Source organism: Saccharothrix xinjiangensis, from assembly GCF_039527585.1.
Taxonomy (GTDB): Bacteria; Actinomycetota; Actinomycetes; order Mycobacteriales; family Pseudonocardiaceae; genus Actinosynnema; species Actinosynnema xinjiangensis.
The window spans coordinates 1-230,686 of record NZ_BAAAKE010000008.1; the positions used below are offsets into that span (position 1 = coordinate 1).

Annotated in this window: 178 protein-coding genes and 1 pseudogene (1 of these 179 cut by a window edge); 73 read left to right on the top strand and 106 right to left on the bottom strand. The window is 74.4% G+C overall.

What is annotated here, in order from left to right; genetic code table 11:
- Positions 1-185, top strand: a 185-nt coding sequence (locus ABD223_RS18660) for a hypothetical protein (protein WP_486374872.1), incomplete at its 5' end; no start/stop codon positions are given.
- A 100-nt stretch (positions 186-285) separates the two neighbouring features.
- Here the strand turns inward: ABD223_RS18660 and ABD223_RS18665 are convergent.
- Positions 286-834 (bottom strand): hypothetical protein, encoded by a 549-nt coding sequence (locus tag ABD223_RS18665; protein ID WP_344037557.1) that lies wholly within the window; start codon positions 832-834, stop codon positions 286-288.
- Between the two features lie 190 nt (positions 835-1,024).
- Between ABD223_RS18665 and ABD223_RS18670 the strand changes: the two genes are divergently transcribed.
- Complete coding sequence (locus ABD223_RS18670; RefSeq protein ID WP_344037558.1) at positions 1,025-4,129, top strand: ATP-binding protein; 3,105 nt, start codon at positions 1,025-1,027, stop codon at positions 4,127-4,129.
- Between the two features lie 91 nt (positions 4,130-4,220).
- Here the strand turns inward: ABD223_RS18670 and ABD223_RS18675 are convergent, their stop codons facing one another.
- A complete protein-coding gene (locus ABD223_RS18675) occupies positions 4,221-4,892 on the bottom strand; it encodes a lytic polysaccharide monooxygenase auxiliary activity family 9 protein (RefSeq protein ID WP_344037559.1) in 672 nt (223 codons plus the stop codon).
- 473 nt (positions 4,893-5,365) lie between these two features.
- Between ABD223_RS18675 and ABD223_RS18680 the strand changes: the two genes are divergently transcribed.
- Positions 5,366-6,613, top strand: a complete 1,248-nt coding sequence (locus tag ABD223_RS18680) for a DUF4032 domain-containing protein (protein WP_344037560.1) — start codon at positions 5,366-5,368, stop codon at positions 6,611-6,613.
- Positions 6,614-6,634: 21 nt separating this feature from the next.
- Here the strand turns inward: ABD223_RS18680 and ABD223_RS18685 are convergent, their stop codons facing one another.
- Positions 6,635-9,055 carry an ATP-binding protein gene (locus tag ABD223_RS18685; protein ID WP_344037561.1) on the bottom strand — a complete coding sequence of 807 codons (2,421 nt, stop codon included), beginning with the start codon at positions 9,053-9,055 and terminating at the stop codon, positions 6,635-6,637.
- Between the two features lie 73 nt (positions 9,056-9,128).
- On the opposite strand from ABD223_RS18685, the gene ABD223_RS18690 reads away from it, so the two are divergent.
- Entirely contained in the window at positions 9,129-10,811 is a 1,683-nt protein-coding gene (locus ABD223_RS18690) for an AfsR/SARP family transcriptional regulator (RefSeq protein ID WP_344037562.1), read from the top strand.
- Between the two features lie 19 nt (positions 10,812-10,830).
- Here the strand turns inward: ABD223_RS18690 and ABD223_RS18695 are convergent, their stop codons facing one another.
- The 5 genes from ABD223_RS18695 to ABD223_RS18715 form a co-directional block, all read right to left on the bottom strand.
- On the bottom strand, positions 10,831-16,467 hold the full coding sequence (locus ABD223_RS18695; protein WP_344037563.1) for an RHS repeat-associated core domain-containing protein: 5,637 nt from the start codon (positions 16,465-16,467) through the stop codon (positions 10,831-10,833).
- Between the two features lie 26 nt (positions 16,468-16,493).
- Positions 16,494-22,952, bottom strand: coding sequence for a LamG-like jellyroll fold domain-containing protein (locus ABD223_RS18700; protein ID WP_344037564.1), 6,459 nt, complete (start codon positions 22,950-22,952; stop codon positions 16,494-16,496).
- A 243-nt stretch (positions 22,953-23,195) separates the two neighbouring features.
- Positions 23,196-24,116 carry an ABC transporter substrate-binding protein gene (locus tag ABD223_RS18705; protein ID WP_344037565.1) on the bottom strand — a complete coding sequence of 307 codons (921 nt, stop codon included), beginning with the start codon at positions 24,114-24,116 and terminating at the stop codon, positions 23,196-23,198.
- 7 nt (positions 24,117-24,123) lie between these two features.
- Positions 24,124-24,597: a GNAT family N-acetyltransferase gene (locus ABD223_RS18710; protein ID WP_344037566.1), complete on the bottom strand. Its 474-nt coding sequence runs from the start codon at positions 24,595-24,597 to the stop codon at positions 24,124-24,126.
- The gene (locus ABD223_RS18715; RefSeq protein WP_344037567.1) at positions 24,594-25,733 is read right to left on the bottom strand and encodes an LLM class flavin-dependent oxidoreductase; all 1,140 of its coding nucleotides are present in this window, start codon (positions 25,731-25,733) and stop codon (positions 24,594-24,596) included. Before ABD223_RS18715 ends, ABD223_RS18710 begins: the two co-directional genes overlap by 4 nt.
- 332 nt (positions 25,734-26,065) lie before the next feature.
- On the opposite strand from ABD223_RS18715, the gene ABD223_RS18720 reads away from it, so the two are divergent.
- Positions 26,066-26,899: an amino acid ABC transporter permease gene (locus ABD223_RS18720; RefSeq protein ID WP_344037568.1), complete on the top strand. Its 834-nt coding sequence runs from the start codon at positions 26,066-26,068 to the stop codon at positions 26,897-26,899.
- A gap of 54 nt (positions 26,900-26,953) precedes the next feature.
- Here ABD223_RS18720 and ABD223_RS18725 read toward each other — a convergent pair whose 3' ends face one another.
- Complete coding sequence (locus tag ABD223_RS18725) at positions 26,954-27,541, bottom strand: GrpB family protein (RefSeq protein WP_344037569.1); 588 nt, start codon at positions 27,539-27,541, stop codon at positions 26,954-26,956.
- Positions 27,542-27,709: 168 nt separating this feature from the next.
- Between ABD223_RS18725 and ABD223_RS18730 the strand changes: the two genes are divergently transcribed.
- A complete protein-coding gene (locus tag ABD223_RS18730; protein ID WP_344037571.1) occupies positions 27,710-28,054 on the top strand; it encodes a hypothetical protein in 345 nt (114 codons plus the stop codon).
- 54 nt (positions 28,055-28,108) lie between these two features.
- Here ABD223_RS18730 and ABD223_RS18735 read toward each other — a convergent pair whose 3' ends face one another.
- Positions 28,109-28,297 carry a hypothetical protein gene (locus ABD223_RS18735; RefSeq protein ID WP_344037573.1) on the bottom strand — a complete coding sequence of 63 codons (189 nt, stop codon included), beginning with the start codon at positions 28,295-28,297 and terminating at the stop codon, positions 28,109-28,111.
- A 219-nt stretch (positions 28,298-28,516) separates the two neighbouring features.
- Here ABD223_RS18735 and ABD223_RS18740 point away from each other — a divergent pair, with 219 nt between their 5' ends.
- A complete protein-coding gene (locus ABD223_RS18740; protein WP_344037574.1) occupies positions 28,517-28,882 on the top strand; it encodes a hypothetical protein in 366 nt (121 codons plus the stop codon).
- Between the two features lie 25 nt (positions 28,883-28,907).
- Here the strand turns inward: ABD223_RS18740 and ABD223_RS18745 are convergent, their stop codons facing one another.
- Both ABD223_RS18745 and ABD223_RS18750 read right to left on the bottom strand, forming a co-directional pair.
- On the bottom strand, positions 28,908-29,810 hold the full coding sequence (locus ABD223_RS18745; protein WP_344037575.1) for a serine hydrolase: 903 nt from the start codon (positions 29,808-29,810) through the stop codon (positions 28,908-28,910).
- Positions 29,801-30,700, bottom strand: a complete 900-nt coding sequence (locus tag ABD223_RS18750) for a LysR family transcriptional regulator (RefSeq protein ID WP_344037576.1) — start codon at positions 30,698-30,700, stop codon at positions 29,801-29,803. Before ABD223_RS18750 ends, ABD223_RS18745 begins: the two co-directional genes overlap by 10 nt.
- A gap of 110 nt (positions 30,701-30,810) precedes the next feature.
- On the opposite strand from ABD223_RS18750, the gene bla reads away from it, so the two are divergent.
- Positions 30,811-31,734, top strand: a complete 924-nt coding sequence (gene bla, locus ABD223_RS18755) for a class A beta-lactamase (protein WP_344037577.1) — start codon at positions 30,811-30,813, stop codon at positions 31,732-31,734.
- Between the two features lie 205 nt (positions 31,735-31,939).
- Positions 31,940-33,121 carry an MAB_1171c family putative transporter gene (locus ABD223_RS18760; RefSeq protein ID WP_344037578.1) on the top strand — a complete coding sequence of 394 codons (1,182 nt, stop codon included), beginning with the start codon at positions 31,940-31,942 and terminating at the stop codon, positions 33,119-33,121.
- Here ABD223_RS18760 and ABD223_RS18765 read toward each other — a convergent pair.
- From ABD223_RS18765 to ABD223_RS18795, 7 genes are all read right to left on the bottom strand, one after another.
- The gene (locus ABD223_RS18765) at positions 33,105-33,353 is read right to left on the bottom strand and encodes an acyl carrier protein (protein WP_344037579.1); all 249 of its coding nucleotides are present in this window, start codon (positions 33,351-33,353) and stop codon (positions 33,105-33,107) included. The genes ABD223_RS18760 and ABD223_RS18765 overlap by 17 nt on opposite strands.
- Positions 33,350-34,639 carry a ketosynthase chain-length factor gene (locus ABD223_RS18770; RefSeq protein WP_344037580.1) on the bottom strand — a complete coding sequence of 430 codons (1,290 nt, stop codon included), beginning with the start codon at positions 34,637-34,639 and terminating at the stop codon, positions 33,350-33,352. Before ABD223_RS18770 ends, ABD223_RS18765 begins: the two co-directional genes overlap by 4 nt.
- Complete coding sequence (locus tag ABD223_RS18775) at positions 34,636-35,904, bottom strand: beta-ketoacyl-[acyl-carrier-protein] synthase family protein (RefSeq protein ID WP_344037581.1); 1,269 nt, start codon at positions 35,902-35,904, stop codon at positions 34,636-34,638. Before ABD223_RS18775 ends, ABD223_RS18770 begins: the two co-directional genes overlap by 4 nt.
- Positions 35,905-35,946: 42 nt before the next feature.
- Positions 35,947-36,570 carry a malonic semialdehyde reductase gene (locus ABD223_RS18780; protein WP_344037582.1) on the bottom strand — a complete coding sequence of 208 codons (624 nt, stop codon included), beginning with the start codon at positions 36,568-36,570 and terminating at the stop codon, positions 35,947-35,949.
- Positions 36,567-37,334, bottom strand: a complete 768-nt coding sequence (locus ABD223_RS18785; protein ID WP_344037583.1) for a cyclase family protein — start codon at positions 37,332-37,334, stop codon at positions 36,567-36,569. Before ABD223_RS18785 ends, ABD223_RS18780 begins: the two co-directional genes overlap by 4 nt.
- Positions 37,331-38,146 carry an aromatase/cyclase gene (locus tag ABD223_RS18790; protein WP_344037584.1) on the bottom strand — a complete coding sequence of 272 codons (816 nt, stop codon included), beginning with the start codon at positions 38,144-38,146 and terminating at the stop codon, positions 37,331-37,333. Before ABD223_RS18790 ends, ABD223_RS18785 begins: the two co-directional genes overlap by 4 nt.
- 68 nt (positions 38,147-38,214) lie before the next feature.
- The gene (locus ABD223_RS18795; RefSeq protein WP_344037585.1) at positions 38,215-38,907 is read right to left on the bottom strand and encodes an O-methyltransferase; all 693 of its coding nucleotides are present in this window, start codon (positions 38,905-38,907) and stop codon (positions 38,215-38,217) included.
- Between the two features lie 168 nt (positions 38,908-39,075).
- On the opposite strand from ABD223_RS18795, the gene ABD223_RS18800 reads away from it, so the two are divergent.
- From ABD223_RS18800 to ABD223_RS18820, 5 genes are all read left to right on the top strand, one after another.
- The gene (locus ABD223_RS18800) at positions 39,076-40,566 is read left to right on the top strand and encodes an FAD-dependent monooxygenase (RefSeq protein ID WP_344037586.1); all 1,491 of its coding nucleotides are present in this window, start codon (positions 39,076-39,078) and stop codon (positions 40,564-40,566) included.
- Positions 40,563-40,967 carry a lipocalin-like domain-containing protein gene (locus ABD223_RS18805; RefSeq protein WP_344037587.1) on the top strand — a complete coding sequence of 135 codons (405 nt, stop codon included), beginning with the start codon at positions 40,563-40,565 and terminating at the stop codon, positions 40,965-40,967. The genes ABD223_RS18800 and ABD223_RS18805 overlap by 4 nt, the downstream gene beginning before the upstream one ends.
- Entirely contained in the window at positions 40,964-42,052 is a 1,089-nt protein-coding gene (locus ABD223_RS18810) for an acyl-CoA dehydrogenase family protein (RefSeq protein WP_344037588.1), read from the top strand. The genes ABD223_RS18805 and ABD223_RS18810 overlap by 4 nt, the downstream gene beginning before the upstream one ends.
- Before the next feature lie 171 nt (positions 42,053-42,223).
- Complete coding sequence (locus ABD223_RS18815; protein WP_344037589.1) at positions 42,224-43,054, top strand: helix-turn-helix transcriptional regulator; 831 nt, start codon at positions 42,224-42,226, stop codon at positions 43,052-43,054.
- A gap of 200 nt (positions 43,055-43,254) precedes the next feature.
- On the top strand, positions 43,255-44,091 hold the full coding sequence (locus ABD223_RS18820; RefSeq protein WP_344037590.1) for an NAD(P)H-binding protein: 837 nt from the start codon (positions 43,255-43,257) through the stop codon (positions 44,089-44,091).
- 62 nt (positions 44,092-44,153) lie between these two features.
- Here the strand turns inward: ABD223_RS18820 and ABD223_RS18825 are convergent, their stop codons facing one another.
- Positions 44,154-44,957: an AfsR/SARP family transcriptional regulator gene (locus ABD223_RS18825; RefSeq protein WP_344037591.1), complete on the bottom strand. Its 804-nt coding sequence runs from the start codon at positions 44,955-44,957 to the stop codon at positions 44,154-44,156.
- 175 nt (positions 44,958-45,132) lie between these two features.
- Here ABD223_RS18825 and ABD223_RS18830 point away from each other — a divergent pair, with 175 nt between their 5' ends.
- Both ABD223_RS18830 and ABD223_RS18835 read left to right on the top strand, forming a co-directional pair.
- Positions 45,133-45,555, top strand: a complete 423-nt coding sequence (locus tag ABD223_RS18830) for a helix-turn-helix domain-containing protein (protein ID WP_344037593.1) — start codon at positions 45,133-45,135, stop codon at positions 45,553-45,555.
- Positions 45,556-45,565: 10 nt separating this feature from the next.
- Positions 45,566-46,159: a toxin gene (locus ABD223_RS18835; RefSeq protein ID WP_344037594.1), complete on the top strand. Its 594-nt coding sequence runs from the start codon at positions 45,566-45,568 to the stop codon at positions 46,157-46,159.
- Positions 46,160-46,282: 123 nt separating this feature from the next.
- On the opposite strand, the gene ABD223_RS18840 is transcribed toward ABD223_RS18835, so the two are convergent.
- Positions 46,283-46,945, bottom strand: coding sequence for a GNAT family N-acetyltransferase (locus tag ABD223_RS18840; RefSeq protein WP_344037595.1), 663 nt, complete (start codon positions 46,943-46,945; stop codon positions 46,283-46,285).
- A 142-nt stretch (positions 46,946-47,087) separates the two neighbouring features.
- Here ABD223_RS18840 and ABD223_RS18845 point away from each other — a divergent pair, with 142 nt between their 5' ends.
- Positions 47,088-47,678, top strand: a complete 591-nt coding sequence (locus ABD223_RS18845; protein WP_344037596.1) for a TetR/AcrR family transcriptional regulator — start codon at positions 47,088-47,090, stop codon at positions 47,676-47,678.
- Positions 47,679-47,766: 88 nt separating this feature from the next.
- On the opposite strand, the gene ABD223_RS18850 is transcribed toward ABD223_RS18845, so the two are convergent.
- The 3 genes from ABD223_RS18850 to ABD223_RS18860 are packed head-to-tail and all read right to left on the bottom strand — an operon-like array spanning position 47,767 to position 50,803.
- Positions 47,767-48,975: a metal-dependent hydrolase family protein gene (locus ABD223_RS18850; RefSeq protein WP_344037597.1), complete on the bottom strand. Its 1,209-nt coding sequence runs from the start codon at positions 48,973-48,975 to the stop codon at positions 47,767-47,769.
- On the bottom strand, positions 48,972-49,415 hold the full coding sequence (locus ABD223_RS18855; RefSeq protein ID WP_344037598.1) for a GAF domain-containing protein: 444 nt from the start codon (positions 49,413-49,415) through the stop codon (positions 48,972-48,974). The genes ABD223_RS18850 and ABD223_RS18855 overlap by 4 nt, the downstream gene beginning before the upstream one ends.
- Positions 49,412-50,803 carry an MFS transporter gene (locus tag ABD223_RS18860; RefSeq protein WP_344037599.1) on the bottom strand — a complete coding sequence of 464 codons (1,392 nt, stop codon included), beginning with the start codon at positions 50,801-50,803 and terminating at the stop codon, positions 49,412-49,414. Before ABD223_RS18860 ends, ABD223_RS18855 begins: the two co-directional genes overlap by 4 nt.
- 135 nt (positions 50,804-50,938) lie before the next feature.
- Between ABD223_RS18860 and ABD223_RS18865 the strand changes: the two genes are divergently transcribed.
- Positions 50,939-51,820, top strand: coding sequence for a MurR/RpiR family transcriptional regulator (locus ABD223_RS18865; protein ID WP_344037600.1), 882 nt, complete (start codon positions 50,939-50,941; stop codon positions 51,818-51,820).
- 171 nt (positions 51,821-51,991) lie between these two features.
- Here the strand turns inward: ABD223_RS18865 and ABD223_RS18870 are convergent, their stop codons facing one another.
- Both ABD223_RS18870 and ABD223_RS18875 read right to left on the bottom strand, forming a co-directional pair.
- Positions 51,992-52,504 (bottom strand): alpha/beta hydrolase family protein, encoded by a 513-nt coding sequence (locus ABD223_RS18870; RefSeq protein ID WP_344037601.1) that lies wholly within the window; start codon positions 52,502-52,504, stop codon positions 51,992-51,994.
- Between the two features lie 742 nt (positions 52,505-53,246).
- Positions 53,247-53,822 carry an SEL1-like repeat protein gene (locus ABD223_RS18875; protein ID WP_344037602.1) on the bottom strand — a complete coding sequence of 192 codons (576 nt, stop codon included), beginning with the start codon at positions 53,820-53,822 and terminating at the stop codon, positions 53,247-53,249.
- Positions 53,823-54,255: 433 nt separating this feature from the next.
- Here ABD223_RS18875 and ABD223_RS18880 point away from each other — a divergent pair, with 433 nt between their 5' ends.
- The 7 genes from ABD223_RS18880 (at position 54,256) to ABD223_RS18910 (ending at position 62,112) form a co-directional block, all read left to right on the top strand.
- Positions 54,256-56,157 carry an FAD/NAD(P)-binding protein gene (locus ABD223_RS18880; RefSeq protein WP_344037808.1) on the top strand — a complete coding sequence of 634 codons (1,902 nt, stop codon included), beginning with the start codon at positions 54,256-54,258 and terminating at the stop codon, positions 56,155-56,157.
- 12 nt (positions 56,158-56,169) lie between these two features.
- On the top strand, positions 56,170-57,894 hold the full coding sequence (locus ABD223_RS18885; protein WP_344037603.1) for an AMP-binding protein: 1,725 nt from the start codon (positions 56,170-56,172) through the stop codon (positions 57,892-57,894).
- Positions 57,895-57,946: 52 nt separating this feature from the next.
- On the top strand, positions 57,947-58,366 hold the full coding sequence (locus tag ABD223_RS18890) for a cupin domain-containing protein (RefSeq protein ID WP_344037604.1): 420 nt from the start codon (positions 57,947-57,949) through the stop codon (positions 58,364-58,366).
- A gap of 320 nt (positions 58,367-58,686) precedes the next feature.
- Positions 58,687-59,982 (top strand): MFS transporter, encoded by a 1,296-nt coding sequence (locus ABD223_RS18895; RefSeq protein ID WP_344037605.1) that lies wholly within the window; start codon positions 58,687-58,689, stop codon positions 59,980-59,982.
- Positions 59,898-60,590: a CGNR zinc finger domain-containing protein gene (locus ABD223_RS18900; protein ID WP_344037606.1), complete on the top strand. Its 693-nt coding sequence runs from the start codon at positions 59,898-59,900 to the stop codon at positions 60,588-60,590. Before ABD223_RS18895 ends, ABD223_RS18900 begins: the two co-directional genes overlap by 85 nt.
- Before the next feature lie 16 nt (positions 60,591-60,606).
- Positions 60,607-61,035 carry a PIN domain-containing protein gene (locus tag ABD223_RS18905; RefSeq protein ID WP_344037607.1) on the top strand — a complete coding sequence of 143 codons (429 nt, stop codon included), beginning with the start codon at positions 60,607-60,609 and terminating at the stop codon, positions 61,033-61,035.
- Between the two features lie 147 nt (positions 61,036-61,182).
- Positions 61,183-62,112: a LysR family transcriptional regulator gene (locus tag ABD223_RS18910; RefSeq protein WP_344037608.1), complete on the top strand. Its 930-nt coding sequence runs from the start codon at positions 61,183-61,185 to the stop codon at positions 62,110-62,112.
- 241 nt (positions 62,113-62,353) lie between these two features.
- Here the strand turns inward: ABD223_RS18910 and ABD223_RS18915 are convergent, their stop codons facing one another.
- A complete protein-coding gene (locus ABD223_RS18915; protein ID WP_344037609.1) occupies positions 62,354-63,199 on the bottom strand; it encodes a hypothetical protein in 846 nt (281 codons plus the stop codon).
- Between the two features lie 281 nt (positions 63,200-63,480).
- Here ABD223_RS18915 and ABD223_RS18920 point away from each other — a divergent pair, with 281 nt between their 5' ends.
- Entirely contained in the window at positions 63,481-67,008 is a 3,528-nt protein-coding gene (locus ABD223_RS18920) for a hypothetical protein (protein WP_344037610.1), read from the top strand.
- A 16-nt stretch (positions 67,009-67,024) separates the two neighbouring features.
- Here the strand turns inward: ABD223_RS18920 and ABD223_RS18925 are convergent, their stop codons facing one another.
- The 4 genes from ABD223_RS18925 to ABD223_RS18940 all read right to left on the bottom strand — a co-directional run bounded on the left by ABD223_RS18925 (position 67,025) and on the right by ABD223_RS18940 (position 71,296).
- Complete coding sequence (locus ABD223_RS18925) at positions 67,025-67,519, bottom strand: (2Fe-2S)-binding protein (RefSeq protein WP_344037611.1); 495 nt, start codon at positions 67,517-67,519, stop codon at positions 67,025-67,027.
- Positions 67,516-68,373, bottom strand: a complete 858-nt coding sequence (locus tag ABD223_RS18930) for an FAD binding domain-containing protein (protein WP_344037612.1) — start codon at positions 68,371-68,373, stop codon at positions 67,516-67,518. The genes ABD223_RS18925 and ABD223_RS18930 overlap by 4 nt, the downstream gene beginning before the upstream one ends.
- Positions 68,370-70,724: a xanthine dehydrogenase family protein molybdopterin-binding subunit gene (locus ABD223_RS18935; RefSeq protein WP_344037613.1), complete on the bottom strand. Its 2,355-nt coding sequence runs from the start codon at positions 70,722-70,724 to the stop codon at positions 68,370-68,372. The genes ABD223_RS18930 and ABD223_RS18935 overlap by 4 nt, the downstream gene beginning before the upstream one ends.
- A 305-nt stretch (positions 70,725-71,029) precedes the next feature.
- Positions 71,030-71,296 carry a hypothetical protein gene (locus ABD223_RS18940; RefSeq protein ID WP_344037614.1) on the bottom strand — a complete coding sequence of 89 codons (267 nt, stop codon included), beginning with the start codon at positions 71,294-71,296 and terminating at the stop codon, positions 71,030-71,032.
- Between ABD223_RS18940 and ABD223_RS18945 the strand changes: the two genes are divergently transcribed.
- The gene (locus tag ABD223_RS18945; RefSeq protein WP_344037615.1) at positions 71,273-72,853 is read left to right on the top strand and encodes a helix-turn-helix transcriptional regulator; all 1,581 of its coding nucleotides are present in this window, start codon (positions 71,273-71,275) and stop codon (positions 72,851-72,853) included. The two genes, ABD223_RS18940 and ABD223_RS18945, sit on opposite strands and share 24 nt — an antisense overlap.
- On the opposite strand, the gene ABD223_RS18950 is transcribed toward ABD223_RS18945, so the two are convergent.
- Together ABD223_RS18950 and ABD223_RS18955 are read right to left on the bottom strand one after the other, a co-directional pair.
- Positions 72,830-73,369, bottom strand: coding sequence for an NUDIX hydrolase (locus ABD223_RS18950; RefSeq protein WP_344037616.1), 540 nt, complete (start codon positions 73,367-73,369; stop codon positions 72,830-72,832). The genes ABD223_RS18945 and ABD223_RS18950 overlap by 24 nt on opposite strands.
- A gap of 61 nt (positions 73,370-73,430) precedes the next feature.
- The gene (locus ABD223_RS18955) at positions 73,431-73,886 is read right to left on the bottom strand and encodes a hypothetical protein (protein ID WP_344037617.1); all 456 of its coding nucleotides are present in this window, start codon (positions 73,884-73,886) and stop codon (positions 73,431-73,433) included.
- 65 nt (positions 73,887-73,951) lie between these two features.
- Here ABD223_RS18955 and ABD223_RS18960 point away from each other — a divergent pair, with 65 nt between their 5' ends.
- A complete protein-coding gene (locus tag ABD223_RS18960; RefSeq protein ID WP_344037618.1) occupies positions 73,952-74,137 on the top strand; it encodes a hypothetical protein in 186 nt (61 codons plus the stop codon).
- Positions 74,138-74,294: 157 nt separating this feature from the next.
- Here ABD223_RS18960 and ABD223_RS18965 read toward each other — a convergent pair whose 3' ends face one another.
- The 5 genes from ABD223_RS18965 to ABD223_RS18985 form a co-directional block, all read right to left on the bottom strand.
- Positions 74,295-74,525, bottom strand: a complete 231-nt coding sequence (locus tag ABD223_RS18965; RefSeq protein WP_344037809.1) for a recombinase zinc beta ribbon domain-containing protein — start codon at positions 74,523-74,525, stop codon at positions 74,295-74,297.
- Between the two features lie 15 nt (positions 74,526-74,540).
- Positions 74,541-75,497 (bottom strand): recombinase family protein, encoded by a 957-nt coding sequence (locus ABD223_RS18970; RefSeq protein ID WP_344037619.1) that lies wholly within the window; start codon positions 75,495-75,497, stop codon positions 74,541-74,543.
- Positions 75,498-75,561: 64 nt separating this feature from the next.
- The gene (locus ABD223_RS18975) at positions 75,562-75,897 is read right to left on the bottom strand and encodes a hypothetical protein (RefSeq protein ID WP_344037620.1); all 336 of its coding nucleotides are present in this window, start codon (positions 75,895-75,897) and stop codon (positions 75,562-75,564) included.
- Positions 75,898-75,983: 86 nt separating this feature from the next.
- Positions 75,984-78,407 carry a tetratricopeptide repeat protein gene (locus ABD223_RS18980; RefSeq protein ID WP_344037621.1) on the bottom strand — a complete coding sequence of 808 codons (2,424 nt, stop codon included), beginning with the start codon at positions 78,405-78,407 and terminating at the stop codon, positions 75,984-75,986.
- Positions 78,408-78,451: 44 nt separating this feature from the next.
- Entirely contained in the window at positions 78,452-78,925 is a 474-nt protein-coding gene (locus tag ABD223_RS18985) for a hypothetical protein (RefSeq protein WP_344037622.1), read from the bottom strand.
- A 66-nt stretch (positions 78,926-78,991) separates the two neighbouring features.
- Between ABD223_RS18985 and ABD223_RS18990 the strand changes: the two genes are divergently transcribed.
- Positions 78,992-79,363 carry a hypothetical protein gene (locus ABD223_RS18990; RefSeq protein WP_344037623.1) on the top strand — a complete coding sequence of 124 codons (372 nt, stop codon included), beginning with the start codon at positions 78,992-78,994 and terminating at the stop codon, positions 79,361-79,363.
- 8 nt (positions 79,364-79,371) lie between these two features.
- On the opposite strand, the gene ABD223_RS18995 is transcribed toward ABD223_RS18990, so the two are convergent.
- From ABD223_RS18995 to ABD223_RS19015, 5 genes are all read right to left on the bottom strand, one after another.
- Positions 79,372-80,679 carry a cytochrome P450 gene (locus tag ABD223_RS18995; protein ID WP_344037624.1) on the bottom strand — a complete coding sequence of 436 codons (1,308 nt, stop codon included), beginning with the start codon at positions 80,677-80,679 and terminating at the stop codon, positions 79,372-79,374.
- A gap of 101 nt (positions 80,680-80,780) precedes the next feature.
- Positions 80,781-81,974 carry an esterase-like activity of phytase family protein gene (locus ABD223_RS19000; protein ID WP_344037625.1) on the bottom strand — a complete coding sequence of 398 codons (1,194 nt, stop codon included), beginning with the start codon at positions 81,972-81,974 and terminating at the stop codon, positions 80,781-80,783.
- Between the two features lie 206 nt (positions 81,975-82,180).
- Positions 82,181-82,630 carry a DUF4383 domain-containing protein gene (locus ABD223_RS19005; protein ID WP_344037626.1) on the bottom strand — a complete coding sequence of 150 codons (450 nt, stop codon included), beginning with the start codon at positions 82,628-82,630 and terminating at the stop codon, positions 82,181-82,183.
- Positions 82,631-82,845: 215 nt separating this feature from the next.
- Positions 82,846-83,289 carry a hypothetical protein gene (locus tag ABD223_RS19010; RefSeq protein WP_344037627.1) on the bottom strand — a complete coding sequence of 148 codons (444 nt, stop codon included), beginning with the start codon at positions 83,287-83,289 and terminating at the stop codon, positions 82,846-82,848.
- Positions 83,290-84,281: 992 nt separating this feature from the next.
- On the bottom strand, positions 84,282-85,121 hold the full coding sequence (locus ABD223_RS19015) for a helix-turn-helix transcriptional regulator (RefSeq protein WP_344037628.1): 840 nt from the start codon (positions 85,119-85,121) through the stop codon (positions 84,282-84,284).
- 203 nt (positions 85,122-85,324) lie between these two features.
- Between ABD223_RS19015 and ABD223_RS19020 the strand changes: the two genes are divergently transcribed.
- Positions 85,325-86,269, top strand: a complete 945-nt coding sequence (locus ABD223_RS19020) for an SDR family oxidoreductase (protein ID WP_344037629.1) — start codon at positions 85,325-85,327, stop codon at positions 86,267-86,269.
- Positions 86,270-86,577: 308 nt separating this feature from the next.
- Here the strand turns inward: ABD223_RS19020 and ABD223_RS19025 are convergent, their stop codons facing one another.
- The gene (locus ABD223_RS19025) at positions 86,578-87,690 is read right to left on the bottom strand and encodes a fatty acid desaturase family protein (protein WP_344037630.1); all 1,113 of its coding nucleotides are present in this window, start codon (positions 87,688-87,690) and stop codon (positions 86,578-86,580) included.
- Positions 87,691-87,702: 12 nt separating this feature from the next.
- Positions 87,703-88,758 carry a ferredoxin reductase gene (locus ABD223_RS19030; protein WP_344037631.1) on the bottom strand — a complete coding sequence of 352 codons (1,056 nt, stop codon included), beginning with the start codon at positions 88,756-88,758 and terminating at the stop codon, positions 87,703-87,705.
- Positions 88,759-88,841: 83 nt separating this feature from the next.
- Here ABD223_RS19030 and ABD223_RS19035 point away from each other — a divergent pair, with 83 nt between their 5' ends.
- The gene (locus ABD223_RS19035) at positions 88,842-89,978 is read left to right on the top strand and encodes a PucR family transcriptional regulator (RefSeq protein ID WP_344037632.1); all 1,137 of its coding nucleotides are present in this window, start codon (positions 88,842-88,844) and stop codon (positions 89,976-89,978) included.
- Between the two features lie 159 nt (positions 89,979-90,137).
- Positions 90,138-90,509 carry an STAS domain-containing protein gene (locus ABD223_RS19040; protein ID WP_344037633.1) on the top strand — a complete coding sequence of 124 codons (372 nt, stop codon included), beginning with the start codon at positions 90,138-90,140 and terminating at the stop codon, positions 90,507-90,509.
- Positions 90,510-90,517: 8 nt separating this feature from the next.
- Here the strand turns inward: ABD223_RS19040 and ABD223_RS19045 are convergent, their stop codons facing one another.
- The gene (locus ABD223_RS19045; RefSeq protein WP_344037634.1) at positions 90,518-90,955 is read right to left on the bottom strand and encodes an ATP-binding protein; all 438 of its coding nucleotides are present in this window, start codon (positions 90,953-90,955) and stop codon (positions 90,518-90,520) included.
- Between the two features lie 244 nt (positions 90,956-91,199).
- Here ABD223_RS19045 and ABD223_RS19050 point away from each other — a divergent pair, with 244 nt between their 5' ends.
- Complete coding sequence (locus ABD223_RS19050; protein WP_344037635.1) at positions 91,200-92,672, top strand: alkaline phosphatase family protein; 1,473 nt, start codon at positions 91,200-91,202, stop codon at positions 92,670-92,672.
- 84 nt (positions 92,673-92,756) lie between these two features.
- Here the strand turns inward: ABD223_RS19050 and ABD223_RS19055 are convergent, their stop codons facing one another.
- The 4 genes from ABD223_RS19055 to ABD223_RS19070 all read right to left on the bottom strand — a co-directional run bounded on the left by ABD223_RS19055 (position 92,757) and on the right by ABD223_RS19070 (position 98,278).
- Entirely contained in the window at positions 92,757-95,033 is a 2,277-nt protein-coding gene (locus ABD223_RS19055; protein WP_344037636.1) for a discoidin domain-containing protein, read from the bottom strand.
- A gap of 101 nt (positions 95,034-95,134) precedes the next feature.
- Positions 95,135-95,821 (bottom strand): HAD family hydrolase, encoded by a 687-nt coding sequence (locus ABD223_RS19060; protein WP_344037637.1) that lies wholly within the window; start codon positions 95,819-95,821, stop codon positions 95,135-95,137.
- Positions 95,788-96,246 carry a pyridoxamine 5'-phosphate oxidase family protein gene (locus ABD223_RS19065; RefSeq protein ID WP_344037638.1) on the bottom strand — a complete coding sequence of 153 codons (459 nt, stop codon included), beginning with the start codon at positions 96,244-96,246 and terminating at the stop codon, positions 95,788-95,790. Before ABD223_RS19065 ends, ABD223_RS19060 begins: the two co-directional genes overlap by 34 nt.
- Before the next feature lie 4 nt (positions 96,247-96,250).
- Positions 96,251-98,278, bottom strand: a complete 2,028-nt coding sequence (locus ABD223_RS19070; RefSeq protein WP_344037639.1) for a diguanylate cyclase — start codon at positions 98,276-98,278, stop codon at positions 96,251-96,253.
- A 254-nt stretch (positions 98,279-98,532) separates the two neighbouring features.
- Between ABD223_RS19070 and ABD223_RS19075 the strand changes: the two genes are divergently transcribed.
- Positions 98,533-99,189 (top strand): thiaminase II/PqqC family protein, encoded by a 657-nt coding sequence (locus ABD223_RS19075; protein WP_344037640.1) that lies wholly within the window; start codon positions 98,533-98,535, stop codon positions 99,187-99,189.
- Positions 99,190-99,200: 11 nt separating this feature from the next.
- Here the strand turns inward: ABD223_RS19075 and ABD223_RS19080 are convergent, their stop codons facing one another.
- From ABD223_RS19080 to ABD223_RS19090, 3 genes are all read right to left on the bottom strand, one after another.
- Complete coding sequence (locus ABD223_RS19080) at positions 99,201-102,305, bottom strand: amidohydrolase family protein (RefSeq protein WP_344037641.1); 3,105 nt, start codon at positions 102,303-102,305, stop codon at positions 99,201-99,203.
- Between the two features lie 175 nt (positions 102,306-102,480).
- On the bottom strand, positions 102,481-104,580 hold the full coding sequence (locus ABD223_RS19085) for a putative bifunctional diguanylate cyclase/phosphodiesterase (protein WP_344037642.1): 2,100 nt from the start codon (positions 104,578-104,580) through the stop codon (positions 102,481-102,483).
- A 146-nt stretch (positions 104,581-104,726) separates the two neighbouring features.
- Positions 104,727-104,903, bottom strand: a complete 177-nt coding sequence (locus ABD223_RS19090) for a hypothetical protein (protein ID WP_344037643.1) — start codon at positions 104,901-104,903, stop codon at positions 104,727-104,729.
- A 107-nt stretch (positions 104,904-105,010) separates the two neighbouring features.
- On the opposite strand from ABD223_RS19090, the gene ABD223_RS19095 reads away from it, so the two are divergent.
- The 3 genes from ABD223_RS19095 to ABD223_RS19105 all read left to right on the top strand — a co-directional run bounded on the left by ABD223_RS19095 (position 105,011) and on the right by ABD223_RS19105 (position 107,746).
- Positions 105,011-106,180 (top strand): metallophosphoesterase, encoded by a 1,170-nt coding sequence (locus ABD223_RS19095; RefSeq protein WP_344037644.1) that lies wholly within the window; start codon positions 105,011-105,013, stop codon positions 106,178-106,180.
- 32 nt (positions 106,181-106,212) lie between these two features.
- Positions 106,213-107,124: an NAD-dependent epimerase/dehydratase family protein gene (locus ABD223_RS19100; RefSeq protein ID WP_344037645.1), complete on the top strand. Its 912-nt coding sequence runs from the start codon at positions 106,213-106,215 to the stop codon at positions 107,122-107,124.
- A gap of 145 nt (positions 107,125-107,269) precedes the next feature.
- The gene (locus ABD223_RS19105) at positions 107,270-107,746 is read left to right on the top strand and encodes a hypothetical protein (protein WP_344037646.1); all 477 of its coding nucleotides are present in this window, start codon (positions 107,270-107,272) and stop codon (positions 107,744-107,746) included.
- 13 nt (positions 107,747-107,759) lie between these two features.
- On the opposite strand, the gene ABD223_RS19110 is transcribed toward ABD223_RS19105, so the two are convergent.
- Positions 107,760-107,981 carry a hypothetical protein gene (locus tag ABD223_RS19110; protein ID WP_344037647.1) on the bottom strand — a complete coding sequence of 74 codons (222 nt, stop codon included), beginning with the start codon at positions 107,979-107,981 and terminating at the stop codon, positions 107,760-107,762.
- Positions 107,982-108,089: 108 nt separating this feature from the next.
- A complete protein-coding gene (locus ABD223_RS19115) occupies positions 108,090-108,569 on the bottom strand; it encodes a DUF4383 domain-containing protein (protein ID WP_344037648.1) in 480 nt (159 codons plus the stop codon).
- Between the two features lie 229 nt (positions 108,570-108,798).
- Here ABD223_RS19115 and ABD223_RS19120 point away from each other — a divergent pair, with 229 nt between their 5' ends.
- The 3 genes from ABD223_RS19120 to ABD223_RS19130 all read left to right on the top strand — a co-directional run bounded on the left by ABD223_RS19120 (position 108,799) and on the right by ABD223_RS19130 (position 112,455).
- A complete protein-coding gene (locus ABD223_RS19120; protein WP_344037649.1) occupies positions 108,799-109,836 on the top strand; it encodes a medium chain dehydrogenase/reductase family protein in 1,038 nt (345 codons plus the stop codon).
- A gap of 285 nt (positions 109,837-110,121) precedes the next feature.
- Complete coding sequence (gene argS / locus ABD223_RS19125; RefSeq protein WP_344037651.1) at positions 110,122-111,894, top strand: arginine--tRNA ligase; 1,773 nt, start codon at positions 110,122-110,124, stop codon at positions 111,892-111,894.
- 201 nt (positions 111,895-112,095) lie between these two features.
- Entirely contained in the window at positions 112,096-112,455 is a 360-nt protein-coding gene (locus tag ABD223_RS19130; RefSeq protein WP_344037652.1) for a hypothetical protein, read from the top strand.
- 262 nt (positions 112,456-112,717) lie between these two features.
- Here the strand turns inward: ABD223_RS19130 and ABD223_RS19135 are convergent, their stop codons facing one another.
- The 12 genes from ABD223_RS19135 to ABD223_RS19190 form a co-directional block, all read right to left on the bottom strand.
- Positions 112,718-113,824, bottom strand: a complete 1,107-nt coding sequence (locus ABD223_RS19135) for a beta-ketoacyl synthase N-terminal-like domain-containing protein (protein WP_344037653.1) — start codon at positions 113,822-113,824, stop codon at positions 112,718-112,720.
- On the bottom strand, positions 113,821-114,312 hold the full coding sequence (locus ABD223_RS19140; protein WP_344037654.1) for a hypothetical protein: 492 nt from the start codon (positions 114,310-114,312) through the stop codon (positions 113,821-113,823). The genes ABD223_RS19135 and ABD223_RS19140 overlap by 4 nt, the downstream gene beginning before the upstream one ends.
- Before the next feature lie 37 nt (positions 114,313-114,349).
- Entirely contained in the window at positions 114,350-116,041 is a 1,692-nt protein-coding gene (locus ABD223_RS19145; RefSeq protein WP_344037655.1) for a thiamine pyrophosphate-binding protein, read from the bottom strand.
- Position 116,042: 1 nt separating this feature from the next.
- Positions 116,043-118,637, bottom strand: a complete 2,595-nt coding sequence (locus tag ABD223_RS19150; RefSeq protein WP_344037656.1) for an aldehyde dehydrogenase family protein — start codon at positions 118,635-118,637, stop codon at positions 116,043-116,045.
- Positions 118,621-119,709 carry an amidinotransferase gene (locus tag ABD223_RS19155; RefSeq protein WP_344037657.1) on the bottom strand — a complete coding sequence of 363 codons (1,089 nt, stop codon included), beginning with the start codon at positions 119,707-119,709 and terminating at the stop codon, positions 118,621-118,623. The genes ABD223_RS19150 and ABD223_RS19155 overlap by 17 nt, the downstream gene beginning before the upstream one ends.
- 37 nt (positions 119,710-119,746) lie before the next feature.
- The gene (gene speD, locus ABD223_RS19160; RefSeq protein ID WP_344037810.1) at positions 119,747-120,145 is read right to left on the bottom strand and encodes an adenosylmethionine decarboxylase; all 399 of its coding nucleotides are present in this window, start codon (positions 120,143-120,145) and stop codon (positions 119,747-119,749) included.
- Positions 120,146-120,182: 37 nt separating this feature from the next.
- Positions 120,183-121,409, bottom strand: coding sequence for a type III PLP-dependent enzyme (locus ABD223_RS19165; RefSeq protein ID WP_344037658.1), 1,227 nt, complete (start codon positions 121,407-121,409; stop codon positions 120,183-120,185).
- Complete coding sequence (locus ABD223_RS19170) at positions 121,406-122,401, bottom strand: GNAT family N-acetyltransferase (protein WP_344037659.1); 996 nt, start codon at positions 122,399-122,401, stop codon at positions 121,406-121,408. The genes ABD223_RS19165 and ABD223_RS19170 overlap by 4 nt, the downstream gene beginning before the upstream one ends.
- Positions 122,394-124,205, bottom strand: a complete 1,812-nt coding sequence (locus ABD223_RS19175; protein WP_344037660.1) for an ABC transporter ATP-binding protein — start codon at positions 124,203-124,205, stop codon at positions 122,394-122,396. The genes ABD223_RS19170 and ABD223_RS19175 overlap by 8 nt, the downstream gene beginning before the upstream one ends.
- A 58-nt stretch (positions 124,206-124,263) precedes the next feature.
- Positions 124,264-125,232, bottom strand: coding sequence for a dimethylarginine dimethylaminohydrolase family protein (locus ABD223_RS19180; protein ID WP_344037661.1), 969 nt, complete (start codon positions 125,230-125,232; stop codon positions 124,264-124,266).
- Positions 125,233-125,247: 15 nt separating this feature from the next.
- The gene (locus tag ABD223_RS19185) at positions 125,248-125,970 is read right to left on the bottom strand and encodes a phosphatidylserine decarboxylase (RefSeq protein WP_344037662.1); all 723 of its coding nucleotides are present in this window, start codon (positions 125,968-125,970) and stop codon (positions 125,248-125,250) included.
- 532 nt (positions 125,971-126,502) lie between these two features.
- Complete coding sequence (locus ABD223_RS19190) at positions 126,503-127,144, bottom strand: TetR/AcrR family transcriptional regulator (protein WP_344037663.1); 642 nt, start codon at positions 127,142-127,144, stop codon at positions 126,503-126,505.
- Positions 127,145-127,230: 86 nt separating this feature from the next.
- Here ABD223_RS19190 and ABD223_RS19195 point away from each other — a divergent pair, with 86 nt between their 5' ends.
- The 3 genes from ABD223_RS19195 to ABD223_RS19205 all read left to right on the top strand — a co-directional run bounded on the left by ABD223_RS19195 (position 127,231) and on the right by ABD223_RS19205 (position 132,540).
- The gene (locus tag ABD223_RS19195; protein ID WP_344037664.1) at positions 127,231-128,964 is read left to right on the top strand and encodes an ABC transporter ATP-binding protein; all 1,734 of its coding nucleotides are present in this window, start codon (positions 127,231-127,233) and stop codon (positions 128,962-128,964) included.
- Positions 128,961-130,814 (top strand): ABC transporter ATP-binding protein, encoded by a 1,854-nt coding sequence (locus ABD223_RS19200; RefSeq protein ID WP_344037665.1) that lies wholly within the window; start codon positions 128,961-128,963, stop codon positions 130,812-130,814. Before ABD223_RS19195 ends, ABD223_RS19200 begins: the two co-directional genes overlap by 4 nt.
- A gap of 217 nt (positions 130,815-131,031) precedes the next feature.
- On the top strand, positions 131,032-132,540 hold the full coding sequence (locus tag ABD223_RS19205) for an RICIN domain-containing protein (RefSeq protein ID WP_344037666.1): 1,509 nt from the start codon (positions 131,032-131,034) through the stop codon (positions 132,538-132,540).
- 11 nt (positions 132,541-132,551) lie between these two features.
- Here ABD223_RS19205 and ABD223_RS19210 read toward each other — a convergent pair whose 3' ends face one another.
- From ABD223_RS19210 to ABD223_RS19220, 3 genes are all read right to left on the bottom strand, one after another.
- A complete protein-coding gene (locus ABD223_RS19210) occupies positions 132,552-134,249 on the bottom strand; it encodes an alpha-glucosidase (protein ID WP_344037667.1) in 1,698 nt (565 codons plus the stop codon).
- Between the two features lie 120 nt (positions 134,250-134,369).
- Positions 134,370-135,350: a polyphosphate kinase 2 gene (gene ppk2, locus ABD223_RS19215; RefSeq protein WP_344037668.1), complete on the bottom strand. Its 981-nt coding sequence runs from the start codon at positions 135,348-135,350 to the stop codon at positions 134,370-134,372.
- 37 nt (positions 135,351-135,387) lie between these two features.
- Entirely contained in the window at positions 135,388-136,074 is a 687-nt protein-coding gene (locus tag ABD223_RS19220; RefSeq protein ID WP_344037669.1) for a GNAT family N-acetyltransferase, read from the bottom strand.
- Between the two features lie 559 nt (positions 136,075-136,633).
- On the opposite strand from ABD223_RS19220, the gene ABD223_RS19225 reads away from it, so the two are divergent.
- The gene (locus tag ABD223_RS19225; RefSeq protein ID WP_344037670.1) at positions 136,634-137,119 is read left to right on the top strand and encodes a hypothetical protein; all 486 of its coding nucleotides are present in this window, start codon (positions 136,634-136,636) and stop codon (positions 137,117-137,119) included.
- A gap of 20 nt (positions 137,120-137,139) precedes the next feature.
- Here ABD223_RS19225 and ABD223_RS19230 read toward each other — a convergent pair whose 3' ends face one another.
- Together ABD223_RS19230 and ABD223_RS19235 are read right to left on the bottom strand one after the other, a co-directional pair.
- The gene (locus ABD223_RS19230) at positions 137,140-139,050 is read right to left on the bottom strand and encodes a hypothetical protein (protein WP_344037671.1); all 1,911 of its coding nucleotides are present in this window, start codon (positions 139,048-139,050) and stop codon (positions 137,140-137,142) included.
- Between the two features lie 224 nt (positions 139,051-139,274).
- Positions 139,275-140,033, bottom strand: a pseudogene (locus ABD223_RS19235) (ATP-binding cassette domain-containing protein); the annotation flags it as partial.
- Positions 140,034-140,262: 229 nt separating this feature from the next.
- Between ABD223_RS19235 and ABD223_RS19240 the strand changes: the two are divergent.
- The 17 genes from ABD223_RS19240 to ABD223_RS19320 all read left to right on the top strand — a co-directional run bounded on the left by ABD223_RS19240 (position 140,263) and on the right by ABD223_RS19320 (position 160,711).
- The gene (locus ABD223_RS19240; RefSeq protein ID WP_344037673.1) at positions 140,263-141,270 is read left to right on the top strand and encodes a serine/threonine-protein kinase; all 1,008 of its coding nucleotides are present in this window, start codon (positions 140,263-140,265) and stop codon (positions 141,268-141,270) included.
- Positions 141,271-141,272: 2 nt separating this feature from the next.
- Positions 141,273-142,250: a hypothetical protein gene (locus tag ABD223_RS19245; RefSeq protein ID WP_344037674.1), complete on the top strand. Its 978-nt coding sequence runs from the start codon at positions 141,273-141,275 to the stop codon at positions 142,248-142,250.
- Positions 142,247-143,503 carry an adenylosuccinate synthetase gene (locus ABD223_RS19250; protein WP_344037675.1) on the top strand — a complete coding sequence of 419 codons (1,257 nt, stop codon included), beginning with the start codon at positions 142,247-142,249 and terminating at the stop codon, positions 143,501-143,503. Before ABD223_RS19245 ends, ABD223_RS19250 begins: the two co-directional genes overlap by 4 nt.
- Positions 143,500-144,135: an NUDIX domain-containing protein gene (locus ABD223_RS19255; RefSeq protein ID WP_344037676.1), complete on the top strand. Its 636-nt coding sequence runs from the start codon at positions 143,500-143,502 to the stop codon at positions 144,133-144,135. The genes ABD223_RS19250 and ABD223_RS19255 overlap by 4 nt, the downstream gene beginning before the upstream one ends.
- A gap of 105 nt (positions 144,136-144,240) precedes the next feature.
- A complete protein-coding gene (locus tag ABD223_RS19260) occupies positions 144,241-144,660 on the top strand; it encodes a PRC-barrel domain containing protein (RefSeq protein WP_344037677.1) in 420 nt (139 codons plus the stop codon).
- A 122-nt stretch (positions 144,661-144,782) separates the two neighbouring features.
- Positions 144,783-145,358 (top strand): TIR domain-containing protein, encoded by a 576-nt coding sequence (locus ABD223_RS19265; protein WP_344037678.1) that lies wholly within the window; start codon positions 144,783-144,785, stop codon positions 145,356-145,358.
- Complete coding sequence (locus ABD223_RS19270; protein WP_344037679.1) at positions 145,355-146,233, top strand: CATRA system-associated protein; 879 nt, start codon at positions 145,355-145,357, stop codon at positions 146,231-146,233. The genes ABD223_RS19265 and ABD223_RS19270 overlap by 4 nt, the downstream gene beginning before the upstream one ends.
- Positions 146,223-146,900 carry a CHAT domain-containing protein gene (locus tag ABD223_RS19275; RefSeq protein WP_344037680.1) on the top strand — a complete coding sequence of 226 codons (678 nt, stop codon included), beginning with the start codon at positions 146,223-146,225 and terminating at the stop codon, positions 146,898-146,900. The genes ABD223_RS19270 and ABD223_RS19275 overlap by 11 nt, the downstream gene beginning before the upstream one ends.
- Before the next feature lie 117 nt (positions 146,901-147,017).
- Positions 147,018-147,653: a 4Fe-4S single cluster domain-containing protein gene (locus ABD223_RS19280; RefSeq protein WP_344037682.1), complete on the top strand. Its 636-nt coding sequence runs from the start codon at positions 147,018-147,020 to the stop codon at positions 147,651-147,653.
- Positions 147,650-149,008: a hypothetical protein gene (locus ABD223_RS19285; RefSeq protein WP_344037683.1), complete on the top strand. Its 1,359-nt coding sequence runs from the start codon at positions 147,650-147,652 to the stop codon at positions 149,006-149,008. Before ABD223_RS19280 ends, ABD223_RS19285 begins: the two co-directional genes overlap by 4 nt.
- 13 nt (positions 149,009-149,021) lie before the next feature.
- A complete protein-coding gene (locus ABD223_RS19290) occupies positions 149,022-151,598 on the top strand; it encodes an AAA family ATPase (protein ID WP_344037684.1) in 2,577 nt (858 codons plus the stop codon).
- Positions 151,595-153,460 carry a hypothetical protein gene (locus ABD223_RS19295; protein WP_344037685.1) on the top strand — a complete coding sequence of 622 codons (1,866 nt, stop codon included), beginning with the start codon at positions 151,595-151,597 and terminating at the stop codon, positions 153,458-153,460. Before ABD223_RS19290 ends, ABD223_RS19295 begins: the two co-directional genes overlap by 4 nt.
- Positions 153,457-154,503 carry a hypothetical protein gene (locus ABD223_RS19300; protein WP_344037686.1) on the top strand — a complete coding sequence of 349 codons (1,047 nt, stop codon included), beginning with the start codon at positions 153,457-153,459 and terminating at the stop codon, positions 154,501-154,503. Before ABD223_RS19295 ends, ABD223_RS19300 begins: the two co-directional genes overlap by 4 nt.
- Positions 154,504-154,509: 6 nt before the next feature.
- Positions 154,510-157,023 (top strand): hypothetical protein, encoded by a 2,514-nt coding sequence (locus ABD223_RS19305; protein ID WP_344037687.1) that lies wholly within the window; start codon positions 154,510-154,512, stop codon positions 157,021-157,023.
- Positions 157,013-158,170, top strand: a complete 1,158-nt coding sequence (locus ABD223_RS19310) for a hypothetical protein (protein ID WP_344037688.1) — start codon at positions 157,013-157,015, stop codon at positions 158,168-158,170. The genes ABD223_RS19305 and ABD223_RS19310 overlap by 11 nt, the downstream gene beginning before the upstream one ends.
- A complete protein-coding gene (locus ABD223_RS19315) occupies positions 158,167-159,150 on the top strand; it encodes a hypothetical protein (protein ID WP_344037689.1) in 984 nt (327 codons plus the stop codon). The genes ABD223_RS19310 and ABD223_RS19315 overlap by 4 nt, the downstream gene beginning before the upstream one ends.
- A gap of 16 nt (positions 159,151-159,166) precedes the next feature.
- Positions 159,167-160,711: a VWA domain-containing protein gene (locus ABD223_RS19320; RefSeq protein WP_344037690.1), complete on the top strand. Its 1,545-nt coding sequence runs from the start codon at positions 159,167-159,169 to the stop codon at positions 160,709-160,711.
- Positions 160,712-161,015: 304 nt separating this feature from the next.
- Here the strand turns inward: ABD223_RS19320 and ABD223_RS19325 are convergent, their stop codons facing one another.
- The 3 genes from ABD223_RS19325 to ABD223_RS19335 form a co-directional block, all read right to left on the bottom strand.
- Positions 161,016-165,341, bottom strand: coding sequence for a tetratricopeptide repeat protein (locus ABD223_RS19325; RefSeq protein ID WP_344037691.1), 4,326 nt, complete (start codon positions 165,339-165,341; stop codon positions 161,016-161,018).
- Between the two features lies 1 nt (position 165,342).
- Complete coding sequence (locus ABD223_RS19330; protein ID WP_344037692.1) at positions 165,343-168,660, bottom strand: CHAT domain-containing protein; 3,318 nt, start codon at positions 168,658-168,660, stop codon at positions 165,343-165,345.
- An 88-nt stretch (positions 168,661-168,748) separates the two neighbouring features.
- The gene (locus tag ABD223_RS19335) at positions 168,749-169,909 is read right to left on the bottom strand and encodes a helix-turn-helix domain-containing protein (protein WP_344037693.1); all 1,161 of its coding nucleotides are present in this window, start codon (positions 169,907-169,909) and stop codon (positions 168,749-168,751) included.
- A gap of 117 nt (positions 169,910-170,026) precedes the next feature.
- Here ABD223_RS19335 and ABD223_RS19340 point away from each other — a divergent pair, with 117 nt between their 5' ends.
- A complete protein-coding gene (locus ABD223_RS19340; RefSeq protein WP_344037694.1) occupies positions 170,027-170,626 on the top strand; it encodes an NUDIX domain-containing protein in 600 nt (199 codons plus the stop codon).
- A gap of 379 nt (positions 170,627-171,005) precedes the next feature.
- On the opposite strand, the gene ABD223_RS19345 is transcribed toward ABD223_RS19340, so the two are convergent.
- On the bottom strand, positions 171,006-171,974 hold the full coding sequence (locus ABD223_RS19345) for a hypothetical protein (protein ID WP_344037695.1): 969 nt from the start codon (positions 171,972-171,974) through the stop codon (positions 171,006-171,008).
- Between the two features lie 750 nt (positions 171,975-172,724).
- Here ABD223_RS19345 and ABD223_RS19350 point away from each other — a divergent pair.
- Together ABD223_RS19350 and ABD223_RS19355 are read left to right on the top strand one after the other, a co-directional pair.
- On the top strand, positions 172,725-176,141 hold the full coding sequence (locus tag ABD223_RS19350; RefSeq protein WP_344037696.1) for an ATP-binding protein: 3,417 nt from the start codon (positions 172,725-172,727) through the stop codon (positions 176,139-176,141).
- Positions 176,142-176,253: 112 nt separating this feature from the next.
- Entirely contained in the window at positions 176,254-179,727 is a 3,474-nt protein-coding gene (locus ABD223_RS19355; RefSeq protein WP_344037697.1) for an ATP-binding protein, read from the top strand.
- Positions 179,728-179,863: 136 nt separating this feature from the next.
- Here the strand turns inward: ABD223_RS19355 and ABD223_RS19360 are convergent, their stop codons facing one another.
- Positions 179,864-181,678 (bottom strand): AfsR/SARP family transcriptional regulator, encoded by a 1,815-nt coding sequence (locus ABD223_RS19360; RefSeq protein WP_344037698.1) that lies wholly within the window; start codon positions 181,676-181,678, stop codon positions 179,864-179,866.
- 110 nt (positions 181,679-181,788) lie between these two features.
- On the opposite strand from ABD223_RS19360, the gene ABD223_RS19365 reads away from it, so the two are divergent.
- The gene (locus tag ABD223_RS19365; protein ID WP_344037699.1) at positions 181,789-182,244 is read left to right on the top strand and encodes a hypothetical protein; all 456 of its coding nucleotides are present in this window, start codon (positions 181,789-181,791) and stop codon (positions 182,242-182,244) included.
- A 573-nt stretch (positions 182,245-182,817) separates the two neighbouring features.
- Here the strand turns inward: ABD223_RS19365 and ABD223_RS19370 are convergent.
- The 12 genes from ABD223_RS19370 to ABD223_RS19425 all read right to left on the bottom strand — a co-directional run bounded on the left by ABD223_RS19370 (position 182,818) and on the right by ABD223_RS19425 (position 193,306).
- The gene (locus ABD223_RS19370) at positions 182,818-182,985 is read right to left on the bottom strand and encodes a hypothetical protein (RefSeq protein ID WP_344037700.1); all 168 of its coding nucleotides are present in this window, start codon (positions 182,983-182,985) and stop codon (positions 182,818-182,820) included.
- A 1-nt stretch (position 182,986) separates the two neighbouring features.
- Positions 182,987-183,607 carry a response regulator transcription factor gene (locus ABD223_RS19375; RefSeq protein ID WP_344037701.1) on the bottom strand — a complete coding sequence of 207 codons (621 nt, stop codon included), beginning with the start codon at positions 183,605-183,607 and terminating at the stop codon, positions 182,987-182,989.
- Positions 183,608-183,826: 219 nt separating this feature from the next.
- Entirely contained in the window at positions 183,827-184,903 is a 1,077-nt protein-coding gene (locus tag ABD223_RS19380) for an NAD-dependent epimerase/dehydratase family protein (protein WP_344037702.1), read from the bottom strand.
- A gap of 33 nt (positions 184,904-184,936) precedes the next feature.
- Complete coding sequence (locus tag ABD223_RS19385; protein WP_344037703.1) at positions 184,937-186,481, bottom strand: NADase-type glycan-binding domain-containing protein; 1,545 nt, start codon at positions 186,479-186,481, stop codon at positions 184,937-184,939.
- Positions 186,478-187,041, bottom strand: coding sequence for a phage tail protein (locus ABD223_RS19390; RefSeq protein ID WP_344037704.1), 564 nt, complete (start codon positions 187,039-187,041; stop codon positions 186,478-186,480). The genes ABD223_RS19385 and ABD223_RS19390 overlap by 4 nt, the downstream gene beginning before the upstream one ends.
- The gene (locus ABD223_RS19395; protein WP_344037705.1) at positions 187,038-188,972 is read right to left on the bottom strand and encodes a putative baseplate assembly protein; all 1,935 of its coding nucleotides are present in this window, start codon (positions 188,970-188,972) and stop codon (positions 187,038-187,040) included. Before ABD223_RS19395 ends, ABD223_RS19390 begins: the two co-directional genes overlap by 4 nt.
- Positions 188,972-189,382, bottom strand: a complete 411-nt coding sequence (locus ABD223_RS19400; protein ID WP_344037706.1) for a GPW/gp25 family protein — start codon at positions 189,380-189,382, stop codon at positions 188,972-188,974. The genes ABD223_RS19395 and ABD223_RS19400 overlap by 1 nt, the downstream gene beginning before the upstream one ends.
- Positions 189,379-189,693, bottom strand: coding sequence for a PAAR domain-containing protein (locus ABD223_RS19405; RefSeq protein WP_344037707.1), 315 nt, complete (start codon positions 189,691-189,693; stop codon positions 189,379-189,381). Before ABD223_RS19405 ends, ABD223_RS19400 begins: the two co-directional genes overlap by 4 nt.
- A 20-nt stretch (positions 189,694-189,713) precedes the next feature.
- Positions 189,714-191,411, bottom strand: a complete 1,698-nt coding sequence (locus ABD223_RS19410) for a VgrG-related protein (protein WP_344037708.1) — start codon at positions 191,409-191,411, stop codon at positions 189,714-189,716.
- Positions 191,408-192,172, bottom strand: a complete 765-nt coding sequence (locus ABD223_RS19415) for a CIS tube protein (RefSeq protein ID WP_344037709.1) — start codon at positions 192,170-192,172, stop codon at positions 191,408-191,410. The genes ABD223_RS19410 and ABD223_RS19415 overlap by 4 nt, the downstream gene beginning before the upstream one ends.
- 48 nt (positions 192,173-192,220) lie before the next feature.
- Entirely contained in the window at positions 192,221-192,655 is a 435-nt protein-coding gene (locus ABD223_RS19420; RefSeq protein WP_344037710.1) for a phage tail protein, read from the bottom strand.
- A 27-nt stretch (positions 192,656-192,682) separates the two neighbouring features.
- Positions 192,683-193,306: a hypothetical protein gene (locus tag ABD223_RS19425; RefSeq protein ID WP_344037711.1), complete on the bottom strand. Its 624-nt coding sequence runs from the start codon at positions 193,304-193,306 to the stop codon at positions 192,683-192,685.
- Between the two features lie 940 nt (positions 193,307-194,246).
- Between ABD223_RS19425 and ABD223_RS19430 the strand changes: the two genes are divergently transcribed.
- Positions 194,247-195,005, top strand: coding sequence for a hypothetical protein (locus tag ABD223_RS19430; protein WP_344037712.1), 759 nt, complete (start codon positions 194,247-194,249; stop codon positions 195,003-195,005).
- A 436-nt stretch (positions 195,006-195,441) separates the two neighbouring features.
- Here ABD223_RS19430 and ABD223_RS19435 read toward each other — a convergent pair whose 3' ends face one another.
- The 8 genes from ABD223_RS19435 to ABD223_RS19470 form a co-directional block, all read right to left on the bottom strand.
- Entirely contained in the window at positions 195,442-195,600 is a 159-nt protein-coding gene (locus ABD223_RS19435) for a DUF6760 family protein (protein WP_344037713.1), read from the bottom strand.
- The gene (locus ABD223_RS19440) at positions 195,597-196,052 is read right to left on the bottom strand and encodes a hypothetical protein (RefSeq protein ID WP_344037714.1); all 456 of its coding nucleotides are present in this window, start codon (positions 196,050-196,052) and stop codon (positions 195,597-195,599) included. Before ABD223_RS19440 ends, ABD223_RS19435 begins: the two co-directional genes overlap by 4 nt.
- Complete coding sequence (locus tag ABD223_RS19445; RefSeq protein ID WP_344037715.1) at positions 196,049-196,489, bottom strand: phage tail protein; 441 nt, start codon at positions 196,487-196,489, stop codon at positions 196,049-196,051. Before ABD223_RS19445 ends, ABD223_RS19440 begins: the two co-directional genes overlap by 4 nt.
- Before the next feature lie 64 nt (positions 196,490-196,553).
- Entirely contained in the window at positions 196,554-198,077 is a 1,524-nt protein-coding gene (locus tag ABD223_RS19450; protein ID WP_344037716.1) for a phage tail sheath family protein, read from the bottom strand.
- A gap of 323 nt (positions 198,078-198,400) precedes the next feature.
- Positions 198,401-200,500: an ATP-binding protein gene (locus ABD223_RS19455; protein ID WP_344037811.1), complete on the bottom strand. Its 2,100-nt coding sequence runs from the start codon at positions 200,498-200,500 to the stop codon at positions 198,401-198,403.
- 146 nt (positions 200,501-200,646) lie between these two features.
- The gene (locus tag ABD223_RS19460) at positions 200,647-201,339 is read right to left on the bottom strand and encodes a Pvc16 family protein (RefSeq protein ID WP_344037717.1); all 693 of its coding nucleotides are present in this window, start codon (positions 201,337-201,339) and stop codon (positions 200,647-200,649) included.
- 28 nt (positions 201,340-201,367) lie between these two features.
- A complete protein-coding gene (locus ABD223_RS19465) occupies positions 201,368-204,433 on the bottom strand; it encodes a hypothetical protein (RefSeq protein ID WP_344037718.1) in 3,066 nt (1,021 codons plus the stop codon).
- Positions 204,434-204,580: 147 nt separating this feature from the next.
- Complete coding sequence (locus ABD223_RS19470; protein WP_344037719.1) at positions 204,581-205,204, bottom strand: helix-turn-helix transcriptional regulator; 624 nt, start codon at positions 205,202-205,204, stop codon at positions 204,581-204,583.
- A gap of 168 nt (positions 205,205-205,372) precedes the next feature.
- Between ABD223_RS19470 and ABD223_RS19475 the strand changes: the two genes are divergently transcribed.
- Positions 205,373-206,659: a COG1470 family protein gene (locus ABD223_RS19475; protein ID WP_344037720.1), complete on the top strand. Its 1,287-nt coding sequence runs from the start codon at positions 205,373-205,375 to the stop codon at positions 206,657-206,659.
- 107 nt (positions 206,660-206,766) lie between these two features.
- Entirely contained in the window at positions 206,767-207,528 is a 762-nt protein-coding gene (locus ABD223_RS19480) for a class I SAM-dependent methyltransferase (protein ID WP_344037721.1), read from the top strand.
- Between the two features lie 26 nt (positions 207,529-207,554).
- Here the strand turns inward: ABD223_RS19480 and ABD223_RS19485 are convergent, their stop codons facing one another.
- From ABD223_RS19485 to ABD223_RS19505, 5 genes are all read right to left on the bottom strand, one after another.
- The gene (locus ABD223_RS19485; RefSeq protein ID WP_380648023.1) at positions 207,555-208,430 is read right to left on the bottom strand and encodes a carbohydrate ABC transporter permease; all 876 of its coding nucleotides are present in this window, start codon (positions 208,428-208,430) and stop codon (positions 207,555-207,557) included.
- On the bottom strand, positions 208,430-209,320 hold the full coding sequence (locus ABD223_RS19490; protein ID WP_344037723.1) for a carbohydrate ABC transporter permease: 891 nt from the start codon (positions 209,318-209,320) through the stop codon (positions 208,430-208,432). The genes ABD223_RS19485 and ABD223_RS19490 overlap by 1 nt, the downstream gene beginning before the upstream one ends.
- Positions 209,321-209,323: 3 nt before the next feature.
- Complete coding sequence (locus tag ABD223_RS19495; protein ID WP_344037724.1) at positions 209,324-210,595, bottom strand: extracellular solute-binding protein; 1,272 nt, start codon at positions 210,593-210,595, stop codon at positions 209,324-209,326.
- A 117-nt stretch (positions 210,596-210,712) separates the two neighbouring features.
- A complete protein-coding gene (locus ABD223_RS19500; RefSeq protein ID WP_344037725.1) occupies positions 210,713-210,946 on the bottom strand; it encodes a hypothetical protein in 234 nt (77 codons plus the stop codon).
- Positions 210,947-210,960: 14 nt separating this feature from the next.
- Positions 210,961-211,335, bottom strand: coding sequence for a hypothetical protein (locus ABD223_RS19505; protein WP_344037726.1), 375 nt, complete (start codon positions 211,333-211,335; stop codon positions 210,961-210,963).
- A gap of 286 nt (positions 211,336-211,621) precedes the next feature.
- Between ABD223_RS19505 and ABD223_RS19510 the strand changes: the two genes are divergently transcribed.
- From ABD223_RS19510 to ABD223_RS19520, 3 genes are all read left to right on the top strand, one after another.
- On the top strand, positions 211,622-215,518 hold the full coding sequence (locus ABD223_RS19510; protein ID WP_344037727.1) for an ATP-binding protein: 3,897 nt from the start codon (positions 211,622-211,624) through the stop codon (positions 215,516-215,518).
- 167 nt (positions 215,519-215,685) lie between these two features.
- Entirely contained in the window at positions 215,686-216,549 is an 864-nt protein-coding gene (locus ABD223_RS19515) for a GNAT family N-acetyltransferase (protein WP_344037728.1), read from the top strand.
- 139 nt (positions 216,550-216,688) lie between these two features.
- Positions 216,689-221,812, top strand: a complete 5,124-nt coding sequence (locus ABD223_RS19520; protein ID WP_344037729.1) for a hypothetical protein — start codon at positions 216,689-216,691, stop codon at positions 221,810-221,812.
- Positions 221,813-221,845: 33 nt separating this feature from the next.
- Here ABD223_RS19520 and ABD223_RS19525 read toward each other — a convergent pair whose 3' ends face one another.
- The 3 genes from ABD223_RS19525 to ABD223_RS19535 all read right to left on the bottom strand — a co-directional run bounded on the left by ABD223_RS19525 (position 221,846) and on the right by ABD223_RS19535 (position 226,580).
- Complete coding sequence (locus ABD223_RS19525) at positions 221,846-222,697, bottom strand: alpha/beta fold hydrolase (RefSeq protein ID WP_344037730.1); 852 nt, start codon at positions 222,695-222,697, stop codon at positions 221,846-221,848.
- Between the two features lie 236 nt (positions 222,698-222,933).
- Positions 222,934-225,246, bottom strand: coding sequence for an Orn/Lys/Arg family decarboxylase (locus tag ABD223_RS19530; protein WP_344037731.1), 2,313 nt, complete (start codon positions 225,244-225,246; stop codon positions 222,934-222,936).
- Positions 225,247-225,383: 137 nt separating this feature from the next.
- Positions 225,384-226,580, bottom strand: coding sequence for a glycoside hydrolase family 3 N-terminal domain-containing protein (locus ABD223_RS19535; protein WP_344037732.1), 1,197 nt, complete (start codon positions 226,578-226,580; stop codon positions 225,384-225,386).
- Between the two features lie 220 nt (positions 226,581-226,800).
- On the opposite strand from ABD223_RS19535, the gene ABD223_RS19540 reads away from it, so the two are divergent.
- Entirely contained in the window at positions 226,801-228,891 is a 2,091-nt protein-coding gene (locus ABD223_RS19540) for an ATP-binding protein (protein WP_344037733.1), read from the top strand.
- Positions 228,892-229,010: 119 nt separating this feature from the next.
- Here the strand turns inward: ABD223_RS19540 and ABD223_RS19545 are convergent, their stop codons facing one another.
- Positions 229,011-229,832, bottom strand: coding sequence for a M23 family metallopeptidase (locus ABD223_RS19545; RefSeq protein WP_344037734.1), 822 nt, complete (start codon positions 229,830-229,832; stop codon positions 229,011-229,013).
- Positions 229,833-229,986: 154 nt separating this feature from the next.
- Here ABD223_RS19545 and ABD223_RS19550 point away from each other — a divergent pair, with 154 nt between their 5' ends.
- On the top strand, positions 229,987-230,686 hold the beginning of the coding sequence (locus ABD223_RS19550; RefSeq protein WP_344037735.1) for an MFS transporter. The gene runs 1,211 nt beyond the window's last position; 700 of the gene's 1,911 nt are visible here — the first part of the coding sequence; the start codon lies at positions 229,987-229,989; its stop codon lies off the right edge, out of view.

Genomic DNA, 230,686 nt, shown 5'->3' on the forward strand with positions numbered 1-230,686 from the left:
TCGACAACGCGACCTGGTCCGCCCCCGGCAGCGACACCAACCCCGCCGGCCCCGACGTCAAGTCCACCACCACGGTCTCCATCCCCTACGCCTACACGCTCGACCAGACCACCTGCGTGCCCGGCATCGTCAGCCGCACCGCAGGCGCCAACACGGGCATGAAGGAATCGAACGGCACCTGCTGAACGAACCCCACCAGGTGCGGTCGGAGCGGTGCGCGACGGCCGTCGTCGACGGCGGTCACCGGGTCGAACCCGGTGGCCGCCGTCGACGCGGTCTACCACGTCACCACCAGCACGTCAGCTGGAAGTCGTCGAGCCGCACCCACTCGCCGTCGTGCCCGCGACCGCTGTCCTGGAGCAGGTAGCGCACGTACACCGAGTGGAAGCCCACGAGCGAGAACTCCAGTGCGACCGGCTGGTAGCCGGGGTAGGTCAGGGCGCGCTCCCCGTGGTGGATCCGCGCCCCGGCCGAGTTGAACAGCTCCACGGTGATCTCGCGGCTCCGGTCGTTCAGCGGGTTGGCGTAGATGTGCGCCACGCAGTCGCTGCGCCCGCTGTCGCCCGTGGGCACCCAGATGCCCATGGCGGCCGCAGCGCTGTCCCGGTAACCGGAGTGCAACCACCCGTTGCCCCGGCCGCTGCGCGCGGTGCCGTTGTCGTAATCGAACCCGCCGTTGCCGCTGCCGAGCACCCAGACGCCCCACGAGCCGGCCGGATTCCACTCGAAGCCCTCCGGGAAGCTCCTCGAACTCGCCTGGGCGATGCCGGTCCCGGCGAGCACCAGCACCACCGCGCCGACCAGCGCCGCCAGTTTCCGTCCCATCCTGTTCATGTGGTCTTCCGTTCCGGCGGTCGTGAACCGCCTTGGTTCGTGCGGTCGCGGACCAGCGTGGGCGGCGCCCGGGGCACCGGGAACGGGCGTCGAAGAACCGAACGGTCCCGGGCACCGCGCTAGCCTGGTCGGACGCCGCCGTGCGCCCGTTCCCCGCAGGTCGGCGGCCATCACCGAGGCGGAGGCGGGCATGGCGCAGGCTGACCCCGACGACCAGGTCCGACGGCGGTTGCGCACCTTGCAACGCGTGGTGGGCGCCCCGTCCGACGCGGTCCTGGCGCGACGCGGCGGGATCTCCGCCTCCCTGTTCTCCGAGGTGATGTCGGGCAAGCGCCGGCCGCGCGCGGAGTTCGTCGGCAAGGTGGTCGCCGGGTGCGTCGTGTCCGCCCGCGCCAACGGGCACGCACCGCTGGAGGTGCGGCGGGTCCTGCACGCGTTGCGGCTGCCGGGGCACACCGCGTCCGACAGGGGCATCCTGGAGCGCGACGACGACCTGGACCGCTGCTCGACGGTGCTGGACGCGGTGCGCGCCCGGGTCGGCGCGACGGTCGTGATCGAGGGCCCCGCGGGGATCGGCAAGTCGGAACTGGTGGCGCAGGTGTGCGCCGAGGCGGCGGTGCGCGGGGTCGTGCCGCTGGCGGTGCGGGGCAACCAGCGGGACCGGACGATGGCGTTCGGCGCGACCCGCGCGTTGCTGACCCGCTGGGTCACCGGTCGTGGCGAGAAGGAGCAGCGGGTGTTGTTCGCGGGCGCGGCGGACCTCGCGCGCGTGCCGCTCGGCCTGCCGCAACAGCGTCATCGCGGCGCGGATTCGGTGATCGGGCTGACGGAGGCGTTGTACTGGCTCGTGGTCAACGCGTCGGCGCTGCTCGGCGCCGGCGAGGGCGAGGAGGGGCTGCTGCTGGCCGTCGACGACGCCCACTGGCTCGACGAGGAGTCGTTGCGGTGGCTGGAGTTCCTCGGTGACAGGCTCGCCGGACTGCCCGTCGTGCTGCTGCTCGCCCACCGCCCGCACGAGCGGTCCGCGCTCACGCGCCTCGCGTTGCGGGCGACCGAGGTCGTGCGGCCCCGCCCGCTCGGCCCCGGAGCGGTGCGGGCGATGGTCCGCCGCGGCCTGCTGCCGCGCTCGGCGCGGGACGTCGAACCCGACGAGGGGTTCTGCGCCGCGTTCCTCGATCGCAGCGGCGGCAACCCGTTCTACCTGTGGTGGATGCTCGACGTGGCGCGGGAACGCGGTTTGGCGCCCACAGCCGCCGGCGCGACGGCGGTGGACGCGCTCACCCCGCGCCACGTCGTGCTGCACCTGGCCGAGCGGCTCGCCGGCCTCGGCCCCGTCGCGCGACGACTGGCCCACGCCATCGCGGTGCTGGGTCCGGGGCGCGCGCTCGGGGACGCCGCGCGGCTCGCCGGGCTCACCGCGGCCGAGGCGAAGCGCCAGTACGACCGGCTGTGCGCGGGCGCGATCCTCGCACCCGGACCCACCGCGGACTTCCGCCACCCGATCATCCGCAGCGCCGTCTACGACGACATCGACCCGTCCCGCCGCAGCGACCTGCACCTCGACGCCGCGCGGCTGCTCCAGGAAGAGCGCGCGGCTCCCGACGCCGTCGCGGCGCACCTGCTCGACGTCCACGCCGCCGGCGACCCCTGGGTGGTCGACCGGATGAGCGCCGCCGCCGAGGACGCGCTCGGCTCGGGCCTGGCCGCGACGGCGGCGCGCTACCTCAAGCGGGCGGTCGACGAGCCGCCACCGCCGGACCGGCAGTGCCGGCTGCGGCTGCGCCACGGCCAGGCCCTCGCGCTGGGGCAGGTGACCGCGGCGCTCCCCGAACTGCGCGACGCCTACCGGCGGGCGCCGGACGACGTGCTGCTCACCGAGGCGGCCGTGGCACTGGCGAAGGCCCACGGCTACGCGGACCGGCTCGGCGACGGCGTGCGCCTGCTCGACACCGCGCTGGACCGCTGCGCCGACGAGCGGCAGCGGCAGCGGCTGCTCGCCGAGCAGCTGCTGTGGGCCGCGTGGTGGGCCGACGACCCGCTCCGCGCCGAGCGCACGGAGCTGCTCGACCGGATCGCGCCGCCGCTGACCGGGGACGTCGACGTGGAGCGGCTGCTGATCGCACTGCACGCGTGGAGCCTCGTGCTGCGCGGCCGACCGCGCGCCGAGGGGCTCGCGGTGATCGACCGGGTCATCCGGGCCGGTGTGGTGTTCGCCGACGTGGACAAGGGCATGGAAGTCGCCACCGTGACCGGTTTCGTGCACCTGTACTCCGGTGAGGCGGGTGTGTCCCACCGGCTGTTCGACCAGGCGGTGGACGAGTTCGAGCAGCACGGCTGGCGCGGCACGCACCTCGCGTTCGCCCACGCCAACCGGGGGCACTCGGCACTGCTGCTCGGCCGGTTGCCCGACGCCGTCGCCGACGCCGGGATCGCTCTGCGCCTGGCGCTCCGCAGCGGCACCGGGACACCGGCGGAGTGGTTCGCCACCGGCACGCTCCTGGAGGCGCTGCTCGCCCGAGGCGAGGTCGACCGGGCCGCCGCGGTCTGCGCGGAGCGCGGCTACCGCGACCACCGCCCGGACGCGGTCGTCCTGCCGGTGCCCAGGGCCGTGGTGGGCGCGTTGTCGCTGGCGCGGGGCGACCACGCCCGAGCCGCCGCCGCGCTGCGCGAGGTGGGGCGGTGGCTCGACGCCGCGCCCGCGCCCAATCCCGCGGTCTGCGGGTGGCGCTTCGACCTCGCCCGGGCATTGGGGCGCTCCGCCCCGCGCGAGGCGCGGGAGGTGGCGGCCGAGGGCGCACGGCAGGCCGACCTGTTCGCCGACCCGAACACCCGAGGCCAGGCGCTCCGGGCGCTCGCCGCGTTCGAGCCCGACCCGTTGGCGCCGCTGGGGGAATCGGCCAGGGTGCTGCGGGACGCGCCGAACCGGTGGCAGTACCTGCGGACCCTCGCGGACCTCGGCGCGGCGCTCGTCCGCTCCGGGCACACCGACGACGCCCGCCGAACGCTCACCCGGGCCGTCGCGCTGGCCGACGAGTGCGGCGCACCCGCGCTGAGGGAGGACCTCGCCGGACAACTGGGCCGCCTGGGCGTCACCGCCGATCCGCCGCCGAGGCTCAACGCCCTGTCACCACTCCTGCGGCGGGTGGCACGCCTCGCTGCCGAGGGACGTTCGGAACCCGAGATCGCGCACGGGGTGGTGCTGGACCTGGACACCGCGCGGAAGCTCGTGGTCGAGGCCCACGCCCTGCTCGGCGCCGACTCGCGCGCCGAACTCCGCCGCGCCCTGGAGCGCTGACCGACGGCCGCCCAGAGCACGGCTGCCCCGGCACGACCGACGGCCCCTCCGCCCGCGCACAGCGGGCCGAGGGGCCGTCGACCCACTCGCCTTACTGGAAGACGACGTCCGAGCAGAAGTAGTACGACTGGTCCATGTGACTGGCCTGCCAGATCACGTAGACGACGTGGCGGCCGGTGCGGCTGCCCGCGTTCACCGCCACCTGGTACTGGCCCGCCGGCGCGTAGCGGCCGGTGGTGGTGATCAGGTCCAGGTTGTTCCAGCCCAGTTGCTGCGTGGTCGGGTCGAAACCCTGCCGCGTGATGTAGACCCGCAGGTAGTCCGCGCCGTGCCGGGCCTGGTCGGTGACGGTCAGGGTGAACTGGCGCGACTTGGTCGTCGTCTTCCACTGGCCGGGGTTGTCCAGCGCCGCGTACCGCGTGCCGCCGGTGCGACCGCCGCTGCACAACTGGCCGTTCGGGATCTGGCCCTGGTGGTTGCCCGCCACGTTCTCGCGGTACAGCCCGTTCCAGTTCCACATCGCGGTGGTGTCGGCCTGCCAGGCCTGCCAGCACATCGGGTCCTGCTGGGCCATGGAGGGGTTCTGGAAGTCGCTGCCCCACCGCTGCCAGCAACCGTAGTTGCGCGACGACGGGTCGGTGGTGGAGCCGTGCGCGTCGGCGACGCCGGTGAGGACACCCGCCAGCAGCCCGGCGACGGCGGCGACCGTCGCGGAGGCCCTGGCGAGCAGGTTCTTTCTCGCAGGGATGGCTTTGAGCGCCACTCTGTCCTCCTCGTTGAGGATGTCCGCATAACTGGGAGCGCTCCCAAATCGCACTGTAACCAGGCGTGTGCGGAGATGGGAAGTGTTGTCCCGCAAGCGGTTCAAGTTCGACGGCATTCGACGCGCGCGTTCGACGAAAGCCCTTTCCCCAGGGCTGCGGAACGCTGCTCGGCGAGCGTCGCGGCGTGCTCGCGGAACGTCGTGGTGGCCGGGCGGGTCAGGGTGCGCGGCCACCACGAGCCGCACCACCACCGGGGCCGCGTCCACCGGCGGCGGGTATCGGGCACCGGGGTGCGGGTGGCTGTGGCCGGTCGTCGCGGGCAGCGCCGCCTCGCCTGCCGCAGGCGCGCCGGGCGGCCTTCCCCAGGCCGGCGCCGGGCGGGCGTGCCGCGGTCCCGGTGAGCAGTCACACACCCGGGTGAGCCTCCGGCAGCGGGTACCTTCCGCTCGTCGACGCACGACCGGAGGACCCGATGCGCTTCCTGTTCCGACCGCCCGCCAGCGAGGCGACCGGCCTGCTGTCGCTGCCGTGGGCGCAGCCGCTGGAGGAGTGGGACGAAGACCTGCTGCTCACCGTGCCGCAGCGGGGCATCTCGCGGCACGTCGTGCGGTTCGTGGCCAGCGAGGGGCAGGTCTACGCGCTCAAGGAGATCTCCGAGCGGCTGGCCCGCCACGAGTACGCCGTGCTCGGCGAGATGGAGCACGAGGGCATGCCCGCGGTGTCGGTGCTCGGGCTGTGCGTCGACCGCCCGGACGACCAGCAGGCCGTCCTGGTGACCAGGTACCTGGAGCACTCGATGTCCTACCGGTACCTGTTCTCCAGCCCGCGCGGCGACGACCACTCGGCCGACCGCCTGGTCGACACGCTGGTGGAGCTGCTGGTGCGGCTGCACCTGTCGGGGACGTTCTGGGGCGACTGCTCGCTGTCGAACACCCTGTTCCGGCTGGACGCGGGCAAGCTCGCCGCCTACCTGGTCGACGCCGAGACCGTCGAGCGGCACCCCCGGCTGTCCGACGGCCAGCGCAACCACGACGTGGACCTGGCGCGCGAGCGCATCGGCGGCGAGCTGATGGACCTCCAGGCGGGAGGCCTGCTGCCCGCCGAGCTGGACCCGATCGAGGTGTCCGACAGCGTGCCGCGCCGCTACGAGGCGTTGTGGAACGAGGTCACCCGCGAGGAGTTCTTCCGGCTGGACGAGCAGCGCTACCGGGTGGCCGAGCGCCTGCGCCGCCTCAACGACCTGGGCTTCGACGTCGGCGAGGTGGAGCTGATCACCTCGGGGGCGGGCGCCCGGCTGCGGGTGGACATCCGGGTCGCCGAGAGCGGCCAGCACCGCCGCGAGCTGTTCCGCCTCACCGGCCTGGAGGCCCAGGAGAACCAGGCCCGCCGCCTGCTCAACGACCTGCGCTCGTTCCGCGCCTACCTGGAGCAGCGCGACGGCCGGCCGGTGCCCGAGGCCACCGCGGCCCACCTGTGGCGCAGCCAGGTGTACGACCCGGTGGTGGCCGCCGTGCCGGCCGACCTGCTCGGCGTGCTGGCGCCGGCGGAGCTGTTCCACGAGGTGCTGGTGCACCGCTGGTACCTGTCCGAGAACGCGGGCCGCGACGTGGGCACGACCGCCGCGCTGCGCTCCTACCTGGCCACCGTGCTGCCCCACCAGGACGGGGACCAGGACGCCGACGAGGACGAGGACGAGGACGAGTACACCCCGGCGAGCTGACGGCCGGCGGTGCGCGAGCCGTCAGGCGCGGTGGTCCTCGCCCAGCAGCCGCGCCACCTCGGCGACCTCGGCGTGCCGTTCCTGCGCGCGGAACAGGGTCAGCGCCTCGCGCCACGCCGCGCGGGCCTGCTCGTCCTGGCCCAGTTCGGCGTGCACCTCGCCGAGGTGCACCAGGCCGGCCGCCTGGTCGCGGGTGTGGCCCGCGCCCGCCAGCAGCGCCACGGCGGCGCGGTAGTGGCCGAGCGCCTCGGCCTGGTTGCCGCGTCGGCGTTCGATGACCCCGAGGCTGTCGTGCACCTCGGCCCTGCCGATGTCCGAGCCCAGCTCCTCCAGCAGGCGCAGCGCCCGGGTGCAGTGCTCGTGGGCCTCGTCGTGCTCGCCGAGCAGCACGTGCACCCACCCGACCTGGTTGATCGCCTTGGCCTCCTGGAGCCGGTCGCCGATGCGCCGGGCCAGGTCGAGGGTGCGCCGGGCGTGCTCCAGCGACCGGCGGTCGTCGCCGAGCCCCGACCAGGTCCGGGTGAGGATCTGGTGCAGGTGGTTCTGGAGCTGGAGGTCGCCGGTCCGCTCGGCCACGGCGAGGCCCGCCAGCAGGTGGTCGTGGGACTCGGGCACCCGGCCGAGGTAGACCAGGATGTTGCCGAGGTTGCGGTGGGCCCGGCCGACCACCGCCTCGTCGCCGGCGCGCTCCGCGGCGGCCAGCCCGTGCCGCCACGCCTCCAGGTGGTCGGTGAACAGCGCCCGGCGGAAGTGGAAGGTGTCGAGCACCGCGGCGAGCTGCCACACCACCGCGTGGCGGCCCTCCCGCGCCGCCAGGTGCAGGCAGGCCACGATGTTGTCGTGCTCGGCGGCCAGCCACTCCCAGGCCCGTTCCGGGTCCGCCGGCCGGTGCGGCGCGACGACCGGCGCGTCGAGCTCGACGGCCGGGCGCTCGGGGTCGATCAGCCGGTCGGCGTGGTGGGCGCTGTGGAGGTAGAAGCCGGTCAGCCGGGCCAACGCGGCGTCGCGGTCGTCACCGGCGCGTTCGGCGGCGTACAGCCGCACCAGGTCGTGCATCCGGTAGCGGCCGGGTGACACCTGGCCGACCAGGTGGGCTGCCTCCAGCTCGCGCAGCGGTCGGCGGGCCGGTCCCCCGTCGAGCAGCGCCTCGACGGCGGGCAGCGGGACGTCCGGGCCGGGGACCGAGCCGAGCAGGGTGAACAGGACCGCCGCGCGGGGGCTCAGCGCCTCGTAGGACCACGAGAACACGGCGCGCAGGTCCAGGTCGTCGCCGGTGTCCAGGGCGTCCAGGCGCTCGGCGTGGTCGCGCAGCTCCTCGGCGAACGCGGCCAGGGCCAGCTCCGGGTGGGCCGAGGCGCGGGCGGCGACGATGCCGAGCGCCAGGGGCAGGCCGCCGCACCACGCCGTGATGCTCTCCACCGCACCCGGTTCGGCGTCGACCCGGGCCGCGCCGAGGTGTTCGACCAGCAGCGCGCGGGACGCGGCGCCGTCCAGGACGTCCAGCGCGACCCGGCGCGCGCCGTGCCTGGTGACCAGCGCGCCGAGCCGGTTGCGGCTGGTGACGACGACGGTGCACCCGTCGCCGGGCAGCAGCGGGACGACCTGATCGCTGTCCCGGGCGTTGTCCAGCACGACCAGCACGCGGTGGCCGGCGGTCATGGCGCGGTACAGCTCCACGCGCGCACCGGGGTCGTCCGGGACCACGGCAGGGTCGACGCCGAGCGCGTCCAGGAAGTGGCGCACGACGGCGGTGTGGTGCACGGGGTCGCCCAGCGGGTCGAACCCCCGCAGGTTCGCGTACAGCTGACCGTCGGGGAAGCGCTCCAGCCGCTCGTAGGCCCAGTGCAGCGCCAGCCACGTCTTGCCGACGCCGCCGATGCCGCCGAGCGCGGAGACGACCGTCGTGCCGGAGCCGTCCAGGGCGGCCAGTTCCTCGGTCCGCCCGCTGAACCGGCGCGGTCGCGCCGGGAGCTGGCGCGGCACGACCCGCCCACCGGCGGGCCGGCCGGCGGGCGGGGCCGCGGCGTCGCGCTCGGCCTCCAGATCGGACCGCACGCGGCGCAGCCAGGGGCTGTCCAGGCCCTCGAACGGTTCGCCGCGCCACAGCGCCAGCGCCTGGTCCGGCTGGCCGGCGGCCAGCAGCGCGCGGAACCGGTGCAGGTCGACGGCCGTCTCCCGCACCCGGGCCAGGTAGCCGGCCGGCGTGCGCTCGATGTCGACCGGCAGCGCGGCGCGCAGCCGCGACAGGTACGTGCGCAGCGTCGCGGAGGCCCGGTGCGGCGGCCGGTCGCCCCACACCCGCTCGACCAGCTCGGCCGGCGGCAGCGGCCGGCCGAGGTCGACGAGCAGTGCGGCGAGGACCACCTGCTGCCGGCGGGGACCCAGGTCGACGTCCCGCCCGCCGACCGCGGCCCGCACCGGGCCCAGGACCGAGAACTCCACGAGACCATCCTGCCTGGCGTTCGCCGGCGGGAACCGCTATACCCACCGGGAGGGAAATGCGAGGGGGAATCGCGTGGTCGTGCGGTTCAGGTTGTTGGGGGACATCGGCGCGGAGGTGGCGGGCCTGCCGGTCGACCCGGGGCCGATGATGCGGCGAGTCGTGCTGGCGGTGCTGCTGGTCGACCCGGACCGGCCGGTGCCGCCCGACGTGCTGGCCGACCGGGTGTGGGGCCCGGACCGGCCCGCCCGAGCGGTCGACACGCTGCGCAGCTACGTGTCGCGGCTGCGCGCCGTGCTGCCGGTCGACGTCGACCGCTCACCCGCCGGCTACCGGGTGCGGGCGCCGCGGTCGGCCGTCGACCTGCACGTGTTCCGCGACCTGCTGGCGCGGGCGCGGGACGCGGACGACGCCGGGGCGGCGGCGTCGCGCGCCGAGGCGTTCGGGCTGTGGCGCGGCGAGCCGTTCGCCGGCGTGGCGTCACCGTGGCTGGGCGAGGTGCGCCGGGTCCTGCACGCGGAGCTGCACGCCGCCCGCCTGGACCACCACGACGTGCTGCTGCGCTTGGGCGGGCACGCCGAGCTGGTGCCCGGCCTGGTCGCCCTGGCCGACGAGCACCCGCTGGACGAGCGGCTGGCGGGGCAGCTCGTGCTGGCCCTGCACCGCAGCGGGCGGCAGGCCGACGCGGTGGCCCGGTACGACCTCGTCCGGCGGCGGCTGGCGGAGGAGCTGGGCGTCGACCCGGGCGCGGAGCTGCGCGAGGTCCGGCAGCGGTTGCTGCACGCGCCGACCGCGTCCCGCGCGCCCCGGCGGCTGCCGCCCGCGCCCGCGGCGTTCGTCGGCCGCGCCGCCGAGCTGGAGTCGCTCGACCGGACGGTCCGGCGGGCCGGCCAGGTGGTCGTCACCGGACCGGGCGGGGTGGGCAAGACGTGGCTCGCGCTGCGGTGGGCGCATGACGCGGGTTTCCCCGACGGGGTGCTCCACGTCGACCTGCGCGGCTTCGACCCCCGCGAAGGGCCGCTGACCACCTCCCGCGCCGTGGACCGCCTGCTGGACGGCCTGGGCGCGGGTCCGGCGCCGACCGGGCTCGACGCCCGGCTGGCCCTCTACCGGGCGACCGTAGCCGACCGCCGGATGCTGGTGGTCCTGGACGACGCCCGGGACGCCGCGCACGTCGCGCCCCTGCTGCCCGGCGGCACGACCTGCTCGGTGCTCGTCACCAGCCGCAACCGCCTGACGAGCCTGACCACCACGCACGGCGTCCCGGTGCTCGACCTGGGACCGCTCGACCCGGCGGAGTCCCGCGCCCTGCTGGCCGAGCGCCTGCCGCCGACGCGGCTGACCGGCCCGGTGGACGAGCTGGTCCGGCACTGCGCCGGCCTGCCGCTGGCACTGGGCATCGTCGCCGCCCGAGCGGCCGACCACCCGCTGGAGGAGCTGGTCGAGGAGCTGCGCGAGGCGCCGCTGGACGCGCTGGACCTCGGTGAGAGCTCGGCCGACCTCCGGACGGTGCTGGCGGGCACCTGCGGCGCGCTGAGCCCGGACGACCGCGAGGCGCTCACCGCGCTGGCCGCGCTGCCCGGCGACGACCTCACCGCGGACGAGGTGGCCGGCCTGACCGGCACGACGCCCGCCGGCGCCCGGAAGCTGCTGCGCCGCCTGGGCAGCACGCACCTGGTCCGGCGCTGCGCCCCGGACCGCTACCGCCTGGACGCCTTCGTGCGCCTGCACGTGCGGGAACGCGCGTCGGCCCGGTGACCGGGCCGACGCGCCGCCCTCAGAACCAGGCGCGCCCCCGGCCGTCGGTGCGGTGGTGCATCCCGTCGTTGCTCATGTACCAGCCCGGACCCGAGGGGTTGACCCACTGGGAGGCGGGCACCTTCTTCGGCCCCCACTTCGCCTGGTAGAAGGTCTTGGGCGACTTGCCGGGCCGGTACGGCGCCCGCGGTCGGAAGTGGTCCTCGGCGTCCCATTTCGCGCACTCGGGCGAGGCTCCCACGAAATTGCAGTAGGAGTTCTTCATCGGATCCATGATGTAGCCCTCGATGCACGGGTGAGGCCCCGCCGGGCCGTTTGCCCCGTCCGGGTGGTAGCAGTTCCAGCTCGGGCGGAAGGGCGCCGGGGCGGTGCCGGCCGGGCTCCCCGGCGTCGGCATCCCCCAGTTGTCGGGGTGGTTGCTCAGGCGCGCGCCCGCGCCCGTGTAGACCACGGCACTGGCGTCCGCGGCCAGCGCCTGCTTGCCCCGCACGATGCTCCCGTCCAGGGCGCCCCCGGACGGGGTCCCGCCGAAGGTGTTGGCCGACGCGGCCCTGCCGATCGACTTGATCCCGGCTCCCACCCCGCCCACCAGCGCTCCGGCGAAGTTGAGCCCGAGGTTCACCCGCTGCTTCGGCGTCTCCGCCTTCGCCGATTGCGCCGTGTCCCACAGCGAGAGGGCCAGCCCCCCGATGAAGTACAGGCCCGCCATCCCCGGTGTGACCAGCGGGCACAGCGCGACCAGCCCCATGGCGAAGGCGATCGTGTTCTTGTGCCGGTCGACGAAGTCGACGGCCTTCTTCAGCAGCTTGCCGAAGAACAGGCCGGTCGGGTCGGAGTTGGTCACCGGGTTGTTGTTGCCGTAGGTGTAGCCGTGCACCTGCTGGGGGTCGGCCGGGTCCATGACCGGGTCGACGGAGACGAACCGGCCCAGCACCGGGTCGTACTCCCTGGCGCCCAGGTGCGTCAGGCCGGTCGACGCGTCCGGGGTGCCGCCGACGAAGCCCTTCCCGCCCGGGAAGTCCACCAGGCCGCCGCGCGGCGCGCCGAACGGCAGCTGGCGCCGCTGGACCACCGACAGGCCGCCGCTGGTCACCGCGGTGGTCGAGGTGTTCTGGTGGTCGCCCGCCAACCAGGTCAGGCCGCTCGCGTCGCGCACCGCCACGACCTGGTCGCCGTGCCGGTAGTGCCTCGTGGGGCGCAGGCCGCCGGCCTCGGTCAGCGTCAGCTCCTGGCCCGCCAGGTACAGGGTCGTGCCGTTCGGGTCGCGGCGGATCAACCGGTCGCCGTCGGCGGTGTAGACGAACGCCGTGACCTGCTCGCCCTCCGCCACCCTGGTCAGGTTGCCCTCGGCGTCCCAGTCCAGCCGCTGGTCGCCGCGCGCGGTCGTGTTGCCGGTCGCGTCGTGGGTGAAGCCCTTCGTCGTGGCGCCCGAAGGGTCGGTGGTGGTGATCGCGTCCACGCGGTGACCGGTGTGGGTCGCGGTGCGGGTGGTCTCGCCGTCCGCGGTGCGCAGGGTCTCGGTCAGCCGGTTGCCGACCGGGTCGTAGGTGAACGACTGCCGGTACGGCGCGGGTCCGGCCAGGGCCTGCGCGCCCGGTTCGGCGTCGCAGCCGCTGCCCGGCGTCCACGCCTCGGTCAGCCGCCGGAGGTGGTCGGCGCGGAAGCACTGGACGTCGGCGGGCCCGCCGGGCGCGCGGTCCGCGATGGAGGTGATGTTGCCCGCCGGGTCGTAGGTGTAGCGCACGTCGGACCGCAGCGGTGACGGCGCCTCGACGTCCACGGTGGTGCGCTCCACGCGTCGCGTGTTGGCGTCGTGGTACCGGGACAGCCACACCCTGGAGGTCCCGCCGCCCAGCTGGACCCGCGCCACCTCGCCGTACCGCGTGTGCTCGGTGCCGGTGACGTACTCGCTGGTGGCGCCGTTGAAGCCGCCCGAGGTCGTGGTGGGCAGACCGAGGCCGTCGTAGGAGTGCTGGACGGCCTCCTCGGCCAGGTCCCCGATCTTCGGGTAGGTCGTGCTCGACGTGCTGCCGTCCACGTTGTACTTGGTGTAGGCGGTGTACGTGCCGGCCAACCGGCCCTCCGACCGCGGGATGGTCACCCGCGTGCCCAATGGGCTGTTGAGCGCGCTGTAGCCCAGCACCTGGGACGTGTAGGCCTCGCCGCCCTCGTAGCGAGTGGAGGAGGCGGGCAGGCCCTTACCCATGGGCGCGGTGTCGAATGCCCACTCCGCCAGCACCACTCCCCCGTGCCGGGTCGACCGCTTGCGGCCCAGTTCGTCGTAGGTGTTCGTCAGCGTGGCGCCCCGCGCGTCGGTGGTGGACACCAGTTGGCCCGCGTCGTCGTAGCCCATCGTCGTGCGGCCCCGGTCCGGGTCCTCCGCCAGCACCTTGCGCCCCCGCAGGTCGTAGGAGTTGCGCCAGGTGTTGCCGGCCGGGTCCACGACCTCCGCGAGCAGGTCGGTGTGCGTGTGCCGGTAGGTGGTCCGGTCGAACGCGCCCTCCGGTTCCGGCCCGTGGTACTGGCGCAGTTCCGCGGTGCGGCCGCGCGCGTCGGTGACGGTCGTGGTGGCCGTGCCGCCGGCGGGCGGGGTGACGTGCACGCGGTCGCCGCCGTGCGCGGTGGTGGAGCGCCACTTCTCGGTCGCGCCCGCCATCGCGATCTCGGCGACCGGGCGGCCCGCGCCGTCGAACCTGGTGAGTACGTGCATCGGCACGTCCACGTCGTTCGCGACCCACAACCGGTCGTCCACGAGGGCGTCGGTGAAGTAGGGCGCGGTGACCTTGTGCTTGCGCCCCTGCGAGTCGTAGCGGGCGTCCACGACCAGCCGCCCACCGCCCACCGCGGGGGTCTGCGCCTGGCGCAGCCGCAGCAGGCCGTCGTACAGCTCGGCGCCGGTGGTGTAGTCGCCGTTCGGCCCCAACTTCGAGGACGTGACGACGGTCGGGGCGTCGTTGCGGTAGGTGTAGGCGAACCGGTGGTTGCCGCCGACACCCGGGCCGCGCGGGCGGTTGGGCAGCCACACCTCGGTCTTGCGGCCCAGCGCGTCGTAGACGGTCTCGGTCTTGCGGCCGTTGGCGTCCACCACCGCCACCGGTTGACCGAACGAGGTCTCCAGCGCGGTCGTGGTGGTGTGCCCCGCCGGGTTCGTGGTGGCGGTCGCGGTCACCGGGCCACCGGTCTCCGGGGTGAACCGGGTGGTGGTCACCCGGCCGAGCGCGTCACCGGCGGACGTGGTGCGGCCGTGGACGTCGAAGCCCGCCGTCGACGCCGGGGCGTACACCGGGCCGGAGGCCGGTCGCTCCGCCGCGACCTCGGCCCGCGTGGCGTTGCCCCGGTCGGGCGTCGCGCCGAAGTCGCGGCCGTCGTAGGCGGTGCGGGTGTCGGAGATCGCGTCGGCCGGGAACACCGGAGTCGTCCCGCACGCGGCGGCCACGGTCTCCACCCGCGACGGCAGGGTGAGCAGCCAGCGGTCGGTGTTGCGGGCGTACGTCGTGGTGGTGCACCGGTCGTCGGTGTCGGTCGAGGTGTCGCCGAGGTCGTTGGTGGCCACCAACTGGCCCCGGTCGTCGTAGGTCCTCTCGGTGCGGGTGGTGCGCCAACCACCGGCCTCCAGCGCCGTGTGCGCCACCTCGGTCCCGGGGCGCACGATGTAGGCCTTGTACGCGCCGCGGGTGGACGTGGGGCCCTGCCACGCCGGCGTCGAGATCGTCTTGGACACGACCCGGTCGCCCTCGCCGTCGTGCACGAGCGATTCGTACTGCTGACCGCGGAGCCAGTCGTCGTCCCGGCGTGTCCCGCCCTCGGAGTCGGTGACCGTGACCGACCGCTTGCCGGACGGCAGCCGGTCGCCGTCGAGGCCCCGGTGGAAGCGCTGCTCGGTCATCGTGACGGGACCGCTCGGGTCGGTCGGCTTGCCCTGCCTGGTCCGGACCCGGCCGAAACCGCGGAAGTCGTTCCAGGTGCGGTGCTCCTCCTTGGTGAACTCCGAGGCGTCGTACCCCCACGCCGCACCGCCGAGGTACTCGTAGGAGGTGACCTGCTCGGTGTTGGCCGCGATCCGGTCCGACTGCACGACCTGCGCCACCACGTACTTGTGGAAGTGGTCGGTGCGCTCGGAGAAGTCCCGCTTGGCCCAGCGCTGCGGGAAGCAGCGGCGGGTGTTGGTCTCCGGCGCGGCGGGCAGCGAGCCGGCCGAGCAGTCCGGCTCGGCGTAGTCGACGGTGGTCACGCCGCCGGCTTCCGACACGATGCCGGTCACCCGGTAGCGCAGCAACGGGCCGAGTCCGTCGACCTTCTCGACCCGGTTCGGCATCTTCGTTCCCTCGAAGGTGACCGGCGGCAGTGACACGGCTGCGCCCGCGTGTCCGGTGTGCGTGACGCTCTTGAGCCACAACGCGGCCTTCTCACCGTCACCCGGCGCGGGGAACTGGTGGTCCAGGGTCCACGAGTCCACGTCCGCGTAGCCGGAACCCGAGCGGACCCCGGTGGTCACCTTCGCCAGCCGCTTGGTGGACCAGAACGACGGCGAGTGCCGGTCGGCGCACGTGGCCGTGTCGCACTTGTCGCTCCACGGCACATCAGGCCAGTTGTCCTTCTTGTCGGGCACGCAATCGCTGCCGGGCACGCACCGGTCGGCGGCGGTGAACTCGACGCGCCCGGTCGCGGGCTGGTCCGACCCCTCGTGCAGACCATATTCCGCGACCTCCAGCGTGCCACCGCGCACGTAGGGCACGGCGGCGGACTTCTTGTTCATCCCGTAGGAGTTCCACTCGGGCGCGTAGTCGTAGGTGATCGTGTTGCCGTGCCGGTCGACGACCCGGTCCAGGTTCCACCGCCACGCCTGGGTGCAGTGCGCGGCGCCGAAGGAGGCGTTGTGGCATGGCTCGCCGACGTCGTCGCCGAACACCGGCACCGTCCAGGTGGACCGCGCACCCGGTCGGGAGCCGAACAGGTACCGCGTGCCCTCCGCGGTGGTGATCTGCCAGTGCTCGCCGTCGTCGTCGCCGTTGGCGGCGCCGGTGAGCCGCTCGACGCGCGAGCCGTCGTCGGCCTTGGCCCGCCACCCGCCGGTGGCGTCGTCGCGGATCAGCTGCCCCCCGCCGGCCGCGAACGCGGCCACCGCGTTGTCGCTGCGCCAGCACAGGTCGCCGACGCCGTCGGGCGGGGTGGTGCCGCCCGTCTTGTCGTCGGCGCACGCCCCGTACGTGCGCTCCACGAATCCGGCGCCGACGTTCCAGCCGTCACCGGCCCAGGACGCCTGGTTGTTGGTGGCGCTGGTGACGCCGTCCACCTCCGAGGAGGCGTAGGACAGGGAGAACTCCGGTTCGAACCCGCCGGGCGCGGGCGGCACCCGCAACGGGTAGGACCAGGAGAAGTCCCCGGTCTGCTCGGAGACGTCCCAGGTGGCGGACTGCTTGAGCGGCGTGGCCCGGCTGGTGCCGCCACCGTCCTTGGTGGCGCCGCCCGCGGGCTGGTCTCCGTGCAGCGCGTCCGTGGTGGCCTGGTCGGGCGCCCTGGACTCCATCTCCTGCTCGGTGACCGGCGTCGACGGTGTGCCGGGCAGCGGCACGGACGGCCCGGCGGCCGCGGCGACGCCGGTGAGCACGGCGCTCACCACCGACGCCGTCAGCACGACGACCAGTGATCCCGCCATGGATCTCCGCACAGTTCCCCCTGTGGTCACGACTCCTCCTCGAACAGCGCGGTGACCGCGGGGCGGCCCGCGAGCGCGTAACCGAGCAACCCGTCGACGGTGGTGCCCTCGCAGGCGGCGTCGATCGAGGTGAAGCTGTCGCCGCCGGTCCGGCACCGGTACAGCGCCACCCCGCCGGAGGGCGCGGTGGTCCAGATGTCGCCGGCGACGCCGACGACCGCCTTGCCCTCGCACGCCGGGTCGGTGGAGACGAAGTGGTCCGCACCGTCCCGGCAGGTCATCAGCCGCCGGGTGCCGGTCTGCCCGGCCAGGCCCAGCAGGCCCTGGTCCGCCTCCGACCGGTACGAGGGCGGCGCCTCGCCGCTGGTGCTGGTGTGGTCGACGCCGTCGAGCGCGTACCGGGTCAGGCTGGTGTAGGCGACGCTGTAGCCCAACAGCCCGTCCGGTGTGGCGCCCTCGCACGCCGGGTCCGGTGAGTCGAACCGGTCGCTCCCCGAAACGCACCGGTACAGCGGCGCGGTCGGGATGTTGAGCGGTTGCCGGGTGTAGACCAGGCCCGTGGGCGTCGCGCCCTCGCACGAGGCGTCGGTCGAGGTGAACGCGTCCGCGCCGGTGCGGCACGCGTAGACCGTCGCCGTGTGGGGTCCCGGTGTCGCGGGCAGCCCCAGCGGCGCCTGGAAGCGGTAGCCGGCGGGCACCTGGTCCGTCGGGGCCGTGCGGCGCTCACCCGCGGCGTCGACGAACCGGCCGAGCTGTCCCGGTCGCGGCGCGCCCCATCCGCCCCGCTCGACGAGCGCGGCGTCGGTCACCACGCCCTCGGCGACCCGGACGTCGTCCAGCGCGCCGGGGAAGAACCCGTACGATCCGCCGTCGACCTTGCCGCGGCCGATCACGAGCTTCCCGGTGGCGCGCCACAGCACGACGTCGTCGCGCGTGCCGGACAGCTCGCCGTTGACGTAGATCCGCAGTTGGCGGCCGGGGAAGTCGTACACGCCCGTCACGTGGGTCCACTGGCCGACCTTCGGCGTCGCCACCGCCGCGACCTCGACGAACGGCGACCCGTCGCTGTCGGCGGCGGTGGAGCCGAAGACCCATCGCCTGGGCCCGGGTCGGTAGCGCAGGGCGAACCCGCTCATCCGCTGGCCGTCCTGGCTGATCAGCGCGCCGGCCTTGTCGTCCCGGCTCAGCCTGGCCCAGGCGGACACGGTGAAGCTGTCGCGCATCGGCAGGCTGCCGGTGGTGGTGGCCGACCCGGTGGTGCCGTCGAGGTGGAGTGCCGTGCCGTCGAGCCCGGCGGCGAACGTCGCGCCACCGCCGGTGGTGGCGTGGGAGCCGCGCCACGTGCGGTCGCGGGCGGTGCCGTCGTCGAACCGGTAGTGACCGAAGTCGGCGGGCGCCACGTCGTCGTGGACCCGGCGCACCTCGCCGTCCAGGAGCGCGCGCGAGTACAGCCGCACGTCGTCGACCCCGCGGGGGAAGAACGCCGTGGCCTGACCGTTCCACTTGGACCGGCCGATGGTCAGCGGCCCGGACGAGGGCAGCACCCGCACGCCGACCTGCGCGCCGGACAGCATGCCGTTGACGTAGAGCCGGACCTGGCCCGCGCCCGCGTCGTAGGTGACCGCGAGGTGCGTCCACTCGCCGACCGCCGCCGGGTCCACCGAGTTGAGGATGACCACGGAGTTCGTGGCGGGGTCGTCCTCGTCCTTGGTGGGCGCGATGAGCGACCACTTCTTCGACGTGCCGTCGAACTGGAGGGTGAAGGCGCTGAGCCGGTTCGCGTCCTGCCCGAGCACCGCCTTGTACGTGTGGTCGGCGTTGGTCAGGTGCACCCAGGCCGCGGCGGAGAAGCTGCGGCCCGTGTCCAGGACCGGACCCGCGGTCTCGGCGTGCGCCGAGGAGCCGTTCAGCCACGCCCCCGACCCGGTGCGGCCGCCGGTCCAGCCGGCGCCGCCCTTCAACGTCGCGGTCCTGCCCCGGCCCGAGCCGTCCGCGGCCACCGCGCCGGAGCCCTCGTCGAACTCCCACCAGCCCGCGTCGGCGGTCGGCAGCGTCGGCGCGGCGGCCTCGGCCGGGTAGGAGCGGAACAGGTCGGAGATGCGGTCCTTGTCCAACTGCCCGGTGTAGAGGCGCACGTCGTCCACGCTGCCCGGCCAGTACGCCGTCGCCGCGCCACCCGCCTTGCCGCGGCCGAGCACCAGACCACCGGTGGCGGACCACGGCGTGTTCAGCGTGCCGTCACCTACCCGGGTCCCGTTGACGTAGAGCCACAGCTTCCGGGCGCCCGGCTCGTAGACGCCCACCAGGTGCACCCACGTGTCGACCTCCGACGGCAGGGTCGACACGGCCGCCTTGGTCACCACCGCGTGCGGCGCGTCCGACTCGGGCATCTCGAAGGTCCACGCGCCGAACATGTTGTTGTCCGAGTCGATGACGTGACCCAGCCGGAACTTGCTGGTGTGGGCGCCGTCCGCGGTGACCGCGTCCACCCGGCACTCGCGCGGTGCGGGTTCGCAGTGCCCGGAGGGCAGCTTGACCAGCGCCGAGACCGTGAACGCCTGGTCGGTGCGCAGGTCCACGCCGGTGGTGGCGGCCGAGTCGTCCACGCCGTCGAACGCGACCGCGTTGCCGACGCGACCCGGTGCGAAGGTGGCGCCGCCGGCGAGCGCGGCGGCCCGGGTGCCGACCGCGTCCGCGGCGTTCGAACCGCTGGACTCGTCCAGTCGGAGGTTGTGCACGAGGGTGAGGTCGCGACCCGCCATGGTCTGGACCTCGCCGGCGAACAAGGCCCGCGAGTACGCCGAGACGTCGTCGACCGAACCCCTGACGAAATCCCCCGCCTTGGACCGCCCGATGAGGAGGGAACCGGTCGCCGACCACGTCTGGCTGTGCGCGGCGCTGCCCGCCAGCACGCCGTTGACGTAGAGCAGGAGCTGCCCGGCCTCCGCGTCGTGCACGCCGACCAGGTGCGTCCACTGCCCGACCTGAGCGGACCCGCCGATGGCCTCCGCCACGCCGGCGCCGTCGTCCGCGGCGGACATCGCGAAGCCCCACCGCCCGTCCGGCCGGACCCGCACCCGGAACGCGCTGGTCTTCGCCCCGTCCTGGGACACGACGGTCGGCGTGCCGGTCACCTGCTCGACCCGCGCCCAGAGCACCACCGAGAAGCTGCGGTCGACCCGCACCGCGTTGGGGGCGCTGAGCCAGCGGGCGGTGCCGTCCAGGCGCAGCGCCAGGTCGGCCGGGTCCGGCAGGCCCGACTGGCCGCTGGTGTAGTCGGGGCCACCGTGCGGCGTGCCGTGCAGACCTCGCGTCGAGGAGTCCTGCGGGTCGCCGTCGAGCCGCCACTCCCCCGCGGTCACGTCGTCCTGGCCGACGATGCCGCGGATCTCCTCCTCGGAGACGACTCGGCTGTGCACCCGGACCTCGTCCACACCGCCGCGCCAGGAGCCACCGCCGAACCGCAGCGGCCCGATGGCGTCGAAGCCCGTCGCGTGGGGCGCCTCGGCGGCGAGCACACCGTCCACGTAGAGCCGGATGCGTTGCGCCGGCGCGTCGTAGACGCCGGTCAGGTGCGTCCAGGAACCGGGGTCGACCGGGCCACCGCCGTGGGCGACGTCCTCGGCCGCGCCCGCCTCGTCCGCGCGGGCCAGCGCGAACCGCCACCGGCCGGCCGCCGAGCCCAGCGCGAAACCGGTGGCGACCGCCCCGCGCTGGTGCACCGCGTCACCGGCTTGGTCCTGCCGCACCCAGGCCGAGATCGAGAAGCTCTGGTCGGTGCGCACGACCGGCGAGCCGGTGGAGACGACGTCCTCCGCGGCGTCGAACCGCGCCGAACCGTTGACCGCACCGGCCCGGTCGAACTCCGCGCCGCCCTGGAGCACGCCCATCACTCCGCCGGCCACCGCGTTCGCGGCGGTCGAGCCGTCGGCCTCGTCCAGCTTCCAGTAGCCGACCTGCACGTTGTCGCGGGTCACCGCGGAACGCACCTCGGTGTCGGCCAGGACCCGGTCGTACGCCTTCACCTCGTCGACCGCGCCCCGGGTGAACGCGCCGGACGCGCCGCCGATCCGGAACCGACCCGCTCCGCCGGGCGGTGGCGCGGTGCGCGCCGTGGTGCCGGACAGCTCGCCGTCGACGTAGAGCCGCACCTGGTCGGCTGGCACGTCGTGGACCGCGGTGAGCTGCGTCCAGACCCCTGTCCGGGCGACACCGCCCGAGGACACCGCGTCACCGCCCGCGGTGAAGACCCACCGTCCGCCGTCCTCCGGCCGGTAGGACAGCCCGAACCCGTCCTGGGCCAGCACGGTCTGCGCCGCGCCGCCCTCGATCCTGACCCACGCCGAGACCGTGTAGCCCAGGTCCGCGCGCACCGCCTGCGGAGCGGACACCGACGTGGTCGCGCCGTCCAGGCCCAGCGCGGAACCGACCGCGCCGGGGGTGTAGGCGGTCGTGCCGCTCACGGTGCCGTGGCGGTTGCCGAGGAACGCGGTGTCGCGCGTGTCTCCCTCGAACGACCACTGGGCCAGCGGCCCGTTGCCCGCGCGGACGTAGGTGCGCAGCTTCTTGGTCGGGCTGCGGTGGCCCGCGCGGTCCACGCTCTGCACGTACAGGTCGCGCGGACCGTCGCCGGGTGGCGCGGTGGTGACGGTGGCGCCGCCGCCCAGCGCGTCGGCGTCCACCTTCGTGGTGGGCGGGTCGCTCCAGCCGTGCAGGTAGTGGTCGACGTCGGCCACGCCGGCCGCGTCGAAGGTGAACGTGCCCGGCACACCGACGCCGCCGTGCCACTGGTTGTCGTCCTGGTACAGCCCGCCGGTGACGTTCGGCGCCCGGTCGACGCCGATCCGGTCGACGACGAACCCGGTCGGCCCCGACCGCCACTCACCGCCGTCCATGCCGTCGGTGCCCCACAACGTCCAGGTGAGCTGCTGGCCGTGGCGGTGGCGCAGGTCCACGTCGGTGCCGAACGTGTTGCCCGAGCCCAAGGTGGGTCCCTGCACGTGCGGCTGCCGCACGCCGTCAGCGTAGACGTCCCAGCGCGCGGTGAGCTGGTCGTTGTCGGCGTCGGCCAGCTCGCCGAGCAGGCGGATGGACTCCGTGCCGACGTGGGGCGTGCCGCCGCACCACTTGCACGCGGTCAGGCGCGGCTCGGTGCCCAGGTCGGTCGGCGGGTTCGGGCGGCTGTTGTAGTTGATCAAGATCTTGGTGGCCGCGGCGTCGTACTTGCGCCAGGCGAACCTGTCGCCCTCGTGCTCGGCCTTGATGAAGTAGGTGGACGCGCCGGAGGTGTTGACGGCCGACTTCACGTCGAACCCGATGCCCTTGTGCCCGGCGCAGCCGGTGTAGTTGCTCTCCGCCGGCTTGGTCTGCACGTGCCAACCCTGCGGTGCGTTGTCCCACGACGTGCCGGGGTTGATCGGGCCGTTGGCCATGAACAGCTGGTGGTTGGCCGTGGCGCAGCTCGGCCCGTAGACGATGGTGGCGTTGAAGTTCGCGCTCAGCACCGCCTTGCCGGTCAGGAACGAGGTGTCGAACTGGAAGTAGGAGCGGGTCAGGCCGATGCCGTTGCACCCGGCCCAGGACGTGCAGTCGCCGACCTTCGCCCAGGTGTCCACGTCGTTGCCGCCGTGCCAGTGGGTGCTGCCCGACTTGCCGCGGAACACCTTGGTCCAGTCGGGGCGCTCGGCGGTCCGCCAGTCGGGGTCGATGGTGATCGGGTAGGCGCCCTCGCGCAGCAGCCCGGCGTCCGGGGTGAGGACCAGGCGGTCGGCCTCGACCCGGACGCCGACAGGCGCCCGCCGCCCGCCCGTGGCGTCCCACATCGTCGCGGGCGGGGTGGCCAGCACCAGCGCGCCGCCGGCGTCGCGGGACTCCAGCGCGCCCCCCGGGCCGGCGGTCACGGTGATACCGTCCGCCCGCAGGCCGAAGCCCACCTCCGCGACGTGCGCGGCGGCCTCGGGGCGGTGCACGACCAGGTGCTGCGCCACGCCGTCCGGCTCGGCCCGGAGCACCAGGTCGACGCCGGGGCGGACGTCCCGGTAGGTCGCAGTCGGGCCGTCGAGCTCCGGCGCGGGCAGCTCGTCCGGCCAGGTCAGGCCGAGCGAGCGGCCCGGTTCACCGAGGGTGAGCAGTGGCTCACCGCCGCCGTTGGCGAACGTGACCGGCAGGTCGACGGCCGCCGGGACGACCGCGTCGCCCCGGACCTCCAGCGTCGGGTCGACGTCGACCCAGCGGTCGTGCTCGCGGGCGCGCACCGGGACCGCGGTCAGCTCGGCGGTCAGCGTGCCGTCCGGCTGGGCTGACACCCGGCGCGACGAGGTGGTCAAGCCCGTCACCTCGACCGGGGTCCCCTGGCGGCGCGCCGCCGCCAGGGCCTCTCCCGACCCGGCGGCCCCGGTGACCGGCGCGGGCTCCGCGCGCGGCGGCTGCCACGACGCCGATGGGAGCACCGGCAGCGGTGCGAAGACGACCACCAGCGCGAGCACCGCGAGCCACGACCCCGCCCCCCGGTGCGCATGACGACTACCGACCACGACCCCGCCCCCCTGTTGCACGACCCGAACCGCCCCGGATGGTGGGGACGAGGCGCTGCGCGAGCGTTGTGAGAACGTGGAACGCGCAGTTCAGAGGGCTGAGGAGGCGGTGGCCGGGCTCGGTCGGGGCCTTGGTCGGGGCCGGGCGGTCGGACGCGGGCGGTCAGGGTCGGGCGGTCGGTCGGGCGCGGGCGGTCAGCTGTGCTCGGGTGGGCTGATCTCCGACCTCGGGATGGCCGAGTCGGTGGTGCCCCACTTGTCCAGGATCTGCCGGTAGGCGCCGCTCTCGATGAGCTCGTTCACCGCCGCCTGCAACGCGGGCGCGAGCGGCGAGCCCTTCTTGAGCGCGAACCCCACGTCCAGCCGCTTGAACTCGCCGAGGAACCTCAGGTTCGGCTGGTTGGCGGCCGCGTGGCGCAGGCCGTTGATGGTGTTCATCACCACGTCGAGGTGGCCCTGCTGCAAGCCCAGGTACACCGCCGAGCCCTCGGAGAAGGGCAGCACCTCGTACGGCGGCTTCCCCTGGTCGGGGCAGACGTGCTTCTCCCGCTCCAGGGTCGCCTCGAACGTGGTGCCCGTGCCGGTGCCGATCTTGAGGCCGCACAGCTGGTCGAGCCGGTCCACACCGGACAGCCGGTCGTCGTTCGCGCGGACCGCGAAACCCTGGCCGTCGTTGACGTAGGTGACGAAGTCGATGGTCTGCTTGCGGGCCTCGGTGACGCCGAAGTTGCCCGTGCCGACCTCGTACTTGCCCGCGGCGAGCGCGGGGAGGATGGCCTCGAAGCTCGCGGCCTCGCGCTCGACGCGGACGCCCAGGACCTTCGCGACGCCCTCGGCGATGTCGATGTCCTGGCCCAGCGCGGTCCTGTTGTCCTCGGCGTAGTAGGCGGAGGGCGGCGTGCCGCCGATCGAGGCCGCGAACCTGATCACGCCCCGGGCCTTGACGTCGGCGGGCAGCAGGGCGGCGGCCGCCTCGTCCACGACGACCGCGGAGAGCACGTCGCGCGACGGCTCGACGCCGTTGCCGGCGGGCGCCCCGGTGTCGGCGGCGGCGCCGCACCCGGCGGTGATGAAAGCCAGCAGCGCGGTCAGGGCGACCAGGCATCTCGTGCTCACGGCACTTTCACCCCAGTGCTTTCTCGAAGGGCAGGGGCCCGTTCGTGGGAGGGTCGTCGACGTCGAACAGCGGCGCGTAACCGCAGGACAGGTACAGCTCCCGCGCCTCGGGTTGGCGCGGGCCGGTGGTCAGGTGCACGCGGCGGTAACCGAGGGCGGCGGCTTCCCGCTCCAGCTCCGCCATGACCCGGCGCGCCCACCCGCGGCGGCGGTGCGCCCTGGCCGTCCAGACCCGCTTGACCTCGGCGGTGGTGTCGTCGTGGCGCATGATCGCGCCACCCGCCACCGGGTCGCCGCGGTCGAGCAGCAGGAGCAGCGAGCCGTGCGGCGGCGCGAACGCCTCGACCGGGTGACGGCTCATCTCCTCGCGCCCCGACTCGCCGTAGCGGTGGACGTACTCGTCGAGCAGTTCGGCCATCATGGGCGCGGCGGCGGGGTCGTCCGCGCGGACCCGCCGCACCTCGTGCGCGGTGACGGTCACGTGCCGGCCGCGGCCGCCGCGGGCCGCCCGGCCAGGCGGGCGGCGCGTTCGCGGTCGCGCTTGGCGACCTCCTCGCGCACGAGCGGGATGACGTGGCGGCCGAAGTCGATGGTGTCGTCGACCATGTCGTACCCGCGGGCCGAGATGACGTCCACGCCCAGGTCGTAGTAGTCCAGCAGCGCCGCCGCGACGGTTTCCGGTGTGCCGACCAGGGCGTTGGAGTTGCCCGCGCCGCCGGTGGCCGAGGCCGTCGCCGTCCACAGCGCGCGGTCGAAGCGCTCGCCCCTGGCGGCGATCTCCAGCAGCCGCCGGGAACCGGTGTTCTCCGGGTCGGCCAGGGGTCGCCGCCGGGTCAGCGGCACGCCGCCCGCGGTGCGCGCCTTGATGCGGTCCACGACGCGGTGCGCCTTCTCCCACGCCAGCTCCTCGGTGGCGCCGAGGATCGGCCGGAACGCCACCTGGAACCTCGGCACGTCGGCGCGCCCGGCGTCCCGGGCGGCGGCGAGGACCGACGCGATCTGCTGCGCGGTCTCGGCCAGCGGCTCGCCCCACAGGCAGAAGATGTCGGCCTCCGCGCCACCGGCCCGGTAGGCGGCGGGCGACGAGCCGCCGAACGACACCCGCGGCCGGGGTTCCTGCACCGGGAAGACGTCGCTGACGAAGTCCGCGAAGCGGTAGTGCTCGCCCTCGTGATCGAACGGCTCCCGCGAGGTCCACGCCCGCTTCACCACCCGGATGTACTCGGCGGTGCGCGAGTAGCGCTCGTCCTTGGTCAGGTAGTCGCCCTCGCGCCGCTGCTCGTGGTCGGTGCCGCCGGTGATGAAGTGCACGGTCAGCCTGCCGTCGCTGATGTGGTCGAGCGTGGCGAAGGTCTTGGCCGCGAAGGTCGGGTAGGACACGTTGGGCCGGTGTGCCAGCAGGACCTGCAACCGCTCCAGCCTGGTCGCCACGAACGCGGCGACCTGCGCCGGGTCGGGCGAGCCGGAGCCGTAGGCGAACAGCACCCGGTCCCAGCCGTGGTCCTCGTGGGCGCGGGCCAGCCGCAGCGCGTAGTCCTTGTCGAAGGACGGGCCGCTGCGCGCGTGCGTCTCCGACCCGTCGTTGGTGCCGCCGATCCCCAGGAACTCAACAGGCACGGTCGAACCTTCCGTCGTGGAGTGGGTGGTAGCCGCGCGTCGCGGGGCGTTGAGGGAGACGCCGGCGGTGGACGCGCGGGTGTGCGGGGCCGTTCAGGCGTGACAGGACGCCGACCACACCCGACCGAGGTCGATGTGGTCGCGGGTGACCAGCCGCACGGTGTCCACGCCCCGAGTCCAGCAGCACCGGCGCGCGGGCGTCAACGGCGGGCGGCGGGCGTCCAGATCGCGGAATCCCTTGACCCGGCGGGGAGAACCGCACGACGATCGGCGCGCGGCGTTGAGGGGCGCGGCGCACCTCCCCGTGTCCTCCCGTGCCCTGGAGCGAGCCGATGAGCGCCCCCACCGTCGTCCCGTCGTCGAAGACCGCGCCCGCGCCGCGGGTGGTGCCGCTGCGCCGGCCCTGGCGGTGGTTCTCCGCCGGGCTCGTGCTGGTGGCGCTGGGCCTGGTGCTGTGGTCGGCGATCACCAACGAGCAGTTCCAGTGGCCGGTGGTGGCCCGGTACTTCACCGCGGAGGCCGTGCTGCGCGGCCTGGGGCTCACGCTGTGGCTGACCGCGTTGACGCTCGTGCTCGGCTTCCTGCTCGGCGGGCTGCTCGCGGTGATGCGGTTGTCGGGCAACCCGGTGCTGGTCGGCGTCGGTTGGGGCTACGTCTGGCTGTTCCGCTCGGTCCCGCTGCTGGTGCAGCTGCTGTTCTGGTTCAACATCGGCGCGCTCTACCCGGCGCTGGCCGGCTCCACCGCGGTGATCGGGCCGATGACGGCGGTGATCATCGGTCTGGTGCTGCACGAGGCCGCGTACGCGGCGGAGGTCGTGCGCGGCGGGATCCTGTCGGTGGAGGCCGGTCAGGTGGAGGCCGGGTTGGCGCTGGGCATGGGTCGCGGGCGCATCCTGCGCCGGATCGTGCTGCCGCAGGCGATGCGGTCGATCGTGCCGGGCGCGGGCAACCTGCTCATCGGCACGCTGAAGGGCACCTCGATCGTCAGCGTGCTGGCCGTGCAGGACCTGCTGCACTCCGTGCAGCTGATCTACAACCGCAACTACCTGGTGATCCCGCTGCTGCTGGTCGCGACGCTCTGGTACGTCGTCATCACCAGCCTGCTGAGCATCGGGCAGCACTACGTGGAGCGGTACTACTCGCGGGGCGCGGGCAGGCTGCGGTGACCCGGGTCCACGCGGTGACCCGGGCTCACCGGACGCCCGCCGCCGCGCCCCTCCCTACAGCATCCCCGCCGCGCGGAAGAGCCGGTCGTAGATCTCGCGGATCACCTCCTGCTTGCGCGCGTTGTAGTCCATGACGTTCCCGCCACCGGGGATCGCCGCCCGCTTCGCCCCTTCGTAGAGCGCGCGGTCCTCGGGGTGCTCCCGCAGCCAGTCGCGGAACATGCGGTGCCTGATGGCTTCCGGGCAGTCCGGCCCGAACACGTGCAGGTTGACGCGGGGCTCGGCGAGCCTCAGGCACCGGTGCTCGTGGAACGACGGTTCCCGGATCACGAGGACGTAGCCCAGGCGTTCGAGGGCGGGCACGTACGCGTCCTCGTCCCGGGGGTCGGCGACCTCGATGTCGATGTCGACGACGTCCTTGGCGGCCAGCCCCTCGACGGACGTCGACCCGACGTGCTCGACGCCCAGGACCACGTCGCCGAGCGCACCGCGGACCTCCGCCGACAGGGCCAGGTAGCGGCGCGGCCAGTCCGGGTCGTACGGGACGACCTCGACCGTCTCGGGCGCGGGCGGCCCGACGACCCAGGGGTCCTCGTCCGGGTTCTCGTCGTGGTGCCGGGTGATCTCCTCGAAGGTGGGCATGGTCGCAGGTTAGCGACGCCCCGGGAGCGGCCGCCGGGACGGCGGGCGCGCGGCGGAGTGGTGCACCGCGAGAGGCCGCGCAGTGGCCCTGGGGTGCGCCGCCCTCCCGCACCAGGATCGGTGCGGGAGCGGACACGACCGCACCGTTGATCGACGAAGGAGCACGCCATGCGGCACCTCACCCGCCGTTTCGCCACCGCCGCCGCCGTCACCGCGGTGCTGACCGGGGTCACGATCGTCGCGGCGCCCGCGGCCTCGGCCGTCGCGCCGGGGTCGGAGTTCCAGCAGGGGGCCCTGACCTGCCGGGCCTTGGAGACCATGGTGGACTACGACGGCATACTCGCCTGCGAGGGCACCCAGACCGGGTACTGGCGGGCCAAGGTGAGGTGCACCCTGAGCGTCAGCACGTACTACGGCAACTGGCAGAACAACCAGTACGGTGGCGACTACTCCTCCACCGCCAACTCGAACTGCTTCTGGGGCGTCGCGGACATCTCCTTCAGCACGGTCTGATCCGCCCCCGGGTCCGCGGAGGCGCCCGTGCGGGAGCCTCCGCGGACCGCACCGTCAGAGGTCGGCGAGGTCCAGCGCCTCGGCCATCGCCCGGTACCCGGCGTCGCCCGGGTGCAGGCGGTCGCCGCTGTCGTAGGCGGGCACCGGCGCGTCCGGGCAGCCGGGTCCGCCGCGGGTGGCGGCGACACCCGGCAGCAACGCGGCTACCAGGACTGCGACCGGCAGCGCGGTCGATCTCTTCATCGCACACCCCCCGTTGTGTGGCTCAGGTCCGGGTTCCACGCCAGCGCCGACCGGCTCCCGCGTCAGGCGACCACGCGTGCCCGGCGACGTTTCCGGGTCTGGGTGCGGGCGGGAATCCCCGATCGTGGTCCACTGTGGACTGGTTCGCGGTCCGGTCGCGCAGGTCAGCCTCCGAACGACTGGAGATTTTCACCGGACAGCCTTCTGCCCGGCGACGTCGTGCCCGACGGCCACTCCGCCGCGCCCGACCTGAGCCGGCTCGCGTACGCGGTGGACGACGCGCTGGTGTGCCCGGACGGCGACGGCCGCGAGCTGTGGCGGGTCGACTTCGGGCCCGCAGGGGGAACCGGTTCATCGCGCGCCCCGACTGCGCGTTCTCCCTCGACGGCGCCGTGGTGTGGCTCTACCGGCCGAACTTCGCGCACCCGGGCGGCGCGCACGTGCTGCTCGACGTCGGCGAGGGCCAGGACGGCGCGCAGACCGCTGGACACGGGCGCCCGGGACGCCTACGACGTCGAGCCGGTCGGCGGCGGTCGCCGGCTCACCACCGACGAGGACGGCCGGCCGCGCGTCCACCGGCGGTAGGGCCCGGTCGGCGTCGGGGACCGGCTCACCCCGTCCGCACCGCGTCGCGCAGCGTCCGGGCCACGTGCGCCATCACCGCTTCCGCGCCGGGTTGCGCGGCGGCGGGCACGCGGGACTCGGTGAGGGCGGCGACGGCGAACGCCCGCCCGTCGTCGTGCTCCACCACGCCCACCTCGTGCCGCAGGTTGAGCAGCGTGCCGGTCTTGGACGACCAGCGCGACGAGTCCGAGGTGAAGTCCGGCGCCAGCCGGTGCCGCACCACGTTGTCGCCCATCAGCTCGCGCACCCGGGCGGCGACGGCCGGACGGACGGTCGTCGGCCGCCACAGGCCGTGCAGCAGGTCCGTGAACGCGCGGGCGGACCCGGCGTTCGCGCGGCTGATGTCGAGCTGCGGCACGGGGTGCCCGTGGCCCGCCGTCCCGGCGGAGATGGCCAGGGCGTGCGCGAGGTGGACCTCGGCCCGCGGGAACCGCTCCGCCGGGGTGTCGACCAGGTCCGCCATGAGGTGGCGGACGGCGATGCCGTCGTGGCCGAGCCGCCGCAGCTCGGCGGTGACCGCGGCGGGCGGGGTGAGGGCGAACAGGGCGTCGGCCGCGACGCTGTCGCTCATCGAGGTGCTGAGGTGGAGCAGGTCGTCCAGCGCGATCACGGCGGGGTGGCGGAACTTGCTCAGGCCGATCGGTCCCGGCGCCGCGCTGCGCCCCGGCTGCACGGTGAGCGGCGCGGCCGGGTCGAGTTCGCCGCGCGCGACGCGTTCCAGGGTGGCGACCGCGAGCGGCACCTTCACCAGCGACGCGGCCGGGTGCTCGACGTCGGCGTCGAGGCCCAGCTCGTCGCCGGTGTCGAGGTCGCGCACGAGGAACGAGCCGCGCAGGCCCGCGTCGTCCAGGGCCTGCCGCGCTTCGCGCAGCACCTTCGTCACGCCCACGGCGCCTCCCCTCCCGGCACGCCGAGGCAGTGCCCGATCAGCGCGGGCGGCAGCGACCGGACCCGCGCGACGTCCTCCCGCGACCGGGCCGTGACGTCGTAGCCGCGCGCCGCGCCCGGCAGTTCGCCGATGGGCCGCCAGTGCAGGCCCAGCTCGTCGGCCTGGGCGCGCGAGCACAGCAGCAGGTCGGTCGAGGCCAGCACCTCGGCCGTCGCCGCGACCAGCGAACCGGTCACGACGACCTGGGCGGGTTGCAGCCCCACCGAGTGCCCGAGCCGCCGGACGCGGTCCCGCACGTGCGGCACGTCGTCCTCGGCCTGGAGCAGCACCCGGCGTCGGCGGGCGTCCCGCCCGGCCCGGCCCGCGCGCAACGACTCCACGTGGATCGCCGCAGCGCCGCCCGGGTCGTCGCGGCCGGCCAGGCCCAGCGGCACCCGCCACGCGGCGTCGTCGGGCGGCGCCGCGACGACGGCCGCGCGCGCCTCCAGCGTGCGGGCGAGTTCGGCGCGCCGGTCCGGTCCGGCCGGGCGCGGGTCGAGGTTCAGGTCGTGGGCACGGGCGCCGGCGATGAGCCGGGCCAGCGGTCGGGGTGCGCAGACCTCCGGCACGGCCAGCCGGAAGGGGCGCATCCTGGCCTGCTCGGCGTCGTGCTCCACCGCCTCGGCCAGCTCGACGAGGCGGCGGGCCGACGGCAGCACCTCCCGCCCGAACCCGGTCAGCGCCACGCTGCGCGAGGACCTGGTGAACAGCCGGGCCCCGAAGTGCTCCTCCAGGGCCGCGACGCGCCGGCTGGCGACGGACTGCGGGATGCGCGCCGCCGCCGCGCCGACGGTGAAGCTGCCGTGCCCGCTCACGGCGACGAAAGCCTTGCAGGCCGCGACGAGGTCCACGTGACCACCCTATATGCCGGATCGGCATCAATCCCGCCCTTCCCGTCTTGGACGGCATCCGACGCCGCCTGCGAGCCTGCTCCCACCCACGACCGAGCCCAAGGGGGACCATGACCACGTCACGACCCACCACCCGCCGCGCCCTGCTCCGGGCGCTCGCGCTGCTGTCGCTCGCGGGGTGCGCCACCACGGAGCCCGACGCACCGGCCACCGGCGCTCCGTCCTCCCCAGCCCCGTCCTCCTCTCCACCGCCCGAGCGGCACGACCGCCTGCTCGACCTGGAACGGCGGTTCGACGCGCGCCTGGGCGTCCACGCCGTCGCGACCGGCTCCGGTGCGACCATCGCCCACCGGGCGGACGAGCGGTTCGCGTTCTGCTCGACGTTCAAGGGCCTCGCCGCGGCGGCCGTCCTGCACCGCAACCCCGCGGCGCACCTGGACACCGTCGTCACCTACACCGAGGCCGACCTGATGAAGAGCTCCACCACCACCCGGCGGCACCTGGCCACCGGCATGACGATCCGCGACCTGTGCGACGCCGCGGTCCGCTTCAGCGACGGCACGGCGGGCAACCTGCTGCTGCGCGACCTCGGCGGCCCGGCCGAGCTGACGGCGTACCTGCGTGGCCTCGGCGACGACGTCACCCGGATGGACCGGGTCGAACCGGACATCACGGGAGCCACCCCCGGCGACCCGCGCGACACCACCACACCGCGCGCCATCGGCGCGGACTACCGGCGGATCGTGCTGGGCGACGCCCTGCCCGCCGACGAGCGCGACTTCCTGCGCGACCTGCTGGAGCGCAACACCACCGGCGCCCGGCGCATCCGGGCGGGAGTGCCGCAGGGGTGGCGCGTGGCCGACAAGACCGGCACCGGGGACCACGGCACGGTCAACGACATCGGCGTGGTGTGGCCGCCGGGCTCCGCGCCGCTGGTCGTCGCGATCATGTCCAGCAGGGCCGCCGCCGACGCGACCCACGACGAAGCGCTCATCGCCGAGGCCGCCGCCTACGTGGTGGACACCCTCGCCTGACCGGGCTCCGGCGGCGTCGGCGAACGACCGGCCCCGCTCGTCACCCGGGCGCACCCGCGCGAGCACCTCCACCGGCCGAAGGGCCGACCCGGTCGCGAGGGCGCCGCCCGGGAACGGCACTCGCCCGGGTGAAAACCCGCCAGGCCGGTCGTCGTCTCCGATACGTTGTGAGCACCAGCGGCAACCCCGGGGGGCGGGCGGCGCGGTGGTGGTGTTCCAAGTCCTGGAGTGGACCTGCGCCTGCGCGGGGTTGTCGGCGTTCGCCCACACCGTTCCCGCCCTGCTGCGGCGTCGCCGGCCGCGGCCCGCGACGGTGGCGCTGAGCGCGTACTTCCTGTGCTCCGGGGTGAGCTTCCTGATCGCGCTCGACGCGGTGGCCCCGGCCGTGGGCCGCGCGCTGGGCGACCCGGACCGGGTCTCGCTCGTGGTGCACCTGGCGGTCCTGGCTCTCACCGCGGCGCAGCAGGTCGTCCTGGCGCACTGGACCTACCCGCCCGCCAGGGCGGCGCGGCGGGCCCGCGGGTGGCTGGTCGCGTTCGGTGCGGTGTCGATCGTGCTGGTCGTCCTGTTCGCGCACCTCAAGGCCCGGCAGGAGGTGAGCGGGATCGAGGAGACCAACTGGCGGCAGCTGGGCGGCGGCGGGTACACGGTGTACCTGTGCCTGCTGTTCGGGGCGCTGGCGGTCGGGCAGGTGGAGACGGTCAGGCTGTCCTGGCGGTACGCGCGGATGGCCAACCGGACCTGGTTGCGGCGCGGCATGGCGGCGGTCGTGGTCGGCGGGTCGCTGTGCCTGCTCTACTCCCTGCTGGGGTTCGCCGAGGTGGCGGGCCACGGCGAGGCCATGGCGAAGGTCGACCTGCTGCGCTGGCTGGTCGGCGACCTCGGCGCCGCGCTGGAGATCTTCGGCTGGACCGTGCCCACGTGGGGGCGCAGGCTGTCCGCGCTGGCCGGGTGGGTCGGCCGGTACCGCGCCTACCGGCGGCTGCGGCCGCTGTGGGCGGCGCTGTACGAGGCCTCGCCCGCCATCGCGCTCGACCCGCCCCGGTCGCGGCTGGGGGAACTGGTGCCGCCGCGCGACCTGCGGTACCGGCTCTACCGCCGGGTCATCGAGATCCGCGACGGCCAGCTCGCGCTGCGCCGGTGCGCGACCGCGCCGGACGTCGCCGACGGCGAGCGGCGGGCCGAGGACGAGGCGGCGGCGCTGTGGACCGCGTTGCGCGCCCGGCAGGTCGGGGGCGCGCCGGTGGCCGTGGGCGTCCCCGACGTCGGGGACGCCCACGGCGACGGGGGCGGTGACCTCGCCGGGATCGACGGCGAGGTCACCTGGCTGCTCCGGGTCGCCGACTCGTTCGCCTCGCTGGCGAACGGGGTCAACCGGGGCGGTTGACCAGCTCCAGCAGCGACCGCGGCGTGCTCAACTCGACCACGTCGTCGTCGGAGAGCACCACGCCGAAGTCGCGCTTGAGCCGGGCCGCGGTCTCGATCAGGGCCAGGGAGTCGTAGCCCAGGTCCTCGAAGCTGGTGTCGGGCACGTCCGCGGCGGCGACGTCGGCGGTCTCGACGTCCCCCGCCGCCTCGGCCAGCACCCGCATCAGGTCTTCCATGGTCACGTCGCTCATCGCTCCTCCTCCACCCGGGCCTCCGCCCGGGTCTCCGCTCCGTTCCCCACCCGGGCGCCCACCCGGGTCCGGCCGGCCGCCCGGCGCACCACGACGGCCGCGTTGAAACCACCCTTGCCCCTGGCCAGGACCAGGGCGCAGGACACCGGTTCGCGCCGGGGCGCGCCGACGACGAGGTCGATCCCGTAGTCGGGCGGCACCTCGACGCCCGCCGGGACCGCCGGCACCACGCCGTCGCGGATCGACAGCAGCGCCGCGGCGGTGTCCAGCGGACCGCCGCCCGCGTACAACCTCCCGGTGAGCGCCTTGGGCGCGGTGACCGGCACCCCGCGCTCGCCGAACACCGCGCGGATCGCGGCGGCCTCCGCGGCGTCCGGGCCGGGCAGCGCGACCGCGTCGGCGAAGACCACGTCGACCTCGACCGGCGCGGTCCCGGCGTCGGGCAGGACGCGCTCGACGGCGCGGCGCAGCGCCCGTTCGCGGTCGCTGCCCGGCGCCGGGTCGAACGTGGCCGCGTACCCGGCGACCTCCCCGTACGCGGTCGCCCCGCGGGCCGCGGCCGCCCCGGCGTCCTCCAGCACCAGGATCGCGCCGCCCTCGCCGGGCACGTAGCCGCTCGCGGCCACGTCGAAGGGCAGGTAGGCGCGCCCCGGGTCGTCCGACCCGCTGACCCGGCCGCCGGCCAGCTGCGCCGCCCAGCCCCACGGGTCCAGCGCGGAGTCGACGCCGCCGGTGACCACCACGGGCGTGCCGCGGCGCACCGCGCGGCGGGCCGTGCCGATCGCGTCGAGGCCGCCGGCCTGCTCGCCGACCAGCACCCGGCCCGGTCCGCGCAGGCCGTGCCGGATCGAGATCTGCCCGGTGTTGACCGCGTAGAACCAGGCGAAGGACTCGTACACGCTGACGCTCGCGGGTCCCTCGGTCCACAGCTTGCGGAACTCCCGGTGGGTGAACTCGAAGCCGCCCAGCGCGTTGGAGGTGATCACGCCGAGGTCGTACTCGCAGGTCGACGCCACGTCGACGCCCGAGTCCGCCAGCGCCAACTCCGCCGCGACGAGCGCGAACCGGGTCGACACGTCGGTCTGCGGCAGCAGCCGCCCCGGCAGGCGCGCCTCCGCGTCGAAGCCGCCGACCTGGCCCGCCAGGGACGCCCGGTGGCCGCCGGGGTCGAACCGGGTGAGCCGGCTGATGCCGCTGCGGCCGGCCAGGGTCGCGCGCCAGTAGTCCTCGACGCCGAGCCCGTTCGGCGCGACCACGCCGATGCCGGTCACCACCACGCCGGTCACCACCGCACCGCCGAGGGCCGGCGCAGCACCACCGCGCTCTGGAAGCCGCCGAACCCGCTGCCGACGCTGAGCACCGTGTCGACCCGCGCCTCGCGGGCGGTCAGCGGCACGTAGTCCAGGTCGCACTCCGGGTCCGGCTCGTGCAGGTTCGCGGTCGGCGGCACGACGTTGTGCTCCACCGCCAGCGCGCAGGCGGCCAGTTCGATGGACCCGATCGCGCCCAGCGAGTGGCCGACCATCGACTTGATCGAGCTGATCGGCGTGCGGCGGGCGTGCTCGCCCAGGCTGCGCTTGAACGCGGCGGTCTCGTGCCGGTCGTTCTGCTTGGTGCCCGAGCCGTGCGCGTTGACGTAGTCCACGGCGGTCGGGTCGACCCGGGACTCGTCCAGCGCGACCCGGATGGCCTCGGCCATCTCGCGGCCGTCCGGCTTGAGCCCGGTCATGTGGTGGGCGTTGAGGCGGGTGGCGTAGCCGGTGACCTCGACGTAGACCCGCGCGCCGCGCCGCCGGGCGTGCTCCAGCTCCTCCAGCACGAACACCGCGGCGCCCTCGGCCAGCACGAACCCGTTGCGGGTCCGGTCGAACGGCCGGGAGGCGTGCTCCGGGTCGTCGTTGCGGGGCGTGGTGGCCTTGATGGCGTCGAAGCAGGCGACCACGATGGGCGTGATCGGCGTGTCCGAGGCGCCCGCGACCATCACGTCCGCGGTGCCCTCGCGGATCAGCTCGCACGCGTGCCCCACGGCGTCCAGGCCCGAGGTGCAGCCGTCGGACACCAGGGTGACCGGCCCCTCCGCGCCGACCGCCCAGGCGAGCTCGCCCGCGGCGGCGCCCGGCGTGAGGTAGTCGAACATGTGCGGCGAGAGGTGGTCGTGGTCGACCAGCCACTCGCGGCCGCTGTCGGACAGCACCAGGTACTCCTCCTCCAGGCTGGTCGCGGCCGCCACCGCGCTGCCCAGGCTGACGCCGACGCGGTGCGGCGGCACGGCGTCGAACCGCAGCCCGCTGTCGTTGACCGCCTCGTCCGCGGCGGCCACCGCCAGCTGCGTCGCGCGGTCCATCCGGCGGACCTGCCGGGGCGTCAGCCCCTCCTGGGCCGGGTCGAACGCGCACTCGGCGGCCACCCGCGAGCGGAACGCGCCCGGGTCGAAGAACGAGATCGTGCGGGTGGCGGTGCGCCCCGAGGTGAGCAGGTCCCAGAACTCCTTCTTGCCGGAGCCACCGGGCGCTCGGACCCCTATCCCGGTGATCACCACGCGTCTGGTCATGGTCGTCTTCTCCCCCAATGTCGATCGGTGTCGGTGAGCGGTTCAGGCGGTGGTGACGACCTCGTGGAACGGCAGCCGCGGCAGCCGCGGGAACCAGGCGTCCGCCGCGGGCCGGCCGATGTTGACGACCGTGACGACCTCCCGCCCGCCACCGGGGAAGAACTCGGCGTCCACCCCGTCCGCGTCGAACCCCGCGATCGGCCCGGCCGCGAGCCCGGCCGCGCGGACGCCGAGGATGAAGTAGGCGACCTGCAACGCGGTGTTGAACCGGGCGGACTCGCGGCGCGCCACCGGGTCGGCGAAGGCGGCGTGCGCGCCGGGCGCGTGCGGGAACACCCTGGGCAGCTGCCGGTGGAACTCCAGGTCCGCGGCCAGCAGCGCGACCAGCGGCGCCGAGGCGACCTTCGGCCGGTTGCCGGGCGCGACCAGCGCCTCCAGCGCCCGCCTGCCCCGGGCCGAGCGGACCAGCACCACCCGCATCGGCTGCTGGTTCATCGACGTGGGGCAGTACTTCACCAGGTCGTAGATCGCCGCGACCTGCTCGTCGCCCACCGGTTCCGCGCTGAACGCGTTGGGCGTGCGGGCCTCGCGGAACAGCAGGTCCTGGGCCTCAGGGGCGAGCGCGAGGTGGTGCGCCGCGGTCGTCGGGGTCGCCGAGGTCGTCATGCCTCCCCCTCGGCGCGGTCGTCGACCAGGGCCACGACGCGGGTCCAGCCCGCGCCGCACCCGGCCACCGCGACCGGGAAGCAGGCGATGGTGAACCCGGTCGGACCCGGCAGGTCGCCCAGGTTGGCCAGCTTCTCCAGTTGCAGGTACTCGGTCGTGCGGCCGTAGACGTGCGCGGGCCACAGGTGGCCGCGGTCGCCGGTGCGCCGGTAGTCCTCGACCATCCGGTGCACCGGCCGGTCCAGGCCCCACGCGTCGATGCCGATGACCCGGACGCCCCGCTCGACCAGGAACGCGGTGCCCTCGCCGCTGAGGCCCGCGTAGTCCCGCAGGTACTCCGCGCCGCCCCACAGGCGGTCCGCGCCGGTCCACAGCAGCACGACGTCGCCCGGCCGCACCTCGTGCCCCGCCCCGTCCAACGCGTCCCGCAACTGCGCCGGCGTCACCGCCTCGCCGGCCGGGACGTGCCGCACGTCCAGGCGGACGCCGGGGCCGTAGCACCACTCCAGCGGCACCTGGTCGATGCTCTTGGCCGGTGCTCCCCCGCTGACCGGTCCGTAGTGCAGCGGCGCGTCCATGTGCGTGCCGGTGTGCGTGGTGAGCGTGACGGTCTCGTTGGAGATCGCCATGCCGCCGGGGAAGTCCTCGGGGCTCAGCCCGAGGACCACCGCGCCGGTGCGGTGGTCCAGCGGCTCGACCACGACGGGCGTGGCCTCGCTGGGCGTGTGCCTGGTGACCACGCTCAGGTCGACGAGGCGGGTCAACGCGCGCCCCCGGCGCGGCGCTCCGCCTCGTCGCGGACCGCGGCCATGTCGTCCACGCTGTTGCGCTCGACGGCGTCGCTCAGCAGCCGCTCGGCCTCGGCGTAGGTGAACCTGCCCGCGACCCGGCCGTCCACCGGCTCGGCGGGCTGGAAGTCGTGGGTGAGCACCAGCTGGGTCGTCCGCGCGTCGATGGCCAGCGCCCGCCACTCGCCGCCCATGTACCCGATCAGCGGCGCGTGCTCCAGCTGCCGGTAGGCGATCACGCGGCGCTCGGCGTCGATGTCGCGGCGGGACACCCAGCTCTGCCGCTGGCCGCTGACGTCGACGACCAGGCGCACGACCTGGTGCGCCGGCGAGCTCTCGAGGATCCTCGACTCGTGGGTGGGCGGGAAGATCCGGGCGTAGCCCTCGACGTCGACCAGCACCTCCCACACCACCTCGGCGGGCGCGTCGATGGTCAGGGTGTGCTCGGTGTGCCTGCGCACGCGCGGGGTCAGGTCGAGCACCTCGTGGTTGGCGTACGCGGCGTCGTACTCGATCTCGGAGCGCCGGCCGCGGATGAACTCGTGCACCTCCGGCTGCTCGGAGAACGCCCGCAGGGCGTCCAGGTCGTCGGCCGCGTACTGGGCGATGGCGGTGCCGGTCATGCCGGGGCTCTTGTCGTCGACCGGCAGCCACACGTGCGGCTTGACGTCGAACGCCCGGACCAGGTCGGAGGACAGCACCAGCTCGCGCAGCCCGGCGAAGAAGCGCCGCTGCTCCTCCTCGGACACGCTCGGCGCGAACTTGTAGATCAACGTGTGCACGATCATCGTGGCTCCAGCCTCTGGCTCGGGGGCGGGTTGGGGGGAAGTAGCGGGCTCGCGCGCACCGGGTCGCGTCACCGCGCGGCGGTGCGCAGCGAGAGCTCGATCCCGTCGCCGACGGGCAGCGCGACGCTGACGTAGCCGTTGGCCGGGTCCCGCACGTGGTCGAGGTAGTCGCCGATGACGTGCGGGCCCTCCGGCATCCCGTCGGCCAGCACCAGGGCGCCCTCGGAGAGGTGCGGCTCGACCAGGCGCAGCACGTCCAGGTAGAGGCTGGCGAACCCGTCGATCAGCAGCAGGTCCACCGGGCCGGGCAGGTCCTTGAGCGTCTCGCGGGCGTCGCCCTCGCGGATGTCCACCAGGTCGGCCAGGCCCGCCTCGGCCAGGTTCGCCCTGGCGGCCAGCACCTTGGCGGCCTGGAGCTCGGTGCCGATCACCTCGCCGCCGCCGTTGTCGCGCAGCGCCGCGGCCAGGTAGAGGGTGGACACGCCGTGCGAGGTGCCGTACTCCACCGCGCGCCGGACGCCCCGGTTGCGGGCCAGGACGTAGAGCAGCTCGCCGGTCTCCCGGGTGACCGGGATCAGCACGCCCGACAGCGCGTCGGACAGCTCGGCCGCGGGCAGGTCGTGCAGCGAAGCGCGTTCCGCGCCCGGCCCGACGTCGGACCGGTCGGCCGCGATTCTCGCGATGATCGCCACATCGTCCCTCTCGGCTTCGAAGAGGCGGTCGAGCAAGGGCCGGATGGCGTCGATCGTGGGTGCGGTCACGCTGGTTCCCCAGTTCTCCTCGGCAATGGTGGGAAGTTCTCGCCGGAACGCTCCAGGAAATGCCTCAAGGCGAAGTCGAGGAACGCTCCGCGCGTGGTCGGCCGCTTTCCTCGACCCGTTCTTGAGGACGTCGCCGAATCCTGTGGCCGACGAGAGGAGCGCGTCGCGGTGGACGATTTCGACGTGGTGGTGGCGGGCGCCGGACCGGTCGGCCTGATGCTGGCGGGCGAGTTGCGCACGGCCGGGGCGACCGTCGTGGTGCTGGAGCGCCTGGCGGAGCCGGATCCGATGACCAAGGCGGGGTCCATCGGGCCGCTCGCCGTGGAGGCCCTGGTCCGGCGCGGCCTCGGCGAGCGGGTGCTGGCCGCCGAGCGGGAGACGCTGGAGCGCTACCTGCGGATGGCGGAGGAGACCGGGGCGGACCCGGCGCACGCGGTGCCGAAGGAGCACTTCGCGGGCCTGGAGAAGCTCGACCTGCCCGGCGGGCCCGGCCCGCGCAGGCGGGTGCGGGTCGAGCAGCCCGCCCTGGTGGACGTCCTGCTGCGCCACACCGCCGACCTGGGCGTGGAGCTGCGTCGCGGGCACGAGGTCGTCGACCTCGACCAGGACGGGGACGGCGTCGTGGTGACCGCGCGGACGCCCGCGGGCCGGGCGCGGGTGCGCGGCCGGTACCTGGTGGGCTGCGACGGGGCGAACAGCGCGGTGCGCGAGCTGGCCGGTTTCGGGTTCCCCGGCACCGGGGCCACCGTCACCGGCAGGCAGGGCGTGGTGGAGCTGGCGGGCGACGACCGGCTGCCCCACGGCTTCCACCACACGCCGCGCGGGCTCGTGGTCTACGGCCTGGGCGTCAACCGGGTGGCCTCGGTCGAGTTCGACGGCCCGCCCGACCCGGGCGCCGGCCCGTTCACCGCGGCCGAGCTGGAGGAGGCGTTGCGCCGGGTCAGCGGCCTGGACGTGCGGGTGGCCGGGATGAGCGCCGGCGGCCGGTTCGCCGACCGGGCGTGCCAGGTGACCGGGTACCGCCGGGGCCGGGTCCTGGTGGCCGGCGACGCCGCGCACGTGCACGCCCCGTTCGGCGGGCAGGGCCTCAACGTCGGCCTCACCGACGCGGTCAACCTGGGCTGGAAGCTGGCCGCGACCGCGCGGGGCTGGGCGCCGCCGGGGCTGCTGGACACCTACTCCGCCGAGCGCCACCCCGTCGGGGCCGCCCTGCTGGAGAACACCCGCGCGCAGACCGCGCTGATGCGCCCGGACCCGCAGAGCGCGGCGCTGCGCGGGCTGTTCGACCGGCTGCTGGACCTGGAGCAGGTCAGGAGGCACGTGGTGGACCTGCTGGCGGGCTTCGACGTCCGCCACGACCTGGGCGAGGACCACCCGCTGGTGGGCACGCTGCCCGCGTCGGGCGGGGAGGTCTTCCCCGAGGGCGGCGGCGCGGTGCTCGACCTGGTGGGCGACGCCGAGGTGCTCAAGACCGCGGCGCCCTGGTCGCCCCGCGTCCACGCGGTGGCCGCGGCGACCGGCCCGGACGGGGTGGACGCGGTGGCGCTGCGCCCGGACGGGGTGGTGGCCTGGGTCCTGCCCACCGGGGAGCGGTTCGCCCCGGAGTCCCTGGAACAGGCGCTGACCAGGTGGTTCGGCCCGCCTCCGGTGACGAGGTGAGGACCGGTGCGGCGTTGACCGCCGCCGCGCTCGTCGGCACGTGGCGGCTGGTGGCCTTCCACGACCTGGACGACCGGGGCGACCGCTCCACCGGCCCGCTGGGCGCCGAGCCGCGCGGGCTGCTCGTCTACACCGCCGACGGGCACGTCTCGGTGAACATGATGCGCGGCGACGGCGCCGACCCCGGCGGGACGCGCTACATGGGGTACGCGGGCGGCTGGCGCGTCGACGGGGACCGGGTCCTGCACTCGGTCGGGATCACCCCGAACCCCGCCTGGGTCGACACCGAGCAGGTCCGCGACGCGGTGCTGGACGGCGACCGGCTCACCCTGGTCGGCGTCGCCCTCGTCGACGGCCGGCCGCGGCGCCGGCTGCTGGAGTGGGCGCGGGAGGTCCCGTGACCGGCCTCGGCACCGCCGCCGGGACGTCCCTGGCCGCCGCCGCGACCGGGGTGGCCGAGCTGGCCGCCGACCACGCGCCGGCCGCCGACCGGGCCCGGCGGCTGCGGGCCGAGGTGGTCGCGGCGCTGGCCGGGGCGGGGTTCGCCGGGCACTTCGCGTCGCCGCCGGGCGGGCCGGCGCGCGGCACGTTCACCGAGCTGCTCAGGGCGCTGGTCACCGTGGGCGAGGCGTGCGCGTCGGCGTCGTGGTGCGGGCTGATCTTCGCCACGTCGGCCCGGATGGCCGGGTTCCTGCCCGCGGCGGGGCGGGCCGAGCTGTGGCGCGACGGGCCCGACGTGCCGATCGCCACCGGGCTGACCCCGGCGGGACGGGCCGAGCGGGTCGGCGACCGGTGGCGGGTCGACGGCGAGTGGCGGTTCGTCAGCGCCGTCGAGTTCGCCGAGTGGGCGCTGGTGCGCGCGCCGGTCGGCTCGGGGAGCGACTCGTGCTTCTTCGCCGTGCCCCGGCGCCGCTGGACCGTGCGCGACACCTGGTTCACCGTCGGGATGCGCGGCACCGGCAGCAACTCGCTGCGCCTGGACGGCGTCACCGTCCCCGACCACCTCGTCTTCCCCGCCGAGGCGGTGTTCCGGGGCAGCGACGACCCCGGCGCGCCCGCGTTCCTGCGCCCGCCCCTGCTCGGCGGGCACCCGCCGCTGTTCGCCGCGACCGCGCTGGGGGCCGCGCGGGGCGGCCTGCGGTCGTGGACGGCGAAGCGGCCGGCCGGCGCGTCCGCCGCACCGGCCCTGGCCAGGTCATCCGGCGAGCTGGACGCGGCCGGGATGCTGCTGGAGCGCGCCGCGGCCGCCGCCGACTCCGGTGACGGACCGGCCGCCCGCACCGCGCGGGACTCGTTCGTGGCCGCCGAACTGGTCCTGGGCGCGGTCGAGCGGCTGTTCCGCGCGGCGGGGACGAGGGCGCAGGCCGCGCCCGACCCGTTGGAGCGGGCGTGGCGGGACGTGCACGCCGCGACCTCGCACGCGGCGCTGGGGGCGGAGCGCAACAGCGAGCACTACGCCCGGCACGTGTGGCCCGCCGACCAGTGAGGGGTGTTCGGCGTGTCAGGGGCACTCGGCGCGTGCGGAGCGCCCCACGCGGAAGAGCCGTTCGGCCCTCCACGAGCGCCCGGCCCGTGCGTGCCGCCCGGCCGGTGGAACTCCTCGCTCCCCCGGCGGTTCCCGACTCGCCGGGCGTCCGAGGTGGGGCATGCTGGGGTGATGGACAGGGCGGAACTGGCAGCCTTCCTGCGCAGCAGGCGCTCGCGGGTCAACCCGGCCGACCTCGGCCTCGACACCGCCGGCAGGCGGCGGACGCCGGGCCTGCGCCGGGAGGAGGCCGCCCGGTTGGCCGGCATCAGCGCCGACTACTACGTGCGGCTGGAGCAGGGCCGCGGCCCCCGCCCCTCCTCCCAGGTCCTGTACTCGCTGGCGCGGGCGCTGCGGCTGTCCGACGACGAGCGCACCTACCTGCTGCGGCTGGTCGGCGCGGCGCCCGTCCAGGCCGCGAGCACGCCGGTGTCGCGGCTGGTGCCCGAGGGCATCCTGCGGCTGCTGGACCGGCTGGAGGAGATCCCCGCCATCGTCGTGGACGTCAAGTACGACATCCTGGCCTGGAACCGGATGGCGACCGCGGTGATGCGGGACTTCGGCGCCATGCCGGAGCGGTCGCGCAACACCCTGCGCTGGCTGTTCCTCCAGGACCCGACCTGGATGTCCGACCCGGACCGGTGGCAGTTCCCCCGCGAGTGCGTGGCCGACCTGCGGGCCAGCGGGCGGTACGCCGACGACCCCGCCGTGCGCGGGTTCGTCGACGAGATGTGCCTGCTGAGCGAGGAGTTCGCGTCGCTGTGGGCCGATCACGAGATCGTGGTGCAGCGCAGCACGAGGAAGCGCAGCGAACACCCGCTGGTGGGAGAGCTGGAACTGGACTGCGAAGTCGTCCTCGTCCCGGAGAGGGACCAGCGCTTGTTGCTCTACACCGCCGCGCCGGGTTCCCCGGCGGCAGATGCGCTGCGCTTCCTGCGGAACACGGTGGCGACCGGCTCCTGATCCGTTCCCCGCGCCCCTCCCGGGACCATTCTTCCGATCACATTCAGTGAATCACCCATTTTGGGTCACCCGTTCTAGGTAGTACCGCGGGTACTAGGACAAGCGGGTCTCTGTGTTCCCGGTGGCGCCCGAGCCACTCTTCTGGTGAGCGGGAACACGTCGCGGTGGCACACCGCGCGAGAGGGATCGAGGGGACAGCGGTGACGATTCTGGTAACCGGAGGACGCGGGCACGTGGCGCGCGCCGTCGTGGCCCGACTGCTGGAGCACGGGCACGAGCCGAGGGTCGCGAGCAGGCAACCGGACGCGACCGGGGCGCCCGCCGGCGTCGAACTCGTGGAGGCGGACCTCACCCGCCCCGAAACCTTCCGCGCCGCGCTGGAGGGCGTGTCGAAGGTCTTCCTGTACGCCGAGCCGAAGGGGATCGCCGGCTTCCTCGACGAGGCGGGGAGAGCGGGTGTCGAGCACGTGGTGCTGCTGTCGGCCAGCCCGGTCACGTCGGCCGACCCGGATCGCAACCCGCTGGCCCGGATGCACCGCTCCGCCGAGCGGGCGCTGATCGACTCCGGTCTGCCGTGGACGTTCCTGCGGCCGGCCACGTTCGCCACGAACGCGCTCCAGTGGACGTGGTCCATCCGCGCCGAGGGCGTCGTGCGGGCCGCGTACCCCGAGGCGCACAACGACGCCATCCACGAGGCCGACATCGCCGAGGTGGCGGTCCGGGCGCTGACCGAGCCGGGCCACGTGGGCCGCGCCCACCTGATGACCGGCCCGGAGTCGCTGACCCAGCGCCGCCAGGTCGAGCTGATCGGCAAGGCCATCGGCCGCGAGGTCGAGTTCGTCGAGCAGACCCCGGCGGAGTACCGGGCGACGCTCGACCAGTGGAGCAACGGGGAGCTCACCGACCAGCTGCTCCGCTACCTGTCGGACAACGACGGCGTGCCCGTGCCCGTGATCAACACCGTCGAGCTGGTCACCGGGCGCCCGGCGCGGACGTTCGAGCAGTGGGCGCTGGACCACGCCGCCGACTTCTCCTGAACCAACCGGCGCCCCCGGCGGGTGCGGGCGCCGCGAGGACCGCGGCGCCCGCACCCGCTGCGTCAGCCGGCGCTGAGCCCGGGGTCGGCGGGTTCGACCGACCGCAGGATGTCGCGCTGGAGGCGCAGCAGCCACGGTGACGGTTCGAGCCCCAGCTCCCGCACCATCGACTCCCGCAGCCCGCGGAACACCTCCAGCGCCTGGTTGCGCCGGCCGCAGCGGTGCAGCGAGAGCATCAGGTAGCCGTGGAGGTGTTCGTGGTACGGGTGGTGCGGTGTCAGCGTGAACAGCTCGCCGAGCAGCTCGCGGTGCTCGCCGAGGCGCAGCTGCGCCTCGATCCGCGACTCCTGGACCGTCAGGTGGGCCTGCTCCAGCCCGGCGATCTCGGTGTCCAGGTGCCTGCCGCGCTTGACGTCGACCAGCACCGGTCCCCTGCGCAGCTCCTCCGCGCGCCGGAGCAGCTCGACACCGCCCTCCTCGTCGCCCGCGTGGAAGGCCTGCCGCCCGGCGGCGACCAGCCGCCGGTACTCGCGCAGGTCGTGGTCGGCGTGGTCGGTGTTGAACCGGTAGCCGGTGCTCACGGTGGTCAGCAGCTCGCCGCGGACCCGGGCGACGGGCAGGCCCCAGCGCTCGACGAGCGTCTTGCGGATGTTGACGATGTAGGTCTGGACGGTGGTGAGCGCGCTCTTGGGCGGCTCGTCGCCCCACAGCTCGTCGATGAGCGCGGACACCGGCACCACCCGGGATTCGTTCAGCAGCAGCACCGCCAGCACCTGGCGCTCCTTGGGCGCGCTCGGGACCGCGTCCACGCCGCCCAGGCTCAGCCCCAGCGGACCGAGCACCTCGACCTTCAGTCGGTTGCCCATGATGTGTCTTACCCCCTGTCGACCACCAGTTGACCGATCCTCGATTCAACTGCCAGTCCAATGCTGCCCATCACCCCTGGCAACTGTCAACCACCAGTCGAAGACCGATCTCCCTCATTCGACTGGCAGTCGAACCTAGAATGGTGCCCCGAGGTCGCGCGACGAGGGAGGGCCGATGGGGCACGAAGGCGGCAGACCGCTCACCGAGCAACTCCGCCGCCTGTTCGAGTCGGTCCGCCCCAAGGGCCGGACCTGGACGAACCAGGAGGTCGCGGACGAGCTCAAGGTGATCAACCCGAGCCTGCGGGTGAGCGGCTCCTACCTGTCGTCGCTGCGCACCGGCAAGCGGACCAACCCGTCGACGGAGCTGCTGACGGCGCTGGCGAAGTTCTTCGGCATCTCACCCGCCTACTTCTTCGACGACGAGTACGCCGAGCGGGTGAACAGCCAGCTCGCGGCCCTCAGGGCGCTCGACCAGAGCGGGGTGCGCGCGGTGGCCCTGCGGGCCGAGGGGCTCAGCGCGGAGAACCTGGCCATCGTCCGGGTCGTGCTGGACCAGGTCAGGAAAGCTCAAGGCCTCCCGCCGCTGGAGGAGTGAAGATGGAGGCATGGCCAAGCTCTTCGACCGCTCCGCACGCCGGCTCCGCCGCGACTGCGAGGCCCGCCTGTCCGCGCTGGCCCTCCCCGCGCACCGGGGCGTCGCCGAGCTGTGCGAGCACCTGAGCCGGCGCCGCGGGCGACCCATCGTCACCGTGCCGGTGGCGACGGGCGACCTGCCCGCCTACGGCCTGTGGATCGCCGCGAGCGACACCGACATCGTCGCCTACCCGGCCGACACCAGCCGCTCCCACCAGGAGCACATCATCGCCCACGAACTGGCCCACATGATCTGCGGGCACCGCGGTGAGCCGGGGCGCGAGACCCTCACCGACGAGGGCGCGAGCCTGCTGTTCCCCGAGCTGGACCCCGCGGTCGTGCGGGCCACGCTCCAGCGCGGCGGCTACACCGACCCGCAGGAGCGGGAGGCCGAGATGACGGCCTCGCTGCTGCGCGAACGGGCCGACCTGGTCGACCCCGAGGCCGTGTGGGAGGCCGCGCCGGACGACGCCGAGGTGCTGGCCAGGATCGAGGACACCCTCGGTCGCCGCGGGCCGGCCCTCGGCGCGGCCGGCCACCGGTGGCCGGCGAACCCGCGCGCCTGAACCCGGGGGAACCCGCACGCCCGAACGCCGGTCATCCCGCGCACCCGAACCCCGGCGACCCCGGCGACGGCACACCTGAGCCTCGCGCTCCCGCGCCCCGCACCGGTCGCGGACCCGCAGTCGTCAGGCGGAAGCGATCACCACGGCCGGCCCGGCGGACCAGCCCAGCGCGGAGTAGAGGCGCTCGCCCTCGGGACTGGCCACGAGGAGGCCGGTGGTCGCGCCCCGCGCGACGGCCTCGGTCGCCAGCACCCCCATGACCACGCTGCCCAACCCGCGCCGGCGGTGGTCGACGGCGGTCTCGACGCGGTCGGCGACGGCGTCCCCGCCGAGCACGGACACGGCCCCGCTCGCCGCGAGGTCACCCGACTCGTGCCGCACCCGGACCCGGACCACCGGGCCGTCCACCTCGGTGTCGCACCGGTACGGCGCGGCGGCTCCCCGCACGGGGTGCGCGCGCAGGTCCCGGGTCATGAGCCGTTCCCGGGTGCCCCTCACGGTCAGCCCCGCCTCGCGCAGGGCCCGCTCGACCTCGTCCGGGCGGGTGGTCGGCACGGTGAGCCAGGTCGGTCCGGCGCCACCCGGGACCTCCGCCGCGAGCGCGGCCAGGGCGTCGGGCCCGTCGTGCAGCGCGACGACCTCGCGGTGCCGCCCCTCCTGCCGAGGCAGGAGGCTCAGGCCGTCGCGGACCTCCTCGACCGGGCCCCAGCCGCGGCACTCGACCCAGCCGCGCAGCCAGCGGCGGACGAGGTCGGTGTCGGTGGTGAGCGGCGCGGCGTCGGTCATCGTCCCCCCAGGACCTGGTGCGAGCAGGTGGCGACACTAGTCCGCGGGGCGACCGCAAGGAATCGACCTCCCGTCCGGCCCGGTCCGCCTCGGCACCCTGCGTGGAACGGCCGCTCTAGAACATCTGTTCTAGCATGGGGAGGTGCGAACCGACCAGCGAATCGTGCGGGCGATGGCGGAACTGCTGCGCGTGCAGGGCTACGCGGCGACCGGGATCCAGCAGTTGGCCAAGGCGTCCGAGGCGCCCATCGGCTCGATCTACCACCACTTCAAGGGCGGCAAGCGCGAGGTCGCCGCCGCCGCGCTGCGCCAGACCGGCGCCGTCTACCTGGAGCTGCTGCCGACGCTCCTCGACCGGCACGCCGACCTGGCCACCGCGGTCGAGGCGGCGTTCGCGTCCGCCGCCGAGGACGTGGCGGACGCCGGCTGGGCCACCCCGTGCCCGGTCGGCACGGTCACCGCGGAGGTCGCCGACACCGAGCCGGAGCTGCGCGAGGTGGGCGCGGAGGTGATGGCGTCCCTGGTGGGCGCGGGCAGCCGCTACCTGGTCAACCGCGGGCTGTCCGAGGACGACGCGGGCACCGTGGCGCACGCGCTGCTCTCGGCGCTCGAAGGCGGTTTCCTGCTGGCCCGCGCGCAGCGCTCCACCGAACCCCTGCTCGCCGCGGGGCGCGTCCTGTCCGCCTACGTCGCCGCGCTGCCGGTCACCGCGCGCCGGCCGACCGTGCGGTGACCCGGTCCACGTCGCCGCGCCCGGCGGGCGGCAGCGGCGCGGGCGGTGCGGACAGGTCGCGGCGCGGCAGACCTGTCCGCACCGGGTCTCACCGGTCGAGCACGACCCCCGCCTGCACGACGTGGCGGATGCGCTCCGGGGTGGCCAGCACGCCGATGTCGTCCAGCGGGTCGCCGTCGAGGACGAGCAGGTCGGCGTGCGCGCCGACGGCCAGGGTGCCGACCTCTCCGGCCAGGCCCAGCAGCTCGGCCGCGTTGACGGTGGCCGCGCGGATGACGTCGATGGCGTCCTGGACCTCCCGGCGCAGCCGGAACTCGTTGCCCTGGTGCCGCTGCATCCCGCCGAGCAGGTCGCTGCCGTAGACGAGCCGCACGCCGCCGCGCGCGGCGCGGTCCAGGCCCTCCATGCCCGCGGTCAGCACCTCGTCGACCTTGCGCCAGCTCGCCTCGGACAGCCCGAACTCGCGGCCCTCCTCCTTGAGCGCCCAGTAGGTGACCAGGGTCGGCACCAGGAACGCGTCGTGGGCGAGGAACAGCTCGACGCTGCTGTCGTCGAGCAGGTTGCCGTGCTCGACCGACCGCACGCCGGCCTCCAGCGCCCGGTTGATCGCCCGTGCCGTGTAGGCGTGCGCGGCGACGTAGCGGTTGGCCGCCTCCGCTTCCTCCACGGCCGCGCGCAACTCGTCCATCGAGTACTGGGTGGAGTCGATCCGGTCGGTCGGCGAGCTGACGCCGCCGCCCGCCATCACCTTGATGTGGTGGGCGCCCTTGCGCAGCTCGTCACGCGCCGCGGTGCGGACCTCGTCCACGCCGTCGGCGATGCGGCCGAGCCCGGCGCAGCACTGGTGCGAGTCGTGCACGCGCGTGCCCGGGCCGCGCACGTCACCGTGCCCGCCGGTCTGGCTCAGCGCCTTGCCGCAGAACAGCAGGCGCGGTCCGCGCAGCACGCCCTCGGCCTGCGCCAGGGACAGGCCCCAGTCCGCGCCGGAGGCGTCGCGGACGGTGGTGAACCCGCGGTCGAGCATCTGACCGAGGGTGCGGGCGCTGTGCGCCGCCACGTAGGACGGCGACAGCGAGGTGAGCGCACCGAGGTCGGCGGTGGTGGCGGTGACGTGGACGTGCGCGTCGACCAGGCCGGGCACGACCACGGCCCCTCCGGCGTCGAGCACCCGGGCGCCGGGCGCGGCCAGGTTCGGCCCCGCCTCGACCACCCGGCCGTCCTCGCAGCGCAGGTCGCCCTCGGTGAAGTCGCCGCTCGCCGGGTCCAGGACCAGCGCGTCGCGCACGAGCAGGCTCATCGGGCGCCTCCCGCGACCTCGCGCAGCGCCGGCACGGCGAGCGGGGCGAGGGCCTGCGCGGCGGCGACGGAACCGTCGTCGTAGGCGCCCTCGGCGTCGAGGATGTTCAGCACGCCGAGCACCCGGCCGTCCCGCTCGTCCACCACCGGCACGTTGACGATCGAGCCGCAGCCCAGGCCCTCGATCAGCTCGTGGTCGGCGAAGACCTCCCGCACCGCGGCGGCGTCGCGGCCGAAGAACGGCTCGCCGCCCTCGATGCAGCGCTCCAGCCACGCGGCGGCGACCTCCACGGTCTTCTCCCCGCCGACGGGGTAGCGGTCGGGGTGGCTGCTGTGCACGCGGCGCAGCGCCCGGCGCTCGGGCACCCACGCGAGCACGGTGAACAGCCGCACGCCCACGGCGTCCCGCACCTTCTCCTCCAGCACGGCCAGGTCCGTCACTTCGCCATCTCCTTCGCGGTCTCGGCGGGGTCGCCCTGCTCGGTCAGGTCCTCCAGGGAGCGCCCGGCCGTCGACAGGCCGAACACCACCACGCACACCACGCCGACGACGAGCACCGCCGTGGTCATGCCGAACACGCCCGCGAACCCGAGGCTCGCGGCGGTCAGGCCGATGATGGTGGGCGCGAGGATGCTGCCCACCCGGCCGAACGCGCTGGACAGGCCGGTGCCGGTGGCCCTGATCCAGGTCGGGAACACCTCGGGCGTGTAGGAGTAGACGCCCGCGTAGGTGCCGTTGAGGAAGAACGAGAGCACCGCGCCCGCGACGGTGATGGTCAGCGGGGTGTCCATCTGGGACAGCCAGAAGGCGCTGAGCGCCGAGCCCGTCAGGTAGATCGCGATGGTGTTCTTGCGGTCCAGCTTCTCCGACAGCCACGCGGCGGAGAAGTAACCGGGGATCTGCGCCAGGTAGATGATGATCGAGAACTCGAAGCTCTTGGTCACCGTGATGCCCTGCTGGATCAGCAGCGTGGGGATCCAGGAGAAGAAGCCGTAGTAGGAGAAGGTGATGACGAACCAGACCAGCCAGATCACGGCGGTGCGCCTGGCCATCGCCGGGCTCCACATGAACTTCAGCGCGCGGCCGAAGGTGACCTTCGGCGTCTCGGTGACCGGCCGGGCCGTCGTCGCGGGCACCGGCGGCAGCTCCTCGCCGGTGGCCTTCTCGACCTTGCGCTCCAGGTCGACGACCACCGCCTCCGCCTCGGCGTGCCGCCCCTGTTGCAGCAGGAACCGCGGCGACTCGGGCAGGGAGCGCCGCCACCACAGCAGCATCACGATCGGCAGCGCGGTGATCAGCTGCGCGATGCGCCAGCCGTCCTCGGAGACCGGCACGACGAACCGGCCGATGAGGGCCGCCATCACGAAGCCGAAGGAGAAGAACCCGGCCAGCGCGCCGACGAACCAGCCGCGCCGCTTGGCCGGGACGAACTCGGACAGGAAGGGCGCGATGATGGCGCTCTCCGCGCCCGCTCCCGCGCCGGCCAGGACGCGGGCGACGAGGAACGTCTCGTAGTTGGGCGAGAAGGCCGCCACCACGGAGAACACCGCGTAGAAGGCCAGCGCGCACATCATGACCTTCTTGCGGCCGATGCGGTCGCCGAGCAGGCCCGCGATGGCCGCGCCGAACAGGAAGCCGAACGGCGTCGCGGACCCGATGAGCCCGAGCTGCCCGTTGTCCAGGCCCCAGACCTGCTGGGCGCTGGGCAGCAGGAACGCGACGACGGCCGAGTCCATGCCGTCGAAGGTGTAGCCGAGCCCGCCGATCAGCAGGAGGCCGTAGTGCGGCCGGCTCAGCGGGAGCCGGTCCAAGCGAGCCAACAACGTCATGGAGCGCCCTTCGAGGTGGTGACCAGCGAGTGGATGGCAAGCAACGTATAGTGCAGTTTTGTGAAAGTGCAATAGCCATTGCAGCTTTGTGCTGATGCGACCGCGTACCGTGTCCGCCGTGCTGGGGAGGCCGACATGACGGACAGCGCCACCGCCGACGGGTTCGAGGAGTGGCTGCGCGGGCGCGTGCCCGAACGCGGCCTGCGACCGAAGGCCGCCGCCCTGCTGGAGGTGCTGCTGTCCCAGCCCAGGCGCGCGGCCTTCGGGTCGACGGCCGAGTTGGCGCAGCTCGCGGGCGTGAACGTGGCGACGGTGACGCGCACCGCTCAGGCCCTCGGCTTCGCCGGGTGGCCCGCGTTGCAGCAGGAGCTGCGCGCCCGGTACCTGTCCTCGCTCAGCGCGCCGCAGGTGGCCGCCGAGCACCACGGCGTCGGCTCACCCGGGTCGGCGTCCCTGCGCCGCGACCTCGACGGCCTCGCGCTGCTGCACCGGCGGCTCGACGAGACCGCGGTGGTCACCATCGCGCACGCCGTCGCACGGGCCCGCCGCACGACCGTGATCGCGGCGGGCAGCTACGCGGCGGTGGGCATCGCGTTCGCGCACAACGCGCGACTGGCCGGTTACGACGTGGTGGCCGTGGCCGCGAACGACGCCGACCTGGCCAACGCCATCGCGTCCACCGGCCCCGACGACGTGCTCATCGCGATCAGCTTCTGGCGGCTGTACGAGAGCACCGTCCTGGCCGCGCACGAGGCCCGCTCGCGCGGCGCGCGGGTGTTCGCGGTGACCGACGCCGCCAGCCCCGCCCTCGCCGCCGCGGCCGAGACCATGCTCATGGTGCCCGCGGAGGGCGTCGCGTTCTTCCCGTCGCTCACCGCGGGCATGGCCGTCGCCCAGGCCGTGGTCGCCCAACTGGCCGCCGTCGACCCCGCGCGCACGGCCGCCTCCATCGAGGCGGCCGAGGCGATGTGGGCGAAGTTCGGCCTGCTGCACCGCCGTCCCAGCCAGTCGACCTAGGAGCTGGTCGGGGTCCGGTGACGCGGCGGACCCGCGACGACCGGGTTCACGCGCCTCGGTCGCCGGTCCGGCCGGTGATCCACCGCGTCAGGGCGTCGAGGTAGCCGGGAGCCAAGCGGGCGCCGCCGTCGGTCCGGACGCGGTGGTCGGCGCCGGGGAACACCTCGACGGTCAGCGTCGCCCGGCGGTCGCGGCGGCGGTGAACAGGTGGACGCTGTCCGCGACCGGGACCACCTCGTCGTCGGCGCCGAAGACCGCCAGGTGCGGGCAGCGCAGGCGCACCGCGTCCGGGACGGGGTCGTAGGCGGCCAGCGCGGCGTCGACCTCGTCGTCGGTGATCCCCCCGGTCCGCCGCAGGGTGGTGGCCAGCGAGTAGCGGTCCTGCACGGCGGGCGTCACGCCGGGACCGCTGTTGGTGACGACCCACGGCACGTCGTCCCGCAAGGTGGCGGCGCGCAGGACGACCCAGCCGCCTTCGCTGTGCCCGAACAACCCGGCGGCCTCGCCCCGCACCTCCGGGCGCGCGCAGGAAGTCCAGCGCGGCGGCCGCGTCGGACGCCAGGTCGTCCAGCGTCGCGTCAAGCCAGTCACCGGACGACCCGCCGACGCCGCGCCGTGGTCGGGCGTGGTCAGCGAACCGGCCAACACCACCCCGGCGTTGGCGAAAGTGACGTTCTCGGACAAGGCTCCCCCGGGTCGGGACTCCCCCTGAGTCGACGACGACCACAGCGTAGCGCCGGGGTTCACCCGATTCGGGCCGGCTGCCTGTCCGTGCCGGCCACCGCCGAGCCCGGCGAGGCACGGACCACATCCGACCGGGAACACCGGGCACGGGTGCGCCGTTGTACGAGGCGGTCGGTGCGGTCCGTGTCCCCCGGGCCTCACCTACAACGCCTTCGCGGAACACCGTTCGGCTGGAGCCGCGTCGTGCCACTCGCCGAGAGGCGACCGCCGCACCGACCCCTGCTTCTCGCCGGGACGTTCCACTACCTCGAAGAGGTAGTGGAACGTGAGCGGCTCCAGGGCGACCAGGCTGCCGGCGATGAACGCCGGCCTGCCTGGAATGGTCAGTGCTTTTCCGCCACAGGGTGGTGGTGTGCCGGTAGGCGAGGGCGTCTTCGGCGACGACGTGGCGTTGGTGGTCGTGCGGCTGCCATCGGAACGGGCGCAGCGAGGCCTCCTCGGCGGTCCGGCCGCGCCCTCCGGAACAGCCGGCAGGGCGGTGGTCTGCGGGGTGGTCATGACGCCTCCAGGACAGTGGGCCGGCCCAGATCGGCACGGCCCGGTGCGGATCGGCCACCACTAGGACCAGCTGTGCGGAAAGCGCCCAACAGGCTCCTAAACCCCTGAACCTCCGCTGGACCGCCTTCGCCCGAGCGGGTGCCGTGGCAAGGGGCACCACCTCCGGCGCCCTTCGCCATGGTGATCAGGAGGCCGGTTCCCGGCGGGACAGGCCCATGGTTTCGAGTGCGCCGTCCACGTCGAACCCCAGTTCCTCGGCGAGTTCGAGGAAGCGCTCCGCCCGTTCTTCGTCCACCGCGAGGCCGTCGTCGCCGGTCAGGAGCATCACACCGGCGGTGTACGCGGCCTTGGCGTGACCTGCCTCGGCGGCCTTGGCGTACCAGTCGAGCGCGGTCGCGGCGTCGGCTTCCACGCCCCGGCCGGTCGCGTGCATGCCGCCCGGGTTGGCCATGGCCCGGGTGCTGCCCAGCTCGGCCGCCCGGACCGGGCGGCCGTAGCCCTGGTGGGCCAGGTAGCCCGTGAGGAGCAGCACCTCCGGGTCGTCGGGGTTCGCCGCCAGCACCTCGCCCAACCGTTGCGCGGCGGCGGTCGCGTGCTCGGCGCTGCGGGCGAAGTAGGCGACCCGGATCCAGCCCGGCGCGCCGGCCTTCGCCCCCGCCCGGTCCGCCTTGCGGTAGGCCTCGACGGACGCGTGGAGGTCCGGTTCGGGGTAGGGCGCCCACGGCGCGGCACCGCCTGGCGCGCCTGACCCGCGGGCCACCACCGCCGGGACGCGACACGAGCGTCCCGGCGGCGCATCCCGCCGCTTCACCCGGTTCCCGGGTTTGAAAGCCGATCGTGCGCGCTCCGCGCACCCGTGCACCGATCCAGGAACGGCCGGTCCGGCGCGGGCCCGGCCGGTTCACACACCACCGGCCCAACAGTGCCGCCCGACCGGGCACTCTCCGCACTCCTCGCCACCTCGGCAGACCCCCGACCAGGGCCTATGTCCGCCCGGGGGGTCATCTGAGTCTTCGATACAGCCATCGGTGATCTTGCCCGGCGAAGCCCTTGTCGCCACCCTGGGGCCCGCAATAGGTTCATGCCAGAGCGAATCGCCCCCCACCGAAAAAGGGAATGCGGGGGAAGAATTCACAGGACATTCTTGAGAGAGGAACACCGTGGTTGACGCTGTCCTGGATCCGGATGTCGACGTGGCGATCGTCGGCGCCGGACCACGCGGACTTTCGGTTGTGGAACGACTGCTGGAGCGGTTGCGGCGGGAACCGCGGAACGGGCGGACGCGCATCCACCTGTTCGAGCCGGGCGAGCCCGGCGCCGGGCGGATCTGGCGGACCTCCCAGCCCGAGTGGTTCCTGATGAACACCCCGGCCGGCGAGGTGAGCGTGTTCTCCGCCGGCCCGGACGGCGGCCCGACCCGGGCCGGGCACGGACCGTCGTTCGCCGAGTGGCTCGAAGGGAACCCGCGGTGGTCGGGCATCGGGCCCAACGACTACGGCCCGCGCTCGGTCTACGGCGAGTACCTGCGGTCGGCGTTCGACGCGATGGTGGCGAACGCGCCCCTCGGGGTGACCGTCCGGCACGTGCCGGAGGCCGCGGTGCGGCTGCGGCGGGAGGACGGGCGCACCACGGTCGTCGGCTCGGCGGGCACCAGCGTCACCGTGGACAAGGTCGTGCTCACCACCGGGCACCCGCGCACCACGCCCGATGAGGCCGAGAAGGCGCTGCTGACCTTCGCGCGGCAGCGCGCCGGGCTGACCTACCTGCGCGGCGACTCCGCCGCCGACATGCCGCTCGACGACATCGCGCCCGGCGAGCAGGTGGGCGTGATCGGCTTGGGCCTGACCTTCTTCGACGTGATGGCCGCGCTGACCGTGGGTCGCGGCGGCCGGTTCGCCGAGGAGGGCGGCCGGACGGTCTACCTGCCCAGCGGCGACGAGCCGCACCTGGTCGCCGGTTCCCGCAGCGGCCTGGTGATGCTCGCCCGCGGCCGCAACCAGAAGGAGCCCACCTACCGGTACCGGCCGCGGTTCATCACCGACGAGGCGATCCTCGAAGCCCGCCGCAACTCCCAGCGCGCCACCGGGTCGGCGCAGCTGGACTTCGTCCGCGACGTGCTGCCGCTGCTCCAGCTGGAGATCGAGCACATCTACTACACCGCGCACGTCCGCAGGCGGCTCAGCGAGGAGGCGGCCGAGCGGTTCGCCGCCATCCACCTGGCCTCCACCGACCGCCGGGGCCTGCTGGAGGCGTGGGGGCTGGCCGACGTGCCGCCGCCGGACCTGGAGCGGCTCGCCCGGCCGTTCGGCGACCGCGAGTTCGACAGCCCCGGGCAGTTCCGCGAGGAGCTGCTGGAGCTGCTGGACACCGACGTCGCCGAGGCCCGCCAGGGCAACGTGGACAACCCGCTCAAGGCGTCGCTGGACATCCTGCGCGACACTCGCTCGGTGGTGCGCCAGGCCGTCGACTTCGCCGGGCTGCGGCCCGAGTCGCACCGGGCCTTCCTGTCCTGGTTCAACCCGATCAACACGATGGTGTCGGCCGGTCCGCCCGCCGTGCGCGTCGAGCAGGCGTGCGCCCTGATCAGGGCCGGGCTGCTGACCGTCGTCGGCCCCGGCACCCAGGTGGAGGCCGACCACGCCGCCGGCGCGTTCGTGCTGCGCTCGCCGCGGGTGCGGGACTCGCGGCGCGAGGTCACCACGCTGGTGGACGCCCGCATCCCGCGTCCGCAGCTGACCGCGGACGCCGACCCGCTGGTGGGCCAGCTGCTGGCCGAGGGCCTGATCACCGAGATGGTGAACACCGACGTGGCCACCGGCGAGCGGTTCCCGGCCGGGAGCATCGCGGTCACCCGCCGCCCGTTCCACGTCGTCGACGTGCTCGGCAACCCCGACCCCGACCTCTACGCGCTGGGCATCCCGACCGAGAACACCCGCTGGTTCACCCAGATCGGCAACGGCAGGCCGGGCCCGATGACCGGGTTCCACGCCGACGCCGACGCCATCGCCCAGGACGTGCTGCGCCACCGCCCGCGCGTCGCGCCCACCGCACCCGTCGTCCTGTCCGCCCGCTCGCGCGCGGCCGTCGCGATCTGAGAGGGGAAACCGATGCCATCGAACGAGAAGCCCACCCCGACGGAGCGCTTCAGGGCCGCCCGGGACCTCCTGCTGGAGCTGCGCGACGACCACGACCTGGCCCACGCCCGGTTCACCTGGCCCGAGTTCGACGAGTTCAACTGGGCCCTCGACTGGTTCGACGTGGTGGCCCGCGGCAACGACCGCACCGCCCTGCACGTGGTGGGCGGGCAGACCGAGGAGCAGGTGTCCTACGCGGAGCTGTCCGAGCGGTCCGACCGGCTGGCCAACGGGCTGCGCGCGGCCGGCGTGCGGCGCGGCGACGCGCTGCTGATGATGCTGGACAACCAGCTCGCGGTCTGGGAGTCGCAGCTGGCGGCGATGAAGCTGGGCGCGGTGGTGGTCCCGACGTTCACCACGGTCTCGGCCGCCGACCTGGCCGACCGGGTCGAGCGGGCGGACATCCGCCACGTGGTGACCACCGCCGAGCTGGCCGCGGGCATGGACTGGCTGCCGGGGCGCGTGACCCGGATCTGCGCGGGCCGCCTCCCCGGCTGGCTCTCCCTGGACGACCTGCGGTCCGCGCCGGCGGGTTTCACCCCCGACCGCCCGACGCGCGCCGACGAGACCCTGTTCCTCTACTTCACGTCCGGCACGACCTCCCGGCCGAAGCTGGTGCGCCACACCCACGTCAGCTACCCGGTCGGCCACCTGTCGGGCATGTACTGGAACGGCGTGCGGCCCGGCGACGTGCACCTCAACGTCTCCGCGCCCGGCTGGGCGAAGCACGCGTGGAGCTCGTTCTTCGTGCCGCTCAACGCCGAGGCGACGGTGCTGAGCGTGACCACCTCCCACGCCCGCGACCTGCTCGACCGCGTGGTGGCGCACGGTGTCACCACGTTCTGCGCCCCGCCCACGGTGTGGCGCATGCTGATCCAGGAGGACCTGCGGCGGTGGCCGGTGCGGCTGCGCGAGGCGGGCAGCGTGGGCGAACCGCTCAACCCCGAGGTGATCGAGCAGGTCCGCGCGGCGTGGGGCCTGACCATCCGGGACGGCTACGGCCAGACCGAGACCACCGCCCAGATCGGCAACAGCCCGTCGCTGCCGGTGCGGCCGGGTTCGATGGGCAAACCGCTGCCGGGCTACGACATCGTGCTGGTGGACCCGAACACCGGCGAGGTCGGCGACGAGGGCGAGGTCTGCGTGAACCTCTCGCCGCGCCCGCTCGGCGTGATGCCCGGCTACGTCGACGACGAGGAGAAGAACGCGAAGACGTTCGCCGGCGGCTACTACCACACGGGCGACATCGCGCACCGCGACGCGGACGGCTACCTGCACTACGTGGGCCGGACCGACGACGTGTTCAAGTCCTACGACCACCGGATCTCGCCGTTCGAGCTGGAGAGCGCGCTGCTGGAGCACGAGGCGGTCGCCGAGGCCGCGGTGGTGCCCGCACCGGACCCGGTGGGCCTGGTGGTGCCGAAGGCCTACGTCGCGCTGGCCGCGGGCGAGACCGCGGACGTCGAGACCGCGCGCCGCATCCTCGACCACACCCGGGCCACCCTCGCGCCGCACCAGTGGATCCGGCGCCTGGAGTTCACCGCGCTGCCGAAGACGACCTCCGGGAAGATCCGCCGCGCCGAGCTGCGCGCCCGCGACGTCGAACGGGCCGCGGGCTCCCCGCCCGCCGGCTCCGTCGAGTACCTGGCCGACGAGCTGCTGGACGCCGCCCTGCCCGCGGCGCCCGGCATCGGCTGACACCCTCTTGTCCCACGACCGGATCCGAACCACAGCACAGGAGAGAACCGCCATGCGCGACATCAAGGTCTACTCGTCCCTGTTCAACGGCGGCCTGCACAACGGCCAGATCAAGTGGTCGGCCTACGTCCAGCCGGGCCGCAACGCGGTCGACGTGGAGTGGCTGTACACGCAGGCCGAGACCGGGCCGACCGGCGCCGAGGCCTACATCGCCCACTTCAAGCCCGGCTCGCACGGCGACCTGCACGAGCACCTGGGCTACGAGCTGCTGCTGATCCTGGAGGGCGAGCTGCACAACGACAACGGCGACCGCTACCCGGCGGGCACGCTGTTCATCGAGAAGCCCGAGAGCGTGCACCAGGTGTCCTCGCCGACCGGCTGCTACGCGCTCGTGGTGCGGGAGAAGGGCACCCGGCGGGTGGAGGCCCCGGCCGAGGCCGAGGCCGAGCCGGCGGGCGCGACCTCGGGCTGACCGGCGGGGGTGGCGGGGTCCGCGACCGATCGCGGGCCCCGCCGCCGTTCACCGCGCACGACCCCCGAGGACTTCGCCCGCCCTCCGACCCGTCCCCTCCCCCGACGGCCTCCTCCCCCACCGCCCCTGTCCGACCCGCCGCCTCCCTGCCCGACCCGATCCCTTCCGGCCCCTGCTCCCACCACGCCAGTCCTTTCCCCTCACCCCTTGCCCTCACGCCCACCCTCCGGCCATCATGTAATGCGTTCAACCCATTACACGTCGGCCGCGCCTCGCGGACCCATCGGTCTCGCGACGACGACCAACCAGGAGAGAACCCGATGTCCCAGCAGACGCAGGACCGACCCGACCTCGCCGGCCCACCCGGCTCCACCGCCGACTTCGTCGTCGGGCGGACCGGCAAGAAGCACTCCCCCCGCTACCGCTGGGGCATCCTGGGCATCGGGATCTTCGCCCAGGCGGCGTTCAGCGCGGCCTTCCAGGGCATCCCGACCTCGGGCTCGATCCTCGCCGCCGCCTACGGCTTCTCGCTGTCCGAACTGGGCCTCGTGCTGGCCGCCGTGACCGCGGGCATCTTCATCACCGACGTGTTCTGGGGCATCCTGTCCGACCGCATCGGCGAGCGGAACGTGCTGATCATCGGCCTGTCGGGCACGACGGCCACGCTCGCCTACGTCACCGCGTTCCTGGTGCCGAGCGCCGGCGTCGCACCGGCCGCCTGGGCGCTGGCGGCGGTGTTGTTCCTGTCCGGCGCGCTGGGCGGCTGCGTCAACGGCGCGTCCGGGCGCGCGGTGATGGGCTGGTTCCCCCCGGAGAAGCGGGGCTTCGCGATCAGCCTGCGCGTCGCCGCCGTGCCGCTGGGCGGCGCGCTCGGCGCGGCCATCATGCCGGCGCTCGCCCTGGGCGCGGGTTTCCGCTGGGTGTTCGCGTTCCTGACCGTGTTCATGCTCGCCGCGACCGTCGCCGTGGTCCTGTGGCTGGACGAGCCGCCGATCGCGCGCACCAAGGCCTCGAACGGCATCGCGGCGACCACCGCGCCCAACCCGTTGAAGCGCTGGGACATCTGGCGCGTGGCGATCGTCGCGTTCCTGCTCGACCTGCCGCAGTTCACCGTCCTGACCTTCGGCACGGTGTTCCTCACCTCGGTGCTCGACCTGCCGATCGAGGGCGTCGTGGTCTCGCTCGTGGTGGTGCAGGTCCTCGGCGGCGCGTCGCGCGTGATCAGCGGCCGGTGGACCGACAAGCAGGGCGGCAGGCACCGCCGGACGCTGGTCCGGGTCTACAGCTGGCTGATCGCGGCGGCGTTCGCCGGCGTGGCCCTGTACGAGGTGTCGCCCACGTGGCTGGTCGTCGGCCTGTTCGTGACCGCGGGTTTCCTGGCCTGCGGCTGGCACGGCGTGCACTACGCCGAGATCGCCACCATGGCGGGCGCGGAGCGGTCGGGCACCGCGCTGGGCCTGGAGAACACGATGGTGTTCGGCGGCGCGTTCGTCACGCCGCTGCTGATCCCGGTCGTGCTGTCGGCCTCGTCGTGGCCGGTGGTGATGTTGCTGGTGGGAGCGCTGCCGGCGGTAGCCTCTGCCCTGCTGATGCCCCGGGAGCAGCCCGTCGGCTGACCCCGGGCCCAACCGAGGAGGCGCGCGGCGAGAAGGCTGCGCGCCGCGGCCGTCCGGGAGGCGCCCTGAAGCACGAATCGTCGAGCCTGGCGCTGATCGCCACGGTGCGCAGCAGGCTGGGTCGGCAGCGCGACGAGCTGACCGACCCGGCCGCGCTGGCGCTGTGGCTGGCCCGGCACGAGATGCCACCCGCCGACCGACCGGACCCGACCCACGTGCGCGAGTTCCGGGCGCTCCGCGAGGCGGCCTACCGGCTGCTGGAGGGGGTCACCGAGGGCCGGGCCGCCCGCACGGGCGACGTGGAGCTGGTCAACCGCTTCGCCGCCGCACCGCCGCCACCCGTGCTCCTGGAGACCGGGCCGGACGGGGTGCTGCGGCGCGGCACGTGCCCACCGACCCCCGACCAGGCGCTCGGCCTGGTCGCCCGGGACCTGGTGGAACTGCTCACCGGACCGGACCGGGACCGATTGCACCAGTGCGAGGCCGAGGTGTGCGGGACGTTCTTCGTCGACACCTCCCGGGCCGGCAGGCGGCGGTGGTGCTCCTCCGCCACCTGCGGCAACCGGGCGAGGGTGGCGGCGCACCGCGGTCGCACCGGCCATCAGTGACGAACTGGAAGGACTCATGATCTACCTGCACACCTCGGCGATCGTCCGGCTCGCCGCCGTCGAGAGCGAGCCTCTCCCGGCGCTGCTGACCGAGGTGGGCGCCGCCATGGCGGTGACCAGCGAGCTGAGCAGGGTCGAACTCGCCCTCACCGGGTCCACGCCCGAGGTCGTGCGGCGGGCGCGGACCGTGCTCGACTCGCCCTCCGTGCTCACCGTCGAGGTGTCCGACCTGATCCGGGAGTCCGCCGAATCACTGGCCGAGGACGAACTGGACCCCCGGCAGGCCGTCCACCTGGCGACCGCCCTCAGCCTCGGCGCCGCGATCCGGGTCTTCGCCTGCGACGACCCCACCCTCGGCGTGGCGGCCACCGCCCGCGGCATGCGGACGGCGGTACCGCCGTTCGGTTCAAGTCGGCATAGCCGACGCCGTGAGAGCGATCGGTAAGGCAAATATCGATTCGGAAAACCACGGTTACGTACAAAATTTCACCCGAAAGAAGCAGTTGTCTCACCTGGAAGTGGATAAGATCACGTCAAGTCGACATTCCACTGACAATCCGCGCGTACGGAAAGGTCTATGGGGGAGTCCTAGGTGGACATCAGGCAATTGAACGCCTTTTGGGCTGTATCCCGAACCGGGAGCATCACCCGCGCGGCAGCGATGCTGGGCTACTCGCAGTCTGCGGTCACCGCTCAGATCAAGAACCTGGAGTCCGCGGTGCGCACCCGGCTGTTCGAGCGCAGGCGCGACGGCGTGCGCCTCACGCCGGGCGGGGAGCGCTTCCTGCCCTACGCCAACCGGCTGCTGAGGCTGTCGGAGGAGGCGGTGTCGGCGCTCGCCCCGGAGGCGCCGCTGACCGGTCGGATGACGATCGGCGCCAGCGAGTCGCTCACCACCTACCGCCTGCCCGACGTGATCCGGCACTTCCACGCCGCCCACCCGGACGTGCACCTGATGCTGCGCACGTTCCACGAGGGGCCGGACCACATGATGGAGGCGTTGGTGCGCGGCGACGTCGACATCGCGCTCACCCACTGCATCGACCCGGGTCCGGTGGGCGTGCCCGCGCGGCGACTGGCGCCCGAGCCGCTCGCCCTCGTCGCGCCGCCGGACCACCCGATGGCCGCCGGGGACGCCGTCACCACCGACGAGCTGCGCCGGACCCGGACGCTCATCGTGCAGGCCAGCTGCGTCTACGACACCGCGCTGCGGGCGTCGCTGCCCGGTGTGCGCGCCGTGCCGCCGCTCCAGTTCGGGACCATCGAGGCGGTGAAGACCGCGGTGCGCTCCGGCCTGGGCGTGGCCCTGCTGCCGCGGGTCGCGGTGACCGAGCAGCTGCGCACCGGAGAGCTGGTCGAGCTGCGCTGGGAGCCCGGCGTGACGATCAGCAGCTACGTGCTGCTGGGCAAGGAGCAGGACGGCTCCCAGCTGCTGTCCGCGCTGGACAGCCTGCTCGACCGCGTGGTGCGGGAGTGGCACCAGCCGGCCGCGGCCCACGTGCCGTGCGACGAGCTGGGTTGAGCGGCCGACCCGATCCCGCGGCGTTCCGCGCCGCACCCGGACCGGCGAACGCCCGGCGCGGAACCTCGCGCCGGGCGTTCGGCATTCGCGCACCACTCGGACGAATCGGACCTCTCGGTCCCGGGACGTATTCGGAATCTTTCGGCAAATCTTCACCGGGGCGCGCCGGCGTGGGCCCCGCCGTTCCGGGAGCCGGCTTCGCGCGCGAGCAGGGCGGCGAAAATCGGTCGCAGTCGGACCTTCAACGCGCCCGCCAGGTGGTTCCGCAACGCGGCGGAGGTGAACGGCGTCGCCGACAGCGGCACGTACCGCGCCTGCCACCCCGCGTCGAAGTGCACCAGCGCCTTGACCCGTGACGGGATGCGATCGTCACCGGTCGACGGGGGCAGGGCGGCCGGCGTCCAGCCCTCGGCCCGCCCCGGTCGTCCAGGGCCGCCTGGGCGGACGCCCGGAACACCTCGTACGCCTTCCGGTCCATCGGCAAGTAGTCGTCGCGCAGGTAGAGCCGCATCGCGCCCACGTAGGGCAGCAGTTCGCCGGGTGTCCCGACCGCGACCATCGGGCCGAACCGGCGGAACGCGGCGGCGATCTGCTCCTCCTCGGTGCGCCCCGAGGTGAGCACCCGGTTCAACGGCAGCCCGAACACCCGGTCCTGCTGCACGGACGCCTGCAACGCGTCGTCCCGGAACGGCCTGAGGTACAGCGCGAACCGCTGGCCGCGCACGTCCTCCGGATCGCCGAGCACGCCGGCCAGGTTGCGGCGCGAGTGCCTGAGCAGGCCCTTGCCCGCGTCCAGCAGGCGGAACGCCAGGTACAGGCCGAGGACCGACAGCACGGTGTAGCCGACGCGCCAAGCCGGCGCCACGCCGTCCTGCCACGACTCGGCCAGCAGCTGGACGAAGTCGACGACCATGACGAGCACCAGCCCGACGAGCACGTCGGCGGGGGACGCGGTGCGCCACCCCGCCGCGTGCAGCGCGAAGGCGCGGTCGAGGCCGTAGTTGGCGCAGTAAGCCATCAGCAGGAGGCTCATCAGGCAGTAGCACGCGCCCGAGACCACTGCCATCACCCACGTCGACCGTCGCATCGGTCCTCCGTCCGGTTGGCGCACAGTGAACCGGCGCGGCGCGGGCCAGCTGCCCCGTTCCCGCCCCGACGACACCATCGGCCCGGCGACGACACCCGAACGGCCGTCCCGGGCCGGTGCCGCCCTCCGGCCACGACCGCCACGCGCGGTTCGCCGCCGTCGACACCGCCACCCGCCCCCTCGGGCGATCCGCCACGGGCGTGGTGATCCGGCAAAAGCCGTGACACGGCTCCGGCGGGGCGAGATCATGTCTGCTCGCGCTCGTTCGTGTGGGGGTGCACATGCCCGGAGACCCGTCCGACCACCTGCGTGACGACCCGTTCGGCCTGCACGGCAGGCACCGGGCCGTCGCGCTGGTGCGGGAGTTCACCACCCGGCCGGAGCCGAAGGGCCTGCCGACCTCGCGCCGCACCCCGATCGTGATCTTCACCGGGCCCAAGGGCTGCGGGCGCAGCGCGCTGCTGGACTCCCTGGAGAGCCGGATGCAGGGCAGGCTCCCCCACGCGCGCGTCAACTGCGGCGAGCTGAAGAGCACCACCGCCTGGGAGGTGCTCCCGCTGCTGGCGTTCGACCTCAACCGCACCGCGGCCGGGTACCGCTCCATCCCGTTCCCCCGCTTCGTCACCGCCCAGGTCGCCATCTCCGCGCAGATCGACGCCCTGGGCCAGGCCGCCCGATTACGCATCCGGGAGGAGCTGGAGAAGGCGCGGCGGGTCGACCAGCTGCGGACGTTCCTGGACAACCTGGCGCAGGACCTCGCCGGCGCGGTGCCGGTCGTGGGCGGCGTGCCGGGCGTGGTCACGGCCGCGAGGTACGCGCCGAACCTCCTGCTGGACGGCCTGGTGACGTGGCGGCACGGTCGCCGCGTGGTGCTGGGCGAGGGGCTGGAGTGGTACGGCTCCGGCGACAAGGCCTACGACGAGCTGGCCCGGCTCAACCTGCTCACCCGCGACGACGCGAGCGAGGCCGACCGCAAGGAGGCCACCGAGCTGCTGTGGGCGGCGTTCCTGGCCGACCTGCGGGCCGCGTTCGCCACGGGTCGCGGCGCGCGCGGGTGGTCGTTGAACTGCGTGCTGCTGCTGGACGACGTGGACACCAAGCCGGGCCGCCTGCTCTACCGCGCGCTCGCCGACGCCCGCCGCGGCGAGCCCGACCCGCTGACCGTGGTCGCCACCAGCGCGGGCGGTGTGGCGCGGCACGTGGCCCCGGACGAGGAGATCCCGTTCGCCGAGGAGGCGGGCTACGACGACTACCTCGCCCGCAGGCAGGGCCAGTACGAGAGCGACTCCTACCCGGTGGCGCTGCGCGACCTGACCCTGGACGAGGTCAAGGACATGGTGGCCGACGTCGCGGGGCCGCGCCTGGGCGCGCACCGCGCGGTCGCCGCCGAGGTGTACCGCTTCACCAGGGGCCACCCCGCGGCCACCGCCGTGGTCGTCAAGGCCGTGGGCGACCACACGGGTGGCGACACGTCGGTGAAGCGGCTGCTCGACCGGCGGTGGCGCGGCCCGGTCGACAAGGACCCGGTCACCGTGGAGGAGCGGCTGCGGCGCGAGCTGCTCGGGTCGCGATCGGACGAGGCCCTGGCCGCCCTGGAGGCGTGCGCGGCGGCCCGCGACGTCGAGCAGGCCGACGAGCTGACGGGCAGCGACCTGGTGCCGTCCGCGCGCGGCGGCGCGGGCCTGGTGCCCGAGGAGCTCCAGGTCCGCGCCCCCGAGCCGGGCGGGCCGGTCCTGCGGTCCGGTGACGGGTCGCCGACCGAGCCGGGCGGGGCCGACGCGGGCCGCGTGGTCATGCTGCCCGCGTTGCGGCACCTGCTGCTGCGCCGCCTGGCCGCCGACCCCGGGCGGTGGGCCGCCGCGCACACCTGGTTGCGGGATCACGGCCGGGAGTCCGAGCGCCGCTACCACGCGCTCGCGCTGCGCGACGTCGACGCGGTGGTGCGGTGGCTGGAGGAGCTGCTGCCCGACTCGCGGGCGTGGTTCGCCGAGCTGGACGCGGTCACCGCCGCGCCCAACGACCTCGGCACCGACGAGGCCGACCCCGGCCGGGTGCTGGCCGAGGCGGGCCTCACCGCGCCCCCGGCGGAGCCCGGCAGGGTGATCGCCCGCGTGGTGGCGGCGCTGTGGGCCGCCAACGACCCGCTGTCCACGGCGAACCGCGCGGACCTGTGGAGCAGCGCGGCGTGGGACCTGAAGACGCTGGCGCAGCAGCCGGGCGTGGCGCGCAACGACTTCCTCAAGGCCGCCGCGCTGCTGGAGGCGGCGGCCGAGGCGGGCGACACCCCGCCGACGAGCCGGGGACCGCGGCGGCAGCCGTCGACCAGGCCGGAGGAACTCGACTTCACCCCGCCGACGCCGCAGCGCGTGCGACGCGCGGCGCGGGTCAAGCTGACGGCGCTGGCCGCGGCGCTGGCGCTCGTGGTCGGGTCCTCGGTCGTCGTCGGGCTGAACCTGTTCACCCGGTGCGGCGAGGGCGTCCACGACCGCGGCGGCGAGTGCGTCGGCGTCACCGACGGGTCCTACGTGTTCAACGCCGAACTCGCCGACGTGCAACGGCGGATCCTCGCGGAGAACGAGAAGGTCGCGGGCGGGCGGCACGTCACGGTCGCCGTCCTCACGCCGCTGCTGCCCACCGACGTGGGCAGCGTGACGCCGCAGCGGGTCCGCGCCCAGCTGGAGGGCGCGCACGCCGCCCAGCTGACGGCGAACGAGGACAGGCGCGAGCCGAAGGTCCGGCTGCTGCTGGCCAACCCCGGCAGCCGCCAGCAGGAGTGGCGCCGGGTGGTGGACCAACTGGTCGAGGTGGCCGACGAGCAGCGGCTGGTCGGCGTGATCGGTGTCGGTCAGAGCACCACCAACGCCCAGCACACGGCCCGCGCGCTGGCGGAGGCCGACATCCCGATGATCGCCTCGGTGATCACGGCCACCGGGTTCCAGGTCGAGCCGCCCGCGCAGCCGGGCGAGGCGCCCGGCTACATCAAGGGTTTCGCGCGGGTCAACTCGACCACCGGCAACCAGATCGCGGTGCTGGCCGACCACCTGGCCGGGCGCGGCGCGGGCCGGTCGATGCTCGTCTACGACGACAACGAGGACGACCTCTACACCTCCACGCTGCGCCGGGAGTTCAAGCAGGCCGCGACGAGCGGCAAGCTGTCGATCACCGTGGAGAACCCGTTCGACACCGAGGCGACGCTGGACAACCAGTTCAACCAGATCACCAAGGACCTGTGCAGCGACGAAGCCCTCGACACGGTGCTCTACGCGGGTCGCGCGGTGCTGCTCGACGACCTGGTGGGCAACCTGCGGCGGCGCACGTGCGCGCTGGACCGGCTCATCACGCTGGTCTCCGGTTCGGACGCGTCGATGCTGCGCACCAGGGACGACCTGCGACCCCTGCCGGACCAGTCGCCCCTGGCCGTGGTGTACGCGCCGCACGTGGACCCTGAGGCGGCGCGGCAGATGGGCATCGCCGAGTTCGACCGGCTCGCCTCGCGGTTCGAGGAGCTGGGCTTCGACACCGCCGACCTCGCCGACGGCTGGGGCGTGATGATGCACGACGCGATGCTGGCGATGCTGGACGTGATCAACCGCGCGGCCGTCGGGTTGAAGGCGGGCGAGGTGCCGACGCGCCAGAGCGTGCGCGCCCAGCTGACCCTCTCGGGCCGTGAGCGCAACCAGGTGCGCGGCGCGGGCGGCCCGTTCACGCTGGACGGCACCACCGGCGACGCGGTCGGGCGGCAGTTGCCGGTCATCGAGGTCGGGGCGGACGGGGTGTTCGCGGTGAGGGCGGTCGTGCCGGTGCGCTGAGACCGGGTCCGGCGGGTCAGTCCGCCGGACCCGACCCCGGGTCCGGGTTCGCGGGTCCGGAGGCGGCCTTGATGGCGTCGACGATGTGCTGGTAGCCGGTGCAGCGGCAGAGGTTGCCCGCGATGGCGGCGCGGATCTCGCCCTCGGTCGGGTGGGGGTTGTCGCGCAGCAGTTCGGTGGCGGTGGCGAGCATCCCCGGTGTGCAGAAGCCGCACTGGAGGGCGTGGTGGCGGCGGAAGGACTCCTGGAGGGGGCTGAGCGCGCCGCGGTCGGCCATCCCCTCGACGGTGGTGATCGTCGCGCCGTCGACCTGGGCGGCGAGCAGGCAGCACGAGCGGGCGGTGGCGCCGTCGAGCAGGACGGTGCACGAGCCGCACCCGCCCTGTTCGCAGCCGACGTGGACGCCGGTGAGGCCGAGGTCGTGGCGCAGGAAGTCGGCGAGGGTGCGGCGGGGTTCGCAGACCGCGCCGACCCGCCTGCCGTTCACGGTGAGGGTGACGGTGAGCTTCACGGTGCGACCACCTGTCCGAGTGCTCCGCGGAGTGCTCTGCGGGTGAGGACGGCCGCCATCTCGCGGCGGTAGGCGGCCGGGGCGTGCCGGTCGTCGGGCGGGTCGGTGGCGTCGGCCGCGGCGTCGGCGGCCTCGGCGACGGCGTGGTGGCCGGGCGCCCGGCCGACCAGCAGGGCTTCGGCGGCCCCGGCCCGGACCGGGGTCGGTCCGGCGCCCGCGACGGCGATGCGGGCGCGGGTGACGACCCCGTCCCGCACCGTCACGCACGCGACGACGGCGACCAGGGCGAGGTCGTTGTGGCGGCGGCTCAGCTTGACCACGGCGTGGCGGCTGCGGGGCGGCGGTCTCGGCAGGCGCACCTCGACGAGCAGCTCACCGGGGGCGAGCGCGGTGCGGTGCGGCCCCAGGAAGAAGTCGCGGGCGGGGATCTCGCGCGGGCCGCCGGGTCCGCGGACGCCGAAGGTGGCGTCCAGGGCGACGCAGACGGCGGGCAGTTCCGCGGCGGGGTCGGCGTGGGCGGCGCTGCCGCCGACCGTGCCGAGGTTGCGGACGGACACGTGCCCGACGTGGGACATCGCCTCGGCCAGCAGGGGCGCCCTGCGCCGCACGAGCGGCGAGGTCTCCACCTGCCGGTGCCGGACGAGCGCCCCGAGGACGAGGTCGCTCCCCGACTCGTGGAGGTGGTCCAGGTCGAGCCGGTTGACGTCGACCACGGTCGTGGGCCGGACCAGCCGCTGGTTCAGCAGCGGCACCAGGCTCTGCCCGCCGGCCAGCACCCGCGCGCCGCCGGACAGGGCGGACAGGGCCTCCTCGACGGTGGCGGCGCGCACGTAGTCGAACGGGGCGGCCTTCACCGGCCCGCGCCCTCGCGGATGGCGGCCAGCAGGGCCGGTGGCGTGATCGGCAGGGAGGTGATGGTGACGCCGTGGGCGGACAGCGCGTCCTCGACCGCGTGGGCGATGGCCGCGCCCGCGCCCACCACGCCCGCCTCGCCCATGCCCTTGAACCCGCCGGGCACGTGCTCGGCGGGCGTGGACATGTGCTCGACGGCGAACGGCGGGACCTCGACGGCCGTGGGCACCAGGTAGTCGGTGAACGACCGGGTCAGCGCCTCGCCGGACGGGCCGTAGGCGAGCTGCTCGAACAGGGCGCCGCCGATGCCCTGGGCCGCGCCGCCGTGGAGCTGGCCGTCCACGATCAGCGGGTTGATGACGGTGCCGCAGTCGTGCGCGATCAGGTGGCCGAGCGGGGTCACCACGCCGGTCTCGACGTCCACCGAGACCAGGGCCGCGGTGCAGCCGCAGGAGGTGGTGACGTTGACCGGGTCGTAGACCTCGCGCTCCTCCAGCGACGGCGCCTCGCCCTCGGGCAGCGCGCCGTCGAGCCGCCGGTAGGCCGCGTCGCCGACCCGGGCCAGCGACAGGGTCGCGCCGGGCGCGCCGCGCACCGAGATGACGCCGTCGGCGACGACCAGGTCGTCGGGCGAGACCTCCAGCAGGTGCCCGGCGATGCGCAGCACCTTGGCGCGCAGCCGGGTGGCCGCGGTGAGCAGCGCCGCGCCGCCCACGGCCGCCGCGCGGCTGGCGCCGGTGCCGTACCCGGTGTAGGGGCAGGAGTCGGTGTCGCCGGAGATGACGGTGACGTGGTCCAGGGGCACGCCCAGGGTCTGCGCGGCGACCTGCGCCAGGGCGGTGTGGACGCCCTGGCCCATGGCGCTCTGCCCGGTGTGGACGGTCACGTGCCCGGTGGAGTCGATCCGCACGACCTCCTCGTCGAACCCGGAGTGCCGCATGCCGCCCTGGTTGATGATGCGGGACGGCCCGAAGCCGGACACCTCGGTGTGGAACGAGTAGCCGATCCCGACCGCCTCGCCGCGTTCCCGCGCCGACGACGCGAACGCGGGCCAGCCGGCCCGCGCCACGGCGCGCAGGCACAGGTCGAGGCACTCCTCGTAGCGCCCGGTGTCGTAGACGAACACCGGCGACGCGTACGGGAAGGCCGAGGGGCGGATGAAGTTCCTGCGCCGCACGGCGTGCGCGTCGACGCCGAGGCGCCGGGCGAGCGCCTCGACCATGTGCTCGTGCACGAAGTTGGCCTTGGGCAGCCCGTAGCCCCGGTAGGAGCCGTAGGGCGATTTGTTGGTCAGCACGCCCACGACGTCCATGCGGTAGGCGGGGATGTCGTACGGGCCGGTCATCGTCGCCGCGGTCGTCCAGCACGGCGACAGGCCGACCGAGCCCAGCACGCCGCCGAGCACGCCGTGCACGGTGCCGCGCAGCCCGGTGATCGTGCCGTCGGCCCGCGCGGCGAGTTCGACCTCGATGCGCTGCTCGCGGGAGTGCGAGCTGGCGACGAAGCTCTCCCGGCGGTCCTCGACGAGCTTGACGGGCCTGCCGGTCGCGCGGGACAGGACGGCGGCGACGACCTCCTCGCCGTAGAAGTCGAACTTGGCGCCGAACCCGCCGCCGACGTCGGGGGTCCGCACCCGGATCCGGCCCACCGGCAGGCCGAGCACCTCGCCCATCAGCTCGCGGACCAGTTCGGGCGCCTGGGTGGAGAGCCACAGGTCCAGCCGCGAGGTGACCGGGTCCCAGGTGGCCACCACGCCCCGCGTCTCCAGGGGCGCGGCCGTCTGCCGGGAGAACCGGAACGACTCGCGCAGCACCACGTCCGCCCGCGCGAACGCCGCCTCGACGTCGCCCTTCTCCACCACGGCCCGCGCGCCCACGTTGTCCGGCAGGTCCTCGTGGAGGCGGGGCGCGCCCGGCGCCAGGGCCTGCTCCAGCGTGGTGACGGCGGGCAGCGGCTCGTACTCGACCTCGATCAGCTCGACCGCGTCCTCGGCGGTCGCGCGGTCGACGGCGGCCACGGCGGCCACGCCCTGGCCCGGGTAGCGCACCACGTCGACCGCGAGCGGGTGGCCCACGGGCAGCGGCGCGTCCGGGTCGGGTCGCCAGACGACCGGCTGCGGCGCGACCACCGCGGCTTTCACGTCGGCTCCGGTCAGCACCGCGAACACGCCGGGGTGCGCGGCCGCGGCGGCGGTGTCGACGCGCACGACGCGGGCGTGCGGGAGGGTGCTGCGCAGCAGGGCGGCTTCGAGCATCCCGGGCGCCCGCACGTCGTCGAGGAACGTGGCGCGGCCGGTGAGCAGCCGGGGGTCCTCCGTGCGGGTCACCCGCGCGCCGATCAGCCCTTCGCTCACGCCGCCCCCAGGGGGTCGAGGTCCGGCAGCCACTGTCCCACCGGACCCGGCCGGGGGGAATCACGCAACAGGGTGCCTCGGGGTGGTCGCGGCGGGGTCGGGGCGGGTGGGGGTGGCGGGCCTGGATGGCGGCCACCGCGTCGGCGATCTCTGCGGCTATCCGGCGGGACTGGGCTCGGTGCCGTCGCCACAGGGCGCGGATGCCGCAGGTGAGGGCGTAAAGGGCCACGCACGACCACACGGCGCACGTCGCTGCGTACATGCCGCAGGTGAGCAGGCCCTTCACGTCCTCCGGGGTCATGGCGTCAGCCGGTGAACTCGGCGTGCTTGCCGTAGGCGTCGGTGCCCTGCGTCCTCGACAGCTCCTGGCACCGGGTGGCGAACTCGGTAGCCGCCCTGGCGAGGTTCCAGGCGAACGCGGCGGCCATCTTGAGGCCGTCCGGGTGGTTCGCCACCTGCACGGCGATCTGCGAGTCACCGAATTCCGCGATCAGGTTCGGCTGTCCCGGCGTCGGCTCGACCAGTGCGGCCGACGTGTGCTCCTCCGGGTGGGCCAGTACGTAGAAGGCCATTCCCCGACTCCCTCCGTCGTTGTCCTGATCACGACGATGCGGGACTTCTCGGGCTCGGTGCACCACGTTCGTGGATGGGATATCGGCGTCACCGATATCCGCAGGTCGGCGCGTGTCCGCGTGGCTACACTCGGGTTCAGTCGCAGGTCAGGGGTGGTGATGGGCGTAAGGCGGAACCGCCGGAGCTGTCGGGGGTGCGGGGCTCGACTGGCGGCGGACAACAGCACGTCGCACTGCTCGGCCTGTGCGCGGCGGGAGACGCAGGTTGTCCACGCGCCCGAGAAGCCGGCGAAGTTCTGGGCGACGCCGGAGTTCCGGGAGGCGTTCGCTTCCCGCCATTTCGGCCGGGTCCTGAAGGTGTACCGGTACGCCCACAAGCCGCCGCTGACGCAGGCCCGGCTGGCGCGCTGGCTCTACATGTCGCAGCCGCAGGTGTCGTACTTGGAGCGTGACCGGACGCCCGCGCCGAGTGATCTGGTGCGGCTTGAACGGTGGGCACGGGCGTTGCGGGTGCCTGAGGCGCTGCTGTGGTTCCAGCTCAACTCGTCGCCGAACGTGGCTTTGGGAGAGCGGCGGGCGCGGTCGTTCGGGTGGTTCACGGTAGGTGCGTCGGTGCCTGCTGTGGATCGGGTCGTGGGGCCACCGGACGTGGAGACGTTGCGGGCGATGACGCGGACGTTCCGGCAGCTCGACAACCGGTTCGGCGGTGGGCACGCGCGCTCGACGGTGAGTCAGTACCTGGTGGCCGAGGCCGTGCCGCTGCTGCGGGCCGGTCGGTTCCGGGACGGTGTGCGGCGGGAGCTGTTCGGGGCCGTCGCGGAGATGAACCAGCTCGCCGGGTGGATGGCGTACGACGTGGGGGACGTCGAGGTCGGGCGGAAGCACCTGCGGTTGGCGTTGCAGTTGTGCAAGGACGTGGGAGATGACGCCCTGGCTGCGGAGATGCCGGCCGGGATGAGCCATCACGCCGCGTTCTTCCGGTCGCCGTTGGTGGCGGTCGACCTGGCTCGCGGCGCTCGGGACAACGCTTCGCGGACCGGGCTCGGGGTGCTCCAGGCGGAGGCCGCGGTGATGGAGGCGCACGGGCTCGCGTTGCAGCGTGACTCCAAGGGAGCGGTCGCGGCGCTGCGGGACGCTGAGGCGTTGTTCTCCGGTGCCGAGGGCTCGGCGGTGCCGGAGTGGCTGAGCTACTTCGACGCGGCGTACCTGTCGGCGAAGTTCGCGCACACCTTCCGGGACCTCGGGCGGCCGGACGAGGCTGAGGGATTCGCTCGGCGGTCGTTGGAGATGACCGAGGGGTACGAGCGAGGGCGGCTGTTCAACACTGCGTTGCTCGCCTCGATCCTGGCCGATCAGCGGCGGGTGGAGGAGTCGGTCGAGGTCGGGTTCTCGGCGCTGCGGATGGCGAGCAACTTGAACTCGGTGCGGACGGTGAGGTACCTCGCGGACGTGGCTGCTCGGCTGGCGCCCTTCACAGGGGAGCCGGCGGTTGAGGAGCTGTTCGCGGAGATGCGGGCTATGGGGATCGTGGGGTCAGTGGAAGGCCAGGACGTGTAGCAAGCCGATCTGGGCGGCGGCTCCGATGATCTCGCTGTTGGCGAGCATGTTCTTGATCTTGGCGAGGGGAATCCAGGCGACGCGCTCGGCCTCGTTGATGTCGGCCTGCTGGCCGGTGTCCTCGGCCCCGTGCCCCACGTAGATCAGGTTCTCGAAGTCGGCAGTGCCGGTGAGCGGCTGGAAGGTGGTCAGCAGCTCGACGCTGCGGGGCTTCCAGCCGGTCTCCTCGATGGCCTCGCGCATGGCGCAGTCGGCGGGGTCCTCGTTCTCGTCGAGGTAGCCGCCGGGCAGTTCCCACGTCCAGCGGTCCATGATCCAACGGTGGCGGTAGATCATGAGGACGTGTTCGCGGGCGTCGTCCAGGACCAGCGTCATGACGGCCTTGGGCATCCGCAGTACCCACTGCTCGAAGTGCACGCCGTCTGGTAGCTCGACGTGGGCGATGCTGACGTTGAGCTTGCGGGTGTCGTCCACCAGGCGTTCGTCGTGGATGGTCCAGCGCGTCAAGTCGGTCATTGGCACATCAGGCTTCACATCGAGAAACGATACATCAGAAGCTTCGAAGTGCGCCCATCGCTCAAAAGCGCCAAACCAGCCAGTTGCCGATGAATTCTGCGAACCCCCGGGTCGGGGGCCAGTCGGTGCCGTAGACGAAAGCTGCCACGATGATGACTACCGCCAAAAACAGGCGAAGTGGGCTGAATACGTCACCATGAAATCCGCGTTCGGTCGCATAAAATACCGGAATCACCAGCAAACTGCTGCCCGCCAGTTTGAACCACTCCCAAATTGCCAGGTCCAGATTGAGGAAAATTTGCGCATATGAGGATGCTACTAGAAATAGGGCCGCAGCAAGTGCTGCGATGATCCCTGGGTAAAAATATACACCTGCATCAACGCTGCTGTCGGCCGAATGGTGGTGGATTCCGCCGTATATGTTACGTGCCTGGACCGAGTTGTAGGTCCACCCCGAATGGTCGTTATACGAGTCTCCATCGTGGGCATCGTCGTCATCGTCGTCGTAGTAGCTCATGCTCGACAGCCCCCGTCGCACCTGCCGGTCCCGCCTCAACAGGGCAGAGTATCGACGCTTGGAGCTTGAAAGGCCGCAATAATGCGGTCTCGGTGGCTCTCGTGTCGCCAGATGAGTTCGATGCGGTCGGGGTGGAAGCCTCGGCGGCCGTTGGCGGGGTGGATGACGATGGCGGTCTTGGCTCGCCAGCGTTCTTGGTCGGCCAGGAGGGCGCGTTCCTGGGCTTCCAGGTCGGAAGCATGGCGAAGTAGCGGGCTGCGGAGATTTGGCGAGCCTTGCGCGCTTTCGTCAGTTCCTCCGGGTCAGCTCGGACTTCGGCTAGCTCCGACTCGTTCGGCCAGGGTTCCGGGGTCGTCTGGGCCGAGCGGCGTTCGGCTTCCAACTCGTACTTGCGGATGACGGCGGCGGTCACCCACTCGTCCGCCTCGCGGCCGGGATGCTGACGCCTCCACCGCAGCCGCCTTTGTTCTTGGCCTCACAGGTGTAGTAGAAGCGGGTCGGGTCCTTGACGCGAGAGGCGTGGGCCTTGAGGGCTCGCAGGCGGACGCCGCAGTTGTCCTTGCCACAGCGGAGGGTGCCGGTGAGGAGGTAGGTCCTCGTGTTCTTGCCTCGGCCTGCGATGGCGTGGTTGCCGATGATCGCCGTTACCGCGTCCTACTCATCCACTGCGAGGATGGGGTCGAACTGGCCGATGACCGGTTCGCCTGCCTCGTTGACCACGATCTCCACCCGGAACGACTCCTTGCCGGTCTGGGGGTTGATTTCGCGGACGTTCCTGGACCGGTAGCCGCATACCCTCGGGTTGCGGAAAACCGTCTTGACCGTCTGGTTGGTCCACTTGTTGCCCAGCGGGGTCGTCACGCCTCGGTCGTTCCAGTCGTCGACGATCGAGGACAGGGGTGCGCCCTTGAGGATGCGTTGGGCGGTCTCGCGGATGAGGGCGGCTTCGGGCTCGTTGACGGTGCGCTTGTCCGCCAGCCAGCCGAACGGGCGGCGGCCTCCGGTGGGGATGCCTGCCTGCTCCAGCGCTCGGTGCTTGCGGCGGACTCTGCGAGCGGTGTCGGCGGACTGCTTGTTGTTCGTCGCCACGACGATGCGGGCCACCGCGCGTCCGTTGTCGGTCAGCAGGTCGAGGGTGCCGGTGATGTCGAGGATGGGGCGGTGGAAGTGCTCCACCACCTCGATGGCGTCTTCCGGGTGGCGGTTGTCGCGTGTCAGACGGTCGATGTCGTAGACCACCAGGCCGTCCAGACGATCACCCGAAGGTGTGGCACCGCGCTTGAGGTCTCCGAGTGCGCCTTCGAAGATCGGGCGGACCACCCGATAGGCGTACGAGCCGTCCGGCATCTGGGCTCGGCGGCGCTTCCAGGCCGAGGTGTCCGGTTCCACACAGGTGTGGATGTAGATCCCGCCGCGTGACTCGACGTACGTGCGGCAGTCCTTCTCCTGCTCGTCCCGGCCGCCGATGTGCTTGCCGGACAGGGGAAGGCGGCGGACGTTGGCGTGCGGGTCGTCGTGGTTCAGCTCGAACGACAGGCGGACGAGGCCCGCCAGGTTCAGGCCCTTGAGGTCGCCCCAGTGGGCCTGCTTGACCCGGTCTGACTGCTCCATGAGCTAGTCATGCATCAGGCAGTGTGCTGGTCCCGGAACAACCCGATGGAGGCCGCCACCGCGGTCACCCCGCCACCCACGTGGATGGCCATCGGGGTGAAGTTGTCGGCGTGGTCGGCCTGCGCGGGGTCTTGCGGGTCGTAGCGGATCGACAGGCGATCCCGGGTTGGCGCCGCTCCACTTCCTTGGGGAGCTTGACCGTGACCGACCGGCCTTCGGCGGTGGTGAACCGCACCACCGGCCGCCACGGGGAACGCTGTGCCCCGCTGCCCTCGACGCCCACCACCTCGGCGTCCACCGACACCTTCGACAGCGCCCCCACGATGAGGAGGACGCCGAGGACGAGAGCGCCCGAGCCGGCGATCACCTTCAGAGCTGCGTGCACCTTCACGTCCCCCATGATCAGTTCCCCGTCCGAGGTTGTCCGGCGTGACGTCGCGCGGGTCGGCGACACCACGCCACAGGGTGCGACCGGGTCGTGTGCCCTCAGCGCTTCTTCTTGCGCTTGCCGGGCCCGTGCCACAGGACGGGCCGCTTGGTGCTCGTCACGCCCGACCTGATGGCCTTCAGGCTCGCCTTCGCCAGTCGGGTTTGCGGGTGGTCCGGTCCGGCGACGTGTTCCAGGACGGCCAGGACCGCCCGCATCTCGGTTTCGGCCTCCCGTCGTCGCCCCATCTTGGAGTAGTTGACGGCGAGGTTCTGCCGGGCGCGGAGGGTGTTGAGGTGCTCGCTGCCGAGGATGCGGCTGTGGATGTCCACGATCGACAGGAACTCCCCCTGCGCCGCGGTGTGCTCGCCCCGGTCCGAGAGCACCCAGGCCAGGTTGTTGCGGCTGCCGAGGGTGGCCGGGTGTTCCTCGCCGAGGATTCGGCGCTGGATCTCCAGGATCGACCGGAACTCGCCCTGGACGGTGCGGTGCTCTCCGAGATCCCAGAGCACCTTGGCCACGTTGTTGCGCACGGCCAGGGTGTCGAGGTGCTCCTCGCCGAGGATTCGGCGCTGGACGTCGAGCACCGTGGTGAACGCTTCCAGCGCGGCGGCGTGATCACCCTGTTCGGTGAACACCGTGCCCAGGTTGTTGCGGGTGGCGAGGGTGTAGGGGTGTTCCTCGCCGAGGACCCGGGACCGGATGTCGAGGATCGACCGGAACTCGTCCCGGGCGGTCGCGTAGTCACCCAGGGCCCCTGTCACCCAGGCCAGGTTGTGGCGGGTGATCAGGGTGTCGGGGTGTTCCTCCCCCAGGGTCCTGCGCTGGATGTCGAGGATCGACCGGAACTCGTCCCCGGCCGCCGCGTGCTCACCGCCGTTGGCCGTGCAAGAGGCGATTCCGTGCCGTGCGATCAAGGTTCGGGCGTGTTCATCACCCAGGAGATCGGCGCACGCCCGGTGCAGGGCGACGTATTCATCCCTCGCCTGGGCCCTCAAACCCCGGAGGAGCAGGTACTGGGCGGCGAGTTGGGCGACGCGCGCCAGCCGGTCGACCAGCACGAGGTCGTCGAAATCCTTCGGGAACCTCTCCAGGAGGTGGAAGGCGTGGGGTGCCACCAGGCGCCAGAGGGGCCACCGCCGGTGGTCCTGCGGGGAGAAGTCGGACTCGCCGGCCACGGCCTCGACGAGCAACCGCGCCGCCACCGCCAGGACCGCGTTCCCGTCGTGCACCGGGTCCTGGTACCGGGAACTGGCGTCCCGCATGAGCGGGTGCACGCGCAGGACCGGCAGGTCCCCCTCCGCGGACGCCGGGCCCGGGGCGGTGGGCGTCAGGTCGACCAGACCGAGGTTGGACATGTCCCGCAGGAGCGATCCGGCCTGGTCGCGGTCGAGCGCGGAGAACGCCGGGGAATCGACGAGCGCGTCCTGCTTGAGGATCAGCTGGTACGGCAGCGGGGCGGGCGCGAACTGGGCGAGCAGCCGCATGAACCGGCCCGCCAGCGTCAACCCGCGGTCTTCGAGCAGGTGGACCGCCAGTTGCCAGTTCCGGTCCACCAGGCGGTGGGAGGTTCCCTCCTCCTGCTGGTGGCCCTCACCGCCGGGGCGGGGTTCCAGGATGTCCACGCGCCCCTCGTCGAGGGCCGCGTGATAGCCCTTGAAGGTGGTGACTGCCGTGGAGCCGTGCCAGATGTCGACGGTGGACTGGGCGAGGTAGGAACCGGCCAGCGACAGCGCCAGGGGCAGGCCGCCGAGGCGTTCGGCGAGGGCGTTGGCGTCGGCCCTGCTGCCACCGCGACCACGCGTGCGGTCCAACAGCACCTGCGCGCCGTCGGCCGGGGCGAGCATCTCCACCGGGTGCGGCGCGATCCAGGTGCCCCAGGAGGCCGGATCGCCGCCCCGCCTGCTGGTGACGATCACGAAGCCGTGGCTCCCGAGGAACGGGCGCACCCAGCCGCGCCCGCTGCTCAGCGTGCCCCGCTCCCCTTGCGAGGCGATGTCGAGGGCGTGGGGGTCGTCGGCGTTGTCGACCACCAGCAACCACGGCTCGCGCCGGGCGCCCAACCGGCGCCACAGGACGTCCGCGGCGTCGTCCGACCGGAGTTCGTCGCCGCCGGCGCCGGCCAGTCGCGCGACGGCGTGCAGGCCGGACACCAGTCCGGCGTTGTCGGCGGCCGACACCCACCACACGGCCGTGCCCTTCGCCGACACCCGGCGGGCGATCTCGGCGGCGATCGAGGTCTTGCCGCTCCCGCCCAGGCCGTGCAGGAGGTGGGCGCGCCCGCCGGTCCCGGCGTCCTCGAACCGGGACAGGAACGACTCGACGACCTCCTCACGGCCGCGCAGCGCCCCGGCGCCGTCCATCGCCGCCAGCGGCAGCGCGACGGACTCGGCGAGCACGGCCAGTTCCACGGAGGTCGGGATGGTGACCGCGTCGTCGGTTCCGATGATCTGCCCCGCCGCGATGCCGTGGGCGGTGGCCACGACGGCGTGGTGAGCGTAGACGTTCGTCGTCGTGCCGGGAGCGGTCAGCTCCGTTCCGCCCCCGGCACCGGAGGGTGGGGCGAGGTCGACAGGTTGCCGTGGACCACGCCCGCGGCGATCCCGCCGGAGTTGGCCACGTTCGAGACGTCCCGACCCACGACCATGCTGTGGCTGCCGGTCTCGGCGGAGACCGCCACACCCGCGGCCGCCAGTTCGTCCAGCACCTCGTTCAACGGCCGGGCCAGGTCGGGGTGTTCTTCGAGGGCGTCGCGCAAGCGGGTGGTCCACTCGGCGGAGTGGGCACCCCGCGCGCGTTCCAGCTCCTCGCCCGTCGACGACGCCAGCTCGGCGCGCGTCCGCTCCAGGCGGCCCTCGACGACCGCGGCGCGCTCCTCGTCGCCTCGGCCCAGGACCCGGGCGAACCCCGCCTTGGCCTTCGCCCACGCGTCCGTGGTCGCGGCCTCGACCAACGCGGTGCCGCCTGCCGCCGCTAACGCGACCAATGCCTCTGCCAGCACGAACCCTCCCGGGGTGTCCTGGTCCACCCGGACGGTGGAAGGTGGACCACACCGCTAGTCGGCGGGGTGGCGCCCGCCGTTACCGTGGTCGGCCGCAGTGGCCGGCACCCCGGTGGACGACGCCCGCTCCAGCCCCCCGAACGCGGTCTCCTCGGCGCGCAGGACTCCTCGTCGTCCGTCCGGCCCCTGCTCGCGTCGGCCGACCGCGCGTCCCTGTCGCTGCTGCGCGCCGACCCGGCCGAGGGCCGCGTACACCAACCACAGGTCGCCGGGTTCGCGCACCAGCAGCAGCACCGCCACGGCCGCGGCGCCACCACCGGCCGCGACCTCGCCGAAGCCGACTGGCTGCGCCTGCTCGACGCGCTGCTGCTGATCACCCTCCACCCGCGGGAACCGCGCCGCGCCCGCGCCCGGACACCCCCGGACCGCCCCGGCTGACCCCGGGATCAGCCACCCAGGACCGCGGGCAGGCGCGCGTACCCCCGCAGGACGCGCGTCGACCGGTGGACCGCCCCGGGCAGCAACCGCAACCGGGGGAAGCGCTCGAACAGCACCCGCAACCCCACCTCACCCTCCATCCGGGCCAACGCCGCACCCAGGCAGTGGTGACGACCCGCGGAGAAGGCGATGTGCTCACGCGCGTTGACCCGGCGCACGTCGAAGCGCCCCGGGTCCGCGAACACCAGCGGATCGCGGTTGGCGCCCGCCAGGACCACCGTCACCACGGTCCCCGCTCCCACCGGCACCCCCGCCACCTCGGTGTCGCGCACGCACGTCCGACCCGTCAGCAGCACCGGCGGATCGACCCGCAACACCTCCTCCACCGCATTGGGCCACCGCGCCGGCTCACCCCCCAGCACGGCCAACTGCCCCGGGTCGCCGCGCAGCAACGCGATCCCGTTGCCCAACAGGTTCACCGTCGTCTCGAACCCCGCCGCGAGCACCAACCCCGCCGTGGCCCGCAACTCCACCTCCGACAGACCGACCCCGTCCTCCCGCGCGGCCACCAGCCTGCTGAGCAGGTCGTCACCCGGCCGGGCCCGCAACCGCTCCAGGTGCCCCGCCAACCACGCGTCGAACGCCGCCAGCGCCGCCTCCACCCGCCGGAACCGCCGCCACGACAACCCCATGTCCAGGCTCGGCGCGGCGGCCGTGCCCAACTCCAGCACGCGCCGCCGCTGCTCCGGCGGCACACCCAGCACCTCCGCGATCACCATGACCGGCAGCAGGGCGCAGTACTCCCCGGCCAGGTCCACGCGACCCGCCGGGTCCAGCGCGTCGAGCAACTCGTGCGCCATCCGCTCGGTCCGCTCCCGCAAACCCTCCACCGCACGCGCGGTGAACACCCCCGTCACCAGCCTGCGGTACCGGGTGTGGTCGGGCGGCTCCGTCACCAGCAGCGACGGCGGCGCCATCGGGTGCAGCGCATCCGGCGCGGACCACTCCGCCAACCGCGCCAACACCCCGCTCCCCACACCGACGCCACTGCGGAAGTCGTTGCTCGTCAACACCTCCCGCACCACCGCGTGACTCGCCGTCACCTTGGAGAACGCGCCCTCCACCAACGGCCCGCCACCGCGGATCTCGTCGAACAACCCGCTCAACGCGGTCGTGGGCAGCGCGTTCGACGCCACGAACAACCGCGCCTGCGGATCACCCCGCCGAGCCGCGGCGAGCAACGCGGCCCGCGGGAGCCCGTGCCGCACACCCCACCGCACCACCGGCTTGACCGCGTCCCGGACCGCGAACCCCATCGCCGCCACCCCCTTTGTGGTACTGACACGTACCACAAACCGCCACGACGGGGAACCACGTCGGTGACGCCCCACCCGGACGCCACCGACGCGCACGACCCCTAACGACGCCGCAACACCCGCGGATCCGCACCCAACGCCTTGTCCAACCGCAGCGTGATGAACTCGTTGTCATCCGGCCGACCCGGGTTCCGCCCCGACGACGACGGGAAGTTGTTGTCGTTCAACACCCCGATCGTGCGATCGTCCAGGATCACCACGTCCTCGATCGTGGTGAACGGGAACGTGAACGTCGACCCGAACCCACCCAACCGCCGCGGGTTCGCCACGTCCAACAGGTCCGCCACCAGCGTCTTGTCCAGCACCCCGTCACGATCCCGGTCGCGCTTGTCCACCAGGTACACCCGCTTGGTCCGCGCGTCCACGCCCTGCGCGCCGTCCCGCTCGATCACCAGCAACCGGTTCCGGTCCACCGTGACCGCGTCACCGATCGCGTGCTCCGGCCGGTCCAACCGGTACACCCACCGCTTCCCCGTGTACCGCCCCTGCCGCACGTCGAACTCGTTCAACCGCAGCGTGCCCGGCTCGTCACCCGCGACCGAGCCCTCCAACAACGCGTCCAACGTCCCGCCGTCCACCGACAGCGCCAAACCCTCGTACCCCTTGCTGCCACCCAGGTTCGGCGCACCCGCCGGGTTCTCCGGCGCGAACACGCCCGGCAGCGGCGCCGGCGGCGCGAGCAGCCGACCCGCCCGGTCGAAGTGCAGCAGGTACGGGCCGAACTCGTCCCCGATCCAGTACGAGCCGTCCTCCACCCGCACGATCGACTCCACGTCCAGGTCCGCGCCCGTCAACACCCGGTCCGGCCGCGTCAGCGGGAACGGCACGTGCCCGTGCGGGTCCGTCAGCGTGATGCCGCCGACCACGTCCACCGCACCCGAACCGAAGTCCGGCGCCACCCGCTGGATGCGCAGGGCGAAGTCCGCGCTGTTGGCCTTCGCGCCGAACCCGTTGTCCGACAGCACGTCATAGGTGCCGTCGGCGTTGCGCAGCACACCGCTGAACCCCTGCACCGGCTGGTCCGCGAACGGCGGCACCACCCCGTTGACGGGCGCGACGCCCAGCGCCGCCCCGGACGGCTCGCTGCCGGGCACGAACGTCGACGCGGGCAGCGCGGCGAACCCGGTCAGCGTCGCGCGACCCCAGTCGCGGCGGTCGTCCGGCGACGCCACCCCGGGCGCCGCCACCCCGACCGACACCAGCACCGACAGGCCGACCAGCAAGGTTCTTCTCATGGCCGCACGCTAGGAGCACTCGGTGAACGGAGGGTGGCCCGAGCCTGATCGTCCGGTTGAACGTTGCTTTCGAGCAACACTGAAGCGATGGTGAATTTCGAGATGGTTCCGGTCCGGTGTGCCCGCGGAGCGCGGTTCCGCGAGCTGCCCCGGAACGCGCAGGGCCACCGCCGGCGGCGGTGGCCCTGCGCGGAGGAGGCTTTCGATCACATCGAGGTGCGACCGGGCAGGGAACGACGCCCCAGCGCCAGCCCGAGACCGAGCATGGCGACGGCCAGGAACAGGTGCAGCCAGTTGTCGGCGGTGTTGAGCGGGACGAAGTTGGCGGCGCTGTCGTGGCCGATGAGCAGGCCGTAGAGCCAGAGCACGAGGTAGATGACGCCGCCACCGACGAGGTAGAGGTACGCCCCGCGCGCCGTGCGCGCCAGCGCGAGGCCGGCGACGCCGAAGCCCAGGTGGACGATGTTGTGCAGGATGGAGACCTGGAACAGGCCCAGCAGCTTGGCCTCGGAGTGGTGGCCGGCGAACATCAGGGTGTCGTAATTCGTGGTCACGCCGGGGATGAACCCGGCGATGCCGACGAGCAGGAACACCGCTCCGAAGAGCAAAGCGACCGTTTGCACGGGGGTGCGGGTGGCGTGTTCGGTCCGAGACATGTCGTCCTCCGCTGGCACAGGTGTGGAATTTCGCGCTCATCCGGCAATACCCGGTGCGGCGGAGAATTACCCCTATTCGGCTCCGGTTCGAGTTGATATCGGCATATTTCCACCAGAGGTCGAATTCCACCGCGTTCCACATCCACGCGGAGACGTGGAAACGTGGAACGGGCGGGGCCACCAGTGCCGGCCCCGCCCGTTCCACGTCGGTGCGCTTACACCAGGTGGCCGGTCAGCGCGTCGGCGTGGCCACCGTCGCCGGCCGGGCCGGAGTCGCCCCCGGAGGTCTGACCGGCGTTGGTCGCGTCACCGGTCGAGCCGGTGTCACCGGAGTCGCCGGAGGACACCGTGGTCGTGCACTCGGCCAGCAGGCACAGCCCGTGAGCGGAGTTCCCGCCCGTGGAACCGGAGTTCCCCGAGTCGCCGGAGTTCCCGCTCACCGCGCTGTTGCGACTGGTGGCGTCGCCACCAGCGCCCGAGTCACCACCGGAACCGCCGCTCACCGCGGAGGTGACGGTGCCGGTGACCGAGCCGACCAGGCCACCCGGGCCCAGCGGGCCCTGGCCGGCCGTGTCGGCGCTCGCCACCGACTGCCCCAGCAGGACGAACCCGCCGGAGATCACCGCGGCCACCAGGCCGCGTTGGACGAACTTGCGCATCGAATTCCTTCTTCCCTTGAAAGCCCTGTTCCGTGCAGTGGTCAGCTCACGAAGGGAAGAACTCAGCTCGGGTGATGTCGCCCGAACACGTAGCACCACGGCCGCACCTGCCACCGCTCCGCAAGGACCGCGCGACCTCCGTCGCGCGCCCCGAGCCCGGAGCCGCCGGGCAGGTCAGCCTGACCCGGTGAACCACCGGCGTTGCCACCGGCGGACGTCGTGCCCGTCGCACCGGCCAGGACCGCGAGGTCCTGACGCGGCGACACCGGGCCGCTCCCGGGCTGCCCGTGCCACGACGAAGCCGCTGAGGCATCGGGCACCGCGGCGCCGGACGTGGCCGGGCGCGCCGTCGTCGTCCACAGCGGACCGGCGAACTCCACCACGTGGGGAGCACCCGCCTCGGGCGATGTCGCCGGTGGCGGAGTTCCCACCGGGACGGTCGCGTCGACACCGGATCGGTCGACACCGGGAGCGGTCCGGGCGGGAACGGGTTCCACCGGAGCCACTCGTCCAGGCTCGACGCCCAGCGCCTGCGGCTCGACGCCCAGGCCCCGCGGACGAACTCGGTGAACGATCCTCCGCGTGCGCGGATCCCGCCGACACCAACGCCACCACTGCGCAGCCGAGCAGGAAGCCCACCAGCAGCAGTGACCGGCGCAGTGCGACGGACGCGGAATCGAACGCGGTCGAACAAATCGAACAAGCTGTTCTCATGCAATCACCTCCCCTCGCTCTGCCAGGTATTCGACATCACCGTGTCGGTTCACACGAAAGTGGAAGTTTTTTGTTTGCACAGCTCAACGGCTATATAAAAAGTCAAACATGAATCTTCAGTGCATTTTTGACGGTGAACTACAGGCATATCGTTCACGCGCTGTGACGACATGGGCGCAGGGCCGGGTGAACCGGCGAACCCGCAGGTCGCCGAGCGCGGCGAGCGCGGCCCAGGCCCGCCTGCCGACGGTGACGCGGCGGCGGGTGTCCCCGGCTCCTCAGCGGAGCGCCTGGGCTCCGATGACGGAGAGCACCTGCAACTTCTCGTAACTCTCGCTGCCGGGTGTGGCGGTGTAGACGAGCAGTGAGTGGGCCTGGCCCGGGTCGACCAGCCGCTGGCAGTTCAGCTCCAGCGCGCCGACCTCGGGGTGGTTGAAGCGCTTGACGTCGCGCGGGCGTATCCCGATCTCGTGGTCCTCCCACACGCGCCGGAACTCCTCGCTGCGGTCCAGGAGCAGCTCGGCCAGGTGCGCGGCCCGGGAGCCTGGGCCGCGGAGGGTGACGAGCTCGCGCAGTCCCGAGGTGTACATCCGGGTGAGGAACGGGTGCTCCTCCGGCGCGTAGATCCGCCGGGCGGCGAGGTCGGTGAACCACCGGTACCCCGCGCTGCGGGCGGACCCGGTGTAGTGGGTCGTGTCGCCGGTGAGCGCCACGCCCATCGGGCTCTGCCGCAGGGTCTCGCCCAGCTCGGTGACGATCTCGGCGGGCGTGTCGTCCAGGCGGTCGAGCACCCGCAGGAGGCCGGGGCTGATGTGCTCGGTGGGCACTCCCCTGGGCGGCGGGTTGTGCCCGGCCAGTCGGAACAGGTGATCGCGTTCGTCGAGCGACAGGTGCAGGCCCTGGGCGATCGAGGCGAGCATCATCTGCGACGGCTGCGGGCCGCGTTCCCGCTCCAGGCGGGAGTAGTAGTCGACCGACATGTGGCACAGCGACGCGACCTCCTCGCGCCGCAGCCCGTTGGTCCTGCGCCGCGACCCGCGCGGCAGGCCCACGTCCTCGGGTTGCAGTGCCTCTCGGCGGTTGCGGAGGAACTCCGCCAGCCCGGGGCGATCGATCACGGCGCTCCTCCGTCTCGGGTGCTGCCTCGTTCCTACCGGCTGCGGGTAGCGGTAACCACGGCCCGCCGATCCCCCCATCGGAGCGAAGGGTGGCCTGGCGAGCCTGTGATCGGAAGGCCCTGGATACGCCCGGACCGGTCCGCCGAGGATCGGCGCCACGGCCCGAACGGGCACCCGGTGGACGAGGAACGAAAGCAGGACCAATGCCGCGCGAGCAGATCGACATCACCATCCCCGCCCTGTCCGGGAAGCGCGCCGTGATCACCGGAGCGAGCGACGGCATGGGCCTGGGCATCGCCACGCGCCTGGCCGCGGCCGGCGCGGAGGTGGTCATGCCCGTCCGCAACCCGCGCAAGGGCGAGGTCGCGATCACCACGATCAGGAGGGCCGTCCCGGGCGCGGAGGTCTCGTTGCGCAGCCTCGACCTGTCCTCGCTGGAATCCGTCAGGGCCCTGGGCGACGCCCTGCGCGAGGAGGGCCGTCCGATCCACCTCCTGATCAACAACGCCGGCGTGATGAGGCCGCCGAACCGGCAGACCACGGCCGACGGGTTCGAGCTGCAACTGGGCACCAACCACCTGGGCCACTTCGCCCTGGTCGGCCACGTGATGCCGCTGCTGCGCGACGGCCGCGCCCGCGTGATCTCACAGGTCAGCGTCGCCGCCCGGCGCGGCGGCATCAACTGGGACGACCTGAACTGGGAACGCGGCTACCGCGGGATGCGCGCGTACGGCCAGTCCAAGATCGCCCTCGGCCTGTTCGGCCTGGAGCTGAACCGCCGCAGCACGGCACACGGGTGGGGCATCACCAGCACCATCGCCCACCCCGGGGTCGCACCGACCAGCCTCCTGGCCGCCCGCCCCGAGCTCGGCCGCGGCCAGGACGTCCCGCAGGTGCGCCTGATCCGGGCGCTGTCGGCCCGCGGCATCCTGCTGGGCACCGTCGAGACCGCCGCGCTGCCCGCCCTGATGGCCGCGACCGACCCCGACGCCAAGCCGGGAGCGCTCTACGGACCCAGCGGCCCGGGGAACCTCGGCGGCCCGCCCGCCGAGCAGCGGCTGTACCCGCCGCTGCGCGGCGCCGAGGACGCCGCACGCGTCTGGCGGGTTTCCGAAGAGCTGACGAAGACCGCCTTCCCCACCGCTTGAGCGCCCCGCACGGGATGGCGACGACTTGCGACAGCTCGATCGCGTCGATCACGCGCGGCGACCTGGCGAGGGCGCTGCTCCTGTTCGACGGCGCTCTCGCGGTGACGATGGGCGAGCCCGCGACATCCGACCTGCGGTTGTGCTGCGGATCGACGAGGCCGCCCTGGGCAAGCCGGCCGCCGCGCTCGCGTTCGCTGCGCAGGGTGACCAGGCGGGTGGCACGGGCAAGGGCGAGTGTTCCGTGCCGTTCCCCGACCGCGAGGGTCGGGTCCGCGCCACCCGCCCGGCCGACCCCGTGCGGCGGTCGGTCACGCCGCGACGCGCTCCGGCGCGCGGTCGGGCGTCCTGACCTCCCGGTTCGGCAGCGACAGCCGGAAGACCTTGCGCCACGCCGAGAAGAGCTGCTTCGGCAGCGACCCCGTGACGTACTCCAGGCCGTAGCGGTCGAACACCTCCCGCACCTTCGGCGCGATCTCGCCGTAGCGGTTGCTCGGCAGGTCCGGGAACAGGTGGTGCTCGATCTGGTGCGACAGGTTGCCGGTCATGACGTGCAGCAGCTTGCTGCCGCTGATGTTGGCCGAGCCGAGCATCTGCCGCAGGTACCACTGGCCGCGGGTCTCTCCGACGATCGAGCGGCGCTCGAAGGTCTGCACGCCCTCGGGGAAGTGGCCGCACATGATCACCGAGTGGCTCCACAGGTTGCGGACCAGGTTCGCGGTGAACGTCGCGGCGAGCGTGGTGAGGAACGACGGACCGGACAGCAGCGGGTGGAGGACGTAGTCCTTCAGGACCTGCTTGCGGATCTTCTTGCCGACCTCGCGGGCCCGCGCCCGGAACTCGGGGTCCTTGCGGCGGCTCTTGCGCAGGTTCTTGCCGAGTTCCAGGTCGTACGCCGCGACGCCGTACTCGAAGAAGCAGGCGTTGATGAAGTTCCACAGCGGCTGGCCCAGGTGGAACGGGTGCCACCTCTGGTCCTCGTCGACGCGCATGATGCCGTAACCGAGGTCGTTGTCCTTGCCGATCACGTTGGTGTAGGTGTGGTGCAGCTCGTTGTGGGAGTGCTTCCACTGCGCGGCCGGCGAGACGTGGTCCCACTCCCAGGAGGTGGAGTGGACCTTCGGGTCGCGCATCCAGTCCCACTGCCCGTGCAGGACGTTGTGGCCGATCTCCATGTTCTCCAGGATCTTGGCCACGGACAGGCCCGCGGTGCCGACCAGCCAGGCGGGCGGGAAGAGGGAGAACAGCAACACGCCCCGGCTGGACATCTCCAGCTTGCGCTGCACGGAGATGACCTTGCGGATGTAGGCCGCGTCGCGTTCGCCGCGACTGGAGATCACCTCGTCGCGCAACGCGTCCAGCTCGCGGCCGAGCTGCTCGACCTGCTCGTCTGACAGGTGGGCGGTGGGGTCGATGGCCGTCATGCTGCTCGCTCCCTAGCGTTCGATCTCACAGGCGCCCGCCGCGGCGGACACGCAGGTCTGGATGAGGACGCCGGGCTCGGCGGTGGTGATCTCGCCCGTGCGCAGGTCTTGGACGCTGCCCGCGCGCAGCGGCGTGACGCAGCCGAAGCAGATGCCCATGCGGCAACCGGACGGCATCAGCACGCCCGCCCGCTCGCCGACGTCGAGCAGCGGCGTGGACCCGTCGGCCTCGACGGTCCGGCCGGTGGTGGTGAACGTGACCGCGCCGCCGTCGCCCGTCGCCAGGACGACGGGGCGGAACCGCTCGGTGTGCAGGCGGTCGGCGAGGCCGTGCCGCGCCCAGTGCTCCTCGGCGGCGTCGAGCATGCCCACCGGGCCGCACGCCCAGGTCTCGCGCTCGGCCCAGTCCGGCACGTGCTCGTCGAGGCGGGCGATGTCGAGCACGCCGTCGGTGTCGGTGTGCCGCTCGATCAACCGGATCGCACCGTCGGCGGCCAGGTCGTGCAGGTCGTCGCGGAAGATGACGTCCGCCCCGGTCGGCGCGGAGTGCAGCACGACCACGTCGGCGAGGTCGGCGTCGCGCATCATGCCCATCGCGGGCGTGATGCCGCTGCCGGCCGTCAGGTAGAGCACCTTCGCGGGCCTGGTGGCGGGCAGCACGAAGTCGCCGGTGGCCTGGTCGAGCTGGATGACCGCGCCCGGCTCGGCCCGGCGGACCAGGTGGTTGCTGACCTTGCCGCCCGGCACCGCCTTCACGGTGATCGTGATGCGGCCGTCGGCCCGGTTCGCGGGCGAGGTGACGGAGTAGGCCCGCCACAGCCTCACCCCGTCGACGTCGACGCCGACCCGGACGTACTGCCCGGCGACGTGGCCCTTCCAGCCGCGGCCGGGCTTGATCACGACGGTGGCCGCGTCGGCGGTCTCGGGGTGGACCGCCTCGATGCGCCCACGCAGGTCGGCGCCCGCGCGCAGCGGGTCGACCAGGTCGAGGTAGTCCGACGGCAGCAGCGGCGTCGTGACCATCTCCAGCAGCCTCAACGCCCTGGCGCGGAGGGCGACGCGTGTCATGTGTCCAGCATGGTGTGGCCCCGGGCGTAAAGTCCTGACCGCAGGACGTGAATAACACTGTGGAATTTGTACCGGGAGAACAAATGGGCCGCGCTGCCGGAGGTGCCGCCGAGGTCGGCCTCGACCACGCCACGATCACCGCGCTGCGGGCGTTGCTGCCGGTCACGGCCGACGAGGTGGTCCAGGCGGTGATCGACGAGGTGCCCAGTTACGAGGGCGCGCTGTCGGGCCGGATGGGCGGCAGGATCCGCCGCGCCGTGCGCACCGCGCTGGGCCACTTCCTGGACGTGGCGGACGGGGTGGACACCCAGGGGGTCGCCACCGAGGCGGCCTACGAGCTGGGCCGCGGCGAGGTGCGCGACGGCCGCTCGATGGACGCCCTGCTCAGCGCCTACCGGGTCGGCGCGCGCGTGGCGTGGCGTGGTCTCGCCGCCGGTGCCGTGTCGTCCGGCCTGCCGGCCGGGGGGCTCGCCAAGTTCGCCGAGCTGCTCTTCGCCTACATCGACGAGCTGTCCGCGACCAGCGCCGCCGGGCACGCCGACGAGCTGGCCGTCCGAGGTCGGGCGCGGGAGCGCTACCTGGAGCAGCTCTGCCGCGACCTGGTCGCGGGCGCCGACGAGGACGTGCTGCTCGCGGGCGCCGAACGGGCGGGCTGGACGCCTCCGGGCTCCCTGACGGCCGTGCTGCTGCCGCCCTCGCAGGCCCGCTCGGCGCGCCGGCTGCTCGACCCCCGCACGCTGCTGCTGGAGGACCTGCCGGACTCGACGGCCGTGCTCCTGGTGCCGGACGCGGACCGCGGTCACGTGCTGCGGCTGCTGGCGGACCGCTCCGCCGTGGTCGGCCCGGCCCGGCCGTGGACGCGGGTGGTGTCGTCGTTCACCCGGGCCACGCGGGCACGGGCGCTGTCGGCGGACATCCGCGACACCGAGCAGTGCCTGGTCGACCTGGTGCTCAACGCCGACCCGGAGGCCTACGACGATCTCCGCGCACGAGCGCTGGCGCCGTTGCGGGACGAACGGCCGGCGACCGCGCGGCGGTTGGAGGAGACGCTGCGGGCGTGGCTGCTCCACCACGGGCGGCGGGACGAGGTGGCGGCGTCGCTGTTCGTGCACCCGCAGACCGTGCGGTACCGGATGGGCCGGCTGCGGGACCTGTTCGGCGACCTCACCTCGCCGGAGCGGGTCCTCGAACTCACGCTGGCGCTGGCCAGGCACAGCTGATGCCGCGCTCCCCCGTGCTTCCGGTCGTTGTGCCGGGTGTCGGCGACCACGTACTGTGGGAAGCGGTGAATTGATCACCGATCCTCCGCGGAGCGACGATACGGGTTGAGCAGGAGCTCGGTTGCCGGTTCTCGTGGTCCAACGAGAGGCACCCCCCCCATGCTCCGCACCGCGGATGCCACAGCAGTCGCCACGGCAGTTGCCACCCACCACCGCGGCACCCCCGTCGTGGTCATGACCGGCGAGGTGGACTCGACCACCGTCGAGCCGGTCCGCCACCACCTGTTCGACCAGCTCGACCTCCGCCCACCCGGGCTGGTCGTCGACCTGTCCGGCGTGAGCTTCATCGGCTCCACCGGGCTGCACGTGCTGACCGAGGCGGCCACCCGCGCGGAACTCTCGGGCACGACCCTCGCGGTGGTGGCCCGCCACCGCGCCGTGCTGCTGCCGATGCGGCTCACCCGGCTGGACCGGGAAGTGACCGTGTGCGACACGGTCGACCAGGCCGTGACCGCGGTGTCGGCGCGCTGACGCCGCCTTCAGCTCCCTTCGCCGGGCGGGGGTGCGGAGCAGGCGACCTCGGCCCACACCGTCTTGCCCCGCTCCCCGTGCTCCACCCCCCAGTCGGCGCTCAGGTTCGCCACCAGCACCATGCCGCGCCCCCGGTGGGACCCCAGCCGGGACCGCCCCACCACCACCTCGCCGGGCGCCGCGTCGTCCACCTCGATCCGCACGGAACACGGCCGCACCAGCCGGTGCAGCCGCACCCGGCGCGGCCCCTCGCCGTGGTCGTAGGCGTTGGCGACCAACTCGGTGACCACCAGCAGGCAGTCACCCAGCTCGTCGTCGGTCAGGTCGGACAGCGCCCGGCCCGCCCACCGGCGCACCTGGACCAGCGGCGGGACCTCCTCGGTGAGGTCCCGGGCCGGCGCTCCGGGACCGGCGCCGTCCTCGTGGATCAGCGTCACGCGCCTCACGCCCCCTCAGCCGAAGACGTCGGACAGCGCGGAGGTACCCGCTCGGCCGACCAGTCAGGCCTGGTGCGACGCAGGTCACCGCCGCCGCTGACCCGAGGGCGCCCTTGAGGGCGCCACACCCACGATCACAAAACTTGTACTGACAAGTTGGCCAGACGTTAACCCAGTTCACCGCCTCCCTGAGGTCTCATGGGAACGACCGCGATCGTCCTAGTATGGTCAAGTTCCCGTGAAGGAGACGTGCGTGAGCCCCCTGCGCCACCTCGCCGCCGCCGGTCTCGCGATCGCCGCGCTGACCACCGCCCCGCTCCCGCAGGCCGCAGCCGCGGCCGCGGCCGCCACCAAGGTGCTCGTCATCGGCATCGACGGGTTGGTGCTCGACCGGATCGCCGCCGCCGACGCGCCCGCGCTGGACTCCCTGATCGGCACCGGGTCCTCGTCGAAGACCTCGCTGTACGCCAACCCGATGGCGCCCACGCTGTCCGGCCCCGGTTGGGCGACCATCGCCACCGGCGCGTGGCCGGACCGGCACGGCGTCACGAGCAACTCGTGGGGCACGTCCCACCGGTTGGCCGAGCACCCCGACTTCCTGACCCGCCTGGAGCGCGCCGACCGGTCCCGGACCACCTACGCCATCGCCACCTGGGCGCCCCTGGTCACCACGAGCGCGGGCACGGCGATCTTCGGTCCCGAGATCGACCTGCGGGTCCCCTCCGGCGGTGACCAGGCCACCGCCGACCAGGCCTCCCGCCACATCCGCGCCACCGACGCCGACGCGGGCTTCCTGCACTTCGACGACGTCGACGCCGCCGGCCACTCCTGCGGCGCGGCGGGCTCCTGCTACCGCGACGCGATCACCGACGTCGACCGGCGCGTGAAGCAGGTCCTCGACGCCATCGCCGCCCGGCCGACCCGCGCCCAGGAGGACTGGACCGTCGTCGTCACCTCCGACCACGGGCACACCGACACCGGCGGGCACGGCGGCGGCACACCCGGCGAGCGGTCCTCGCTGATCATCCACACCGGACCCGGCGTCACCCCCGGCAGGCCCGCCGTCGCGCCGGAGAACGTCGACGTCGCCGCCACCGCCCTCAGCCGGTTCGGCGTCACCGCGACCGGTCTCGACGGCAGGCCGCTGGGCACGGCGTCCACCGACCCGTTCGACGCCGTCGCGCTCAAGCCGGCCGTGCACGAGGCGACCGACGTGCTGGGCTGGTCCGACACCGCCCCGTCTGGCTGGCGCGTCGACAACACCGGCATGGGCGCCGGCGGCGTCACCGAGTGGCACGGGTGGGCCTTCACCAACGACGACTTCTGGACCCGCACCGAGGCGGGCCAGTGGCGTGAGACCAACGTCCGCGCGCGGGGCGTGTTCGCCGTCGCCGACTCCGACGAGTGGTCCGACCGCACCCGCACCGGCGCCTTCACCAGCGCCCTGGTCTCGCCCGCGTACGACGTCACCGGCCGCACGCGCGCGACCATCGGCTTCGTCTCGCACCACCGCAAGGAGGGCGCGGAGACCGCGACGGTGTCCGTGTCCTTCGACGGCGGCGCCTCCCGGACCGTGCTGACCTACACCGGCGACGTGGTCGCGCGGGTCGAGTCGGTGCCGGTGGCCGTCCCCGCCGGGGCGAAGCGGATGACGGTGACGTGGCGGCTCGCCAACGGCGACAACAACTGGTACTGGGCCGTCGACTCCCCGGCGGTCACCTCCTGACCCGTGCGGGCGGGACGACCTGCGAGGCGAACCCGGGGTGGGTGCTCCCCGACCGCACGACCGGCGAGCACCCACCCCGTCACGTCACCCCGCGTACGCCTCGAACTCCGCCACCTGGGCCGCGGGCCACCCGGTGTTGCCCGTGACGGTCAGCCGCAGGAAGCGGTGGCCGCCGGTGACCGGGATGCTCACCTGGTTCCCGGACGCCGGGTCGAACCGGTAGCCCGCCGAGGCGACCAACTGGCCGTACGACCCGCCATCTGTGCTGCCGGACACGCTCAGCGTCTGCGTGCGGGCGCCCCACGCGGTGGACGGCGGCAGCTTCAGCACGATCCGCCGCACCGGCACCACGCCGCCCAGGTCCGCCGTGAACGTCTGCGGGAACTGCTGGTTCACGCTCTCCCAGTACGTGCCGGTGTTGCCGTCGACCGCGTTGCCGGCGGGGAAGCCGCCGTTCGCGCTGGAGGCCGTCACGGGCTTGCCGCGCGCCAGGTTGCCGCCGGGCGCCACCGAGGTCGTGGTGGTCGTCGTGGGCGTGGTGGTGGGGTTGGAGTGCACCGGGTCGGGCCACGCGCCGCAGTACGGCGGACCGTCCCAGCCCGAGTTGCCCGTTCCCCTGGTGATCTGGAACGCGCCCTCGCCCAGGCAGTTGTAGACGCCGGCGCGGCCGAGGCCGGTGGCGACCACGTTGGTGAACGACGCCGAGCCCGGCGACTGGAGCTGGAGGCCGAACGTGCCCGCGCCGTTGATGCGCACGCCGTTGAAGTGGACGTTGGTGATGGTGCCGCTGATGAACTGGATGGCCTCGTAGTTGCTGTCGACCAGGTCGGTGTCGGTGACGTCGATGCGGCCGTTCATGGCGCCGTCGCGGGCGTCGAACCACAGGGCGCCCACGCCGAACTGCCAGTTGGAGTCCAGCACGCCCGCGCGCAGGGTGGTGTTGCGGGACAGCGTGGTGGCGCCGGACAGCGGCACGGCGGAGAACCGGTTGCCGACGTGGAGGCCGCCGCCCTGGTCCTGGGTGTCGGCGACGACGTTCTCCGTGACGACGTTGTCCCGGCCGCCGTAGAGGGCGATGCCGTTGGCCTTCATCGGGACTACGACGGTGTTGCGGCGGATGGTGTTGGAGTGGTCGGCCTGGTGCTCGGACCACAGGGCGATGCCGTCGTCGCTGATGTTGCGGAACAGGTTGTGCTCGACGACGACGTTGCTGATGCCGCGGTGCAGGTTCATGCCGTCCGCGAGCTGGTCGACGACCTTGTTGCCGCGGATGGTCAGCCCGTCGAAGGGGCCGTCGAGCCACAGGCCGACCTTGGTGTGCTGGAGGAACATGCCGGAGACGACCGAGCCGCCGCCCAGCGCGCCGCCGATGGCGTTGGTCTGGTCGCAGTCCACCCGGTCGGTGACCTCGCCGATGATCGCGAAGTCGTGCAGGCCGACGCGCGTGCCGACGCCCGAGTTGCCGCCCTGGCCGCAGGAGGACGGCTCGCCGAGGCCGTAGAAGCCGACGCGGTCGCCCGTCACGACGCTGTGCCAGTGGCCCGCGCCGCGCACGGTGACCCGGTCGACGGTGATGTGCTTGGTGACCGTGAACCGCCCGGCCGGGATCCACACCTCGCGACCGGCGGCCCGCGCGGCGGCCACGGCCGCGTCGAAGGCGGCGCTGTCGTTGCCGCCGTCACCGGGGACGGCGCCGTGCTCGGTGACGGACACGGAGTTCGCCGGGCGGGCCGCCGGCGGCGCGACCAGCTCGAAGTCCGCCAGGTCGATGGTGTACGAGGGCGCGGTGTCGCCCGCGTCGACCTGGAGCCGGACCTTGGCTCCCGCCGGGAGGGTGGTGGGGAACAGCGCGCGGGTGGAGTCGTAGAGGTGGTGCGGGCGGCCCTGGCCCGGGTCGTTGGAGTACGGGTAGGAGCCGTAGCGCCAGGCGTACCGGGAGGTGAGCGCGAGGCTGCCGGACCTCTGCCCGTTCAGGTGCAGCGACAGGGGCGCGGTGACGCCGTCGGGGACGCTGTAGCGGACGTCGATGGAGTTCGCGGGCTCGGTGAGGGTGAACTCGACGTACCTGCCCTGGCCCGACAGGGTCACGGCCCGCCTGCCCGACGCCTCGCCCTCCAGCGTGCCCTGGCGGCGGCCGGGGCCGATGCGGGTCCCGTTGGTGGCCGCGTCCTCGGCCTCGTGCTCGACGAAAGGCACGTCCGCGCCCCGGTTGGGGACGTCGAACGGCGAGCCGGCCGCCGCGGCGGCAGGGGGTGGCGCGGCGGGCGCCGCGACCGCGACCACGGCGGCGTCGAGCAGGGCGGCGGCCGTGGCGGCCGCGCCGAGCACCGGGAGGCGTCGGCGGTGGTGGGGCAGGCGCATGGGGTCAGCCCTTCGTTGGACGGGACCCTGGCGGCGGGCAGGGGTGCACGGTGTGGCGTGGCGCACACCATAAGCAGGCCACCTGCAAGATGTCTACTTAATCATGCAAAAAGTTGACTTTCGGCATCGAGCAGGCTGCGGATCGCCAGGTGGGTGTCCCCCGCGACGAGATCGGGCGGCGTCTCACCCGGCCACAGCCGCCCGTGGTCGACCCAGCAGGTGCGCAGGCCGGCGCGCCGACCGCCCTCCACGTCCAGCACCGGGTCGTCGCCCACCACCCAACCGGCGAGGGGGACCCCGCACCGCCGCGCCGCCAACCGGAAGATCTCCGGGTCCGGCTTGCGCGGGCCGACCTCGCCCGACGCGCACCAGCCGTCCACCAGGTCGGCCAGGCCGGTGCGCCTCAGCTTGCCCACCTGGTTGTCCGGCAGCCCGTTGGTGACCACGCCGATCCGCCACCCGGCCGCGCGCAGCGCCACCAGGCCTTCCGCCACGCCGGGGCGCGCCGCGACCAGCTCGGGCACCCGCGCCCGGTACCGCGCCCACAGCTCCTCGACCGGCTCCGCCAATCCGAACCGGGCGCGAACCTCGGCGAACAACCGGTCCTTGGGACCGCGCGACCGCCGCCCCGCACCCACCAGCCACGCCACCGCGTCCCCGGGCAGGCCGTGCTCGGCGGCGAACTCACCCGCCCACCGGGCGAACGCGCCGGTCAGGTCGACCAGCGTGTCGTCGAGGTCGAACAGGACGAGGGTCAGTACGCGCCGCCCAGCTTGCGGTGGTCCCACGACACCACCGAGGTCGGCGCGAACCGCACCCCGACCCGCTTGGCGGCCTGGGCGGCCACGAACGCGTCCAGTTCGGGCCCGCTGTGCCCGGAGTGCCGCAGCGCCACCGCCGCGCCGATCCGGGCGACCTCGGCCGGGTCCTCGACCAGGCGCGCGTCGCACTCCATGGTCACGCCGCGCAACCGGTCGTAGGTGTCCCCCGCCTCCAGCTGGAGCGTCGCCTCCGGCAGCCGGCGCAGGTTCGCCGCCTTCTGCGAGGCCCGGTAGGTCCAGGCCAGCAGCTCGTCGTCCTCGACGACGAACCACAGCGGCGCCAGGTGCGGACGCCCGTTCGGGCCGATCGTGGCCACCGTGACGACGCGCTGCTCCTCCAGGAACGCGCGCACCTCGTCCGGGGTCATGGTGATCAGGGCGCGGCGTGACACGGGGTCAGGATAGGCGGCTGCCCCCGCGGGACGCGGCCGCCCCGGCGACCAGGTCGCCCACCGCGTGCTCGGCCAGCAGCTCCAGGAACACGTCCACCAGGTGCGGGTCGAACCGGGCGCCCCGGCCCACGCGCAGCTCGCGCACGGCCTGCTCGTGGGTCAGCGCGCGGCGGTGCGGGCGGTCGGCGCGCATCGCGGCCCACGCGTCGCACACCGACAGCACCCGGGCCTCGATGCGGATCCGCTCGCCGCGCAGGCCGTTGGGGTAGCCCGCCCCGTCCCACCGCTCGTGGTGCTGGCGGATGACCTCGGCGACGTCGGCGTGGTCGGGCAGCACGCCGACCATGCGCGCGCCGCTGTCGGGGTGCTCGTGCAGCAGGTGCCACTGCTGGTCGGTGAGCGGGCCGGACTCGGTGAGCAGGTCGTCCGGCAGCACGATCATGCCCACGTCCAGCAGCCGACCCGCGCGGTGCGCGGTGCGGACCTCGGCGGCGTCGCGCGCGAGGCGCTCCGCCACGATCCGCGCCCACTCGGCGATGGCCAGGCTGCGGCCCGGACTCGCCACCCTCAGGTCGACCAGGTCCGCGACCTGGTCCAGGTAGTCCACCGCGACGTCCTCCCGGTGCTCGGCGACCGATGTCCCACCGGCCACCGCGCGATCGCGGCCAAGGTCCTTGGCCAGGTACAGCGCGCGGTCGGCGGCCGACACCAGCGCGGACGCCGTCCCGTGGTGGGGCGCGAACGCGGCGGTGCCGGCCGAGAGCGTAACCGTCACCGACGCCTCGTCGCTCACGACGATCGGGTCCCGGGCGACGGCGTGGCGCAGCCGCTCGGCCAGTCGCGTCGGCTGCTCGGCGTCCGCGCCGGTGGTGATCAGCGCGAACTCCTCGCCGCCGTAGCGGGCCAGCACGTGGTCGGGACCGGCGACCGCGCGCAGCCGGTCGGCCACCTCCACCAGCACCCGGTCGCCGCCGGGGTGCCCGAACCCGTCGTTGATGCGCTTGAACCGGTCCACGTCGAGGATCACCACGGCCAGCGGGCCGCCGATGCGCTCCGCGCGGGCCACGTCGTCGGCCAGGCGCGCCTCGAAGTAGCGGCGGCTGCGCAGCCCGGTGAGCCCGTCGGTGATGGCGATCCGGCGCTGGTCGACCGCCAGGCCCGCCAGCCGGGTGGTGGTCAGCGCGAACAGCACCGCGCAGCCGACCGCGATCGCCGGGACGTCCCGCTGCACGCCCTGGGCGTGCTGGAGGAGCAGCAGCAGCGGCCCGATCAGCGCGCCCAGGCACAGCACGGCCAACCGCGGCCAGCTCAACCGCAGCACGGGCACGTCCGCGGCCTGCGCGATCCGGCCCATGGACGGGTGCAGGGCGCACGCGCCGAGCGCCAGGTTGCCGGTCAGCCAGATCGCGTCGAGGAAGTTGCCCGCCGCGTAGGTGTGGTCCAGCCGTTGCAGGACGTAGACGGTGTCGGCGGTGAGGATCGCCGCGAGCCACGCGCTGAGCAGCACGAACGACGCGTCGCGGCGACCGCCGCCGCCGAACAGCAGCCGCAGCGAGACCAGCAGCACCACCAGGTCCATCAGCGGGTAGGCCAGCGACGCGACCTCCACCAGCAGGGGCGTGCCCAGGCGGGTCTGCGGGCCGATCACGAACACCCACGACAGCAGGCCCGCGCCCACGGTCAGCGACGCTGCGTCGAGCAGGCCGGGCAGGTCGCGGTGCGAGCGGCGCTGGCGGATCAGCACGACCAGGCCGGCGATCACCAGCGGGTAGTGGCCGATGTAGAACACGTCGGCGATCGACGGGTAGTGCGTCTCGTTGAGCACGTAGTGCGAGACGTAGAACGTGGTGTCGGCCAGGGCGTACACCACCTGGCCCAGCCCGAGCACCACCCACGGCGCGCGGTGCTCGGGCCGGTTGCGCCGCACGCCCCACCACACCGCCGCGGCGGCGGACGCGCTGATCGCGCAGTAGAGGACCACGCGCAACGGCACCGTGCCGACGAAGATCGGCACGGTGTAGTAGGCACCCATGACCGCGAGGCCGAGAACCACGTACCCGAGCCAGAGCCGATCGGGCTTTTTGATCGGGATTCCGCGGTTTTCCACCGACGTGTCCGCCACGACGCGCAATCCCCGACTCTCCTTCTGCGACTCGGCTCCGCTGCGACAAGCGTGGCCATGGAATCGGTAAACGGGAGGTGGCGTCAATCCCCCGTTGCCGAGTCTTCACCCGGCGGACCGGGGGGATAGGGTTGGCGCCCACCACCGTCGCCCTGGGGGAGATCATGTCGGATGAAGCGCGGGAACTGCTGGAGCGGGTGCGCGAGGAGGTGCGCCGGGACGGCGGGACCAACGAGCTGGTGTCGCTGATCGCCCGCGGACGGGCGTCGCTCGACGCGCTGCGCGCCCTCGCCGCGGAGGAAAACCTGATCGTGCGCAGCGATTGGCGAGCGTTCCTCACCTTGGCGGCGCAGTCGACCGAGCGACCGCAGCGCGAGTTCTTCGCGATGGTCGCGGGCGGCGAGGGTTTGGCGCTGGCCAAGCTCGGCGACTTCGCCGCGGGCTGCGGCCTCGGCGAGGACGACCTCGCCGCCCACCGGCCCCTGCCGGGGTGCCAGGCGTACCCGTCGTACGTGGCCAGGCTCGCGCTGGACGGCAATCCGCACGACGCGCTGCTCGCGATTCTGGCGAATTTCGCGGAATGGGGCGGCTATTGCGCCACGATCGCCGCGGCCCTGCGCGAGCATTACGGTTTCGACGACGCGGCCTGCGCGTTCTTCGACTTCTTCGCCACCCCGTCGCCCGAGTTGGACGCCCTGTCGCTGGCCGCGCTCGACGCGGTCCTGGCCACCGGGTGGACCCCGGAGGGCGCCCTGCCTGCGGCCCGCCTGCTGCACTCCTACGAGCTGATGTTCTGGAACACGCTGGCCGACCTGGCCTGAGCCGCCCGCCGTCAGAACTCCCCGCAGCACACGTGGGCCGCCCACTCGGGCTCGTGCCACCAGTGGTCGTGGTCGTGGGCGGCCGGCGGCGCAGGTGCCCGGAGTTCGCGGGCGCCCGCGCCCCGGAACGGCTCCAGCAACTCGTCCACGGTGTGCGACACCCCGCCGACCATCACCCGGCGCACGGCGGCGGCGGCGCGGATGTCGGCCAGCGGGTTGCCGGCGACCAGGGACACGTCGGCGTACGCGCCCGGCTTCAGCACGCCGATCCGCCCCGACAGCCCCAGCCACTCAGCCGGGTTGCGGGTCGCCGTGGTCAGCGCCTCCCGCGGGGTGAAGCCGAAGGCGACCATGGCGCGCAGGTTCTGGTGGGTCGAGGTGGCGACGGTGTCCAGGGGCGCGTCGGTGCCGCAGACGACCAGGCCGCCGCCGCGGTGGACGCGCAGCGCCAGGTCCACCCAGCCGGCCAGGACGTCGCGCGACCACGGTGACGCCGGGGTGCCCGCCGCGTCGGCGTCGGCGGCGTAGCGCTCGTGCTCCCACGGCGGGAACAGCACGCGCGTCCGCTCGTCGGTCACCAGCGACTTGTCCTCGGCGTACAGGGCGCGGGAGTGGAACAGGGTCGGCGTGATCGACATGCCGGAGGCCGTGAACAGGTCGACCACGTCCTGGTACGCCCGGCCGGTGCGGCTGATCGTGTGCGAGTAGCCGAGCCGGTTGGTGGCGCCGACGTGCTCCATGCCGTCCATGCCCAGGTTGGCCGCCGGGTACAGGTAGTGCGAGGACAGCGGCACGCCCGCGCGGTGGGCCGCGGCCGCGGTGTCGCGCTGGAGCGCGACCGGCAGCCGGACGTAGGTCTTGACCATGTCGTAGTCGAGCGCCAGCGCCCGCTCCACCTCCAGGTCGAGCTGCTCGCGCGACAGCGTGGGGCGCATGAAGTTGTAGTAGACGCGGGAGCCGTCGATCGCCTCGCCGGTGCCGAAGAACCTGGGGCCGACCAGGGTCCCCGCCGCCAGCGCCTCCCGCGTCTCCAGCATCTGGTACACCGGGTCGCCCGGTGAGCGGGTGGTGGTGATGCCGTAGGCCAGCCACAGCCTGCCCTGCCGCGCGCCCCAGTGCCGTCCGCGCAGGTGCCAGTGGTTGTGCGCGTCGACCAGCCCCGGCATCGCCACGAGGTCCCGGGCGTCCACCACGCGGTCGCCCGCCGACGAGCGGTGCGGGCGGACCTCCTGGACGCGGCCGTGCTCCACCACGAGGTCCACGTCGTGGCGCAGGTCGCCGGCCTCGCCGTCCCACACCGCGCCCGCGTGGACGATGGTGCGGCGCGGCGGCTTCGGCCTGCGCCAGGTGAGGTCGAGCCGGATGGTGCGCGCCGGGCCGCCGTCGATGCCGACCTGCCGCAGCCTGCCGTTGTTCAGGTGGACGAGGGTGTCGGGGCCGCGCCACGCGAGCGAGTCGGTCACCTCGCGGGTGACCTGGCGAGGTTCGCCGAGGAACCGGCCCGCCGCGTCGACCCGCACCACCCACGCCACGCTCTCCACCACGAAGGCCAGGTGCGCGCCATCGGGCGACCACACCGGGCCGTCGTCGCCGCGGGTCGCGATCGACCGGAACGGCATCGGCTCGGTGTAGCGCAGCTCGCCGCTGCCCAGGTCGACGGTGAGGACCTGGCTGGTGCCCTCGCGGAAGCGCCGGGAGAACGGCTTCACCGCGGCGAGCGCGAGCACCGACCCGTCCGGCGACCAGGTCGGCCGGCCCGGCATGAACAGCGTCGGCGTGACCTGCCGCCGGTCTCCCGTTGGCACGTCGAGGACCCAGACCGCGCCGTCCTGGTCGACGTAGGCGATGCGCCTGCCGTCGGGGGCGAAGCGGGGCGTGGTCTGCGAGCCCGACGCGCCGCCGAGGACCCGCTCCTCCCCCGTGGCCAGGTCGTGCAGCCACAGCTCGGGCACGCCGCGCCGGTCGCCGGAGTACACGAGCGACCGGCCGTCGGGGGCGAAGTCCGGGTCGGAGTCGAAGCAGGCGCCGCCGGTGAGCCTGCGCGGCCTGCCGCCGGCGATGGGGGCCAGGTGGATCGCGTTGAGCGCCCGGAACGCGATCGTGCCGCCGTCCGGCGACACCACCGGGCCGGCGATGCCCCGCACCGGTGCGGGCACGAGGCCGTCGAGGCGCCGGGCCCGCCGGCGCGCGAGCGGCGCGGAGATCGGCACGGTCGCCTCGAACGGCACGTCCCGCACCGCGCCGTCCGGTTCGCGGCGGCGGATCCGGCCGTCCGCGGTGTAGAGCACCGCCCCGCCGGTCCACGTGGCGGCGAAGCCGAACACGTCCTCGCCGTCGGTGAGCCGCCGGTCGCCGAGCACGAGGTCGGCGCGCCCGTGGCGGACCACCACGTAGCCGGGGGTGCGGTCGTCCGGGCCGAACGCCGCGCCGTGCAGCCGCGCGCCCTCCGGGGCCGTCGCCACCCGGACCCGCTCGCCGGTGGCGACGGTGAGCACGTCCACGGCGGTCTCGTCGACGGTGAAGACGACCCGCCGCCCGTCCGCGGACCAGCGCGGCGCGGCGGGCTCGCCCGGCGGGCCGGTCAGGTCGGTGATCCCGCCGGAGGCGAGGTCGAGCAGCAGCACGCCGTAGCCGCCGCTCCGGTCGCCGGTGAACGCGATCGAGCGCCCGTCCGGGGAGAACGCCGGTTCCCGGTGGTCGAAGCGGCCGGTGGTGAGCCGGCGCGGCGGGCCGCCCGCGACGTCGACCAGCCACAGGTGGTAGTTGCCGTCCCGGTAGGACTGGAACGCGATCGAGCGCCCGTCCGGCGACCAGGTCGGCAGCGTGGCGTCCTGCGACTCGTCGGTCAGCCGGCGCGCCGCGCCCCCGGCGGCGGGCAGCACCCAGATCGCGGTGACCAGGTCGATCGCGAGCCACCTGCCGTCCGGTGACGGCGCGACCGAGATGTTGGTGCCCTCCCGCAGCCGCACCCGGCGGGGCGCCGCGACCGGGTCGGCCTGCGCGGTGGGCGCGACCGCCCCAGCCCCGACCGCCCCAGCCCCGATCGCCCCAGCCCCAGCCGCGCCCAGCGCCGCCGCCGCCTGGCCGCCGCGCACCAGCAGGTTCCGTCGAGTCATGTCCTGTGCTGCCATGCCCAGCCCCCCGCGCGGTCGGCCAACCGTCCCCACCCTGCCGGCTCCCGCTGCGGCGCGGGCGTCCGAACGGCCCTCGGCGCGAGCCGCTCACCCGGTCCCGGTGGTCGGGGCCTCGTCCGCCTCGCCCCCGTGCCCCGACCGGGCTCCCGGCGCGCGGTCAGGGGACCGCGACCGGGTGGCTGTCCCAGTTCTCGGGGGTGTCGGGGCGGCCGAAGAGGTAGCCCTGGGCGTAGTCGCAGCCCGCCCGGCGCAACCAGTCGGCCTGCGCCTCGGTCTCGATGCCCTCGGCGACGGTGTGGGCGCCCAGGACCTCGGCCAGGTCGATGATGCAGCGGACCACGCCCGCGGTGCGCCCGGTGTCGTCGAGGTTGCCGGTGAACGACTTGTCGATCTTGACCACGTCGAACGGGTACCGCTGGAGGTAGCTCAGCGAGGAGTAGCCCGTGCCGAAGTCGTCCAGGGCCACCCGGACGCCGGTCTCCCGGACCTCCATCAGGCCGCGCATCGCCGCCTCGTCGGCCCACACCGACTCGGTCACCTCGATGGTCAGGTGGGCGGGCGGCAGGCCGGTGGTCTTGAGCACGCGGTCGAGGGAGGGCAGGAACGCGGGCGTGGAGAGCTGGCGCGTGGAGACGTTGACGGTGACGCCCAGCGCGCGGCCCTGCTCGCGCCAGCGCATGGCCTGCTCGCAGGCCCCGGCCAGGACCTTCGCGCCCAGGGGCACGATGAGGCCGGTCTCCTCGGCGAGGCCGATGAACGCGCCGGGCCCGAGCAGGCCGTGGCCGGGGCGCTGCCACCGCACCAGCGCCTCGGCGCCCGACGCCTCCGACGTGGCGAGGTCGACGATCGGCTGGTAGTGCAGCACCAGCTGGCCCTCGTGCACCGCGGTGCGCAGGTCGGCCTTGTCGCGCTGCCGCGCCAGCACCTGCTCGCCCATCTCCGGCCGGAACAGCCGGATGCGCCCGCCGCCCTCCCGCTTGGCCGCGTACATCGCGGTGTCCGCGTCGCGCAGCAGGTCGGCGGTGCCGACGCCCGGCCGCGACACCGCGATGCCCACGCTGGCCCGGATCACCGTGTCGTGCCCGAGCCCGGTCAGCGGCCGGGCCAGCTCGGAGAGCACTCGGGTGGCCAGCCGCGCCGACTCGCGCACGTCGTGGCCCGGCGCGAGCACCGCGAACTCGTCGCCGCCCAGCCGGGCGGCCTCGGCCACCGGGCCCGCGGCCCGGTTGATCCGCTCGGCCGCCGACACCAGGTACCAGTCGCCCGCCTCGTGCCCGTCGGCGTCGTTGACCTCCTTGAACCCGTCCAGGTCGATCACCAGCAGGCCGACCGCCTCGCCGGCCAGCAGCGCCTGGTCCACCAGGTGCAGGAAGTGCGCGCGGCCGGCCAGCCCGGTCAGCTCGTCGCGCTCGGCGCGGGCGCGCAGGACCTGCTCCAACCGCCGCCGCTTGCTCACGTCCTGGGCGGTGACCAGGGTGTGGCGCTCGATCGGCACCGCCTGCACGGCCAGGACGCCGGTGGCGCCGTCGGGGCGCGGCAGCTCGACCTCGACGGGTTCCCCGGCGGTGCGGCAGCCGGAGCGGCAGCGCGAGATGTCGGGGCCGTGCGGGCACGGCACGTGGTCGTCCGGGCCGCCGGTCCAGGACAGCAGCTCGCCGGCGCGCTCGTTGCGCAGCGAGGGCGTGCCCCGCTCGTCGAGCAGCGCCAGGCCGACGGGGCTGGAGCGCACCACGGCGTCGAGGGTGCGGTTCGCGCGGTCGAGCAGCCGCGTCGAGCGCACCGCCTCGTGCAGGGCCAGGGTTTCCACGACCAGCCCGGCCAGCGGCATCAGGTTGGCCGCGAGCTGCGGTCCGGTGACGGCGGCCGGTTGGGCGGCCAGCCACCAGCACAGGCCGACCAGGTAGCCGGCCAGCGCGGGCAGCGCCTTGACCGGGTAGCGCTCCGCGCCGCACAGGGCCCGGCGGACGGTGACCGCGAACAGGAAGGCGACGACGGGCTGCGGCGTGGGCATGACCAGGGTCGCGGCGACGATGACCACGCCCTCGACCGCGGCGGCGGGCCAGGGGTAGCGGGCGGGCCGCAGCCAGCTCACCAGCACGACCACCACCAGGGCGGCCAGCGGCAGGTGGGCGGGACCGTCGCCGGCGAACACCACCTGCCCGGCGAACACCAGGCCGGCCAACCAGGTGAACGCCGAGGTGAGCCGGATGATGCGGCGCAGCCCGGCCAGCTCCGCCGACGGGAGCGCCCCGCCCACCGGAGCACGGGTTGGACGAGCCACGCCCGGTTACCCCCAGAGTAGAACGACGATCACGGCACGGCCTGCCGGGTCATCGCACTATCCAGATCCGATTTCCGGGATGCAACCGCCATTCGGGTGAATGTCCACTGTGGACCGGACGCTCAGTTGGCCGGGGTGCCGCCCTCGTTCGGCGGGTCCGAGTCCGGGAACGGGTCCGGGTTGGTCTCGCGCAGGTCGGCGGCGTCCGCCTTGGCTTCCGCGATGTCCCGCCGCACCTCCGCCAGCCGCTCGTCCTGCTCGGGCTTCTCCATCTCGCGCACGTCGTCCTCGTCGACCATGGCCCTGGGGTTGCCACCGGCGGAGCGGGCAAACCGCCTTGGACAGCGACCGGGGCGAGAGCTAGCCTCGCTAACAGACCACCGGTTCGTAAACGCGAGGAGACCCGATGTCGACCAGCGCGCCGCCCCGCCCCTCCGCGCGCCGTCGCGTCACGTTCACCGCGGTGCTGCTCTCCGTGACCGCGCTGCTCTTCTGGGTGCCCTGGTTCGGCCTGTTCGCGCCGAGCGCGCGGTGGCCGTGGCCGGTGCAGCTGACCGGCACGGTGCTCGTCGCGGCCGCCTCGGTGGCGTTCCCGCTGCTGCTGGTCCGCGCGCACGGCCGCCGGCACACCGACCGCGCCGCCCGGGTCGCGCACGCGATGCTGGGCGTGGCGTGGGTGTTCTTCGCCTGGACGCTCGTCACGGACGTGCTGCGGCTCGCGCTGGCGGTCGCGGGCGTGGACAACCCGCTGCGGGCCCGGGTCGTCGCGGTGCTGCTGCTGGTGATCGGCCTGGTCCTGACGGCGCACGGCGTCCACGAGGCGCGACGCGTGCCGCGGGTCAGGCGGACCGAGGTGGTGCTGCCCCGGCTGGGCGCGGCGTTCGACGGGCTGACCGTCGCGGTGCTCGCCGACACCCACTACGGCGCGATCGACCGCACCCGCTGGTCGCGCGCCACGGTCGCGGCGGTCAACGCGCTGGACGCGGACGTCGTGGTCCACGTCGGCGACATCGCCGACGGCACGGTCGAGCAGCGCCGGGGCCAGGCCGCCGCGCTGGCCGACGTCCGCGCGGCGCACCGGTTCTACGTCTCCGGCAACCACGAGTACCTGAGCAACGCCCAGGCGTGGCTGGCCCACCTGACCGAGCTGGGCTGGACGAGCCTGCACAACCAGCACCGCGTGCTGGAGCGCGACGGCGCGCGGCTGGTGTTCGCGGGCGTGGACGACGTCACCGGCGCGCACTCCGGCGAACCCGGCCACGGCGCGGACCTGGCCGCGGCGCTGGCGGGCACCGGGCCCGACGACCCGGTGGTGCTGCTGGCCCACCAGCCGAGCGAGGTCGTCAAGGCGGTCGCCGCGGGCGTGGACCTCCAGCTGTCCGGCCACACGCACGGCGGCCAGATCTGGCCGTTCCACCTGCTGGTGCGGCTCCAGCAGCCGGTGCTGTCCGGGCTGAGCCGCCACGGCGAGCGCACCCGGCTCTACACCAGCCGGGGCGCCGGGTTCTGGGGCCCGCCGCTGCGCGTGTTCGCGCCCAGCGAGATCTCCCTGCTGACCCTGCGCGCGGGAGCGTGATCCGGGAGCGGACCGCGTAACATCCCGAGCCCGTGAGGATCCTGGTGGTGGGTGCGAGCGGGTTGATCGGGCAGCACGTCGTGGAACGGCTGCGGGCGCTGGGGCACGAGGCGACGACCGCGGCGCGGACCGCGCGCGGCGGCGTGGACCACGCCCTGGACGCGACCCTGGCGAGCGGCGCGGAGTTCCGGTCGCTGCTGGCCGGGCACGACGGCGTGGTGTTCGCGGCGGGCGCGGACGACCGGGAGGTGCCGCGCAGGCCCGCCTACTCCGTGTTCCACCGCGGCAACGTCGCGCCGGTCGTGCGGCTGCTCGCCGCGGCCCGCGAGGAGGGCCTGACGCGGGCGGTGGTCCTCGGGTCGTACTACACGCACTTCCACCGCGAGCACCCGGACTGGCGGCTGGCCGAGCGCCACCCCTACATCCGCAGCCGGGTCGAGCAGGCGCGCCTCGGCCGCACCGCGGCGGGCCCGGACCTGCCGGTGGCGGTGCTGGAGCTGCCGTTCGTGTTCGGCCGCGCGCGGGACCGCCTGCCGAACTGGGCGGAGCCGCTGGACCGGTGGGTGCGCTCGGGGTCGCCGTTGGTGGCGCCGCCGGGCGGCTCCGCCGCCACGACGGCCCGCCGCGTGGCCGAGGTCGCGGTGGACGCGCTGGAGCGGGCGTCCGGTGAGGACATCCCGGTGGCCGACGAGAACCTGACCTGGTCGCGGATGATCGGCCGCGTCGCGGAGGCGGCCGGTCGCCCGCGCCCGGTGCGCGGGCTGCCGGGCGCGGTGGTGCGGGCGGCGCTGTGGTCCACGTGGGCGGTGCACGCGGTGCGGGGCAGGCAGTCCGGGTTGGACCCGCGGCACCTGGGCGGGTTGCTGCTGCGCGAGCTGTTCGTGCCGGTCGCCCGGTCCGGGTCGGTCGACGCGGCGATCGAGGAGACGTTCCCGCGCGGTTAGCGGCAGCCCAGCGTGACGCGGCGGCACCCGGAGGTGTGGCGCGGCGACCCGACCGGATGGACGTCCCCGCGTCGGGTCCCGCCGCCCGAAAAGCCGGATTAGGTTCGGTTCCGCCCGGACGACCGCCCTTTTCGGAGGAACGCACATGAAGGCCGTGCGCACGACACCGTTCCGCGCCGCCCGTTCCCGCGCCGCCCTGCCCGTCCTCGCCGCGGTGCTCGCGCTGGCCACCCCGGGTCCCGCGGCCAACGCGGCGGCCCACCCCGTTCCGGCGACCGCTGCGACTACTGCGACCGCTGAGGCGCCCGCGTCAGCGGAGTGCGAGGTGCTCGCGCCGCACGACTACGAGTGCGTGTTCCTGAGCGTGGTCAAGGCGCGCGTGCTGGTGGACCCGGACACGCCGAGCCTGACCACGCGGGCCTACCTGGGGCACGCCGCGTTCGGGTGGAGGATGGTCGCCGAGCGCACCTGGTCGTCGGCCCAGGCCCGGGACGACCTGTGCGGCACCGCGTTCGGCCACACGGCCTGCGTCCACACGGACTTCAGCTGGGAGGAGCGCTTCGTCTCCCTGCGCGCCACCTACGACGGCCGGGAGGTGGGCAGCTGGCGCTACGACTGGTAGCGCCAGCCCCCCATCAGTAGCCGCGTCGACCGGCCGAGGGCGGCTCGTAGTCGTAGTCCCCGTCGTCCTCGTCCGGCACGTCGAACGGCAACGGCCGGTTCGTCCACGAGTCGACCAGGACCAACAGCGCCGCGAAGACGAGGACGACCACACCGACCCAGGCCAAGCCACCCCAAGCCAGGACGCCCGCGATCAACAGCAACGGCAGGACGGTGAACAGGATGAAGGGGTCCACCCGTCCCCATTGCCGCCGTCGTCCCGAACTCGCCATCTACGCCCTCCCAGTCAAGCGCCTCCCGGGGTGAACTTACGCGACCCGGTCCACCGAGGCGTCAACCGGGCGTCACCGACCCCGCTGCTCCCGCCCGGGGTACTGGCCGCGGGTGCGCTCCAGGACGGTGGCGAGCACGGCCAGCAGGATCATCCCGAGGCCCAGGCCCAGGTGCAGGAGGTTGTCCGCGGCGTTGAACGGCACGAAGTTCGCCCCACCGGCGGCGTCGACCGCCGAGCCGTAGACCCACAGCAGCAGGTAGATGAATCCGCCGACGACGAGGAACGCCCGCGACGCGCCCGCCGCGCGGGCCGCCAGGACGCCCGCCACGCCGAACAGCAGGTGCACGAGGTTGTGCAGCACCGAGACCTGGAACACGCCGAACAGCTCGGCCCGCGACCCCGTGCCGGCGAAGCCGAGGTGGTCGAAGTGGGACGTGATGCCCGGGATGAAACCCAGCAGGCCGACCAGCAGGAACACCGCTCCGACCAGGAGCGCGAGCGCCTGGACGGGGCGACGGCGGGTACCCGCGCGTTCGGTTGCGCTCGTCATGGTGGTTCCTCCGGGTTCGGCTCGCTGGGCCTGGCGTACCCGGAGGTGGCGGGGCGAAACCAAGATCACCTCTCGTCGGGGTCGGTGACCTGCGGGATTCGGCTTCCGGCGGCGGCAATCCCGGCCCGATTCGGTGAGTGACCAACCACTCCTGTTGACAAAGCAGCGCTTCGCCCGTTTACTTCCCCCGAGAGTGAGTGACTGACCACTCACAGATGGAGGAGGGGTCATGGGCGACGTGCCGACCGGGCAGGTGCTGGAGGTCGTGCTGCCGGGCGTGGTCGAGCCCGACGGGCTGGTGCTGCGCCGCCGCGCGCGGCCCGCGCCAGGTCCGGGTCAGGCCCTCGTGCGGGTCGAGGCGACGGGCGTGTCGTTCGCCGAGCAGCAGATGCGCCGGGCCAAGTACTACGACCAGCCGCCGTTCTCGTTCGTGCCCGGCTACGACCTGGTCGGCACGGTCGCCGAGGTGGGACCCGGCGTTGACGCGGGCCTGGTGGGCGGCCGGTTCGCGGCGCTGACCAAGACCGGCGGGTGGGCCGACCACGCCGTGGTGGAGGCCGCCGACCTGGTGCCGGTGCCCGCCGGCGTCGACCCGGCCGAGGCCGAGACGTTCGTGGTCAACGGCATCACCGCCTGGCAGATGCTGCACGGCGTCGCCCGGGTCGCCGAGGGGCAGACCGTGCTGGTGCACGGCGCGAACGGCGGGGTCGGCTCGACCCTGGTCCAGTTGGCCCGCCTGGCCGGGGCGCGGGTGATCGGCACCGCGTCGCCGCGCCACCACGAGGCCGTGCGCGAACTGGGCGCGCCCCCGCTGGACTACCGCGACCCCGACCTGACCGCGAAGGTGCGCGAGCTGGCCCCGGACGGCGTGGACGCGGTGTTCGACCACGTGGGCGGGCCCGGCATCGTGGACTCCTGGCGGCTGCTGGGACCGCGCGGCGCGCTGGTGGCCTACGGCACGGCGTCCACCCGCGACGAGGAGGGCTCCTCGCGGCTGCCGGTGCTCAAGCTGTTCGCCCGCCTGCTGCTGTGGGACGCGCTGCCGGGCGGCCGCACCGCGAAGTTCTTCAACATCTGGGCGGGCAAGCGCGACGCGGCCCGGTTCCGCGCCCGCCTCGGCCACGACCTGGGGGCCGTGTTCGCGCTGCTGGCAGAGGGGAAGCTGCGCCCGCAGGTGGCCGCGCGCGTGCCGCTGGAGCGGGTGGCCGAGGCGGTGGCGCTGGCCGAGTCCGGCACGGTGACGGGCAAAGTCGTGCTGGTGCCGTGAGTCGACCGGCCGCCGAGAGGTCGGGGCCGGCCCTGCGGATCGTCGCGGACGCCGAACCGGTCCGCGCCGGGTGCTGCCGGGGAAGCCGACGGCGACCCCGTGCGCCGCGTCGAGGAGCTGCTCGCCGCGATGGGGCGTCGACCTCATCCCCCGCCTGCCCGGTGCGCCGTTCCGCCCGCGCCTGCCGGGAAAATGGCTGGATCACCGACCGGCCGCTGTCCACAATGCCCGCACGGCGCCGGCCGGGTGCCGGAGCCGATCCGAGTTCGCGGAGGATGTGTTCAGGTGAGCGTTCACCACCACGAGGTGCCGTCGCTGTCGGGGCGGGTCGCCGCCACGGTGTCGGGGGCGATCGGTCGAGTCCGCGCCGACCTGGCGGGGGCGGACCCGGTGGTGCGACGATCCGAGCACGCCGACTTCCAGTGCAACGCCGCTCTCGCCCTGGCCAAGCGCATCGGGGTCGGGCCCCTCGACCTGGCCGCCGACATCGTGGGGGCGCTCGACGCCGCCGAGGGGGCGCTGGTGGCCTCCGCGGAGCCGTCGGGGCCCGGTTTCCTCAACGTCACCGTGACCGACGGCGCGATCTGGGCGCAGGTCGCCACCCGTCTGAGGGACCCACGTCTCGGTGTGGGGACACCCGAACTGGGACGGCGGACCGTCGTCGACTACTCGGCGCCCAACATCGCCAAGGAGATGCACGTCGGGCACCTCCGCACGACGATCATCGGTGACAGCATCGCCCGCGTCGCGGGTTTCCTCGGCGCGGACGTGGTGCGCCAGAACCACCTGGGCGATTGGGGCACCCAGTTCGGGATGCTGATCCAGTACCTCGACGAGCACCCCGGCGCCGCGTGGCACCAGGACCAGCTCGGCGAGGGCGCCTCGGCGGTGTCCGCGCTGGACGGCCTGTACCGGTCGGCGCGCGCCGAGTTCGACGCCGACCCGGACTTCGCCGACCGCGCCCGTTCCCGCGTGGTCGCCCTCCAGGCGGGCGACCCGGGCACCGTCGAGGTCTGGGAGGGCATCGTCGCCGAGTCGGAGAAGTCGTTCCGGGCGATCTACGACCGGTTGAACGTGCTGCTCACCGCCGAGGACTCGGTCGGCGAGTCGTTCTACAACCCGATGCTGGCCGACACCGCGGCCGAGCTGGTCGACGCGGGCCTGGCCGTCGAGAGCGAGGGCGCCCTGGTCTTCCAGTCGGACGAGGTGTCCGGCCCCGAGGGCAAGCCCGCCGCGCTCATGGTCCGCAAGCGCGACGGCGGGTACGGCTACGACACCACCGACCTGGCCACCATCCGCCACCGCACCCGCGACCTCGACGCCGACCGGTTGGTCTACGTCACCGACTCGCGCCAGTCGCTGCACTTCCAGCTGGTCTTCGAGGCGGCCCGCCGCGCCGGGTGGCTCACCGGCGGCACCAGCGCCGAGCACGTCGCCCACGGCGCCATCCTCGGCCCCGACGGGACGCCGTTCAAGACGCGGGCGGGCGGCACCGTCCGGCTCGTGGACCTGCTCGACGACGCCGTGGCCCGCGCGCGAGCCGTCGTCCTGGAGAAGAACCCGGACCTGGACCCCGCCGAGCTCGACCGGATCGCCGAGTCGGCGGGGATCGCCGCGGTCAAGTACGCCGACCTGTCCACCTCGCGGGTGAAGGACTACTCCTTCGACGTGGACCGCATGGTCGCCTTCACCGGCAACACCGGGGTCTACCTCCAGTACGCCCACGCGCGCATCAGCTCGATCCTGCGCAACGCCGGCGGCCCGACCCCCGCCGTCGACGGCGCCGTCGCGCTCCACGCGGCCGAACGGGGTCTCGCACTGGCGCTCGACGCCTACGGCGCCGTCCTGACCGAGGTGTGCGCCACCCTCGAACCGCACCGGCTCTGCGGCTACCTCTACGACCTGGCCCGCGCCTTCACCGCGTTCTACGACGCCTGCCCGGTCCTGAAAGCCGACGAACCCGTGCGCGGCAACCGACTGGCCCTGTGCCTGCTCACGGCCCGCACGCTCGGTCACGGCCTCGACCTGTTGGGGATCACCGCGCCGGAACGCCTGTAGCCGGCCGCCCCGGACCGCCGCTCCCCCGGCGCCGGCCCGACCGCCCTGCGGCCGTCCGATCCCGCGAAACCGGTCGGGCGGAGCAGGGACCGGCCTCCGAATAGCGCTTTTTAGTCATTGTTTAGGCAAAGGTGAACACCTCGGTGGATGCTCGTCGCCAACGGATTCCATCCGTTTCCGGTTGCACCACGAGGGGGAATAGTGCTCAAGATCGTCAAAGTGCTGCTCGGCCTGACCGCGCTTTTCGGAGTTTCCCTGCTGTCCGTGCCGGCCGCCGTCGCCGAACCGGCCTCCCCGTCCGCGGTGGCGGTGGCCGGTGACGTCGCCTCCGATGTCGCCGTCGCGGACTCGGGCACCCTCGGCACGCTGCCGAGCTGCGCGGACTACGACCACTCGGGGCAGCGCGCGTGGGTCACCAACAACTGCTCGTACGTCGTCCACGCCAAGATCATCTGGGCGTTCGCCTCGGACACCGCCTGCACCAGGCTCTCGGCGAACGGTGGCTGGCTGACGTCCGAGCGGAGCGGCCTGGCGCGGTTCGACGGCGCGGTCAGCTGCTGACCGCGCCCGCGGTGGGCGGGCAGGGCACCGCCCCCGGTCGGTGACCCCCGTCGCGGCCCCGGTTCGGGTCGAACCGGGGCCGCGGCCGAGCGGGACCACCGGACGCGAATCCCTGGAATTCCCGTTCACGTCGCACTCGACAATGGACCCCGTCCGCGGCGAAGAATTCCCGCGATCCCCGAAATAGGCGCCCCGGGGATTTCCCCGGACCGCTTAGCCGCTCCCGACCCGTCTTCGACGGCGGCCCGAGGACGTCACCATTTCACGGGTCGCGGGTCAGGACCAGGGTGGCGTTGTTGCCGCCGAACCCGAAGCTGGTCACCGCGGCCGTCGTCGGCACGTCCGCCGGGAGCGGCGTGGGCACGCCGCTCAGGCGCAGGCGCGCACTGGGCTCCGGGTCGGTCAGGTTCGGGGTGCCCGACGCCGTCCCGGTGCGCAGGGCCACCGCGGTCGCGGCCACCGCCACCAGGCAGGACACGTGCAGCAGGTGCCCGGTCGCGCCCTTGTGGGAGTCCACGGGCAGGTCGGCGAGGCCGAGGGCGGTGGCCACGGCGTCCAGCGCGGCCAGTTCCTCGCGGTCGCCCTGCGGCGTGCCGGTCGCGTGCGCGTGCACGTAGTCGAGCCGCTCCGCGCCCGCGTCGGCGAGCGCGGCCCGCACGCAGTCCTCGATCACGGCCGCGTCCGACGCCGCGGCGTTGCCCGAGCCCACCCGGCAGGACGCGCCCGCCACGGCCAGGTCCGCCGCCGCGCCCCGGGCGCGGGCGTGGTCCTCGCGTTCGAGCACCACCGCCCCGCCCCCTTCGCCCAGCGAGATGCCCGTTCGGCTCCGGTCCAGCGGCCGGGCCTTGGTGGCGCTGACCGCGCGCACGGCCGACATGCTGACGTACTCGTAGCGGTTGAGGGCGGTGCCGCCGGCGACGACCGCCGTGTCCACCAGGCCGGCGAGGATCGCCCGGCGGGCGAACGCGAGGCCGAACGCACCCGACGCGCACGCGTGCGTCAGGTAGACCGTCCTCGCGTCGAGGTCCGGTGGGACGGGCGGGCCGAGGAAGTCGGCCAGGTCGTCGTCACCCCGGCCGCTCGCCGGCGCTTGGCCCACCATCACGAACAGCGCGTCCGGCGGCACCCCCGGCAGGCCGGCGGCGGACAGGGCCTCGGCGAGCGCGGCGCCCAGGTACGCCTGCTTCGGCGGGACACCGGGGACGGTCCAGGGCACCTCGCCGACCGGTTCGCCCCGCCGGCAGTCGGCCCGGAACCGGTCGGGTTCGCCCAGCGCCGTGCGGCCCTCGCACAGCCCCGCCCACAACGCCCCGACACCGCGCCCGAACGGCGTGACCACGCCGACGCCGGTGACCACCGTCCGGGTCACGGCCGCGCACCGGACATCTCCGGCAGCCCGCTGTCGAGCAACGCCGGGTCCCAGTCGTCCGCCGCGGTCACCACCGCCGCGGTCACCACGCACCCCGGGTCGGTGAGCGAGTCGAGGTCGAGCGGCGACACCTGGCACATCACCACGGGACCGCGGGCGGCCATGGCACGGGCGAGCCGCAGGCCGTGCGCCGAGTCCACCCTGGCCACCAGGAAGCACGGCCCGAGCCACCCGCGCGCGCGGCCGAACCGGCGGACCAGCTCCGCGGTCTCCAGACCGGTCGAGTCGGACGGGCGCACCTGCCTGCCGACCTCGTCGCACCGGCGGGCGAAACGCGCGGCCGCCCACCGGCTGTAGGCGTCCGCCAGGACCAGCAGCGGCACCTCGCGCGCCACGTCCGGCGGCAGCGCGTCGAACACCGCGTCGAGGGTGCCGGTGACCGCCGCCGCGGTCGACGGGTACCGAACGGCGGCGACGTCGGCGGTCACCCGCCCGGTCGTGCCGACTGCGAACGCGGACGGACCTTCAGCACTGTGCGACATGGGCGGGGAAGTCTCCGATCAGGTTGTCGAGGGCGGGGTGCCGATCGGCGAGCCGGACGTCCACGTGGACCACCGCGACCCCGCCCCGCGCGGTCACCCGGTACCCGCGCCGGACCGCGTCGACGAGCCCGGTCCGGTCGGTCACCGGGAAGTGCGAGCCCGCACCACCCGCGTCCGGCGCGTCGGAGGCGAACCCGTGGCGCGCCGGGTCGAGGCGGTGGCGGTCCAGCTGGGCGTGCAGCCACCCGTAGCCGCCGTTGCGCAGCACCACGTACAGCACGCCGATGCCCTCGCGGTCCAGGGTGGCGAGGTCGCTGCGGAAGAGGTTGAACGCGCCGTCACCCACGAACGCGACCACCGGCCGGTCCGGCGCGGCCAGGCGCGCCCCCGCCGCGGCCGCGGCGCCGAACCCGAGCGTGGTCTGCTCGGACGGTGCGATGCAGCCCCCCGCGGAACGGCACGTGTAGTGCGGGTAGAAGTACGACCACATGTCCTGGAGGCCGTTCTCCTGCACCAGCACCCGGTCCGGCGGCAGGACCTCGTCGATCGCGGCCAGCACGTCGACCACCCGGGGCCGGTCGCCTTCGGGGGGCGCGCCCCGCACCTGCTCGGCGTGCCCCCGCGCCGCCGCGCGGCACCGCTCGACCGCGGTCCGCCACGACCGGTCGGGCGGCCGGTCGACCTCCGCCACCCACGCCGCGAGCACGTCCGCGCCGTCGCCGACGACGCGGGGGCCGGGGTGGTCCGTGGACAGCGACGCGGGGTCGACGTCGACCTGGAGGACCGGTCGGTCGGGCCGGTCCCACCCGGTGGTCGCCGTCTCCTCCAGCCTGCTGCCCACGGCGACGACGAGGTCCGCCTCGCGCCACAGCTCCTCGGTCCCCGGCGGGGTGTACAGGCCGGACAGGCCGCAGAACAGCGGGTGGTCCTCGGCGACGGCGCCGCGACCGGACGCCGTGGTGAACACCGCGGCCCCGATCCGCTCGGCGAACCGCTCCACCACGCCGTCCGGGTTGCGGTGCCGCATACCGCCGCCGACCAGGACGACGGGTCGCCGGGACGACCGCAGGGCGGTCAGCGCGGCGCCCCGGACGGGTGAGGTGGCGCGGGCGCGTGCCACGGCGGTGGCCGGCAGCCAGGGCCGGGCGCGCGGCACGGGCGCCCCGATCAGGTGGTCGGGCAGCTCCAGGTACACCGGTCCCCGCGGGTCCGAGGCCGCCACCAGGAACGCCCGCTCCAGGGCGGGCGCCACGCGGTCCGGGTGGTCCACGCGGTGCGCCCACTTGACCGCCGGGGACACCAGCGCGAGTTGGTCCAGCTCCTGGAACGCGCCGCTGCCCCGGCGGTCCACCGCCGTGCCGCCCGCCACCAGCACCACCGGCGCGCCCGACGCCCGGGCCTCGACCAGGCCGGTGACCGCGTTGGCGACCGCCGGCCCCTTGCCGATCACGCACACGCCCGGCCCGCCGGACCCCAGGGCGTACCCGGTGGCCATGAAGACCGCGTTGCGCTGGTCGCGGCACAGCACCAGCCGCAGGCCGCGGGAGTCGACGGCGGCCAGCGCCGCCAGGTCGTCGCCGGGCAGCCCGAACAGCACCGGCGGTCCCGCCTGCGCCAGGTAGTCCGCCAAGGCGTGCCACGCGTCGGCGTGCGACGCTCCCGGATCCCCCGGCACGTCAGGTCCCCTCCGGCGCCGTGCCCAGGTGGTCGGCGATCGCCTTGGAGATCAACAGCGGCTCGGCGACGCGCCGGCCGCGGACGGCGGCGTAGTTGGCCACCACGCCCCGCCCGCCGAACGGCTGGTTGCCGTCCTCCACGTCGAGCAGCGTGCGGTTCACGCACACCTGGTGGCGACGGGCCAGCAGGTCGACGGTCCCCGGGTCGTCCCCGTAGACCATCGCGGCCATCGCCCGGTCGTTGACGTACGGCTCCCGCAGGAACGACCACAGCTGCTCGCGGTCGCGGTAGACCGCGATGTTGAAGATCGGCGAGAACACCTCCTCCACCGGCACCCGCTCGTCGCAGGACCGCACGAGCACGGTGGGTTGCAGGTGCCGCTCGCGCAGGTCGATCCGACCGCCGTGCACGATGTGCGCCCGGTGGCGGTGCAGGTAGTCGACGGCGGCCTCCACCGCGGAGTCGTAGTAGAGCGGACCGTAGTCCGCGTCCTGGTCCGCGTAGTCGCCGTAGCGCAGTTCCCCGAGCCCCTTCACCAGCAGTTCCACGAACCGCTCCGCGTCGGCCCCCGGCACCAGGAACACGTCCGGTCCGAAGCAGTCCTGCCCGGTGTTGAGCAGCCGCACGCGCATCGCGTCGAGCGCGGCGGCGCCCAGGTCCGCGCCGTCCACCACCACGAACGGGTTGACGCCCTGCCCGAAGAACAGCAGCAGCTGCTCGGGCCGCAGCTCCGGGCGGATCCGCTCCACGTTGCCGTACGCGCCGGTGAACACCACCACGTCCGCGTCGTGCGCGGCGGACTCCAGGAACCGGCGCTGGCTCAGGTCGCTGCACTCGATCGGCAGCCCGTGCACGGGCGCCAGCAGGTCGTGCAGCCGGCGGGCCGCGTCGGCGACCTTGGAGGACGGCCGGAAGACCAGCCGCCCGGTGTACAGGGCCGGCACGAGCAGGTACAGCACGTACGAGTAGCAGAGCAGGTTGGACGGCATGAACGCGGCCAGCCGCTCCACCGGGCGCGGCCGGTGGGTGCGCACCTCCTCCACCGCGCCCGCCAGGGTGCGCAGCGCGCCCGCCAGCTCCGCCTGCGCCGCCTTGTGCGGGGTGACCTCGCCGAGCACCTCCAGCACCTTGCCCCGGTCGGTGCGCAGGAAATCCGCCACGGCCCGCAACCGGGACGCCCGTTCCGGGAACGGCACGGACCGCGTCCCGACCTGGCGCGCACGCGGCACGGCCTCGCGGGCCAGCGCGGCGAGCCGGTCGACGTCGGGCTTGCCGGTGGTGGTCGACGGGAACTCGTCGACCACGACCACGCGGTTGGGGTGCTCGTACACCGGCAGCAGGGCCTCGATGCGGGCGCGCCAGTGCCGGCCGTCGCGCCGTTCGGGGTCGGCGACGACGAACACCAGCCTGCTGCCGGTGCGGTCGTCCTCCAGCGGCACCACCTGGACCGGCGCGCCGCACGCCGAGGCCTTGTGCGCCAAGGCCTCCGGGTACAGCGTGTGGCCCATGCGGTGGACCGCGGCACGCCTGCCCAGGACGTGCACCGCGCCCGCCGCGTCGAGGAAGCCGACGTCGCCGGTGCGGTACGGGCCGGCCGGGCGCGGGTGGAAGCGCCCCTCGTCGTCGAGGTGGCCGCCGGTCGTGTCGGGCGAGGTGACGACCAGCTCACCCGTCACGCCGCTCGGGAGCGGCGCGCCGCCCTCGTCGAGCACGGCGACCCGCACCCCGGGCAGCGGCCGGCCGCAGCCGACCGGGTCCCGCGGGGTGGCCAGGGCGACGTTGCCGGTCTCGGTGCTGCCGTAGCCGTCCAGCAGCGGCGCGCCGACCTCCCGGCGGAACCGCTCGGCCAGGGCCGGGTCCAGCGGGCAGCCGCCGACGCACCACAGCCGCACCGGGAGCCCGTCGAGCAGGCCCGGGTCGCGGCGCAGCAGGTTCAGCACCGTGTGGTAGCTCATCGGCGTGGCGTCGACCACCGTCGCGCGGTGCTCCCGGGCGAGGTCGAGCGCCTGGTCCAGCCTGGTGCGCGGCGCGACGACCAGCGAGCAGCCCGCCCGCCACCACAGCAGCACCAGCGACAGGCCGTACTGGTGCGAGAACGGCAGCAGCGGCAGCAGCACGTCGTCCGCCCGGTACGCCATGCGCTCCAGGGTGCGACGGGTGTTGTCCAGCACCGAGGCCCCCGAGCGCACCACGCCCTTGGGGCGGCCCGTCGAGCCCGACGTCCACGCGATCAACGCGTCCGACCGGTCGTGCCAGGCCGCCGCGGACAGCTCGCCGCCCCTGGGCCGGCGGGCCGCGGCCGCGACCAGCGCGTCCACGTCCCCGTCGGTGAGCACGTGGTCGGCGCCGGTCAGCTCGGCGAGCCGGTCGACCTCCCCCGCCGGCTGCCGGTGGTCGACCGGCACGATCGAGACGCCCAGGCCGGTCAGCGCCAGCAGCACGGTGGCGTACCGCGTGGAGTTCGCACCGCACAGCAGCACCCGGTGCTCGGGCCGCACGCCGCGGTCGCGCAGCTCCGCCACGACCCGCGCGGCGAGGTCGACCGCCTCCGCCGCGCGCAGGACGCCCACCGCGCCCTCAGCCGCGGCGCACATCGAGCGTGGCGCAGTGGAACGAGCCGCCGAAGGTCTGGAAGTGCTTGAACGGCAGGGGGATCGGCTCGAAGCCCCACTTGCGCAGGTGCGCGGCGAACTCCGCCTCCTCCGCCTCCACCAGCACGTGCTCCTCGTCCAGCATCAGCACGTTGCAGTGGATCCACCGGCTCGTGTAGTACAGCGGGTGGGTCAAGGACAGCTGGGACGGCGGCGGCACCAGCACCTCCCACCCGGCGAACACGTCCGGCAGGCGCGACACCCACGCCTCGTTCACCAGCACGCGGCCCTCGCCCATCGGCAGCAGGGTGGTGTCGATGTGCATCGGCCCGTCGTCGTCGAAGACGTAGGCCAGCACGGTGCACTCCGGGCCGAGGTGCCGTTGCAGCCAGCGCACCCCGGCGCGGTTGGTCACGTGGCTGAGCTGGCCGACCACCACCCCGTCCCCGATGCGCACGAAGTCCGCGGCGTCGAACAGCGGCTCGTCCTCTCCGATCACCGGGTCGAACGCGGCGAACTCGCCGATGCGGTCGTCGCGCCACAGGTCGTCGCGCAGTTGCGGCTTGGGCGCGGCCTCCCAGCGGGCCCCGCGCTCGAAGTAGTCCCGCAGCACGGACCGGAACGCGAAGGTCTCGAAGTAGCGGGAGCGCCACGCCATCGGTGTCTCCAGCACCACGTCGTCGATGGCGAACAGGCTGTCGCGCGGCATCGCGGAGTGGAAACCGCCCCCGGCGGCGAAGTGGGGCGTGACCACCGGCCGGTGGTGGTCGACCGGGTCCGGCCGGCGCACCACCACGCCTTGGCGCTCCAGGAAGTCCGCCAGCCCGTCCACTTCACGGCGGGCCAGCGAGACCAGCTCGGGCGGGAACCGGCGGCCCGCCCAGGCGGTCAGCGGTTCCCGGCCGTGGCGCGGCACGACGGCCCGCACGGACGGGTCCCACTCCGGCACGCGCATGTCGTCCACGATCCCGACGATCACCTCGCGCAACGGCTCCCACTCGGTCCGCACCCGCACCGGCGACGTGATCGGGCGGGGCTGCTCGACCACCGGCTCTTGAAGCTGCCACGTGCTCATGTTCGTCTCCCTCGTCGTTGTGCCCGCGCGCCGTGCTCTAGGTAAGGGGGTCCGCCAGCGCCGGTGCGGTCCGCAGGCCGCGCCGCACGGCGCGCAGCCGCTCGATCGACGCGTCCAGCGCGCCCGCCAGCAGGCGCACGGCCGACTCCGGGTCGGCGCGGCTGCCGCAGGTGAAGACGTCCACGAACGCCGCGCCGAACTCGGGGTAGGTGTGCAGGGACGCGTGCGACTCCGCCAGCAGCGCCAGCACGGTGACGCCCTGCGGCTCGAACCGGTGCGAGTCGAGCCCGCACACCGTCGCCCCGGCCAGGGAGAGCGCTTCGGCGAGGGTGCGCCGCAGGAACGCCTCGTCGTCCAGGCGCCCGGCGACCACGCCGGTCAGCTCGGCGAACACGTGCCGCCCGGCGAAGTGGTGCACGCCCGTGCCGTCGCGCACCGCGCCGTCACCCAGTGCGCCGTCACCCGACGCGCCGTCACCCACCGTGCCCACACCCGTCCACCGGCTCTCCGTCCGCCCCGATGTGGTGCGTCGGCAGCGGCGCGAAGCCGTTGAAGCCGACCGTGGCGCAGCTCGCGGTGTAGGCCCCCGCGGCGAGCACGTCGACGTGGTCGCCCGGCGCCAGGTCCACGGGCAGGTGGTAGGTGGTGCGCTCGTAGAGGACGTCGTCGCCGTCGCACGTGGGCCCGGCGAGCACCACGGGACCGGTCGGTCCGCCGTCGTGCGCGGTGAGCAGGTCGTAGGCGATGAACTCGTCCTCCGTCTCGGTCAACCCGTTGTGCCTGCCCACGTCGAGGTAGACCCAGCGGTGCGCGTGGTGGTAGGCCTTGCGGGAGACCAGGACGACCTCGCTGCGCAGGATCCCGGCGTCGGCGACCACCGACCGCCCCGGCTCGATGGCCAACGCCGGCCGCGCCGCGCCGAAGTGCCGGTCCAGGCTCGCCTCGATCGCCGCCGCGTACTCGGCCAGCGGTGGCGCGCCGTCCCGGTAGCCGGCCGGGAAGCCGCCGCCGAGGTCGAGCGCGGTGAGCGGGATGCCCGAGGCCGCCAGTTCCGCGGCCAGTCGGGCGGCGGTGGCGATCCCGTGCTCCCACGCGCCGGGGTCGAGCTGCTGGGTGCCCACGTGGAAGCTCAGACCTCGCGGCCGCAGCCCCAGCCGGGCCGCCCGGCGCAGCAGCGGTCCCGCCAGTTCCGGGTCGCAGCCGAACTTGCGGCCGAACGGCGTGCTGGACGCGGGCGGCTCGGCGAAGATCCGGCACAGCACGTCCGCGCCCGGTGCGGCGGCGGCGACGTTGACCAGGTCCGGCTCGCTGTCGACGGTGAACAGCCGGACGCCGAGCGCGTGCGCGCGGGCGACGTCGGACCGCTTCTTCACCGTGTTGCCGTAGGACAGCCGGTCCGGGTGCGCGCCCGCGCGCAGGCACAGCTCCACCTCCACCGGGCTCGCCACGTCGAACGACGCGCCGAGGCCCGCCAGCAGCCGCAGCACCTCGTGCGCCGGGTTGGCCTTGACCGCGTAGTAGAGGTCCGCGGCGGGGAACAGCTCCCGCAGCCTCCGGTACCCGGCCCCCACCGCCGGCAGGTCCACCACGAGGCACGGCGTCGGCGGCCGGTGGCGGTCCAGGAAGCCGCGCAGCCTGCGGTGGACCGCTTCGATCGGTTCGGCGGTGGTGCGGTCCACCGTCGCCAGGTCGTCGATCACGCCCGTCCTCCCCGCTCCGGGAGCCGCGTCGGGAGCGGCGGCTCGCCGTCGTAACGCACCCACGTGGTGCAGTCGTCGCGCTCCGGGTCGTAGACGCCGATCCGCTGGAACACGCGCAGCGCGCCGCTCGGGTTGGCGGAGTCGACGGAGAACGCCATGCCGACGTACCCGCGCCGCCGCGCCTCGCGGTCGTTCTCCGCCAGCAGGACGCGGTCCAGGAAACGGCCCCGGAACCCCTTCCGGATCCCGATGTACTCGACCTTCAGGTCGCGCTGCCCCGAACCGTGCGGGCTGCCGTCGTACGCGTAGGACAGCAGGTGCGCCACCACGCGCCCCTGCCCGTCGAGGACCGCGTAGGACAGCTCGGGCAGGAAGTCCGACTTGCCGGTGAAGTCGCGCCGCCACCGGTCGCGGTCGACGTGGCCGTCCTCGTGCTGGCCGGTGAACGCGTCGTTGTGCGCCTCGCGCACGTCCTCGTCCAGCTCCCGGTCGTAGGTCCGCAGGACGAGGCCCTCCGGCAGCGGCGGCGGCGACAGCGGCGGGACGCGGTCCAGCCTGGAGTACACCTCGTGGTAGGTCAGGGCCGGCCGCAGGCCGCGGGCGGCCAGCAGCTTCTTCTGCGCCGCGTTGTGGTCGGCGCACCACACCTCGACCCGGGGACCCAGCTCCTCCGCCCGGGCCAGCGACCAGTCGAGCAGGCGCGAGCCCAGGCCGGCGCCCCGGTGGTCGGGGTGCACGCCGCCCGCCACCTCGTGCCGGTCGCCCCCCGGCGCGGCGCGCGGGCGCCGCACGACCGCGTAGCCCACCATGTCCCCGCCCCGGAAGACGCCCACCGCGTCGTCCGGGCTCGGGTCGGGACCGGGCAGTTCCTCGGCGAAGTCCGCGGGGTCGGCGCGCTCCACCGGTCGGTCGCGCAGGGGGAACGCGCGCATCAGGTCGGCCCAGGCCTGCGCGTCCGCGGCGCGCAACGGCCGCCACGTCCGGTCAGACACCGTGCCCGCTCCGCTGCTCGTCGACCGGGGCGTCCGGCCGCGCCACCACGCGCGGGCTGCTGTCCACGGCGGCGGTGAGGTGGCGGTAGAGGGGGTCGTCCAGCAGCTCCTCGTGCCGCCCTCTCGCGTGCACCGCGCCCTGGTGCAGCATCACGACCTGGTCGGCGTGCTGGGCGAGCAGCATCCGGTGCGTGACCGCGATGACGATGCGCTCGCGGGAGTCCTGCATCAGCGACCGCACCAGCACCTGCTCGTGGTACGGGTCCAGCTGCGAGGTCGCCTCGTCCAGCAGCAGCACCTCGCTGTCGCGGGCCAGTGCCCGGGCCACGGCCAGCCGCTGCCGCTGGCCACCGGAGATCTGCACGCCGCGCTCGCCCACCTCGGTGTCCAGGCCGCGCGGCAGGCTCGTCACCCACTCGCCGAGCCCGACCGAGCGCAGCACCTGCCACAGCCGCTCGTCGTCCGCCTCGTCCAGCCCGTAGGTCGCGGCCTCGCGGATCGTCGCGCCCAGCAGCGGCGCCTCCTGCTGCACGTAGGCGATGCGCCGGCGCAGCTGCGCCAGCGGCAGGTCGGCGATGTCGACGCCGTCGAGGGTGACCCGGCCGCGGCTCGCCGCCACGAACCGCTCCACCAGGCTCAGCACCGTGGTCTTGCCCGCGCCGGACGTGCCGACCAGCACGGTGATGCCCGGCCTGGCCTCGATGCTGACGTCCCGCAGCACCGGGTCCTCGCCGTAGCCGAACCACACGCCCTCCAGCCGCACCGACCGCGCGACGTCGCGCGACGGGGAACCGGCGGGCGACGGGGCGAACTCGCGCGCGCCCTCGTCGGTCTCCTGCGGCATGCGCAGCAGGGCGGAGATCCGGCGCAGCGCCGCGAGGCCCTCGGACAGGCGGCCCGCGGAACCGGTGAGGGACTCCACCGGCTCCTGGATGTAGACGACGTAGAGCAGGATCGCCACCAGGTCGCCCACGCCGACGTCGCCGGTGCTGACGCGGATCACGCCGATGCCCAGGATCACGAGGAACGTGAAGTCGACCGCGGCGTAGGCCACGGTGTCGGCCAGCGCGCCGGTCCGGGCGGCCTTCACGCCCGCGCGGAAGGCGGACTCGGCGTGCCGGTCGAAGGACTCGGCCTCCTGCCGCTCGGTGCGCGACGCCTTGACCGTGCGGAAGGCCAGCAGCACACGCTGCACCACGCCGAGCATCGCGCCCACGTGCTCCTGGGCGCGCTCGGTGTCCTCGGAGACCTTCTGGAAGACCCAGCCCTCGGCCAGGGTCGCCACGGCGAGCACGACGATGACCATCACGGCCAGGAACACGTCGATCGTCAGCATCAGCACGATGCCCGCGACCACGGTGAGCGGCACGACGATGAGGTCGACCAGCGCCTTGACCGTGGTCTGCTGCACCAGCGCGGTGTCCGAGCTGACCCGCGACAGGAGGTCGCCCGAGGAGTCGGCCTCGACCCGGGAGACCGGCGCGCCGACGATCCGGCGGACCATCGCGCGCCGGATGCCCAGCACGAACTGCTCGCTGAGCCGGCCGCGCCAGCGGTAGCCCGCGTAGTTGAAGCAGAGGCCGACCAGCGCCACGCCGCCGAGCACCGCGATGGGGGTGATCAGGTCCTCGCTGTTCTGCACGCCCTCCACCACCTCGCGGGTGGCGAGCGGTTGGACCAGCGCGGCGGCCCTGGCCGCCAGTTCGAGGACGAGCACCACGGCCAGCAGGCCGCGGTAGGGGGCGAGCCAGTTGCGCAACGTCGCGAACGCCGGTTCACGGCGCGGCGGCGCGGTGGACACCATGGTCGGGGTTCTCCGGGGTCGGTCGAGGGGGAAGGGGGTGCCGGTCGGGGTGGGGGTGTCAGTCGAGGGGGAAGGTGTACGAGTAGCGGTTGAGGTGCATGACCATGCAGGACAGGTCGGCGCCCGCCTTGTGGTACTCGCTGAGGTCGATGTGGGTGACGTCGAAGCCGTTGTCGGTGGCGACCCGCTCCAGCTCGTCGTTCTTGGCGCGCTCCAGCCGGTGCGCCTCGGTGCCGGGTTCGAGGTCGTGCAGGTTCGACCCGTTGACGACGGTCCGGTTGAGCCGCACGGAGTTGCACAGCCCGATCCGGCTCGACTCCACCGACACGTCCACGACGTCGGTGTGGGCGGCGAGCGCGTCCAGCTCGGACCGGCGGTACGCCGAGGTGCACACCAGCGTCCGCTCGGAGGTCAGCGGGAAGACGCTGCAATCCAGGTGGTACAGGTACGGGTCGGTCATCTCCAGGCGGATCACCCGCATGTCGAAGGTGCGCTCGAACCAGTCGTAGACCGCCGGGTCGGTCCGGATGCCCCAGCCGCCGACGTAGACGTCGTCGTGCAGGTGCTTGAGGTCGGCCTCGCCCTCGAACCGGTGGGGCGCGACGTGCGCGCGGTAGCCCATCGACTCGAAGAACCGGACGCCCACCTCGGTCTCGCCGCGGCGCGGCTCGGAGGTGAAGTTGGCGATCACGACGTCGTTGGCCCCGGGCAGGTGCGCCGGCACGATGCCGAGGTTCGCGGTGAACACCAGGTCCTGGAGGCCGGTCGTGCGCGGTGTCGGCAGCACGTACACCAGCGCGTCCGCGGCTAGGCAGGTCTGGAGGTTCAGGAACTGCACCATCGCCCGGTGGTGGTTCACGGGCCGCTCGTCGGCCGGGTACTCCCGCATCCAGATGTTGTTCGGCACCGCGGTGCTGTACGAGAACGGCGCGTTGAGCAGGAACGCCGGGTGCCGCAGACCGGTGGGGTTCACGGGCGCAGCGGCGAGGTCGAGCGCCGGGCGCGCGCGCTCCGACAGCGTTGTCATGCGGTTCTCCAGTCGTCAGTCGAGGCCGTGCACGCGCACCAGCGGGTCGACCGCCGCCTCGACGTGGTCGGTGACGTCGCGCAGCGGCTCGAACTCCAGGTGGGGTGACAGCGGGATCACCAAGTCCACCTGGGAGCCGTAGCGGATCTGCGAGAACCGGGCGCCCTGCGCCCGCGGCACGTTCTGGGTCAGCTCGAAGGGCAGGACGCAGTCCACCGCGTGGTCGGCGACCTGGAGCAGGTAGTACGGCTGCCGCAGCCGCGCCGACAGCACCCGGTTGACCACGCGCTGGTTGCGGTGCAGGTACTCCGCCCCGGACAGGTCGACCCGCAGCAGGTCGAGGATGTCGTTCTCGACGTCGAGCATCGGCCGGTTGTAGGTGTCCAGCGCCTCCAGGCGCCGGTAGGACAGGCGGCCGGCGTACGGGATGCGGTTGACGTGCACGTCGTAGTAGGTCATGAAGATCCCGATGACCAGGCTCCGGTGCCGGTAGCCGGGTGCGCGCAGCGCCTGCCGCACCGTGTAGGCGCCGCCCTTGATCTCCACCAGCGGCTCATCCGGTTCGACCACCCGTTGGTAGACGATCACGCCGTCGGCCGGGGAGAAGAAGCGGGCGGGGTCGACGAAGCGCGGGCGGTGCGGGTCGCGGAAGAAGTGGAATTGGCTCAACCAGGCCGTGGAGCGATCGGCCAGCGGTGACACGTCGTCCTTCACCCACTCGTCAAGCGGTTTTGCCACGCGCTCTCCCGTCGCACCCCTCCGCGCTTCCTCCGCGAAACTACGACAAGATCCGATCGCGACCAATCTTCGTCACCCGCAGGTGGTACGCGCGGGACGACACCGCGATAACCGTTCGACAGGGGCTCGGCGAATCCTTGTCAGGTCGTGCCCTCATCGAGCAAGATTTCGATTCGCCCCACCCCGGACAGCCACTTCTTCCGGTCCTGCGCGTCCAGTGGAATCCACTAACGACTGAATGCGTCGCCTGATAGCGTGAATTCCACACCCCATCTCACACAGGCACGTTTCCCGCGGGCCGGCTTCCCCCGGCCGTGCGCGGTCCGGCGAGCGGCGCCGGCGGCGCCCACGACGGCCGGCGGCAGGTCCGGACGCGGCTCAGGGGGTGCCGACGACGCCCCGCCGCAGCCGCCGGTTCGGCCCCCGGCGCGAGGAAAGGGGCATTCGTCGCGATGATCCCGTGCCGGCGGCCGGTCACGAGGTGGAACGGGACAGTGCTCGCGAATCCGGTCGCCAGGACCCCTCCGCCCCGTCATCCTGGTGCCGGGTGTCGCGCGGCCGGCTCACCCGGCTGCGGGTGTTGCGCGGCCAGGCCGTGCAGGAGGGGCAGGTAGATGTCGTCCACCAACTCCGCGATCGCGTCGTCGGACAGGGGGGCGCCGCAGGTCATGGCCTCGTTGCGGATCAGGTCCAGCGGGACGCGGGCCACCCGGTGAGGCACCTCGACGGGCGGCAGTTCCCCCCGGTCAACGGCCCTGGCGACGATGTCGCCCACCGCGCCGGTCACGGGGGACCTCCCGGTCAGGCGGTCGCGGAGGATCCCGGCCACCTCGGGGTGGCGGAACGCCTCGCCCATGACGCCCGCGATCATCTCGTTCACCATCGAGTCGGCCCGGCGGGCCACCGTGGCGAACAGCGCGACGAGGTCCTCCCTCAGGTCGCCCGTGTCGGTCGGCCCCGGCGGCGCGGGCGCCTGGCGGTTCCACGCCGCCAGGGCCAGTTCGGCCCGGCTCGGCCAGCGGCGGTAGATGACCGGTTTGCTCGTGCCCGCCCTCTTCGCCACGGCCTCGATGGTCAGGCGGGCGTAGCCGACCTCGGTCAGCTCGGCCCACGCGGCGTCCAGGATCGCGGTCTCCAGCTCGGCCCCGCGACGACGCGACCTCGGATCGGCCACCCTGCTCCTTAGATACGTTGCGTTTCTTATCGAACAGGTCTACCTTGCACACATTAGACACGATCAGTTTCTTATGGGGGAAGTCGTTGCTCACCCGCCTGCTCCGCACCCACCTGCGGCCTTACCGGAGAGAACTGTCGATCGTGCTGGTGCTCCAGCTCGTCGGCACGATCGCCTCGCTGTACCTGCCCAGCCTCAACGCCGACATCATCGACTTCGGCATCGCCACCGGCGACACGGACTACATCGTGTCCACCGGCGGCTGGATGCTCCTGGTCAGCGTCGTCCAGATCGCCTGCTCCGTCGGGGCCGTCTACTACGGCGCCCGCACGGCCATGGGCTTCGGCCGTGACGTCCGGTCCGCCGTGTTCCACCGGGTCGGCGAGTTCTCGGCGCGCGAGGTCGCCGCGTTCGGCCCGTCCTCGCTGATCACCCGCACCACCAACGACGTGCAGCAGGTGCAGCTGCTGGTGGTGATGGTGTGCACCATGCTGATCACCGCGCCGATCATGTGCGTGGCGGGCATCGTGATGGCGCTGCGCGAGGACTTCGGCCTGTCCTGGCTGCTGCTGGTGTGCGTGCCCGCGCTGGCCGTCTCGATCGGGCTGATCGTGGTGCGCATGGTGCCGCAGTTCCGCCTGATGCAGGAGAGGATCGACGCGGTCAACCGGGTGCTGCGCGAGCAGCTGTCCGGCATCCGCGTGGTGCGCGCGTTCGTCCGCGAGCCCCACGAGACCGCGCGGTTCTCCGAGGTCAACCGGGCGCTGACCGACACCGCGCTGCGGGTCGGCCGGTTGCAGTCGCTGATCTTCCCGGTCGTGATGCTGATCCTCAACGCCTCCAGCGTGGCCGTGCTGTGGTTCGGCGCGTACCGGGTCGACGCGGGCCAGATGCAGGTCGGCGCGCTGACCGCGTTCCTCAGCTACCTCATGCAGATCCTCATGTCGGTCATGATGGCCACGTTCATCTCGATGATGATCCCGCGCGCCGCGGTGAGCGCCGAGCGGATCAACGAGGTGCTCGACACCGAGTCGTCGGTGGCGCCGCCGGCCGAGCCGGTCGTGGAGCTGCCCGAGCGGGCCGAGGTGCGGTTCGCCGGCGCGGAGTTCCGCTACCCCGGCGCGGCGGACCCGGTGCTGCGCGACGTCTCGTTCACGGCCGAGGCCGGGCGGACCACCGCGGTCGTCGGCAGCACCGGCGCGGGCAAGACCACGCTGCTCAACCTCGTGCCCCGGCTCATCGACGTCACCTCCGGCGCGGTGCTGGTCGACGGCGTGGACGTGCGTGAGCTGGACGCGGACGCGCTGTGCTCGCGCATCGGCCTGGTGCCGCAGCGGCCGTACCTGTTCACCGGCACGGTCGCGAGCAACCTGCGCTACGGCAACCCCGGCGCCACCGACGAGGAGCTGTGGGCGGCGCTGGAGGTCGCGCAGGCGCGGGACTTCGTGGAGGCCATGCCCGAGGGGCTGGACGCGCCGATCGCGCAGGGCGGCACCAACGTCTCCGGCGGCCAGCGGCAGCGGTTGTCCATCGCGCGGGCGCTGGTCCGCAAACCCTCGGTCTACCTGTTCGACGACGCGTTCTCCGCCCTGGACCTGGCCACGGACGCGCGGCTGCGCGCGGCGTTGCGCCCGCACACCTCGCACGCGGTCGTGGTCGTCGTCGCCCAGCGGGTGTCGACGATCATCGACGCGGACCGGATCGTGGTGCTGGACAACGGGTCCGTGGTCGGCATCGGCACGCACCGCGAGCTGCTGGGCACGTGCCCCACCTACGTCGAGATCGTCGAGTCCCAGCTGACCCCGGAGCAGGCCGCATGAGCACCCCCACGACGAACCGCGCGCCGGCGCGGATGGGCGCCGGCTTCCCCGGCATGGGCATGCCGATGGGCAAGGCCGAGAACTTCACGCCGTCGGCCCGGCGGTTCGCGCGCCGGCTGCGGCCGGAGCGGAACACGATCGCGGCCGTCGTCGCCCTGGGCGTGATCAGCGTCGCCTTCGCGGTGGCGGGGCCCAAGGTCCTCGGTCACGCCACCGACATCATCTTCAACGGCGTCGTCGGCCGGCTGCGCGGCGTGCCGGGCGCCGGGATCGACTTCCGCGCGCTCGGCGCGGTGCTGGCGTGGGCGCTGGCGCTGTACCTGGTCTCGTCGCTGTTCGGCTGGGCGCAGGGCCTCATCCTCAACAACGTGGTGCAGCGGGTGATCCTCAAGCTGCGGGCCGACGTGGAGGCGAAGCTGCACCGGCTGCCGCTGCGCTACTTCGACGGCCAACCCCGCGGCGAGACCCTGTCCCGCGTCACCAACGACATCGACAACATCGCGACCACGTTGCAGCAGACGCTGAGCCAGCTGCTCGTCTCGCTGCTGACCGTGGTGGGCGTGCTGATCATGATGATCACCATCTCGCCGCTGCTGGCGGTGATCGCGCTGCTGCTGATCCCGCTGTCGGTGATCGTGACCAGCCGGATCCGCAAGGTCTCGCAGGCGCAGTTCGTGGCGCAGTGGAAGCACACCGGCGCGCTCAACGCGCACATCGAGGAGGCGTTCACCGGTCACCAGCTGGTGAAGGTCTTCGGCAGGCAGCGGGAGTCCGAGGAGGAGTTCCGGCGGCGCAACGACGAGCTGGTGGGTTCGGCCACGAGCGCGCAGTTCCTGTCCGGCCTGATCATGCCGGTGATGATGTTCCTGTCGAACATCAGCTACGTCGCGGTCGCGGTGGTCGGCGGCCTGCGGATCACCTCGGGCGCGATGACGCTGGGCGAGGTGCAGGCGTTCATCCAGTACTCGCGGCAGTTCACCCAGCCGCTGACCCAGGTGGCGTCGATGGCGAACCTGATGCAGTCGGGCGTGGCCTCGGCCGAGCGGGTGTTCGAGGTGCTCGACGCGGAGGAGCAGGAAGCGGACCCGGTGGACGCCCCGGCGCCGGCGGCGGGCCGCGGCCTGGTCGCGTTCGAGCACGTCGCTTTCTCCTACCGGCCGGACCAGCCGCTGATCGAGGACCTGTCGCTGGTGGCCGAACCCGGCCAGACGGTGGCGATCGTGGGACCGACCGGCGCGGGCAAGACCACGCTGGTGAACCTCGTGCTGCGCTTCTACGAGCTGAACGCGGGCCGGATCACGCTCGACGGGGTGGACATCACCGCGTTGCGGCGCTCGGACCTGCGGTCGCGCATCGGCATGGTGCTCCAGGACACGTGGCTGTTCGGCGGCACCATCCGGGACAACATCGCCTACGGCCGCCCCGGCGCGTCGGAGGAGGACATCCTGGCCGCCGCGCGCGCCACCTACGTCGACCGGTTCGTGCGCACGCTGCCCGACGGGTACGACACGGTGATCGACGAGGAGGGCACGAACGTCAGCGCGGGCGAGAAGCAGCTGATCACGATCGCGCGCGCGTTCCTGGCCGACCCGTCGCTGCTGATCCTGGACGAGGCGACGTCCTCGGTGGACACGCGCACCGAGTCGCTGGTGCAGCACGCGATGGCGGCGCTGCGGTCGTCGCGGACGAGCTTCGTCATCGCGCACCGGCTGTCCACGATCCGCGACGCGGACCTGATCCTGGTGATGGAGTCGGGCCGGATCGTGGAGCAGGGCACGCACGAGGAACTGCTGGAGGCGCACGGCGCCTACCACCGGCTGTACTCGGCCCAGTTCGCCGCGGCGAACTGACGCGGGGGGGGCGGGCACGGGGGACGGCGAGCGCCCCCGTGCCCGGTTCCACGCGGTCGGGGCGCTCCGCCCACCTCCACGCGGTCGGAGCATTCCACCCACCAAATGTGAGCGCTAACATCATGGCACGGGCCAACCGGCGCGGATCGACCTCTCGACGACGAGCAGGAGACACCGCGGGTGGAGTCCGGACGTCCCCGCGCGGCGGGCGGGCACGGTGCTCGTCGCGGCCCTGACGGCGGCGACCCTGGTGACCGCGGCCCCCGCGCCGGGGTGGGAGGAGCCGGCGTTGGCATGGGACAACGGGGTGGCCCCGACGCCGCCGCTGGGGTGGAACAGCTACGACTCGTTCAACTGGAACGTCACCGAGGCGCAGGTCAAGGCCAACGCCGACTACATGCGCGACAACCTCAGGCAGCACGGCTGGCAGTACGTCGTGATCGACTGGGCCTGGTACTACCCGGGCCGGGGCACCGGCAGCCCGAACCAGGACGCCGGCTTCCAGCCCAGGCTGCGCACCGACGCGAACGGCCTGCTCCTGCCCGACACCACCCGCTTCCCCTCCGCCACCGGCACGAACGGGTTCAAGCCCCTGGCCGACTACGTCCACGCGGCGGGGCTGAAGTTCGGCGTGCACCTGATGCGCGGCATCCCCCGGCAGGTCGTCGCGGACAACCTGCCGGTGCCGGGCACCGGCTGCCGGGCCGACCAGATCAACGACGACACCACCGCGGCGTGGTTGAACCTCAACTGGGGCCTGGACATGACCGACCCGTGCGCCCAGGCCTACCTGGACGCCCAGTTCAGGCTGCTGGCCTCGTGGGGCGTGGACTACGTCAAGGTCGACGACATCGCCGCGCCCACCTACCGGCAGGCCGAGGTCGAGGGCTACGAGTCGGCCATCCGGCGCAGCGGTCGCCCCATGGTGCTCAGCCTCTCCCCCGGCCCGACGTCCACCGCCAACGGGACGCACGTCGCGGCGAACGCCAACATGTGGCGGGTCGTGAACGACCTGTGGGACAACTGGTCGTCGCTGGACGCCCTGTTCGAGCGGCTGCACGCCTGGACTCCGCACCGCCGACCCGGCGCGTGGCCCGACCCGGACATGATCCCGATCGGGCGGCTGTCCCAGCAGGGACCCGTCGGGTCGCCGCGCTACTCCGCCCTCACCCCCGACGAGCAGCGCACCCTGATGACCCTGTGGTCGATCACCCGCTCACCGCTGATGTGGGGCGGCGACCTGACCCAGAACCGCGCTTCCGAGCTGGCGCTGATGACCAACGCCGCGGTGCTGGCCGTCGACCAGCACAGCCTGAACAACCGACAGCTCTTCAGCGGCGCGCACACCGCGTGGACCGCGGACGTGCCCGGCGGCCAGGACAAGTACCTCGCCCTGTTCAACCGCGGCAGCGGCACGGCCACCGTCTCGGCCCCGCTCGCCGAACTCGGCATCGGCTCCGCCACCGCGGTCGACCTGTGGTCGGGCGCGGACCTGGGCACCGTGAACGGCACGCTGTCGCGCTCGCTGCCCGCGCACGGCTCCGGCCTCTACCGGCTCACCCCGCGCACCACCGTGCCGGTGCCCGCCACGCAGACCTTCACCGCACGGCACAGCGGCAAGGCCGCCGACGTCCACAACGCCTCCACCGCCGACAGCGCCCAACTCGTCCAGTGGACCTGCGGCGCCAACAACGCCAACCAGCACTGGCGACGTCAGGGCGTGTAGAACCGGCCCTCTCAGCGCTCCAGCACCAACGCCTCCCACGGCCCCAGCACCGCGCGCCCCGCCTTGACCCGCGCCCGGTCGGTGTTGGCCAGCACCACGTGCTCCGCCTCCCACCCGGGCTCCAGCTCGACGTCCTGCTCGTCGGCGCCCAGGTTGGCCAGCACGAGCAACCGGGCGTCGTCCAGGGCGCGTTCGTAGCAGTACAGGTGGGGGTGGTCGGGCAGGAGCATCCGGAAGTCGCCCAGGGCCACCACGGGCCGGGTGTGGCGCAGCTCGACGAGCCGCCGGTAGTGGTGGAACACCGAGTTCGGGTCGTCGTACTGCGCCTCGGCGTTGATCCGGGTGTGGTTGGGGTTGACCGGCAACCACGGCTCACCGGTGGTGAACCCGGCGTGGGGACCCGCGTCCCACTGCACGGGCGTGCGGGCGTTGTCGCGGCCCATCGCCCGCAACCCGGCCATCACCACCTCGGGGTCCACCCCGCCCGCCACGGCCTCGCGGTAGTGGTTGAGCGACTCCACGTCGCGCAGGTCGTCGATGGACGGGAAGGGCGCGTTGGTCATGCCCAGCTCTTCGCCCTGGTAGACGTAAGGAGTGCCGCGGTGCAGGTGCAGCACGGTGGCCAGCGCGGTGGCCGACTCGCGCCAGTACCCGCCGTCGTCGCCGAAGCGGGACACCACCCGGGGCTGGTCGTGGTTGTTCCAGTACAGGCTGTTCCAACCGACCTCGGCCAACGCGGTCTGCCACCGGCCCAGCGACGCCTTGAGCGCCCTCAGGTCCAGCGGGCGCGGGTCGAACTTGCCACCCGGACCGTGGTCGAGCGAGACGTGCTCGAACTGGAACACCATGTCCACCTCGCGCCGCGCCGGGTCGGTGAACCGCCGCGCCTGGTCCCAGGTCACCCCGGGCATCTCCCCCACCGTCAGCAGGCCCTCGCGCCCGGCGAAGACCTCCCGGTGCATCTCCTGGAGGAAGTCGTGCACGCGCTCCCGCGTGCCGTAGTGCGGGTAGCCGTCGCCCAGCCCGGCGGTGCCCGTCAGGGCGCCGTCCGGCAGGGCCGGGTCCTTGGCGATCAGGTTGATCACGTCCATGCGGAACCCGTCGACGCCCCGGTCCAGCCACCAGCGCATCATCTCGTGGACCGCCTGCCGCACCTCCGGGTTCTCCCAGTTCAGGTCCGGCTGGCGGCGGTCGAACAGGTGCAGGTAGTACTCGCCGGTGGCCTCGTCCAGCGTCCAGGACGGGCCGGAGAAGAACGAGGCCCAGTTCGTCGGCTCCGCGCCCGGCCGCCCCGCCTCGAACCCCTCGCGCGCGGGCCGCCACCAGTACCAGTCGCGCTTCGGGTTGTCCTTCGACGAGCGCGACTCGACGAACCAGGCGTGCTGGTCGGAGGTGTGGTTGACCACCAGGTCCATCACCAGCTTCATGCCGCGGGCGTGCACCTCGGCCAGCAGGCGGTCGAAGTCCGCCAACGTCCCGAACGCCGGGTCGATCGCCTGGTAGTCGGAGATGTCGTAACCGTTGTCGGCCTGCGGAGAGGCGTAGACCGGCGACAGCCAGACCACGTCCACGCCCAACCGCGCCAGGTGGTCCAACCGGGAGGTGATCCCGTTCAGGTCGCCGATCCCGTCACCGTCGGAGTCGGCGAAACTCCGGGGGTAGACCTGGTACACCACCGCCGACCGCCACCAGCCGGTCCCCTGCGCCATCGACACCCCTCGCGAACTCCGACCCGACACGATCACGCCATGTTCCCACCACCGGGTGACCACCACGCACCGGACACCCGCGTCCGGACCCGGACGACTCGGACCGCCCGGACGAGGGCACTACGCAGTCGGGTGCACACCCGGCCCGTGGTCGGGGTCGTCGACGGGCGCGATGGGCGTCGGGCTCAGCGACGACTCGTCCTCGCCCTCCTCCAGCAGCGTCGCCGCCGGACCCACCACCTTCGAGTCCGGCTCCCCCACCACCTCGGCGTCCTTGTCGTCGTAGTCCACCCGCGCCAGCACGCTGCGCATCGCCTCGATCCGCGCCCGCTTCTTGTCGTTGCTCTTCACCACGGTCCACGGCGCGGCCTCCGTGTCCGTGGCGCGGAACATCGCCACCTTCGCCTCGGTGTAGGCGTCCCACAGGTCCAGCGAGCGCACGTCGTTCGGGCTCAGCTTCCACTGCCGCACCGGGTCGACCTGCCGGATCAGGAACCGCGTCCGCTGCTCCGCCCGCGACACCGAGAACCACAGCTTGACCAGCAGGATCCCGTCGTCCACCAGCATCCGCTCGAACGTCGGCGCCTGCCGCGTGAACCGCTCGTACTGCTCGTCGGTGCAGTACCCCATCACCCGCTCGACGCCCGCCCGGTTGTACCAGGACCGGTCGAACAGCACGACCTCCCCCGCCGTCGGCAGGTGCTCGACGTACCGCTGGAAGTACCACTCGCCCTGCTCGCGCTCGGTCGGCTTGCCCAGCGCCACCACCCGCGCGCCCCGCGGGTTCAGGTGCTCGGTGAACCGCTTGATGGTCCCGCCCTTGCCCGCGGCGTCGCGCCCCTCGAACACGATGACCACCCGGCCACCGGTGTCCTTGATCCAGTACTGGAGCTTCAGCAGCTCGATCTGCAACAGCCGCTTCGACAGCTCGTACTCCTCGCGCGCCATCCGCTCCGAGTACGGGTAGTTCTCCCGCCACGTGTCCACCAACGACCCGTCGGAACGCCGCAGCACGGGGTCGTCACCGTCCTCGTAGTCCACCACGAGGTCGTCGACCGACAGGTTCGGGAACCGGTCCCAGATGTCGAGCGCGTTGTTCACACAACCGACTTACCCTCAGCACCACCACGGCAAACAGTCACACCACCGCCGCCTCGGGCACCCGCAGCGACGCGAACGACGTGGTCCGCCGCAGCTCGAAGCCCAGCGACTCGTACAGCCGGATCGCCCCGGTGTTGCCCGCCGCCGCGTGCATGATCGGCGTCTCACCGCGCCCCCGGATGCCGTGCGCCACCGCCAGCACCAACCGCGTGGCCAGCCCCCGCCCCCGGTACGCCGGGTCCGTGCACACCGCGCTGATCTCCGCGTACCCCGGCGGCCGCAGGCGCTCACCCGCCATCGCCACCAGCCTGCCGTCCCGGCGCACCCCGAGGTACGTGCCCAGCTCGATCGTGCGCACCCGGAACGGACCCGGCCGCGTGCGCCCCACCAGCTCCAGCGCCTCCGGCACGTCCGCCGGCCCCAGCCGGACCGCCTCGGCGAACGGCTCGTCCGCCACGTCCGCGGCCACCAGCTGCACGCCGGGTACCCGGTCGACCACCTCCCAGCCCCCCGGCGGCGTCAGCGACGAGTTCACCGCCACCACCGCGCCCGGACCGGCCAGCGCGGCCACGTCCGACCACACGCCGTCACCCGGGTCGTCGGCCACCGCCAGGAACGGGGCCACGTCCGGCAGGTAGCGCCGCACCTGCCCGCGCACCTCGGCGAAACGCGCGTGCGCACCGGTCAACGACGCCCAAGCCGGGTTGTCCAACGGCGAAGACATGCCACCCCCAGTAGTTCGAGACACGTCGAATCTAGTGCCCGCCCACGAGGTGTCCCACCAGGTGGAACTCCTGATTTTCCGTTCCCTGCCACGGTGATCGCCACGCGCTGGAGCGAAAACGCTTGAGCCACAACGCTCTTGTCACTCAGCGGGGTGGTTCGCCGGCCCGATGGTGGGAGCGGTGTGGTGCGCGCCGCGCGGCCCGTGCATCGTGGAGGACGTGGCCCGAGGGCACGGCGCCCCGGGCGCCGGGAGGAGGTGGCTCACGAACCGATCGCGACAGGGGGTGGGTTTCGCCTCGCGTGCCGGGCCCACCCCTTCGCGGCGGCGATCACGGTGCCGTGCGGGAAGTGGCGGCGACGACCGCGCGGAGGTGGCCGGTGGAGCGGGGCAGGGACGCATTGCGCAGCGCTTGGAGTTCGGCGGGTTCCTCGGCGGTTTCGCGCAGGGGATCACCGCAGCGATTCCCGGAAGTCCTTCCCGGCAAGGGGATGACGTCCCGCGCGCCAAGTGTCCGAAAGGCCCTTGGGCGGTGGCGGGGCCTCGTTACCATGGCCGGGTGACCGCAGGCGAAGGCGTTACCGCGCGGCAGGCGTCGATCGGGGGCACGGGGACGCAGGTGGCCCTCCGCCTGTGCGCCGTGATGTGCTGGCTCACGGTCGCGATGCCCGTGGTCATGCTGTTCACCACCGAGATCCCGTGGTGGGCGGTCGTGCTCGCCGAAGTGCCGTTGCTGCTGATCGTCCTGCCGCTCGGGTTCGTGCTGTGGTTCGACGCCGGCGAGCACAAGCGCGACACCGAGCGGTTGCTGCGCGACGGCCGCCCCGCGGTGGCGGAGGTCGTCGAGGTGGAGCTGGTCGACCCCGGCGACGGCGACTCGGAAGTCGCGGTGCTGCGCCTGCGCATCAGCGGTGACGACGTGCCCCCGTTCGAGGCGACCCACCGCGGCTCCGCCGAACCGGAGTTCCGGCTCGGCGCGCTGCTCTACGCGACCGTCGACCCGACCGACAACCTGTTCGCCCTGAAGCGCCTCCGCGCGTCGTGACGGTCACGGCCCGAACCCGCTCACGCGCGGTACCTCTCCGCCCGGTCGTGCAGCAGGATCGAGCCCTGGCCGGCGTGCTGGGCGAGCCGGCTGTAGGCGTGCTCGACCCGGCCGCGCAGGGTGTCCTCGGGGTCGCCGAGCGGGTCGGCCGCGATCCACAGGGCGGCGACGAGCCTGGCGAGGGCCGCGCCGTGCGGCCCGGCCGGCGGTGAGCCCTCGACGAGCCGCTCGACCCGGGTGGGCGGGTCGACGTCGTGCGGCAGCCGGTTGGGCGCGCCGGTGATGAGGTCCAGCTCCCGCAGCCACTTCCGGGCGGTCGGCTGGTCCAGCGGCCCGTCCGAGGTGAACGGGCCGGCCAGGTGCGCCACGACCGAGCGCACGTCGCCGAGGGCCAGGTCGTGGTAGCGGGCCTCGCTCGCCCTGCCCCGCGCCTCGTGGTGGTCGCGGCACCGCCGGTGCACCGCGTCCCACCCGCGCACGGGGTCGTCGCGGCGCGCGAGCCGGTGCAGCAGCAGGGTGCGCAGCCACGGGTCGAGCACGACGCGCGGGCCGCCGTCGTCGGGTTCCAGGGTGAGCAGGAAGTTGTCGAGCAGGAACGCGTGGAGCGCGCCGCCGTTGTCCGGCAGGTCGGTGCCCAGCACGGTCACGTCGGACAGGAACTCCACGCCGCGCCCCGCGCTCGCCGTGACCAGGTCCGCCACCCGCACGGCGGGCAGGTCCCGCAGGAGCAGCCCGAGGGCTTCGTCGGCGAAGGACCCGGCCCGCCCGGGGTCGGCGGGCGCGGACAGCAGCTGCCGCAGCGGCGCCTCTCCCCCCTGCCGGGCCAGCACGTCGAGCACGGCGCGCAGGCCGCCGGGGTGGCCTCGGGTGAGCCGGTGGGGCAGCGACCGCGGCAGGTCGGGCACGGCGGCGCGGGCGACCAGCTCCTCGGCGTCCGCGGAGTTCAGGTTCCCGGGGTGCACCAGGTACCAGGTCGGCCACTCGACGACCGAGCGCGCGTCCCGCTCGGCCTCCTCCGGGGTGCGCGGCAGGGGCAGCGGGGCGCGCCCGCCCGCGGGCGTGCCGGGCCGCCGCCACTTGTCGTTCCACTCGGTGTTCCAGGTCCGGCTGGTGGCGAGCACGACAGCGTGGTCGCCCTCTTCCGCCGACCGCCTGCGCGCGGCCAGGAGGGCGGTCAGGAACGCCCTGCCCTCCCGGGTGTGGGCGTTGTCCAGCAGCACCGCGCAGTTGGTGGTCCGGCCGGCGGAGTCCTGGCGCAGGTCGGCGAGGAAGGCGTCGAAGAGGGTGTCGTCGACCGCACGGCGGTCGGCGGGCGACCCCCGGTCCGCCCGGTCGAGGTCCACCAGCAGGTCGCGCGGGTCGCGGTGCTCGCCGCGCGACATCCGGCGGACGGCGCGCAGCACCCGGCGGCGGGAGAACCAGCCGAGGCCGTTGAGCAGGGTGTCGGTGGCGGGCGACGCCCAGCCGGGCAGGCCGCCCGCCTCGCCGGCGAGGCGGGTCAGCTCCAGCACCTGCCGGTGCCGCTCCAGCGGTCGGTCCTCGCGCACCAGGTCCTTGAGCTCGGCCAGCGCCTCGCCGCGGTCGCCGGCGCCGAGGTCGCCCGCCAGGACCAGCGCGCACAGCCACAGCCGGGGGAAGGCGACCCGGCCGACCCTGGGCACGTCCCGGCTCAGGTCGAAGGCGATCCCGGTGAGCACCTTGCCGGGCCACGCCCCGTCCAGCTCCTCGAAGTCCAGCAGCGCCCAGGGCGCCGCGTCGGCGCACCGGTCGCGGACGTCGCCCAGCAGGGCGGTCTTGCCGGTGCCGCGCGCACCGAGCGCCACCACGACCGGCAACGGCCTCGCCCGCCCCCCCGGCCGCTTGAGCAGCTCGTCGACCAGGCCGACCGACACACCGCGCACCCCTGCTAACGCGCTGTCGTCACCGGACATGCATCTCCTGCCGCGTCGTGCCGGACCGTGGTCGGCAGTATGCGAGGGGGAACCGCGCCCCACGGCGGAATCGGGATTGATTCAGCCTCTTGGCGCAGAGATCACCGCAACGGAGCACCGGTGGGTGGTGTGCCGGTGTGCGCGGCACACCGGCACACCACCCGATCGGGGCCGCTCAGCGGTGGACCGCCACCTCACCGCCCTGCCGCTCCGCGGTCGAACACCACCTCACCGCCTTCCAGGTGCAGGCGCGTGCCGCTGAACCGCTCCCGCAGGCGGCGGTCGTGGGTGACCAGCACCAGCGCGCCCGGGTAGTGGGCCAGCGCCGCCTCCAGGTCCTCCACCAGGCCGGGCGAGAGGTGGTTGGTGGGCTCGTCGAGCAGCAGCAGGTCGACCGGCCCGGTCACCAGCACCCGCTCGCCGGGTCGCACGGTCAGCCCGGCGACCCGCAGCCGGTCGTCGACGCGCACGTCCGACAGCCTGGCCACCCGCTCGCCGCCCGACAGCGTGCCCAGCTCCCGGTCTCGGCCCGGGCCCGGCAGGCCCAGGCCGTGCAGGGCCACCTCGACCCTGGTGTCCGCCTCGTACCCCCCTCGTGCCTCGAACTCCTCGACGAGCGACGCGTAGCGCCCGGGGTCGGCCGCCGGACCGGCGAGGTCGGCTTCCGCCTGCCGCAGCAGGGTTTCCAGTTCCCGCAGGTCGGCCGGCGCGCGGTCGACCGCGTCGGCGACGGTGGCGTGCGGCGGCAGGTCGAGGGTCTGCGGCAGGTGCCCGACGCCGCCGGGCGCGACCGCGGTGACCTCGCCGCGGTCCGGCGCCACCCGCCCGGCGACGATCGCGAGCAGGGTCGACTTGCCGGAGCCGTTGTCGCCGATGACCCCGACCTTCTCGCCGGGCTTGACGGCGAGCGAGACGTCGTCCAGCACGACGTGCCCGCGGTAGCTCTTGTGGACGTGGTGGAGGGACAGTTGCGCGGTGCGCAAGGCGTGCTCCTGTTCCCCGGCGCAGAGGGCCGGGCATCGGTACGGGTGCGAAGAGCGAGAGCTCGCGTCGCGGAGCAGTGCTCTACGCGAACGCGCAACCGATGATCACAGGAAGGAGATCAACACATCGCCGGCGATCGTAGCAACGACCACCGGCGCCAGGTCAAGTGACCCACGACACAGCGGTATTCCACCCCATCGCGCGGTTTGAGTCGTATAGACTCAAACCATGTTCACCAGGCAGGAAGCACTCGACCGGGTCGAGCGGGCGACCTCGGCGGCCGACCTGTTCGGCCCCGCGGACCCCGCCCGGAACCGGGAGGCGCAGCGGCTGTACCGGGCGCTGGCCGCCGTCCTGCACCCCGACCGGACCGGACCGGCGGACACCAGGGCCCACGCGGCCTCCGCGGAGCTGACCAGGCTCCACGACGAGTGGCTGCGCGGCACGTCCGTCGAGCTGCGCACCGAACGCGGCGCCTACCGGATCACCACCCCGCACGCGGTGGGCAGCGTCGCGAACACCTACCTCACCGACGGCCCGCACGTGGTCAAGGTGGTGCGCAACCCGGCGCTCAACCCGCTGGCCGCCGCCGAGTGGGAGGCGCTGGACGCGCTCGACCGGTTCACCCGCGAGCACCGGTGGCTGCGGCCCTACTACCCGCGGCTGGTCGACCGCTCCGGCGCGGTGGCCCGCGGCGAGCGCGCGTTCACCGTGCTCGAACCCCTGGTGGACGGCTTCGTGACGCTCGCGGACGTGCGGCGGGCGTTCCCGCGCGGCCTCGACGGGCGCGACTGGGCGTGGATGCACCGCAGGCTGCTGCGGGCGCTCGCCGGCGCGCACCGCATCGGCCTGGTGCACGGCGCGGTCGTCGCCGAGAACGTCCTGGTCCACCCCGAGCAGCACGGCGTCGTGCTGGTCGGCTGGTCCTTCGCGGTCGAGAGCGGGCACCGGCCGCTGGCCACCGACAAGAACATCGCCTACCCGCCGGAGGTCCGCGGAGGACAGCCGGTCACCACCGCCACCGACGTCCACATGGCACACGCGCTGATGCTGGACCTGCTGGCCGAGGGCGAGACCCGGCAGCGCAACTTCGCCCGCTGGTGCGCGCAGGACGACCCCGACCGGCGCCCCGACGCCGTCGACCTGCTCACCGAGTACGACGACCTGCTCGAAGACCTCTACGGCGAGCGGACCTTCCGCCCGTTCGCCCTCCCCCCGATTCCGACAGGAGCCTGACCGTGGGACACGGCAAGTGGGACGACAACGCCTTCGCGGCCGCCAAGACCTTCCGCGCCGCCAAGGGCATCGACGACTTCGGCTACACCGCAGCGATGCGCGCCAAGCCCAGGAGCGAGTGGAAGGCCGACCCGTCGCTCGACCCGAAGGACGCGCTGCGCGAGTGCCGCGACTCGGCCGAGCACGACGACTCGACGCCGATCGCGGTGCTGTTCGACGTCACCGGCTCGATGGGCCAGGTGCCCAAGATCATGCAGACCAAGCTCGGCAAGCTGCACGGCCTCATCCAGCGCAAGGGCTACCTCGCCGACCCGCAGGTGCTGTTCGGCGGCATCGGCGACGCCGACAGCGACCGGGTGCCCCTCCAGATCGGGCAGTTCGAGTCGGACAACCGGATGGACGAGCAGCTGCGCACCATCCTGCTGGAAGGCGGTGGCGGCGGGCAGAAGAGCGAGTCGTACGAGCTGGCCGCCTACTTCATCGCCCGGCACGTGGTCACCGACGCCTGGCAGAAGCGCGGCCGCAAGGGCTACCTGTTCCTCATCGGCGACGAGCTGAACAAGCCCCGCCTGGAGGCGCGGCACATCCGCAAGGTCATCGGCGACGACGTGCGGCAGGACATCGACCCCGTGTCGGTCTACCGGGAGCTGGAGCGCCGCTGGCACGTGTACTACGTGCTGCCCAAGCAGTCGTCCTACTACAACGACCCGGAGATCGCCGACCACTGGCGCGGCATCCTCGGCCAGCGCTTCCTCAAGCTCGACGACCCCGGCGCGGTGTGCGAGCTGATCGCCGCCACGATCGGGCTGGAGGAGCGCGTGGTCGACCTCGACCAGGCGATGGTGGACCTCGCCGAGATCGGGTCGGACGCGGAGAGCGCGGCGGTCGGCAAGGCGCTGGTCGGCGTCGGCGGCAAGGCCCTGACCAGGTCGGCGACGCCCCCGGCGCTCGACGGTCCCGATGACGTGACCTTGACGTGAGCGGAGCGGGCGTGGACGGCGTGGGCAGGACGGGTGTGGACGGCTCTGGCGGCGGGACGGGGGTGGACGGCGTGGACGGGCACGTGGTCGTCGTCGGGCTCGGGTTCGGCGACGAGGGCAAGGGCGCGGTGGTCGACGCCCTGTGCCACGACCGCGAGACGGTGTCGGTGGTCCGCTTCAACGGCGGCGCGCAGGCCGCGCACAACGTGGTCGCGGACGGCCGCCACCACACGTTCAGCCAGTTCGGGTCCGGCACGCTCGCGGGCGTGCCGACCCACCTGTCCCGGCACGTGCTGGTCGAGCCGATCGCCCTGGCGACCGAGTCGCGCGAGCTGGCCGGGCTGGGCGTGCGCGACCCGCTGCGACTGCTGTCGGTCGACGCGGGCGCGCTGCTCACCACGCCGTTCCACGTCCTGGCCAACCGCGCCCGCGAGGACGCCCGCGGCGAGGCCCGGCACGGCTCGTGCGGCAAGGGCATCGGCGAGACGGTCTGGTACTCGCTGCTGGCGGACGCCCGCCCCGGCGACGTCGTGGAGCACCAGCGGGTCATCGGCACGCCGGGCGCGCCCCCGCGGGTCGGCGACTGCGCCGACCCCGCCGCGCTGCGCCGCAAGCTCGACGCGCTGGCCCGGTTCTACGAGCCGCTGATCGGCGCGGGCCCGTCGGTGGCCGAGCTGGTGTCGCTCTACCGCGACTTCGCCGGCGCGGTCCGGATCACCCGCGGCGACGAGGTGGGCCGCCTGGCCGAGCGGGGCCGCCTGGTGTTCGAGGGCGCGCAGGGCGTGCTGCTCGACCAGCACCACGGCTTCCACCCGCACACCACCTGGTCCACCACCACCCCGGCCAACGCCCGCGACCTGCTGGGCGGCCGCCCGGCCGCGGTCGTCGGGGTGACCCGCACCTACCAGACCCGGCACGGGGCCGGGCCGCTGCCGACCGAGGACCCGGCGGTGGCGGCCCGCTTCCCCGAGCGCCACAACGGCACCGGCCGCTACCAGGGCGCGTGGCGGGCCGGGCACCTGGACGCGGAGCTGCTGGAGTACGCCGTGGCCGCGTGCGGCGGGGTGGACGGGCTGGCCGTGACGCACCTGGACGCGACGGGCCTGGAGGTCGTCGCCCGCCGCGGCGGGCGACCCGAGGACCTGCCGGACCCGCTGGCCTGGTTCGAGGCGCGCCACCCCGTCCTGGTCACCGGTCACGGCCCCGACCGCGCCCACTACGCCGTGCGGTCGTGCGCGACAATCGCCGCATGATCGAGTCGACCCCGGTGTCGGTGGACGTGCTGGCCCTGCGCTTCGACCCGACCGCGCGCACCGTGCTCCTGGGCGTCGCGCCCCGCGCCCAGGAGCCGTTCGCGGGCGACCTCGCCCTGCCCGGCGTGCTGCTGGGCCGGGGCGAGCGCCTGCGCGACGCCGCCCGCCGCGCCGTGCGCGACAAGCTCGGCGTCGCCGAGGGCGCGATCACCGCGTCGGGCCAGCTCACCACGTTCGACGAGCCGTCCCGCGACCCGCGCGGCCCGACGCTGTCGATCGCCCTGTGGGCCACCGCCGACCCGGGCAGGCTCACCGGCGGACCCACCACGTGGACCCCGCTGGCCGACGTGCCGCCGCTGGCGTTCGACCACGACCGGATCGTGGCCGACTGCCGCCCCATCCTGGCCGACCGCCTGTGGCGCGACCCCGCGTTCACCGCGGGCCTGCTGGGGCGCGAGTTCACCACCGCGCAGGCCCTGGACGTCACCGAGTCCCTGACCGGCGACCGCCCGTACCCGGCCAACCTGGGCCGGGTCATGGAGCGCGTGCCCGGCCTGGAGCGCACCACCCAGCACGCGGCCGCCCAGCCCAAGGGCGGCCGCCCGCCGTCGGTGTGGCGCTGGGCCACGTGAGGTGCTCGCCAGGCGGAAGTTCACCGCGCTGCGGATCTTCACCGCCGGAAATGGGTACCCCTCCCCCCGTGACCGGGCACCCGGTCAGCGCACGAAGGAGGACCCATGACCGCCATGCAGCAGCCGTACCCGTTCCCGTTCGCCCCGTGGGTCTGGCGTGACGCGGTGGCCCTGTTCGACACCCGCAACGAGGCCGTCGACGACCACGACCGGCCCGACGTGGGCCTGCTCGGGTACGAGGTCGAGGCGGTCGACGGCCGGATCGGCAAGGTCGACGAGGCGAACGCCGTGGTGCCCGCCGACTGCCTGCTGGTCGACACCGGCACCTGGCTGACCAGCCACCAGGTCGTGCTGCCGGTCGGCGCGGTCGCCCGCATCGACCACGACGCCAAGGTGGTCCACGTCGACCGGACCAAGGAGCAGGTGAAGGGCGGGCCCGAGTACGACGCCGACACCTTCGACGCCGACGAGTTCCGCGCCCGCCTCGGCGACTACTACACCGAGAGCTACCGCACCGCGCCCTGACCCGGCTCGACGCCGGACCTGACAACAGCGGTGTCCGGCTATTGACCACTTTTTGCCGCTCCACCCGACCGGGATCGTGAACTAGCTTCGACCTCACCGAACCGGGCGAGGTGGAGCCGCGGGTGTCCGACTACGAATTCGACCTGTTCCTCAGCTACCGCCGCAGCGGCAACGTGCAGGACTGGGTGTGGAACCACTTCCGCCCGGTCCTGCACCACTGCCTGGCGGACGAGCTGGACCGCGAACCGCGGATCTTCCTCGACGTGGAGATCGACACCGGCACCCGGTGGCCCGACCGGCTGGAGGAGGCGCTGCGCGGCAGCCGCCTGCTGCTGCCGGTGCTGTCGCCGCAGTACTTCCGGTCCGCGTGGTGCCTGGCCGAGTGGCGGAGCGCCGCCGACCGGGAGGCGCTGGTCGGCGGCGACTGCAACCTCATGTACCCGGTGGTGTTCGCGGACCGGGAGAACTTCCCCGCCGAGGCGCGGCGCCGCCAGGCGCGCGACCTCAAGCCGTGGAACATCCCGTACCCGCAGTTCCGGGAGACGCCCGCCTACATCCCCTTCCACCAGGAGGTGCAGAAGATCGCGCAGGAGATCGCCGCGCGACTGCACCACGTGCCGCCCTGGCGCCCCGACTGGCCCGTCGTCCGGCCGCCCCTCCCGGTGATCCCGCCGACCGCCGTGCCGAGCCTGTCATGACCGGCACCGTGATCACCTTCTACTCGTACCGCGACGAGGACGCCCACAGCGCCTTGATGGGCCGCGTGGCGGCACGGCTCCGCGAGTGGGGCCACCGGGTCCTGGTCGTGGACCTGGGCGACTGGCGGAAGAAGGACCTGCGCGCGGAGTACCGCGACCACGGGTTCGGGGAGCAGCTGGAGGAGTACCGCGCGCGCTGGGTGGACGACCACGACTTCGTGCTGATCAGCAGCGCCAGTGGGACCACCGACCTCGCGGGGGTCTGCGCCGCCCAGCTGCCCGACCGGCTCGTGCTGGTCCTGGGCTCCGCGGACGTGCGCCACTCGCTGGACGCCCTGGACCGCATCGCGGCGGCCAGGGACCGGCTGCCCTACGACCGCCCGCAGCTCCAGGTCCTGCCCGTGCCGCGCGGCCACCACGACGCCGTCGCCCCGCTGCTGGACAACTGGGTCGACCGCGACGTGCCCGCCTCGGCCGTCCTCCGGCACCTCGCGGACCCGCACGTGGTCGCCGCGGTGGTGGCGCACCGCTTCTCCCGGACCGACCTGCTCGTCGACGACCCCGGCGGCTACCTGGCTTCGGCCCGCAACCGCACGTCACCGGACGAGGACGAGGAAGCGATCTCCCTCTTGGAGGGCTTGTCGGAGTGGCGGCTCCACCCGGAGCGGTGGGACCACGTCCGGGAAACGCTGGTGCGGATGCGCGCCGCGTTGGACGACGACGAGGAGCTGGCCAGGCTGACCGCGCGGCTGGAACTCGTGGGACCGGTCCGCGCGGAGCCGTCCGAGGAGCGGCAGGCGATCCCGCCGGGCGTGCGCGAACTCGCCGCGCGACTGGTGCGGGTGCTGCGCAGGGGCGCGGACCATGCCGGATGAGACCTGGACGGTCACCGCGACCGCCACCGGCAACGCGAGGCAGTACGTGCTGGGCAAGGGCACGATGACCGTCGGCGCCCCGGACCGCGCCGAGGAACCCGACGACCGGACCAGGGTCCTGTTCATCGGCGCCTCACCCGCCGCCGCGACCCTGGACCGCATCCGCGCCGACCGCGAGCTGCGGGTGATCCGGGAGGTCGAGGCGCAGGGCCACCTCCGGCTGTTCCCGCGCACCGCCGCCCAGGTCGCCGACCTGCGCGGGCTCGCGGCCGAGCGGCCCGACCTGCTGCACCTGTCCTGCCACGGCGACGGCGCGGACCTGGTCTTCGAGCGCGGCACCGGCCGGGCGCACGCGGTGCCCGCCCGGGACGTGGCGGACGTGCTGGCCGCCTACCGGGAGCACGCCGGCACGGCGCTGCGGGGCATCGTGCTCCAGTCCTGCCGCAGCGCCGAGGTGGCCGAGCTGTTCACACCCCTGGCCGACGCCGTGGTGGCCTGGCGCGGCGACCTGCCCGACCCGGTGGCGATCGCCTTCGCCGAGCAGCTCTACCGGGAGCTGCGGGACGTGCCCGACCTGGCCGGGGCCGCCCGGCTGGCCGGTCGGATCACCGCGCTGACCCACCGCTGGGGCTCCTCGCTCGACGGCCTCGTGGTCCTGCCGGCCTGAGCACTGGACAGTTCCTGGCCACCTCGTGGTCAATCCGCTCCCACCACTAACGGAGCCCCCGCTGCTCCTGATGTCGTAGGCGGGTCAACCGCCGCGAACCGCCGTTCGGAGGTCACCTTGCCTCAGCTCAACGTCGCCGACACGTGCGTGGGCACGCGCGCGCTCGGGCCCGGGTGGCGCTCGGTGGTGTGGGTGCAGGGCTGCCCGCTGGACTGCGCCGGGTGCGTCGCACCGGACTGGATCCCCGACCGGCCGAACCGGCTGGTGTCCCCCGCCGCGCTGGTCGACGAGCTGCTGGCCGACCCGGCGGTCACCGGGCTGACGCTGTCCGGCGGCGAGCCGATGGCCCAGGCTGCGGGCCTGGCCGAGCTGGTGGGGCTGGCGCGGGCGCGGCGGGAGCTGGACGTCGTGTGCTTCACCGGGTTCACCGCCGAGGTCCTGCGGGACCGGCCGCCGGGCCCCGGCGTCGCGGACCTGCTGGCGCAGGTCGACGTGCTGGTCGACGGGCCTTACGTGGCGCGCCGGGACGACGGGCGCGGGCTGCGCGGCAGCGACAACCAGCGGGTGCGCCACCTGACCGACCGGCTGCGCGGCTCGGGCTACGACTTCGCGGGCCGGCCGCGGTCGGTGGAGGTGCGGGTGCGGGACCGCGGCGCGCTGCTGGTCGGGGTGCCCACCGCCGGCGTGCTGAGGCGGTTCGACGAGGCGATCGACCGGTGCGCGGAGCACCTCGGGCAGGGAGGACCGCGATGAGCGGCAGGAAGCGGATCTACGTCGACGAGGCCGAGTGGAACCGGCTGCGCGGCGAGGCGGGCAGGCTCTCCGAGCTGCGCCGCGACGTGCCCCGGCTGATCGACCAGGTGCGCGAGCAGACGCGCGCCGACCTGGACCGCTCGTTCGGCGACCTCGACCGGCGGCAGGACGCGGTGGAGCGGGACGTGAGCGCGCTCAGCGAGCGCAACCGCAGGTTCGAGCAGGAGACCACCCGGCGCGTCCAGGACAACGCCCGGCAGCTGCGCCGCCAGCTGGAGGACAACACCAGGGTGCTGCGCGCCGAGACGTCCGAGCTGCTGGCGAAGCAGCAGGAGGCGATGCGGCGCGCCGTGGCCGAGGAGCGGCGCGAGCGCGAGCGGCACGTCGCCGCGCTGCGCGCGGACGTCGACGTGCTCCAGCGGGACAAGGAGCGGGCCGCCGCGCTGGAGGCCGAGTACCTGGCCGACGCGGGCCACCTGCGCGACGCGATCGCCGCGCTGCCGCACGAGCGGTTCGCGCCCGACGCGCTCGGCGCGCTGGAGCGCAGGCTGCGCACCGCCGAGTCGGCGCGCGAGCAGGGCGTCACCGGCTACGGGCTCGGCAACGCGCAGAACCTCTACCACGAGTTCAGCGACCTGCGGGTGGCCGTGCTGGAGCAGGACGGCGAGTGGACCGCGGCGCGCGGGGCGGCAGTGCGGGCGCTGCGCGCGGTGGAGGGCCTGGTCTCCCAGAACGAGGTGATGGACCTGGACCCGACGCCGCCCGGCGGTCGACCCGACGTGGACTACTGGTCGCGCGGCGCGCTGTCGCGGCTGCGCGGCGAGGTCTCCGCGCTGCTGGAGCGGGTGCGGGACGAGGGCACCGCGATGACCACCGACGACTTCCGGTCCGTCGCGGACCGCACCGCCGCGGAGTTCGAGGAGCGGTTGGAGACCGTGGTGCGGCAGGCGGGCACCGCCGTCTACGCCTCGCAGCTGCGCACCAACTTCGCCGACCTGGTGGCCACCGCGCTGGAGACCCACCACCAGTACGACGTGCGGGAGTCCACGTTCGAGGGCGAGGACCAGCGGGAGGCGTTCTACGCCAAGGGCAGCCACCTCGACGGCAGCGAGATCGTCATCGAGGTCGAGCCGACCGGGAAGGACGGCGTGGAGTGCGCGGTGCGGGTGCTGTCCTACGACGAGGGCACGCCGTCGGCCGAGGAGCGCGGCGACCGGGTCGAGTCGATCCGGCGCAGCCTGCGGGACAACGGCATCGCGGTCGGCCGGGCCGACGAGGACGGGCGGCTCGACCCGGCCGACCGGGACCTGGACCTCGTCCGCCGGCGCGACCCCGACCGCCGCCGGGCGAGCTGAGGAGGTCGCGACCATGGCGCTGGTGCTGCCGCCCGCGGTGCCCGAACGCCTGGCGGGGTTGGCCGGGCTGGGGTCCGGCGAACCGGTGTGGGTCCTGCACGGTCCCGGCGCGCACGACGAGTTCGTCGGCCGCGACCACGTCGTGCGGCCGTTCGAGCAGGTGCTGATCGAGTTCCTGCGCGCCAACGGCTACGAGCGGGTCGCGTTCTCCTCCCCCGTCACCCCCGTCTACTTCCACGACACCGCCTCGCACCGGCTGGCGCGGCCGGGCGCGCCCACCGCGCCGGCGCCCGCGGCGGGCGGGCGGACCAGCCGGTTCGCCGGGCCGCTCGGGAACCGGTTCGTCGGCTCGGAGCGGATGGCGCGGCAGGCGGCGGGCGGCGGTGGCCACGCCGGGGGCCACGACACCGGACCCGACCCGGCGCGGCCGGTGGAAGGCATCTCCGACCCGTCCCGCGTGCAGGTGCTCGACGCGCTGATGCGCCAGCCGCGGCCGCGCACGGCCGTGGTGCTGGTCGACGTGGAGACCCTGCTCCAGCACCTGACCGCGAGGCGGGCCTTCGCCGGTCGGGTGGCCCGGTGGACCGCCGGGCAGGCGCACCGCAACACGTGCCTGCTGCTGTTCACCCGACCCCGGCTGGACGAGGTCGTCGAGCTGATCGACGAGCTGCGCTACGCGCCGCAGCTGGTGAGCTACCTGCGGGAGCGGCCGGGCCGCCGGTCGTGCGCCGTGCCGCTGCCCGAGGTCGCCGAGGTGGGGCGGCTGGTCCAGGTCAGCAGGCTGCGCGACGGCCTGGAGGTCACGCCGTGGACGCGGCTGCCCGCGGTGGTGCGGGCGATGGCCGCCCGGGTGCTGTCCGCGCGCGACTGGCTCGGCGAGCTGGGGGACCTGGCGCGGCGGTCCACCCCGCTGCGCGAGGCCGGCCTGCTGTCCGGCGGCGCGGTCGACGACCGGTCGGCGTGGGAGCGGCTGGAGGCGATGACCGGCCTCGCGCCGGTCAAGGAGCACCTGCGCACGCGCGCCGCGAGCCTGGCCGCCGACGCCGAGGTGCGCTCGCGCGGCCTGGGCAGCGACGAGGACGCCGTCTCGCCGCACCTGGTGTTCACCGGCAACCCGGGCACCGGCAAGACCACCGTCGCCGGGCTGGTCGGCGAGGTCTACCGGGAGATGGGGCTGCTGAGCCGCGGTCACGTGGTGGCGCCCGCCGCGGACGAGCTGATCGGCCAGTACGTCGGCCAGACCGCCGCGCTCACCAGGGCGCGGGTCGCCGAGGCGCTGGACGGCGTGCTGCTCATCGACGAGGCCTACCGGCTCAGCGAGCAACCCGGCGGGTTCGGGCAGGAGGCGATCGACACCCTGCTGAGCGAGATCGAGCTGCACCGCGACCGGCTGGTCGTGATCGTCGCCGGCTACACCGGGCCGATGAGCCGCTTCCTCGCCGCCAACGTCGGCCTGCGCAGCCGCTTCCCCGAGCGCAACGTGGTCGAGTTCCCCGACTTCGAACCCGACGACCTGCACGAGATCGTGCTGCGCCGGCTGCGCGAGCACCACGGCCTGGAGTGCGCGCCGGACCTGGTGACCGCGCTGCGGCAGGTCGTGACGGGCCTGCACCGGACGCGCGACGAGCACTTCGGCAACGCCCGCGCGATGCGCGAGCTGGCCGTCGAGGTCAAGGACCGCTGGGCGGTGCGCACCCGCCCGGCGCCCGGCGCGCCGCTGGCGCCGGCGACCGCGGCCGACGTGCCGGAGGGATACCGCACCCACCTGGACCGCGGCGAGGTGCGGCTGGAGGACGTGCTGGCCGAGCTGGACGGGCTGACCGGGCTGGAGCCGGTGAAGCGGTCGGTCCGGGAGCTGGTGGACACCCTGGCGCTGCACCGCAGGCGCCGGGCGGGCGACCCGCCGGTGCCGCCGCACATGGTGTTCCAGGGCTCGCCCGGCACCGGCAAGACGACCGTGGCCCGGCTGGTCGGCGAGGTGCTGCGGTCGATGGGGCTGCTGGCGCGCGGGCACGTGGTGGAGACCCAGCGCGCCGACCTGGTCGCCGGGTACGTCGGGCAGACCGCCGAGAAGACCAGGGCGAAGGTCCGCGAGGCGCTCGACGGCGTGCTGTTCGTCGACGAGGCCTACAGCCTGTCCACCGGCGGGCCGCAGGACTTCGGGCGGGAAGCGGTCACCGAGCTGGTGGCGCAGATGGAGAACCTGCGCGGCAGGCTGGTCGTGGTCGTCGCGGGCTACCCGGGCGCGATGCGGGCGTTCCTGGCCGCCAACGACGGCCTGCGCTCGCGGTTCACCAAGCACGTCGACTTCCCCGACTACACCGTGCCCGAGCTGCGGCTGATCCTCGTCGACCTGGCCGGGCGCCGGGGCTTCACCTTCGCCGAGGGCACGTTGGCGCGCGCGGTGCGGTGGCTGGAGGCGCGCCGCGCCGAGGAGGGCCCGGCGTTCGGCAACGCCCGCGCCGTGCGGACCCTGCTCGGCGACATGGAAGCGCGCCTGGCGCGGCGGCTGCGCGACGTGCTCGACACCGCCGACGACGCGACGCTGAGCCGGTTCACCCCGCCGGACGTGCCCCCGGTGCCGTCGTGAGCGCCCCCGTCCAGGAGTGCCCGGTGTGCCTGCGCGACGCGCGGGACGAGGCGGCCTGCCCCGGCTGCGGCTGGACCCTGCGCGGCGACCGCGTCCTGGGCCACCCCACGCCGGAGCAGGAGCGCGGGTTCGCGGCCGCGCTGGCCGCCGCCCGGCGCGAGGTCGACCTGCGGGCCGCGCTGCTGGCCGCCGGCTACCCCGGGCACGGCGACCCGGGGCTGCTGGGGCGGCTGCGCGGGTTCGCCCGCGGCGGGCCCACCGCGGGCCTTCCCGTCGAAGCCCTCACCGTCGAGGACCCCGCCGGCGAGGACCCGGTCACCCACGGCGAGGACGACGTCCGGGCGGCCGCGGCGACCGCGCTGGACCGGCTGACCGGCGACCACGACCGGCTGACCGCGGTCGAGCTGACCCCGGAGGGCGTGCGCGCGGCGGTGTTCACCGCCGGCGAGGTGTGCGCCGGGCTGCGCGGGCCGGTGACCGGGCGGAGCTGGCGCGACCTGCTGCCCGCGCTGCCCGCCGACGACGACCTGCGCCGCTTCCGCCTCGCCGGCGGCATCGGCGACACCCGGCCGGACCCGGCGCTGCTCGCGGCCCAGGCCGACGCCGCCGCGCCCGCGACCGACGGCCCGGTGCTGCTGCTGGTGCGCGTGCCCGGCTGGGCGCTGCCCGAGCGCGTGGCGGCGCGCCTGCGCGAACGCGGCCCGTCGACCGAGCTGCGCCTGCCGCCCACCGGCCGCACGCTCACCGACGACGGCGTGGCCGCGCTGCTCGCGATCGCCGCGCTGCGCCGGGACGTCGGCCTGGTCGTGGCCGACACCGGACCCGGGGGTCGGGTGCGGACGGCGGTGCGGCGGGTGTTCCCGGCGGGCACGACCGCGGCGGCGGCCGAACCGGTGACCCTGGCCGTCCGCACGCCGGCCGTGGCGAGCGCCGAGTTCACGCTCGCGGTGGTCGCCGGCGCCGCCGACGACGAGCCGGCGCACGGCGGGCCCCTGGCGGTCACCCGCGCCCGGCTGCGCCCCGCCGAGGAGCACCGCGTCGACTTCACCCTCGCCGCCGGCGCCCGGGTCGGCGTGCGCTGCGCCGACGACGTCACCGCGCGGCACGTGCCCGCCGCCGGGCTGGACGCGGAGTGGGCCGCCACGCGCGCGGCCGTGCCGGAGACCTACCGGCCCGCCGACGTGCCGGGCGCGGACCTCGCCTTCGCCGTCGAGCTGGGCGGCGCCCGGGACGCGGTGCGCGAGCGGCTGGCGCTGGTGGCCGAGACCGTGGCCCTGGTCGACGCCGAGCACCACGCGCCCGCCTCGGTCCGGTACGCCGTGCTGGCCTACCTCGACCACAGCGCCACCCGCACCGACCCGGGCCACGTGGTGCGCGCGTTCCCCCTCGGCGCGGCGGCCGACTGCCTGGAGTTCCTGGGGACCCTGACGCCCGCCAACCCGGTCTACAGCCACGCCGCGCCGGTCGAGGACGCCCTGCTGCTGGCCGTCCGGCTGGCCTGGCGGCGCACCGGCGCGCACCGCGCCCTGGTGGTGCTCGGCTCCCGCCCGCCGCACCCCACCGAGGACCTGGGCGCCTCCGCGCCCCGCTGCCCCCGCCGCGTCGGCGAGGGCGCCCAGCTGCGCGCGCTGCGCGACCTGGGCGTGCGCCTGGTCGGCGTGTGGGACCGCCCGGACTGGACCCGGCCCGACCACAACGACCGCTTCGGCCGCCGGGGGCGCGCCTTCTGGAACCGCTTCGGCGACCGGGGCCTGCTCGACCACCGCACCACCACCGCACCGGACCTCGTGCGCGGCCTGGACGTGCGGGCCCGCGCCCCCGAACCCCACCCGCTGCTGCTCCCCCTTGGAGGAACCCGATGACCGCACCACTGCCCGCGAGGGGACCGTTGCCGGACGACGTGCGCATCGGCCTGTGGGGCGCGCCCGGCAGCGGCAAGACCACCTACCTGGCGTCGCTCAACGTCGCGGTCAACAGGTGGCACGGCCCCGGCAACTGGATCATGAACGGGGTCACCGACGAGTCCTCGGAGTTCCTGACGCACTCCACCAACCTGCTGACCCGCCAGCACGTGTTCCACAACGCCACCAACGACCCGCAGAACGTGATCTTCCGGTTCACCGGCACCGAGGCGCCCGCGCCGGTCCGGCGCGGCGTGTTCGGCAGGTCCAAGCCGGTCGAGCCGCGGCGGGTGGCGTTCGAGCTGGACGTGCTCGACGTGCCCGGCTGGTACTACCGCAGCACCGGGCACACCGTCGAGCAGCAGCTGGACGACGAGTTCAGCATCGCCGGCGCGCCGGGCGGCCAGCGGGTCACCTCGTTGACCGACACCGAGGACCAGCTGCTCGACCACCTGGAGACGTGCGGCGGGATCATCTACCTGTTCGACCCGGTGCGCGACGCCCGCACCGGCGACGCGTTCGACTTCTTCCACCGGATGCTGGAGAAGCTGGCGCGGCGCATCTTCGAGCAGGAGCGCTACCAGGGCACCTACCTGCCCCAGCACCTCGCGGTGTGCGTGACGAAGTTCGACGACCCGGAGATCTACAAGGCGGCCCGCCGCTACGGGCTGACCGTCCAGTCCGAGCACCCGCCGCACCTGCCGCTCGTGCCCGACGACTACGCCGACGAGTTCTTCCAGCGGCTGTGCCACGAGTCGCCCAACGGCACGGCCGACCTGGTGCGCGGCGCGCTGGCCAACCACTTCGACCCGCAGCGGCTCCGGGTGTTCGTGACCTCCGCCATCGGTTTCTACGTCGGCGACGGTCGGCGGTTCCGGCCCAACGACTACGCCAACATCAAGCGGGGCGACGACGGCCAGGACCGCATCCGCGGCGGTGTGTTCCCGATCAACGTGCTCGAACCGCTGCTGTGGATCCAGGGCCGACTGCGGAACGCCGGGTAGGCCGCGGTGGAGGTGCGGACGGGCTGGGCCTCGCACGGCAAGCAGCCGGGCGGGTTCAGCGATTACGAGATCGTGGCGTGCAGCTCGGGCCCCGGCACGGCCGCGCTCTACGACAAGATCGTGCGGCGGCTCTCGCCGGGCAACCCGCCCGCCGGCGCGCAGGCGGGCGGCAGCGGCACGCCGTGGGTCACCTTCGGCGCGGTCACCATCCGGGGCGAGGACTTCCTGTGCGTGATCGTGCGCAACTGGTCCGGCGACCGGGACGGCGTCGGCAGGCCGATCCTGACCGGCAACCTGGTGTGCCTACCGCTGCGGGGGACGGGCGCGGCCCCGGTCAGCCTGGCCGCGCTGCACCGGGCGGTCGCCGGGCACCTGGGCGGCTGGGAGCGGCCCGACACGCTGGCCGGCGAGCCGTTCGCGCTCGACGTGCCCGACACCGGCCTGGACGTGCTGGCCGACCGGGTGCGGCGGTTCGACCCGGCCCGGGTGGCGGCCGCGGCGGCCGCGGCGCTGGACCGCGACGTGGCGGTGCTGCCGGGCGACACCGCGCTGGGCCTGGCCGACCGGCTCGACTTCCTCGACGCCGTGCACGCGGCGCTGCCCGCGGGCGCGCGGATGACGTTCACCGCCAGCACGTGGGCGGACGGCGCGTCCAAGCAGCGGCTGCGGCTGGCGTTCACCGACCGGGCCCGCAAGGACGAGCTGGGCATGGCCTGGGACGGGCCGTGGCCCGAGCCCGCCGACCCGAGCGCCGCCCAGTACCGCGACGAGCTGCTGAGGCTGTTCGACCGCAAGGGCGTCGAACCGGTGCTGCGGCACCTGGCGGGCGTGACCGCCCAGGACGCGGCGGGCGCGGTCGACGCGCTGCTCGCGCTGGACTTCCTGCCGACCGTGCTGGAGCACGCCCGCAAGGGCCTGCTCAACCCGGACCACGTGCGCAGGCTGCACGAGACCGGCGAGCTGGCCCGGGTGCCCGACGCCGACCGCCTGCTGCTGGTGCGCCTGTTCCTCGACCACGCCGAGCAGGCCGACCTGGACCTGGTGGCCGCGCACTGGCAGGACGGGCTGCGCCCGCACGCGGTCCGGTTGGCCCACCGGCTGTCGTTCGGCGCCGCGCCGCCGGAGCACGTGCTGGCGTTCGCCCGGCGGTTCGGCTTCGCCCAGCAGGTCGTGGACGAGTTCGCGGCCGGCGGGTCGGCCCTGAGCGCCCGGTGGCTGCGGGAGCGGGCCAGGGCGGGCGCGCCCGAGGCGCGCGCCTACCTGGCCCGGCGCCCGGCGCAGCTGGCCGGGCTGCTGGTCGAGCTGGTCCGCCGGTCCCCCGACGAGGCCGCCGCGGTGGCCGACGGCCTGGACCTGGCCGCCCCCGAGACCGCGTTCCTGCGCGTGGCCCTGCGCGGCGGACCGCCCGCGCGGGCGGGCGACGTCGCCGAGCTGGAGCGGCTGTCGCCCGGCGGCGCGGCGCGCGTGCTCGCCGCCTGCCGGCAGGCGTGGCCGGAGCACGTGCCGCTGCTGCTGGCCGGTGCGCTCGACTGGCTCCAGGACGACGTGCTCGCGGCGATGCCGGCCGGCCGCGGGGCGGAGTGGGCCGCGGAGCTGAAGTCGGCTCGGCTGCCGCCGCGGCTGCAAGGCACGGCGGACGCGCTGTGCCACCGCCTCGGCGACCGGCCCCTGCGCCCGCCGGCCGTCGTGCTGCGGCAGCGGCCGGACCCCGACTACGTGGAGGCGTTCGCCCGAGTGCTGCGGACCGTTCCCGCCGCCCGGCGGCACCGCGCGGTGGCGTCGGTGCTGGCCGGGCCGGGGTGGGCGGAGGTCGACCCGCAGGTGCTGTCCACCTTCCTCGACGGCCTGCTCGCGGACCTGAAGGTGCGCGACGGCCACGACGAGCAGCAGGTGCGCACCGCGCTGCGCGACGTCGTGGACCGGGTGCCCGCGCTGGGCGACCTGCCCCGCGTCCGGCCCTGGGTCGCGGCGCGCAAGAAGGCGGCCGAGCCGGTGACCGCGCACGTCCACTCCCGGTCCGGGCAGGCGAACGCGCCCCGGCAGGACCCGCCGCCCGCCGAGGCCGAGCCGACCCGGCACTTCGCCGAGCAGTGCGCCAACCAGCTCCAGGGGTGGCAGGAGCGGACCCCGTTCCGCGACATCGCCGGCAGGCTCTCGTCCTGGGGCGACGTCGAGCGGCTGGTCGCCGGGGTCGCCGCCGTGCTGGCGGGTCGCCGCGTGGTCAAGTACGAGCAGCTCGTCGGGCTGTTCGCCCGGGAGCTGGTCCGGGAGTACGAGAAGGCGCACCGGTCCCCCCACGACGTGCACGCCTTCCTCGACCACCTCGAAGTGGCCATCGAGGCCCGCCGGGTGCTCCACGCCGAGGCCGCGATCCTGGTCGAGGGCCGCAGCGCGGTGGGTGGGGCGGGCGAGGAGCAGAACCGGTTCCAGGCCATCGCGGGCTGGGTCGCCTCCAAGGTCCCGTTCGTCGGCGGCCAGGAGCCGCCCCCGCCGAACGGGCGCCCGCCCCATGACCGGTGACGGGGTGCGCGGTGACGGGGTGCGCGAGGCCGTCGGCCTGGACGTCGGGGCCGTGCTGACCAAGGTCGTGCCGGCGCGCGGGCGGGCGGTCGTGGCGCCCACCGCGCCCGGCGGGGTCGCGGCGCTGCTCGCCGGGGTGCGGCCGGGCGCGGTCGGCGTCGCGGTGCCGCACGGCGGGGACGGCGACGTGGTCGTGCGCGAACTGGCGGGCCTCGGGCTGCCCGACCCGGTGCCCGTGCCGGCCGCCCTGTGCGCGGCGGCGGGGTGGCTCGACCGCCTGCCGCGGCCGGTGGAGCCCGCCGTGCACCTGGTGTGCGAGGTGGGCGCGCGGACCACGGCCGTCGCGCTGTGCGCGGTCGACGACCGGGGCGTGCGGCTGGTGCGGGTCGAGCGCGCCGGCAGCCCGGACGTGGCCGACGCGTTCGGCGTGCCGCGCGACTGGCTGGCCCGGCAGGGCGCGGCCCGAGCCCGCCGGCTCGCCGTCGTGCTCGACCGGGCCGTGCGGCAGCACCGCTACCGCGCGACCCCCGTGTACCTCGACCACGACCGCGCGGTCACCGCCGGTGCGGTGCTGGACGCGCTCGCGCCGGTCGCGCGGCGGGCCGCGGAGGTGGCCGCCCGGTTCGCCGACGAGCTCGACCACGGCAGCGCGGTGGTGCTGTCGGGCGTGTTCGGCGCCACCGCGCCGGTGCGCGACGCCGTGCTGGGCGCGGTGGGCCGCTGGCGGACGCCGAGCGCGCTGGCCGTCGACGACGTGGCGCGTGGGGCGATGCTCGTCGCCTCCGGCGCGGTCCTCGCGCGGGTCGACCACCCGCACACCCTCGGCCTGCCGGTGCGGCGGATCAGCGGCGGCCTGCTGACGTCCTCGGTGCTCACCCTGGTCGAGGCGGGCCGGCCGCCGACGCCGGTGGACGCCGTCGTCCGCGTCGAGGCCGGCGACGACCCGGCGCCCGTGCTGCTGCGCCCGCGCGGCGAGGGCCCGTGGCAGCCGCTGACCACCGGGCCCGTGGCGCCGCCCGGCGAGTACCGGGTCGAGGTGCGCGCGGGCCGCACCACCACCGGGGTGCTGGTGCTGCGCCCGGTCGCGGGCGGTCCGCCGGTGACGTGCCCGCTGCCCGAACCAGGTCCCGGAGGAGCACCAGGATGAACACCCCCGACCCGAGGGCCGAGCTGGCCGCCGTGCTCACCACCGAGGGCCCGGCGGTCGCCCTGCACGCCCTGCGGTGGGCCATCGGCTGGTCGGTCCGCGCGCTGGCCGAGGCCGCCCGCGCCGAGCCCGCCGCCGGGAGCCCGGACACCACCGCCATCGAGGTGGTGATCGCGCTGGACGACGCGCTGGCCGAGGTCGAGCACCTGGCCACCCGCCTGGCCGCGCTGACCGAGGTCGCCGCCACCGGCGAGCCCGTCGCCGACCACCTGCGCCGCCAGGTCGACTCGCTGAGCGCGCTGGCCGACCGGACCTCCGTGCTGCGCCGCGAGCACGAGGCGCTGGCGCGCGTCGAGGAGCGGCTGGCCGCGGGCGCCGCCGAGCACGAGCGCGTGTCCGCGCGGCTGGAGGAGCTCAAGCGCTTCGAGCGGCTGGCCGGCGCGCTGCCGGAGCTCAAGGCGCAGCAGGAGTCGCTGTCCGCGCGGCTGACCGCCATGCGCCAGCCCGCCGAGGTGGCCGAGCGCGCCCTGCTGGACACCGCCGAGCAGGTGCTGTCGCTCAGCCTCGAACGGCTGGGCGACCTCAGCGACCGCACCGGCGACGTGCTGGCCAAGATCGCCGCCTCCGAGCGCGACTGGGCCGAGGAGGTCCGCGCGCACGAGGAGCACAAGACGCGCCTGGCCGACACCCTGGCCCGCTACGAGCGGCTGCGCACCGAGCACGCCGAACGGGCCGCGCAACTGCTGGAGTACGCGCGCATCGACACCGAGGTCCTGGCCGGCCTGCCCGCCGGACCCGCCGACGCGCCGGACGGCGACGGGCTGCGCGCCGCGCTCGACGCCACCGAGCACACCCTGCGGCGCGTGGACGAGGGCCTGCGGGTCGCGTTGGACAAGCACGCCCGGTTGCAGGAAGCGGCCAGGCGGATGACCCAGTGGTACGACCCGGTCACCGACGACGGGACCGGCGGATCGCGTTGACGTCAGGAGAAGCGCAATGGCTGTCCGTGGCAGGCGGGGCCTGGTCCCCGCGGTCGTGAGTTGCCTGCTCGTCGTGGTCTCCGCGGCACCCGCCCCGGCGGCGCCCGGCGACGCGGTCGGGCTGGACGAGGTGCTGGCCGGGCTGGGGGTCGACCGGGCGCCCACCGACTACGCCGTGCTGGTCGACAAGTCGGGTTCGATGCGCGACGACGGCCGCTACGACCGCGTCAAGCAGGTGCTCGGCGAGTTCGCGGGCAGCCTGCGCCCGGAGGACCGGGTGCGGCTGTTCGCCTTCGACTCCGCGGTGTCGCCCGTCTACGACGGCGAGGCGTCCGGCGCGGCGGGCGCGGTCGAGCGGATGCCCGCGCAGCCCGGCGGCGGCTCCACCGACATCGGCGCGGCCATCAGCGGCGCGGTGGACGCGCTGAGCGGGTCGGCGGGTCCGGGCGGCCGGGCGATCGTGCTGCTCACCGACGGCGAGCACGCGCCGCCGGCGGGCAGCCCGTTCCGCGACGTCGGCTCGCCCGCGTGGACCGACCTGCGGCAGCGGGCCGACCGGCTGACCGGGTTGCGCGGCTACGCGTTCCCGCTGACCAACGACGTGTCCGGCGCGGAGCTGCTGCTCGACGTCGTGCCCCGCACCGAGGTGCCGCGGCTGACCGGTGACGCGCTCGTCGACTACCTCAACGGCGTCGCCGACCGCGTCCGCCGGGGCATCGCGGCCGACGCGCTGGCGCCCGACCTGGCCGCCGGGGTGGACGTGCGCTGGGCTGGCGCCCCGCCGGACCTGGACCTGTCCGGCGACGACGTGCCGGTCACAGCGGAGCTGGTCTCCACCGCCACGGCGCTGCCGCTGGTGGTCACCGGCGCGCGGGTGGTCAGCGAGCTCGGCGAGGTCACCGGCTTGCCCGACCGGGTGGAGCTGGGGCCGGGGCAGGCGCGGCGCCTCGACCTGGTCCTGCACCCCCGCGAGGTCGGCGGCTTCGAGCTGGGCCTCACCCGCGAACCCGCCGCGGCGGACCTCCGCCTGACCGGCGAGCTGGACTCGCCGTGGCGACAGGTGGTGGAGGGCGACCTGGCGCTGCCGCTGGACCTGCGCCCGGTGAGCGGCGCCACCACGTGGTCCGGCACGAGGGAGCACGGGATCAGCTGGAACTGGGTGATCGCGCTGGTGGTGCTGGTGCTGCTGGGCCTGCTGCTGTCGGCCCGCCGGTGGCTGACCGGCAACCCCAGGCTGGTCGGCGCGCTGGTCGCGGACCCGCCGGAGGGCGCGCCCGTGCGCGTGGAGCTGCGGGGCAGGCGCGTGGTCCGGCTCGACCGCGGTCGCACCCGCCGGGCGCTCGGCCTGACCGGCCGGTGCGAGGTCCGCGGCGAGGCCGACCGGCACGGCGGGGCGCCGGCGCTGCACGTCACCTACGAGCGCGCGGGCCGGGACGCCCTGACCGGCCGGTGCCGGCCCGGCGAGTTCCTGGAGCTGGGCGGGATGCGGTTCTGGTACCTGGTCGACGAGCACGACGTGCCGCTGATCGAGGACCAGCCGGCCACGCCCACCCGGCGCTGATCCCGGGATCCCGGTGGGCTGCGCACCACCGGGATCCGGCTCGGGGTCGGCGCTTCCCCACCGCCCCCGAGCCGGTCGGCCGGACTACGCGGGCGTCGCGGGTCGGGCGGTAGGGTCGGGTGCGACGCGAGCGAGGTGCGGATGGACGACCCCCACATCCACGTCGAGGCGGGCAAGGACACCTGACCGGCCCTGCCTCGGGCCTGCCCTGTCCCGGCCTGCCCCGCCCCGCCTGCCCTGCCCCGGCTGCCTGCCCCCGGTCTTGCCCGACCTCGGGCCCGCCCTGCCCACCGGCGCGAAGCGCTCAGCCCGTCGCCAGCGCCGCCGCGGTCGCGACGGTCGCCGGGTGGCGTGGACCGAGCCGGCGGGTGCGCGCCTCCAGCGCCCGGTGCAGCTCGCGGCCACCCGGCAGGCCCGCCGCGATCAGGGCGAGGCCCAGCAGGTGCCTGGTCTCGGCGACCTCCGGGTGGTTCGGCCCGCGCCGCGCCTCCTGCGCCCGCACGACCTCGGCCAGCTCCGCGTGGTCGCCCCGCGAGGCCGCCAGCAGGGCACGCGCCCGCAGCGCCCGGGGCTCGCCCGCCTGCTCGCGCACCAGCCTCGTGCACTCGCGCTCCACCCGGTCGCGGTCACCCAGCTCGTGCGCCAGCACCGCGACGCCGAACCGGACGTCCGCCAACGCGCCGTCGACCTCCAGCGCCCGGACCGCTCCCCGCAGGTCCCGCCGGGCCAGCGCCCGCCGCGCCCCGGCCCGCAGCGTCACCCGGTGCCGCCCGCCCAGCAGCACCTCGGCCGCCCGGTGGACGCGGTCCAGGTCCCGCAGCGCACGCGACGCGTCGCCCTGCTCGAACCTCAGGTGCGCCACGTCGAGCCGGACCCGCAGGGCGAACTGGTCCTCCTCGCCCTCCAGGGCGCCCAGCAACGCGGTCAGCTCACCCAGCGCGGCCAGCGGGAAACCGCCGTCCAGCAGCACCAGGGCGAACTGCCGCCACACCCGCGTGGTCGCGGGGTGCGCCATCCCGTGCTCCGCCCAGCGCTCCCGCAGCAGCGACCGCAGCTCCCGTTCCGAACCGCCGGCGGGCACGGGATCGTGCACCGGCACCGGCACCGGCACCGACTCGGGCACCAGCACCGCCACCGGTTCAGGTTCCGGCGCCAGTTCCGGCGCCAGTTCCGGCGCCGGTTCAGGTTCCGGCGCCGTGATCGACAGCGCAGGCCCTGGCACCACTCCGTCCACAGCAGACTGCCCAGGCCCGTCCAGCGCCCGCCGCAACGCCTCGCGCGCGGCCTCCGGAACCTCCCCCAGCCCCTCGAACACCGCCCGCGCACCGGCCACGTCACCGGTGATCAACAACCTCCACGCGTCGGACAGGTCGGGGCTCGGCGGTTCGGGCGCCACCGGTTCCGGTGTCGGTTCGAGGACCGGGGTCGGTTCGGCGGCAGGCGGCTCCGGTTGGGCGGCGTGCAGCTCGGCCGTCACCACCGACAGCGAGTTCTCCGCGCGCCGCAGGACGCCCTCGTCGACGTCCTCCACGTCCGCCAGCCTGCGCACCGCGAGCTGGAGGTTCTGCTCGGCGCCCGCCAGGTCGCCGCGGTCGTGCAGCACCTCGCCCAGCTCGACCCGGGTCAGCAGCGCGTCCTCGTCCTCGACGCCCCAGCCCGCCTCGAACCCGGCGAGCGCCGTGCGCAGGTGCCCCTCCGCGAGCGCCAGGTCGCCCTTGACGTGCAGCAGCTCCCCCAGCAGCGCCTCGGTCACCAGCCACCCGCCGTGGTCCTCGCCGTGCACGCGGCGCAGCACCTCGGCCACCGACCTCAGCTCCCGCTCCGCGCCCGCCAGGTCCTCGGCGTCGTACCGCAGCGCCGCCAGCATGAACCGCGTGCCCAGCGACTCCTCCGACTCCGGGCCGCGCGTGCGCTCGACCGACTCGATCAGCGCCCGCAGCTCCCGCTGCGCCTCCTCGTGCTCGTCGCGGCCCACCAGCACCTCGACCAGCACGGTCCGGGTCTCCTGCACGTCCTCGTGGTCGGGGCCGCGCAACCGCTCCAGGCCGGCCACCGCGGCCCGCAGGAACCGCTCGGTGTTGGCCAGGTCGCCGTGCCGGAAGGACGTGTTGGCCAGGCTGTGCAGGATCTGGATCGTCTGCGGGTGGTCGTCGCCCAGGGCCCGCCGGAACGCGCCGTGCAGCTCGCGCAGCTGCTCCTCACCGGTCACCGGGTCGCTGTGGCACCGCATCAGCGCCAGCACCAGCCGCGTGGACAGCGTGACCGGGTGCTCCGCGCCGAGCGCCGCGGTCTGGAGCCCGGCGATCTCGGCGCACTCGGCCTCGGCGGCGGCCCGGTCGTTGAGGTGCACCTGGATCACCGCGAGGAACCGCACGACCAGCACGGTCGGGTGCTCCGCGCCCAGCGTCCGCGCCATGGTGGACACCAGGTCGCGCAACCGCCGCTCGGCCGCGGCGGACTCGTTGCCGGGCGTGCCGGACTGGAAGCTGGTCAACGCGGCCAGGCCCAGCAGGGACAGCGGGTTCTCCGGGTTCAGCGAGTCGCGCTGGATCTTCAGCAGGTCGTTGAGCTGGCCGTGGGCCGCCGTCAGGTCGCCCTGGTAGGCCAGCACGCCGAACAGCGCCGACCGGGTGGCGAGCGTGGCGGCGTTGTCCGGGCCGAACAGCCGGACCTGGACCCGCAGCACCCGCTCCAGCTCGCGCTGGGCCTCGTTGAGCCGGCCCCGCGCGGCCGCCACCTCGGCCAGCGAGGCCATGGTGACCAGGGTGTTCGGGTGCTCCTCGCCCAGTTCGGCGCGCTGCGCCTCCAGCACCTCGGCCAGCCCGAGCTCGGCGGCCTCGAAGTCGCCCAGCTGCGAGTGCAGCTGGGCCCGCACCATCCGCACGCCCAGCGGCAGCGGCTCGCCCGCCGCCTCGTAGGCGGGCGGCAGGACGGCGAACAGCTCGGCGGCCTCGTCCGTCCGGCCGAGCGCGCACAGCACACCGGTCAGGTTCATCACGATCGCGGTGACCAGCGGGGCCTGCGGCGGGTACGACGCGCTCGCCTCGGCGTACAGGGCCCGCAGCTCGCCCTCCACCGGGCCGTAGTTGCCCTCCTGGCTGTTGATCAGGGCCGCGCTGAACCGGGCGCCCAGCCGCGCGACGTGGTCGACGGGCAGCTCGTTGCTGCGCAGGAACGCCAACTGGGTCAGGTCGTGGCTCGCCTTGAGCGCGCCGCTGTTGCTCAGCCGCAGCGCGCACGGCCCGGTCGCACCTTCGATCACCTCGGCCAGCACGTCGGTCAGGTGACCGGGCACCTCCGCCAGCAGGTGCTGGTACACGGCGGGCAGCGTCACCCAGCTCGGCCACACCGCCGGGTCCGCGACGTCGCCGGGCGTCACGCCCGTCAGGCAGCGCTGCGCGGTCCACCACAGCGCGTCGCGCTCCTCCGGCCGCACCACGGTTTCCGCGACGACCTCCGAGACCAGCGGGTGCAGCGCGAAGCAGCGCACGTCGGCGACCCGGGCCCGGTCGACCAGGGCCACCGCGGCCAGTCCGCCGAGGGTCTGGTCCAGGTCGCCCTCCGACAGCCCGGCGAGCGCCGACCCCTCCAGCTCGCGGGCGGCGTCGAGCAGCTCCGCCCGGATCGGGTGCGGCGCGCCGAAGCACGACAGCAGCTTGACCACCTCGCGCGGCGCGGGGAAGCCCTTGCGCTCCAGCATCCGCAGCGACAGCTCCCAGGTCTCCAGCACCCGCTTGCGCGCCTCGGTGTCGTCGGACGCGGCGCCGGCCCGCAGCACGCCGCCGCGGTCGATCAGGTCGACCAGGTCCTCGTCGAGCGCCTGCCGGTACTCGGCGAACGTGCGGTGGCGGTCGTCGCCGGACCTGAGGTAGCCGCCCGCGAGCCACAGCGCCAGCGGCAGACCGCCCAGCCGCTCGCTGAGCAGCCGCGCGTCCTCCACCGGGCCGGCGTCCGGCGCGCGGTCGAGCAGCACGGCGGCCCCGGTGCCGGCGTCGAGCAGGTCGACCCGGCGCTGCTCCGCCAGGTCGCCCCACGCACCGCCGCCGAAGCGCGAGGTCACCAGCGCGAACCCGGCGGCGCTCGACCGCAGCCAGCCCGTGCCGTCGCCGGGGTTGCCGCTGGGCCCGGCCAGCTCGGTGGGGTCGTCGACGTCGTCGAACACCAGCAGCCACGGCCGCCCGGCGCGGTTGAGCGAACCCCACACCAGGGCGTGCGCCTCCTGCCAGTTGGCCCGAGCCCGCTGCACGTCGCCGGGGTCCGCGCCCCGCCGCTCGGCCACGGTGATCATGGCGGTGTGGACGTCGCCGCTGATCCAGTACACGTCGCGCTCACCGCGCAGCTCGGCGGCCACGGCCATGGCGACGGTGCTCTTGCCACTGCCGCCCAGGCCGTGCAGCACCCACGGCTTGCCGTCCCGGCCGCGCGCGGCGGCGAGCACGGCGGCGACCAGCTCGTCCCGGCCGCGCAGGGTCTTCACCGGCAGCTCGGGCGGGTCGACCGGCGAGACGGCGGCCTGGCCGGGGCCGTACTGGTGCACGTTGAGGGAGCCGTTGGCGACGTTGTACTGGGTGGACGACTGGTTGGCCGTGAAGACGATGCTGCCCACGGCCTCCTTGCGCGGTTCGGTCATCTCACCGCCCCGTGTAGGCGAACCCGGCCCAGTGGTGCGGGTCCCCGCCCGCCCGGCGCACGCCCTCGGCCAGCTCGGGCGGCATGGCGGGCGGCGGGGTGAAGTCCGGCGCCAGGAACGCCAACTGCGCCGCGCGGACCGCCTCGGCGGGCGGCAGGCCCTCATCCACCAGGTAGTGGTGCACGAGGTAGCGCAGCGCCGAGGCGAACAGGTCCGGCACCTCCCACCGCGCGCCCACCACCCCGACCGCGCCCGCCACCGCCAGCACCGCGTCCAGCGTCAGCGGCTCCCCGCCGCCGACCGCCGCCGTGCACGCGGTCAGGTCCACGAACGGGCCGCGGTCCCCCACCGCCCGGCGGGCCTGGTCCAGCACCCGGCCCACGGTGACCGCCTCGCCCAGCGCGGAACGCGACGGCTCGCCCGGCACGGGCCGGAAGTGACCCGCCAGCACCACGGTCGGCTGCGGGTCCTCGCCGCCGGGCAGCGCGGGCAGGACCTCCGGCCCGGCCGCGCCGCGCGGGTAGAACCGGTCGCGCACCGCCTCGGCGGTCAGCCGCGCGTAGGGCAGCGGTCCCCCGACGACCAGGCCCGCACCCGGTCGCCGGTCCCACTCGCGGGAGGCGGTGCGGCAGAACACCCGCGCCGACGGCGTGCGGCAGAACAGCGCGTCCTGCACCGCGTAGCGCCGCGCACCGCCCTCCGGCCTGCTCGCGGCGTGCCACGGCAGCTCACCGAGCCCGCCCGCGGCCACCAGCACGATCCGCGACGCCGAGGCCAGCAGCGGTGCGACGGCGGCCCACGCCCAGTCGCACACGCCGGTCAGCGCCGCCGCCTCCTGCGTCGCGGGTTCGGCGCGGTACTCCCGCCGGTAGCGCGCCACCTCCGGGGCGTCCGCCCGCAACCCGGGCACCGGCGCCGACGCGACCTCGCCGCTCGCGCGCACCAGCAGCACGTGACCCGGTTCCCCCTCGACACCGGGCACGAAGTAGCACAGCGCGTCGTGGCCGGCTGTGCGCAACGCCGCCGCGACGTCCTCGACGGCGGGCGGTGCGCCGGGCTCGTCCACCCCGGCCAGCGCCAGCCCGCACCCCACCTCCAGCGCGGCGACCGCCTCCACGGGCGCGCCGTCGCGCAGGCACCAGTGCGCGACCACCCACGCGAGGTCGGCCGATCCCGACCCGGTGAGCGCGGCGAGGCCGGTGGCCCGGCTCAGCTCGCGGTAAGCCGGGATCGAGTCGACCGCCGCCCGGTAGGCGAGGGCCAACTTCACCCGCACCTCCGGCGACGGCCGCCCGTCGGGTTCGGCCAGCGCGCGTTCCAGCCAGTCGATGGTCTCCGCCAGGTGCGCGCGCACGCCGAACACCTCGTGCCAGGCGGACATGGCGGCGCCCAGCGAGCCGTAGGCGGCGGGCGCGTCCGGGCTGCCCGACGGGGTTCGCCGCGCCAGGTCGCGCATCGCCTCGACCCCCGCCGCGAACAGCCCGCGATCCCGCCGCGCCACCCCGCGCGCCGCGGTGACCTCCCCGAGCCGGGCCGGCGCCGGCGGTCCCGACCACTCGGGCGGCCGCTCCGGTCCCCGGTCCTCCGCGACCCGTTCCTCCGCGACCCGTTCCTCCGCGACCCGTTCCTCCGCCGCCGCGACCCCCAGCGCCGCCTCCACCGCCATCACCCGCTCGTGCAGCGGGTGCCCGCCGAGGCGGTCCCGCAGGTCGCGCACCCGGGCCAGCACGTCGGGCAGGCGGTCCTGTCTCCCGGTGCGCAGCGCGCGTGCCGCGACCGCCGAACCGAGCTGGGCCAGCAGGACCGGGTACCCGCCCGAGTCGGCCGGGACCTCGTCGAGCACCTCGTCCAGCACCCGCACCGCCGCGTCCAGGTCGCCCACCATGCCCGCCCGCCCGTAGCGGGCCAGCAGCGCGGCGCTCAGGGCCACCAGGTGCGGCAGCCGGTCGCGCACGTCGGCCCCGACCCGGGACGGCGCGGACCGCAGCACCGCCACGGCCGCGTCCAGGTCGCCGTCGCCGCGCACGGCCGCCAGCCACGGCCGCACCAGCGCCACCGCGCCGGACAGCGCCTCCCGGTCCGCCGGCCCGTGGTACCGCCGCTCGGCCCGTTCCAGGAGGTTGAGCGCGCGGGCGCAGCGGGTGGCGTCGCCCAGGCCGAGCTGCGCGCCCTCCACCACCAGCAGCGCGTAGGCGCTGACCCGCCCGGGGTGGTCGGGGCCGCCGTCGGCGGTCGCCACGACCGCGCGTTCGAGCAGTTCCAGCGCGCGGCCCAGGGCGCCGGGGTCGCCGGTGGACCGGGCGTGCCCGCCGAGCGCCACGCCGGTGCGGAACACGACCTCCTGCTTGAGCCCGTCGTGGTCGGGCAGCTCTTCGAGGTCCGTCAGCACCGCGCCCAGGGACCTCGCCGCCCGAGCGGTCGCGGCCGCCTCCGCCGCGGGTGACGCGGGCCGGTCCCGGGACAGCAGGTCGCTCAGCGCCGCGCCGAGCAGCAGGTCCAGGTCGCGCCGCGTGTGCCGGTCGGAGGTGCCCAGCGCCAGCGCCTTCTCCGCGTCGGCCACCACGCGGCGCAGCTCCTCCGCGTCGCCCAGCGCGCCGGCCCGCGCGGTCCGCGCCCGGCACGCGTTGGCCAGCACCTCGACCCGCGCCTCCTGGTCGTCCGGGTCGAACAGCGCCTGCGCCTCGTCGCTGGCCGCCGCCGACGCGGCCAGGTCGGCGAGCCTGCGCCCGGCGTCGCCCCGGACGCCCGCCAGCTGGAGCAGGGCGTCCCCGAGGACGGCCAGGTGGTAGGCCCGCGGCCCGCCGTCCGCGCGGGCGAGCGCGACCACCTCGCCCTGCCACCGGGCCCAGCCGTCCAGGTCCGACGGCGCCCCGGTGCGGGCCGCGCGGTGGCGGAACAGCACGCTCAGCGCGTCCACGGCGTCGAAGTCCTCGCGGAACGCCGAGCCGCGCTCGGTCAGCGCGTCGGACAGGCCGGTCCACACCCGGTCCACCTCGTCGTCCAGGCCCCGCGGCGGCGTCTCCAGCCGGGTCCGGCGGGCGACCACGATGCCGTGCAGCACCTCGGCGTACCGCTCGGGGCGCCCGCCGGGCCAGCGCGGTTCGGCCCGGCGCAGCAGTTCCGCGGCCCGCGCCAGGTCCTCGGCGTGCCGCGGGTCGACCGGGTGGGTGCGGTCGGCCCGCACGAAGTGGCAGTAGGCCGCGTGGGCCAGGCGCTCGGGCAGGTCCGGGTTGCCCCGCCCGTCGAGGTCCGGCACGATCGCCGCGTACTCGGCGATCACCTCGTCCAGGTCGGTGTCGGGCAGTTCCTCAGCACCCATGACGGGATTGTGGGCGGGCGTGGCGGCCGGTGGGCCCGATGACCACGTTCTGGCGCGGAGTTGACCAGTGCCCGGCGCGCCGCGCGCGTCAGCTCCCCTGCGGGAACAGCACGTCGCGGATGCGCGTCCGCAACCGGTGCGCGCCACCGGGCAGGGGCCGCGACGCGAGCAGCCTGCCGAAGCGGGCCAGGTCCGCCCGGATGGTGGCCGAGTCCACCAGCACCAGGTCGTCCAGCAGCTCGGCGAGCAGCTCGCAGCCGTGCTCCAGCTCGCCCGCCGCGGCGTGCGCCAACGCCCGCCGCAGCCCGAACCTGGTGCGCGAGCGCACCGCGTGCGGGCGGATCAGCGGCACCTGCGCGTCGAGCAGCTCGGCGGCCTCGCGGGCGCGGCCCAGGTCGTAGGCCGACCACGCGCGCGTGACGGCCACCGGGTCGGGCAGGCTGGTGCTGCCCAGCAGCGGCAGGCCGGGCGGCGCGGCGCGGTGGAGTTCGGCGGCCCGCTCCAGCGCCTGGCCGAACCGCACGTCCTCGCCCGCCAGGGCGTACCCCTGCGCCTCGCGCTGCGCCGCCAGCGACCGGACCGCCGCCGACATCGACGGGTCGGCCTGCGCCCGCTGCGCCAGCAGCACCGCCTGCCGCGCGTCGTTGCGGTACAGCGCGAACTCCGCCTGGCGCACCAGCGCGTAGGTGGCCAGTTCCCGGTCGCCCCCGAGCGCGGCGCAGCGCACCGCCTCGTCGGTCAACCGCACGGCACGCTCCTCGTCGCCCGCCTCCTGCGCCATCCAGCCCGCGTACTCGGCGAACCGCGCGGCCAGCCGCCACAGCCCGTCGCGCAGGTCCGGTTCGCGGGTCGACCCGGCCATCGTGCGCAGCACGTCCACCTGCGGGACCAGGCCGGGCAGCACGGCGCGCGGGCTGGCCCGGTGCCCCAGGGTCCGGTGCTGGTCGAAGAAACCGACGAACAGGTCGAACGCGGTGCCGTCCGCGCGCACCGACGCCCCGGGCGGCTCCGGCTCGGCGGTCGCCGGACGCGTCGCCCGGCGGGTCGGCCGCGCCAGCGCCACGAGCGCGCCACCGGCGTCCAGGGCCTCGTCGCAGGACTTGGCCAGCTCCGGGTTCGCCGAGGCCAGGCCGTTCTCCACCTTGCTGAGGTACCCGCGGCTGTAGTGCACGAGCCGGGACAGGCCGGACAGCGACAGCTCCCGTTCGACGCGCAGCCGGCGCAGTTGGGCGGCGAACGTGTCGTGCATGGCGACCACCCCCTTCCGCGCAGTGTCGCCGAGAGGTGGGGTCGTGTCCCCGGGTGTCCGCGAACTGTCCCGCTTTCGCCCGACTCGGGTGGTGGTCCCGGGTGGTTCCATGAGGCCATGGCAACGGATCGGGACGGCGAGTCGGCCGGTGTGGTCGTGGTGTGGCAGCGGTTGGCGACGGACGTCGTGCACAGTTCACCGTGGTTCGAGGTGCACCGGGACGCGGTGGTCCGGCCCGACGGCGGGCACGACACCTACCACCACGTGGTGGCGCCGGGTTCGGTGACCGTGCTGGCGCTGGACGACGACGACCACGTGGTGCTGACCCGGCAGTGGATCTACACGCACGGCGGCACGGAGTGGCGGCTGCCCGGCGGCGGCGTGGACGCCGAGGACGCGAACCCCGAGGAGGCGGCGCGGCGCGAGCTGGCCGAGGAGACCGGGCTGCGGGCGGTGAACTGGCTGCGGATCGGCCGGGTGCACGGCGCGGACAGCCTGAGCAACCACGTCGACCACGTGTTCCTGGCGACCGGGTTGTCCGCGGGCGGTGCGGCGCTCGGCCCCGGCGAGGGCGACCTGCGGGTGCACCGGATCCCGTTCGACGACGCGGTGGACCTGGTGCTGCGCGGCCAGTTGCCGCACGCGGGCAGCTCGTACGCCCTGCTGTCCACCGCCCTGCGGCGGACCGGCGGCCGGGTGTTTCCAGGGCAAGGCTGAAACAGGAAAACCGTTCCGGACCGGAAATCGGCGGCGCATTCTCGTGGTGTCAACGAGAACCAGCGCCGAACCGGAACACCGGAACGGGACCGCGGCCGGAACGCCTCGGCGTTCAGCCGCAGCAGGAATTCGACATCGGGCCGAGCCGCGCCCCACCGGCATTCACCCGGCGGACCGTCGCGCGCCTGATCGTCGAATTCTTCGCGGGTCCCCGGTATTCACCGTCACGAGCTGACGGCCGTTCGGCGCGGTTCCCCGGAAGCTGAGGGAGGTGTCCCGTGGAACCGCACCTGATCATCGTCCTGCTGACCGCCCTGCCGGCCGCGCTGTAGTCGACCGGGTCCCGCGTCACCCCGGGGAGTGTGACGCGGGACCCCTCTCACCTCCCTGTTCCGCTGTTCAGCCACTGCACGCCGTAACCGCGCCCCTCCCTGGGGTGCGGGAAGTCGACCTCGACCTCGCCGATCTCGTTCACCGCGAGCCGGTCGTCGCCGGGGGTGAGGTCGTCGGCGTCCCGGTGGAACGCGCCGTCGACCCGCCAGACGTCCGAGGGCCCGCCGCCGCGGGGGAACCTGACCACCAGCCGGAACCGCTCGCACCGGCGCTCCGGCCAGAACACGTAGGTGGGCTTCATCGGCTGCCCGACCGGCACCCGCACCTCCAGGGCGAACTGGTGGCGCTCGCCGGTGCGCAGCGGGCGCGGCAGCCGGAGGGTGAGCATGAACCGGCGGGGCGAGGGCCGCCGCATGCACAGCAGCTCGACCCCTTGCAGCACCTGCACGTCCAGGTCGCCGGGCAGGCCGCCGCCGGTGGCGGGCGGCAGCGAGATCGACCAGGTCACCTCGTCCACGCCGTCGTGGTCGGCCACCACGACCCGGCGCTCGACGCACGTGGGCGTGACACCGTCCAGGCGCAGCAGCGCGTCGAACTCGGCCACGTGGTAGGGGTCGTCGCCCTCCGGTCGCGGCGGGGTCCGGTCGCGGCTCAGCGCCGCCTCGACCAGCCTCGCCAGGCCCACGTTGATGCGCCGGCGGATGGTGCGCGGGCCGCGGTCCTGGCGCGCGGCGAGCCACTCGATGCGGTCGGCGAGGAAGCGGTGCTGCGCCTCCTCGTGCAGCGCGAGCGGCGCCACGACCATGAGGCGCAGGTCGGTCGGGAAGCCCTCCACTATTCCGTCGACCCAGGCGCGGAACTTCATGCGCACGGTCTCCGGGTCGTCGCCGCCGTCGATCCCGCACACCTCGCGCAGGGCCGGCCCGATCTGCCGGTCGATACCGGGCGCCTGCGCGCCCTGCCCGCGGCACAACGCCTGCAATTCGTTGGTCAGCTGCACTGGCGAAACGCTCATGGACCCTCCGCGCGCACGAGGCCGGCAGATTCCGGGCAAACACCGCCGCGAGCTCCCGCGAGGCAATTGCTCACGATGTCGGCTGCATGTATACCACCTCGGTCATCGCTGACCGCAGCAGTGTGTTACGCCGTTCGGACAACAGTTCGATATCCGCAATCCTGCGGTACACCGGGCAGATCTTTGATCTAGTTTGTCGGTTTCCCATTCGTGAGCGCCGCTCGGACCGGGCGACCGGACCCGGTCGCGGCCCGGGCCGATCCGGCGCGCCGGATCGGACCCCGCGGCGGCGAGGGGCGCTCCCCCGCCATGGCTCGCGGCGGCGAGGATCGCCCCCCTGCCGACCCCGGGGCGCCAGGGCTCGTGGCGGGCCGCTCACCGGAACACCGCCGGCAACCGCCGCGACAGTTGCCGGCGATGTTCCTCGACCATTCCGACAATCCTCCACAAGAGCGCAGCCAAACGGTCATCCTACCGATTCCACACGAGCCGGAATTCAGACAAGTTTTTTACAAAACCACCACCCGGACCGCCGCGCCCGACCAGGCCCCCTTACCAGTACAACCCTCCTGAGCTGCGGAAACAGCCTTTTGAGACGTGGATTGTGAGCATTCTTCAGTGAACCATCACGTGATAATGTGACCGAAGAGGCAGCCCTCGATAGCAACCGGCGCACAGCGGAGCAGGTACGCCATCAGCAACAGCACACCACTCGGCCCCTATTTCCGCACAGGGGGTGTCCCGATGTCGATGAGCACGACCGCTTCGCTGGTGGTCAGGTTGCTCGGCCCGGTGCGCGCGTGGCGCAACGGCTCGGAGGTCGACCTCGGCACCGCGCGCAGGCGCGCGGTGTTCACCCTGCTGGCGGTGCGGGCCAACGAGGCGGTCTCCAAGGACGAGTTGGTCGACGGCGTGTGGGGCGACGCGCCGCCCGCGAGCGCCGAGGCCGGCCTCTACACCTACATCTCCGGCCTGCGCCGGGTGCTGGAGCCCGAGCGGTCCAAGCGGTCGGCCGGGGTGGTGCTCACCTCGTCCGGCGCGGGTTACGCGCTGCGGCTGGACCGCGAGCAGCTCGACGTCCACCGCTTCGACCGGCACCGCGAGCGGGCGGAGGCCCTGGCGCGGCAGGACCCCGACCAAGCCCTGGCCGAGCTGGACGCGGCACTGGCGCTGTGGGAGGGCGAGGCCCTGTTCGCGGTGCCCGGCCGGTTCGCCGAGACGCAGCGGTCGCGGCTGCACGAGCTGCGGTTGGCCGCCGTGGAGCGGCGCGCCGAGCTGGCGCTGCTGCTGGGCAGGCACACCGACGTGGTGGCCGAGCTGTCGGCGCTGGTGGTGGAGCACCCGCTGCGGGAGGGGCTGCACGCGCTGCTGATGACCGCGCTGCACCGGAGCGGCAGGCAGGCCGAGGCGCTGGAGGTGTTCCGGGACGCCCGGCGCGTGCTGGCGACCGAGCTGGGCATCGAACCCGGCCACGCCCTGCGCGAGCTCCACCAGCAGGTGCTCACCGGCGACGCGGCGGCGCACCGCCCGGCGGACACCGGGCCGCCACCGGCCACCCCGGCCGGCTCGACCCCGGCCGGCTCGACCCCGGCCGGCTCGACACAGGCCGGCTCGACCCCGGACGCCACGCCCCCGGACGCCACGCCCCCGGACGCCACGCCCGCGGCGGCGCCACCCGCGACCGGGGCGGCGCTGCCACCCTTCGTCGGCCGGCGCCGGGAGCTGGACCTGCTGCGACGCGCGGTGTCCGGCGTCGCCGGCGGTCGTGGCGGCGTCGCGTGGCTGGAGGGCGAACCCGGCATCGGCAAGTCGTCGCTGCTGACCGCCTGCCTGGCGGACGCGCCGGCCGCGGGCGTCCGGGTGGCCCGCGCCGCGGCCGACGAGCTGGGCGGGCGCTTCCCCCTCCGGGTCGCCCTCGACGCCCTCGACGTGTCGGTCGCCTCGGCCGACCCGCGCCGCGTCGAACTGGCCCGGGACCTGCTGGACCCGACCCGCGACTCCCCCGACGCGGGCGACCCGGTGGTCACCGCCATCGACGGCCTGGTGGAGCTGGTCGCCGAGCTGTGCGCGGACACCCCGCTGGTGCTGGTGCTCGACGACTTCCAGTGGGCCGACGAGGCCAGCGTGCTGCTGTGGCACCGGCTGCTGCGCCTGGTGCACCGGCTGCCCCTGCTCCTGGTCGCGGCGGCGCGGCCGGTGCCGCACCGCGACGACGTCACGCGGGTGCGGCGCGCGGTCGTGCGGGTCGGCGACCTGGTGGAGCTGGGGCCGCTGTCCGGGGACGAGGTCACCGCGCTGCTGACCGCGCTGGTGGGCGCCGCGCCGGGCGAGGGGCTGAGCGGCCTGGCCGGGTGCGTCGGCGGCAACCCGCTCTACCTCAGGGAGGTGGTCGACGCCCTGCTGCGCGAGAACGCCGTCGAGTTCCGCGACGGCGTGGCCGAGGCGTGCCGCACGGGTCGGGACATGCCGTCGTCGCTGGTGGGCGCGCTGACCCGGCGGCTGGCGTTCCTGTCCGCCGACGCCCTGGACCTGCTGCGCCGGGCCGCGCTGCTGGGCACCGGTTTCGCGCCGGGCGACGCGGCGGTGGTGGCGGGGCGGCCGGTCTCCGAGCTGGTCGCCGCCGTGGAGGAGGCCACGGCGGCGGGCGTGCTGGTCGAGGCGGGCGCCGAGTTCACCTTCCGGCACCACCTGATCCACCGCGCGCTCTACCTCGGCACCCCGGCCGCGGTCCGGACCGCGCTGCACCGCCAGGCCGCCCAGGCCCTGGCCGCGGCGGGTTCGCCGGTCGAGCTGGTCGCGCGGCAGCTGGCGACCGCGCCGACCGCGGTCGACCCGTGGGTGGTGGACTGGCTGGTCGCCAACGCCGAGTCGGTCGCGGCGCGCGCACCGGAGCTGGCGGTCTCGCTGATGCGGTCGGCCATCGGGCAGCCCGACGTGCCCGCCGGCGACCGGGAACGGCTCGCCGCCCGGCTGGCGCGCCTGGTGTTCCGGCTCGGCGGCCGGGCCGAGGCCGACACCCGCTACGCGCTGGCCCGCGCCCGGGACCGCGACCTGGTCGCCGAGCTGCGCTGGGTGCTCGCCGCCTCGCACCACCGGGAGGGGCGCGCCGCCGAGGCCGCGGAGGTGCTGCGGGCCGCGGTCGCCGACAGCGGCACGCCCCCGGTCTGGCGGGCGCGGCTGGAGGCGCTGGCGGCGGGCGTGCTGCCCGGTGAGGAGGCGGGCGCCGCCGCGCAGCGCGCGCTGCGGCTGGCGCGGGAGGTGCGCGACGGCTTCGCCGAGGCCCAGGCCCGGCGCGGGCTGTGGCGGACCGCCACCGCGCACCGCGACCACCGGGAGGCGTTGCGGCAGGTGGACCTGGCCCTGACCGCGTCCGTCAGCCCGGAGGTCCACGCGGACCTCGTGGGCGACAAGGTCCTCACCCTCCAGCACCTCGACCGCCTGACCGACGCGGACCGGCTGGTGCACGCGGCGCGGCCCCACCACGCCGCCGCGGCCCAGGCCTACTGGCGCGGGCGCTGGGCGGAGGCGCTCGACCTGGTCGACACCCACCGGGCGCCCTCGCCGGGTCCGTGGCCCCGGGACCGCGGGCCGACACCGCCCGCGCACGGCGTGGCCGCGCTCGTCGCCGCCCGCCAGGACCGGGTGGACGTGGCGGTGCGGCACCTCCGCGCCGCGGTCGAGCACCGGGACGAGTTCCTGGACGACTTCCTGGCCGCCGCCGAAGCCACCCTCGCCGAGCGCGACGGGCGCGTGGACGACGCGGTCGTCGCGTTGTCCGGTGTGCTCGCGGCCGGCCGGGTGGCGCCCGAGCTCCCGTGGCTGCCCGCGCTGACGAGGCTGGCGCTGCTGGCCGACGACCACCGCCTGGCCGCACGCGCGGTCGAACGGGCGCTGGCGGACCCGCGGGCGGTCGCGGTGGCGCTGCGCTGCCGCGGGCTGGTCGACCGCGACCCGGCCCCGGTGCTCGACGCGGCGGCGAGGTACCGGGAGGCGGGTCGGCCGGTGGAGCTGGCCGAGTCGCTGGAGGACGCGGCCGCGCTGCTGGCCGAGGTCGGCGACGACGGCGCGGCCGACGCGGCGGTGCGGGAGGCCGTGGCGCTCTACCGCGGTTTCGGCGCGGAGTGGGACGCGCGGCGGGCGGGGACCCGGTTGTGCCGTGCGGCCTGAGGATCCTGGCGGAGGGCGGACACGGGACGGGCAGCGCGGGACGGACGAGCGGCGCGGCGGTGCGGGTGCGGGCCCGCCGCGTTTCGGGAGCCTCAGGGGAAGGGCGGGCGGGATGACGGCGTTGCGGTTGGTCGTGCTGGGTCCGGTGCGCGCGTGGGTCGGCGACCGGGAGGTGGCGCTGGGCTCGGCGCGGCCCCGGGCGGTGTTCGCGATGCTCGCGCTGCGCGCGGGCGCGGTGGTGCGGCGGGACGAGCTGGTCGCGGGCGTGTGGGGCCGGGACGCGCCGGCCACCGCGGAGGGCAGCGTCCACACCTACGTCTCGGTGCTGCGCAAGGCCCTGGAGCCGGACCGGGCGCGCGGCACGGCCTGGCAGCTGCTGGAGTCCGTCGGCTCGGGCTACCGGCTGCGGTGGGACCCGGCCGCCTCGGACCTGGCCGCGTTCCGGGCGCTGCGGGCGCGGGGGCAGCGGCAGTTGGCCGACGGCGACGCGGACGCCGCGCTGGTCTCGCTGGTCGCGGCGCTCGACCTGTGGCGCGGCGAGGCGCTGGCGGGCCTGAGCGGGCCGTTCACCGAGTCGCGGCGGCGTGAGCTGACCGCGGAGCGGGCCACCGCGCGGGAACTGCGCGCCGAAGCCGCCCTGGCGACCGGCACGCACACCGACGTGATCGCCGAGCTGGGCGCGCTGGTCGCCGAGGAGCCGCTGCGGGAGCGGGCGCGCGAGCTGCTGGTGCTGGCCCTGCACCGCAGCGGGCGCGGCGCGGAGGCGCTGGAGGTGTTCCGCGACGCCCGCCGGGTGCTGGTCGCCGAGCTGGGCGTGGAGCCGGGACCCGGGCTGCGCGCCGCGCACCAGCTGGTGCTCACCGGCACGCGCCGCGACCCCGCCGTGCCGCACCCCGTGCCACCGCGGGCGTCCGCGGTCAGCCGCACCCTCCCCCACCACACCGAGCCGGCGGCCACCGAGGCGGTGGTCGAGCCGGCCCGGGACCCGGTCGACGGGCCGGTCCTGCTCGGCCGCGACGCCGAGCTGGCCGCGGTCTCGCGCGCGGTCGACGGCCTGTCCACCGGGCGCGGCCTGGCGCTGTGGATCGAGGGCGAGATGGGCATCGGCAAGTCGGCGCTGCTGACCGCGGTGCTGGCGCGGGCCGGTGCGGCCGGGCGCCCGATCGCCCACGCCGTCGCCGACGAGCTGGACGTCCGCTTCCCGCTCCGGCTCGCCCTGGACGCCCTGGGCGTCGACCCCACCGCCACCGAACCGCGGCGCGCGGCCGTGGCGCGGGCGCTGCGCGAGCGGCAGCCCTCCGGGTCGATCTTCGCGGGCGGCGACCCGGTCGCGAGCGGGGTCGACCGGCTGGTCGCCCTGGTGGAGCAGCTCTGCGCGGACGGGCCGCTGGTCCTGGCGCTGGACGACCTCCAGTGGGCGGACGAGAGCAGCACCGAGGTGTGGCACCGGCTCGGCGCGCTGACCCGCCGCCTGCCGCTGCTGCTGCTGGGCGCGGCGCGACCGGTGCCGCACCGGCCGGAGGTGGCCCGCCTGCGGCGCGTCGTGGAGTCCGGCGGCGGCGCGGTGCTGGACCTGGCTCCGCTGGGCGAGGCGGACGTCGCGGGCATGGTCGCGCGGCTGGTCGGCGCGCCGCCGGGGCCCGCGCTGCGCGAGATCGCCGCGCGGGCCGGCGGCAACCCGCTGTACGTGCGCGAGGTCGCGGACGCGCTGCTGCGCGAACGGCTCGTGGTGGTCGGCACCAGGGTGGCCGAGGCGCGCGAGCACGCCTTCGACCGGGCGCCGGGTTCGCTGGTGTCCGCGGTCGGCGGACGCCTCGACTTCGTGTCCGGCCCCACGCGCGAGGTGCTGCGGTGGGCGGCGCTGCTGGGCGGCGAGTTCTCCATCGACGACCTGGCGATCGTGCTGGGCCGCCCGGTGCCGGAACTGGTGCCCGCGTTCGAGGAGGCCGCCGCGGCGGGTGTGCTGCGCGACGCGGGGCACCGCATCGCCTTCCGGCACCCGGTGCTGCGGCAGGCGCTGTACGAGGGCACGCCCGCGGCGTTGCGCAACGCGCTGCACCAGCAGGCCGCGCGGGCGCTCGCGCGGGCCGGCGCGCCGGTCGACCACGTGGCCGAGCAGCTGCTGGCCGCGCCGGACGACGTCGGGCCGTGGGTGGTGGACTGGCTGCTGCTCCGGGCGCCCGTGCTGGTCTACGAGGCGCCCCTGGTGGCGGTCGAGCTGCTCCAGCGGGCGCTGCGATCGCCGTCGGCGCCCGAAGAGCACACCGCGACGTTGCGGGCGCACCTGAGCAGCGTGCTGTTCCGGATCGGCCGCGACGTCGAGGCCGAGCACCACGCCCGGCGGGCGCTACCGCGGCTGCGCGACCCGGACCGGATCGCGGAGGCCCGGTGGACGCTGGCCTACGGCCCGTTCCGCGCGTCCCGGCCGGAGGAGGCCCTGGCGTCGCTGCGGGAGGCGCTGGCCGACCCGGTGCTGCCGGACGCGTGGCGGGCCCGGTTGCTGTCGTTGCGGGCGCTGGTGCAGCGCGCGGGGCTCGACGACCTCGACGCGGCGGCGGCGAGCGCGCGCGAGTCCATCGAGGTGGGCGAGCGCGGGGCCGACCCGTTCGCCATCGGCCAGTCGCTGGAGGTGCTGTGGCAGGTGGACGCGGCGCGGCGCGACTACGTGAGCGCGCTCGACTACCTGGACCGGGCGCTGGACGTGGTCGGCACCGACCGCAGCCTCACCGACCTGAAGCTGGTGCTGCTGGACAACCGCGTGTTCACGCTCCAGTGCCTGGACCGGCTGGGCGAGGCGACCGACACGCTGCGGCTGGCGTTCGAGGTGGCCGGGCACGGCGCGCCCGTGGCGGCCCTCCAGGTCGGCGCGTCCGTCCACCGGTTCTGGTTGGGGGGTTGGGACGAGGCGGTGGCCCGGCTCGGCGCGGTGCTCGGTGACGACTCCGGCATCACCGGGTTCGGGCTGCGCGAGGGCGGGACGGTGCTGCTGCACGGCGTCGCCGCGCTGATCGCCGCGCACCGCGACGACGAGCTGGCGCTGAGGCGGCACCTGCACGCGGGCCTCACGGTGCCGCTGGTGACCGCGGCGAACCGGGAGAACTGCGACTTCCTGGTGGCGGCACGAGCCACGGCGGCCTACCGGGACGGTGACCACGCCGAGGCGATCGAGCTGCTGGGCGGGATCCTCGACACCCGCTACGCCCGGATGATGCTGCGGCACCAGTGGTTGCCCGAGCTGGTCCGGGTGGCGCTGGACTGCGACGACCGGGCGACGGCGCGCGCCGCGGCGGAGGCGTGCGAGGCGGAGGCGGCCGAGGAGTCGACCGAGGCCAGGGCGGCCGCGGCGGCGCGGCGCTGCCGCTGCGTGCTGGCGGAGGACCCGGACGGGCTCGCCGGGGTGGCGGCGCACTACCGCTCGGTGGGGCGGGTGTTCGAACTGGCGCAGACGCTGGAGGACCGCGCGGTCCTGCTGGCCCGCGCGCGGCGCGAGCCGGAGGCCGCCGAGGCGTTGGGCGAGGCGGTCGGGCTCTACCGCGACCTGGGCGCGGCCTGGGACATCCGTCGGGCCACCGCCCGGGTCGGCTGAAGCCGGATCGGTCGAACCGGGCCGGGTCGGGTCGGGTCGATCACGCCGGCCTGATTGCGCCGGCCCGGTCTTGGTCGCCGTTGGGTGTGGTCGCCCTCGAACGCGATCAAGCTCGAACGCGGCCGCCACCAGGCGGTCACCGGCGCAAGGGACTGGTTCGACCCGTGAAGTCCCTGGCCTGGACGCGTGCTCCCCGCCCGAGCGGGGATGGTCCACACCGCCGCTGGAGCCGGCGGCGAACAGCCTGATCAGGCTGTGGAACCGGTGGCGGTCGGGCCTGGCGGGCCGGGGCAGGTCGGCCGACACGACCGCGCCCGGCACAGGTCGCGTCCGCCACGCCCAGCGGGGACGCCGCGGCGCGGCGCTCGGAGGTCGGGCCGGGGTGCCGGGCCGGCGGGGCGAACGCGCGCCGCACGTCGGCGGGCAGCGCTCGGCGGGACCAGTCGAGCACGGCGCGGACCGCGGCGCGCTCCTCACCGTCGCCGGTGGACAGCAGCGACAGCCGCGCGTGCTCGTCGCGCAGCTCTGCCACGAGCGCCGCGACCGGCTGTCCGGAGCGGGCGCCGACGCGTTCGGCGGCGATGCGCAGCGCCAGCGGCAGGCGGCCGCACAGGGCGCACAGCTCGGCCACCGCGCCCGGCTCCGCGTCCACCCGCTCGTCGCCCAGCGCCGAGCGCATCAGCTCCAGCGCCTCCGGCGGGTCGAGCACGGCCAGCGGCAACCGCACCGCGCCGCGCCGCACGACCAGGCCGGAGAGCGCGGCGCGGCTGGTCACCACGACCGCGGCGGACGGCGAGGCGGGTAGCAGGGGCTCGACCTGGGCGGAGGTGGGGGCGTCGTCCAGCACGACCAGCACGGCCTTGTCGGCCAGGAGCGACCGGTACAGCGCGGTGCGCGACTCCGGGTCGGCGGGGATGCCGTCGTCGGGGATGCCCAGTGCCCGCAGGAACGAGGCGAGCACGTCCGCCGGGTCCAGCTCCCGCCCGCCGGGGTCGTGGCCGCGCAGCGACGCGTAGAGCTGGCCGTCCGGGTAGCGGTCCTTGACCCGGTGCGCCCAGCGCACCGCCAGTGCGGTCTTGCCCACGCCCGCGGCGCCGGAGACCGCGGTCACCAGGACCGACCGCCCGGCTGCTCCGTCCAGGGCAGCCAGCGCCCCGGCGCGGCCGACGAACCCGGGCAGGTCCGGCGGCAGCTGCCGCGGCACGGGCAGGCCCGCCACCACCGGCCGACCGGTGCGCAGGATCTCGTCGTGGAGGCGCTGAAGTTCCGCCGAGGGGGCGATGCCCAGCTCGTCGTCCAGCCGGCGGCGCAGGTCTCGGTAGCAGCGCAGCGCCTCGTCGGTGCGCCGGCAGCGGTGCAGGGCCAGCACCAGCTGCCGCACCAGGTGCTGGCGGTACGGGTGCTCGGCCACCAGCGCCGCCAGTTCGTCGACCACCGCGTGGTGGTGCCCCAAGCGCAGCTCCGCGTCGAAGCGGTCCTCCACCGCCGCCAGGCGCTCGTCCTCGTGCCCGCGCCCCAGGCCCTCCGCGTCCAGGCCGGCCATGACCGGGCCGCGCCACAGCGCCAAGGCCTCGGCCAGGGTCGCGGCCCGCCGCACGTCGTCCATCGACCAGGCCCGCGCGCACAGCCACCGGAACCGGTGCAGGTCCACCCGCAGCGGGTCGGCTTCGAGCAGGTAGCCGGGGCCGTTGCCGACCAGCGCCACGCCGTGCCGCCGCGCGTCGACCCGGGCGAGCATCGAGCGCAGCTTGCTGACCTGCGTGTGCAACACGGCGCGCGCGCTGGCGGGCGGCCCGTGCGGCCACATCAGCCCGACCAGCCGGTCGGCCGGGACCAGTTTGTTGACCTCCAGCAGCAGCACCGCCAGCACGAACCGCTGCTTGCGCACCCCCACGTCGACCGGTCTGCCGTCCACGCGGACTTCGACCGGGCCCAAGACCCTGAACTCCACGTCCCCTCCCCACGGGCGATCCAAGCACCGGGCGGATCGGGAGAAAACCGAAAGGAGGCCGTATCACCCTTTCCTCGCACAGCCGTCCACTCGAAAGGGTAAAGATGAAGATGACTCGAAAAGCGCTGTTCAGCCGTGCGCTGGTCGCTGTCGTCGCGGTCCTGGGTGCGCTCGTCCTGCCGGCGGGGCAGGCCGCGGCGCAGAGCTGCGGCGGATCGCTCGTCGGTCGCTACGCGCTGAACTACGGCGGGAGCGCGATCGGCGAGCTGGTCGTCTACTACAGCAGTTCGACCGGGCAGAACTGCGCCCGGATGAACCACCTCGGCGCGACCCACGGGGTAGCGCTGCGGACCGTGGTGTTCATCGTCGCCTGCCGGGAGACGACACCGGGCCCGACGTGCACCTACTACGGCACCCCCCAGGTCGATGACGGGACCTACGCCTACTACGCCGGACCGCGCTCGGTGTCCGCGAGCGGTCGCTGCATCCACGCCGCCGGCGACATCTACTACGCGGGAGCCAAACGCCACGTCCAGGTCAGCCCGGTGGCCGCCCACTGCGGCTGAACCCGCCGGCCGTGGTCCGCCCGACCGTGGGCGGACCACGGCCGACGAGGCGTCCTCTTCGGACGACGCCGTCGTCATCGGCGACGGGAAGCCGGTCGGTCTCGCACGGCGTGGTCGACGGACCGCGGCGACGCACGAGCGGGAATGATCATGACGCACGGTTACCAGGCCACCCGATCGTGGCCACCGCGCACGCTGCACAACGGGGGCCCGGACGTGCGCTCGACCGTTGTCCGTGTGCGGTCGCAGCACCACGTGCGGGTCATGACCGGCCGAGTTCCGGATGGCGTGCGACGCCGTGCGCAGGCGGGTGAGCTGGTCGTGGTTCACGCCCAAGTGGTCGAGGAGGTCGGTGCTCCCCGCGCGGTCGGGCTTGGTGTCCGGGGCGGGGAGACCGCGCCCCAGCCGCGCGGTCCTCCAGCGCACCCCCGGTTCACCCCCGGTGGTGCGACCGGCTCCCCCGGGCCGTCGGTTCACCACCGGGTCGATCACCCGGAGGACAGGCGTCCTGCTCGTGCCCCTCCGGGCCGATCACCCCGTCATGGGGCGTCTCGTCGTGCGGTGGAGCGCTGCTCACTCGTCCCCAGCGGGGGCACCGATCACGCCGTCGGCCGACATCACCCAGCCGGTCTCGGGACGCGCGCCGCGCGTGCAGCCCGCCACCCGCAACCCCCGCCGCACCTGGTCCACCACCCGGCGCAGCCTGGCCCGGTCCCGCTCGGCCACCAGGGTCTCGTCCACCTCAGATCATCCCCTTCCTCAAGGCGTAGGCGACCGCGTGCGGCCGGTTGCGCAGGTTGAGCCGGGTGGTCAACCCGTAGAAGACGTTCTTGATCGTGCGCTCGGAGTAGCACAGCCTGCTGGCGATCTCGGCGGTGTCCAGGCCGTCCGCCATCAGCCGCAGCACGTCCGCCTCGCGCGGCGTCAGCTTCGGCACGCTCGCGTCCGGCGAGACCAGCTCCCGCTGGAGCCGCTCCACGTGCTTGAGCAGCTCCGCGACCAGGCTGGGCGGCATGACGCCGCCGCCCGAGGCCGCCGCCAGGACGCTGCGCAGCACCCGTTCCCCGGTGGCGGCGCTGCGGGGCAGGATGGCCACCACCCGGCACTCCACGGCGGCGAGCACGTCCTTCTCACCGACCTCGTCGAGCACCAGCACCATCGGCGCGCCGACGTCGGCGGCGACCCGCCGCAGACCGGACAGCACCTCGGGGCCGATGCGGTCGACAGCGACGACGACCACGTCGGCGCGCACCCGCTGGTCCCACTCCAGGACCACGATCTCGGCCCGCGAGCCGAGGTAGCTGGTCAAGCCGGCCATGCTGAGGTGGTCCACCGCCTGGACGACGACCCGAACTCGTTCCACCGCTGCCTCCCACAGATCCGGTTCCCCGACTCCGAGTGTGGAAGGCGTGACTTCACGGGCTCTCAAACGCGTCTACAAAACTTCTCCACGAGGGCCGGAGAGCGTGAAGAGCGGTGAAGAGAGGTGCGCCCAGCACTCAACACCCCGGCAGATCCCCTGGTCAAGGGGGTGCCCCCGCAGCCGACCGCAGTCGGCGTCCTCGCGCACCTCGACACGGGCTCACCCGGGGGCGACGACCTCGTCCGCCGCGCTCCAGTGCCGGTGCAGCGCCAGCAGCACGTCGTCCAGGTCGTGCGCGGGCGACCAGCCGGGGTAGTGCCGCCGGAACCTGCGGGTGTCGCCGATCCACCACCGGGGGTCGGCGAACCGGGGCCGCGGCGAGTAGTCGAACGCCACCTCCGCGCCCGTCAGGTGCTCGTAGCGGGCGATGAGCTCCAGCACCGAGGTGGCGCGCTCCCGGCCGCCGCCCAGGTGGTAGACCTCGCCGGGCCGGGGCTCCAGGGAGAACTCCCGGATCGCGCCCACCAGGTCGCGCACGTCCAGCACGTCGCGCACCTGCTTGCCGCCGTGGCCGACCACCGGGTACGGCACGCCGCGCACGGCGCTGCGCACCAGGTTGGACGCGAAGCCGTGCTCCGGCACGCCCGCCTGACCGGGTCCGGTGATGCTGCCGCACCGGAACACGCCGACCTTCATGCCCAGTTGGCGGCCGTGCTCCTGCGCGGCGAGGTCGGCGGCCAGCTTCGACACGCCCAGGAACGCGCGGCCCGCCCGGTCCAGCCGGATCGACTCGTCGACGCCGTGCTCGTGGAACGGGTGGGCCGGGTCCAGCTCCCACCGGGTCGCGGTCTCGACCAGGGGCAGCGCGTCCGGCGCGTCGCCGTAGACCTTGGCGGTGGACACCTGGGCGAACACCGCGTCGCCGCAGTGCCGCCGGACCGCGTCCAGCACGTTCAGCGTGCCCACGGCGTTGACCGCGAAGTCGACCAGCGGCCGTTCGGCGGACCAGGCGCGACCGGGCTGCCCGGCCGCGTGCACCACCAGCCGCACGTCGGAGCCCCACGTGCGCAGGACCTCGTCCACGGCCGCCTGGTCGCGCACGTCCACCCGGTGGTGCCGGTAGTTCCCGACGCGCCGGACCTCGGCCAGGCCGCGGGCCACCGACCCGGCCGGGCCGAAGAACTCCTGCCGCATCCCGTTGTCGATGCCGACCACCAGGTCGAACTCCGGCGCGAACCGCCGCACCGCCTCCCCTCCCACCAACCCGGCCGAGCCGGTGATCACCGCGACGTCCACGTGTGCCCTCCTCTCCCGCTGCGCCGACCGCGGTCACGGACGGCGGAAGAACTCGACCTCGCCGAGCGCGATGTGCCCGCCCCCGCCCAGCCCCGCGGCGGACTTCACGACCAGGCGCACCGCCACGACGTCGCTGATGCCGGTGTCGGTGCGCTGCGGTCCCGGCTGGTCGTTCAGCGCCACCGGGATCGTGCGGGTGGCGCCGCCGGCGCTGGTCACCACCACGTCCAGGGCCGTGGGCCGGGCCTGCTCGCGGAACTGCTCGGGCTGCGCCGAAGCGCCCGCGTGCACGACCACCGACAGCAGCCGGAACGGCTGGTCGAAGGTGAACTCGACCGCGTCGCCCACGGCGGGCGCGCCCCAGTACCGGTTCGACAGCCCGTCCGCGGCGGCCGCGGCCGGGTGGTCGGGCACCTCGGCCGTGGCCGCGGTGCGCGCGGGCGCGATCGCCGCGGGCTCGGCCAGCCGGTCGCGCACGTCCTCGAACAGCTCCACCGCCTTCGGGCGGAACAGGATCCCGGCGACCACCAGCGCGGCGACCGCGAGCAGCGCGGCGAGCCTGCGCAGCCACCTGGACGGGTCGCCGAGCCGACGCCGACGCCCGTGGCGGCGCGCGGCCCGCGCCACCGGCCCGGCGGGCAGCAGCGGGGTGGCGCACCGGCGGCAGAACCGCCTGCCCGGCGGGTTGGCGGTGCCGCACACCGGGCACGGCGGGCCGTCCACCTCGACACCGCCGGTGGTGGTGGGCAGCGGGCGCTTGGCCTCCGGCCGCCCCGGCAGCACCGGGCCCAGCACCACGTCCGACGGTCCCGCCGCGACCACGGCCTCCGACCCCGCGCCCGTCCTGACCCTGGCCGCGTCCGCGCCGTCCGTCGGCACGGGCGCCACGTCGGAGCCCGAACCCCGGCCGGCGGTCATCGCCTCGGGGTCCTCGCCGAACCGGGACCGGACCCAGGACCGCCACCGGGCCCACAGACCCGGCCGACCGGCCGCGGCCTCCCCCACCGCCGGACCGACACCGGCCGCCGAACCGGCCCGCGCGCCGCCGACGGGGTCCTCCTCGGCCCGGCGGCCCGAACCCCCACCGGAGTCCTCGTCGGCCCCGCGACCCGGGCCCCCACCGGTCCCGCGGTCCGGTTCGCCGTCCGAGCCCCGGCCCGGGAACGCGTCGACCGCCGACCCCAGCCCGTCCCCCAGGAGGTCCCCGACCGACAGGTCCCGCCCGCCGATCAAATCCCGCACGGCGGCCAAGCCCTCCGCCGCCTGGTCGTCCCCGGCGGTCTCGTCGGCCTCGGCCCGATCACCTTCGCGAGCGCGATCACGCCTCGACCCGGCACCGCGATCGGCTCCGGTCCGCTGCCGGGCCACCGGCTCCGGCCCGGTCGTCGGGGCCTGCCCGGCGGCCGGGGTCGATCCGGCAACCGGGCCCGCGACCGGTCCGGGCGTCCCACCGGCTCCGGTCCGACCGGCCGGCGCACCGCCGCCCGCCGACCACCCCAGGTAGGTGCCGCAGTTGCCGCAGAAGTCGTCGCCGTCCTGGACGGACGCGCCGCACTGGGTGCACGAGCGCACGGTCATCCCCCCTCACGCGCGGGCGGCCCGTCGAGCACCTCGACCGCGCACCTGACGTGCACCGGGCACACCGCCCCCACCAGCGCCTCGACCCGCTCCCGGTCCACCGGCGCGGACGACCCGGGCCACACCCGCACCACGACCACACCCACCGCCGGACCGGGCAGCGGCGCGTCGGGCTCGCCCGACCAGCGCACCCCGGGCCCGTCCGCCACCTCCGCGCGCACGCCCAGCGACAGCTCCAGCCGCTCCACCAGCCCGCGCACCGTGCCCCGCCTGCGGTGCAGCTCCACGGCCCGCCGCACCAGGGCGCGCCGCAGCGGCTCCGGCCACGCCGGGTCCAGCCCCGCCGCCACCCACGACGACAGCCACGCCAGGAAGTCCTCCGGCGCCAGCGCCGGGTCCAGGTAGGCGGCCAGGTTGTCCAAAGTGGACAGAACCGCCGACAGCACGGCGTCCAACCCTGCGGTGAACCGCTGCGCGAAGTCGTCGGCCGCGTACAGCGCGGGCAGCAGGTCGCCCAGCGGGTGCCTGCTCGGCAGCTCCGGCAACGCGGCCCTGGTCACGGCGCGCCCACCACGACCTGGTGCTGGTGGGAGAACACCAGCGCGTTGGGCGCGACCTCCAGCCGGTCGACCGGCGCGCCGCGCGCACCGGTGATCGGGTTCGCCGGGAACAGCCGGATCTCCTCGACCAGCAGCACCCCGGGCACCGCCTGGAGCACCGAGAACACCTCGCCGAACTGCACCGGCCGGCCGAAGTCCCAGCCCGTGCCCGCCGGTCCGCCGCGCAGCGGGTTGAGGTACCGGTACAGCGCCGCCAGCGCGTCCTCGCGCACCTGGTTGACGTCGGCCGCGGTCAGCCGGGTCACCACCGTGATGCCCTGGTAGCGCGGCGGCTCCACGACCAGCCGGGTGCCCAGCAGGCGGCGCTCGTCCAGCCGGCGGGCGACCACGGCCAGCACCTCCTCCGAGGGCACCAGCTGCTCGAACCGCAACCGGTCGCCCTCGTCGGCCACCGCGTCGGGCACCAGCAGCACCCGCGCCGCGCCCACCTCGCCGTCCACCGGCAGGCAGCGCACGCGCGCCAGCGACGGCGCGGCCTGCCTCGCGATCAGCTCGTGGTCCTCGGCGGTCACCGCGCGGTCCTGCACCCGCAGCTGGTTGGGCGCGCGCAGCTTGGCCTCGGCGACCGTCTCGGCGTCCACGCCGCCGGTCGCGGCCTCCCGGTTCTCCACCGCCGAGATGTAGGGCACGGAGCTGCGCAGCACCGACAGGGCCCCGCGCGCCACGTTGCCCGCCCGGCCGCCACCGGTGCGGTAGCGCGGCACCCGCAGCACCGCGCCCTTGGGCGGCACCGCGCCGTAGCGGCGCAGCGTCCCGTCCGCCTCGCGCACCGCGGGCGGGAACAGGAACTCGCCGCTCGACGCGTCCAGCACCACGTGCCGGTCGTCGGGGCCGGACATGCCGAAGTCCTCGACCACCGACCAGTCCTCCCAGCCCTCGCCCGCGGCGACCTGCACGATTACCGGGTCGCCGTCCAGCAGCACCGGGGCCGCGGGCGCGGTGAACCGCTGGCCGGGCACGCCGGCGGACTCGCCGAGCGGCACGTCGACCTCGGTCTCGGCGTGCTCGGCGGTGGTGGTGCCGCCGATGGTGTAGGCCTCCGCCTCGCGGACCGTCGGCGACTCGGAGTAGAACGGCTGGCCGGGCACCGGCTCGGTGACCCGGCAGCGCAGCCAGCCCGCGCGCTGACCGGCGACCACCGACGTGGTGTGGCCGCCCGGCACGTGCAGCACGACCTCGCCCGGCCGGTTGAGGCCGCCGGTGCCGTCCTCGTCGACCTCGCAGGCGGCCCAGTCCGCGCCGTCCCACGCCTCCCACGCCAGCGGCGGCTGCCGGGGGTCGACGCCGACGCCCTCGACGCGGCTCTCCAGCCGCAGCACCACCACGCAGTTCGGCACGGCGGCGGTCAGCCCGAACAGGGTGGCGTCGCCGGGCGCGGGCGCGGACTGGAAGCACGCCACGTCCTGGCCCGCCTCCAGGTCGCGGGTGCGGTCGGCGTGGTCGCCCGACGCGGACCTGGTGACCAGCCGGGCCAGGCCGCAGGGCACGATCGGCAGCTCCTCGCTGGTGGCGAACACCGTGGCCTCGGCGGACTCGGTGCTCATCGTGGCCACCTCGGTGCCGACGGGCAGCGCCACGGTCTCCGCCTGCGGCGCGGACAGCCAGAACGTCACCCGCGCGCGGGCCGCCGTGGGCGGGAACAGCCGCACGCCCAGCAGGTCCAGGAACGCCAGGTAGTTCTTCTCCGGCACCCGGTTCAGCCGGTAGACCAGCTGGTCGACCATGTGCGCGAAGGTCTCGATGAGCGTGACGCCGGGGTCGGACACGTTGTGGTCCGTCCACTCCGGACAGCTCTGCTGGACGTAGCGCTTGGCCTCGTCGACGAACTGCTGGAAGCGCCGGTCGTCCAGGTTGGGCGCGGGTATCGCCATCAGTCGGCCTCCCCTTCCTCGGAAGGGATCGTGTAGAACGGGAAGACCAGGTTGCGCTGGTCGTTGGTCGACTTCACGGTGTAGCGGATGTCGATGTAGAGCGTGCCGACGTCGACCGAGTCGAACGCGACGACCACGTCGGTCACGTCGATGCGCGGCTCCCACCGGTCCAGCGCGGTGCGCACCTCGCGCGAGACCTCGCCCGCGGTCGCGCCGTCGGCCGAGGCGAACACCAGGTCGTGGATGCCGCAGCCGAACTCCGGCCGCATCAGGCGCTCGCCGGGCGCGGTGCCCAGGACCAGCCGGATGGCCTCCTGGACCTCCTGGTCGCGGTCGACCATGCCGATGCCGCCGGTGGGGCCGGTGCGCAGCGGGAAGGCCCAGCCGCGGCCGATGAAGTCGGCGCTCACAGCGGACCCCCGATGATCACGCTCAGCTGGGCGGGCACCGTCATGGCCTGGCAGGTGGTCTTGTCCACGACCGTCGCGGCGGCCAAACCCCCGATGAGCACGCCCCGGCGCGCCATGGCGGGCGCGGGCATGATCACGTTGGGCGCCAGGTTGTGCGGCGGCACGGTGCACACGTGCACGCAGGTGGTCGTCGCGGCGGGCTTGCCCTCGATCAGCACGGTGAGCAGCCGGGCCGCCGACAGCGGGTTCAGCGGGGGACCGATGGTGCCGCCGTGGACCGTCTTGTCACCTTGTCGGGCAGCGGGGGGCATGGCGGAGTCTCCTCACGTGGTCAGTTGAGCTTGATGAGGGCGCCCTTGAGCGTGAGCACACCCAGTCCCGCGTCGATGGTGATGCCGGCGCCGGACAGCGACACCGAGCTGAGCACCCCCGCGCCGCGCGGCCCGCGCACGGACAGGTCGATCTTGCCGAGCCTCTCGTCGAGCACGACCTCCAACCGCTCGTTGCCGGTGACCACCCGGACCCCCGAGCGCTTCAGGCTGTCCAGCAGCTCCAGCCGGTTGCCCGACCGCGAGGACACGGAGCGGCGGTTGACCTTGCCGCGCATGCGGTCCACCAGCTGGCTGCCGTGCTGCGTGGGCTTGTCGACGCCGTTGTAGAGCCCGCCGATCACGTAGGGCCGGTCCAGGCTGCCCTGCTCGAACCCGACCAGCACCTCGTCGTCGACCTCGGGGCTGAACACCCCTCCGCCGCCGACCCCGCCCCACTGCACGGTGCGGACCCAGTCGGTGACGTACCTGTCGTCCAGCCACGGGAACTTCAGACGCACCCAGCCGCGCTGGTCCCGGCCGGGCTCCTTGATGTCGGTGACGATCGCGGTCGCCAGGCCGGGCATCCGCGGGCCGCGCGCGGGTTCGCCGGCCGAGACCAGGCCCGCGAGGGAGCGGTCGTAGGACGCGCTGACCGTCAACGTGGTGTAGTAGCCGGTGTCGGAGTCCAGCACGTGACGTGCGCCGGTCGTGGTGTAGCTGCCGGTGAAGTCGTCGCCGGCGTTGACCAGCGCCACCGGGTCGCCCGCGCGGAGCTCGGGGCTGCCGTTGACCACGGCCTCCAGCTCGCCGAAGCCCGCGCTGGTGGACTCCTCCAGCGAGCGCGCCGCGCGGTCCGCCTCGGCCTGGGTCGCGTAGGGGGTGTCGGTGACCAGCAGGGGCGCCTTGGTGGTGAACTTCCGGGTGGCCTGGCGCGCGGTCAACCCGGGCCTGACGGTCTTGCTGGGCCGGTTGGCCTGCACCGAGACCAGCGCCTTCTTGGTGACCGGGTCCCAGCCGCGCACCTCGACGCCGTTGGCCTGGTCGGCGGTGGTCAGCACGGCGCGCAGCGCGACGGTGTTCTCGCCGAACTCCAGGACGTGCGGGTCGCCGCCCGCCGATCCCCCCGGCTTCTTGGTCGCGGGCTTGAGCTGCACGAACTCCAGCCGTTCCTGGTCGTCCAGCCGGACCACCGCGCCGTGCTCGCGGGCGAGCGACTGGAGGAAGTCCCAGTCCGACACACCGGCCTGGCTGAGGTGCCGGTGGGTGACCGGGGTGACGTCGATCCGGCCCACGAGCAGCCCGGCGCCCCTGGCGACCTTGTGCACGATCGCCTTGGTGCTCATGTTGCGGAACGCCTGCACCTTGCGGCCGCGCATCAGGCGGTGCGCCTTGCTCATCGCCCTCACCACCAGGAACACGCCGGTGCCGTCCCGGTCCAGCTCCAGCGCGGTGACCTCGCCGGTGAACACCCGCTGGGCGGTCGTGACGGTCGTCGTCGAGAACGACACCTCCAGCCCGCTGCCGATGAAGATGCCGGTCGACTTGACGAAGTCGACCTTGTCGTCCCGGTAGGTCACCACCGCGCAGTCGGGCAGCCCCACGTTCTCGTCCACCTCGCAGCGGATCAGGTACTGCGCCTCGTGCGCCAGCTCCTGCCCGTCCACCTTGACCACCGCGCTCGCGGCGTTGTTGTCGCCCTCGACGTTCCCGAAGGTCATCGGTCCTCCCCCCTCTCTCCCACCACGCCCGGCACCAGCAGCTCCGTGCCGGGGACCAGGACCATGGGGTCGTCGATGTCGTTGGCCTCGGCGATGACCCGCCACGCGGTGGCGTCGCCGTACTCCCGCCACGCCAGCTGCGGCAGGCTGTCCCCGGCGACCACGCGGTGCGTGCGCCGGGCCTCGCGCGAACCGGAGGTCGGGTTCTGGCCGGGCGTGCCGACCCCCGCCTCCTCGATGGACAGCGAGCAGGTCGCGCGCAGGGGCTTGCCGTCCACGTCGAACAGCGCGTAGTCCACCGACAGGCCGGCCAGCACGCCGTCGAAGGACACCGACTTGGCGGTGCCCCACTCGAAGCGGACCCACGGGCTCGCCGGCTTCTTCTTCGCCAGGCTGGCCTTCGTGGGCACGCAGGCGGTCATGAGCTTCTCGACCCGCTCCTCCACGGAGTTGTCGTGCTCGGCGGTCGCGTCCAGGAACACGTCCACGCTCAGCGACCGGGGGCCGCTGCCCACGAACTCCGGCAGCGACGCCTGGCCCGCCATCCGCGCCGGTTTGCGCCGCCACTCCACGCTCTTGCTCAGCGCGAGCTTGTTGGGGTTGAACTGGAACTTGACGGTGGCCAGCCGCCCGCCGGGCTTGGCGCCGCTCTTCGCGGGCGGCTCCATGATCACCAGCTGGGCCTTGACGAGGCCGGAGCCGAAGTACGACGACGCCGCCTTGCCGGCCTTGGCGGCGGCCGCCCCGAACTTCGCTGCCACTTCCCCGCTCCTCTCCCCCGCCGTCCGCGCTCGGCCGCCCGCCCGCGCTCAGTCGTCGCTCGACGCGTAGAGGCCCTCGTGGGCGAACTCCAGCGTCTCCATGGCGGCCTGCGACTGGGTCGGGTCGAAGCCGGGGCCCTTCCAGCTGATCGGGATGATGCCCATCACCTGCCAGCTGACGATCGGGGTGAGGTCCGGCGCCAGCGCGACGATCTCGCCGTCCTCCCGCTCGGCCTCCTTGAGGACCTCGTTGAACCACTTGAGGACCTTGCCCGAGTCCGCGGTCACCGGGCGCGACATGGTGATGTTGGACCAGGTGATGCGCGAGGGCAGGCTCCAGGTGAAGCCGTTGTTGCCGCCCTCGGCGTACTGCTCGACCTCCACCTGCGCGCCGAGCCCCTCGCACGAGTGGAAGGTGCCCAGGTCGTCGTCGGCGATGGTCAGCCGGAAGAAGACGCTGCTGGCGAAGACGTCGTCGCTCATCGGTGCTCCCTTGTCGTGCCGGCCGGCTCAGCGGCGGCGGTCGTGCAGTCGGCCGGTGCGTTCGCGGCCCTGGCGCAGCTCGGCGCGCAGCAGCCTGCCGAGGGGGTCGAGCAGCCTGCGGGCGAGTTCTTCGAGGTCGGGCTCGGTGGCCTGCTTCGCGTCCCGGTGCGGTGGCCGGCCGGCGGTCCGGCCGCCTGCGGTCGGTTCGGTTCGGGTCGGGGCGTTGGGTTTCGTGGTTCGGGTCGGCGTGCCGGTGGCCCGGGTGTCGGTGGCTTGGGTGTCGCCGGCCGGGTCGCCGTGCTGCTCCGGGGTGTGCCCGTCGTGCTCGTGGTGCCCGGTGCTCGTCGGCGGGGAGGTCCGGGTGGGTTCGGGCCCGAGCGGGGCGCGCTGCACCGCCGGTCCGCCGGCCGGCCACCGCACCGGGACCGGGACGCGCGTGGAGGTCGGTCGCGACGTGGCGCCGGGCGCGGTCGACGTCCGGGCCTGCCCGAGCGGCGCAGGTTTGCCGGCCGGGTGCGGGTGCGCGATCGGGGGGAGGGTCGGCCCCCGGTCGAGCGGGCGGGGCGGCGTCGGCCGCACCACCGCTCGCCGGGTGTTGTCCACCGGCCTGATCTCCGGCGCCTGGGCCGGGTCGGTGGCTTGACGCTGCACCTGGTGGGAGGTGGGGCCGCTGACCTGGCAGTGGGGCTGGGAGTGGGGCTGCGGGTGTGGGTTGGGAGCGGTGGCTTGATGCCGCACGGGTGGGGTCGGATCAGCGGTCCGGCGCTGCACGGAGGGCCGGCGTTGCAGGGGGTTCCGGCGCTGCGCGGGGGTCCGGCGCTGCACGGGCGAACCCGAACCTGTCGCCGTGGCCGCACCCCGCTGGGACCTGCCCGTCGCCGGTGACGGGGTCGAGCCGACCGGTGCCGAGGTCGAGCCGACCGGTGCCGACGTGCGGTCCTTCGCCGGGGCCGCGCGCCGGCCTCCTCGCCGACGCCCGCCGTCCGGGGAATCGGTGTTCGGCTCCCCGGACGAGCGTCGTGCGGTCGGGCCGGCCTTCTCCTGCCCAGCCTTCTCCTGCCCAGCCTTCTCCTGCCCAGCCTTCTCCTGCCCGGTCGTCTCCTGCCGTCCGGCACCCCACTGCGGGCGCACCACCGCCCGCGACGCCGCGCGCCGCACCGGTGCGGGCAGACCAGCGCCGGTGCTGGTGGTGAGAGGTCGTTCGGTGATCAGGGGCACCGTGCGCGGGCGAAGCGGCCCGTCCTCGGCCACGGCACCCGACCGTGTCGCCGAACGCTGGACCGCAGCGCTCGGCGCAGAGCCGTCGACCGATCGGGGCCTGGCCACCGGCACCACCGGCAACCGAACCGGCGGCGGCGCGCCGACCACAACCGCGTCACCGGGCTGCCGCACGGACGACGTCCCGACCGACCTCTGGACCTCCGGTCCGCCGGCCTCGGACGCCGACACCGATCGTGACATCACCGCACCGCTCTGCGCGAGCAGTGGCCGCTGTGCGGGCGCCCCCTCTTCCGACGGCACCGGCCGCTCTGCGGTCACCCCCTCTTCAGACGGCATCGGCCGCTGTGCCCGCGCACCGGCGGCGGGAGGCGTGGACCTGCGGGATTTCGCCTCACCCACGAGGGTCGCGGTAGCCGGGAGCGCCTGGAGGGGCTCGCCGATCCCGGTACCCCGCCTGGGCCGGGCGACCTCGTCCGCCTGGCGTGCCGCACTGCGCCGCACCACCGGCGGCGGTCCACCCGCCTGGGACGGTGTCGTCGGCCTCACCACCGGCGGCGGTCCGGCGACCCGTGGCGAAACCGATTTCCCGGCCAAGGGTGCGCTCACCTCGCCGGGAGGTGCGGCGGCGGTCGGCGGCATCGCCGTCAACGGCTCCCCGAGCACCGGCGCGGGCCGCCCGACACCCGTCTCCCGCACCACCGGTCCAGGCTGGTCCGCTGCTCCGCCCGCCGACGTCTTCGGCACCCCGGCGGCCGGGTTCTCACGCGGTTGCACCACCGGAAGCGACCGCACGGGCATCGCCGGCCGCTTCGCGATCGTCAGCGACGGCCGGACGGGCCGCAGCTGGACCGCCCGGGCAACCCCGCCCGCCCCAGGCCGGGCCTGCTCCGCCTCGACCGTGATCTCCGCCGCCCGCGCGACCTCCACTGCCTGCGCGGTGCTCACCGCCTGCGCGGTGCCCGCCGCTTCGGGCATCCCCGATGTCGTCGAGCGCTCGCCGGACCTCGACCGCTCACCAGCGGTCGACGGCTTGGCAGCAGTCGACGGCTCGGTGGTCAAGGGCTTGGTGGTCGACGGCCTGGCTGTCGAGGGCCTGGCAGCCGAGGGCTCCCCCGTCGCCGAACGCTGAACCGCCGCAGGCCGACCACCGGACGGTGAAACCCCCGCGACCGGCAAAGCCCCTGCCGTCCCCCCGCCCCCGGCGCCCTCCTCGAACCGACGCCAGGCCACCAGCAGCGGCCCGCCGCCCGAGTACCGCGACCGCTCCCCCACCTCCCGCCCGAGCACCCCGTCGACGAACCCGGCCGGCGCGTCCGCGCTCACCGAGTGCCCCAGCGAGGTGCCGAGCCGGTGGTCCTGCCAGGAGGTCAGCCCGCCCCGGAACCGCAGCCCGTCACCGACGGCGACGCTGCTGCGCTGGATCACCCCGTCGAGCGCGGGCGCCGCCCACCAACCCCCGTCCCACACGGGGCGCTCCGGTGCGGTGCGCTCCGGAGCGGTGATCCGCGCGGGCTCCTCAGCTCCGCGCCTCCCGCGCCGCAACCGGTTCCAGAACCCCACCCGGGTCACCTCCCCTCGTTCACCCTCGTGTTGATGCGCGCGATCTCGCGGACCCAGTTCTGCCGCTCGTGGTGCTCCAGGTCCAGGATCTCCTCGCGCGGCCAGTGGAAGTGGTAGGCCACGTACGCGACCTCTTCGAGCAGCCGGTCGGCCGCGTACGTCACGATTCCCCCAGGCGGCCACCGGCGAGGTCGACCTCGAACGCGGTGCCGCACGACGGGCAGGACACGCCCGCCCGGGTGTGGCCCTCGCTGTTGATCCGCCGGTAGAAGTCCTGGAGGAAGGCGATGTCCGTGGCGTACATCTGCTCCACGACGCCGGCGTGGACCTCGCCGACGCCGCCCAGCTGGGTGATGACCTGGCTGAGCAGCACCACGCTGAGGTAGCCGGGGTTCTCCTTGACCCGCATGTCGATCTGGGGTCGCAGCTCGTCGCGCGCCGTGGCCAGCCGCATCCGGCCGTGCCGGTGCACCACGCCTTCCGAGTCGACGTAGCCCCGGGGCAGCTCGAAGTCGAACTCCGTGCGGAGGCCGCGCGACGCGGTCGGGCGCTCCGGTTCGCCGTTCGCCTCGGCCAGCTCGTCGAGCTGGTCCAGGCCGATCGTCCGCCGCCTCATTCGACCTTGATCTCCTCGAACGTCAGGGTCACCTTCTCGGTGGCCGGTCCGGACTCGCCCGCCTTGAGCGACGGGCCCTCCCACTTGCTGGCCCACCCGTTGACCAGCGTCATGCGCCGGACGGTGTTGCCCTCGGTGTCCTTGACCTCGATGGTGATGTTCTGCCGGGCCGCGGCGACCGCGCCCTTCTCCAGGGTCTCCTTGAGCCAGTTGGTGAACTCCACGCTCTGGTCCATGCCCCTGGTGATGGTCACCTCGCCGCCCTTCTGGGCGCCCGGCTGCTTGCGGATGATCGGCTTGCCGGTGGAGGTGACCTGGAAGATCTCGACCACGTCCTCCTCGACGGTCAGCCCGCTGACCTCCTGGAGCGACTCGACCATGAAGCCGCCCAGCTGCACGCCGAAGATGTGGGTGGAAAGAGCATCGCCCTCTGCCATGGGTGGTGTCGCCTTTCTGGATCACGCGCCCCGAGCGGGGCCGCGGCTCGTGCGCTGACGGGGCTCATTCGCTGACGAGGCTGGTGCTGTCGGAGAACTGCGCCAACCGGAAGACCACGAACTCGGCGGGCTTGACCGGCGCGACGCCGATCTCGCACACGACCTGGCCCAGGTCGATGGACTCCTGCGGGTTGTTCTCCGCGTCGCACTTGACGTAGAAGGCTTCGGCCGGCGTGCGGCCGAACAGCGCGCCCCGCCGCCACTGCTCGGTGAGGAAGGCGGTGATGTTGCGCCGGATGCTGGCCCACAGGCGGTCGTCGTTGGGCTCGAAGACCACCCACTGGGTGCCCAGCAGGATCGACTCCTCCAGGTAGTTGAACAGCCGGCGGACGTTGAGGTAGCGCCACGCCGGGTCGGAGGCCAGCGTGCGGGCGCCCCACACGCGGATGCCGCGGCCGGGGAACGCGCGCACGCAGTTGACGCCGATGGGGTTGAGCAGGTCCTGCTCGCTCTTGCTGAGCGAGACCTCCAGGTCCACCGCGCCGCGGATGACCTCGTTGGCGGGGGCCTTGTGGACGCCGCGCTCGTTGTCGTTGCGGCTCCACACGCCGGCGATGTGCCCGGAGGGCGGCACGATGGTGTTGCGCCCGCCGGCCGGGTCGAAGACCTTGATCCACGGGTAGTAGAGGGCGGCGTACTTGGAGTCGTAGTTCGACTCGTCCATGCGCCAGTTGCGGACCTGCTGGGCGTTGAGCCCGGGTGGCGCGTCGAGCACGGCGACGCGGTCGCCCATCTGCTCGCAGTGGGAGATCATCGCCAGCTGGACGGTCTTGACGCCCTCCAGGTCGATCATGCCGCGCCGGTAGGCGCTCATCAGGTCCGGCGCCGCCACCATGGTGACCTCGTCGACGCTCTCCAGGCCGCCGACGCCGGTGCGCGCGTCCGCGTCGCCCAGGTACTCCTGCGCGTCCACCCTGGCCGGGCTCTTCGACGGGGCGGGCGTGGCGGGCAGCGCCACCTGCTGCTTGTCGGGTCGTGCCAGGGCGCCGCCGCCGCGCTCGGTGACCCGGATCAGCTTGGACCGCTCGGACACCTGGGTCACGACGTAGTTCTTGACGTTCTTCTTCGTGGACACGTCGTAGCTCTCCACGACCTTGCCGCCCTGGCGGACCTGCAACTTGAAGCGGTCCTCCGGCGGGTTCTCGCCATCGGCGTCGACCACCTCGACGGAGAGGTCGCCGCCCGCGCCGGGCAGCGCCGCGACCTGGAGACCGCCCAGCTCGGCGGGCGCGGGCTCGGGCGCACCGGCCTCGGCGCCCTCCGGTGCGCCGCCGACGCGCACCACGTACGCCGCGCCGCCGCCGTTGGCGAAGTAGCCGTAGACGGCGTGCGACAGGTAGGCGTCCTCGGTGAAGCCGCCGAAGAGCTGGACGTACTGGTTCCAGTTCGCCACCAGGGTGGGCCGGTGGAAGGGTCCCTGTTCGGCGAAGCCGATGAAGGCGGCCACCGCGGTGCCGACGCCCTCGATGGGCCGCGCACCGGACTGGACCTCCTCCACGTAGACACCCGGTGAGAGGTACTGCGGCATGCTCGCTCCCCTGTCTCGTCCGCTGAAGGCGGCTGCTCCGCTCTGGCACCTCACAGCCTGCTGCGGCCAGGCGCGGGCGGGCAGGGCCGGCGGCCCCCTGCCGAGGGCAAGGCCGTTGCCCCAAAGGACATCCGCTGAAGACGGGGCCCGCGACGCCAGGTGGGCGGCACGGCGGAGGCGGCGTGGTCGACGTCCCGCGGGCAGCGCTCGGCGCGGGAGGTCGGAGCGCGGGCCGACGGCGACGGACACCCCGCGGCGCGCCGTTCCACCGGCTCGCCCGGGGTGGCACGCGGAACCGGGGTGACCGGTCGCCGCCGCTGCGGTCAGGCGGTCGGGAACCACGGCCCGAACTCGCTCTCCAGCACCAGTCGACCCAGTTTGCGGTACTCCTGGTGCACCGCGGTCATCACGTCGGCCATGGTCACCGGGCGATCCGCGGCGGCGGCCAGGTAGGCCGCGGTGACCGCGCACGCGCGGATCGAGCCGCCCGCGAGCTCGAAGCGCTCCGCGCAGAACCCCAGGTCCAGGTCGTCGGTCCGGGGCAGCGCGGGCCCCAGGCAGCGCTCCCACAACGCCCGGCGCTGCTCGGTGTCGGGCACCGGGAAGTCCGCGATCACGTCGATGCGCCGGGTGAACGCCTCGTCCAGGTTGGACCGCAGGTTGGTGGTGAGCACCGCGATCCCGTCGAAGGACTCCACGCGCTGCAACAGGTAGGCGGACTCGACGTTGGCGTACCGGTCGTGGGCGCTCTGCACCTCCGACCGCTTGCCGAACACGGCGTCGGCCTCGTCGAACAGCAGCACCCCGTGCACGCCCGCGGCCTCGGTGAAGATCCGCTCCAGGTTCTTCTCCGTCTCGCCGACGTACTTGTCCACCACGGTGGACAGGTCGACCACGTACAGGTCCATGCCGAGCTCGGCCGCGACGACCTCGGCGGACATGGTCTTGCCGGTGCCCGACTCGCCCGCGAACAGGGCCACCACGCCGCGACCGCGACCGCCGCCGGGGCGCATCCGCCACTCACCCAGCACCCGTTCGCGGTGTCGCGCCCGCACGACCAGCTCGGTGAGCTGCCGCCGGGTCCGCGCGGGCAGCACCACGTCGTCCCAGCCCACGCCCGGCACGATCCGCCTGGCCAGCCGGTCCAGCCCGGCGCCGTTCCGCGCCCGCACCCCGGCCCGCACGTGCTCCAGCCCCACCGGTCGTCGCTCCACGGCGGCCAGGCCGGCGGCGACGGCCACCGCCCGGTCGAGCTCCTCGGCGCCCAGCCGGTAGCCGGCCAGCTCGGGCAGGAACGCGGGCTCGCCACCCAGCGCCCGCGCCCACCGGGCGGCCCGGCCGTCGGGCAGCGGCGGCGGCACCGGCACCGACACGGCGGGCCTCGTGGTCCACTTCGGGTCCCAGTGCCGGCTGCCGTGCAGGAGCACCGGCACCGCGCCCGCCGACGCCACCAGCTCGCGCAGCAGCCGCACCCGCTCGGGCACCAGCGGTTCCAGCGGGCCGAGCACGACACCGGCGCCCCGCAGCCGGGCCTCGCGGACCAGGGCGGCGATCCCGGGCTGGTCCTGGTCGGCCAACGCCACCACGTCGACCACCAGCGCGTCCCGGCCGGCCGCGGCCAGCGCCGCCACCGCCGTCGACCCGCCCTCGCCATCGGCGCCGCGCAGGTGCACGAGGTCCACGCCGGCGCCCAGTCCCGCGCCGAGCCGCCCGGCCAAGCCGTCGGCGGTGGCGGAACCCGGTCCCGCGCCGAGCCGCCCCGCCAGGCCGTCGGCGGTGGCGGAACCGCCCGGCGGCACGAGGCGCGCGAGCCCGGCCACCGCCGGGTCGGGCGCGTCGTCGCCCAGCAGGTGCGCCACCACCCGGTCGGGCACGCGCAGCACGCGGGACAGCGCGGGCGCGTCCCGGTCGTGCACCTCCACCAGGCCGCCGGCCACCAGGGGCGCGGTCGGCGCGAGGCGGAACCGGCCGGGTCCGGCCGCCGGCGCTCCGCACAGCCTCAGCGCCAGCCCGACCGTCGCCCGGCGGCGGGTGACGTCGTCGTTGAGGTAGGCGTAGAGCCGTTCGAACCGCGCGTCCACGTCGGGCGCCACCGCCACCAGCAGCAGCTCCACGTCGAGCGGCGTCAGGTCGAAGTCGCGGGCCAGCGCGACGAGCCGGGGACCGCGGCCGGGCGCGGACGCGGCCGGCACGTCCGGGTCGGGCTCCTCCTCGGGCGGGAACAGCGCCGGTTGCCGCGGCGCGTCCAGCACCTGCTGGACCAGCTCGGCGGTGAGGTACAGACCGCGGTACGGGTCGTCGAGGGCGGTGTCGGCGGACCGGGCCTCCACCGCCAGCCGGACCCGCCGCTCCACCGCGCCCAGCCGGGCCCACAGGTGCACCAGGTCCGCTTCCCGCGCCGACCCGCCCCCGGCCGGCGCCAACCCGCTCCCCTCCCGCGCCGACCCGTCCCCCTCCAGCGCCAACCCACCCCCGTCCGGCGCCGGCCCGCCCCCGTTTCGCGCCAACCCGCCCCCGCCCGGCGCCGCGCCGGCGTCCCGCCCGTCGACCAGCCGATCGGCCACCCCGGTCACCCGATCCCCCCGCCGCGCCGCCGCTTCGGCCCCGAGGCGGGCAGCCGGGGCCGGGTCACCGCGAACCCGCCGCTGTCGGCGCCGGCCGACCCCTCGTAACGCAGCCGGCGGCCGCTCTCGCCCGCCTCCGCGGCCACCTGGAGCACCATGCCTTCCGTGACCGGCGGCGAGGCCGGCGTCAGCTCGCCCGCCAGCGGCGCGATGATCCTGAGGTCGATGGACGGCTTCAGCTCGCCGCCCATCGCCGACCACATCTCCGAGGTCGCCCGCCCGTCCGGCGGCTGCGCCGAGTTCAGCACGACCGTCAGCCCCAGCTCCGCCAACGACCCGGTCAGCCACTCCCGCGCGAACCGCTCGGTGCGCACCAGGCACGCCAGCAGCTCCGACAGCAGCCGGTGCTCGTCCTGCGGCCGGTTGGTCCACGCGGTCAGCAGGTAGGCCAGCTCGAACCAGCGCGCCGGACCTCGCCACCCGACCAGCACGCCCTCGTCGTCGTGCACCTCCATGCCGCCCGCGTGGCGTCGCGGCACGTCCTCGCGGATGTCGTACAGGAACACGTTGACCGTCGGGGCGTTGCGCCGCGCGGACCAGTCCTTGGTCGGGGCCTCGAACGACAGCTCGCCCCCGCCGCCGGGCACGCCCGCGGCGGTCAGCATCCGCCGGATCGCCTCGTCCACCTCGTGGATCACGGGCACCTCCTGCTCGAAGTCCTCGGGTTCACCTGCGCGCCACCATGTCGGGCGGCCCGATCGAGCCGGGCACCACCAGGAACGGCGTGTCGACGGGCCGGAAACCGGGGCCGGTGGCGGTGATGGTCCGCGGCCCGGTCTGGTCCTTGGTCAGGATCAGCAGCTGCGCGGTGAACCGGCCGTCCGCACGCGGGATCGCGGGCGCGGCGGGCGCGGTGATGCCGGGGTCCCAGTCGAGCCGGACCGGCGCGCCGGGCGGGAAGTCCGCACCGCGCACCGAGGTGACGAACCCGGGCTCGCCGATCGGCGGCACGGCCTCGATCCTCGGTTGGAGCACGGTCATCGGCGCGACCGCGGTGTTGTCGCCCGGGTTGGCGTCGGTCCCGGTGGTGCGCAGCACGCCGCGCACCTCGGTCCGCACCGCGGCCTCGGGCGCGAGCACCACCTGCACGACCTGCGCGGCGCCCGCCGGGAGGTCGGGCAGCGCGCAGCTGGTCGGCGCGCACCCCGGCGGCAGCGCCGCCACCGGCACCCGGGCGGGCAGCAGGAGGTCCAGCCGCAGCCCGGTGGCCAGCGAGCCGCCACCGTTGCGCACGGTGTAGGTCGCCGTGGCCCGGCCGCCCACGTAGGACGGGTTCGGCTGCACCGCGACGGCCAGCGCGGGGCCGGCCGCCGGGAACGGCGGTGGCGGCGGCAGCGTGCCCGTGGTGGTCGTCGTGGGCGGCGGGGTCGTCGTGGTGGTCGTGGTCGTGGTGGTCGTCGGCGGCTCGCCGACGGTCAGCGCGGTCTCGTCGGCGTTGTCCGACGGCGCCGCGTCGAGCACCGCGCCGGCGACCGACCAGTCCAGCCGGTGCCGACCCGGCGCCACGCCCACGACGTCGGCCACCACCTCGACCGACGCGCCCGGCGCCAGCACGCCCAGGTCGCAGCGCAGCTCCTCGACCGCGCACCCGGTTCCGCGCAGCCCCGCCAGCCGCAGCCCGGTCGGCACGGCGACGGTCAGCGCGGTGCCCGGCGAGGCCGCCGGACCGCGGTTGAGCACGGTCACCGTCACCGGCGCCGTGCCACCCGCGTCGACCGGGACGTCCGCGGGCGCGTCCACGATCAGGTCCACCGACTGCTGCCAGGCGGGTTCCTTCTGCCTGCCGGGCAGCCGCGTGGTGATCCGGGTCAGCTCCCCGCTCGCCGGGTCCAGCACGGCCAGCTCCTCGGGCGACCGGGCGTCGGCCGCCCGGCGGGTGGTCAGCACCAGCCTGCCGTCGGGCGCGAACGCCGCGTCGCGCGGCTGGAACGGCCCGTCCGGGCCCGCGGTCACCGGCCCCGCGCACGTGCCGACGCCGAGCAGCACCTCGCACCGGGCGTCGGGCAGCGACACCCGCAGCAGGCCGTCGCCCTCCCGGTTGAACACCAGCTCGCGCCCGTCCGGGCTGAACGCCGAGCTGTCGTCGGTGACCGCGCAGTCGCTGCCGCACACCTGCGCGCTCAGGTCGCGCTGCTGGTCGAGGGCGCCGGCGCGGGCGGTCCAGACGTGGTTGTACCGGACCTCGCCGGTCGGCCCGTCGGTGATGACGCCCCTGGTGAACGACAGGACCGTGCCGTCCGGCGACCAGGTGGGCTGGGTGTCCTCCTGGTCGGCGACCCCCGGCGGCGGCTGGAGCACGCCGGTGACCGCGCCGGTCGCGGCGTCGACCACGACGACGCGGCTGTCGGAGCCGGCGGGCCGCACCCCGCCCGGCGAGCGGCGCGCGAAGGCGATGGACCGGCCGTCGGGCGAGAAGGCGGCGTCGAACTCCCAGTCGCCGGGCCGCCGGTCGGAGACCGGCAGCAGCCGCGGGTTGCCGCCGTCGGCGTCTACCAGCCACAGCCGCTGCACGCGCAGGTCGTCGACGGTCTCGAACCTGCTGAGCAGGATCTGCCGCCCGTCCGGCGAGTAGGACTGGCGGTGCGCCCACGGGTCGAAGCCCGCGCCGGGGCGGAACAGCAGGTTCGGGTCGTCCACCGCGCCGGGGTCCTCGGTCAGCACGGTCACGCCCAGGTCGCGCGGGTCGACCCCGTCCGGCCGGACGTCCTGGAGGGTGGCGGTCGACCGGGTCGGCGCGCTGGTCCGGGAGACCAGCAGGCGCGGACCGGAGCCGTCGACCTGCCAGCTCGGCGAGCCGAGCAGGCGGTCCTCGGCCAGCAGCAGGTCCGGCGCGGCGGTGACCGGCACGCCCGGCGCGGTGTCGGCCCGGTAGACCTTCACCGCGTTCGGGTCGGCCGGGCAGGAGCACGTCTGGTCCAGGCTCAGGAACAGCAGGCGCGAGCCGTCGGGCAGCCACGCGGGCCAGTGGCCGCGCCAGCCGGCCTGGTCGCCGCCCAGCAGCGGGGCGCCGACACCGACACCGGCGCCGGTCAGCACGCGCACCCGCGGCACGTCACCCAGCCACAGCGTGTAGGCGATGCGGCCGTCGACCGGGTTCCACGCGGGCTCGCCCGCGTCGCCGTCCGGCTCGTCGGTCACCCGCGCCTCCGGGCCGCCCGCCACGAGCCTGCGGTAGATCTCGCGGCCGCCGTCGCGGTCGGTGGAGTAGGCGATCTCGGTGCCGTCCGGCGAGAACGCGGGCCACGTCTCGTCGGCCGGGGTCTCGGTGAGCCGGCGCAACCCGGCGCCGTCGACGCCGACCGCCCACAGGTCGCCGCGCGAGTCGAACACCACGGTGCCCAGGTCGGGTGACAGCTGCGGGTGCCGCGCGTCCTGTCCCTCGGTCAGCCTGCGCACGCCGCCGTCCGCGGTCCGCAGGTAGACCTGCGGGCTCACCTCGTCGCGCAGGCTGGTGAACACCACCAGGTCGCCGCGCGCGGACACGTGGTCGTCGTAGTGCGCCGGCCCCTCGCCCATGACGGGCGTGGTCGGGCCGGGCTGCTCGGGCACCGGGTCGGCCGCGTAGCCGAGGCTGCGGTGCCCGGTGGCCGCGTAGGCGATGCGGCCCGGCGCGGGCGGTCCGCCCGGCTGGCCCTCCGCCTCGGGCAGGTCGGCGCCGCGCACCACCACGATGCCGGCGCACGCCACCAGGAACGCCGCGGCCGCGGCGAGGGTGCGCGTCCTCCTGGACAAGGTTCCACCTCCGGTCACGGGCCTCTCGTCCGGCGATCGTCGCCGCGGGCGGCGGGTGTCCGGGAGGTCCGGCAGGGCAGGGCCCGGGAAGGCCCCGGGACAGTTCGGGCAACGCCGTCGCGGACGGTGCTGTCCGACACGGGTCCGTCAGATCAGGCCGTGGCGCATCACGTAGCCCACGGCGTGGGCCCGGTTGCGCAGTTGGAGCCGCGTGGTCACCTCGTGCAGCACGTTCTTCACGGTGCGCTCGGAGAACGAGGTCTTCACCGCGATCTCGGCGGTGTCGAAGCCCTCCGCCACCAGCCGCAGCATGTCCGCCTCACGACTGGACAAAGTGGACAGCGTGGGTCCGTGCGGGTCGAGCGCGCTGCGCTGGAGCCGGCCGACGTGGTCGAGCAGCAGGCCCAGCAGGTCGCCCGGCAGCACCGCCTCGCCCCGGTCCAGCGCGGTCACGGTGGCGACCAGGCGGTCCTGGTCGGCCTCGGCGCGGCGGACCACCGCGGCCACGCCGCAGTCGATGGTCGTCTGCAACGCGTCCTGGTCGAACCGGCCGACGACGACGCCGGTGCGGGTGCCCGTCGAGCGCCGCAACCGGCGCAGCAGCCGGGCGGTCCGGTCGTCCACCTCGTCCACGACCACGAGCGACACCGCCGCGCGCTCGTGGTCGCGCGGGTCGAGCACCTCCACCTCCGGCCGCGGCCGCATCTGGTGCGTGACCCCCGTGCGCAGCACCGGGTCCTCGGCGTACACCGCGACCGGGATCCTCGTCATGACGCCCTCCCTGGCGAGAACGGGACCGCCCCGGCGGCCCTGGTGGTGCCATCGTGCGCGCATCCCGACTACCGCGGTCCGCACGCGGGCCGCCGGTGCACTTGTTTGCCCGCGCCGTGCCCTTTTCTCCCTGCCGCACCGGGTTCGGCCCTGCCTACCGTTCGACCGGTGACCACAACGACCGAATTCGGTCTCCCGACCGTGGTTGTCACGCCCGGTTCGGAGGCCAGCACGAAGCTGACGGTGCGCAACGACGGCGACGTAGTCGAGGCGTACGAGTTCGAGGTGGTGGGCGAGTGCGCACCGTGGACCTCGGTCGAGCCCGCGCGGCTCTCGCTGTACCCGGGGACCTCCGAGCAGGTGACCGTCGTGCTCCGGCCGCCGCGCTCGTCCGCGGTGCGCGCGGGTGAGATCCCGCTGGGCGTGCGGGTCCTGCCCGCCGAGCGGCCCGAGACGGCGGTGGTGACCGAGACCGCGGTCGTCGTCGAGCCGTTCCTCCAGCCGCACGCGGAACTGGTGCCCGTGCGGCGTCGCGCCTGGCGCAGCGCGCGTTTCCACGTGGAAGCGCACAACGACGGCAACACCCCGGTCGCGGTGTCACTGGTCGCGGCGGAGGCGGACGACCAGCTGCGCACCGCGGTGGGCGCGGAGCCGGTCGTGGTCGAGCCCGGGGTGCGGGTCGAGCTGCCGGTGCGCGCCCGCGTGGCGAAGGTGCTGTGGTTCGGCGCCCCGGTGCCCTGGCCGGTGCGGGTGACCTCGACGGCCACCGCCGGCGAGGCCGCGGAGACCGAGGAGCTGGAGGGCGAGCTGCTCCAGCTCCCGGTGTTCCCCAAGTGGCTGCTGGCGCTGCTCGCGCTGCTGCTGGCCCTGCTGCTGGCGTGGCTGCTGCTGGTGCGCCCGACGGTGGAGAGCGCGGCGCGCGAGGCCGCCGACGACCGGGCCCAGGAGCTGGTCGAGGCGGGGGAGCAGCAGGCGGCCGCCCAGAACCCGCCGCCGGCGGATCAGCAGCAGCCGGGCGGCGGGCAGCAGGGCGAGCAGCAGCAGGGGCAGGAGCCTGGGCAGCAGGGGCAGCCCGGTCAGGCCGTCGGCGGCGGTGAGCAGATGTCCGGCACCATCGAGGTCCGCACCAACACCGGCGACCAGGGCGCCGGCAGCTACGTCGTGCCCGCCGGGAAGGTCTTCCGCATCACCGACCTCGTGCTGGCCAACCACCAGGGCGACGAGGGCGTGCTGACGATCGCCTTCGGCGAGCGCACGGTGACCACCATCGCGCTGGAGACCTTCCGCAACCAGGACTACCACTGGGTGACGCCGATCGACGTGGCGGAGAACAGCGCGGTCAGCGCGACCGTCGCCTGCTCCCGGCCCGGCACCCCGGCCAGCGGGCGGCAGGCGCCGAACTGCCTGCAACTGCTCAACGTCAGCGGCGTGCTGGCGGACGCGCCGCGGGGGTGACCGGCTCCCGGACCCGTCGTGGTCCGGGTCGGCCGGCGCCGACCCGACCCGTCGCGGGGTTCCCGATGTCGCTTGACGCGGTCAGGCCGGGTGCCCACGATGAGCCGGTGGAACCGGACACGACGCGCAACCGGATCGCCTGGGAGGCCGCTTCGCGGAAGCACGTCCACGAGTACGAGGAGTTGTTGCGCCAAGCCCGCGACGGGTGCTCGCTCCTCGACCGCGAACTCGACCTGCTGCGACCGGTGCTGCGGTCGGCACCCTCCGTCGTCCACCTGCAGAGCGGGCACGGCCTCGACGACATCGCGCTGGTGGCCGCGGGCGCCCGGTCCGTGGTCGGTGTCGACTACAGCGCGGTGGCCGTGGCGTCCGCGCAGCGCCGCGCGGACGAGCTGGGCGCGGCGTGCCGCTACGTGGTCGCCGAGCTGCCGGGCGCACCGCTGCGCGACGGGTGCGCGGACCTCGTCTACACGGGCAAGGGCGCGCTGATCTGGATGCCCGACCTGCGGGTCTGGGCGCGGGACGCCGCCCGCCTGCTGCGGCCGTCAGGGCGCCTGTTCGTCTACGAGGCCCACCCCGCGGCGCCGCTGTGGACGTGGGACGAGGACGAACCCCGCATCCGGGCCGATCGCGGCTACTTCGACCGCCGGCACGTCAACGACACGTTCCCGGGGCACGGCGCGGTGGAGCGGCAGGCCACCCTGGCCGAGATCATCAACGCGGTGCTGGCCGCCGGGCTGGAGCTGGAGCACGTGGCGGAGTACCCCGAACCGTTCTGGCGCCCGGACGGCGTCGACGCCGCGGCGTGGCGGGGACGACTGCCGAACTCGTTCGCCCTGCTCGCCCGACGGGGTGGCGCCGCGCCGTGATGCCCGGCAGGGGCCGCGCCGCCCGGTCAGCCGTTGACCGCGCCCCGCATGACGCCGCCCACGATGCTCCGGGCCAGCAGCACGAACAGCACCACCACCGGCAGCGTGCCCAGCACCGCGCCGGTGAGCACGAGCGGGTAGTCGGTGTAGTAACCGCCGGCCAGGCGCGACAGCACCACCTGCACCGTCGGCGTCTCGTTCGGGTCGAGCACCACCAGCGGCCAGAAGAAGTCGTTCCAGGACGCCAGGAACGTCAGCATGGCCAGCACGGTCGCGTGCGGGCGCAGCGCGGGCAGCGCCACGTGCCAGTAGGTGCGCACGAGCGAGCACCCGTCGACGCGCGCGGCGTCGACCAGGACCTCGTGCACCGCCTCCCGGCAGGCCTGGCGCATCCAGAACACGCTGAACGCGCTCATCAGGCCCGGCACGACGACCGCCTCCAGCCGCCCGTACCAGCCCAGCTCGCCCACCAGCACGAACAGCGGCACCACGCCCAGCTGCACCGGCACCAGCACCGACCCCACCACCACGGCGAACAGCGCGGTGCGGCCCCGGAAGCGCAGGCGGGCGAAGGCGAACCCGGCCAGGGTCGACAGCAGCACGTTCGACGCGGTGACCGCGCAGGCCACGATCGCGGAGTTGCGCAGCGCCAACCAGAAGTCCACCGCCTCGAACACCTCGCGCGCGTTGTCCGCGAACTCGCCACCGGGCAGCAGGGGCGGGACGCGGGCGGAGATGCCGGCGTTGTCGTGCGAGGCCACGACCACCGACCAGTACAGCGGGAACAGCGAGGCCGCCACGACCACGAGCAGCGCCACAACGGGCAGGACACCGCGTCGCGACTGACCTCCCCCTCGCACCGGCCCTCCCCCTCGCACCGGGCCTCCGCGCCGCAACCGCATCAGGCCTCCCGGACGACGCGGCGCAGCAGCGCGGCGTTGATCAGCGCGAGCACCGCGCACAGCACGAACAGCACCCACGACACCGCGGCCGCGTAGCCCGCGTCGAAGCGCTGGAACCCGGCCTCGTACAGGTACATCACCAGCGTCTGGAACTGCCGGTCGACGCCGCCGCTGCCGCCGCCGCCGAACAGCAGCGGCTCGGTGAACAGCTGGAAACCCCCGATGGTGGACATCACCACGGTGAACAGCACCGTCGGCCGGATCGACGGCAGCGTCACCGACCAGAACGCCCGCCACCGGGAGGCGCCGTCCAGCTCGGCCGCCTCGTGCAGCTCGCGCGGCACCGCCTGCATCGCGGCCAGGTACAGCAGCGCGTTGTAGCCGGTCCAGCGCCAGATCACCATCACGGCCACGCCCAGGTGCGCCGACCAGGAGTGCGCCCGCCAGTCCACCGCCTCGACCCCCAGACCGGTCAGGGCCCAGTTGACCAGGCCCTGGTCGCGGCCGAACAGCTGGGTGAGCACCAGGGCGACCGCCACCACCGGCACCACGTTGGGCAGCAGCACCGCCGCGCGCCACACCGCGCTGCCGCGCAGCGGCCGGTCCAGCAGCGCGGCGACGCCCAGGGCCGCGAGCAGCTGCGGCACGGTGGCGATCACGAAGATGCTCGCCGTGTTGCCCAGCGCGTTGTAGAAGTGCGGGTCGGTGAACAGCGCCGCGTAGTTGGCCCACCCGGTGAACGCGGTGGGCCCGTCGAGCAGGTCCCACTCGTGCAGCGACATCCACGCGGTGTTCGCCAGCGGGTACAGCCCGAACACGCCGAACAGCACGAAGAACGGCGCGACGAGCAGGTAGGGTGTGACCCGGCGGTCCAGTCGGGCGAGCCGCACCGGTCAGCCCACGAGCTTCCGGGCCTCCGCGACCGCCTCGGCCCACGCCTGGTCGACGCCCCGCTGCCCGTTCTCCACCCGGCCGAGGGCCAGGCCGAACACCGGTCGCACGTCGGCGTCGCGCAGCCCCCGGTAGTTGGGCCGCACGGTGTCCGAGGAGGCGGCGAACAGCTCGCCGACCGGGGCGCCGCTGAAGTAGGCGTCGGTGTGCCCGAGCACGGCGGGGTCCTGGTAGGCGGCGGGCTGGCTGGGCAGGATGCCGGCGTCGACGAACAGCCTCTTCTGCTGCTCGGGCGCGGTCAGCCACTCGGCCAGCCGGTAGGACTCGCGCTGGTGGGCGCCCTGGGCGGGCACCACGAGGTGGGAGCCGCCCCAGTTGCCGCCGCCGCCGGGCACCGTGGTGACGTCCCACTTGCCCGCGCCGGCCTCGCCGCCGATCTCCCTGATCTGGGCGAGCATCCACGCCGGGCAGGTGGTGGTGGCGAAGGAGCCCTGGTTGACGGCCACGTTCCAGTCCGGGGTGAACGGGGCGACGCGGGCGGTCCGCCCCTTGGCGCCGATGCCGCCCGCGATCTCGAACGCCCGCCGCACGTTGGGGTTGGCGTCGCCGATGAAGGAGTCGTCGGCCGCGGCGAAGTAGTTCTCCCGGGCCTGGTTCAGCACGGCGGTGTAGATCGTGCCCGAGGAGTCGGCGAACTTGGCGTCGGGCACCTCCTCGGCGAACCGGGCGGCGACCGCCGCGTACCGCTCCCAGGTCGGCCACAGCGCGGCCACGGCGTCGCGGTCGGTGGGCAGTCGGGCGCGCTCGAACAGGTCGCGCCGGTAGCACAGGGCGAGGCCGCCCATGTCGGTGCCGAGGCCGATGACGAAGTCGCCGTCGACGCCCTGCTCCCACTTCCACGGCGCCCAGCGGTCGCGCAGGTCCAGCGCCCCGAACCCGGCGAGGTCGACGACGGCGTCCTTGGACCGGCGGACGCGCGGTGCGTACTGCTCCTCCACGGCGACCACGTCGGCCGCGCCGCGACCGGCCGCGAGGGCGGTGATCAGGCCTTTGTGGTGCGACTCGAAGTCGGTGACGCGGCCGACCACGTCGACCTCCGGGTGCAGCCGCTCGTACTCCTCGAACAGCGGCTCGTAGCCGAACTCGCCGAAGGTCGCCACGGTGAGCCTCAACTTCCCGCCCGCCCCGTCGCCACCGCCGCCGCACGCGGTCGCCACGAGGGCCAGCACCACCGGCAGCCACCCCCACGACCGGCCCGTTCGCGCCCGTCCCATCCCGCACCCCTCTCGCCGTCACGATCAGGTCACCCATCGTGTTCGGAGGGTGACGCGGCGACGGGCGCGAACGGCCGGTGGCTCCCCTTCTTACCGCCAGGACTGCCCGAAAGCGCATCAGCGGCGGCGGCGGTTCCACTCGTCCAGCAGGGCGTCGATCCAGGCCCCGAGCAGGTGGGTCATCTCGCGATCGCCGCGCGCCAGGTGGTCGCGCAGCTCCGCGCACGCGTCCTCCAGCTCGACGCACAGGTCGACCCGGCCCAGGTCCAGCCGGGCGAGGCCGGGCACCGCGGTCCCGGGAACCCCCGCGCGCGGCGCCACCGGCTCCGGCGCGGGGGGTCCTGGAGCCACGGGCTCCGGAGGTGTCACCGCCGTCTCCCGGAGTTGCGGCCCGCGATCCGCAGGGCCTCGATGTACTTGGGCAGCTCGACCAGCGCCCGCTCCCAGCTGTCGGAGTTGAGCTGACCGGCGAACACGGCGTCGACCACGAGCCGGTCCACGTCGGGCGTGACGTCGTCACCCGACGCGTCGCGCAGCTTGCGCGACAGGTCCAGCCTGCGCAGCCGCGACCGCACCTCGTCCAGGGTGCGCTCCAGCTCGCTGATCACCCCTTGGGCCTGGGTGGGCTCCAGCACCAGCCAGCCGCGCCGCGCGAGCTGGAGGAACAGGTCGCCGGCGAAGCGCTCCGGAGGGGAGGCGCGCCCCAGGCCACCAGTCTCGCCATCGGACCGCACGTCCATCGCACCCTCCGCGCGGGAACCGGTCACCACGTGGGCCCCGACCCCCAGGTTTCGCCCCAGTACCGGGGATGTCCTCCGACCCCACCACGCCTCGCGCGGTGGGAGAAGACCGGGCGGTCGGTTCTGCCCGTCCTTACCCCTCGTTCTGCCCTCGCACGACATGCGGAACGGCTCGTGGTGTCCGCCGGGCGGGTGAAAAAACCCTTGAAATTTGAACCAACTCGGCACGGGCCTCGTGCAAGGGGCTGACCAACGGATCACGGTGGATCGGGGATCGGGGATCGGGATGTCGACCACTTCTGGTGGCGGGCTGCGGGTGAGCGTGCTGGGGCCGGTGCGCGCCTGGCTCGGGGAGGACGAGCTGTCGTTGGGCCCGGCCCGGCAGCGGGCGGTGCTGGCCCTGCTCGCGGCCCGCGCCAACCGGGTCGTCTCCCGGCACGAGCTGGTCGACGGGCTGTGGGGCGACGCGCCGCCGGCCAGCGCGGTCGGCAGCCTGCACACCTACGTGTCGGGGCTGCGCCGGGCGCTGGGGCCGGTGCGGGACACCCTGGTGTCGCAGACCTCCGGGTACTCGCTGCGCCTGGCCGACGGCGCGGTGGACGCCGACGTGTTCGACCGGTCCAGGTCCCGGGCCCGGCTGCTGGTGGCCTCCGGCGACCACCACGCCGCCCGGGTCGCGCTGGACGAGGCGCTCGGCCTGTGGCTGGGCGAGGCGTACTCCGGGGTGCCGGGGCCGTTCGCCGAGGTCGAGCGGCGGCGGTTGGACGAGCTGCGGCTCAGCGCCCTGGAGATGCGGGCCCGCGCGGCGCTGGAGCTGGGCGCGCACCGGGAGGTGGTGGCCGAGCTGACCGGGCTGGTGGGCGAGCACCCGTGGCACGAGTCGCTGTGGGAGGTGCTGATGCTGGCGCTGGACCGCTCCGGGCGGCACGCCGAGGCGCTGGAGGCCTTCCGGGACGCGCGCCGGGCGCTGGTGGACGAGCAGGGCGTCGAGCCCGGCCCGGCGCTGCGGGACCTGCACCAGCGGATCGTCACCGGCACGCCCGAGCCGCCTCGCCGCACGCCCGAGCCGCCGCGCCCGCCCGCTGGGTCCGAGCCGGCCCGCGAGCCCCGGTCGGCCGGCGAGTCCCGGTCGGCCGGCGGCTCGTGGTCGGTCGTCGGGTCCGAGCCGATGGGCGGCTCCTGGCCGGTCGTCGGCTCCGATTCGGCCGGCGGCTCCGCGCCGGTGGGCCGGCCCGAACCGGCGCGCCCCTCCCGGCCCGGTGGCGCGCACGCGCCTCGCCGCCTGTTCTCGGTGCCACCCCACGTGGCCAGGGTGCTGCGCGACGGCGTCGGGTCGGAGGCGTTCGTCGGCCGGGTCGAGGAGACCGCGCTGCTGCGCGACCTGGTCACCGAGGTGCTGGCCGGGCGGGGAGCACCGGTGTGGGTCGAGGGCGAGGCCGGGATCGGCAAGTCCGAGCTGCTGACCGTCGCGCTGGCGGACGCGGCGCGGCGCGGCTGCCAGGTGGGCTGGGCGGTCGCCGACGAGCCGGGCAGGCGGTTCCCGCTCCAGGTGATCATGGACTGCCTGGACGTCAGCCCGACCTCGCCCGACCGGCACCGCGCCGAACCGGCCGTGCGGCTGCGCAGCGAGCCCGCGCACGGCGGCTGGGGCCCTTCCGACCCGGTGCCGGTCGCGGTCGACCGGCTGCTGGCCCTGGTGGACCGGGTCTGCGCGAGCGGTCCCCTGCTGCTGGTCATCGACGACCTGCACTGGGCCGACGAGGCCAGCGTGCTGATGTGGCACCGGCTGGCCGCCGCCACCCGCCAGCTGCCGCTGCTGCTGGTGGCCGCGACCCGCCCCGACCCGGGCCGGCGGGAGCTGGCCCAGCTGCGGCGCGGCGTCGAGTCCCGGCGCGGGCACGTGGTCCTGCTGGAGCCGCTGGCGGAGCGGGAGACCGAGGAGCTGATCGGGAAGGTGGTCGGGGCCCGACCCGACGACGTGCTGCGCGAGGTGGCCCGCCGCACCGCGGGCAACCCGCTCTACACCCGAGAGGTCGCGCACGCCCTGGTGCGCAACCGGGCCGTGCGCGTGGTGGGCGGCGTGGCCGCGGTCGACCGGGCCGCGATCGACCAGGTGCCGTCGTCGCTGCTGGGCGCGGTGGACCGCACGCTGGACTCGGTGTCGCCCGCCACCCGGGACGTGCTGCGGTCGGCCGCGCTGCTGGGCGCGGCGTTCGGCGTCGACGCGCTGTGCGCGGTCACCGGGCGGTCGGCGCTGGACCTGGTGGGGGTGCTGGACGAGGCGGTGAGCGCCACCGTGCTGGTCGAGGCAGGTGACGAGCTGGCGTTCCGCCACCCCTACCTGCGGCAGGCGCTGTACGAGGGCATCTCCCGGCCGGTGCGGGCCGCGCTGCACCGGCACGCCGCCGAGGCGCTGGCGGGCATCGGCGCGCCGGTCGAGCGGGTGGCCGAGCACCTGGCGGCCGAGCCGGTGCCGCCCGACGAGTGGGTGGTCGGCTGGCTGGCGCGCCACCACGCCACCGTGGCCAACCGCGCGCCGCTGATCGCCGTCGACCTGCTGCGGCAGGCCGTGGGCAGCGCGCTGCCCACCCGACCGCAGCGGGCGAGCCTGCTCACCGCCCTGGTCAAGGTGCTGTTCCGGTTGGAGCGCAACCCCGAGCACGAGGCCGAGCAGGCCTTGGAGCTGTCCGCCGACCCGGACGACCGCGCCGAGATGCGGCACCTGCTGGCGGCCATGCGGCACCGGCGCGGCGACACCGCGTCCGCGATCGCGGCGCTGCGCCAGGGCCTGGACGTGCCCGACCTGCCGGAGATCTGGCGGACCCGGCACCTGTCACTGCTGGCGAACTTCCGCCGCGGCGACCTGGCCGACCTCGACGAGGCCGAGCGGACCGCGCGCCAGGTGCGCGCCGAGTCGGTGGCCGAGGGCGAGCCCTACCCCGTCGCGCACGCCTCGCAGACGCTGTGGCTGATCGACTCGATCCGCCGCGACCACGAGCGGGCGCTGCGCCACGTCGACGACGCGCTGGCCACCGTCGGCGACCGCACCGACCTGGCCGAGCTGCGCTTCGACCTGCTGGACAACAAGGTGTTCACCCTCCAGAACCTCGACCGCCTGGCCGAGGCCGAGCGGGCGCTGGCCTCGGCCCGGCTGGTGGCCGCCCGCCACGACCTGCCCACCGGCCTCCAGGTGTCCACCGCGGTGCACCACTACTGGACCGGCCGGTGGGACGAGGCCCTGGTGGAGCTGGACACGGTGACCGAGGACGGGCCCGCCATCACGTTCTTCGGGATGCGCGAACCGGGACCGGCCGCCCTGCTGCTGCACGGCGTGGCCGCGCTGATCGCGGGCCGCCGCGACGACCGCGCCGCCGCCGCGGCCCACCTGCGCGCGGCCGAGTCCCACGCGCCCGCCACCAGCGCCGAGCGGGAGAGCTGCGACTTCTACCTGGTGGCCGCGGCGCTGGCGGCCGAGCAGCGGGGCGCGCCCGACGAGGCGCTGCGGCTGCTCGCGCCGGTGCTGCGACCGGATTTCGCCCGGATGATGCTGCGCCACCAGTGGCTGCCCCACGCCGCGCGCCTGGCGCTGGACTCCGGCGACCGGGAGGTGGCGCGCACGGCGCTGGAGGTGTGCGAGGAGGAGGCGGCCAAGGAGGTGCGGCCGGCCCGCGCGCACGCCGCCGCCGCGCACTGCCGGGGCCTGGTGCGCGGCGACCCGAGGTCCGTGCTGACCGCGGCCGCGCACTACCGCCTGGTGGGCCGGCCGCTGGAGCTGGCCTCGGCGCTGGTGGACGCCGGTGTCCTGCTGGCCCGCGGCGCGGGCTCACCGGACGAGGTGACCGCCGCGTTCGGCGAGGCCCTGGAGCTGTTCGACGTCCTGTCGGCGCGCTGGGACGTGCGCCGCGCGGAACGGCTGATGCGGGCGTCCGGCGTCCGCGGCGACGCGCCGCACGCGGCCGGCCGGCCGCGGTCGGGCTGGCAGGCCCTGTCCCCGCTGGAGGTGCGCATCGCGCGCCTGGTCGCGGAAGGCCTGTCCAACCCCGACATCGCGGGCGAGCTGGCCCTGTCGCGGCGGACCGTGCAGTCGCACGTGTCGAGGGTGCTGGACAAGCTGCGGTCGCCCTCGCGCACGGCGGTCGCCGAGCACGTCGACGCGAACCGGCCCTCGCCGGTGTGCCCGTGAGGCCCGCGTCAGCGGGTCGGTGAAACCGCCGGCCCTGGCCTGGTCCCCGGCCTGCCGGTGGGCGTGCATCCAGGCGAAGCCGAAGGTGAAGCCGAAGGTGAAGCCGAAGGTGAAGCCGAAGGTGAAATCGGGTGCGCGCGGTCGGCGTGGTGGTGTGTGATCGGGGTGTGGCGATCACGTTGGGCGTGCCCGGTGTCGACGAGCTGGGCGAGACCGCGGGCGTGCTGCGCGAGTGGCAGCGCGAGGGCGCGCCGGTGCAGCTGCACCCCGGTGACCTCGGCTGGTTCCGGCGGTTCGGCGCGGAGGCGACCGCGGCGGCGGTCCGGACCTGGAGCCGGGACGGGCGGGTCCTGGCCCTCGGGTTGCTGGACGGTCCCGGGCTGCTGCGCCTGGCGGTCGCGCCGGGCGCCCGGCGCGACGTGGAGCTGGCCGGGCGGCTGGTCGAGGACCTGACCGGGCCGGAGCGCGGCGTGCTGCCGGAAGGGGAGGCGTGCGTCGAGACGCCGGGGGACGCGCTGGTCCGGGACCTGCTGGCGGAGCGCGGCTGGCTCCCGGACGAGCCCTGGACGCCGCTGCGCCGCGACCTCGCCGGGCCGGTGGAGGACCCCGGCGTCCGGGTCGAGGTGGTCGGCCCGGAGGGTGCGCGCGTGCGGGCCGAGGTGCAGCGCGCGTCGTTCGAGGGGTCCACGTTCACCGAGGAGCGCTGGCGGGCGATGGCGGCCGGGTCGCCGTACGCCGAGGCCCGGTGCCTGGTCGCCCGGGACGAGCGGGACGAGGCCGTGGCGGCGGTGACGGTGTGGTCGGCCGGTCCGGGCAGGCCCGGGTTGCTGGAGCCGATGGGTGTGCGCCCGGACCACCGCGGTCGCGGCCACGGCAGGGCCATCACCCTCGCCGCGGCGGCCGCGCTCCGGGAGCTGGGCTCGTCGAGCGCGGTCGTCTGCACCCCGAGCTCCAACGTCGGAGCCGTCGCCACCTACCGGTCTGCCGGTTTCCGGCGGCTACCCGAGAGCCTGGACCTGCGCCGACCGTGACGGGTCGCGCGCCGCGTTCGGCGCGGGGCGGGTTCGGCGCCGGGCAGGTCCCGGTCGCGAGCCCCGGGGGCGGCAACCGGTCTTCGCCGCCGGACGCGGGCCTGCGGTACCGTCTGCCGGCGACTCGACAGGGGGCTGCGTGGAAGTCGGTTTCGCGGACACGACGATCCCGGAAGCGGCATGCGCCGAGTTGGAGGACGTCCTCCGCGGCATCGCGGTCGAACCGCCCGGCTACGCCGGCGACCCGGTCGGGCGGTGGGTCGAGCCCGTGGAGCGGATCACGGTGCTGCGGCGCCTCGCGGGCGGGCGCAGCGGCGCGGACGTGCTCGACGTCGAGCTGGAGCGGGCCGCGCCCGGCCGGGTCGACCGGCGGATCGTCAAGGTCGACGCGGTGGCGGAGGTCGCCACCGAGTGGCGCGCCTTCCGGGACCACCTGGCGTCCCGGCGCGACACCTTGATCACGCCCGTCGAAGCGGTCAGCCGCCGCCTGCTCGACGAGGACCCGTCCCCGACCGCCGACCGCGCCGCCATCGTCTACTACCACGCGGCGGACTACGGCTCGGTGCCCGACCGGCCGACCCGCACCTTGGAAGACCTGGTGCGCGACGTGCTGCGAGGGCGCACGCCCGCCGATGACGCGGTCGCCGTCGTCGACGCGCTGCTCTCCCGGATGACCAAGGGCTTCTACGCCGACGCCGCCCCCGCCTCCTCGAAGCGGACCCTGCTGCCGCTCAACAGGTCGCTCGGCCCGGACATCACCCTGGAGGTCGACCGGGCCCCGGGACCGCGCCTGCTGAAGTACCAGGACCCGGTGCCCGCGGCGCTCGCCGGGATGCGCCGGTACCAGCGCGAGGTGCTGGCCGCCTGCACCGCCGTGACCGACGCCGGACCGGCGGACCGGAAGATCGGCATCGGCGACACGGTCCACCTGACCGGCCTCACCACGCGGGAGCTGTCCGACGACGCCCTGAAGGCCGACTGGGGCGACCTGACCGTCGTCATCAGGCCGGCCGCCGACACGGACCCCGGGTTCCGCCTGGCCGACTTCGCGGGGGCGCGCGACTTCGACGTCATCGGCAGGGTGACCGGCCTGCGCGCACGCGACCAGTGGCAGCGGGTCGAGCGGCGGTGGCCCGGCGTCGTGGCCGACGACAGCGGCGTGGGCACGGACGAGGCCCGCGTCGAGCACCCGTTCCGCCTCGTCCACGACCTGCTGACCGAGGACGCCGCCGGGCGCGTCACGGCCCTCACCCACGGCGACCTCAACCCGCGCAACGTCCTGTGGGTCGGCGGTCAGGTCTTCCTCATCGACTTCGCCGCCACCGCGCCGGGCCGACCGCTGCTCGGCGACTTCGCGTGGCTGGAGCTGTGCCTGCTGCGGGACGTGGTCGCGCCGGAGCTGGGGTGGCGGGCGCTGGTGCTGCTCCAGCGGACGCTGGCCGTCGCGTGCCGCCTGGACGAGGTGGTCGCCGACGCCGCTCGCGCCGTGGCGGGGCTGCTCGGCGACGATGACGAGGCGCTGCGGTCGGCGTTCGCGGTCCTGTGGGCGGTGCGCGCGCGGGCACGGGCGAGCTACCCCGAGGCGGGCCGGCAACCGTGGTGGCGGGACTACCTGACCCAGCTGGCGCTGGCGGGGTGCCGCACCCTGAAGTGGCCCGACGACAGCCAGGGAGAAGCCGCCGTGCGGGCCGTGGTGGCGTGCTGCGGCGTGGCGGCGGAGTGGCTGGGCGGCACGGACCCGTACCGCCGGTGGCCGGGCGCCGACACGACGCTGCTCATCGACTCCGTGACCAGGAACCTCCGCGCCGACCACGCCGGTGCGGTCGAGGCGCTGGCCGAGCTGGTGCGGGCCGCGGACCGGCTGCGCGGTCAACCCGAGGCCACGTGGCGGGCGCTGGAGGCCGCGCGGGCCGCCGTCACCGCGGCCACCTACGCCGCCGAGGCCCGCAAGATCCTGGTCGAGCTGCGCGACGACCACGAGGTGTTCATCGGCCTGCGCGCGTCCAAGCCGGAGGCCGCCCGCGTGGACGACCTGCCCGCGGAGTGGGTCGCGGACCTGGAGCACCACGCGCGGGAGGTCGACGGCGCGGTGTCGGGACGACGCGGGCCGGCGGTGCTGCCGATCCCGAGCCCGCACTACGGCTCAGGTCGGCACGGCGACGCCCGGACCCCTCCGGACGACGAGGGCGAGGTGCTCCGGTGGGCCGCCGAACAGCACCGGGTCGTGGTGCTGGGCAGCGCCGGGTCGGGCAAGAGCACGGTGGCCCGGGAACTCCGGTACCGGCTCGCCCACGCCGTGAACGAAGCGGGCAACGGCAGAACGCCGGAGGAAGGCGCCCCGCGCCCCCTGATGCCGGTGCTGGTGCGCGGCAGCGACGTCGTCCGGGCCATCGACGCCCTGGGCGCCGACGCGTCACCGGGCGAGGTGCTGCGCCGGGCGACCGGGAGCGACGTGCCCGACGCCGCGCTGGTGGTCGGCGCGGTCCACCTGGCGGTCGACGCCTTCAACGAGCTGGCCGCCGAGCCGAAGCGCACCGCCGCGCAGTGGGTGTGGTCGCTGGTCAACCGGTTCCGGCACACCCCCGTGCTGATCTGCCACCGCACCTTCGAGTTCGAAGCGCGCCTGCTGCCCTACCCGACCGTCGTCCTGCTCCCCGTCAGCACCGGCCAGGCCCGGGAGTACGTCGCGGACGCGTTGCGGGTCAGCGGGGTCGACGACGCCGCCGAACGGGCCAGGCAGCTCACCCGGATGCTGCTCGACAACCCGGACCACGAGCAGGTCCAGGACCTGGCGAAGACGCCCCTGTTCCTGTGGATGATCGTCAAGCGCTACGCGGGCACCGCCGAGCTGCCGTCCAACATCGGCGCGCTGTTCGGCGACTTCGCCCGCTGGTACCTGGAGGAACGCCACCACGACCGACCCGGTGAGCGGGTCCCGACCCCGCGCTTCGCCTACGAGGTCAAGGGCGCGGCGATGGAGGCCCTCGGCCGGTACCTGGTGGAGCACGGCAACGTCACGCAGGTCGACGAGGCCGAGGCCGTCGCGGCGGTGTCGGAGGTGGTCCACGACGCCGCGGCCGTGCTCGACGAGATCGTCGCCTCGGAGATGCTGCACCGCCATGACGGCTCGCTGCGCTTCCTGCACCAGTCGTTCCAGGAGTACTTCGCGGCCCTGGTCTTCGCCCGCGAGGCCGACGACGAACAACTCCTGCGGGACCGGGCGAAGGTCTTCGCCTGGCGCGAGCCGCTGCGGATCATGCTCGGGTTCTCCGGCGACCGCCCGGAGCTGACCGAGCGGTTGATCCGGATCGCCCTGCGCGCCGATCCCGGGTTCGCGGCCAAGCTGTTGCGGGCCAGTGAAACCCCGCCCCGCTCGGCGGTGGACGTGTTCATCGCCGCACAGCGGGACGCGCTGGCGTCACCCGACCTGAGCGAGCACGACTGGACGACCGCCGCGCGGGCGCTCGCCGACCACGGCGCCCCGGAGGCGATCGACGTCCTGCGGAGCACGGCGATCGGGGGTTCGCCACCGGGCGTCCGGATCGCGGCGTTCGAGGCCCTCCTCCACCGGGCGGAGGGCGACGACGGAGGGGACCTGGTCACGACGGTCGGCGCGCTGCTGGCCGAGGACACCCCTCCGCCCCTGCGCGCGGCAGCGGTCCACGCGGTCGGCGACAAGCGGCTCGTGCCGTTGACGCTCGCCGTCGGCGACCTGGTCGACGACCGGCAGCCGTGGCCGATCGTCACCGCGGCCGTCGGCGCCCTGACGGCGCTCGGCGTGGTGGTCGACGGCGAACGCCGCCGCCGGTACGCACGGGCCTGCGCCGGTCGGCTCCGAGCGGTCGAGGACCAGCTGCGGCGCCACCACCTGGCAGGCGAGGACGTCGACGCGCTCATGGCGGAACGACTGGACCTGCTGTCCCCCCTCGCGGACCCGCCCGAGGTCGAACTGCTGCTGTCGCACCGCTTCTCCTACGGGTTGGCGGGCGAGCGGGTGTGGCAGCGCCGGCTCGCCCCGTCCGCGGTGGTCGCCGACCCCGGGCTGTCGCCCGCGGTCCGCCACCTGCTGGTCGACGACGTCGAGGCGGAGGAACTGCTCGCGGCGTTCACCGACCCGGGATCGGGTGAACCGGTGGTCGCGGCCGCCGCGCACCGCCTGATCGGAGGCGTCGCACCGGCCGGTGCCGCGGCCGCGAACCTGGTGCCGCTGGTCACCGCGGGGTCCTCCACCACGCGCCTGCTGGCCACCGCGGCGGCCGTCGAGGCGGCCGGCGAGAGGCTCGGGGCGGACGACCTGCGGGCCGTCGACGCGCTCGTGCGGGACGTCATCGACCGGTACGAGGACGACCTGGCCGAGCCCCTCGCCGCGCTGATCCGCTCACTGGGCTCCCACCGGCTGAACCAGATCGTGCTCGCCGACGTCATGGACGTGGCGCTGGGCGCGCTCGGCACCCGGGCGCACCCGCTCCGGTGGCCGCTCCCCGACGTGTGGTCCTCGATCCACCCCACCGCGGAGGAGTTCGTCACGCTGTTGCAGGGCGACCAGGAGCACGTGTGGGTGGCGATCCGCCACCTGGCCGGTTACGGGTACTCCCTGGACGGGAGCCGCAAGTCGAGGACCTTCCCGGTGAGGTCCGACGCGGCGACCTTCCGCCGACTGCTGGCGGAGCGCCCGGCTCGGCTGGCCGAAGAACCCGTCAGCTTCTTCGAAGCGTGCGCCGTCCTCGGCGACCACGGCTTCGTGGACGACGTCATCGTCCTCACCCGGAACCCGGACCCCGCGCTGACGGAGCCCCGGCTCTTCTTCGGCGTGAGCTCCGGCGCGGTGATGATCACGCCGCTGGCCCGCCTGCTGGGTGTGCTGGGCCACCTCGGTCGGCAGGCCGCCGACAAGGGCGACTCCGCCACGGCCCACCGGGCGCACGACCACCTGGACCGGTACGACGTGACCGGTGCGCACATCAGCGTCGCGCAGGCCCGCCTGGTCGGGCTCGGCTACCTCGGTGACTGGATGCCCCTCCTGTCGGCCCTCGACGCGGAGAACCCGGAGTTGCACACCGCCGCGAGGAACACCATCGCGCTGTGGGTGCCCGGCCCGTTCACCCCGACCGCCTACCAGGGGCCCGAGCAGATCGCCCTGTGGATCGCCGACCGGCTCAACGGCCCGCTCGGCCCCGGCCACCGCTCCACCCTGCTGACGATCAAAACCGACCTGGAGGCACGCCTCGGCCGCTACGTCGTCCAGGACGACCCGGAAGGCTGAACGCCCGGTCCCCCGGACCGGGCGCCCACCCGCCTACGCCCCCAGCGCCACCACCTGCGCCGCCACCTCCACCGGCGCCTCCAGCGGCAGCATGTGACCCGCGTCCTCCACCACCACCGACTCACCGCCCACCACCGCGGCCAGCTCCTTCGCGTTCGACTCGGGCACCAGCCGGTCCTCGTCGCCCACGATCGCGATCACCGGCCGCTCCCCCGCCACCGTCAGCGCGGCCTCCCGGTCGTAGCGGTCCACGGCCGGGCGGAACAGGGCGATGGTCTCCGGCCAGTGCGCCCACACCATGTCCGCGGTCAGGTCGACGTCCTCCTGCCGCGGCTCGTCGCCGAACAGCCACCAGCGCAGGCCCGCGGTCTTGGCGGGCTCGATCTTCTCCCGGATGGTGCGCACCAGCGGACCGAACGCCCGCTCCAGCTCGCGCACCAGCTTGCCCAGCGCCTTCGGCCACGCCAGCGACGTCTCGGCCAGGCCGGTCGAGGCGGTGGACACGAACACCACGCCCGCCACCCGCTGCCGGTACAGGCGGGGCCGCCGCTCGGCCATCGCCATCGCCGCCATGCCGCCCATCGAGTGACCGACGACCACCACCCGCCCGTGCGGCACGAGCCGCTCGACCAGCTGACCGAGGTCATCGCCGAGCTGCTCGATCGTCGCGGTCGCCTTGGTCGCGGGCGACGACGCGCCGTGACCCCGGTGGTCGTAGGCGATGACCTGCACGGACTCGGGCAGGGCCGCCACCACGCGGTGCCAGCTGCGGTGGTCCAGCGCGTAGCCGTGCGCCAGCACGGCGGTCAGCTCGGCCCCGGGCGGACCGCTGCGCACCACGTTCAGCTCGGCCCCGTCCTCCAGCAGCAACCGCTCGGTCGCCATGCCGCCACCCCTTCCGTCGCCAGTCTTGCTTAACCAACGAGTAGGTAAGCGGTTCGTCACGCCCCGGGCGGTTCCCGGGCCGGCGGAGCAGGGCCGGGCACCCCGTGGACGGGGTCAGCGCCTCCACACCCCCTTCCTCCCCGGCCCCTGGAGCCGGTCCGCGACCGACTGCGCGCTGGAGCACGGGGTCCACGACGGAGCGGTCGATGACCGCGCCGGAAGCGCCCGGGAGCGGTTCACCGCTCGGTGACGCACGAGATCCAGTACTCGCCGCCCTCGTGGTGCACGCCGTGGGTCTCGCTGGCGAACCCGGGGAACCGCTGGTCGAACGCCTCCAGCACGCGCAGGTAGCGGAGCAGCGGACCGTCCGGTGAGCCGACGCGCTCGCCGGGCACCAGCACCGGGATGCCGGGCGGCGTGGTCGTGACCTGGGTGGCCACCACGCGGTCGGCCAGGTCGGGCAAGCCGACGAGTTCGGTCTCGCCGCGGATGAAGCGCTGGTAGGCCTCCGCCGGCGTCATCACCGCCGTGGGCGGCGTGGGGCTGGTGAACGCCTCGTTGAGCAGCTGCACGACCTTGCTGTCGGCGAGGGCGTGGTGCATCTCCTCGCACAGCCGCGGCAGCGTCAGCCCCCGGTACCGCCCGGGGTGGGCCTTCACCAGGTCCGGCAGCACCTCGCCCAGCGGGGCGTCGGCGTCGTGGAGCTGCTTGAAATCGGTGAGCGCGTCGAGCAGCGTGCCCCACTTGCCCTTCGTGATGCCCATGGAGAACAGCACGAGGAACGTGTAGACGTCGGTCTTCTCCACCACGATCCGCCGGGTCTCCAGGTACGCCGTCACCACCCGGGCCGGGATCCCGAACGCGGACACGTCGCCGAGCGCGTCGACGCCGGGGCACGTGATCGTCACCTTGACCGGGTCGAGCAGGCAGAAGCCGGGCTCCAGCCCGGGGAAGCCGTGCCACTCGGCATCCGGCTCCAGCGTCCAGCAGCGCGGGTCGGTGCGCAGCAGGTCGAGCGGCGCCTCGTGGAACGGGATCCGCTCGTCGGTGACCTCGGTCGGCTGCCACGCGCCGAAGAACCACGGCGGCCGGTCGCCCGCCTCCGCCAGCCGCTTGCCGAGCCGGATCACCGCCTGCCGGAACCGGACCGCCTCGGTGATGGCCTCGGTGGTCAGCCAGTTCCCGGCCGGGCCGTCCATCATGCCCGCCGCGACGTCGCACGAGGCGATCATCGGGTACAGCGGCGACGTGGTGCCGTGCATCATGTACGTCTCGTTGAACCGGGACCGGTCGAACGGCGCCTTCCCGCCGGACTTCACGTGGATCATCGCGGACTGGGACAGCGCGGCCAGCAGCTTGTGCGAGGAGTGGGTGGCGAACACGGTCGGGCGCTGCTCGGCCGGCAGCCCGCCGTCGGCGGTCGCCATGCCGTAGCGGCCCGCGTAGAGCGGGTTGAACCGGCCGTAGGCGAACCACGCCTCGTCGAAGTGCAGGGTGCGGGTCGACGCGCCCAGCAGCTCGGTCACCCGGGCCGTGTCGTAGCAGAGGCCGTCGTAGGTGGAGTTCGTGATGACCGCGTAGGACGGTTCCGCGCGCACCGCGCCCGCCGCGATCGGGGTGCGCTCGACCTGCTCGCGCACCGCGTCCGCGGTCAGCCGGTGCTGCGGGATGGGGCCGGTGATCCCGTAGCCGTTGCGGGTGGGCACCAGGTAGACGGGGCGCGCGCCGGTGAGGGTGACGCCGTGGTTGATCGCCTTGTGGCAGTTGCGGTCCAGCAGGGTGATCTCGTCGGTGGCCACCGCGCTGTGGATGATCATCCGGTTGGACGTCGACGTGCCGTGCAGCACGAAGTAGGTCTCGTCGGCGCCGAAGATGCGCGCGGCGTTGCGCTCGGCCTCGCCGACCGGGCCGGTGTGCTCGAACAGCGAGCCGAGCTCGCCGACCGACACCGAGATGTCGGTGCGGAACAGGCGTTCGCCGAAGTAGTCGAAGAACGCCCGCCCGACCGGCGACTTGAGGAACGCGATGCCGCCCGCGTGGGCCGGGGTGTGCCACGAGTACGGGTGGGTGTCGTCGAACCGGCGCAGTTCGCGGAAGAACGGCGGCAGGACGTGGTCGAGGTACTGGCGCGCGGCGAAGTCGATCCGCCCCGCGATGAAGTCGGGCGTGTCCTCCAGCAGCCAGATCCAGCCGTTGATGACCTCGGAGACCCACAGCGGCGTCTCGTCGCTGTAGTCGCCGGTGGTCAGCAGGAACACCGGCAGCCGCGAGGAGAACCGGTCCAGCAGCATCCGCAGCACGCCACCCCGGACGGCCGGGCCGGCGCCGGAGGGCTGGAGCGGGCCGCCGACCAGTTCCCAGCTCACCACGGCGGCGGCGAGGTCGGCCTGGGCGGTGATCGCGGAGGCGGCGTCGGCGGTGGAGTGCACGACCATCACCTCGTGCCCGCACTCGCGCAGGTGCGCGCAGACCTGCGCCACCTTCGCCGCCGGCACGGTGTTGTCCTCCGCCGCGCGCTCGGTGGCGATGAGGATCGTGGACCCGGTCACGGAATCAGCTCCCTCGCGTGAAGTGTTCGCCCAGCGTAGGAAGCGGCGAGGGCGCACAGCGGCCCCGTCACCGGGACGTGGAACCCCCTCCACCCGGCCGTGTGATGTTCAGCGCACGGGGCCCATCGGCGACCCGGTCAGCACGCGCCCTTCGCGCCGAGCACGCGTCGCGCGCCCTCGTCGACGCGGGCGAGGGGCAGGGAGCCCGAGGCCACCGACGCCTCCAGGTGGTCGAGCACCTCGCCCGTGCGACCGCCGGAGGACCACAGGGCGATGTCCGCGCCCGCCGCCAGCGCCTGCCGCACCGCCTCGGGCAGGTCGACCAGGTCGGTCACCGCGCGCATCGCGCCCAGGTCGTCGGTCATCGCCGGGCCGGTGAAGCCGAACTCGCCGCGCAGCAGGCCGTACGCCTCGGCGCTCAGCGTCGCCGGGCGGCCGCCGGTGAGGCCGGGCACGTCGATGTGGCCGAGCATCACCACGACCCGCCCGTAGCGGTCGATGTCGTGGTAGGGCACCAGGTCGGTCTGGCGCAGCGCCTCCAGCGGCGGGGAGGTCACCGCGCCCTGGTGCGAGTCGCCGCTGGTGTTGCCGTGGCCGGGGAAGTGCTTGAGCACCGGGGTGACGCCCGCCTCGTGCAGCCCTTCGGCGAACGCCTGGGCGTAGGCGGCGGTGACCGCGGGGTCGGGGCTGAAGGAGCGGTCGCCGATGACGGTGCGGTCCGGCTGGCCGCTGGTGTCCACCACGGGTGCGAGGTCCATGCTCACGCCTCGCGCGCGCAACGCCCGCGCCCGGTCGCGCGCGACGGCGCGCACCTGGTCCGGCGACATGCCCTCGGCCATCCGCCGGGCGCTGGGCAGGGACCCGTCGAGCGCGTCGACCCGCTGCACGCGGCCGCCCTCGTCGTCGACGGCGACCACCAGCGGCAACGTCGCCGCCGCGCGCACCGCGTCCAGGCCGCCGGTCAGCAGGCCGGTGTCCTCGCCGCCGATGAAGATGCCGCCCACCTGCTCGGCCTGGACCACCCGCAGCGCGTCCGCGGCGCCGCGCGGGTCGACGCCGACCATGAGCAGCTGGGCCAGCCGCGCCCGCAGGGGCAGGGCCGCGGCCTTCACCGCGCACGGGTCGGGCGCGGGGGCGGGTTCGGCGGTGTGCCGCGAGGACGGGGGTGCGGACGAGGAGGTGCCCGCCGGCGCGGCCACGGGACGTCCGGCCACGGGGGCGCCGGGGTCGTGCAGCAGCGCCGCGAGCAGCGCGCCGACGGCCGTGAACACCAGCAATGCCCTCGTCCTGGCGTTCGGGCCGCCGTGGTGCCTGCTCGGCCGCTCGGTCCGCACGGCACCAACGTACTTGACGTGCTCCCGGTGCCGCAGGTCGGGATTCCGGGCCGGGACGGGTGGGCTCGTTCTCGTGCGGTGGGGTTGGGCTGCGGGTGGCGGGGTGCCAGGCTGGGGTTTCCGGTCGTGCGCGCGGCAGGAGGTGTCCGGAGTGGCGGGAACCGGGGCGGGGCAGCCGTGTGATCCGACGGGCGGCGGGTCGCGATCCACCTCGAACGCGGTGTCCGGGGACGTGACCGGCGCGGTGGTGCAGGTCGGTGTGCTGCACGGCGGCGTGCACCTGCACCCGTCCCCTCCGCTCGCGACACCGCGCCAGCTGCCGGCCGCGCGGGCGCCGTTCGTCGGGCGCGTGGCCGAGCTGGTCGAGCTGGACCGCGCCCTGACCGCGCCCGCGGGCGGGTCGGTGACGGTCGTGGTCTCGGCGATCGGCGGGGTGGGAGGGGTCGGCAAGACCTGGTTGGCGCTGGAGTGGGCGAACCGGCGCCTCGACCGGTTCCCCGACGGGCAGTTGTTCGTCGACCTGCGGGGCTTCAGCCCCGCGAGTGGGCCGGTGGCCCCGGCGGACGCGTTGCGCGGGTTCCTGACCGCCCTGGGCGCGGACCCCGGTCGGTTGCCGGGCGACCTCGACGCGTTGGCGGGGCTGTACCGCAGCCTGGTCGCCGCCAAGCGGGTGCTGGTCGTGCTGGACAACGCCGCCGACGTCGAGCAGGTCGTGCCGCTGCTGCCCGGCGGCGCCTCGTGCGCGGTGCTGGTGACCAGCCGCCGCCGGCTCACCGGCTTGGTCGTCGGGCACGGCGCGCGTCCCCTGTCGTTGGACGTGCTCACCACCGACGAGGCCCACGCCCTGCTGGTGAGCGCGCTGGGCGCCGGGCGCGTCGCGGCCGAGCACCGGGCAGCCCGGGAACTGATCGAGTTGTGCGGCGGGTTCCCGCTGGTCCTGGCCCTGGTGGTGGCTCGCGCCCGGCTGCGCTCGTCCTTGCGGGAGATCGTCGCCGAGCTGTCCGAGTTCGGCCTGGACGCGCTGGACGACGATCCCACCACCAGCCTGCCCGCGGTGCTGTCGTGGTCGCTGCGCCACCTCACCGACGAGCAGCGCACGGTGTTCGCCCTGCTCGGGGCCGCCCCCGGTCCCGACATCGGCCTGCCCGCCGCCGCCTGCCTCGCCGGGCTGGCGCCGGCGCGCACGCGCAAGGCGCTCCAGGCCCTGGAGGACGCCTCCCTGGTCGACCACCGCGCGGACAACCGGTACGCGATGCACGACCTGGTCCGCGCCTGCGCGGGAACCGTGCCCGAACCCGGTCGGCAGGCCGCGCTGGAGCGGGTGGTGGACTTCTACCTGCACACCGCCCACGCCGCCGACCGCCTCCTGGACCCGCACACCGACCCGATCCCGCCGGATCCCCCCTCGCCGGGTGTCCTCCCCCGCCCGCCGGCCGACCAACCGGCCGCGATGGCCTGGCTGGAGGCCGAGCACACCAACCTGATCGCCGCGCAGCGCACCGCCGCCGCTCACCACCGCCACCGCGCCGCCTGGCACCTGGCGTGGAACCTGACCACCTTCCACTGGCGGCGGGGCCACCTCCACGACGACCTGGCCGTGTGGCGGGTCGCGCTCGACGCCGCCGAGCACCTGTCCGACCCCGCCATCAGCATCCGGACCCTCCGGAGCCTCGGCAGCGCCCACTCCTGGCTGGAGCACCACGAGGAGGCCGTCGAGCACCTGTGCCGGGCGCTCGCCCTGGCCGAGCACCACCACGACATCCCCCAGCAAGCCGTCACCCACAACGAACTCGTGCACGCGTGGGAGCGGCGAGGGGACGACCACAAGGCCTTGGAGCACGCCCGGCGCACCTTGGAACTCCACCGCGCGCTGGGCAACCCGGTGCGGGAAGCCATGGCGCTCAACGCGGTGGGCTGGTGCGCCGCCCGCACGGGCGACCACGACACCGCCCGCGAGCACTGCCGGGCCGCCCTCGCCCTGCACCGTCGCCACCACGAACCCGGTGGCGAGGCCGACACCCTGAACAGCCTGGGCTGGATCGACCACCACACCGGCCGCCACCACCGGGCCATCCGCCACTACCGACAGGCCATCGCCCTGTACCGCGCCCTCGGGCACACCTACTACCTCGCCGACACGCTCGACGCCCTCGGCCGTGCCCACGCCGCGCTCGCTCGGCGTGATCCGGCCCGCACGGCGTGGCGGGAAGCGCTGGGCCTGTACCGGGAACAGGGCCGTGGCGCCGACGTCGAGCGCGTCCAACGCCAACTCGACGACCTGGACGCCAACCCGACCAATGTCAACTCCTGACTCACCGCCCCTAGCCGTGCCGGCTGTTTGAGCAGGTCAAGCCTCACCTGATCATTGGTCCTGGCGGCTCTGGCCGCCAGTGAGGCCCTTCCGGGGCCGGTTCCGCGTGAGGCTCAGCACTAGTCGTACCTGTCCTGGTTGAGGAAGCGGGCGAAGCCGCGCCACGAGTTGGGTCCCATCACACCGTCGACGGGTCCGGTGTAGCCCCATCGGGCGGCCAGGCGCTGCGCTGCGGCCCACGTGCCGACGCCCGGCGCCCCGTCGATCGGACCGGTGTAGCCATAGGCCCGCAGTGCGCGCTGCATGGCCGCGTAGGTGTTGGCGCCGGGCACGCCGTCGATCGGGCCGGTGTAGCCGGCCTCCAGCCGCAGCCAGTTCTGCGCCCGCTGCCAGAACACCGCGCCGGGCACGCCGTCCTGCTCGGTGGAGGTCTTGGGCAGTCCGCCGCCGATGCCGGCGAGGTAGGTGAGCGGGTTGATGCGGGCGCCGCCCGGGTCGATCATGTGCCAGTGCACGTGCGGGCCGGTGGACGAGCCCGAGCCCGGCGCGCCGGGTTGCCCGCCGGACAGGCCGACGACGCCTCCCGTGCCCACGCGCGCTCCGTTGGCCAGCAGGAACCGCGACAGGTGCATGTACTGCGTGCGGTAGCCGTTGTCGTGGCGGATGGTGACGGTGTGGCCGCCGGTGCCGTTGTCCGGTGTGTTGGTCACCACGCCGCCGCCCGCGGCGGGCAGGCTGGTGCCCACGGCCATGCCGTAGTCGATGCCGCCCAGCGACCCGCGGGACCGGTGCTGTTCCCAGGTGCCGGTGATCCGGTAAGCGGTGAACGGGTTGTAGAAGCTCGCGGCGCTCGCGCCACCGGGCGTGACCAGGCCGCCGGCGACGGCGAGCCCCGCGCCGGACAGGAGGGTCCTCCTGCTGATGCCACCACCGTCGTCCATCGGCTGCCTCCCGCGTGAAGTGCGTCGCAGCAGAACGTAGCGATGTGGTGACGTTGCGGTGTGGGCTGTTCGACCGACGGCCTTCCGGGGCAGCCCGGTGGCGCGTCCGGCCCATCGGCGACCAACATTAGTTCGCTAGGCTAATGTTTCGGGCGTGAAGCGCCCCGTCGGACTCGTCATCGCCGTGCTCAGCCTGTGCGGGACCGTCGTGTCGCTCATGCAGACGCTCGTGGTCCCGCTGCTGCCCGAGCTGCCCGCCCTGCTCGACACCACCGCCGACAACGCGTCGTGGCTGGTCACCATCACGCTGCTGACCAGCGCGGTGGCCACGCCGATCCTGTCCAAGGTCGCCGACATGATGGGCAAGCGGCTGGTCATGGCCCTCGCCCTGGGCGTGCTGGTGGTCGGTTCGGTGGTGTGCGCGCTGAGCGGTTCGCTGGGCGGCATGATGGTCGGCCGCGCCCTCCAGGGCTTCGCGCCGGCCCTGATCCCGGTGGGCATCAGCATCATGCGCGACGAGCTGCCGAAGGAGCGGGTCGGCGCGGCCGTGGCGCTGATGAGCGCCACGCTGGGCATCGGCGCGGCGGCGGGGCTGCCGCTGGGCGGCGTGATCGCCACCGCGCTGGACTGGCACTCGCTGTTCTGGGTCTCGGCCGGGATGGGCGCGGTGATGCTGGCCGCGGTGCTGCTGGTCGTGCCGGAGTCCTCGGTGCGCAGCCCCGGGCGCTTCGACCTGGTGGGCGCGGTGCTGCTGTCGGTGGCGCTGACCAGCCTGCTGCTGGCGATCTCGAAGGGCTCGGCGTGGGGGTGGACCAGCCGCTCCACCCTGCTGTGCCTGGGGGTCGCGGTGCTGG

Coding starts and splice junctions, on each gene's coding strand:
- ABD223_RS18670 (WP_344037558.1), top strand. CDS start 1,025: ATGGCGCAGGCTGACCCCGACGACCAGGTCCGACGGCGGTTGCGCACC.
- ABD223_RS19035 (WP_344037632.1), top strand. CDS start 88,842: ATGGGCCGCGCTGCCGGAGGTGCCGCCGAGGTCGGCCTCGACCACGCC.
- ABD223_RS19485 (WP_380648023.1), bottom strand. CDS start 208,430: ATGCGGTTGCGGCGCGGAGGCCCGGTGCGAGGGGGAGGGCCGGTGCGA.
- ABD223_RS19395 (WP_344037705.1), bottom strand. CDS start 188,972: ATGGCGATACCCGCGCCCAACCTGGACGACCGGCGCTTCCAGCAGTTC.
- ABD223_RS19495 (WP_344037724.1), bottom strand. CDS start 210,595: ATGGGACGGGCGCGAACGGGCCGGTCGTGGGGGTGGCTGCCGGTGGTG.
- ABD223_RS18895 (WP_344037605.1), top strand. CDS start 58,687: ATGTCCCAGCAGACGCAGGACCGACCCGACCTCGCCGGCCCACCCGGC.
- ABD223_RS19315 (WP_344037689.1), top strand. CDS start 158,167: ATGAACACCCCCGACCCGAGGGCCGAGCTGGCCGCCGTGCTCACCACC.
- ABD223_RS19155 (WP_344037657.1), bottom strand. CDS start 119,709: ATGAGCACGTGGCAGCTTCAAGAGCCGGTGGTCGAGCAGCCCCGCCCG.
- ABD223_RS19410 (WP_344037708.1), bottom strand. CDS start 191,411: ATGACCTTCGGGAACGTCGAGGGCGACAACAACGCCGCGAGCGCGGTG.
- ABD223_RS18825 (WP_344037591.1), bottom strand. CDS start 44,957: ATGGGCAACCGACTGAAGGTCGAGGTGCTCGGTCCGCTGGGGCTGAGC.
- ABD223_RS18850 (WP_344037597.1), bottom strand. CDS start 48,975: ATGAGCCTGCTCGTGCGCGACGCGCTGGTCCTGGACCCGGCGAGCGGC.
- ABD223_RS19470 (WP_344037719.1), bottom strand. CDS start 205,204: ATGACGAGGATCCCGGTCGCGGTGTACGCCGAGGACCCGGTGCTGCGC.
- ABD223_RS19345 (WP_344037695.1), bottom strand. CDS start 171,974: ATGAGCGTTTCGCCAGTGCAGCTGACCAACGAATTGCAGGCGTTGTGC.
- ABD223_RS19090 (WP_344037643.1), bottom strand. CDS start 104,903: ATGGTCGACGAGGACGACGTGCGCGAGATGGAGAAGCCCGAGCAGGAC.
- ABD223_RS19075 (WP_344037640.1), top strand. CDS start 98,533: ATGTCGGATGAAGCGCGGGAACTGCTGGAGCGGGTGCGCGAGGAGGTG.
- ABD223_RS19505 (WP_344037726.1), bottom strand. CDS start 211,335: ATGGACGTGCGGTCCGATGGCGAGACTGGTGGCCTGGGGCGCGCCTCC.
- ABD223_RS19285 (WP_344037683.1), top strand. CDS start 147,650: ATGAGCGGCAGGAAGCGGATCTACGTCGACGAGGCCGAGTGGAACCGG.
- ABD223_RS18865 (WP_344037600.1), top strand. CDS start 50,939: ATGACGGACAGCGCCACCGCCGACGGGTTCGAGGAGTGGCTGCGCGGG.
- bla (WP_344037577.1), top strand. CDS start 30,811: ATGACCACGTCACGACCCACCACCCGCCGCGCCCTGCTCCGGGCGCTC.
- ABD223_RS19340 (WP_344037694.1), top strand. CDS start 170,027: ATGGCAACGGATCGGGACGGCGAGTCGGCCGGTGTGGTCGTGGTGTGG.
- ABD223_RS19365 (WP_344037699.1), top strand. CDS start 181,789: ATGACTCGAAAAGCGCTGTTCAGCCGTGCGCTGGTCGCTGTCGTCGCG.
- ABD223_RS18830 (WP_344037593.1), top strand. CDS start 45,133: ATGGGGCACGAAGGCGGCAGACCGCTCACCGAGCAACTCCGCCGCCTG.
- ABD223_RS18815 (WP_344037589.1), top strand. CDS start 42,224: ATGGACAGGGCGGAACTGGCAGCCTTCCTGCGCAGCAGGCGCTCGCGG.
- ABD223_RS19150 (WP_344037656.1), bottom strand. CDS start 118,637: ATGTGCGCCGCGGCTGAGGGCGCGGTGGGCGTCCTGCGCGCGGCGGAG.
- ABD223_RS18915 (WP_344037609.1), bottom strand. CDS start 63,199: ATGCGACGGTCGACGTGGGTGATGGCAGTGGTCTCGGGCGCGTGCTAC.
- ABD223_RS19210 (WP_344037667.1), bottom strand. CDS start 134,249: ATGGCGCAGGGGACCGGCTGGTGGCGGTCGGCGGTGGTGTACCAGGTC.
- ABD223_RS18835 (WP_344037594.1), top strand. CDS start 45,566: ATGGCCAAGCTCTTCGACCGCTCCGCACGCCGGCTCCGCCGCGACTGC.
- ABD223_RS18730 (WP_344037571.1), top strand. CDS start 27,710: ATGCGGCACCTCACCCGCCGTTTCGCCACCGCCGCCGCCGTCACCGCG.
- ABD223_RS19350 (WP_344037696.1), top strand. CDS start 172,725: ATGAGCACGACCGCTTCGCTGGTGGTCAGGTTGCTCGGCCCGGTGCGC.
- ABD223_RS19420 (WP_344037710.1), bottom strand. CDS start 192,655: ATGAGCGACGACGTCTTCGCCAGCAGCGTCTTCTTCCGGCTGACCATC.
- ABD223_RS19230 (WP_344037671.1), bottom strand. CDS start 139,050: ATGTCCGGTGACGACAGCGCGTTAGCAGGGGTGCGCGGTGTGTCGGTC.
- ABD223_RS19005 (WP_344037626.1), bottom strand. CDS start 82,630: ATGTCTCGGACCGAACACGCCACCCGCACCCCCGTGCAAACGGTCGCT.
- ABD223_RS18890 (WP_344037604.1), top strand. CDS start 57,947: ATGCGCGACATCAAGGTCTACTCGTCCCTGTTCAACGGCGGCCTGCAC.
- ABD223_RS19070 (WP_344037639.1), bottom strand. CDS start 98,278: ATGGGTGCCTACTACACCGTGCCGATCTTCGTCGGCACGGTGCCGTTG.
- ABD223_RS19325 (WP_344037691.1), bottom strand. CDS start 165,341: ATGACCGAACCGCGCAAGGAGGCCGTGGGCAGCATCGTCTTCACGGCC.
- ABD223_RS19095 (WP_344037644.1), top strand. CDS start 105,011: ATGTCGACCAGCGCGCCGCCCCGCCCCTCCGCGCGCCGTCGCGTCACG.
- ABD223_RS19335 (WP_344037693.1), bottom strand. CDS start 169,909: ATGCACGACACGTTCGCCGCCCAACTGCGCCGGCTGCGCGTCGAACGG.
- ABD223_RS18975 (WP_344037620.1), bottom strand. CDS start 75,897: ATGGGGGACGTGAAGGTGCACGCAGCTCTGAAGGTGATCGCCGGCTCG.
- ABD223_RS18775 (WP_344037581.1), bottom strand. CDS start 35,904: ATGACCAGACGCGTGGTGATCACCGGGATAGGGGTCCGAGCGCCCGGT.
- ABD223_RS19240 (WP_344037673.1), top strand. CDS start 140,263: ATGTTCACCAGGCAGGAAGCACTCGACCGGGTCGAGCGGGCGACCTCG.
- ABD223_RS19510 (WP_344037727.1), top strand. CDS start 211,622: ATGTCGACCACTTCTGGTGGCGGGCTGCGGGTGAGCGTGCTGGGGCCG.
- ABD223_RS19260 (WP_344037677.1), top strand. CDS start 144,241: ATGACCGCCATGCAGCAGCCGTACCCGTTCCCGTTCGCCCCGTGGGTC.
- ABD223_RS19525 (WP_344037730.1), bottom strand. CDS start 222,697: ATGGCGACCGAGCGGTTGCTGCTGGAGGACGGGGCCGAGCTGAACGTG.
- ABD223_RS19320 (WP_344037690.1), top strand. CDS start 159,167: ATGGCTGTCCGTGGCAGGCGGGGCCTGGTCCCCGCGGTCGTGAGTTGC.
- ABD223_RS19020 (WP_344037629.1), top strand. CDS start 85,325: ATGCCGCGCGAGCAGATCGACATCACCATCCCCGCCCTGTCCGGGAAG.
- ABD223_RS19025 (WP_344037630.1), bottom strand. CDS start 87,690: ATGACGGCCATCGACCCCACCGCCCACCTGTCAGACGAGCAGGTCGAG.
- ABD223_RS18940 (WP_344037614.1), bottom strand. CDS start 71,296: ATGGCCTTCTACGTACTGGCCCACCCGGAGGAGCACACGTCGGCCGCA.
- ABD223_RS18885 (WP_344037603.1), top strand. CDS start 56,170: ATGCCATCGAACGAGAAGCCCACCCCGACGGAGCGCTTCAGGGCCGCC.
- ABD223_RS19275 (WP_344037680.1), top strand. CDS start 146,223: ATGCCGGATGAGACCTGGACGGTCACCGCGACCGCCACCGGCAACGCG.
- ABD223_RS19255 (WP_344037676.1), top strand. CDS start 143,500: ATGATCGAGTCGACCCCGGTGTCGGTGGACGTGCTGGCCCTGCGCTTC.
- ABD223_RS19040 (WP_344037633.1), top strand. CDS start 90,138: ATGCTCCGCACCGCGGATGCCACAGCAGTCGCCACGGCAGTTGCCACC.
- ABD223_RS19545 (WP_344037734.1), bottom strand. CDS start 229,832: ATGGACGACGGTGGTGGCATCAGCAGGAGGACCCTCCTGTCCGGCGCG.
- ABD223_RS18780 (WP_344037582.1), bottom strand. CDS start 36,570: ATGACGACCTCGGCGACCCCGACGACCGCGGCGCACCACCTCGCGCTC.
- ABD223_RS19310 (WP_344037688.1), top strand. CDS start 157,013: ATGACCGGTGACGGGGTGCGCGGTGACGGGGTGCGCGAGGCCGTCGGC.
- ABD223_RS18860 (WP_344037599.1), bottom strand. CDS start 50,803: ATGACGTTGTTGGCTCGCTTGGACCGGCTCCCGCTGAGCCGGCCGCAC.
- ABD223_RS19120 (WP_344037649.1), top strand. CDS start 108,799: ATGGGCGACGTGCCGACCGGGCAGGTGCTGGAGGTCGTGCTGCCGGGC.
- ABD223_RS18955 (WP_344037617.1), bottom strand. CDS start 73,886: ATGAGCTACTACGACGACGATGACGACGATGCCCACGATGGAGACTCG.
- ABD223_RS18665 (WP_344037557.1), bottom strand. CDS start 834: ATGAACAGGATGGGACGGAAACTGGCGGCGCTGGTCGGCGCGGTGGTG.
- ABD223_RS19080 (WP_344037641.1), bottom strand. CDS start 102,305: ATGACTCGACGGAACCTGCTGGTGCGCGGCGGCCAGGCGGCGGCGGCG.
- ABD223_RS18695 (WP_344037563.1), bottom strand. CDS start 16,467: ATGGCGGGATCACTGGTCGTCGTGCTGACGGCGTCGGTGGTGAGCGCC.
- ABD223_RS18905 (WP_344037607.1), top strand. CDS start 60,607: ATGATCTACCTGCACACCTCGGCGATCGTCCGGCTCGCCGCCGTCGAG.
- ABD223_RS18920 (WP_344037610.1), top strand. CDS start 63,481: ATGCCCGGAGACCCGTCCGACCACCTGCGTGACGACCCGTTCGGCCTG.
- ABD223_RS18840 (WP_344037595.1), bottom strand. CDS start 46,945: ATGACCGACGCCGCGCCGCTCACCACCGACACCGACCTCGTCCGCCGC.
- ABD223_RS19200 (WP_344037665.1), top strand. CDS start 128,961: ATGAGCACCCCCACGACGAACCGCGCGCCGGCGCGGATGGGCGCCGGC.
- ABD223_RS18725 (WP_344037569.1), bottom strand. CDS start 27,541: ATGCCCACCTTCGAGGAGATCACCCGGCACCACGACGAGAACCCGGAC.
- ABD223_RS19220 (WP_344037669.1), bottom strand. CDS start 136,074: ATGTCTTCGCCGTTGGACAACCCGGCTTGGGCGTCGTTGACCGGTGCG.
- ABD223_RS19270 (WP_344037679.1), top strand. CDS start 145,355: ATGACCGGCACCGTGATCACCTTCTACTCGTACCGCGACGAGGACGCC.
- ABD223_RS19300 (WP_344037686.1), top strand. CDS start 153,457: ATGACCGCACCACTGCCCGCGAGGGGACCGTTGCCGGACGACGTGCGC.
- ABD223_RS19000 (WP_344037625.1), bottom strand. CDS start 81,974: ATGAGAAGAACCTTGCTGGTCGGCCTGTCGGTGCTGGTGTCGGTCGGG.
- ABD223_RS19175 (WP_344037660.1), bottom strand. CDS start 124,205: ATGGTGTCCACCGCGCCGCCGCGCCGTGAACCGGCGTTCGCGACGTTG.
- ABD223_RS18970 (WP_344037619.1), bottom strand. CDS start 75,497: ATGGAGCAGTCAGACCGGGTCAAGCAGGCCCACTGGGGCGACCTCAAG.
- ABD223_RS18720 (WP_344037568.1), top strand. CDS start 26,066: ATGAGCGCCCCCACCGTCGTCCCGTCGTCGAAGACCGCGCCCGCGCCG.
- ABD223_RS19105 (WP_344037646.1), top strand. CDS start 107,270: ATGAAGGCCGTGCGCACGACACCGTTCCGCGCCGCCCGTTCCCGCGCC.
- ABD223_RS18790 (WP_344037584.1), bottom strand. CDS start 38,146: ATGATCGTGCACACGTTGATCTACAAGTTCGCGCCGAGCGTGTCCGAG.
- ABD223_RS19180 (WP_344037661.1), bottom strand. CDS start 125,232: ATGACAACGCTGTCGGAGCGCGCGCGCCCGGCGCTCGACCTCGCCGCT.
- ABD223_RS18995 (WP_344037624.1), bottom strand. CDS start 80,679: ATGGGGTTCGCGGTCCGGGACGCGGTCAAGCCGGTGGTGCGGTGGGGT.
- ABD223_RS18950 (WP_344037616.1), bottom strand. CDS start 73,369: ATGACCGACTTGACGCGCTGGACCATCCACGACGAACGCCTGGTGGAC.
- ABD223_RS18680 (WP_344037560.1), top strand. CDS start 5,366: ATGCGCTTCCTGTTCCGACCGCCCGCCAGCGAGGCGACCGGCCTGCTG.
- ABD223_RS19405 (WP_344037707.1), bottom strand. CDS start 189,693: ATGCCCCCCGCTGCCCGACAAGGTGACAAGACGGTCCACGGCGGCACC.
- ABD223_RS19055 (WP_344037636.1), bottom strand. CDS start 95,033: ATGCGCCTGCCCCACCACCGCCGACGCCTCCCGGTGCTCGGCGCGGCC.
- ABD223_RS19440 (WP_344037714.1), bottom strand. CDS start 196,052: ATGAGGCGGCGGACGATCGGCCTGGACCAGCTCGACGAGCTGGCCGAG.
- ABD223_RS19290 (WP_344037684.1), top strand. CDS start 149,022: ATGGCGCTGGTGCTGCCGCCCGCGGTGCCCGAACGCCTGGCGGGGTTG.
- ABD223_RS19355 (WP_344037697.1), top strand. CDS start 176,254: ATGACGGCGTTGCGGTTGGTCGTGCTGGGTCCGGTGCGCGCGTGGGTC.
- ABD223_RS18765 (WP_344037579.1), bottom strand. CDS start 33,353: ATGAGCGACGTGACCATGGAAGACCTGATGCGGGTGCTGGCCGAGGCG.
- ABD223_RS19385 (WP_344037703.1), bottom strand. CDS start 186,481: ATGACCGTGCGCTCGTGCACCCAGTGCGGCGCGTCCGTCCAGGACGGC.
- ABD223_RS18735 (WP_344037573.1), bottom strand. CDS start 28,297: ATGAAGAGATCGACCGCGCTGCCGGTCGCAGTCCTGGTAGCCGCGTTG.
- ABD223_RS19330 (WP_344037692.1), bottom strand. CDS start 168,660: ATGGGTGCTGAGGAACTGCCCGACACCGACCTGGACGAGGTGATCGCC.
- ABD223_RS19010 (WP_344037627.1), bottom strand. CDS start 83,289: ATGCGCAAGTTCGTCCAACGCGGCCTGGTGGCCGCGGTGATCTCCGGC.
- ABD223_RS19445 (WP_344037715.1), bottom strand. CDS start 196,489: ATGGCAGAGGGCGATGCTCTTTCCACCCACATCTTCGGCGTGCAGCTG.
- ABD223_RS19030 (WP_344037631.1), bottom strand. CDS start 88,758: ATGACACGCGTCGCCCTCCGCGCCAGGGCGTTGAGGCTGCTGGAGATG.
- ABD223_RS19450 (WP_344037716.1), bottom strand. CDS start 198,077: ATGCCGCAGTACCTCTCACCGGGTGTCTACGTGGAGGAGGTCCAGTCC.
- ABD223_RS19115 (WP_344037648.1), bottom strand. CDS start 108,569: ATGACGAGCGCAACCGAACGCGCGGGTACCCGCCGTCGCCCCGTCCAG.